Raw genomic sequence first — 180374 nt, 5'->3', positions numbered from 1 at the left:
TCAACTACGCCGGTGGTGGGGCTGAACGATACGAATCACGCATCTGAACAGTGGGGCTCACTCGCACCAGAGGTGGTGCCCATCGAAGCCAATATTCACTTACGCTGATCCACCAGCCGTCAGTGTGCGACTGCCACGCGGCAAGCAGGCTGATCACACCCATCACGGCCGGGACACCGCCGAGAATCCACAGCACGAGCCTGAGAGGGCGAGGAATGGTTCCATTCATCTAGTCAACGTTTCTGTGTTCGCGGTCCTAGTCGAATACAGGGAGCAGAGAGAGATGAGCCACTTGCACATGCCTTGCCTCGTTTGGGCGGCGCATCGAAGGGCGCATCCACTCGAGGGCCGCGGTGTTTCCCGCACCACCCTTGAGGGCTACGGCAGGTCGACGATCTCTTTGCCGAGGGGCAGGAGCGCGACCGGGATCAGCTTGAAGTTGGCGATTCCCATCGGGATGCCGATGATCGTGATGCAGAGGGCGATGCCGGTCGTGAGGTGGGTCAGGGCGATCCACCAGCCCACCAGCACCACCCAGAGCACGTTGCCGAGGAAGGACCCGAGACCCGCGTTCGGCGTGGAGACGACGGTCTTACCGAACGGCCACAGCGCGTAGACGCCGATGCGGGCGGCGGCGATTCCCCAGGGGATGGTGACGATGAGCACGCACATGATGAGCGCGGCGAGCATGTAGCCGAGGAACAGCCAGAAGCCCGAAAGCACGAACCAGATGACGTTCAGAAGAGTCCTCATGATGGTGTCCAGTCTCTCAGGTCGCGCGCCTCGTGGGCCGGGGAGCTCGGCTGTTTTGGGGTGCATCGCGTTGGCGTGCCGCTGGGCGGGTCAAGGCCCGGCGGGCGCTCATCGACCGATACGCCAGACTGGCGAGATGGACTGGACGCGACTCGGGCTCGAAAACGCAGGCTTCACGGGCTTCGTTCCCTTCGCGGAGCTAGCGGCTTCGACCCTGCCCGCAGCGCCGGGCGTCTACCTGGTCCTCCGCGCGGATGATCGGAGCCCGGACTTCCTCGAGACGAGCCCGGCCGGGAGGTTCAAGGAACGAAACCCGACCGTGTCGAACGCACTCCTGGCGGAGGCCTGGCTCGACGCGGCATCCGTGGTCTATATCGGGAAGGCCGGTGCTGGGGCGAAGGGTAAACGGGGCCTGCGGAAGCGGCTGACCGAGTATCGGCGACACGGCGCAGGCGAGAAGGTGGGGCACTGGGGAGGCCGCTACGTGTGGCAGCTCGCCGGCAGCGCGGAGCTGCTCGTCGCCTGGTTGGAGACGGGAGACGAGGACCCCGAGGAGGTCGAGGCGGCTCTCATCGACCACTTTGTGCTCACGTTCGGCGCGCGCCCCTTCGCGAATCGGAAGCTCGGCGCGGCGAGGCGGAAGACCGCGCCGGTGGGGCGTCACCGCTGATGCGTCGGGTTGTCATTCCAAAACGAAGCGCGCTAGTGTGGCTGCACCGGAAGTAAAACCGCGGGGCTCTGCCCGCGCTCATACGTTGCTCAACGAGCAGCCACTTCTCCCCACGCGGAGAGACGTATATGAGCAACCAGAATGAGCTATCGAACCCGACCAATGATTCTCGAATCTCATCGGATCGCCACCGCCCGCAAACCCTGAGGGCCGCCGCAGTGGCGCTCGCCGGGTTGTCCGCGGTGTTCCTGTTCGAGATGCTCGACAACTCGATCCTCAACGTCGCGCTCCCCACCATCGGGCGCGAACTGGACGCGTCGACCACCGCACTGCAGTGGGTCACGGGCGCCTATGCGGTCGTCTTCGGCGGGCTGATGCTGCTGTTCAGCGCCATCGCCGACCGGTTCGGCCGCCGACGGGTGATGCTGATCGGTCTGGGGGTGCTGGGTGTCGCGAGCCTGGCCACCGCCCTCGTCACGACGACCGAACAGCTCATCGCCGTGCGGGTCGCCATGGGCATCGCCGCCGCCATGACCACCCCGGGCTCCATGGCCCTGGCGTTCCGGCTCTTCGACGATGAGAACCTGCGCGTCCGGGCAATCACCCTAATCTCGACGGTCGGGCTGGTGGGCCTGGCGATCGGCCCGACCGTCGGCGGCTTCATCCTCGCCGTCGCACCGTGGCAGGTGCTCCTGCTGATCAACGCGCCGATTGCTGTGCTCGCGTTCATCGGCATCCGGATCGGCATCGCCCGGGACCTTCCCGCCGAACTCCACCGCGACCCGCTGGACATCGCGGGAGCCTTTCTCGGCACCGCCACAATCGTGCTGGCGCTCGTGGCCCCGACGCTTTTCGTGGGGGAGGGCGCCGGTTCCTGGACCCCCTGGGCGGCAACTGCCGGTGCCGTGATCGCTGCGATCCTTTTCGTCGTCCGCGAGCGCACGGCCCGGTACCCCCTTCTGGACTTGAAGCTCATCGCCCTGCCCCTCGTCTCCAGCGGGCTCGCCTACAAAGCCGCTTCGGGCCTCGCGATCTCCGGCCTCAGCTACATGGTGACCCTGCAGCTCCAGTTCTCCTGGGGATGGCCGCCGGCCCTGGCCGCAATCGGCATGCTTCCCCAGGTCATCGTGTTGCTCGGCGGCGGCCGCCTCGTCGGGCCCTTCGTAGCCAGGTTCGGGATGGACCGCGCAGCCTGGATGAGTGCGGCGGCCGTCGTGCTCGGCCTCGCCGTCTTCGCGGCGGGGAGTCGCTTCGGCTACGTCTGGGTCGCCCTCTCCCTCGTGCTCGTCGCCGCGGGGATGCGCGTGGTGGGCGTGGTCGCGGGCACGAACGTCATGCGGGGCCTGCCGAAGAACCGCACCACGATCGGCGCTGCCCTCGTGGACACGTCGAGCCAGGTCGCCACCGGGGTCGGGATCGCCGTGACCGGCACCATCCTCGCGGCGCTCTTCACCGGCAACATCTCGGCGTCGAACTGGAGCGCGGACCAGGCGGCCGCGTTCCAAACCGGCGTCACCGTCGCCGGGGTCACCCTCACGGCTGTGGCGGGCGCCCTCGTGCTGGTCGGAATCGCCCGGAGCCGCCCGGCTCGCGACATCCTCTGACAGCTGCCGTGGTCACCCGCCCCTGGTCGTCGCGTCCCGCCTATTAGGCGGTGTATGCGGCGGCCACGTCGAGGATCCAGGTCACGCCGAACGCGTCGGTGAGCATGCCGAATCCGGGGCTCCAGGCGGATGCCGCGAGCGGCTCCACGATGGACGCCCCGGCCGAGAGCGCGGCCCAGTACCCCTGCACCTCGTCGAGGGTCTCACCCCGGACGGAGACGAAGAACGGCTGGTCGGTGATCGTGACGCCGTTGTCGCGGCGGGTCGAGCCGGCCACGCTGGCCGCGCCGGCCGTGCCGCCCGCCTGGCCGGCGATGTCGTACGCCATCACCCGGAAGCCGGCCTGCGTCTCGATCTGCCCGAAGACGACGTTCGCGGCCCCGGGAGCGTCCTGGGGCATCCCGAAGTCGCCGTAGGTCGCGATCGTGACCCGGCCGCCGAAGACGGACTGGTAGAACTCGAGAGCCGCTCGGGCGTCGCCGCGGAAGTTGAGGTGCGTGGTGGTCGTGATGCTCATGTCTGCTCCTAGTGAACGGTGCCGGGCGGGTCCCGACAACGGTCACTCTGGCATCCGTCTAGGACGGTTTCGGTCCTCCACTCGAACTACGATCGTGGAATGACGACGACTACCGCGCGGCTGCTGAATCTACTGTCGCTGCTGCAGACCCGGCGCGACTGGCCCGGCGCCCTGCTCGCCGAACGGCTGGACATCAGCCACCGCACGGTGCGCCGCGACGTCGACCGGCTCCGCGAGCTGGGCTACCGCATCGAGGCGACCATGGGGCCGGACGGCGGCTACCGGCTCGACGCGGGAAGCGAGCTGCCGCCGCTCCTCTTCGACGACGACCAGGTCGTCGCGCTGGCCGTGGCCCTCCAGATGGCCACCGTCACCGGAGCGGGGATCGAAGAGGCGGCCCTGCGGGCGCTCACCACGGTCCGGCAGGTCATGCCGTCCCGGCTGCGCCACCGCCTGGACGCCCTCGACTTCACGACCGTCCCGCGCCCGGGCGACGGCCCCGCTGTTGAGGTCTCAGCGGATGTCCTCCTCGCCCTTTCCGCGGCGGTCCGCGCCCGCGAGGTGCTCCGGTTCGACTACGCGAGCGCGGAGCCGGGAGGCGACGACACCGGACCGCGGCCGCCTCGCCGGGTCGAGCCGCACCACCTCGTTACGTCCCACGGCCGCTGGTACCTCGTCGCGTGGGACCTCGAGCGCGACGACTGGCGGATCTTCCGCGCCGACCGCGTCACCCCGCGCACCCCGACGGGACCCCGCTTCACGGCGCGCGAGCTCCCGGGCCGCGATGCGAAGGGCTACGTCTCGGCCCGCTTCAAGGGATCGGCCGAGACGAACGCGTGGCCGTGCACCGGAACGGTCGTGCTGCACCTCGCCGCTCGTGCCGTTCTCCCGTTCGCCAGCGACGGCGTTGTCGAGGCTCTCGGCCCCGATCGGTGCCGTTTCACCGCCGGATCCTGGTCATGGATCGCCCTCGCCGCCTCGCTCAACCGCTTCGACACCGACATCGACGTGGTCGGCCCGCCGGAACTGACCGAAGCCTTCGCACGCCTCGCCGCACGGAACGCGGCCACGTCCCGATAGCCCGGTCGGACATCCGTGCGCGGGGAGTCCCCGCGCCGCTCCCGACCTGGCCGTGAGCGGGCTGGGGCGCGACCGGGGGTGGTCCGGCTCGCGGACGCATCCGTGCGCGCTGGCGCCGGCGCCCGTTTCGGCGGGCCGCGCCCGAAACGCCGGGCGCGGGCTGCGGAAACCGGCGCGGGCGTGGCTCCCACACCGACCTGGCCGAGGATACGCTCGTACGCACCGGCGTGTTGCGATATGCGGACCTTTCCTCCGCGTATCGTGCCGGCGATCGTCGAGTTCATCTACGGTGATCGCGCTAAATCCCCGCGCCGCGTCGGGAAACCACTTGAGCGCGAGCTCACCGGTTCGTGGAGTGCCCGCCGAGGTCCGTACCGGGTGCTTAACGACATCCGCGAGGATGAGGCCCGGGTCATAGTCCTCAGGGTGGATCAGCGCGCGGACGGCTATCGCGCGCGGTAAGCGTCGCGGCGTCGAGCCTATGCGACGACGGTCAAGGGTCCCTCGTCGGAGGTGGGGACCTCGAAGTTATCGAAGTAGGCGGCAGCCAGGTCGTCGGTCAGCTGAACGCAATTCGCTTCGTGTCCCGCTCGCGCACGGACACGAGCCAGGGCCAGTTTTCGCGGCGTCGCCAAGTAGATCGTCTCCGGCTCGACACCCAGCGGCCGGAGGAGGGCGCGGTAGTCGTCGCGCATCCGTCGGGACCAGAAGGAGTAGTCCAGCACCACATCCGCCTGCGACCTCACCAGGTCGAGAAGTCGCTGGCGCAGGTGGCTTTCGATCTCGAGCCGGACTTCCTCGGCCAGGGGCTGGGAGTGAATGCCACGACGCCAGGCCTCCTCATCGAAACTCAGCCTTGCCATACCGTCGGCCTCGAGCGCGCGTGCAACCGTGGACTTACCTGAACCGGCCGGGCCACACATAAAGACGACACGGACCATGCCGACGAGCCTAACCGCAGCCGAACTACTCAGCGGACGGCTGATCTGTGGACGTCTGATTCGGGCGTACCCGAATCATGGAGGACAACCTGATCGGGCTAAGAAGATCGGTGCGGGCCTGGGGAGCGACGAGTCGATCAGTTGGCGCCGACGGTCGCGCGTGCGACAGGCATCCGTGTGGTCGTTCGATGCTTCACCGGCCGGGCTGCGGGGTGGTGGTGTCCGTCCACTGGGTGAGGGCGACGATGAAGCCGTGGACCAGGCGTACGAAGCTCCGGTTGATGTCTGCGCTCATGGCGAAGGATCCGGCGGTCTCGAAGGAGATGAACCCGTGCAGGGTGGAGCGGAAGGCGCGGATCGCATCGATGGCGTCGTCGCCCTCGAGGTGGTACGCGGTGAGCACGTCGGTTATCAGCTGAATGACAGCGAGCGACACGGCTTCGTCCTCGAGGTCGCCCGGGGCGGGCATCCGGTTGGCGGCCTCATACCGGGCGGGGTGCTGCAGCGCCCACTGGCGATACGCCCGGGACATGGCGGAAATGGCGTCGGGACCGGAGCGACCGACGGATGCCCGCGCGAGCACCTCGCCCATGTCGCGTTTGGCGTGCACGGCGATGTCGCGGTGGAGGCCGGCCATCGAGTCGATGTGCTTGTAGAGGGATGGCTGGCGAACGCCGAGGCGCGCGGCCAGTGCGGCGAGGGTGAGCGAGTTGAGGCCGACTTCATCGGCCATCACGGCCGCCTCTTCCGCCACCCGGTCGCGGGTGAGCCCGACCCTAGGCACGGGTCCGTGCTCCGGCCCTGGCGCTGAGAGGTCGTCGAACGAAAGCGGATGCTGTTTCCATAGGGCTAAGGATGACCTGCCTTTTGGCTAGTGTCAATAGCCAACCCGAGGCGTAGGCGACGCGCCCTGACCGGCATGCGTGAAGCATCCGCTTTTCTGATTTGGCTATTGACACTAGCCAAAAGGGGATGCATAGTAGCTGCATGACCTCCTCCACTGCAGCTTCTGCCTCGTCGACTCAGTACCTCGCCCGCCCCGAGGGGCGCATCGCCTATGACCTCCAGGGCGCCGGACCACTTCTCGTACTCGTGCCCGGCATGGGTGAGTTGCGGTCCTCCTATCGCTTCCTGACCCCGGCGCTCGTCGCCGCAGGCTACACGGTGGTCACCACCGACCTCCGTGGGCACGGCGACAGCGACACCACCTTCTCCGGCTACGGAGACATCGAAACCGCGAGCGACATCCAGGCCCTGATCGCACAGCTCGGCCGGCCGGCGGTGATCGTCGGTAACTCCCTGGCCGCCGGGGCCGCCGTGATCGTCGCCGCGGAGCATCCCGCCCAGGTCGACGGTCTGGTCCTGGTCGGCCCCTTCGTGCGGAACCCGCCATCGAACGTGTTCACCCGCGGGCTGTTCCGCGTGATGATGGCCCCGCTCTGGATCGCGCCGATGTGGAAGAGCTACATGCCCACCCTCTACGCCGGCCGCAAGCCCGCCGACTTCGAGGAGTACCGCACGGCGGTCATCGCCAGCCTGAAGCGCAAGTCGTACGGCAAGGCCTTCTCACTCACCACCCAGCAGACCACCCACGACCCCGCCGAGGCGAAGCTCAGCGCGGTGACCGCCCCCACGCTCGTCATCATGGGCGACAAGGACCCCGACTTCAAGGACCCGGCCGCCGAAGCGCGATTCGTAGCGGATGCCCTCCACGGCTCGGTCGTGATGGTCGCCGACGCCGGCCACTACCCCCAGGCCCAGCAGCCGGACATCACCGCCGCCGCCGTTCTCGGGTTCGTGAAGACCCTGCCCCGCGCCTAGGTCGGACTCTCTCCGGCGGACTCGCTGGCGCGCTGCCCGTAGGCGCCGGAGGTGAGGACGCGGTATGAGTCGGTGTGGGAGTCGCTCATCTCGCCTCCATTCTGCCGGGAGTCACTGGCGAAGGCCATGGCCCGTGGCTAGCTGACGAGCGACTCCTTGCGCGTGAAACCGGAGAAGGGTCGCATGTAGGTCGAGCCGAAGCCGTCGAGGATTTCCTTCGCCGCGGCATCCGGTGTGCCGAACACGACGAAGCCCGTGATGTCGACGCCGTCGAGGAAGCGCTCGGCGAACTGGGGGAAGACCGTCGTGACGTGGCTGACGACAGCCTCTGAGTCTCGATACATTTCAAGAATGTGCACCACGGTCTCGTCGTCGTTGACGCTGTAGTCGTAGATGAGCGAGCCCTCTTCGGCCTTCGTCGCTGCCACGAGCGGCTCGATTGCTTCGGTGAAGTCCTGGAACTTGCCCGGCTTCACGTCGCAGGTCACTAGCCAGTAGATTTCTTCGCGCATGGTCGTTGCCTCTCTCGATACCTCACTCGGTGGATCCGCTGCGGTCTGGGCGCCAGAACAACCCGTCACGCCTTGGTCCGAACTATCGAGACCGATGCTAGAGCGCACGAACAGCCGGTCGCGGAGAGTGTCGAGTATCTGAACACCCGGGCCGATGCTCCGCACGACGCGGCGCTCGTGGTCTGTGCTGGGCGGGCGTGGTGTGGGTCGGGTGCGTTCGCGGTGGCGTCGGGGGATGCCCGTGGCCACGCCGTTGAAGGCTCGTTGCTCGCGGGCTATGGTCGGAGAACCTGAGGCGAGGACGCCGCGGGTTCGGCACGAAGGTGGAGGGAACAAGCGATGACGAATCACACGTACCGCGTCACGGAGATTGTCGGGACGTCGCCGGACGGAACGGATGCGGCCATCCGCAGCGGACTCGAGCGCGCGACCCGCACGCTGCGCAACGTGGACTGGTTCGAGGTGGTGGGCACCCGCGGGCATGTGGAGGACGGCGTGATCCACCACTTCCAGGTGACGCTCAAGGTCGGCTTCCGGCTGGACGACGCCGATGAGGTCGCCGATTCATGACCAAGTACCTCATCTCCTTCCCGAGCGACGCGATGGTAGTCACGGATGAGGAGTTCCCGGTCGTTGTCGCCGACTCCCATGCCGTCGTCGCGGAGGCGAAGGCCGCCGGCGTCTGGGTCTTCGGCGGGGGGATCGACGAGGGCGTCGCTCCGGTGCTCGTTGCCGCCGATGGCGTCTTGAGCGCTGAGCTCTATCCGGGCTCCGACCTCACGGGCGGGTTCACCGTGCTGGAACTGCCGACGCGGGAGGATGCGGTCGAGTGGGCGCGGAGGATCGCGGTGGCCTGCCGGTGCGCGCAGGAGCTCCGCGCGTTCGGGTACGACCCGGAGAGCTAGGGGCGCAGGGCGAGGCCGGCGGGAGTGGTCGCATCCGCCGGGCGTCGAGACCCAGCTGTCGGCCGGCATCCGCTCGCGGCGGTAACGTGTGTTACCTTGTAGTTGGCATAACAAGCAACCGGGTGTGACACGGTACAGGACGCGAGGCGGGACCATGGCGATCGAGGGCGAGGCGATTCCGTCTCAACTGCGCAAGGGCGTGGTCGAGCTCGCCGTGCTCGCCCTGCTGCACCGGGGCGAGGCCTACGGCGCCGAGATCGTCGACCGGCTCGTCCAGTACCCGGGCCTCGCCATCAGCGCCGGCACCGCGTACCCGCTGCTGAATCGGCTGAAGAAGACCGGCCTGATCACCTCGGAGTGGCAGGAATCGCCCGTCGGCCCGCCGCGCAAGTACTACCGGCTGTCGCCCGCGGGCGAGCGGGCCTTCGTAGCGATGACGAAGGTGTGGACCGCGATGAGCGCTGACATGACCGACCTCCTGGGAAAGGACGCGACCCATGCGTGACCACTCCGAAGCGCTGCCCGGCGACGGGCTCCCGCCCGCCGGGGCAACCGCGCTGGTCGACGCCTACTTCGACCATCTGCGCGCCGCGGCGGCGCGACTGCGCATCGACATCGACGCGGACTCCCTCGCCGAGCTGCTAGCCCACGTCGAGCATCGCCTCGACGGGACCGATCGCAGCGACGACGCGGTGCGCCGGGTGCTCGCCGAGCTGGGCGAGCCCGAGGCGCTCGCGGGCGCCTATACGGCCGACGATCCCGACTCCGACTTCGACACCGACCGTGGTTTCGACTCCGGCGTCGACGACGACGGGGGCACGGATGCCGCCACTCGCGGTCCCCGGGACCTCACCAACGGGGGACTGCCGCGCACCCACCGGGCGGGCCGGTTCCTCGGCGTCCCCTACGACACCCGGCAGCCCACATCGGAGCGCTTCGCGAGCCGGTCGTGGGACCCGAGCGACCCGAGCATCCTCGTGCCGAAGGCACTCGGCATCGGCTGGACGGTCAACTTCGCCGCGCTCGCCGTGCGGGCGCACCTGATCCGGCCGGACGACGAGGACGAGCCGTTCGCCGAGGCGCCCGCGTGGGTGATCACGGCGACGCTCGCCGCACCAGTTCTCGCCGGGGTCGCGTTCGCAACCCTCGCGGCCGTGACCTGGGCCGACCTGCCCGAAACCGTCCCCTCGCACTGGGGACTCACCGGCGAGCCGGACGGCTACTCGAGCCGCACCGCCAACCTCCTGCTTCTGAGCGGGTTCGTGCTGCTGCCGCTTCTCGTCGCAGCCTGGGTGCACCTCGCCCGGCGTGCCGCGTGGAGCCGGGTCGCCGCATCCGCCGGGAGCTTCGCGCTTGCGCTCGTCGCGCTCGTCTGCCTCGTGCAGACCCTCTTCGCGGTGCAGGGCGGCGCCGGAATGTGGCCGACCTGGATCGGACTGTTCCTCGTGCTCGTGCTGCCGTTGGGGTTGCTCGTGGGTGTTTCCCGGAGCGGTCGCGCCGCTGAACAGCGCCGCGACTTCGCGTCGGCCTCGAAGAAGGGTTCCGTGTCATGAATATGCCTTTGTCGTCACTCCCCGGGTGGGTGTGGATCGTCATCGCGGTGATCGGGGTCGTGCAGGTCACCCTCGACGTCATCGCGCTCGTCGACCTGTACCGGCGGCCCGCCGACCGGGTTCTCACCGGCAACAAGTGGGTGTGGCTGGCCGTGATCCTGCTCGCCAACCTGCTCGGCGCCATCCTCTACCTGGTCGTGGGCCGGAAGCCGGCCGTGCTGGACGCGGCAGCGTCGGCACCCCGGCCGCCCGCGATCAGCCCCGACGCGGTTGCCGACTCCTTGTACGGGTCACGCAACGACGCCGCCGGGCAGCCGGGCACCGAGCCACGGAGTGAAGCCGGCCCGCGATGAGCCTCGCGATCCGCACCAGCGGCCTGACCAAGACCTACGGCGAGCACCGGGCGCTGGACAACGTCGACCTCGAGGTCGAGGAGGGCTCGATCTTCGGGTTTCTCGGCCCGAACGGAGCCGGCAAGACGACGCTGCTCCGGATGCTGACCGGGCTCGCCCGGCCGACGAGCGGCGGCGTGCAGATCCTCGGCCGCGACGTCACGGCGGTCGACGACTCGATCCGGGCCCGGATCGGCTTCCTGCCCGACGTGCCCGGCTTCTACGACTGGATGACCGCCGAGGAATTCCTCCGGTTCGTCGGCCGGCTCTTCGCGATCGACCGGCGCACCCTGGATGAACGTGTCGGCATGCTTCTCGGACTCGCCGGACTGACCGACGTGACCACCGCGATCGGCGGGTACTCCCGCGGCATGAAGCAGCGGCTCGGGGTCGCCCAGGCGTTGATCAACGCGCCGCAGCTGCTGCTCCTCGACGAGCCGACGAGCGCCCTCGACCCGATGGGACGCCGCGACGTGCTCGAGATGCTCAGCTCACTGCGCGGGCGGACCACCGTATTCTTCTCGACGCATATCCTCGCCGACGTCGAGCGGGTCTGCGACACCGTCGCCATTCTCGACCACGGGCGTGTGGTCGCGCACGGTCCGATCCAGGAGCTCACCTCCCGGTACGCCGAACGCAAGGTGATCCTCGAAGTCACGGATGCCGCGGGCGGCCTCGCGGAGGACATCTCCCGCGAGCCGTGGGCGACATCCGTTGCCGTGGGGCCCACCGGCGCCCTCGAAATCACCGTCACCGACATGGACGCTGCCCGCCGGGCCATCCCGGTGCTCGTCGCCGGCCGGCACGTCGGCTTGTGCCGCATGGATGCCGGTGAGCTGGGCCTCGAGGACGTCTTCGTCAGCCTGGTCGGAGGGGGGACCCGATGAGGGGATTCGCAGCGTTCGCGCGCAAGGAGGTCCTCGAGATCGTGCGGACCTGGCGACTCTGGGTGCTCCCGGGCATCGTGCTGTTCTTCGCGCTGACCGGCCCGGTGATGGCCCGGTTCACACCGGAGATCCTGCGAGCGGTCGCCTCGGACCAGCTCGGGCAGTTCACGCTCCCGGACCCGACGTATGCCGACGCCTACACGGGGTGGATCAAGAACCTGTCCCAGATCGTGCTGTTCGCGCTGATCATCGTCTACGGCGGCATCGTGTCGTCGGAGCGACGGAGCGGCACTGCGGTGCTCGTGCTGACCAAACCGGTGTCGCGTGGCGCGTTCATCCTCGCGAAGGCGACCGTCCATTCGGCGTTCCTCGCGATGCTCGTAGTCGCGGGCACGCTCGTCACCTGGGGCGGGACGGCGATCGTGTTCGGGGAGGCGCCCGGCGGGGCGCTCTGGTCGGCGTCGCTCGCCTCGCTGGTGTTCGGCATCCTGTTCGTCGCCCTGATGACGCTGCTCTCCGTGGTGATCAGCCCCACGGCCGGGGCCGCCGGTGCCGGGCTGGGCGCGTATGCGCTCGTGTCGATCGCCGCACTGTGGACGCCCCTCGGCACCTATTCACCGGCGGCGCTGACCGGCGTGCCGACGTCGCTCGCGCTCGGCAAGTCCGTCGAAACGTTCTGGCCGGTGTGCACGGCGCTGCTGCTGGCCGCAGCCCTGGTCGCGCTCGCGGTCGCCGCCTTCCGGCGGAAGGAACTCTAGGCCCGACGGGCGGTGCCCGCAGAGCGGGCGCTGCGGGGACCTACCTGTCGAGGGCCGTCGCCGGCTCGACGACCCCGGCGTCCATGAGGGGTACCGGGATGAGCGGTTCGAGCGTGGCGGGAACGGCGTTTTCGGAGCCGGCCGCACGCACGGCCGCGATGCCGCCGAGGATGAGCGCGCCGCCGAGGAGCTGGAGGGGCGTGAGCTGTTCGCCGAGCAGCAGCCAGGCGAACAGGGCCGCGAAGACGACCTCGAGCAGCGAGACGAAGGAGGCGAGCCGCGACCCGAGGACCTCGGCCGAGGTGATGCCGGCGACGTAGGCGAGCGCGGTGCTGACGACCGCGACGATGACGAGCGGCACCCACCACGGCAGGGCGGTGCCCGCGAGCGGCACCGGGCCGAACGTCGCGGAGAGGGGGAGAACGCCGGTGACGCCCAACCCGCCGAGTACGAGGCCGCCGAGCACGAGTCCCGCGGCCGCGAACCCGACCGGAGGCAGCCCGTCGCTCGGGCGGGCGGCGATCACGAAGTAGATCGCGCAGCCGACCATGGCACAGGCGGCGAAGGCGAGGCCGAGCGGGTCGACCGCGCGAATCGCGCCGGGGCCGACCACGAGCACGAGCCCGCCGACGGCGAACAGCGACCCGACCAGGACCAGGGCGTGCGGGATGCGCCGGGTCATCACCCACACGACGCCGACCAGGAGCAGCGGCGCGAGGAGTTCGATGAGCGCGGCCGTGGCCACGGGAATGGTCTGGATCGCGGCGAAGTAGAAGAATTGGGTGGCCGAGACGCCGGCGAGGGCCATCGCGAGCACGCGCCACCGTGCGCGCCACAGGGCGGGCCAGGATCCGCGCAGCGAGACCAGGGCGAGTGGCAGCAGCACGAGCCCGCCGACGAGCACGCGTGCGGTGACGGCGGCGCTCGGGGACCAGCCGGCCTCGAGCAGGGGCTTGATGAACGCGCCGGAGGTGCCGAAGGAGAGCGAGCCGATGACCGCCACGACGAGACCCGCGGAGGGGGACGAGATCTTCATGGGGGCTCCTTCTGCTGCCGGCTCGGCTTCCGACTTCTGTCACGCGCACCGCTGCGCGCACAGCGTTACGGTCTACTATTGGGTATGACCATAACGTTAGGCGATGGTCGGGTAAGGAGTCAACATGCAGTTTGCCCATGACACCGTGGAGTCGCTCGAGTTCGCGGTCGACCTTGGCAACACCGATCCCGCGGCCTCCCGGAGCGGCACGGATGAGCTCGCGACCCTCGACCAGCTCGCGGACTTCCTCGCCGGGTATCCCTTCTCCGGCCGCATCGACGGCGACGAGCGCGAGCGACTCGACGTGCTGCGCGCCCGCGACGAGGTGCGGCTCGTCTGGACCCGCGACCGCGACACCGCCGCGCTCCAGGTCAACGCCATGCTCGCCGAGGCCCGGGCCCTGCCGTACCTCGCCCGGCACGACGCGTCCGACTGGCACCTGCACGCGACCACGCCCGACGCCCCGCTCGGCGAACGCCTGCGCGTGGAAGCCTCGCTGGCCCTGATGGACGTGATCCGGATGGACGAGATGCAGCGGCTGCGCACCTGCGAAGCGGATGACTGCGCCGGCCTGATCCTCGACCTCTCGCGCAACGGGTCCAAGCGCTTCTGCAGTGCGCGCTGCGGCAGCCGGATGAACATGATCGCGTTCCGAAAGCGGAAGGGCGCGGACCCGCAGGGCTGACGCAGGCTATAGCGGCCGGCTCGCCAAGGGCTGAATCGGGGAGGCGACGGGACCGGGCTCGCGGAGGTCGTATAGCTGCGAGCTATAATCCGTGCATGAACACAGCGGAGAGCATTCTCGAGGCACGCACGCGCGCCGGGCTCTCGCAGAGCCAGCTCGCCGTGCGCGCCGACGTGCCGCAGCCGAATCTCTCCGCCTATGAGTCCGGTCGGGTGCAGCCGCGCCCCGAAACCCTCGCCCGCATCATGGCCGCGACCGCCGAGCGACCATCGGTCGTTCTGCAGCGGGGGCGCGAGCGCGTGATCGAGCTGGCCGCACGCCGCCGCGCCGGCAATGTGCGGGTCTTCGGGAGCATCGCCCGGGGCACGGATGCCGTCGGCAGCGACATCGACCTCCTCGTCGCATTCGCGCCCGAGGCCTCAATCCTCGATGCGGCGGGCCTGGTCCTCGATCTTGAACACCTTCTCGGCGTGCGGGTGGACGTCATGAGCGACCGGGCCGAGGGCAGCATCCGCGATCGTGCCGTCGCCGAGGCGGTGCCGCTGTGAGCGTGACCCGATGACCCACGAATTCGACCGAACGGATGCGCTGCTCGCGGACATCCGCGACCTTGTGCGTCACGCGCGCCTCATCACTGCTCGCGGACGAGACGTCTTCTTCGACCGGGCGGACCGCACCCAGCAGCTCGCGGCCAAGGCCATAGTGATCGACCTGCAAACCGCGGTCGAGCGGCTCCCGGCTGAGTACCGGGAGAAACACCCGGAGGTGGCCTGGGCAGAGTTGCGTGCAATGCGAAACTATCTCGCCCACGACTACGCGAACACCGACTATCAGATCGTCTGGAATGCGCTCGCCACGGACTTTCCCCGGCTTCTGCGGCAGCTGGGCCTTGCCGAGGACTGAGGCCGCGGGTTGAGGTCACCTTGCTCGATTCCCTTGCGCGATCGTGCGGGAGACGGGTACCGTGGCAGCTACGCCACACGACGAGAGGAGCCGTCCCATGATTCAGTCCAACATTCCCGCAGTGAACTGCCTCGCCGTCGGCCTCGTCGGCGTCTTCACCGCCTGACCGGCGCGAGTTTCCGCCACCGGTTCTGCGGTGGTGACGCCCTCGATGTGCGCACGCAGCCAGCGCTTTCCGCGCCCCGGGATCAATCCCGTTCCCTGACGTCGCACTCCTGACGACGTCCCTTTTTGCGCCGCCTCGGCGGCCCCGCCGGTGCACTCGACGGATGCCTCCGCATCCGTTCTGGGCACCGCCACAGTGAGGCTCACTCTCATGACCACAACGCTGTCGACCACTGCCGGTCGCCACGACCACCCGCTGCACCCGCAGCCCGAACCGGACCCGCACTCCGGATCCGAACGCGCATCCGCTGACCGCAACCTGCGTCCCCTCGGCCGAATCGATCGCCTGGCGCTGCACCTCGGCGTCGCCCTGATCCGGTGGGGACGTCGGCCGCGGGTGCAGCGCCCGGTCGCCGCCGTCGACTGGGAGGCCGTCCGGCTCGTACGCGAGGAACGCGAGAGGGCTCTCGAGCGCCAGCACGCGGACCTGCTCCGCTACCGGATGACCACGCCCTATCGGTGACCGGTGAAACGGAACTCCGTCCTACGGAGTTCCGCTTCACCGGAACAATCGGGCGGTGTCAGTGGTTTGAGTTTCAATAGCTGCACCGCCCCAACATCTTGACCGCACTTCTCGACGGGACCTTCACATGGCTGAAATCGCCACCGCCACCACCACACACGAGAACACGAACCACGGTTCACCGGGGGCGGATGCCGCGGCATCCGCGGCCGAGGCTGCCCTCGGCGTGCGCAACCGCCTCGTCATCACCCTGCTCCTCATCTCCACCTTCGTCGTGATCCTGAACGAGACGATCATGGGTGTGGCCCTGCCGCGGCTGATGGAAGACCTCAACATCTCCGCGAGCGCAGCCCAGTGGCTCACGAGCGCGTTCATGCTCACGATGGCCGTGGTCATCCCGATCACGGGGTTCCTGCTGCAGCGCTACAACACCCGGCCGGTGTTCATCGCCGCGATGACCCTGTTCAGCACCGGAACGCTCATCGCTGCGCTCGCGCCCGGCTTCACCGTGCTGCTCGTCGCCCGGGTGGTGCAGGCGACCGGAACGGCGATCATGTTCCCGCTGCTGCTCACAACCGTGATGACCCTCGTGCCCGCGGCGCACCTCGGCCGGATGATGGGCAACATCTCCATCGTGATCTCGGTCGCACCGGCGATCGGTCCGACCATTTCCGGCGCGATCCTGAGCGTGCTCGACTGGCGCTGGATGTTCATCCTCGTGCTGCCGATCGCCCTGACCGCGCTCGTCGTCGGCGGCATCCTGATGAAGAACGTCACGACACCGACCAAGACCCCGATCGACGTGCTCTCGGTGATCCTCTCCGCGCTCGGCTTCGGTGGGCTCGTCTACGGGCTGAGCAACCTGGGCGCGGCGGGCGGCGGCATCGGCTCGGTGTCCGGCTGGCTGCCGCTCGCCGTCGGCGCTCTCGGCCTCACGGCGTTCATCCTGCGTCAGCTGTCCCTGCAGAAGCGCAACCGCGCCCTGCTCGACCTGCGCACCTTCCGCTCGCGCACCTTCACCTTCGCGATCGTGATGATGGCGATCAGCATGATGGCCCTCTTCGGGACCATCATCCTGCTGCCGATCTACATTCAGACCGTGCTCGGCCTCGACACGCTCACCACCGGGCTGATGCTGCTGCCCGGGGGGCTCGTGATGGGCCTGCTCGCGCCGCTCGTGGGACGGCTCTACGACCGGTCGGGCCCCACCCGGCTCCTCGTCACCGGCTCGGTGATCGTGAGCGCGGTGTTCTGGGGGATGACCCTGTTGAACGAGCGCAGCGCGCCCTGGATGGTCGTCGCTGCGCACGTAACCCTGAGCCTCGGCCTCGCCCTGCTCTTCACTCCGCTGTTCACCGCGGGGCTGGCGGCTGTGCGCCCCGAGCTCTACTCGCACGGCAGCGCCATGGTCGGCACAATTCAGCAACTCGCGGGCGCGTTCGGCACCGCCCTGTTCGTGACGGTGATGGCCTCCGTCGCCGCGTCGCAGCTGGCCACCGGTGTGACCGCGGTGCCCGCAACGAGCGCAGGGATCCACGCGGCCTTCCTCTGCGGCGCCGTGATCTCGCTGTTCGCGATCCCGGCGGCGTTCTTCATCCGCCGCACGCCGGCGGTCGAGGGCGCGGATGCCGACGCACCGGCCGGAGCGCACGGCCACTGACGCGCGCAGGCCCCTCCGGTGTAACGTCGTGGTAACGAAACTGGGGGGATCTTCGGCATGGCGTCTTCACTTCTTTCTTCACTTGATAAGCCCGATCAGCAGGCTGTTCCGCGGAAGGACTCGCGGTCGGAAACTGAGCCGCTCGTGCACATCAGCAACTTCCGGATGGACTTCGGCCGCACCACCGTGATCCGCGACCTGTCCTTCGACATCAACCGGGGCGAGACCTTCGGGTTCCTCGGGTCCAACGGATCCGGCAAGACCACCACCATCCGCGCGCTGCTCGGGATCTACCAGCCCACCGCCGGTCTGCTGCACATCAACGGGAAGCCGTTCAGCCCCGAGGACGGCGCCACCCTCGGCTACCTGCCCGAGGAACGCGGCCTGTACAAGAAGGAATCCGTCATCGACGTGATGACCTATTTCGGGCGCCTCAAGGGACTCAGCCGATCGAACGCGCACTCCTGGTCGCTGCAGTATCTCGAACGGGTCGCGCTGGCCGATAAGGCGAAGGTGCGGCTCGACAAACTGTCGGGCGGCCAGCAGCAGAAGGTGCAGCTCGGCGTCACGATCATGAACGACCCGGAGCTGCTCATCCTCGACGAGCCGACCAAGGGCTTCGACCCGGTCAACCGCAAACTTCTGATGGACATCATCGAAGACCAGAAACGCGCCGGCGCCACCGTGCTGATGGTCACCCACCAGATGGAAGAGGTCGAGCGCCTCTGCGACCGGATCGTGCTCCTGAAGAACGGTGAGGCCGAGGCCTACGGCACCGTCGAAGACGTGCAGGACCAGTACGGCGGAACCGTGGTCCGGGTCCGCTACTCCGGCGAGATCCCCGACTCTCCGCACTACACGGTCACCCGGCGCGAGAGCAGCTACGCCGAACTGACCGTGACCGGCCCGATCGACGAGGCCGTCATCCTGCGCGAACTGATGGATGCGGGGGTGACCGTTCGCGAGTTCACCGCCGGTCGTCCCTCCCTCGACGACATCTTCGTCGCCGTCTATGGTGACCAGAACACCGGTGATCAGAACCCCGGCGACCAGAACGCCGGCGCTACTGCCGGTGAACGTAACGGAACGGCGGGGGAGTAGACCATGGCTCGGCACAATCTCGGCACCGTCGTCTCGTTCGAAGTGACCCGCACGCTCAAGAAGAAGCAGTTCTGGCTCACGACCCTGCTCGTGCCGGTGGTGATCGGCATCGTGATCGCGCTCATCGTGCTGTCCAACACCTCCACGGAGAGCAAAGTCGACTCGCAGAAGGACGCGACCCTCCGGTTCACCTACAGCGACGCATCCGGTTACATCGACCCGGCCATCGCCACCGCGTTCGGGGGCACCCTCGCCGCCGACCCCGACCAGGCGATCGCGGACGTGAAGTCGGGCACATCGGCGGCCTACTTCTCCTACCCGGCCGAACCGACGAAGGAAGCCACCACGGTCTACGGCGCCGATGTCGGCATCTTCGACAACGGCAAGTACTCCTCGGTGGCGACCCAGTTGATGGTCGCCAGCGCGCAGGCGAAGGTCGGTGACCCGACGCTGACCGGGCTGGCGAGGGGCTCCTTCCAGGTCGATGCGATCACCTATAAGGACGGTGCGGTCTCCGGCGGTATCCTCGGTGCCGTCGCCCCCCTGCTCTTCCTGCTGATCTTCTACGTCGTGATCGTGATGCTCGGCAACCAGATGCTCACGAGCACCCTCGAGGAGAAGGAGAACCGGGTCACCGAGATGATCCTGACCACCCTCAACCCGACGACCCTCATCATGGGCAAGATCATCTCCCTGTTCGTCATCGGGATCGTGCAAATGCTCGTGTTCATCCTGCCGGTGCTGGTCGGCTACCTCTTCTTCCGCACCTCGCTGAGCCTGCCCGACGTCGACCTCTCCCAGCTCATCGTCAACCCCGGCCAGATGGTCGTCGGCGCCCTGCTCCTGATCGGTGGGTTCACCCTGTTCATGGGCACCCTCGTCGCCGCCGGGGCGATCATGCCCACCGCCAAGGAGGCCAGCCAGGTCTTCGGCATCGTGATGGCGCTCGTTTTCGTGCCCCTCTACGCGGTGTCGCTCGTGGTGTCCGATCCGCACGCGCTGATCGTGCAGCTCTTCACGTTCTTCCCGTATTCCGCGCCGGTGACGGCGATGCTCCGGAACGGACTGGGCTCGCTGAGCCCCCTGGAGTCCGGCATCGTCATCGCGGAACTCTTCCTGCTCGGCGGAATCGTGCTCCGGCTCGCGGTGCAGCTGTTCCGCTACGGCTCGGTCGAATACACCAAGCGGGTCTCGCTGCGCACCGTGTTCGCGCGCTCGCGGCGGTGAGTGCGGGAGTCGTTCCGTGCGGAGGGAAACGTGGCGCCGAGCATTCATGAGCTGTTCAGGCTCGTACCGCAGTCCCGTCAACAGCCCCTCTTAGTCTCTCGGTGACCAGCACCGCGGCAACGAACTGCGCGCGCCGATGCGTGTGCGGCCTCTCGCTGCTGGTCAGACGGAGGAAAATTGATCACCCCACGCACCCTGATCACATCCCTGGCTGCCACGGCCGTGCTTGCGATCGGCCTCACCGGATGCTCCGGAACGGCCGCGAGCGGAACCGCCACCACCGATGCCGCAACAGCCACCAGCCTGAGCGCATTCGGCGACCTGCCGGCCCTCGAGAACGCAGCCAAGGCGGAAGGCAACCTCAACGTCATCGCCCTCCCTCGCGACTGGGCGAACTACGGCGCCGTGCTCGACGCGTTCTCGAAGAAGTACCCCGAGATCACGATCAACGAAGCCTCCCCGGACGGCTCGAGCGCCGAGGAAATCCAGGCGGCAGACACTCTGAAGGGGCAGGACACCGCGCCAGACGTCTTCGACCTGGGCCTGGCCGTCGCCCTGTCCAGTACCGACCGGTTCGCCCCGTACAAGGTGGCCACCTGGGCCGATATCCCCGACGCCCTCAAGGAAGCCACCGGGCTCTACACCGGCGACTACGGCGGATACCTGGCCGTCGGCTATGACCCCGACGCCGTCCCGGCGCCGACGCAGCTGAGCGACCTGCTCGGCGCAGCCTACAAGGGCAAGGTCGCCATCAACGGCGACCCGACCCAGGCCGGGGCCGCGTTCGCCGCCGTCGGGATGGCGACCGTGCAGAACGGTGGCACCGTCGACAACTTCCAGCCCGGAATCGACTTCTTCACCAAGCTCAACGCCGCGGGCAACTTCGTCAAGATCGACCCGACCCCGGCCACGATCGCTTCCGGCGAGACCCCTGTCGTCTTCGACTGGGACTACCTCAATGTCGGCTACGGCACCAAGCTCGCCGGTCAGCGCAACTGGAAGGTCGTCGTGTTCCCGGGCACCGGCTACGCCGGGTACTACAACCAGGCCGTGAGCAAGGACGCCCCGCACCCCGCCGCAGCCCGGCTGTGGCAGGAGTTCCTCTACAGCGACGAAGGCCAGAACCTCTGGCTCGCCGGTGGTGCACGCCCTGCGCGTGCCGAAGCGATGACGGCCGCGGGCACCATCGACGCGGCACTGTTGGGCGCCCTTCCGACGGCCCCCACGGAGACCGTGGTCCCGACCAAAGAGCAGAGCGCAGCCGCGGCTACCCTGCTCGGCGCGACCTGGGCCGCCGCTGTCCAGTAGCACCCGCACAACGGCAGCAGCCTTCGGGCTGCTGCCGTTCGCGGTCTACGTGCTCCTCTTTCTCGCCCTGCCGACGCTGATCGCCGTCGGTACCGGATTCTTCGACAAGTCCGGCTCGTTCACCCTGGCGACGGTCGCGGCACTCGGTAACCCCGTGGTGCTCAACGCGTTCGCCAATTCCCTGTGGTTGTCCGCCCTCACCGCGGTGCTTGGCGCGTTGGTCGGCGCGATCGCGTGTTACGGGCTGCTCGGCGCACGTCCGGACGGGGCCCTCCGCACGGTGGTCGATTCGCTCAGCGGAGTCCTCGCCCAATTCGGCGGCGTGATGCTGGCCTTCGCGTTCGTCGCCACCATCGGCATCCAGGGCATGGTCACGCTCATCCTGCGCGACACCTTCGGCCTGGACATCTTCGCGGGCGGTGTCTGGCTCTATGAATTGCCCGGGCTGGTGCTGCCCTACCTCTACTTCCAGGTGCCGCTGATGATCATCACGTTCATGCCCGCTCTCCAGGCCCTCAAACCGACCTGGGCCGAGGCCAACGCCACCCTGGGCGGGAGCACCGCCTCCTACTGGCTGAGGATCGCCGGCCCGGTTCTCGCGCCCTCCTTCCTCGGCAGCCTCCTCTTGCTGTTCGCGAACGCGTTCTCGTCGTATGCGACCGCTGCGGCGCTCACGAGCCAGGGCTCCCAGATCGTGCCGCTGCAGATCCGGTCGGCGCTGACCAGCGAGACGGTGCTCGGCCGGGAGAACCTGGCCGGTGCGCTCGCCCTCGGGATGGTCGTGGTGATGGTGGTCGTCATGGCCGGCTATTCGGCCCTGCAATCGAGGGCCGCACGGTGGCAGCGGTGACCGGCCCGATCGTGCGGGAGGGCGTAGCGCACGCTCCTTCGCGCGCCGTGCGCGCCCTGATCCTGGGTGTGATCGGTTTCCTCTTCGTCATTCCGTTCGTGGCCATGGTCGAGTTCACCCTCCGCAAGGGACTGGCCGGTGGCCACGATTTCTCCCGCTGGAGCGCGCTGTTCCAGGGCGGTCTCACCGGGCCGTACCGCCAGGTGCTCGTTGCCGTCGGCAATTCGGTCGGCCTGGCCGTCGGAACGGTGCTGATCGTGCTCCTGCTGCTCGTGCCTACGATGCTGCTGGTGCACATCCGTTTTCCCCGGCTGCGACGCCTGCTGGAATTCGTCTGCATCCTGCCGATCAGCATCCCGGCGATCGTCCTCGTCGTCGGACTGGCGCCGGTCTACTCGGTGCTCTCCCGGCTCGCCGGCAGCGGAGTCTGGACGCTGTCCCTGGCATACGGCATCATCGTGCTGCCGTACGCCTACCGGGCGATCCAGGCCAACCTCGATGCCGTTGACGTGCGCACGCTGAGCGAGGCGGCCCGCACCCTGGGAGCAGGCTGGGGGAGCGTGCTGTTCCGCGTGCTTCTGCCCAACCTGCGCCGTGGCCTGCTGGCCGGCGCATTCATCGCGGTCGCCGTGGTCCTCGGCGAATTCACCATCGCGTCGCTGCTGAGCCGGGTGAACCTGCAGACCGCGCTCGTCGTGGTCAGCAAGGCCGACCCGTACACGGCCGTGATCCTGTCCCTGCTTTCGCTGATCCTCGCGTTCCTGCTGCTCCTTCTCATCGGCCGCCTGGGCGCCGAACGCACCCGCTCGCCACGACACCGCCCCATCGGAGGCAGGCAATGACCCGCAACACGAGCAACACCCCGCTGGACACGCCGACCGGGAGCACCGCGCCGGCTCCCTCCGGTCAGGCTGCTCAGACGGAGGTGTCGTCGAGCGCAGCCACGCACCGCCACGGAGCCGTCGTCGAATTCTCGGGCGTCACCAAGGATTTCGGGGGACACCGAGCCCTCGCCGGATTCGACCTCACCCTGCACGCCGGCGAGTTCGTGGCGCTTCTCGGCCCGAGCGGAAGCGGCAAGACCACGGCACTCCGGGCGCTCGCCGGTCTCGAATCGACGGATGCCGGCATCATCCTGGTCGACGGAGTCGACGTGTCCACCCTCCCGACGAGCCGGCGCGACATGGGCATGGTCTTTCAGGCCTACTCCCTGTTCCCGCATCTGAGCGCGGGCGAGAACGTCGAATTCGGGCTGCGGATGCGCGGGGTCGCCGCCGCGGCTCGCCGTCGTCGAGCCGGGGACGCCCTCGCGCTCGTCGGCCTCGCGGACCACTACGACCGATTCGCCCACCAGCTGTCCGGCGGTCAGCAGCAGCGGGTCGCACTGGCCCGCGCCCTGGTCACCGAACCCCGGGTGCTCCTGCTCGACGAGCCGCTCTCCGCTCTCGACGCCAAGGTGCGGGTGACCCTGCGCGAGGAGATCCGGCGGATCCAGACCGAGCTGGGCATCACGACCCTGTTCGTGACGCACGATCAGGATGAGGCGCTCGCGATCGCCGACCGGGTCGCAGTCATGCGCGACGGCCGGATCGAGCAGGTCGGTACCCCCGAAGACCTCTACTCCCGGCCGGTCTCGCCGTTCATCGCCGATTTCGTCGGCCTGAGCAACCAGCTGACCGGAATGGTGCGCAACGGATTCGCGGAGCTGTACGGCACACGGCTGCCCCTTCTCGACCCGTCGCAGGCGGACGGGACCGTACTCGTCGCGGTGCGGCCGGAAGACCTCGAGCTCTCCGCGGACGGGGTGGCGGGCGTCGTCACCGCTTCCAGCTTCCACGGGTCGCTTCGCCGCACCCGAGTGCGGTTCGCCGACGGTGCCGAGGTCTCGGTGCAGCACGGCGTGCGCGTGCACCCCGCTCCCGGCGACGCCGTGCGGGTGCGCTTCACCGGTGCTCCGGTCTCCGTCGCAGCGGCCGCGAACCCGGTGCAGGCCGGGTCCCGTCCGTAACGGCTACGCAGCCGGGGCTGGCACGCGCACGGTGAGGCCGCCCGGGGAGATCCAGGTCTTGAACGCGATGGCCGAGCCGAATTCGTCGCCGTCGAGCTCGATCTCCTCCTGCCGGTGCAGGCGCAGCACGAGCTCGGTTCCGGTCGCGTAGTTGAGGGCGTCGACATCCGTTGTCCGGAACCGGCGCCCCAGGCGCGTGCGGCTGAGCACCCCGTTCTCCCAGATCACCTTGGAGACGATCTGCACCCAGCCGAGCACGCCCTTCGGCTTGAGCACGACGATGTAGAAATGACCGTCGTCGACGACCGCGTCGGGCAGCAACACGATCTCCGCCGGAAGCAGGCCGCAATTGCCGATCATGATCGTGTGGGCCCGCATGGACTGCGCGGGCTGCTTGTCGAGGCTGTACCGGAAGTGCAGGTCATTCCGGTCCTGCCCCACGGCGACGAGGGCCTTCACGTAGGCCAGCCAGCCGACCTTCGCCTTGAGGTCGTCGTCGGTGTTGGCGAGCATCTTGGCATCGAGGCCGAGACCGGCCATGACCAGGTAGGCGTGCCGGTCGACCGTGCCGTCGGCGCGCCGGATGTCGATCATGCCCACGTCGATGGGGCGGTCGGTCCCGGTGAACGCCGAGCGGATCGACCCTGCGGCATCGTCGAGGGCGAGTTTGAGGTTGCGGGCGAGCAGGTTCCCGGTGCCAGAGGGCAGCAGAACGAGCGCGCGATCGGTGCCGTGCACGACCTCGGCGACCGCGCGCACGGTGCCGTCGCCGCCCGCCACGATGATGACGGATGCGCCCGCCTCGATCGCCTGCCGGGCCGCGCCCTGTCCCGGGTCGTCTTTCGAGGTCTCGAACCAGAGCGTCTCCGGCCAGCCCGCGGCGGACTCTTCGGTGGCGACGGAGGCCTTGAGCGCGGGAAGGTCGACCTTGATCGGGTTGTAGACGACCGCGGCCAGGCGGGTCCGGGCGTCCGGGGCGGTTCCGTTTCCGGTCGCGTCGGGATCCGTCAGCTCTGTGTTTGTCATGGGGTGTCCTCCGGGTTCTGTGCGGGAAGCCTAGCGCCCCGCAGGCTCGGCGGTCACCGTCGTGCGACATCCGTCACCTGTAAGACGGTTCTTCGGCGGAATTGTCACGCCGATCGGCCAGAATTCCCTGAGCCTCTCTGTTCAGGGGGTGCGGTCAAGGTCCCGCGGGAGCCACCAGCCACGGGGCAGCGCGCCGGCCGACGCGAGGTCGAGCTCGCGCCGCCAGCCACGCTCCAGGCCGAACAGAATGGCGTAGGCGAGCAGCGGGTCGTTGAGGTCGGCGACCTCGACGGATGCCCGGCGCTGGGTGTACAGCGCGCCGGAGGGGCTCTGCAGGAAGTTGATCCGGAGCTGCTCGGCGACCCGGATGTACTCCCGCAGGCCGAGCAGGTGCTCCCGGGCGAGGGCGCCCTTCCTGGGTCAGGGGGTAGCGGGTCACGGCGAGCGTGAAGGCGCTGAAGGTGACGGCGGCGCTCGCCACGCTCACCCAGAACAGCAACCAGGCCTGCGATTCGATGCCGTCGTAGGCGAGTTGGCGGGAGAGACCCCATTGCAGGGCGGTCGTGGCGATGACGCCCCAGGTCAGCAGGTCCCTGACGAAACCGTTCGGCACCCGCCGGTAGCCCTCGGCGAGGGACCGGCGCCAGCCGCGCAGGCTCAGTTGCCGGAATGCCGGTCGCAGCAGGCCGCCGCGCACGTCGAGGCGAACGGGTCGCATCGAGCGTTTGGCGGGACGTCTCTTCGTGCTGATGATGCGGGCGTCGCCGAAGACGGCGTTGAGCAGGTCCTTGTCGGCGTCGGTCAGGGTCGCCTCATTCACGTATTCGAACTCGTACCAGTGTCGGCCGGCGGGGGAGTTCGCGCGGTCGTTGCCGCCGTCGACCCTGCCGTCGGTCACGGGGCTCACCCGGAGCAGTCGCACGTTGCCGCGCACGGCGAGGTCGAGCAGGGAAGCCACGATCGACCGGCGGCTCCGGCCCAGGATGTGCGAGGCGAGCATGAGGTCGACGCCCGCCTGGGGCGTGCTCTCGGCGATGACGATGCCGCGACCGGAGGCATTCCGCCACACCGTGGCCCGGGCGAGGAGCCCGAGCAGGAGCAGCCCGACGCCCACCAGGATCGGCAGGAACGGCGCGAGCAGGCGCATCCACTCGAGTAGCGAGCGGTCGGAGGGCATGAAGGTGCCGTCGGCGAAGTGGAACCCCACCCAGACCGTGCCGAACGGTGGCAGCGTGGACAACACCCGGTTGTGGAAGACCGCCTGCCCGGGCTGGGCGAGGGGATCGTCGTCGGCGACCCGGTCGAATGAGGCGGTGCTGCCCAGGATCGCCCAGGCGACGCCCCAGCTCGGTTCTCCGGTCAAGTGTGCCGCGAGGGCCTTGTCCATGCGCACGGTCACGTCGACGCCGCCTATTCCCTGCAACCAGCGTTCGCCCGTCACGCTCCAGTTCAGGCTGTCCTCGAACGCGGTGTTCTGGGCGTCCTGGACATGATCAGTCAGCTCGGTCTGCACGTAACGGATCAGGAATCGGTGGTCGCCGACGAGTCGCGCGCCGGTGTCGGTTGAGATCTTCCAGGTGTCGCCGCTGCGGGTGACAGTGAACGGAACGGCGGTGCCCCCGGCATCCGTCACCGAGGTCACCGTGGTGTGCACGGTATGGCCCCGGCTCTCGGCGACCAGGTAGCGGGTGATGCCGGTGGCCGTGGAGTCGGAGCCGAATATTCCATCGACGGTCTCGAACACGGTCGCCCGCGAGTGGCCCTGCGCGTCTGCGTCGAGCGTGTAGTCGACGGAGAGGTTGCGGATCAGGAACTCGTCTGCGGAGGTCTTGGCCGGGTGTAGGTACTCGTCGAGGGTGTCGGGCGGGGTGAGGTCCTTGCCGAGCAGCATGGCCAGCCCGGCCAGGGCGATGAGCAGGCACACCGCGCGGAGGATCAGCCGCTTGCGACCGATGCCGATCGCATCCGCCCAACGATCGAGGCGTTCCAGGCGCCGGCCGAATACGGCGACGAAACCGGATGCCGGTGGTGCCGCCGGCGCCGGTGGGCCGGCTTTGTGCGCTGGGCTGGAGCTGGAGTCGGCCATCCCGCCAGCCTAGGGGCGGTTCGGGAGCGCCTCGCCCGCGCCTCGCCCGCGCCCGTGTTGCCAGGGCCGCCATCGCTCCACTGGATAGTGCCCGACATCCTCGGCGTGCTGATGTGGGCCTGGTTCGTCTGGACGGGGATCGCGTTAATCCGGCTCGGGCTGCGGACCCCGCGGGTATAGCGTGGCGCTATGCCCACCCTGCCGCCCATCGATCGGGTCAGTGCGGACGATCTGATGTCGCTCGCCACCGAACGAGGATCCTCGCCCATGCAGGTCGGAGCGGTGCTGTTTCTCGATACTCGTGCGGGCCTCGATACCGGGGCGGCGCTCAGCGTGCTGGCCGAGCGCATCCGCCGGGTGCCGCGGCTGCGGCAACGTCTGATCGATGTGCCCATCGGATGCGGCCGGCCGGCCTGGGTCGACGACCCCGCCTTCGACGTGTCGCGGCATCTGTCCTCGCGAGTGTGCCCGGCGCCCGGGGGAGAGGCGGCGGTCCTCGACATCGCCGCGGGGCTGCTCGGCACCCGGCTGTCGCGTTCCCGGCCGCTCTGGGTCGCGGTGCTCGTGACCGGGGTCGGTGCGGGTGCGCCGGCCTCACCGGACGACCGCGCCGCGCTCATCATCGTGTTCCACCACGTGCTCGCCGACGGCATGGGCGGCCTCGCCGTGATGGCGAGCCTCGTCGACCGCCCCGCGGAATCCCTGCCGCGTAAGCGGGTGAATCGTCGGTCTGGGGTGCCCATAACGACGATTCACCCGCTTTCGCGAAAGGGTTCTGGTGGGATGCCCTCGGTCGGGGCGCTCGCGCGTGACGCGTGGGCGGGAAGGGTTCGCGCGGTGCCGCACCTCCCGGCCTCGCTGGCGCGCGCGGTCGGCGGCCTCCTCGCCTTGCGCGGATCGATCGGCGCCCCGCGCCTGGCCCGCACCTCGCTCAACGTGCCGACCGGGCCGCGGCGGCGCTTCGTGTCGATCCGGCTCGACCTGGGGCGTGTGCTCGCGGTCGGCCACGCGCACCACGCCACGGTCAACGACGTCGTGCTCACGGCGATCGGCGGCGCGCTGCACGGGCTGCTCGAGCAGCGCGGGGAGCGGCAGGAGACCTTCGTGTTGTCGGTGCCGTTCTCGGGTCGGCGCCAGGCTGCCGCGGGCGAACTGGGGAACCAGAGCGGGGTGATTCCGATTCGTGTGCCCGGGGTCGGGCATCCGTTCACTCGGCTGGATGCTGTCGCCACCGCCACGAGGGCGGCGAAACTCGCGCCCGCGGGCGCGTCGACGGCGTTGCTCGGGCCGTTCTTCCGGCTGCTCGCGCGGCTCGGACTGTTCCAGCGGTTCATCAGCCGGCAGCGGGCCATCCACACCTTCGTGACCAACCTGCGCGGGCCGGCGGAGCCTCTCGCGATCTTCGGGTGCCCGGTCACCGGCCTCGTGCCCCTGACCGGCCCCACCGGAAACGTGACGGTGTCGTTCGCCGTGCTCTCCTACGCCGGCAGCATCGAGGTCACCCTCGCGGCCGACCCGGACACCTGCCCCGACCTGGACGCCCTCCGGGCGCTCCTCGAGCACGAGTTCGCCGCCCTGCTGCACCCCTGACGCGTGGGCATGGCTCCTGCAAATTCTTCGGTTGCGAACCCGCGGCCGCGTAATTCCGGGCTCGTTTCGGCCAGTGTCAGAGGCAGGCGAAGACGGTCAGGTCCCACTGTTTCGTCTCAAAGGCAATCTGGACGATGTATGAGTACGCGAAGTCGTAATCGAAGGTGTACGAGCTGCCACCCTCGACCATGATGTCGTCGAAAGCCTCGCCCTGGCACATGGATTGGTAGTTGGCGTTGTTGTGGACAACGGGCGGGTCCAGGAAGGTGGGGTGGGGCAGGACCTGAATGCCAGGGGAGCCGGACGTCGTGCCGCCGGTACTGCCGGTTCCGCTCGACCCGGAACTCCGGGAAGTACCGGAACTCCGGGAAGTACCGGAATTCCGGGCGGCGGTCGCTGCCGCGACCCGCGCGGCTTCAGCGGCGGCGGCGGCTTCGGCCGCGGCTTGGGTCGCGGCCACGGCGGCTGCCTGATTTGCCGTCAGCGCGGCATTCGCGACGACGACCGCGGTGAAGGCCTTGGGCAGTTCTCCGCGGGTGATGGCTGCGGCACGCAGTTTGAGAACGGCCGCGGTGACAGCATCCCTGGCGTTCTGATCGGCAGCGGTCTGCACGCCGACCGCGGTCTCCGCTGCGGTGGCTTCCGCCTCCGCGATGGCCTGGAGCCGTCGCACGACGACGGAGTGAGCTTCGGCGATCGCCCGGGGGTAGCCGCCGTGCGCGGCCAACCCCAGTCGGTCTCGGGCGACGTTCAGCTGAGCGATCAGGGCAGGGTCGACGACACCGACCAGGCGCCTATCGAAGTCATCCAAGGGGAGAACGAAGAGGGCGACTTCGGTGCGCAGCGCCGCGAGTTCGCTCACGGCTCGTGCGGCTGTCGCCGCGAGGGTCGCACGCTCGGTGTTCTCGGCGACGACCCGATCGTGTTCGGCCGATGTCAGCGGGATGCCGATCCCGGCGGTAAGGAGAGTCGCGAGACCGACAGCGAGTGTCAGGAAAAACCACGTTCGCTGTTTCCGGGACTGCGCGGGGACCCGCACTGTGGACCCGTCGGCAGTGGAGGTCGTGTCGGTTCCTGCGCCGGTGCGCATGCGGTCCTCGCTTCATCGGTGATCGTGGGACATCGGCTGGGCATCCACGGGATTCACCAGCGCACCTCTCGTCAGGCTATCGGTTGGCCGTGCCGCAGCCGGAGCCCCCATTCGAGGCGCGTCGCACCAGTCTGACGGCCGCGGTCGGTTTGACTGACGGCACACCAGCGCCCAGAATGGAACTAAGTTCCATTTTGGGGCCGTGAAGCGCAAGGAGTCTCCGTGCAGATCCGCAATGCCACCAGCCCGACCGAAGTCCGGGGAATGACGACCGCCGAGCTGCGCGAACGCTTCCTCGTCACCGACCTCTTCGTCGACGACGAGCTGCGCGCCGTCTACTCCCACGAAGACCGGGTCATCCTCGTCGGGGTCAGCCCCGTCACGGCCCCGCTCACTCTCGAGAGCTTCCCCGAACTGCGCACCGACCACTTCTTCGAGCGCCGCGAGGCCGGGATCGTCAACGTCGGCGGATCCGGAACCGTTGTCGTCGATGGCGTGCCGTTCGCTCTCGGGCACGGCTCGTGCCTGTATATCGGCCGCGGGGCATCCGTCGTCGAATTCATCTCGGACAGTGCGAGCGCCGCGCCCGAGACCGAAGACTCCGCCCGGTTCTACATCTTCTCCGCGCCTGCCCACACCGAATACCCGACCACGCTCGTGCCCGCGGGAACCGGCATCGTCCGTGAGCTCGGCGACCAGTCGACCTCGAACCGCCGCACGCTCAACCAGTACATCCACGAGAACGGCGTGCGCAGCTGCCAGGTCGTGATGGGCGTGACGAGCCTGCACGAGGGCAGCATGTGGAACACCATGCCCGCGCACACCCACGACCGCCGCATGGAGGCCTACCTCTACTTCGACCTCCCCGAGGCCGCCCGCGTCGTGCACCTGATGGGCGAGCCGACCGAAACCCGCCACCTGATCGTCGCCAACCGCCAGGCGACCATCGCGCCGAGCTGGTCGATCCACTCGGGCGTCGGCACCTCGAACTACTCCTTCATCTGGGCCATGGCCGGCGAGAACCAGTCCTTCGACGACATGGACGCCGTGGACATCACCGCCGTTTCCTGATGACTGCTGACCTGGCCGGCGAGCGGATGCCGTCGGCCCCCGCCGCCGTCCGGGTCGCCACCCCTGCCGCCCCTGCCGGCGCAGCCGAGCGCACCCTCATCGTGCTCGAGGCGGCCCTCGAGCACCCGCGGTTCTCGGACGTCGTCGCCGCGACAGGCCTGCCCAAGGCCACCGTGCACCGCCTGCTCGCTACCCTTGTGACCCAGAGGTTCCTCGCGACCGACCCCGCCGGCAGCTATCTGCCGGGCCCGGCGATCCTGGCGATCGCCGGCCGCGCCCTCGCCGGCGTCGACATCTCCGCGATCGCCCAACCCTTCGTCGACGACCTCGTCGCGACCGTGGACTGCACCGTGCACATCGGCTACCTCGCCGGCGACTCGATCGTCTACGTGATGCGCAGCGACTCCCGCAAACCGTACACAATGCCCTCCCGCGTCGGCCATGCCGCCCCGCTGCACACCACCGGCATCGGCAAGGTCATCCTCGCGAGCTACCCAGACGACACCGTCGACCGTATCATCGCGAGCGCCGGCCTCGCCCGCATCACGGATGCCTCGATCACCGACCCGGACGCCTTCCGCCGCGAGATCGCCGGCGTGCGCTCGCGCGGCACCGCCCGCGACCGCGGCGAGAACGTGCCCGGAATCGCCTGCATCGCGGCGCCCCTCTTCGACCACACCGGAACCGTCCGCTACGGGCTCAGCGTGTCCACGCTGTCGATCGAGCACAGCGACGAGCAGATCGAGGCGATGTCCGGCCCCCTACTGAAGGCCGCGGCGGCCATCTCCCAGGCCCTCGGCTACCAGGGAAGCGCATTCGCGACCACAACGTTAGGAAATCACTCATGAGTGTTCTGAACCTCTTCGACCTCAGCGGCAAGACCGCCGTCGTCACCGGCGCGAGCCGCGGCATCGGCTTCGCCATGGCCGTCGCACTCGCCGAGGCCGGCGCGGACATCGTCGGCGTTTCGTCGAGAATGCCCGAGCGCGGCAGCGCGATCGAGACCGCGGTCACCGCACTCGGCCGCCGGTTCACCGCACTGCACGCCGACTTCGCCGACCGGGACGCCGTCGCCGCGCTCGCCGCCGAGATCACCGCGCTCGGCCCGATCGACGTGCTCGTCAACAACGCGGGCACGATCGCGCGCGCCCCCGCCGCCGAACACTCGGACGAGATGTGGGACCGCGTGATCGCCGTCAACCTCTCGAGCCAGTTCGTGCTCAGCCGGGAGATCGGCCGCACCATGATCGCGCAGGGCCACGGCAAGATCATCTTCACCGCCTCACTGCTGAGCTTCCAGGGCGGGCTCAACGTGCCCGGGTACACGGCTTCGAAGTCTGCGATCGCCGGACTCACCAAGGCGCTCTCCAACGAGTGGGCGCCGCTCGGCGTCAACGTCAACGCCATCGCCCCCGGGTATTTCGCAACAGACAACACCCAGGCCCTCCAGGACGACGCCGGCCGGTCCGGGGCCATCCTCGAGCGGATCCCCGCCGCCCGCTGGGGTACCCCAGCCGACCTCACCGGAGCGACGGTCTTCCTCGCCTCCGCCGCCTCGGACTACGTGAACGGCATCATCCTCCCCGTCGACGGCGGCTGGCTCGGCCGCTAGCCGCCCGCCCCTCCCCCTCCCGCTCCCGCTCCCGCTCCCGCTCCCGCTCCACGGACCGGGCCATGACCTCCCGCGAGAGTACACTTTTGGCCCTTAAACCCGTGGTTTAAGGGCCAAAAACGTACTCTCGCGAGGGAGGGAAACGGGTGCAAGGCAGGGCAGGGCGGGTCAGGCGGAGTCGCGCCAGACGATCGGGGTGGTGAGCAGGATGCCGCCGAGCTCTGGCTCCTCGCCGCGCAGCTGGGCCAGCACCGATTCGGCAGCCCGCTCGCCGAGGCCGGCGGCCGGTTGGTGCACGGTCGAGAGCAACGGCTGGCACCGGAGCGCCCAGGCGCTGTCGTCGAAGCCGACGACGCCGACGTCCCCCGGCACGCTGCGCCCGGCCTCGCGCAGCGCCTCGAGCGCGCCCGCAGCAACGGCATCGGATGCCGCGAACACCCCATCGAGTCCGGGCTCGGCGGCGAGCAGCGCGCGCATGCCCGCGACACCATCGGCATACGCATAGAACGGCACCCGGGCCACGAGGGCCGGGTCGAACAGGGGACCGAGGGCATCCGTGAACCCGGCCAGCCGGTCGGCTCCCGAGTCGCGGTCGAGGGCGGAGGCGATCATGCCCACGCGCGTGCGGCCGGTGGCCAGCAGGCGCTCCGTGATCGCGCGTGCGGAGCTCCGGTTGTCGATGCCGACGAACGGCAATTGCCGCAGGTCCGGCGGATGCCCGACAAACGTCGACGGCAGTCCCAGCTTCTCGATAATGCGCGTGATCGGGTCATTCTTGCGGGCCGACACGACGATGACCCCGTCGACGAAGCCGCCGCTCAGGTACCGGGCGACCCGGTCGGTGTCCCTCTCGGAGTCGATGATGAGGCAGACCATCTGGAAGTCGGCGAGGGACAGCGCGGCGTTGGCCCCGAGCAGGATCTCACCGATGTTGGGGTCTTCCAGAAAGAGCGAGTGCGGTTCGTGCACGATGAAACCGATCGCCTGCGAGCGCTGCATGACGAGGTTGCGGGCCGCGGTGTTCGGCACGTAGCCGACCTTCTCGATGGCGGCCTCGATCGCGATCCGCGCCTCGGCGGACACGTAGGGTTCGTCGTTCACGACCCGGCTCACCGTGCCGCGGGAGACCCCGGCCTCGAGGGCGACATCGTGGATCGTGGCACGTTTGCGCCGCCCCGGATTGGTCACCATTCGATAACTGTATCGCCCGTTTCGCGAAATGGTCCTTGACACGGATCGCGATCCGTACTTACTCTGTGTACGTTCACAGATCGGCCGCAGGGTTTTTTTTCAACCCGGTCTGTGCACGTTCACAGACCATCCGGCGGATGCCGGTGCCAACGACGTCAGGGAGCCGATGAACGCGCGAGCAGCAGTCCAGAACGAGGCGGCATCCGCGGTCCCGTTCGCCCACGACGGCATCGCATACGGGTGTGACTACAACCCCGAGCAGTGGGGCCCGGAGACCTGGGCCGAGGACATGCGGCTGATGCGCGCGGCCGGCGTCGACCTCGTCGCGATCAACATCTTCGGCTGGTCACACATCGAGCCGAGGCCGGGGGAGTACGACTTCGCCAACCTCGACACGATCATCGAGCTCCTGCACGCGAACGGCATCCGGGTCAACCTCGGCACCGGCACCTCCTCGCCGCCGCCGTGGCTGACCACGCTGCACCCGGAGATCCTCCCGGAGACCGAGGACGGCAGCATCCGCTACCCCGGTGGTCGCCAGGCCTGGTGCCCGAGTTCGCCGGTGTTCCGCGAGCACGCCCTCGCCCTCGTCGAGAAGGTCGCCGAGCGCTACGGCCGGCACCCCGCGATCGCGCTCTGGCACGTGTCCAACGAACTCGGCTGCCACAACGCGCTCTGCTACGACGAAGACAGCACGCTGGCCTTCCGGCGCTGGCTCCAGGCGCGCTACGGCACCATCGCCGCGCTGAACGCAGCCTGGGGTACCTCGTTCTGGAGCCAGCACTACGGCGACTGGTCCGAGATCCTCACCCCGCGACTCACCCTCTCGAGCCGCAACCCCGGCCAGGTGCTCGACTTCCACCGGTTCAGCTCCGACGAGCTGCTCGACTACTACCGCAGCGAACGCGACGTCATCCGCCGCCACAGTGCGGTGCCGGTCACCACCAACTTCATGGTCACTGCCCACATCCGCAACCTCGACTACTGGCAGTGGGCGCCCGAGGTCGACGTGGTCGCCAACGACCACTACCTCGACCACCGTCTCGGCGACCCCGTCACCGAGCTCTCCTTCGCAGCGGACCTCACCCGTGGGCTCGCCGGCGGGGCCCCGTGGCTGCTGATGGAGCAGGCGACCGGTGCCGTGAACTGGCAGCCGCACAACCTCGCGAAGGCGCCGGGCGAACTGACCCGCAACTCCCTCACCCACGTCGCCCGCGGCGCGGACGCGGTCTGCTTCTTCCAGTGGCGGGCCTCGCTGCAGGGCTCGGAGAAGTTCCACTCCGCGCTGGTTCCCCACGCCGGCACAGACACCGAACTCTGGCGCGAGGTCGTCGACCTCGGCGCCATCCTGGACCGGCTCGGCGACATCGCAGGCACCCGCGTCATCGCCGATGCCGCGATCGTCTTCAGCTGGGAGGCCTGGTGGGCCGGGGACGGCGAATCCCGGCCGTCACAGTCGGTCGAGTACCTCGGCCAGATGCACGCCGCATACACCGCGCTGCACCGTCTCGGCATCACGGTCGACGTGATCGCTCCGGACGCCGACCTGAGCGGCTACCGCCTCGTCGTCGTGCCCACCCTCTACCTCGTCACCGACGCGGATGCCGCCGGTCTCGCCGACTATGTCGCGAACGGTGGGCACGCGCTCGTCACCTTCTTCAGCGGCATCGTCGACGAGGACGACCGGGTCCGCCCGGGCGGCTATCCCGGCGCGTTCCGCGAGATGCTCGGCATCCGTGTCGAGGAGTTCTCCCCGCTGCTCCCCGGCCGGACGCTGAGCCTGGACTCCGGGGCGGCTGCCGGCCTCTGGACCGAGCGACTGCGCCTCGACGGCGCGACCGCCGTTGCGAGCTACCGCGATGGCCCCCTGCCCGGCGTCCCGGCGATCACCCGCAACGGCTTCGGCCGGGGCACCGCCTGGTATCTCGCCACCGCACTCGAACCCGACGCCCTGCGCTGGGTGATGCGCACGGTCGCCCAGGCCGCGCGGGTCACCGCCCTCGGCCCGGAATCGGACGGCACCATCGAGGTCGTGCGTCGCGCCGATGCGACGCACAGCTACCTTTTCGTCATTAACCACGGCCACGCCGAGATCGAGATCGCCGCCAGCGGGCACGAACTCGTCACCGACGCCGCCGTCGACCGCATTGTGCGCGTACCGGCCGGCGCCGTGCGCGTCATCAGAGAGGACACGGCAGCATGAGTGCTTCCACCGCCCGATTCACGGATGTCCCGGGCGACACCCGCACGGCCCGCCGGCTCGCCGGCCGGCCCGGCCCCCGCCCGGCGAAGCCGCGGGTGCAGCACAAGCGCGCGATCCTGATCTTCGTGCTCCCCTTCGGCGCCCTGTTCTCCCTGTTCTACCTCGTGCCGATCGGGTACGCGATCTACGAATCCCTGCTCGTGATCAAGCGTGAGGGCACCTTCGGCGCGGCGACCGAGGTCTTCGGCGGACTCAGCCAGTACGTCCTGGTCTTCCAGAACGGCCCGTTCTGGCAGTCCGTCGGCCGGGTGCTCGCCTTCGGCGCCGTGCAGGTGCCGATCATGCTCGGGCTCGCGCTGCTGTTCGCGCTGCTGCTCGACTCCCCGCTCGTGCGCGGCAAGAAGTTCTTCCGCCTCGCGTTCTTCGTGCCATACGCGGTACCGGGCGTCATCGCCGCGATCATGTGGGGCTACCTCTATTCACCCAACCTGTCGCCGTTCAGCGCGGTCACCCAGAACATCAACTTCCTCTCGGCGGACCTCGTGCTCTGGGCCATCGCGAACGTCGTCACCTGGGTATACGTCGGCTACAACATGCTCATCATCTACTCGGCGCTCCTGGCCATCCCGACCGAGCTCTACGAGGCCGCCCGTCTCGACGGCGCCGGGCAGCTGCGGATCGCCTGGTCGGTGAAGATCCCACTGATCATGCCCGCGATCGTGCTCACCGCGATCTTCTCCATCATCGGAACCCTGCAACTCCTCGCCGAGCCGCAGGTGTTCCGGAGCTTCAGCTCCGCCGTGACGAGCACGTTCACGCCGAACCTCACCGTGTACACGACGTCGTCGATCCCCAACGTCAACCTCGCCGCCGCGTTCTCGGTGGTGCTGGCCCTGGCCACGTTCGTGCTCTCGTTCACATTCCTCAAGTTCACGCAGCGGAAGGAAGCCCAGTGAGCACCCTGACCCCCACCCCCGGTCCGGTGCGGCCGGCCCGTCGCATCCGCTCGACCCCCGGTTCGGCCCCACGTGCCCAGCGGGAGAACCCGTTCGCCCGGGCCAGCGCCATGATCGTGATGGGCGTCTTCACGCTCTACTTCCTGGTGCCGGTCTGGTGGCTGCTGGTCGCCGCCACGAAGGATCGCGCCCAGTTCACCGGCACGAACCCGCTCTGGTTCGCGGACTTCTCCCTGTTCCAGAACATCGGCGCCCTGGTCAGCTACCGCGACGGCGTCTACCTCAAGTGGATGCTCAACAGCGCGCTGTACGCCGGGCTCGGCGCCCTGGTCGGAACGATCATCGCTGGCATGTGCGGGTACGCCCTCGCCAAGTACCGGTTCCCCGGGCGCGAACTGATCTTCAACGTCGTGCTCGGCGGGGTGCTCGTGCCCGCAACCGCGCTCGCGCTGCCGCTGTTTCTGATCTTCAGCCAGATCAGCCTCACCAACACGTTCTGGTCGGTGTTCCTGCCGAGCCTGGTCAGCCCGTTCGGGGTCTACCTCGCCCGCATCTACGCCTCGGCGAGCGTGCCGGACGAACTGATCGAGGCGGCCCGCCTCGACGGTGCCGGCGAGGTGCGCACCTTCTTCACCGTCTCGGTGCGGATGATGGTGCCCGCCCTGGTCACCGTGTTCCTCTTCCAGTTCGTCGCGATCTGGAACAACTTCTTCCTGCCGTTGATCATGCTGCGCGACGAGACCTTGTTCCCGGTCACGCTCGGGCTCTACGGCTGGAACTCGCAGGTCAACCAGATCCCCGTGCTGCGTGACTACGTGCTGATCGGCGCGCTGCTGTCGATCATCCCGCTGATCATCATCTTCCTGCTCCTCCAACGCTTCTGGCGGAACGGCCTCAGCGCCGGCTCGGTCAAGTAGCCCCCTCACCTCACCTCCGCTTCACCCACAGCACCACCCGCCCGGAATGCCGGACGGTTCCTTTCCCAAGAGAAAAGAAGAAGACACATGCGAATGAAGAAAAGAGCGGTCGCCGTTGCCTTGCTCGCCGCAGCTTCGGTTGCGCTGACCGGCTGTTCCGCCTCGACGACAAGCTCCGGCACCGCCGCCGCAGCCTGTGCGCCGTCGACCGGCAAGGTCGACCTGACCTTCACCACCTGGGTCCCCGGCATGGAGGACGCCGTCGCCGTGTGGAACAAGGCGAACCCCGACATCCAAGTGAAGGTGCAGACCGGACCCAATGGCAACGGCGGCACCTACCAGAACTTCTTCAACCAGCTCAAGGCCGGCAACGCGCCCGACCTCGGCCAGATCGAGTATGACGCGCTGCCGAACTTCCGCGTGCAGGACGGCCTGACCGACCTCGCCGCCTGTGCCGGCGTGCTCGACGCGAAGAAGGACTTCGTCGACTGGACCTGGGGACAGGTCAACTTCGGCGAGGACAACGCGGTGTACGCGATCCCGCAGGACGCCGGCCCCATGGCCATGTTCTACCGCGCCGACCTGTTCAAGGCCAACAACATCGCCATCCCGACCACGTGGGCCGAGTACACCGCCGCCGCAGAGAAGATCCGCGCGACCGGCGGCTACATCACCAACTTCTCCCAGAGCGACATCAACCAGTTCGCCGGACTCGTCTGGCAGGCCGGTGGCACCTGGTTCAAGAACGACGGCACCAACTGGACCGTGAACCTGACCGACCCGACGACGGCGAAGGTCGCCGCGTACTGGCAGGACCTGATCGACCGGGACCTCGTCTCGACCAACCCGCCGTGGACCGACGAGTGGAACAACGCGTACAACACCGGCAGCGACTGGACCTGGAACTCCGCCGCCTGGGGCGCCAACTCCATCGCGAGCGGCGCACCGGACACGGCCGGCAAGTGGGCCGTCGCCGAGTCCCCGCAGTGGGCCGCCGGCGACACGGCCAGCGGTAACTGGGGCGGTTCCTCGACCGCTGTCTTCAAGGGATCGAAGCACCCCTATGAGGCCGCGAAGTTCGCGCTCTGGCTGAACACCTCCGATGAGGCGCTCACCCTGCTGAACAAGTCCGCCAACCTGTACCCGGCGGCCAAGTCCGGTCTGGAACTGCCCGCGCTCAAGGCCGGAGTCGACTTCTACGGTGGCCAGGCCATCTACGACGTCTTCTCGAAGGCATCCTCGCAGGTCTCGCCCGACTTCGTCTGGGGTCCGACCATGACGCAGACGTACAACGACGTCTCCGACGGGTTCAAGGCCGCGGTCACCAAGAAGGGCACCCTGATCGACGCCCTCAAGACCGGCCAGACGGCTACGATTGCGGCCATGACGGCGCAGTCCATTCCCGTCAACAAGTAGGGCTCTCCCAGCAGCTCCCCGGGAGCGATCCGTACCGACCCGTTCACGCAGTGTGAGCAGTTAGCAGCGATCCACGTGACTCACACTCCGTCGACGGACTCCCCGGCGGGTCTGTACTACCTCCGTGCCGCGGGCACCAGCCTTGTGCTGGACGCCCGCGGCACGGCCGTTCCCGCGATCGTGCACTGGGGCGCCGACCTCGGTGCCCTCTCCGGGCCCGAGCTGGCCGCGCTCGCCGATGCCGCGATTCCCGCGGTCCCGCCGAGCTCGATCGACGTGCCCCTGCGGCTCTCGCTGCTGCCGACGTTCGCCGAAGGGTGGAGCGGCCGGCCGGGGCTGAGTGGCTTCCGGCGCGGCGTCGCCGGTTCCGCCGGTTCTGCCGGTTCTGCCGGTTCGATCGGTTCCGGTCGGCCGGCGGATCTCGCGCTGCGGCTCGAGGCGGTGCATCCCCGGGGTGCGCGCTCGCTCCGGATCGACACGGCGGATGCCGTGGCATCCGTCTCGGTGTCGACCGACCTTGAACTCACGGTCGAGGGCGTGCTGCGCGTGCGGCACACCCTGACCAACACGGGCGACACCGACTTCGAACTCGGCTCGCTCGACATGACCCTGCCCGTACCCGACCGGGCCGGCGAACTCCTCGATTTCACCGGGCTGTGGAGCCACGAACGCCGTCCGCAGCGAACGAGACTCGCGCACGGAGTCTGGAGCCGCGAGAGCCGGCACGGCCGGCCCGGCCACGACGACCCGTTCCTGTCGGTCGCCGGGGTGCCCGGGTTCGGGTTCCGCCGCGGGGAGGTCTGGGCGGTGCACCTCGCCTGGAGCGGCGACAAGCGGGTCTGGGCGGAGCGCTCGGCCCTCGGCGCCGCAACCCTCGGCAGCGGCGAACTGCTCGCCCCCGGGGAACTGGCCCTGCCAGCCGGGGCCGGCTACACCTCACCCTGGACCGTGGCCGCGTACTCGGCGACCGGACTCGACGGGCTGTCGGCGCGGCTGCATCCATGGATTCGGTCGTGGGCGACGATCCACGACCCGCGCCCGGTCGTGCTCAACACCTGGGAGGCCGTGTACTTCGACCACGACCTGCCGACGCTCACCCGGCTCGTCGAGGCGGCCGCGCGGGTCGGGGTCGAGCGCTTCGTGCTCGACGACGGCTGGTTCACCGGCCGCACCGACGACAAACGCGCGCTCGGCGACTGGTTCGTCGACCCCGTGACCTGGCCGGGCGGCCTGCACCCGTTGGTCGAGCGGGTGCACGCGGCGGGTCTCTCCTTCGGGCTCTGGGTCGAACCGGAAATGGTGAGCCTCGACTCCGAGCTCGCGCGGGCGCATCCGGACTGGGTGCTCGGCGCAGCAGGCTCGCTCGAATGGCGGTTCCAGCGGGTGCTCGACCTGGGCAACCCGGATGCCTTCGCGTACGTGCTCGCCCGCCTCACGGCCCTGCTCGACCAGTACCCGATCGCCTATCTGAAATGGGACCACAACCGTGACCTCCTCGGAGGCTCGGCGCACCGGCAGACCGAGGCGGTCTACCGGCTGCTCGGCACGCTGCGCGCCGCGCACCCGGGACTCGAGATCGAATCCTGCGCCTCGGGCGGGGCCCGGATCGACCTCGGCATCCTTCCGCTCGTCGACCGGGTCTGGACGAGCGACACCAACGATCCGCTCGAGCGGCAGCAGATCCAGCGGTATACCGGAGTGCTGGTGCCGCCGGAGTACCTCGGCGGGCACCTCGGCGCCGCGACCGCGCACATCACGGGCCGCACCGCGTCGCTCGGCTTCCGGCTGGCGACGGCGCTCTTCGGCAGCGCCGGTATCGAGTGGGACCTCACCCGTGCCTCGGCCGGCGAGCTCGAGGCCGTCGCCGGGTGGATCGCGGAATACAAACGGCTTCGTCCGCTGCTGCACTCGGGTGTCGTTGTTCACGCGGATGCGTCGGACCCCGCGCTCGAGCTGCACGGCGTCGTGGCCGGGGACGGGGCATCCGCTGTCTTCGCGTACGTCGCGCTCGCCGCGCCGCGGACCGCACTGCCTGCCTCGCTGCGGTTCCCCGGGCTCGACCCGGACGCGCGGTACACGGTTCGGCCGCTGACGATCGGCGGGGCAGTCGACCCGGGCGCTGAGCCTTCCGGGGCGGGGGAGTCCGGCGTGCCGTCGATTGAGCCGCGCGTGATCCAGGATGCCGCGCCGGCCTGGCTGCAGCACGGGTCGGAGACCCTGAGCNATTGAGCCGCGCGTGATCCAGGATGCCGCGCCGGCCTGGCTGCAGCACGGGTCGGAGACCCTGAGCGGCACCGTGCTCGCCGAGGTCGGCCTGCCCGCTCCGCTGCTCGCCCCCGAGCAGGCGGCCCTCTTCGAGCTCACCCGCCTCTGAGTCGCGCCTCGCGAACTCCGCGAGAGTGCACTTTTGGCCCTTAAGCGGGTGGTTTAAGGGCCAAAAGTGCACTCTCGCGAAGGGGGCGGCTACTCGCAGCCGATCCCGTCGCCGTCGCGGTCGAACTTGGACTGCCAGCCCGGGTCGCCGGGGTGGATCGGCGCGGCTCCGGCGGCGCGGACGGCGTCGCAATTCTTGTAGTAGGCCGTGGCCGGCGCGGGGGCTGGCGCGGGGGCCGGGGCGACGACCGGAGCGGGTTCGGGTGCGGGGGCGGCGGCGGGAGCGGGCGCCGCGGTGGCCGGGGCGACGACGACGGGCGCGGGTGCCGGTGCCGGCGTGAATCCGGACGTGAGAGCCGGCTCGCTGGGGCAGGTGTCGAGGATGCGCGTCATCGCATCCCGTTCGGCCTGCGTCACCCAGAGGCCGTAGGTTGCCTTGACCGAGATCTGCCGGGCGACGTAGTGGCATCGGTATGCCTTGTTCGCGGGGAGCCAGGTCGCGGTGTCGCCGTCGCTCTTCTGCTCGTTGGAGCGTCCGTCGACCGCGAGCAGGTTGAGCGGATCGTTCGCGAGCGAGACGCGCTGCGCCTGGCTGAGCTGCTGCGCGCCGGTCTGCCAGGCGTTCGCGAGCGGCACCACGTGGTCGATCTGCACGAGGGCGGATGTCGCCGCTCCCCGCACGAAGCCGATCGTCGCGTTCGTGTACGGGGAGACGATGGTGCCGGTCATGACCGTGCACGTTCCCGACTTGACGACGCTCGTGAGGTCGCGGCCGAGAACGTCATTGCGGGTGTCGCAGCCGTTGCGGTCGACGTCGAGCCAGGCGGTGCCGAAGTCGCCGACCCGGTCGTAGCCGGTCTTGGGCGCCTTGCCCTTGACCGCGAGCGTCGCGAGCAGGGTGACGGCGAGGCCGTTCGTCGCCGAGGTGTCGGTGATCGCGACCGTCGCAGCATCGGAGGCCGCCGTGACGCTCGCGGGGTCTGCGGGCGATTCCTCGGTGAACGCCGCCGCAGTGGGCGTGGCCGTGGCCGTGGCCTTCACGATCGAACTCGAGCTGGTCGGGGTCGCGCTCGCACTCGAACTCGCCGCGGACGTGTCGGCGAGCCGCCCTGCGGGGTGTGTCGCAGCTTGGACGCCGCCGCCCACCAGTGTGAGCACGAGGCTTGCCGCGAGCGCAATCGCCGCCACCTTGCGGGAGGGAAGCGCAGCCCAGGAGCCACGACCGGAGACGACAGAATAGAGGGCCGTCACGAGCCCGATCAGCCCGGCCATCACGAGGAGGGAGCCGAACCCTCCGATCGAAGCCAGCAGCAGGACAAATACGACGATTCCGCCGCCGATCCAGCTCAGCGGCTTGAGCGAACCGACGAACCGCCTGATCTTCGCTTCGAGGGTGGTGGGCTTCTGTGGTGCGGGCGTCATGGCGGCCTTCCGGGTCACCTGAGCCTAGGCGTAACCGGAGGCTCGCCCCCACACCCACTCCGGGGCGTTCCGAATGCGGGTCAGTCGGCGAGGCGCAGGATCAGGTCCGCCCGCTCGCGAGTGCGGTCGATGAGGTCTGCATTGGCCTGGTCGCTCCCACGGGCGAACGCCGCGGCATCCGCTGCGTCGCGCCCGAAGCTCACGTGCCGGCCGATCAGCCGCGGCAGCCGAACGGCGTCGGGCGTGTCGACGAACCAGACCGCGTCGAGTTCGCCGCGCAGCTCGCGCCAGACGGGGGCATCGGCGAGCAGGTAGTTGCCCTCGGTGATGACCACCGGCACACCGCGGGGTACGGCGATGGATGCCGCGATCGGCTCCTCGAGGCCGCGGCGGAACGAGGGGGCGTAGACGACGTCCTCGTCGCGGGCGCGGAGCCGGCGGAGCAGCGACAGGTACGAGCCGGGATCGAAGGTGTCGATCGCGCCGCGGCGCTCGGCGAGCGGCGTGCCGCGAATCAGGTCGGTCGCGAGGTGGAAGCCGTCCATCGGCACGATCACGGCGGTCCCGGCTCCGAGCCGCTCGACGAGCGCCGCCGCGAGCGTTGACTTGCCCGAGCCCGGCGCGCCGCAGAGCCCCAGCAGGATGCGCGGCACAGCGTCGGCCGACCCGGCGAGCACCCGGCGCACGCGCGCCGCGAGTTCATCGACCGTGGTCTCGATCACGGTCGGCGCGCCCGCTCCCGCTCCCGCTCCCGTCCCGATCACCGGGTCACCCGCGCGTCGAACTCGGCCCGCCGGGCGAGGATCTCGGCGGAACTGTCGTGCGCCCACGCCGCGAACGCGATCGCCGGCGGGAGCAGCGTGTGTCCGAGCGGCGTGAGTTCGTATTCGACCCGCGGCGGGATCTCCGGGAAGCTCTCCCGGCTCACGAGTCCGTCGCGCTCGAGCTTCTTGAGGGTGAGCGTCAGCATCCGCTGGGAGATGCCGGGCACCCGGTTCTTGAGCTCGGAGTACCGGATTGCCCCGCCTTCGAGCATCCCCACGACGAGGAGGGTCCACTTGTCGCCGAGGTGTTCGAGCAAGTCGCGCACGACCCGTCCGTCGTCGCCCTCGCCGGAACAGATGTCGTCCATCCGGGCGGCGTGTACGTCCGTTGTCGTCATGCGGAACTCCATTTCTTACCTCCGTGTGCCCAAGGCACAGAGCAGTGCGTGGGGCCCGTGCGGTATAAAAGTAACCACTCGTGATGTTAGGCACCAATCGTAACAATCACGGGCGCGTCACACCTGCCAGACTCCCAGACAAACACCGGAAACTCAACGAAACGGATGCCATGACTCTCGCCCTCTGGATCACAGCGGTCCTCCTCACCGTCGTCTACCTCATGGCCGGGGGTATCAAGGTCGTCCGCAGCAAGGCCCAACTGCAGCCGATGATGCCGTGGGTCGAGGACTTCACCGAGCCCCAGGTCACCGTGATCGGGGCGCTCGGCCTGCTCGGCGCCCTCGGCGTGATCCTGCCGCTCGCCACCGGAATCGCGCCCGTCTTCACTCCGATCGCCGCGATCGGGCTCGTGCTCCTGCAGATCGGCGCCATCACGGTTCACGTGCGTCGCGGCGAGCTCTCCTCGCTCGGCGTCAACGTCGTCCTGCTCGTGCTCGCCGCCGCCGTCGCGATCCTGAGTTTCCTCGCCTGAGTCAGGGCACGAGCACGATCTTGCCCACGTGGGCGGATGCCTCCATCCGGCGGTGCGCGGACGCCGCCTCGCTGAACGGGTACCGGCTGTCGATCACGGGACGGAAGGCCCCGGATTCGAGCCAGGGCCACGCATCCGTGCGGAGGGCTGCGATGATCGCGGCCTTCTCGGCGAACGGACGGGCGCGCAGGGTCGTGCCCCAGTAGCGGCCGCGCTTCTGCATGAGGTACATCGGGTTGAAGACGGCGTCCTGGCCGCTCTGGTTGGCGATCACCATGATGCGCCCGTCGAGCGCGAGCGCGGCGATATTGCGCGCCGCGTACGAGCCGCCCATGATGTCGAGGATCACGTCGGCGCCGTGCCCCTCGGTGGCACGGTCGATCTCGGCGGGGAAGTCCTGGCTGCGGTAGTCGATCAGGATGTCTGCGCCGAGGTCGCGGCAGACCGCGAGCTTCTCGGGGGAGCCTGCCGTGACCGCGACGCGCGCGCCGGCCAGCCGGGCCAGCTGGATCGCGGTCGTGCCGATTCCGCTCGCCCCGCCGTGGACGAGCAGGGTCTCGCCGCTCTGCAGCCCGGCCGCGAGGAAGACGTTGGACCAGACCGTCGCGAGCGCCTCGGGCAGCGCTGCCGCGTCGACGAGGTCGATCGCTTCGGGCACGGGCAGGGCGAGTTCCTCGTGCACGACGGCCTCGGCCGCGTAGCCGCCGCCCGCGAGCAGTGCGCAGACCCGGTCACCGACGGCGAAGAGCGTTGTCGCGCTGCCGACCTCCGTCACGATCCCCGACACCTCGAGGCCCGGCCAGGCCGGGGCCCCGGCGGGCGATGGGTAGTAGCCCTGCCGCTGGGAGACATCCGCCCGGTTGACGCCGGCGGCGGCGACCTGAATGCGGATGTCCCTGGGTCCGACCTCCAGGTCGGCCACGGTTGACAGGGTGAGGGCGTCGGGCCCTCCGGGTACGGGTACCAGAATTGCGCGCATGCCCTCATCCTACGAGCGGCCGCTGGGACGCCGCCGGGGCGCCGGAGTCCTACTCGGTGTCGGAGGTGCGGGCCTCGCCACGCCCCTCGCCGCGGCCGGCGCCCTGCCTGGCCCAGGTCTCCTCGTTGTAGTCGAGGACCAGTCGCGCGGGCGGCGGACCCTCCAGCATCTCGGGCGTGAGGCCGTGGAACTCGATCATCTTGTCCCGGAACCACACGTCGTGGGAATCCTGGGAGGTGGCGAAGTCGCGGAACATCCTGGCGAGGTCGTCGGCCTCGTGATAGAGCGCGACGAAGTCGCCCTGCGGGGTCGACATGAGCGAGGCGACCTCGCGATGCAGGCCCATCCGACGCCGGGACCGCTCGTGCTCCTCGCGGCGCGCGCCGGCCATCTCCGCGGCGAAGGACTGCCAGGCCTCGGTCTTGCCGGGCAGGATGGGGGCAAACCACGTGATGTATTCCATGACATCTTCTCCTTTGAAGTAATGACATGCGGCAGGAGCCGAGCGGGCCGAAGCCGCGAGTGGATCATTCCACCGGAGAGCGTAGTCCCCTCATCGCGGGCCGCAACCGTGCTTCCGGGCGGCCCGACAAGCGCCCTCAACGCCTCAGTCACGGAGAAAGCACCCTCGTCGCGTGGGCGAGGGTGCTTTCTCCGCAACGGAACAGTGCGGATGGGCCTACTGTGCTGCCGAGTAGAACTTCTGGTCGCTGAACGACTGCGAGATGACCCAGGTGCCGGTCGCGGCATCCGCTGTCGGGATGGCGATCACGACGTTGCCGGTCGCCGTTCCGGCGGGGTAGAGCTCGTTGATGTCGGACAGCGGCGCGGGGCCGACGACCGAGCTGTCGAGTTCACTGTGCGTGGTGCCGGCGGCGGACACGAAGGATACGTCGAGGTCCATCCAGGGGGTGCCGGTCGTGGTGCCCTGATAGGTGACCGTGATCGGCAGCATGGCGTACTGCATGCCGGCGGGTGCGGCGTCGTTGAACTGGTTCTCAGCGGCGATGATCGCGTCGGCGTTCAGGGTCGGGGCGCCGAGGGTGATCTCATACTCCGGCTCGCCGTCCGCGGTCGTTGCGATCGTCGTGCCGATCGGGGCCGGGTTGGTGCGGGTTCCGACCTCGCCCTCGTTCGAGGGAACCTCGGTGGGGTCGGTCAGGCTGTCACCCGAGTCCGAGCTGCCGCCGGACGTGTCGCTCGAGGAAGTGCCCGACTTCAGGCCCTGGGCGTCATTGACGGCGGCGACGAAGCCGATCGTGTACACGATCGCGAGCACGATCGACAGCAGAAGGGCGACACCGGATGCCGCGATCCCGCCCTTCGCAAGACCCTTCGGCTTGCCCTTTCTGGTCATGGCGATGATTCCGAAGACGAGCCCGGCAATGGCGGCGAACCCGGACACGTAATTGACGATCGGAATGAACGCGCCCACGAAGGCGACGGCGCCGACGATGAGGGATACCAGTCCGAAGGGGCTGCTCGTGGGGGCGAGCGGCGCGGGTGCAACGGGCGGCACGGGCGGTGCGGGCGGGAGGTTGCTTCCGCCGAATTCTGGGGGTGAACTCACTGTTTGCTGAGAATCGGACATACGTCCAGCCTTGCAGCGTCCCGCTATTTTCAACGACTCCTGTCTACCCCCATTAAGGGGTGTCGTCAGTACGTGTCGTTGAGCCAGCCGTCGCAGGACCCTTCGCTACCGCCGTCGTACCCCTCCAGGAAGGCCTCGTTGCGCTGCTCGGGGGTGCCGTGGTGCTGGGGGTTGTCGAAGGCGTAGTCGCCCAGGTCGAGAGTCGTCTGGCCGGCCTCCTTGATGTCGCCCTCGTCGAGGATCCCCTCGTCCTCCGCCGACTTCGCCCAGACCCCGGCCCAGCAGTCGGCGTGCAGCTCGATCTTGTAGACCGGGTAGATCGAACCGGCGGTGCTGAAGATGCCGATTTCGTTCTGGAGCTCGTGCGCGTACTCGTGCGCGACGACGTAAGCGACCGAGAAGTCGCCGGTCCTATGGGTCCTCGTGCCGTCGGTGTTCGCGTAGAGGGTTCCGTCCCAGATCTTCTGGGCGAGGCTCTGCGACACCGTGATCTTGTCGTCGTACAGGCAGTAGTACGCGCTCATGTCATCGGAGAAGCCCGGCGCGCACATCGACGGCACCACCTCGCCCGCCGCGGGGAAGGCATAGGTCACGAAGGGTGCCGGGCGCCCGTCGTCCTTCCACACGCCGGTCCAGTAGGCATCCACATCGCCGAGCACTGACACGAGGAAGTCCTTCATCGTGCCGCTCGACCCCACGATGTTGGCCGTCGGCACGCCCCCGATCCCCGGCGTGCCCGAGGTACTCGTCGGCGTGATGCCGGACGGTGAGGAGCCGACGGCGACCTGGATGGCCCCGCCCGCGAGCGCGCCCTGTGCGGAGTTCCTGGGGACGGATGCCGCGGCGTGCCCGCCGCCCGGATCCGCGGCGGCCGCGGTCACCGCGGTCACCGCGCCGCCTCCCGCGAAGGCGAGGACTGACATCAGGGCGATGGCACGCAGAGCAGACGTGAGTTTCATGGTGGTGGACTCCCTTGTGGAGTGCGTGTGTGGTGTTGTCAGGAGCGACCGGAGCGACATCATCCGATTCGCGGCGTGGAGCCCGAGTGTCAACTCTCGCGAGTATAGGCAGACTCATAGCAGCCCGATAGGTCAGCTCGCAGTTCGTGACTCATCGACAGGGGGCGATGTGCGAGCTTCGGCGAACGAAACTACGATGGGGGTCCAAGCGGTCCTCGTTCAAGAGCGAGCGGGATCAGAAGCGAATGGGTGCCTTTTGTCAATGTCGTCAAAATCGTCGTCCGAACTGTCCAGTGCGTTGTCGAACACCGAAGCGTCGACGACCGAGGCCTTCGTCGCCGACTACTACGAGCACCTCGGTGACGATGCCAGGGAATACGACCCGGCCACGCTGCGCGCACGGGCGGAGAGCCACTGGCAGGTCGCCCTCACCCGGCCGCCGAAGACGGCGAACATCGAGATCCGGACCGAAACCGACCGCAGCATCCTCTACGTCGTCACCGACGACATGCCGTTCCTCGTCGACTCGGTCAACGCCGAACTGGTCCGCCAGCACGCGGCCATCCACCTCGTCGTGCACCCCCTGCTCGTCGTCACCCGCAACCGGGAGACCCACGAGCTCGTCAGGGTCACCCGCATGCCGGTCAACGCGGGCGTCTCGAGCGGCGACACCTCCGCGATGCCCGACATCTCCCACCTGCTCGGCAACGAGGAGGACTCGCCGCATCTCGAGTCGTGGATCGCGATCGAGATCGACCGCGCGAGCGTCGAGGCCCGCGAGCGCCTGGCCGAGGGGATCGCGCGGGTGCTTCACGACGTGCGGGCCGCCGTGGACGACTGGCCCGCGATGCGCTCGAAGTCCGTGCAGATCGCCGATGCACTCGGGAAGCTGCCGCACGCCGAGGGCATCCCCGACCTGGCGCAAGCCAGGGACCTGCTGCACTGGCTCGACCAGGACAACTTCACCTTCCTCGGCTACCGCGAATACGACCTCGAGACGGTCGACGGCGAGGACGTCCTCTCTATCCGCGACGACAGCGGTCTCGGCCTGTTGCGCGCCGTGAAAGACGGGCACGAGATCCAGCACCTGACGGATGCCGGGCGCACCATGGCCCGCGAACGGCGCGCCCTCGTGATCACCAAGGCCAACTCCCGCTCGAGCGTGCACCGTCCCGCGTACTTCGACTACATCGGCATCAAGAGCTTCGACGCCAACGGCAACGTCAACGGGGAGCAGCGCTTCATCGGCCTCTTCGCCGTGAGCGCGTACACGAGCTCCGTGCGTGACGTGCCGATCCTGCGCGAGAAGATCGATGCCGTCATGGCCGAGGTCGGCTTCCCGCCGGGCTCGCACAGCGACAAGGACCTGCTCGGCATCCTCGAGACCTACCCGCGCGATGAGCTCTTCCAGATCGACGTGCCCACCCTCGTCGCAACGGCCGTCGCCATCCAGCGACTGCAGGAACGCCGGCGGACCCGGCTCTTCCTGCGCCCGGACCTGTTCGGCCGCTTCATGTCCGCCCTCGTCTACTTCCCCCGCGACCGGTACACGACGGCGGTGCGCCTCCGGATCGAGAAGGAACTGACCGAGACCTTCTCCGCGGAATCCCTCGACTTCGAGGCCCGCATGACGGAGTCCACCCTCGCCCGCCTGTTCTACCGGATCCGCCTGCCGAAGACGGCCGCTGTCGGAACGGCCGACGACGTCGCCGCGCTCGCCGCGGCACTCGAACCCCGCCTGGCCATGGCCGTGCGGTCCTGGGCGGAGGGGATCACCGAGCAGCTGCACGACACGAGGCTCGCGCACCTCTGGGCAGAGGCGTTCCCGCCGAGCTACCAGGTCGACTATGAAGTCGAGGACGCCCTCGTCGACATCAGCAGGTTCGAGGCATACGCCGCGGGCCTGAAGAGTGCGGTCGCGCGGGATGCCGCGGCATCCGTGACGGGTTCGCCTCGCCCGGGCGTGCACGTCTACCTCTCCCCGAACGCCGCTGACCGGCCCGCCGAAGACGCCCGCGTGAAGCTCTACATGATGGAGTCGCAGAGCCTCAGCCAGATCCTGCCGTACTTCCAGAACCTCGGTATCGAGGTTCTCGACGAGGTGCCCTTCGAGATCAAGACCTCCGACGGGCGTGAATTCTTCCTCTACGACCTCGGCCTGCGCTACCCGGCGGGCGTCGACCCGGTCGGCACCGGCGACCTGCTCGCCGACTCCTTCGGCGCAGCGGTCAGCGGGGCCATCGAGTCGGACGGACTCGACCGCCTGGTCCTCCGCGAAGGCATGCCCTGGCGCCGCGTGGTCATCCTCCGCAGCTACGCCAAGTACCTGCGCCAGATGGGCAACACCAACTCCTACGACTTCGTCGGCGACACCCTGCTCGCCAACCCCGCGGTCTCTGGCGGGCTCGTGGACCTCTTCGAGGCCCGGTTCGACCCCGCGCGGGACGAGACCGAACGCATCCGTCGCACCGAGGAGGTGCGCGCGCAGCTCGCCACGGCCATCGAACAGGTCGCCACCCTCGACGCCGACCGGGTGCTGCGGGTGCTGCTGAACCTCATCGAGGCGACGCTGCGCACGAACTATTTCCAGAACAAGCCCTACCTGAGCATCAAGCTCGACCCGAGCCGCATCGAGGCACTGCCGTTCCCGAAGCCGATGTTCGAGATCTGGGTGTACTCGCCGCGCGTCGAGGGCGTGCACCTGCGCTTCGGCATGGTCGCCCGCGGCGGGCTGCGCTGGTCGGACCGGCGCGAAGACTTCCGCACCGAGGTGCTCGGCCTCGTCAAGGCGCAGACGGTCAAGAACGCCGTGATCGTGCCGACCGGCGCCAAGGGCGGGTTCTTCGCGAAGAAGCTGCCCGACCCCGGTGTCAACCGGGCCGCCTGGCTGGCCGAAGGCATCGATGCATACAAGACCTTCATCCGCGGCATGCTCGACCTGACCGACAACCTCGTGCTGACGGATGCCGGTGAGCAGGTCGTTCCCCCGGCGAACGTCGTGCGCCACGACGACAACGACTCCTACCTCGTGGTCGCCGCGGACAAGGGCACCGCCACGTTCTCCGACATCGCCAACGGCCTCTCCGCCGACTACGGCTTCTGGCTCGGCGACGCCTTCGCCTCCGGCGGCTCGATCGGGTACGACCACAAGGCCATGGGCATCACGGCCCGCGGCGCCTGGGAATCGGTCAAGCGCCACTTCGGTGAACTCGACCTCGACACCCAGACCGAGGAATTCACCGTCGTCGGGATCGGCGACATGTCCGGCGACGTCTTCGGCAACGGGATGCTGCTCTCCGAGCACATCAAGCTCGTCGCGGCCTTCGACCACCGGCACGTGTTCCTCGACCCGAACCCCGACCCGGCCGTGTCGTTCGCCGAGCGGCGCCGGCTCTTCGAACTGCCCCGGTCCTCCTGGGCGGACTACGACACGAGCCTGATCAGCGCAGGAGGCGGGGTGTTCCCGCGGCAGGCCAAGGTCGTCCCGATCTCGGCGGAGGTGCGCGCCGTCCTCGGACTGCCCGAAAGCATCACGCACCTGAGCCCGCCGGAACTGCTCCGCGCCATCCTCACGGCACCGGCCGACCTGCTCTACAACGGCGGCATCGGCACCTACGTCAAGGCGAGCACCGAAACCGCTGCGCAGGTCGGCGACAAGGCGAACGACGCCATCCGCGTCGACGGCCGCGACCTGCGCGTCAAGGTCGTCGGTGAGGGCGGCAACCTCGGCCTCACCCAGCGCGGCCGCATCGAGGCCGCCCTGGCCGGGGTGCTGCTCAACACCGACGCGATCGACAACTCCGCCGGCGTGGACTGCTCCGACCACGAGGTCAACATCAAGATCTTCGTCGACCGGATGGTCGCGGCCGGCCGGCTCAGCGCCGAAGAGCGCCCCGGGTTCCTCGCCGCGATGACGGACGAGGTCGGCCGGCTGGTCCTGGAGGACAACGTCGACCAGAACATCCTGCTGCTGAACGACCGGGTCAAGGTCGCGAGCTGGAGCCCGAGTTACGAACGCCTGATGGACGCGCTCGAGGCATCCGGCGACCTGAAGCGCGAGCTCGAGGCGTTGCCGACCACCACGGAGCTGCACGAACGGATCGACCACGGCCAGGGGCTCACCTCGCCAGAGCTCTCGGTGCTCGCCGCGTACGCCAAGATCGAGCTCACGACCGCGCTCCGGGACAGCGACCTCGCGGACGACCCGTGGTTCCGCGGCACCCTGCGCCGGTACTTCCCGCGCCAGCTCGCCGAACGCTTCGACGCCGAGCTCGACACGCATCCACTGCGCCGGGAGATCATCGCGACCGTCGTCGCGAACGACATGATCAACCTCGGGGGAGTGACTTTCGCCTTCCGTGCCATGGAGGAGACCAGCGCGACCCCCGCGGCGATCGCCCGGGCGTTCGTCGCGCTCCGGGAGATCTTCGAGCTCGAGACCATGGTCGCCGAGCTGAGCGCCCTGCCGAAGTCGTTCCCGACGGAGCACTGGACGGCGATCCACCTCGACATCCGCCGGCTGCTCGACCGGGCCGTGCGCTGGCAGGTCAACCACGGCGGCTCGCAACCGGTCGCCGAGGTCGTGGCGCAGTACAAGCCGCAGATCGCGCTCGTCCGCGCGCACCTGGGCGACTACGTGCGCGGCGCCGACCAGGCCCGGCTCGGGTCGCTGCTGGTCAAGGCGGAGGAGTGGGGCCTGCCGTCCGGCCTCGGCCACCGCTGGACCCAGCTCTTCGAGGCCTTCGCCCTGCTCGACGTTGTGAAGATCGCGGCGCAGTCCGGCGAACAGCTCGGGGACGTCGCGTCCGTGTACTACACGGTCTACGACCGGTTCGGCGTGGACAACCTGCTCGAGCGCATCACCGCGTTGCCGCGCACGGACCGCTGGCAGGCCCTCGCCCGCGCGGCGCTGCGCGACGACCTCTACTCGACGGTCGCCGACATCACCACGGCCGTGCTCGAGGCGACGGATTCGGGAAGCGCGGAACACCGTCTCCTCGCCTGGGAGGCACTCAACGCCGAAAAGCTCGCCCGCTCACGCAGCGTATTCGACGAGGTCAACGCCCTCGGACAGGACGACATGGCCTCGCTCTCGGTCGCAATGCGGCTGCTGCGCTCGATTGTGCGGCGGTAGGCAGGCCCGGGCGGATGCTGCGGACGACGCGCCTGGCGGAGGGGCCAGTCGAGTACCGGCTCGATATTCGCGCGGACCCGGTCATCGTGGTCTTCCAAGGCGGACACCTCCGGGCCGGGATCGCGGTCGGCGAGGACGTCTTCGCCGCCGCCGGCTACTCCGTGCTCGCACCCTCCCGACCCGGCTACGGTCGCACTCCGCTGTCCACAGGGACGACCGTGACCGGATTCGCGGATGTCGTGGGTGACCTGTGCGCGCACCTGGGCATCACCCGGGTCGCGGCGGTCGTCGGCATTTCCGGCGGGGGACCGACCGCCGCAACGTTCGCCGCGCGACACGCCGGCCTTGTCGACCGGCTGGTCCTGATCAGTGCAGTCGGCTGGCTTCCGTACCCGGACCCGGTCACTCGCCTGGGAGCCCGGATCGGATTCAACGGCGTGACCGGGAGGGTCACCTGGGGCCTGGTTCACGCGCTCGCCCGGTTCGCTCCCTCCATGTGCCTGCGCATGATGATGGGAGCGCTGTCCACCCGTCCGGTGGGCGAGGTCCTGGCCGGCTTGGATTCGGACGCTCGCGCCGGACTCCTCACACTTTTCCGGCGGATGCGCTCCGGACGCGGGTTTGTCAACGACCTGCGCCCCACCCCCGATGTCACCGCTCTGGTCGATCAGCCCACCCTCGTGATCGCCACCCGAACCGACGGCGGAGTGCCCTTCGCACAGTCGCGTTCGCTCGCCTCAAGCATCCGTGCTGCCGAACTCATTGAGAGTCATGCGGACAGCCACATGGTCTGGCTCGGTGCTGACTGGCCGGTGGTCGGCGAACGAATCGTCGCCTTCCTCAAGGGCACCTCCTGAGCTGGACCAGCTCGTGGCCGCACACCTCGCAGATGCCGCATCGCGTTTTCCGCGCCCGGCCTCCGATCCACCAGGAGCGGCTCTGCCTCCTCGGAAAGGACGGCTTCGCGGAGCCCGCGTGGGCAAGCGACCTAGAACGGTGTCGGGTCGTCGGGGTCGTCGGGTGTGGGGTCGAGGTTCCAGACGTCAACGATCGGGGCTGGTGGTTTCGGTGCGGGTTTGGGTTTCCGGGGTGGTCTCATGTCGGCGGAGGGTTCGACGATGTAGCTGTACCTGGCCGGGGAGGTCCATTCGATGCGACCGTCGCCGAGGTGCCTGGGCGACCACCGGGTGTAGCTCTTCACCGCGTGGTGATACGGGCAGAGGTGGGCGAGGTTCATCGCGTCGGTCTCCCCGCCGTGCTGCCACTCCACACTGTGGTCGAGGTCTGATCGTTTGGCGGAGCGCCGGCAGCCCGGGAAGGTGCAGGTTTCATCCCGCACCTCCAGCCACTTCTTGAGTGCGGCGGGTGGTTTGTAGGTGTCGCGTCCCATGGAGAGCACGACGCCGGTTTCCGGGTGGGTGAGGAGCCGGGTGAAGCTCGGCGCCCCGGCCGCGAGACGCCTCGCGGTGTCGGGGTCGATGGGTCCGTACCCGGCCAGATACCCGGGCTCCTCGCTCTTCCCCAACAAGGTCAGCACCGGAACGGTGACGTTGACCTGCGCGGTCACCCCTTTGCCGAGTCCATCCGGGGTGACCCCACTGATCAGGACGTCGGTGAGCACATCGGCCGCGATCTGGGTCAGGGTGCGGACCTCGTCCGGGCCCTGCAGGGTCAGGGCGGTGTCGAGAGTGCGGTGGTACGCGGCCTGCACCTTCTCGGCATCCCCGGTCAGATACAGCGACGCCATGCCGTCGTTGAGGGCCTGGAACACCACATGCCGGTCCTCGACGCTTTTCTGGTGCCTCGCGGTGATGGTTTCCGGGTGGGTGCGTTCCCGCACCCTTCGGGCCCGGTCGGCGAGCTTCGCCACGGTCAGCACTTCCGCGTCGGGCACGAGGACCTCCTCGAACACGGCGCGGGCCCGGGCGGCCGCTTCCGGGTCATCAGCGACCCGGATGCCCCAGGCCTGCTCCATGATCACCTGGGCGTGCCGGTAACTGATCGCCCCGGAGGCCAGGGCGTCCCGGGTTGCGGGGAGGTCTTCGGCGAGGGTGCGGCTGGCTTCGATCAGGGTCTCCGCCGTCCGGCGCGGGAGCCGCAGCAGGGCGCTGACCTCGCACGTGAATTCCTCTTTCGTGGCTTCCTCCGGAGACCACGGCGGGCGCAGGCCGCCCGCCCGCACTGCGGCGTCCGCCCGGGCCCGGCCGACATCGGCGAGCACCCGCTGGGCGGTGTAGACCGCGGCGGCCCGGCGAGCGGTGGCCTGATTGATTTCCCGGTCCGCGTCCCGGATCGCGTCATAGAAATCGGTGAGGGGCGGCTCCACCAGGCTGAGATGCCGGGGGTTCAGGTAGGTGTCGGGAGGACTGTCGGGAGGGGTCCCGGGCGGGGGTTCCGCCGTGCTTTCGGGCTGAGGTTCTGAGGTATTTTCAGTTGTCATACCGGTCACTCTACGAACGACCACCGACATTCTTGAGGCATTCGCACGCCCACGAATCACCTGTGGAAAACCCGGTCAAGGGCTCATAACGAAAGTCGGTCAGCTTCAATCGTCCAGAGATATCGATAGGTTACCCGATGAGCGATTCCTGTCCAGAGGGGCGTCCGCAAAGTCGGATCGGAACAGACCTAAGTGGCCGCGAAACGCTCCCCACGCAACGGCCAGAGCTAGACGAGGGACATGATGTCGCGCGCCGCCGTGAGGAGCAGGGGGGCGTATGACTCGAGTTTCGCCTGCGTCACCAAAGGTGCGATTGTGGTGATGCCGATTCCGCCCAGCAGATTGTGCCGGGTGTCGAAAACGGGCGTCGCCATGCAGCGGATGTGCTCCTCGTTCTCCTCGTCGTCGATCGAGAAGCCGCGATTGCGCACAAGTTCGCCGTCGGCGAGCAAACGGTTGACGTCCGTGATGGTGTTGTCGGTGCGCCGCGGCAGCCCGGTGTTGGCGGCGTACCGCCGCACCTCGCTCTCGGGCAGGTAGGCCAGAACGGACTTGCCGATCGCGGTCGAGTGCAACGGGATCTGGGCGCCGACGCGGGACGCCATCCGGATCGGCTGCGCGGTGTCCTCGATCTTCTCAACGTAGGTGGCCCAGTCGCCGGTGCGGAGGGCGAAGTGGATGGTGCTGTGCACGTCCTGCTGGAGGCGCTGCAGCCGGGTGCGCACGCGGTCCGAATCCTCCGTGCTGGCAGTCAGGCGCAGGCCGAGCAACCGAAGCGCGCGTCCGGGTGTGTACGCGCCGTCCGACGTGCGGCTGACGTAGCCGTCGTCGACGAGTTCGGACAGCAGACGGAACACGCTCGTCTTCGACAGGCCGGTCTCCTTAACCAGGTCGCTCAGCCGGTGCGTTTCGCCCGGGTTCGACACGGCTTCGAGCACGCGCAGCAGTTTGCGGGCTGCGCTGTCCTTCGCGGGCTCGCCGGCCTCGCCCGAAGTGTGAGATCCGTCGATCAAAGTCGCTGACATTTTGTCCTCCTGCGGCCAAAGATTGTGCATTGTGCACCATGAAAAGGCGGTTCTGCCCGATGGAACTCAATACGGCAATTCTACCGCGAAAGCAGTTGTTACGAACCTGTTAACCGGTGCTAGTGTTTCATCTGACGGACACGCGTTCTGCTGAGCGGAACGATTAGCAGGCTCCGCCACACTTTCGCCTCACGTTTCTCGCCTCAAAGAGGAGTACGCATGACAACCCAGCAGCTCGCACAGGGCATCCGTCTGGTGGAGGGCCACGGCGGCCTCGCCGCCGTCGAAGTCACCACACCCTCGGCATCCGCCCTGATCTACCTGCACGGCGCGCACGTCGCCGACTGGACTCCCGCGGGCGGCAAGCCGGTCCTCTGGATGAGCACCTTCGGCGTCTTCTCCGACACCGACCCGATCCGCGGCGGCGTTCCCCTCTGCTTCCCCTGGTTCGGCCCGAACGGCACGGATGCCTCAGCTCCCAACCACGGCTGGGCACGCCTCTCCACCTGGTCGCTCGTCGACTCCCGCACCCTGGACACCGCGACCGGCGCCGTTGCCACAGAGCTCGTCTTCGAGCTGACCCAGGACAGCGTCGGCGTTCCCGCCGGATTCCACCCCTTCACCGCGCACTACACGGTCACCGTGGGCGCAGAGCTCGGCCTCGAGCTGTCCGTCCGCAACGACGGTGCCACCCCGTTCGCGTTCGAGGAAGCCTTCCACACCTACTTCGCCGTCGGCGACGTCACAACGAGCACCCTCACCGGCCTCGAGACGTTCGACTACACGGACCGCTCGACCAAGCCGGCCACCGAGGGCTCGTCCCTCCTGCCGCTCGGCTTCACCGGCGATGAGATCGATCGCCTCTACCCGATGCCCGAGGCGCTCGAACTCAGCGACCCGGCGAACGACCGCATCATCCGCGCCGTCTCGCAGGGCGCCGCGCAGACGGTCGTCTGGAACGCCGGCCGCATCAAGGCCGCCGCCATCGCAGACTACGGAACCGACGAGTGGACCGAAACCGCCTGCGCAGAGACGTGCAACGTCGGCGCCCACTTCATCACCCTGGACCCCGGAGCGACGTCGACCATGCAGGTCACCGTCACGTCCACTACTACCGAACGGAACACGAAGACCATGCAGAGACTGTCCAAGAGCGTTGTTCCCGCGATCGCGGAACTGCCCACGAAGGCCATCCAGTTCGGCGAGGGCAACTTCCTCCGCGCGTTCGTCGACTGGCAGCTGCAGCAGATGAACAACCAGGGACTGTTCCAGGGCGGCGTGAAGATCGTCCAGCCCATCGAAGGCGGCCGCGTCGCCTCCCTCGAGGAGCAGGACAACCTCTACACGGTCCTCCTCGAAGGCCTTCAGGATGGCAAGGACGTGCAGAGCCACGAGGTCATCACCGTGGTCACCGGAACGGTCAACCCGTACGTCGACAACCAGAAGTACCTCGGCCTCGCCAACGACGACAACATCGAGTTCATCTTCTCCAACACGACAGAGGCCGGCATCGCCTTCGACGACCGTGACCGTCTCAATGACAAGCCCCAGCACAGCTTCCCCGGAAAGCTCACCGCGCTCCTCTTCGAGCGTTTCTCTCTCGGCAAGAAGGGCTTCCAGATCATCCCCTGCGAGCTCATCGAGCACAACGGCGACAAGCTCAAGGAATCCGTCCTCGCGACCGCCGCGCTCTGGGAGCTCGACGCAGCATTCGTCCAGTGGGTCAACACCGACAACACCTTCTACTCCAGCCTCGTCGACCGGATCGTTCCCGGTTACCCGGCCGACCGCGCCGCCGAGCTCGCCGAGGAATTCGGCTACGACGACCAGTCGATCGTCAAGGCCGAGCCATTCCTGCTCTGGGTCATCGAAGGACCGCAGTCGTTGACGGAATCCCTCCCGCTCGCGAAGGCCGGCCTCAACGTGACCGTCACCGACGACATGACGCCGTACCGCGAACGCAAGGTCTTCCTGCTGAACGCCCCGCACACCACGATGGCCTCGATCGCCCGCCTCGCCGGCGTCGAGACCGTGCGCGACGTGATGATCGACCCCGAGTTCTCCCAGTTCGTCAACGCGGAAATGTACGACGAGATCATGCCGGTCATCGACCTGCCGCACGACGAACTCGCCGCATACGCCGAGTCCGTCAAGGAACGCTTCGAGAACCGCTTCATGCACCACGAGCTCGCCTCGATCGCGCTCAACAGCATCTCGAAGTACAAGTCCCGCCTGCTGCCGATCCTGGTCAACTTCCAGGAGAAGGTCGGAACCTTCCCGCCCCGCGTCACCCTGGCCCTTTCGGCACTGCTGCTCACCTACAGCGGCGACGCTGCGGTCACCGTCGTCCCCGTCGACAGCGACGAGGTGCTCGCCACCTTCCACGCCGCATACGCGACGGCCACCGCGACCGGCAGCAACGTGACGGCCGACTACGTCGAAGCGATCCTGAGCGATGACTCGCTCTGGGGCCGCGACCTCAGCGAACTCCCCGGCCTCGTCGCCGAGGTCACCACCGGCCTCGACAACCTGCGCACCCTGGGTGCCCGCGCGACCATCGCGCTCCTGGCCTGATCGGCCGAATCAACCCACCGACTGATTCACCACAACGACTGTACGGAACAAAGGACTGTTTCTGATGTTTTTGAATGACGATTTCCTGCTGACCACGCCGATGGCGAAGAAGCTCTTCCACAATCACGCGAAGAATATGCCGATTGTCGACTACCACTGCCACCTGAGCCCCCAGGAGATCCTCGAGGACGGCAACTTCGCGACGATCACCGAAGCCTGGCTCGGCGGCAACAACTACGGTGACCACTACAAGTGGCGCCTGATGCGCACCAACGGGGTCCCCGAGAGCCTCATCACCGGAGACGGCGCCGACTTCGACAAGTTCTACGCCTGGGCAGGCACCCTCGAAAAGGCGCTCGGCAACCCGCTCTACGTCTGGGCGCACCTCGAACTCAAGCGCTTCTTCGGCATCGACACCGTGATCAGCCGTGCAACGGCCCGCGAGATCTACGACGCGGCCAACCTGCTCCTCGCGACGCCGGCGTTCTCCCGCCGCAGCCTGATCAGGGGCATGAACGTGAAGGTCGTCGTCACGACGGACGACCCCGCGGATGACCTGCACGTCCACGAGGTGCTCAAGGCTGAGAGCGCGTTCAAGGTGCTCCCGGCGTTCCGTCCGGACAAGTCCCTGAACATCGACCAGGCCGGGTACGCGGCGTACATCGCCACCCTCGGCACCGCGGCCGGCGTCAGCATCACCGCGTTCGCGGACATCGTCGAGGCCCTCACCCAGCGCGTCGACTTCTTCCACACCATGGGCGGACGCCTGTCCGACCACGCCCTCGACATCGTCGTCTACGAAGAGGCCACCCCGGCCGAACTCGACACGATCGTCACGACCGCCCTCTCCGGCGGCACCCTCACCGCGACCGAGATCGCGCAGTACCGCACGGCACTGCTCAAGGCCCTGATGCGCATCTACAGCGCCAAGGACTGGACGATGCAGTACCACATCCACGCGATGCGCAACATCAACGACCCGGGCTTCGCCCGCATGGGCGCCGACACCGGTTACGACGCGATCAACGACCGCAACATCGCCGAGCCGCTCGCCAAGCTCTTCAACGCGATGGAATCCGAGGATGCGGTTCCCCGCACGATCATCTTCTCGCTGAACCCCAACGACTACCTGCCGCTGATCACCCTGATGGCCTCCTACCAGAAGGACGTCGTCCAGAAGCTCCAGCTCGGCAACGCCTGGTGGCACAACGACACCCGCAACGGAATGCGCCTGCAGCTGTCCACCTTCGCGGAGGAGAGCCTGCTCTCCAACTTCGTCGGCATGCTGACGGACTCCCGCAGCTTCCTCTCCTACCCGCGCCACGAGTACTTCCGCCGCATCCTCTGCGAACTGATCGGCGAATGGGTCGAGCTCGGCGAAGTTCCCGACGACGAGGCCATCCTCGGCCAGATGGTCGAAGACATCTCGTACAACAACGCGAACACCTACTTCGGGTTCTAGCCCGTTCGGCTCCGGCGCTTACCCGCTCGAAGCATCCACCCGCACAGTACCTCTGCACGACCAGCACGAACCAGCACGACCCCATTAAATCCAGCACATAGGAGTGAATCCGCATTATGAGTACAACCACCAAGGGCCTGCCCGGCGCCATGGGAGCCACCGGCCCCGAAGGCTCCGCCGGCGTCACCGTTATTGATCGCATTTCCCGCAAGGAGAAGGTCGCCTATGGCTTCGGCGACTTCGGTAACGGCTTTATGTTCGACCTCGGACAGTCGTACCTGACCAAGTTCTGGATCGACACCGCCGGCATCGCGCCCGCTGTAGTCGCACTTATCTTTACGCTCAGCAAACTGTTCGATGCCTGCATGGACCCGCTCGCGGCCGCATTCATCGACAGCCGCCGCTTCGGCAAGCGCGGAAAATTCCGCCCCGTCATGATGGTCTCCTCCATCCTGCTCGCCGTTATGACCGTCGTCACCTTCACGATGCCCGACGTGGACATGGGCTGGAAGATCGCCTTCGCCGCCGGCACGTACGCGGTCTGGGGCATCATCTACTCCTTCACGAATGACCCGTACGGCTCCCTCGCCTCGGTCATGACCCGCGACATCAAGGACCGCGCGGAGCTCGCGACCAGCCGCCAGGCCGGTTCGCTCGGCGCCCAGTGGATCTGTGGCTTCGCGTTCATCCCGATGATGATGATCTTCGGCGGCATGACCGCCCAGAACTTCATGTTCGCCTCGATGGTCATGGCCATCGTCGGCGTCGTGTCCTTCTACATCTGCTACCGCGGCACCAAGGAACGGGTGTACGTCAACCGTGCCGTCGGCTTCGAGAAGAACGGCATGAAGGACTACGCCAAGGCGATCTTCACCAACAAGCCGCTCCTCGCCCTCGTGCTCATGACGCTCTTCACCATCTCCTCGATGAACGTCAACAACATGATGATGATCTTCTTCGCCCAGTACAACCTCGGCAACATCGCCCTCCAGGCCGTCCTCAACCTCGTCATGATCGGTGCCTCCATCGTGGGCATCATGTTCATCCCGAAGATGGTCGCCAAGTGGGGCAAGAAGAAGACGGCCATGGCCGGATTCATCATCTCCATCGTCGCCAACGGCCTGAACTTCATCATCCCGACCAACCTGTGGACGTTCATGATCCTCGTCACCATCGGGTACGCCGCACTGGCCATCCCGAACGGCGTCACCTGGGCCTTCGTCTCCGACACGATCGACTACGGCGAATGGCACACCGGTGTCCGCAAGGAGACCATGACCTACGCCGCATTCAACTTCTCCCGTAAGGTCGCCCAGTCCCTCGCCGCCCTCGTCGGAGCCGGCATGCTCGCCATCACGGGCTACGTCGCCAAGGCAACAGAGCAGTCCCCGGAGACGCTCTTCGGCATCAAGGCCGTCATGACGATCTACCCGGCCATCGCGCTCACCATCGCCGCCGTCATCATCTACTTCCTGTACAGCCTGAGCGACGACAAGTACCACGCCATTGCCATCGACCTCGAAGAGGGTCGTTGGGAAAAGGGCATCATCGGCGAAGAAATCGCCGCCAAGGCCTGATCCGGCCAGCAGTACCCTCCCCGACCGCTTCCCAGCGAGAGAAAAGATCTCATGAGCCACATCAACAGCATTGCGACCGGCACATCCGTGCTCGTCATGGCGGAAGGCGACGATGTCGCTGTTGCCCTCCGGGACCTCGTTCCCGGTGAAGCCATCACCCTGGGGGACAGCGTTCTGAATGTGATCGGGGCCGTCCCGAGCGGCCACAAGATCGCACTCGGATCGGTTGCGGTCGGGGAGAAGGTCCTCAAGTACGGCCAGTCGATCGGCACCGCAACGGCGCCGATCGTGCGCGGCGAACACGTGCACAGCCAGAACCTCGGTATGGACCTCGGCGCCCGCGTGCACGAGTTCGGTACCGTGCACACCGAGCTGGCCGCCCCGACGGGAGCCCGCCGGACCTTCGACGGCTACCGCCGGGCGGACGGCCGCGCCGGCACCCGCAACTACATCGCGATCCTCACGACGGTCAACTGCTCCGGCACGACCGCGAAGCTGATCGCGGACCGCTTCCGCGGCGACCTGCTCGACCGCTTCCCGCACGTCGACGGCGTCATCGCCCTCACGCACCAGAGCGGCTGCGGCCTGGTCCTCGAGAGCGAGGGCGCGCAGATGCTCGTCCGCACCCTCAACGGCTACGCGGCCCACCCGAACATCTCCGGAGTGCTCGTGCTCAGCCTCGGCTGCGAAATGACCCCGGCCGACGTCATCCTCGGCCAGGGCGAGCTTCCGGCAGACACCCTCGTCACGACCCTCTCCATCCAGGAGACCGGTGGCATGCGCGCCACCGTCGCCGCGGGCGTCGAGGCGATCCTCGAGATGGCGGAGAAGCTCGACGAACGTCGCCGCGAACCGATCGACATCTCGGAACTCGTCCTCGGCCTCAACTGCGGCGGCTCCGACGGCTACTCGGGCATTACCGCGAACCCGGCCCTCGGCTGGGCCTCGGACGTCCTCGTCGCCAACGGCGCAACATCCGTTCTCGCCGAGACGCCTGAGATCTACGGCGCCGAGCACCTGCTCACCGCCCGCGCCACGACCCGCGAGGTCGGCCTCAAGCTGATCGACCGGATCAACTGGTGGGAGAAGTACATCGTCACCGGTGGCGGCACCATGGACAACAACCCCTCTCCCGGCAACAAGGCCGGCGGCATCACCACCATCCTGGAGAAGTCGCTCGGCGCCGTCGCGAAGGCCGGCCGCGCCGACCTCGCAGCGGTCTACGAATACGCCGAACCGATGACCACCCGGGGCCTCGGCTTCATGGACACCCCCGGCTACGACCCGGTGTCCGTCACCGGACTCGTCGCCGGCGGTGCGACGGTCGTCGTCTTCACGACCGGCCGCGGCTCGGTCTTCGGCTGCAAGCCCACCCCGAGCATCAAGGTCGGCACCAACACCGCGCTGTTCGTGCGCCAGGGCGACGACGTCGACATCAACGCCGGACGGATCGCCGATGGCACCGCCCGCGTCGAAGAGGTCGGCGCCGAGATCCTCGACATGATCATCGCCGTCGCCTCCGGAAAGCAGACCACGAGCGAAGAGTTCAACGTCGGCCAGGAAGAGTTCGTGCCGTGGCACATCGGAGCGGTGACCTGATGACCGACGAGCAAGCAGGCGCCCAGGCACTGCAGGAGGAGCCGGGCAACCCGGTCGCCTCCGGCGCCGACCAGGGCGAACCGCAGGTGGTCTGCTTCGGCGAGACCATGGGCATGTTCACCCCCACCTCGACGACGTCGCCCGACATCGCAGAGAGCTTCCACCTCGGCGTCGGCGGGGCGGAGTCCAATGTCGCCGCGCACCTCGCCGAGCTCGGCCACCACGTGGCCTGGGCCGGCAATGTCGGCCAGGACCCGATCGGCACCAAGATCATTTCGACGCTCGACTGCGGGGGAGTGGACACCCGCTGGGTGAACCGCACCGCGGTCAGCCCGACAGGCCTGTACCTCAAGGAGCCGGACACCGGTACCGGCGCGCACGTCTTCTACTATCGTGCGGGTTCCGCCGCCTCCGAGCTGGGCGTGGCGGATGCCGGGGCCTGGCCCCTCCAGTCCGCCCACCTGATCCACACGAGCGGCATCACGCCCTCGCTGTCGCCGAGCTGCTCCGCCCTGGTGGAACACGTGCTCGACCACGCGGCAGAGTGGGGCACTTCGGTGTCCTTCGACGTCAACTACCGGTCCAAGCTCTGGCCCGTGAGCGTGGCCGGTCCCCGGCTGCGGGAGCTCGCCGGCAAGGCGACGGTCGTCCTCGTCGGACTCGACGAAGCCGCCACCATCTGGGGCTGCGTCACCTCCGACGACGTGCGCACCCTGCTGCCCGACGTGCCCTACCTCGTCGTCAAGGACGGAGCCGTCGACGCGACGGAGTACGCGCTTCTGCCCGACGGCACCCGCCGCACCACGGTCGTCCCTGCCCACAAGGTCGAGGTCGTCGAGCCGGTCGGAGCCGGAGACGCGTTCGCCGCCGGTTACCTGTCCGCACTCATGAACGGCGAGTCGTCCGAAGTCCGCCTGAACCACGGGCACTCGCTCGCCGCCTGGGCGCTCGGCAGCCGCGAGGACTTCCGGCCCGGCCACGGGCTGTTCGCAGCAACTCCCGCCGCCGCCGGATCCGGCGCCGGATCCCCGGCCGCCGTCGGGAACGCTCCCGACACCCACGACTCACATTCCGATCTCACCGATCTTAGGAGACTGACCGTATGACCAGCACAACCGCCCTTCCCACCAATGAGTGGTTCCCCGGAGACTTCTTCCGGATTCCCGTCCTCGCCGTTCTGCGTGGGCTCTCGCTGACCGAATCCGTGCGCCTCTCCGAGCGCGCCTGGGATGCCGGTGTCCAGCACGTCGAGATCCCCATCCAGACCAGTGACGCGGTTCCCGTCCTGAAGGCCGTCGCCGAGGCGGCCGCCGAGCGCGGCCTCGTCGTCGGCGCCGGCACCGTCACGACCCTCGAGCAGCTCGACGCCGCCGAGAAGGTCGGCGTCGCCTTCACCGTTTCCCCGGGCTTCAGCCCGGAGATCGTCGCGGAGAGCGTTCGCCGCGGCATCCCGCATCTTCCGGGGGTGGCTACTGCGACCGAGATCCTCCAGGCTCGTGCGCTCGGCCTCCGCTGGGTCAAGGTCTTCCCGGCCTCGATCCTCGGCCCGAACTGGGCGAAGTCGATGAAGGGGCCGTACCCCGACATGAACTTCATCGCCACCGGAGGGGTCACCGCGCTCAACGCGCCCGACTTCCTCTCCTCCGGAGTCAGCGTCGTCGGCCTGAGCTCGTCCTTCGCGGACGACGCCCAGCTCGAGCTCGTGCGCGGCCTCATCGCCGCCAGCGCAGCATCCGATCTGACGGGTGCCGGCCGGAAGTAAGACTCAGCGAGAGCGAGTCGCACAAAGACTGCGGCGTCCAGGACGTGCTTCGGCCCCTGGACGCCGCGTTTGCGGTTTAACGCGCGGCTGGAAACGGTAGGTCAGAGAACCGGGTCCATCGAGTTCAGGTGGCAGGCATCGTTCCACATCTGCAGCACACGGCTATCGCGTTCCCAGCCGAGGGTGGACACCGTGGCGGTCCCGAGGCTGAAGTGCTTCCCCGCGGAGGCAGGCAGGCCCATCCAGCGCGCCGTCATGATGCGCAGGAAATGTCCGTGCGCGAACACGGCGACCGGACCCGGAGCTGCGAGGCACTGCTCGATCGCGAGGTCGGCACGCGCGCCGACCTCGTCTGCGGACTCGCCGCCGGTCATCGGGTGCGTCCACACGGACCAGTCCGGGATCTCCCGGCGGATGGCCTCGGTCGTGAGCCCCTCGAACACGCCATAGTCCCACTCGAGAATGTCCTGGGAAGCGATGCCCTGCGCGGCATATCCCGCGCGCTCCATGGTTTCCCAGGCCCGCTGTAGCGGGCTGGACAAGACCGTCGGGAACGCCTCACCGTCGAGCATCTCGCCGAGCGCATCCGCCTGCTGCCGACCGAGGTCGGTCAGGGGGATGTCGGTGCGGCCGGTGTGCCGACCGGAAATGCTCCACTCGGTCTGCCCGTGCCGGATCAGGACGATGTCGTGCGCGGTCATGATGAAACCTCGTGATCTTCAGCGTCGTGGGAACGTCCGCGGATCGACCGGAATGAACATGTCGATTCTTCGAGTTTAGACAGGCTCGTCGCGGAGCCTGACGGGGCACGCGTGCGGAACGCGCCCCGATACCCATGACTTTCGGAGGAAAAAGTGAGGGTTTGTGCAGGAATCCCGGCCACTATGGCCGATTCGCCTGCGCAGCATCCGAGCGCGTGGGCCCGAGACCAGTGAGCGCTGGCCCACGAGCCCTGTTCGTGCGCCCGCGCTTGCGACACCGGGACTATATGACATCGCATTCAGCACCACCTCGCCGCTCACCGCATTCTCGCCGGATCATCGCCATCTCCCTGGCTTCCGCCGTCGCCGTGGCCCTCGTCACCGGGGGCTCATACGCCCTTCAGGCCGCGAACGCCGCCCAGGACCGCGTGACCGCCACCGCAGCCCTCTCCGCGAGCACCGGCCGCCAGCACGACCAACTGGCCGTGTACGACTCGATCGCCACCGTGCACGCGAAGGACGCCGCCGCCGTCGCGCTCGACAGGGCCAACGCGGTGCTCGCTGCCGCCAAGGACAAGGTCGACGCGACCACCCTGAGCGACGTCGCGAGCTCGCTCGCGAGCTACCAGGTCCTGCCCATCGACGAGGTCGAGTCGCTCACCCAGCGCACGGCCGCCATCTCGACAAGCGTCGAAGCCGCTGCGGCCGAAGCAGACCGGGTCGCCGCCGAGAAGGCCGCTGCCGCAGCCGCTGCGGCAGAGGCCCAAAGGCTGCAGGCCCTCGCCTCAGCGAACACGCCCGCGGGCGCGAAGGCGGTGGCCCAGGGCCTGGCCGCCTCGAAGTACGGCTGGGGCGACGGCCAGTTCAGCTGCCTCGTGCAGTTATGGCAGAGGGAGTCCGGCTGGTCGTACACGGCCCACAACTCGAGTGGGGCCACCGGTATCCCGCAGGCTCTTCCGGGGAGCAAGATGGCTTCGGCCGGCTCCGACTGGGCCACCAACGCCGCGACGCAGGTCGCTTGGGGTCTCGGCTACATCGCCGCCTCCTACGGGACGCCGTGCGCGGCCTGGGCGCACTCCGAGGCCTACAACTACTACTGAGTGCCCGCTGATCGGGAGCCGCGTTCCACCGATCCGGATGCCCGTGGCCGGAAATAGGCCCCTGCATTCCTGAGAAAACCTCAGAAAAGCGGAATCGCGCTCAACAAGGGCGGCGGGCCGGGACTAGTGCGGCCCGCCACCCCTGCAGAACGCGGTTGACCGGTTACCCCGTGGATGACTTGTGGAGGTTTTGGTCGGGACTTTGCCAGAAAGCGTCTGCACTATGGCCAATTCGCCCGCGCCGTCACCGAGAGCGTGGGCCTGACACTCAGCGAACCGGGCGGTTTTCGAGCCGGTTCTCGATGGCAGGAATCATGAACTCAGCTCAATCCGCACCAGATTCGCCAACAGATTCGGCTCCGGTCGACACCCGGGCCTCGCGCAGGAACGGACCCAGCGGACGTCGCCCGAAACGGTTCACCGTCGTCACGGCCGGTCTCGCGATCGCCGCGATCGTGGCCGGAAGCGGCTTCGCGGTCAGTGCGGCCGCCGAGGCGGCCACCCGGTCCCAGAGCCGGATCGCGGCAACGGCCGACGTCGCAGCGGCGACAGGCCGGCAACACGACCAGCTCACCGTCTACACCTCGATCGCGAAGGTACACGCCCAGGATGCGGCATCAGCTGCGTTGGTCGACGCCAACCAGGTCGTCGCCGCAGCCGCGAACAAAGTGGATGCTTCCACTTTGACCGCAGCGGCGAGTTCGCTGGCGAGTTTCCAGGTCCTGCCCATCGACCAGGTCGAGTCGTTGACCGCCCGGACCAAGGCCGAGACGACGACCGTGCAGGCTGCGGTCGCAGAAGTCGACCGCGTTGCGGCCGAGAAGGCCGCCGCTGAGGCCGCAGCCGCTGCCGCCGCCAGGGCCGCCGCGGAAGCCCAGGCGGCCCAGGCGGCCAAAGCAGCGAAGGCGGCTGCGGCAGCTGCTGCGGCCGCTGCGCCGCAAGCGGTGGCGTCCGTGTCGTCGTCGGGGGATAACAGCCCGGCCGGCGCGCGCGCGACGGCGAGTGCGATGGCCTCCTCCCAGTACGGCTGGGGCAGCGGGGAATTCAGCTGCCTCAGCCAGTTGTGGCAGAGGGAATCCGGCTGGAACTACCAGGCGTACAACAGCTCCAGCGGAGCAACCGGCATCCCGCAGGCGTTGCCCGGCAGCAAGATGGCCTCCGCTGGCTCGGACTGGGCATCGAACGCGGCGACGCAGATCAGCTGGGGCCTCGGCTACATCAAGTCGGCCTACGGCACTCCCTGCTCTGCCTGGGCGCACTCCGAGTCCTTCGGCTACTACTGATCGGTCGGGTGCTGACCCGCCGTCGCTCGCCCGCACCCCTCCACCTGTTCGTCTGTCGGTGGCCACTGTTAGCGTCATTCCATCCACTCCCTGAGGCTCGTGCCGAGACCGAGGAGGACGGAAATGAAGGTTTTGGTGGCCACAGGGGCGACGCAGGGCTCCCGCGGCAGTGACTCGAACGGCTGTATCGAGGGTGAGCTCGTGTGGATGCTCGAGCCGTGCCCGTATAGCCGGTGGGCCCCATACGGGGACTGCGGCTGCGGGCGCTCGTTCAGCGGAATGAACTCGCTCCAGTCCACGACGACGGCGCGGGTATGCGACGTGCCCGGCCTCACGAGGGACTACTACGAGCAGGCCCTGCGCGCGTGTTTCGACGCGCGCGGCTGGTGCGTCTGCTGCCAGGCGCGCCCGGTCCCTGAACTCGTCGACGAGCTCATCACGCTCGCGACGATCCTCGAGGAGGGCACCGTTGTGGAACGCCGCCTCGACAGGCTCACTGTGCGACGGGTGCCCGCGGCGAAGAAGCGGCGCGGGAAGGAGCGTGGGTAGCGCGGCCAGTCCGGGGAGCGGTGGTGCCGCGCGGGCGACGGGAATACCCGGCGGCCCCTCCGCGCTGCACCGGTCATGAAGCGCATCGGATTCCTCTCCTTCGGCCACCACCAGGCGGTGCAGGGCTCCCTTGCCCGCACCGCACGCGACGCCCTCCTCCAGACGGTGGAGCTCGCGGTCGCCGCCGAGGAACTCGGCGTGGACGGGGCATACGTGCGTGTGCACCACTTCGCCCGGCAGTTCGCCTCACCGTTCCCGCTGCTCGCGGCGATGGCGGCGCGCACGAACCGGATCGAGCTCGGCACCGGCGTCATCGACATGCGCTACGAGAACCCGCTGTACATGGCCGAGGAGGCCGCGATCACCGACCTGATCAGCAACGGGCGCCTCCAGCTCGGCATCAGCCGCGGGTCACCCGAAACCGCGCAGCGCGGCTACGAGAACTTCGGCTATGCGCCCGCAGACGGGCAGACAGACGCGGATGTCGCCCGCGAGCACACCTCGGTCTTCCGGGCGGCGATCATCGGGGCCGGTGTCGCGACGCCGAACCCGCAGATGTCTGCTGGAACGGCGCTGTTGCCGATCCAGCCGCAGGCTCCGGGACTGAGCGAGCGGATCTGGTGGGGCTCCGGCACCCGGGCGACCGCGAAATGGGTCGGTGAGCAGGGCATGAACCTGATGAGCTCGACGCTGCTGACCGAAGACACCGGTGTCCCGTTCGGCGACCTCCAGGCGGAGCAGATCGCGATCTACCGTGAAGCCTGGGCCGCCGCGGGCCACACCGGCACGCCGCGGGTGTCGGTGAGCCGCAGCATCCTGCCGCTCGTCACCGAAGAGGACCGGGCCTACTTCGGCCGGCCGGGCAGCCGGGAGTCCGAGGACCAGGTCGGCTACCTCGACGGCGGCCTCGCCCGCTTCGGCAAAAGCTACGTCGGCGAGCCCGACCAGATCGTCGCCCAGCTGGCGACGGATGCCGCGGTGCAGGCCGCAGACACCGTGCTCGTGACGATCCCCAACCAGCTCGGAGTCGCATACAACGCGCGCCTCCTGGAGAGCATCGTCACCCACGTCGCCCCGGGTCTCGGCTGGCGTTGAGGCCGCCGCACGACCCCGGCCCAGAACGCTTGGGGAACTGACCGGTAGCCCGCTTAAGCGTCCCGAAGCCTTGTGAACCTTTCAGCCGCGCGCGTTAGGCTTGAATCACCACCACGAGTCGGAAGCCAGGTCAGAGACGTGCGGGTCATCAGCTACAACCTCCGGAAGAACCGAGCGGTCGGTGAACTCGCCGCGCTCTCCGTCACCTATGAGCCGGACGTGCTCTGCCTCCAGGAGGCGGACACCCTCGAACTGCCCGACGACATCGGCACCCTGCATCTCGCCGACTCGACCCTGACCAACCGGCTCGGCCTCGCGATCTACTACCGCCAGGACCGCTTCGACGCCGTCACCACCCAGGCCTTCGCGCTCAAGAAGTCCCTGCACGACATGGTGCTGCGCCCGGCGCACGAGCGCCTGATCGGCACCCGGCTCGTGGACAAGGTCGCCGATCGCGAGCTCGTCGTCGCGTCCTTCCACGCTGCGCCGCTGACCGCGCGCAATTCGCTGCGCCGCAACCAGATCCGTTCGGCGCACGAGGAACTCAATCGCCTCGGCCCCGGCTTGCCGACGCTGATGGTCGGCGACTACAACTACCCGATCTTCAAGGGCAACCTCGGCGACAAGGTCACGGAGTCCGGCTATGACCTCACCCTGAGCGACACCCGCACGTACACCCGCTACCGGTTCTTCAGGGGCCACTTCGACCTCGCAACCTCGGTCGGCCTGACCATCGAGAATGTCGAGACGCTCCCGCGCGGCACGTCCGACCACATGCCGATCTTGGTGACCTCCTCCTACACCGCGGAGCCCGTGAGCCAGACCCTCCGGCAGAGCGCGCGGAAGAGCATCCGTGAGACGGATGCCGCCCGCTCGGTCGCGAGGACCGCGACGACGACCGCGACCGAGACCGCAGCTGCACCGCCGAGCACGGACTTCGACATCTGAGACGGCCGGCCTGCGACCGGTCTGGACGTACAGGTACGGGTGCGGGCCTGCGGGTCTGAGCCTGCTCGTCAGTCCGCGGTCGGCGGGGCCGGGAGCGGCTGGCCGACCAGGCGCTCGACGAGGGCCTTGAGCTCGCCGATCTCCACGGTGAGGGCGTCTATTTTGTCCTCGTTGACGCCGAGCTCGACCTTGATGGCCTCCTCGGCCTCGCGGCTGGCGGCGGCGAACCAGGATGCGATGTACGCGGTGATGGTGCCGATCAGCGCGATCCCGGTGACCACGAGGCCGACAGCGACGAGGCGGCCGTCCGTCGTGACGGGAAAGTGGTCCCCGAATCCGACGGTGGCCATCGTGATGAACGACCACCACCAGCCGTCCCACACCGTCACGATGTTCGCGCCGGTCGCGTTCCGTTCCGCATCGGTCACCGCGAGGCCCGCGATGAACCAGACCGACACCGCCGTGATGCCCACGTAGGTCATCACGCGGTTCTTGAGCACCTTACTCAGCCGGCGGGTGGACAGGATCACGACCGAGACCACCCGCAGGGCCCGCAACGGTCGGAACAACGGCAGGGCGACCGCGAGAAGGTCGAGGATATGGGTGCGCATGAACGCGCGTCGATCCTCCGCGAGGCTCACCCGCACCACGAAATCGACCGCGAAGGCCGCCCAGCTGCCGATCTCGATCCACTCGAGGAACAAGTGCCAGCCGGGACTGATCTCCGGCGCAATGATCGGCGTCGCGTACGCGATCAGGAAAGCGATTCCGAGCGCGAGCAGGGGAGTGTCGGTCGCGCGTTCCCAGCGGGAGCTTCTCACATCGCCTTCTCCTGGCTCGTCATGGTCGCAGGTCGCGTGCTCATGTTAGAGGGTGATTGTTGCGCCCGCGTTTCGAAAAAAGCGTGGCGGACTCAGGCGAGCGGGAACACGATCCGGGTGCGCCACTTGGCAGGGTCCGGTTCGGCGTCCGGACCCACCAGGTACTCCTCCCACATGTCCCCGGCGACGGTGAGCTTCTGCGCGGTGATCCAGTCCGTCACGGCCGCATACGTCTCGGCCATCGTCTCGTATGAGCCCACGTGGAACGTCTCGACGGCCGGACCGGACGGAAGGTGCACGACCTCGACGGCCCGGGTCGCACTGACCTCGTCGACGACGGGGAATCCGGCGGTCACGTCGACCGCGGCATCCGTGGGGGCGCCGTGATAGAGCGCGATCGGCGGACCGCTCGGGTGGGCGCCCAGCCTGCCGAGTTCGGCGGCGGAGGTACGAAAGGCGCGATCGAAATATTCGGTCAGCCTGCTCATCGGGATCACCTCGTGGACTCCGAGGAACGTGCGGGGTTCGAGGGTGATCTGTTCGGCCTTCATGGAGTCTCCCTGGTCGGTTACCGGGCCCCGGAGGGACCCGCTGCGGCCCACAGTAGACCGCCGCCCGAAGCGACGTAAGGGTGCATAGTGGTCGCGAAGACCCCAACCCCGAGGAGGGCCCATGGCCGGCAAGATCGGAAACATCGTGTTCGACTGCGCACACCCGCGCGAGCTCTCGCACTTCTGGGCGGACGTACTCGGCTATCCCCGAGCCGAGTGGCCGCCGGAGCTGCGCGAACTCGTACTCACGAGCGACCTCACCGACGCGGACCTCGAGACGCGCAGCATCGCCGGGGATCCGGAGGGCCTGTTGCCGCGGTTGTTCTTCCAGCGGGTCCCGGAGGGCAAGACCGTCAAGAACCGGGTGCACCTCGACATCAGCGCGACACCGGGACGGGCGCCGAGCAGGGACGAGATCGATGCGGAACGGGATCGGATCGTCGCGCTCGGGGCATCTGTGGTTCGCATGGTCGACGAGAAGTGGGGGCCGTTCCCGGAATTCCACTACATCATGGCCGACCCCGAGGGAAACGAGTTCTGCATCCAATAACCGGGTTCAGGGCCGATCCCGGTAACCGCTCGGGGCAAAATCACCGTAGCGTTGAGTCGTGGTCTTCGAACACGGGTATTCGAAGAATGTGGGGGACACGAACACGAGAGGTTTTCTGGCTTTGAGCAACGAATGCATCCACGGACTCGAGGGTGGCCTGTGCGCCATCTGTTTCCCGAAACCGGTTCCGGAGGCTGTGCCCGCGACACCCGCGGTTCGCGCGAGCCGGGCCAAGTCCGCCCCGTCGCCGGCGCGCTCGAAGACGGCCTCGAAGCCGCCGTCGCTGCGGAGCGCCCCGGCAAGCAGCGCCTCCGGTGCGACGAGTGCGACCCGCCCCCGCCCCTCGACCCGGGCCAAGTCGTCGATCGGGCCGAAATCCGCCCCCGACAACGTCGGCGAGCAGCGCATCTATCACCTGACCCACATCCGCAACCTCGCCGGCATCCTCGCCAGCGGCGGCCTCCTCGCCGACGCGAGCGAGGCCTGGGCCGTGCGACCCGCCGTCGACATCTCCTCCGTTCCCAACCGTGAGAAGCGCCGCAGCACGCTGATCGCCGGCACCGAGAACACGACCGTCGCGCACTTCGTGCCGTTCTTCCTCTCGCCGAACGCGACCATCTGGGACAGCATCCTCACGAACACCGGGGACCCGCGCCTGTCCAGGGACGCACCGTATGCCGAGAACTTCGAATTCGTGATCCTCGTCAGCACGGTCAAGAAGGTCGTCGAGGCCCAGTCGGGCCACGGTGAGCCCGCCCTCGGCGTCATCGCCGTGACCGACGGCGATGCAGCGGGCACCCTGACCCGTGTCGGTGCGACGCCGGAGACGAGCGACCGGGTCCTCCGCCGGCTGCGTGCCGAGAAGGATGCCGCAGCGCTCCTCGAGGCCGAACTCCTCGTCGAGGAGACCTTCCCGTTCGAGCTCGTCACCATCGTCGCCGTCGCGAATGACAAGGTCCGTGACGTCGTGCGCGGCATTCTCGCCGAGTCCGGTCACCGCCCGAAGGTCGCGGTGTACCCGCCGTGGTTCCACGCCTCGGAGCCGGTCACCGCTTAGGCCGTCCGACGCGCGAGCGGTCGTCTCAGACGACGTCGAGGGGGACCTGTTCCCCCTCGGGCAGCTCGATCCGGATGATGTCTCCCGGCTGGACCGCACCAGCGGACGCGACCACGCTCATCACGCCGGCCTTGCGGGTGATGCGGCCGGCGGCATCCGTTTCGATGAGCTGCTTCATCAGCCCGCCCTGGTATCCGTTGATCAGCGAGCAGGGGTTGCGCAGGCCGGTCAGTTCGACGACGGCGTCGGCGCCGAGGTGCAGCCGGGTGCCGAGGGGGAGCCCGGTGAGGTCGATCCCCCGGGTGGTCACGTTCTCGCCGAGTTCGCCGGGCCGCACGGTGTAGCCGTCGTGGGCGAGCTCGTCGAAGAGCTCGGACGGGATCAGGTGCACCTGGGTGAGGTTCGGCGCCGTCGGGTCCTTCTTCACGTGGTAGCGGTGCTGCACGGTCGCACCCGCGTGCGCGTCGCCCTCGACGCCGAGACCCTCGAGCAGGAGGATGCGCGGCGCGGCAGGCTTGCTGAACCGGTGCGCGTCATCGAGGCTCACCGACACGACCGCCGTAGAGTGCTCGGACCGCATCGGCTGGTCGGGCTGCGTGGGCTGTTCGGGCGGGGAAGTCACCATGAGACGATTCTGGCATGCCGCTCGTCAGCGCCAGGGGCTGGCGTCGACCTGCACGGCCACGACGTAGAGGTGGCGGCCCTGCTCGATCCGCTCGACCTCGTACACCCGCACGGCGGTGTTCACGGTGCTCGGCACCGGATGCCCGACCCCGATCCCGTAGGTCACGGTGCCCTCGAAGTCCCCGGCCGGGGCGTACCGGGTGATGGCGGCCAGGCCGACCGCTTCGCGCGGAGCCTCGAGCACACTCGAGATACCGTCCTCGGTGTGGGCCTGCGCGAGGCGGAACACCACCCGCAGGATGCTGTCGGTTCCGTCCATCGGAATCGTCAGGCCGCTCGCATCTCCGGTCAGGACCGGCACGTATTCGAGTTCATAACCGGGGAAGCCGCCCTCGAACCGGAAGCTCAGCTGGTCGTATGGCGGTGAGGCGAGCGGATGCGCCCCCGCACCGATCGAGGTCAGTGACGGCAGCGGCGGACTCGGCGGCGGGGCGATCGGGACCGCGATGTCATGGCCGATCGTTGCCGGTTGTCCGGGTCCCGGCCAGGCCCAGCCGTAACTGATCCGGGCGGAGAGGACGCGGTCACCGGGCTGCGGGGTCGCCGTCGCGTCGTCGGGAGGCGGCGTGGCGCTGTCCGTTCCGGGTGCGGACGGGGAGGCGGTGGGGGACGCGGTGGGGGTGGAAGCAGACGTGGACGTCGGGGCTGGCGTCGGGCTGGGGAACGACGGCGCACAGCCGACCAGAACCATGCTGACGGCGAGTACGACGGGAAGTCCGAGCTTTCGTTGGGAGCAGAACATACGGCTCCTCTCCACTCCTCGTTCTACTCCCGGGTCTGCTCCGCAACAAGGCGGGCGGTCAACCAGGCGTCGAACTCGGTGGCGGGAAGCGGCACGCAGAGCAGGCTGCCCTGGGCGGAGTCGCAGCCGAACCGCACGAGGGCCTCGTATGCCTCGTCACTGTCGACGCCTTCGGCGACCATTCGCAGTCCGAGGCTGTGGGCGAGGGCGATGGCGGAATTGACGAGGGTCGATGAGCGTTCGTCGTGTCCCATCGCGACGATGAACGATTCGTCCAGGCGAAGTTCGTCGATGGCGAGGTCGCGCAGCAAGGCGAGGGAACTGTAGCCCGTCCCGAAGTCGTCGATAGACATCCGCACACCCTGGCCTCGCAACCGGTTCAGCACAGCGCGCGCCCGGGACTGGTCGGCGAGCAGGAACTCCTCGCTGATCTCGAGAGTCAACACGAACGGCGGCAACGCGCGATTCGCGATCATGGCGCCGAGGTGTTCGGGGAGGCCGGCGTCGATCAGCGCAGCCTGGGGAAGCCGGATCGCGACGCCGAGGTCCAGTCCCCGGTCCCGCCAGGCGGCGGCCTGGTCGAGCGCCTGTACGAGCAGGGCCTCCGACAGCGCCCGCACGAGGCCGGCGTCCTCGACGAGATCGACGAATTCGGAGGGGTGCAGCAGGCCACGGACCGGGTGATTCCAGCGGATCCGGGCCTCGGCGGCATGGATCTCGGACGTGTCGAGGTCGATGCGGGGCTGGTAGTGCAGGGTGAGTTGGTCCTGGACGAGCGCCTCCCGCAGTTCCTGAAGGGTGCGCAGGCGCACCTCGCTGTGCCGGTCGTCGTCGGACTGATAGACGTGGAACCCGCTGCCGGTGGACTTCGCCACGTACATGGCGGTGTCGGCCTTGCGCATCAGGGCGCCCAGGTCGCGGCCGTGGCTCGGGTACAGCGCGATGCCGATACTGACGCTCGTCTGCAGGGAAATGCCCTCGAGCGTGAAGGGTACGGCGAGCGCCGCCCGCAATCGATCGGCGAGAGCGGATGCCTCCCCATCCCTGTTTCGTGCGACGAGGATCGCGAACTCATCGCCGCCGAGCCGCGCCAGCAGGTCGAGCGGTCCGAGCTCGCGCGCCAGCCGCACGCCGACTTGCACGAGAAGTCGATCGCCGGCATCGTGACCGAGGCTGTCGTTGACCTCCTTGAACCGGTCCAGGTCGAGGAGGAGGAGCGCGCTGCCCTGCTTCCGGTCGGACGCGAGCCGCGCCGCGACGTCGGAATACATGGCCCGGCGATTCGGCAGCCCGGTCAGGTCGTCGGTGCGTGAGAGGTGGTTGAGTCCCCGCTCCCGCGAGATCATCGGGATGACTGCGAGGGCCAGTGTCACGCTCGCGAGACCGATCGCGAGTGCCGAGATGTGATTCTGGGTCGCGTAGACCAGGATCCCGAGTCCCGCGGCCGTTGCGATCGCGGGAACGACGAAGGCCATCACACCGTTCGGCTCCCGCGGCGCCGCGACGACGGGATAGGACGCGCGGTCGACCCAGACGGCGATGAGCGCCAGGCCGATCGCCCAACTGGCATCGAGCAGGGTTCCCAGGGAGTAGCCGCCGTCGAGGAGGGCGTATGCCACGTCGGCGCCCGCGTAGACGACGAGGCCGCCGATGAGAGAGACCCAGGCGCGCCCGGCGTGTCGGCCGTAGAGCGCGGCAACGCCGGCGATAGCAGCGATCAACAGCAGATCGAGCATCGGGTACGCGAGATTCACGAGCGTTTCGAGCGACACCGGTTCGGCGGAAGCAGAGACGAGTACCGGGTTGAGGAGGACGGCCATGAATGCGGCGACACTGACCGAGCCGACGGCACTGTTCAGGAAGGCCGCCCAGGGCACCCTGCGGAGCTGCCGGCGTGCGGTGACGAAGAGGGAGGCAAGGATCAGGCCGTAGAAGGCCAGGTAGAACAGGTCAGCGACCGAGGGGGAACCGGGCCCACCGAGGAACCGGGTGGAGATGGTGAAGCTGACGTCACCGAGGAAATTGCACGTGACGGCGGCGGCGGCGAGTGTCACTTCTCGCCGGACGTAGTCGGCCCGGCGGACGGCGGTCCAGCAGACCACGACGGTCGCCAGGCCAGCGAGCTCGGCGAGGACGAAGTCGACGAGGACACTGTAGTCGCCGCCCTTGCCGACGAGCATCACGACGTAGAGGGCGAGCGGTATGCCCATGATCCACAGGGGTCGGCTGGATGGCTGCCCGACGGATGCGTCCATCGTCTGCTCCGGAGACGACTTCAGGGTGCGCGTCCCTCCGCGCAGGATCGTCATGTCGCGACCGGCTCCGCGACCGACCGGCGGTCAGCGAGCCACCGGTCGAAGGCATCCGCTGGGATCGGCCGGGAGATGAAGTACCCCTGGGCCTGGTCGCAGCCGAAGCCGGCGAGGGCGTCGTAGGTGGCGGCGTTCTCGACGCCCTCCGCGACCATGCGCAGCCCGAGGCCGTGCGCGAGCTCGATCGAGGACTTCACGAGCGCCGCGGCGCGCTGGTCGTCCTTGAGCGGGAAGACGAAGGACTGGTCGAGCTTCAGCTCGTCGATGGGCAGGTCACGGAGGTACGCGAGCGAGCTGTAGCCGGTGCCGAAATCGTCGATCGAAATGCGGATGTCGTTCGCGCGGAGTCTGGCCAGAATGTCCCTGGCCCGGTCCCGGTCGCTCATGAGGAAGTCCTCGGTGATTTCCAGTTCGAGCACCGAGCCAGGCAGGCCGCGCTCGGCGAGGAGGCTTTCGATCCGTTCGGGAAGCTCGGCGTCGACGAGGGAACTCGCCGACAGGTTCACGGCGATCGAGAGGGGCAGGTCCCCGGCCCAGGCGGCGGACCAGACCCTCGCCTGGTCGAGCGCGACGGCGAGCACCCGCTGCGTCAGGGCGTGCATGAGCCCTGCCTCCTCGATGAGCACGAGGAACTGGTCGGGGAAGAGGAGTCCGCGGGTGGGGTGCTGCCAGCGCACGAGGGCTTCGACGCCGGCGACGCTTCCCGATGCGAGGTCGATCTTGGGCTGGTAGTGCACGATGAGCTGGTCGTCCTGGAGGGCGAGCCGCAGTTCGGAGAGGGTGCGCAGGCGCAGGTCGCCGTGGCTGTCGTCGTTGCTGCGGTACACGTGGTGGCCGCTGCGGGTCGATTTGGCCTTGTACATGGCCATGTCGGCCTTGCGCATCAGCCCGGTGAGGTCGCTGCCCTGATCCGGGTACAGGGCGATGCCCACGCTCACCCCGGTCTGCAGGGCGATGCCCTCGAGGGTGAACGGCACGGCGAGTGCAGCGCGCACCCGGATCGCGAAGTCGACGGCTTCGGCATGGCCGACGTCGTCGAGCAGGATCGCGAACTCGTCGCCGCCGAGCCGGGCGAGCAAGTCCTGTTCGCGCAGCTCGTTCGACAGGCGGATGCCGGCCTGCACGAGCAGGCGATCGCCCGCATTGTGCCCGAGACTGTCGTTGACCTCCTTGAACCGGTCGAGGTCCAGCAGAAGGAGGGCCCGGCGCCGGCGGGGCTCCCTGGTGATCCGGGCCGTGACATCGCCGTACAGGGCCCGCCGGTTGGGCAGCCCGGTGAGATCGTCGGTCCTGGCCTGGTGCCGCAGCACGATCTGCCGGGAGACGAGTGGCAGGGAAGCGAGGGCGAGGGCGGTCGCGGCCAGCCCGATGGCGAAGCCGGTCACCGGGACCTGGCTCGCGAGGATCAGCACCCCTAGGCCCGCGCCCGTCGAGACGATCGGAACGGCGACGGCCGCGACGCTGTCCTGGGTGTGGCTGTGCGTCTCGGTCTGGCGCGACGAAGCATCGATCCAGACGGCGACGAGGGCGAGTCCGATCGCCCAGCCCGCGTCGAGGGAGGTGCCCGTGACGTAGGCGTCTCCGATGCGCAGGTAGACGATTTCGGTCGCGGAGAAGATCATCAGCCCGAGGACGAGCAGCATCCAGCGCCGGCGCGGATCCGGGCCCTGGGTCGCGGCGGTTCCGGCGATCACGAGCACGAGCATCGCGTTGAAGAGCGGGTACGTCACGACGACGGCGGTCGCGCCGGCCTCGATGGTCGTGCCCACGGAGTCGAGGATCGGGGTGAGGAGCGCGGCGAGCACGGAGCCGGCGCCGAGGATCCCGATCGCGCCCTCGAGGAGCACCGGCCAGCCCGGCGGGCGGCGCTGCCGACGCGCGAGGGCCACGATTGCCGTGACGATCAGGAGATAGAAGAGGAAGTATCCGATGTCGGGGAGGGTCTGGGACTGGTCGGAGTCTCCGGGCCGGAAGTATGCGTAACTGTCCGCTGCGACGACGATCGTGATGGCGCTCGCCGAGAACACGATCTCGCGGCGGTCGAAGCCCGCGCGGACGACGGCGGTCCAGGCGACGGCGACAAGACTCAGCTTCGTGATGATCGCGAGCCACACATCGACGAAGGGGCTGAACTCCGAGCCCTGCGAGACGAGCGCGACGGTATAGACGGAGAGCAGGAGACACATGAACCAGACAAGCCAATTGCCTGATGAGGCCACATACCGGGCGAACGTGCCGAGGCGGCGAGCCAGCGTTGTCATGGTTACCGGTGCCCCTCCGCCTGCGTGTGCCCAGCATATCAGCGGGACAGACCGGATTATCGGGACCACCTCCCGAAGGAGGGGCGGCATCCCGGGGCGCCGGGGCCGCGGGGAGGAGCAGAATGGCTGTGCAGGCATGACCTAGGCGCAGGAGGCGGACCATGGTGGTTCTCGTGGGGTATTCGAGCAAGTACGGTGCCACGGAGGGGATCGCGGAGCGCATCGCGCGCAAGCTGCGCGAGGCAGGGCGCGACGCCGAAGCGAAGCCGGTCTCGGTCGTGGAGAATCCCGACCGGTACACCGCGTTCGTGATCGGGAGCGCCGCGTACATGGGCTCCTGGCGGAAGGACGCCGTCGACTTCGTCCGCGGCAACCTCGAGCTGCTCACCTCACGCCCGCTCTGGTTGTTCAGCAGCGGCCCGCTCGGCACCGCGACTCGCAACGCCGAGGGACAGGAACTGATCATCGAGGCCGAGCCGAAGCAGTTCGACGAGTTCGTGACCGCGCTCGAACCGCAGGGAACCAAGGTCTTCTTCGGGGCGCTCGACCCGGCGGCCCTGCGGCGCCGCGACCGGCTCGTTCGGATGATCCCGGCCGGCCGGGAGCTGCTCCCGGAAGGCGACTTCCGCGACTGGGTCGCTATCGACGCCTGGGCGGCGTCGATTGCCGCCGAGCTGCCCGCGACCGCTTAGGCCGCTCGCCACCAGCCCCGCCTGCGGGGCTCAGGGAGCGAGGAGCGCCCGGATGTCCTCCGCGGTGAAGTCGTCGCCGACATCCGCTGCCGTCGCCGCGCCGTCGAGGCCCGCGCCATCGAGTACCGAGCCGACGAGACGCGCCTTGCGCTCCTTGAGCGCCATCACCTTGTCCTCGATGGTGTCCGCGGCCACGAGCCGGTAGACCATGACCGTGCGGGTCTGGCCGATGCGGTGGGTGCGGTCGATCGCCTGCGTCTCCGTCGCCGGGTTCCACCACGGGTCGAGCAGGAAGACGTAGTCCGCCTCGGTCAGGTTGAGGCCGAAGCCGCCGGCCTTGAGGCTGATCAGGAACACCGGCGCCGTGCCGCTCTTGAACCGGTCGATCACCTCTGAGCGCTTCAGCGTCGAGCCGTCGAGGTAGCAGTACGGGGTGCCCTGGGCGTCGAGGCGTGCGGCTGCCTTGCCGAGGAACGAGGTGAACTGGCTGAACACGAGCGCCCGGTGACCCTCGGCGACGACGTCGTCGAGCTGGTCGAAGAGGGCGTCGAGCTTGCTCGAGGGCACGTCCGCGTAGGTGTCGCCGAGCAGGGACGGGTCGAGGCTCAGCATCCGCAGCAGGGTCAGCGACCGGAACACGATGAACCGGTTCGCGTCGAGGTCCTCGATCAGCCCGAAGAGTTTCTGCCGTTCGCGCTGCAGGAAGGTATCGTAGAGCGCGCGGTGCCGGGGGTTCAGCTCGATGCGCAGTACCTGCTCCTGTTTCTCGGGCAGTTCGCGGGCGACGACGTCCTTGGTGCGGCGCAGGATCAGGGGGCGGATGCGGCGGCGCAGCCGGGTGATCAGCGCCGGGTTGCCGGGTTGCCCGGCGTCGCCTGTTGTGCCGGCAGGTCTCACGCCGTGTTCGTCGCGGTTCTCGATCGGGCGGACGTACTCCTCGCTGAACCGGCGGACGGAGGGGAACAGGCCGGGTGCGACGATCGCGAACAGGGACCAGAGTTCGAGAAGCCGGTTCTCCATCGGCGTCCCGGTGATGGCGAGCTTGAAGGGCGTGTCGAGGTCGCGGGCGCAGGCGTGCAGCCGGGAGGCGTGGTTCTTCAGGAATTGCGCCTCGTCGAGGATCAGCCCGGCCCAGCCCTGGGCGCGGTACGCCGCAAAGTCGAGACGGAAGAGCGTGTATGAGGTGACGATCACGTCGTGGTGCGCGACGGCATCCGCGAGCGTCGTGCCGCCGCGGCCGAGGACGGTCGACTGGGTCGTCTCGACGCCGTGCACGCGGAGCCCGGGGGTGAAGCGGGCGGCCTCGGCGATCCAGTTGGAGACGACGGAGGTCGGGGCGACCACGAGGAACGGGCGGCGCGGTACGGCGGGTGCGGCGCCGGATTCGCGCGTCGCGTGTTCGATCAGGGCCAGCGCCTGCAGGGTCTTGCCGAGGCCCATGTCGTCGGCGAGGATGCCGCCGAGGCGATGCTTCCAGAGGAAGGCGAGCCAGGCGAAGCCCTCGCGCTGGTACGGGCGCAGGGTCGCGGTCACTCCCTCGGGCACAGGAACGGGCTCGAGGAGGCCATGGCCGTCGCCGTCACGGTCGCCGGCGTCGTCCGCGCGGGTCCGTTCGAGCAGCCCGGACACCGCGGACCGCCAGGCCGTTGCTTGCTCGGTGTGTTCGGCGAGGTCCTCGAACTCGGCCCAGAGCTGGGCCTGGTAGCGGCTGATCCGCAGCCCGGTCTCCCACTCGGTGAGGCTGCGGGCCTCGTCGATGAGCGTCCGCAGGCGCTCGAACGCGGGCTGGCGCAGCGAGAGATAGGTGTTGTCGATCATGAGCAGCTTCGGCTTGCCCAGGGCGAGTGCCTTGAACAGTGGGCCGAAGGGCACGGTGCGGCCGTCGATCGTGACGATCACGCCGAGGTCGAACCAGTCCCTCTGGTTCGTCTCGACCGTGGTGATGGTCAGTTCGGGCGTCGCGGTGAGTTCGCGGTAGCCCGGATCCGCGCCGATCCGGTCGATCCGCAGGCCTCTCAGCTCGTCGAGCCGGGGGAGTTCCCCTGAGGTGAATTCGGCCGCGTCGAGCCCGCGGAGCGTGTCCGGAGGCGAGCCGGGTGCGGTGCCCGGGTGAGTTGCGGAGAAAACACCGTCGCGGCGCGGAGGAAGGTGCTTTGTCCGCAACTCGACCGCCGCGATGAGCGCGGCCTCCGCGGAGGCGTCCCGACCGGCGGGGCGGCCGGGGCCAGGGCCGGCGTCGAGAGGGACGCGCGTGACGGCACGGCCCTCGCGGTACTCCCAGTCCCAGGCGAGGCTCAGCGCCTGCTTGGGGAGGAAGCGCACGGTGAGCACCAGGACGGGAGCGGCGGCCGCCGGGAAGCTCACCGAGGCATCCGTGCTCGTCACCGGGAGCGCATGACGGAGGCTCGGGTAGAAGTCGCCGAGGAACTCGGCCGTCTCGGACGCGGGCACGGCCACGGTGGCGGGCACCCCGAGCAGGCGGCTCTGCTCCGGACTGAGCGGGCCGCGGGTGGGTGCGAGGAGGAAGGACAGGGCGAGGGCGGGGGACCGGGGCGGGGACTTCGTCGAGGTCGGGGTCGACGACGCGGGGGGTGTCTGCGCATAGACGTAGACGCCGTGGCTGCCGATCGCGCCGGCCTGGGCCGGGGGCTGCGCATCGCCGTCGATCGTGAGTGTCGTGGTCAGGCGCAGGCCGGGCGCGCTTTCAGCAGGAGCCGTTGCCGCGGTCTCGGACGGGGATTGAGTCACGTCGAGTGCGACCACGGCTTCCGCCGCCACCGTGACGGTCGCGCCCTTCTTCGTGCCGACGAGCGCGATCCCGAGCCGGCGCGCTTCGCCGAGGTGGGCCCAGAGCAGGGAACTCTCGAAGTCGTCGAGGTAGAGCCAGTCGGCCTCCTGGCTCGTGTACACCCCGCGCACCGCGCGGTTCAGGGCCCAGAGCTCGCTGAGCCAGCGCTTGTGCTCGGGATTGAGGGCGAGCCGGTTCACGTGGAAGCTCAGCTGGTTCCATGTCACGCTGCCACGCACCCAGTTGCCACGCGCGTTCAGGACGACCGGGCGCACGCCGAGCCTGAGCGTGCCGTGGCCACCGCGGAGGCTCGTGACCGTCTGCGCCGTCGGCCCGCGCCAGCGTTCATCGGTGCGCGGGGTCAGCTCGCGCAGCTCGAACTGGAGTCCCATCGCCGTCGGGGCTGCGGTTCCCGGGGACGTCGCGGCGCTCCCCAGTGCTCCGGCGGGCGGTCCAGCGGGGCTCTGGGCGCGCATCCGCCACCCCGGTGCCGGTGCAAGGGGCCCGGTCTGCGACATTCCCCCATGCTCTCACGCTCCCGCAGCTCAGGGCAGCGGATGCACCCCGGCCGCATCGAGGATCCACGCGTTGTCGAAGGCGATTTCCCGCCAGCGGGCGTAGCGCCCGGACACCCCGCCGTGGCCGGCGGACATCTCGGTCTTGAGCAGGACATCCGCCCCGACCTCGCGCAGGTGCGCGACCCACTTCGCCGGTTCCACGTAGAGCACGCGGGTGTCGTTGAGGCTCGTGACCGCGAGGATCCGCGGGTAGTGCGTGTCTCGAACGTTCTCGACCGGTGAGTAGGACTTGATGTACGCGTAGACCTCCGGGTCGTGCAGCGGGTCTCCCCACTCGTCCCACTCGATGACCGTGAGCGGCAGCGAGGGGTCGAGGATCGACGTGAGCGGGTCGACGAACGGCACGCCGGCGAGGATGCCGGAGAACAGCTCGGGGGCGAGGTTCGCGACGGCGCCCATCAGCAGGCCGCCGGCGCTGCGGCCCTCGGCGACGAGCCGGTCGGGCGCGGTGAGCCCCGCATCGATCAGGTGATGTGCGCAGTCGATGAAATCGGTGAAGCTGTTGCGCTTCTCGAGCTCCTTGCCGTGCTCGTACCAGAGCCGGCCGAGTTCGCCGCCGCCGCGCACGTGCGCGATCGCGTAGACCAGTCCGCGGTCGAGCAGGCTGAGCCGGGCGATGCTGAAGGTCGGGTCGATGCTGATCTCGTAGGACCCATAGCCGTAGAGCAGGGTCGGCGCGGGCTCCCCGGGGGTGACCAGGTCACTCCGGTAGACGAGCGAGATCGGCACGCGGGTGCCGTCCGCGGCCGTCGCCCACTCGCGGCGCTGTTCGTACCTCGCCGGGTCGTACGCGCCGAGCACGGTCTGCTGCTTGAGCAGGCGGCGCTCGCCGGTCGCGACGACGAGGTCGTAGACGGTCGACGGGGTGACGAAGCTCGTGTAGCCGAACCGGATCGTCGGCTGCTCCCACTCGGGGTTCGCCCCTGTGCCTGCCGTGAAGAGCGGTTCGTCGAAGGCGAGCTCGGTGAACGTGAGCGGGCGGGCAGCGTCGGCGGTCGCAGCGGATGCCTCGGCCTCGGTCCCGAGCGACGCGATCGCCACCTGCGTCAAGCCGTCCCGCCGGTACTCGGCGATGACGAAGTCGCGAAACGCGTCGACGCCTTCGAGCCGGACGGATTCGTCGTGCGGCAGCAGCATCCGCCGGGGGCCGTGCGGGTCTCCGGCGGCGACGTCGACGAGTTCGAAGTTGACGGCCTGGTCGTTGTGCACGATGAGGAGCCGGTCCTCCCCGGCGAGGACGGCGTGCTCCACGTCGTACTCGACGCCGTCGCGGCGAGGCCAGACGATTGCGAACTCGCCGGTGGGATCGCTCGTGTCGAGCAGCCGGGTTTCGGTCGTCACGCTCGAGCCGGCCTCGATCAGCAGGTACTTGCGGCTGCGGGTCAGCCCGATGCCGACCCAGAACCGGTCGTCGGGTTCGTGGAAGACCTGCGCGTCGCTCGAGGGGTCTGTGCCGATCTCGTGCCGCCAGACGGTGTCGGGGCGCCAGGCCTCGTCGACGGTCGTGTAGAAGAGGTAGCGGCCACTCGTTTCGAACAGGGCGTCCTCGCCGGTATCGGTGATCTCGTCGGCGAGATTCTCGCCCGTCGTGAGGTCGCGCACCCGGATCGTGTACCGCTCGTCACCCTCGGTGTCGACGGCGTAGAGCAGCCGGGTGGCGTCTGCGCTCACGTCGAAGCTGCCGAGGGCGTAGAACTCGTGGCCGGCCGCCTCGGCGTTGTCGTCGAGCAGCACCTGCTCACCGGGGAGGCCTGCCCGGACGGTGCCGGACGTTCCTGCGTCGGCGGCTTCGGGGTCCAGGATCGGCGGCGCCCAGTCGTCCGGGCCCGAGATCGGGGCGCGGCAGTGGATGCCGTATTCCTGGCCCTCCACCGTGCGGGTGTAGTACCACCAGCGGCCCTCCCGCACGGGCACGCTGAGGTCGGTCTCGCGGGTGCGGGCCTTGATCTCGTCGAACAGCTGCTCCCGGAGCGGTGCGAGCCGCGCGGTGCGGGCATCCGTGTACGCGTTTTCGGCCTCGAGATGGGCGAGGACCTCCGGGCTTTCCTTGTCGCGCAACCACTCGTAGTCGTCGGTGAAGAGGTCGCTGTGGTGCAGGCGTTCGACGGGCTTCTTCGCGGCGAGGGGAGGGACGACGGCAGCTGTAGTCATGGTGTTCAGCGTACTGAGGCTGGAGACGAGGGAGAATTGGGGGAGTACCGAAGCCGGCTATCGCGGCTTCACGGAAGGAAACAGCACATGGAGCAGGGCCTCACCACCGCCGCAAGCATGACGGAGAGCAGCACGAGCACCAGCACGGATGGTGCGACAGGGCACGTTCTCCTCGGCCGGGTTTTCGATGCGGTCCTCTTCGATATGGACGGCACCCTGGTCGACTCGACGCGGGCCGTGAACCGGGCGTGGATGCGCTGGGGAGCCGAAGCGGGCCTCGGTCCGTCATTCACCGGGGCCGAACACGGGGTGCCCGCCCGGCAGATGGTCGCCAGGCTCGTTCCCGAGGACAAGATCGAGTGGTCGATCGGCCGGGTGCTCGAACTCGAACTCGACGACCTCGAGGGCATCGTGATTCTTCCCGGGGCCGCGGAACTGATGCAGAGCCTGCCGGAGGGCCGCCGCGCCATCGTCACCTCGTGCGCCCGTTCGTTGTGCCTCGCCCGGCTCGAGTCGGCCGGCTTCCCGGTGCCGGCGACCGTCGTGACGATCGACGACACTCCGCGCGGCAAGCCGTTCCCTGAGCCCTTCCTGGCTGCGGCCGCCCGGCTCGGCGCCGACCCGCGTCGCTGTGTCGTGGTCGAAGACGCGCCGGCGGGCCTCGAGGCGGGTCGCGCGGCCGGATGCCTGACGATCGGTGTCGCCGGAACGCACACCATGGACCAGCTCGACGCCGATCTCGTCGTGCCGAGCCTCGACCGCCTGCGGATCAGTATCCGCGACAACGGCGTCGTCTTCGAGCTCCTCCCCGAATAGCCCTTCGGGGCAGGGGCACCTCAGGACTGGTAGATCTCGAGCGGCAGGCCGTCGGGGTCCCGGAAGAAGAACATCGCCTTGTGCGTGTTCGGGTCGACCCGCAGCTCCTCGCAGGCGACGCCCGTGCCGAGGAGCTCCGCGCGCGTGCCGGGAACGTCGTCGACCTCGAACGCGAGGTGGCGCAGGCCGAGCGCCTCCGGGCCGCTGCGCCGGGGCGGGGTGTCCGGGAACGAGAACAACTCGAGGATGTACTCGCCGTTCAGGGCGAGCTTGCCCATCCAGGAATCGCGCTCGGCCCGGAAGTACTCCGCCTCGAGCGTGCAGCCCACGACGTCGACGTAGAACCGCTTCGAACGCTCGTAGTCGCTCGCGATGATGGCGATGTGGTGAACCCGGTTGATCAGCATCCTCCCAGCCTGACACAGCCGTTTCTGTGAGTCTCATAGCCCGAGTCCAGAAAACACCCGGGACCGGCAACTATCGTGAAGATTCTGACCATGGAACGCAATAAGGGGTTTTGTTGACGAATCACAGACCCGAGGGTCGCGCGGACGCCCGCAGGCACGCACGGGCGGCAACGCTCATCCGCCATCGGCGCCGACCGAGCCGCAGCCACACGATGCTGACCCTGATCAAGGCGCTTGCGCTCACGCTCGCCGTCGTCCTCGTGAGCGGCGTCTCCGTTGCGGCCATCGCGGTGAGCCAGTTCGCAACGAAGGTCTCCGCTAACGCGGTCGACATCTCCAACGGGGCGACCGACCTGCCCGCGATTCCCCAGCTCGGTTCCTTCGAGGGCGGCTTCAATGTCCTCGTCGTCGGGGTGGACAACTCCCTCACCCAGTCCGCAGCCTATGGCGACCGCACCGGCACCCTCAACGACGTCAACATTCTGCTGCACGTCTCCGCCGACCATAAGAGCGCGGTCGTGATCAGCATTCCCCGTGACCTCGTCGTCAACCAGCCGGCCTGCACGGACCCCGATACCGGGAAGGTGGCGAAGGCCGCGACGTCCACGGCCATGAACGCGTCCTTCGGACGGGGCGGCCTCGGCTGCGTGGTCTCGACCGTTTCGTCGCTGACCGGGCTGACCATTCCGTACGCGGGTCTGATCTCCTTCGAGGGCACGGTCGCGATGGCCGACGCCGTCGGGGGCGTCCCGGTCTGCCTCAACGACGCGATCAAGGACCCGTACACGGGACTCGACCTTCCCGCGGGAACGAGCGTCGTCTCCGGAACCGCCGCCCTCGCCTACCTGCGCAGCCGCCACGGCGTCGGCGACGGCAGCGACCTGTCCCGGATCTCCTCGCAGCAGGCCTACATGTCCTCGCTGATGCGCGTGATGAAGAGCAGCGCGACGCTCACCGACGTGTCGAAGCTGTCGGCCCTCGCGACGGCCGCGGGGACGAACCTGAAACTCTCAACGTCCCTCGCCAACATCCCGACCATGGTCGGCATGGCGCTCGCCCTGAAGGACATCGACCTGAACCAGCTCGTGTTCGTGCAATACCCGTCGGCGACCGACCCGCAGGACACCAACAAGCTGGTACCGTCGACCGCCCTCGCCAAGAAGCTGTTCGCCGCGGTCACGGCCGACCAGTCCTTCACCCTCGACGCCAAATCCCTCGGCAACAGCGCCGAACTCGACCCGACGGCTGCGCCGGCCGCAACGCCGACGCCGACCCCCACCCCCACCCCCACTGCCTCGGCCACCGGTGCGGCAACGGGCACTCCGACGCCCGCGGCAACGGATGCAGCTGCTCCCGTCGAGATCGCCGGGCTGCGCGGCCAGACCGCGAGCCAGCAGACCTGCTCGATCGCCTTCAACTACTGATCCAGGGGCCCATCGAGCCGCTCCGAGCGCACTCCGCCGAGCGCACCCCGATGATTCGCGAACGAGGGATCACGGATCAGTGGACCCTGCGCTGTTCTTTCGCGCGCCCTGGTGCTAACGTCATCTTGTTCAGTTGACTTATATCTAGGAGAGTGAGATGAATTCTCGAGATCTCCGGCGGCAGGTCCTCGTCGTGATCGGCGCGCTCGTCGCCCTCGTCGGATCCTTCATCGGGTCAGGTGCCGCGGGCGGCACCCCCATCCAGAACGCCGCCGGCGGCGCGCTTGCCGCTGACGCGACCCTGATCGCCCCTGCCGTCCCCGCGTTCGCGATCTGGACGCCGATCTATCTCGGCCTGGTCGGGTACGCCATCTGGCAGTGCCTGCCGGCGCAGCGGAGCGATCCCCGTCAGCGTCTGCTCGGATACCCGGTCCTGGCGTCCCTGATCCTGAATGCCGCGTGGATCCTGAGCATCCAGTTCGACCAGCTGTGGCTCAGCGTGCCCGTCATCGTGGCCCTGCTCGCTGTCCTCGTCTGCACCTTCCGGCTCACCCTGGCCTCACGCCCGAAGAACCTCGTCGAAACGATCATCCTCGACGGGACCATGGGCCTCTACCTCGGCTGGGTCTGTGTCGCGACCGCTGCGAACGTGACGGCCGTGCTCGTCGTCGCCGGCTTCACGGGCTTCGGGCTCGACCCTGACCTCTGGGCGGTCGCCGTCATCGCGGTCGCCACCGTCGTCGGCGGGTTGCTCGCGATCAGCGGTCACGGCAGGCTCGCCCCTGCGGCCTCCCTCGCCTGGGGGCTCGGTTGGCTCGCCGTCGCACGGCTCGGCGGAACACCGCCTTCCGTGCCCGCCGGTGTCGCGGCCATCGTCGGCGCCGTGCTCGTGATCGCCCTGACCGTCGGCGCGCGCCTGCGCATGGCGAAGCTTCCCGTCTCCCCGCCGACCCGAATGGTAATCGCATGACCGACCAGCACCCAGCCACCCCCACTGCCTCCGCCCGGGCTGAGTCCCCGCGCCGCCGGTGGGCCGGCCTCGTCTTCATCAGCATCGCCGTCGCGCTGATCATCGTCGACTCGACGATCATCAACGTCGCGATCCCCTCGATCGTGCGGGACCTCGCGATCACGTCGACCCAGGTGCAGTGGGTCCAGGAAAGCTACACCCTCGTCTTCGCAGCCCTCCTGCTCGTCTTCGGCACACTGGCCGACCGGTACGGGCGCCGTCGCATCCTGATCCTCGGCGTCGTGCTGTTCGCCGCGGCATCCGTTCTCGCGGCCCTGGCGCAATCGGGCGACCTGCTGATCGGCGCCCGCCTGATCCAGGGCATCGGCGGCGCGATGGTGCTCCCGACCACCCTGTCGCTGATCAACGCGAACTTCCGCGGCCGCGACCGCGGCATCGCCTTCGCGATCTGGGGCTCCACGATCGGCGGCATGGTCGCGGTCGGGCCGCTCCTCGGCGGCTGGCTGACCACGTACTTCTCCTGGCGCTGGGCCTTCGGCATCAATGTGCCGCTCGGTGTGATCATCGTCATCGGTGTGCTCGTCTTCGTCTCCGAGTCGAAGGATGCCGGCGAACCCCGCAGGGTCGACGTCGTCGGCGCCGTGCTCTCGGTGCTCACGAGCGCCAGCCTCGTCTTCGGACTCATCGAGGGACGCAGCTACGGCTGGTGGCTGACGAACAAGCCCATGGTGATCGGCGGCTTCACCTGGCCGTATTCGATTTCCCCGATTCCGGTCGCCTTCGCGATCACCCTCCTCGCCGGCGCGGCGTTCATCCTGTGGGGCCTCTCCCGGCAGCGCGCAGGCAAGACCACCCTGCTCGCATTCTCACTGTTCCGGATCGCTTCATTCCGCAACGGGAATATCGCGGCGCTGATCGTGTCTCTCGGAGAGTTCGGCATCATTCTGTCCCTGCCGCTCTGGCTGCAGAACGTGCTCGGCTACGACGCGCTCCAGACCGGGTTCGTGCTGCTCGCGCTCGCGATCGGCTCCTTCGTCGCGAGCGGATTCGCCGGCGCATACGGCAACCGGGTGTCACCGGAAACGATCGTGCGGGTCGGAATCGTCCTGGAGATCCTCGGCGTCGCGGGGCTCGGCCTGGTGATCACGGCGGACGCCAGCTGGCTCGCGATCGTGCCGTTCCTCTTCGTCTACGGGATGGGTGTCGGCCTCGCGACCGCCCAGCTGACCGGAGTCGTGCTCAAGGACGTTCCGGTCGAAAAGAGCGGACAAGGGTCCGGCACCTCCTCGACGGCGCGGCAGATCGGCTCCGCGCTCGGCATCGCGGTGCTCGGCACCGTGCTGTTCACCTCGGTCGGCGCCTCGCTGGACGCGAAACTCGCGGACGTGCCCGGGCTGCCGGAGTCTGCGCGCACCCAGGTCGTCGACGCGGTCGTCGACAGTGCCGGAGCGGCGATCCCCGCCCTCGAAGCACAGAGCCCCGCCGTGGCCACGGCCGCGCGCGACGCCTTCAGCGAGGGCACCCGGTACTCCGCGTTCGCGGCCGCCGGATTCCTTGTCCTCGGCCTGCTCGCGACGCTGCGGCTCTCGGGCACGACGCCGCACCGCGACGGACGTGAGCCAGAAGCGGATGCCGGCGGAGAGGCATCCGCCGCCGTCACCACGGCGGGCGAGCCGGTCTAGCACAGCGGACGCCGGGGCAGCGGCCGCCTCAACGCCGGGTCTCCGCGGCTAGGAGACCGGCGGCCCTGGTGTGGCCGGTGGCGGCTTCGCTGCGCTCCTGCGAGCGGGCTGCGGCTTCTGGTACGCCAGTTCCCCGCCCACCCTGCCGCCGTACGGACGACCGTGATCGGCGAATTCCTCGCGGAAGAACGCCATCCGCCACGGCCCGAGTTCGATGCGCGCGCCGGTGCGCAGAATCCGGCCCCCCTCTGACGGACGACTTCCGTCGATGCCCTGGGACTCCGTTCCCGGCGTGACGGGCCCGAGGGGAAAGAACACGTACTCGTCGTTCTGATCATGCCGGATCTCGGCGTGGATCGGGGAGAGACCGTCGAGCCTCAGATCGGCGTCCGGGCTCGATCCGATCGTCGTGGTCTCCGGCATGAGGTCGAATTGGCGGGGCGGCGTGCCGTCCCAGTTTTCCGACCCGACGACGAAGATCAGTCGGGGACGCCCGGATCCGCGGGTGTAGTGCGTGGTCGTCACGGTACGCCGGATGCGGCGGTCGAGCGTCGGTACCAGGGGGAAGAGGGTGGAGGGCGGCAAGGTCACGACCGGTGCCGGTTCTGCCCCGCCGGCGCGCCTGCGACGCCGCAGCAGCGGCGCCAGCGCCGCCCGGCTGCCGAGGGCGACATGCGCGGACCCGGTCAGGAGGCGCTGCAGCCGTTGAGCCGGGATCGCACCGAGCCGGACCACCAGCCCGTTCGGACCGCTCAGCGAGACCGAGAGCCCCCGTTCGGCCAGGTCTGCCGCGAGGGTACGGATCTCCTTGAGAGTGATCGTCCTCGTCTGCAGGAAGAGCTCTGGCCGGCTCGCGAAGATCTCGACGTCGGTGCCGGCGGCGGTGATCGTTCCGTGCATCCGTTCGCCGCCGTGCTGGCCGTCCGGCTCGGCAAGGGAGAAGGCGAGATCGATGTCCAGACGGGTGGTCGTTGCCATGGTCAGTGGGCGAGGGACTCGGCGGTCGGGCCTTCGCTCGTCGTGACGCGGAGGGTCCCGTTCAGCTTCCATGTCGCCCGCGGGGCGTCCGGTCCGATGTCCCGGGGGACTTCGACGGCCATGTCGATGAAGGTGTAGTTGATCACGGCGCTCTTGCCGGTCAGGTACGACCACATCTCTTTCCCGAGGTCGGTCCAGTCCTGGATGATGTGGCCGTCGGGGCCCGTCGCCGTTCCGGCCGTGTCGTCGCTCGTGCTCGTGCTGGTGGTTTCGCTCACGGTGTGTCCTTCTGATTTCGTCGATGAGGATGCGGAGTCCGACGTCGAGGAAACCCTCCGGGGCACCCCGTGAGGGGGAAGCCCGGCCACGTCAACACTGCCGTTGGGTCGAGGCTAGTGGGCGACTTCGCGCAGCGGGGGATTCCACAGCCTGCTCACAGCACCCGTACGTCGGTGGCTTCGGTTAGCCTCGGGGCAGATCCTTTCGGGAGGCCGCCGTGTTCCTGCTTGACCCTGTCACCGTCGTGTACTCGGCGAGCGACCTGAGCGCGGCCGCGGTCTGCGAGTGGGCCGTGATGCGCCGGCTCGACGCCCGCCTCGGGCGGATCGACCCGGTTCCGGACCCCGCGGACGCCATGCTCGCGCGCACCGCGGAACTCGGCGACGCCCACGAACTGCGGATGCTGAACCGGCTCCGTTCGACCGGGCCCGTCGTCGAGATCGAGCGTCCGGCCCGCGCCGAGCGCGCTGCGATCCTCGAAGCCGCCCGGCTGAGTGCCGAGGCCCTCCGAGCCGGCGCCGCGGTGGTGTTCCAGGCCGCCTTCTTCGACGGGCGTTTCCTCGGGTACGCGGATTTCATCATCCGCTCGCCGGAGCAGGGCGATTCGGCGGAAAGCGCCGCGGCGGGGCCGAGCTATGAGGTCTACGACACGAAACTGGCCCGCTCGGCCAAGGTGACCGCGCTGCTGCAACTCGCGGCGTACAGCGACCAGTTGGAACGCCTCGGTATCCGCACCGGCGACCGGGTGCACCTCCTTCTCGGCGACGGGCGCACGAGTTCGCACAGGCTGGCCGACATCCTTCCGGTGTACCGGGCCAGGCGGGCCAGGCTCGAGGGCCTGATCGACGAACGCCTCGCCGACGCCGCGCCGACCCCCTGGGGCGACGCCCGGTACGTCGCCTGCGGACGCTGCGCGGTCTGTGAGGAGCAGGTGCAACTGCACCGGGACGTGCTCCTGGTCGCCCGGCTGCGGCTCTCGCAGCGTGCCCGCCTGCGCGCTGCGGGGATCGGGACGATCGAGGAGCTCGCCGCATCTGCGGGGCCCGTCGCCGGGATCACCGATTCGACGCTCGCGACCCTGCGCGCACAGGCCAGTCTTCAGCTCGACCCGCACCCCGGCCGACCGCTCGCCTGGCAGGTGACCAATCCGCCGGCGCTCGCCGCACTTCCGCGGCCGAGCCAGGGGGATATCTTCTTCGACTTCGAGGGCGATCCCCTGTACCAGGAGGGAGCGGACGACGCCTCAGCCGGCACCGTGGTGTGGGGCCTCGACTACCTGTTCGGCCTCGTGGAACCCGACGACACCTTCCGCGCCTTCTGGGCGCACAGCCACGCCGAGGAACGCCAGGCCCTCATCGGCTTCCTCGCCTACGTGCACGAACGACGGGAACGGTACCCCGACCTGCACATCTACCATTACGCCCCCTACGAGCGCACCCACCTGCTCAGCCTCGCCGCGCGGCACGGCGTCGGAGAGGACACCGTCGACGACCTGCTCCGCAACCACGTGCTCGTCGACCTGTACCCGATCGTGCGGCAGGGCCTCCGGGTCGGCAGCCGCAGCTACTCGCTCAAGAAGCTCGAGCCGCTGTACATGGGGGAGGAGGCCAGGGAGGGCGTCGACAACGCCGCAGACTCGATCGCCGAGTACGCGCACGCGGGCGAGCTCCTCGCCGCCGGCGAGGCGGATGCCGCTGCGGCCGTCCTCGAGGACATCGCGCGGTACAACGCCTACGACTGCCGGTCGACGCGGCGGCTGCGGGACTGGCTCCTCGACCGGGCCGCGGACAACGGTGCCTTCGACGACGGTGCCGCCGACGACGGTGCCGCCGGACGCCTCGGTGCCTCGGGCGATGCCGGCGTCGCGGCTCGTGCCGGCGAGCTCGCGATCGCGGTCCCCGAGCGGGAACCCGACCCGGTCTACCTCGAACTGACCGCCCTGCTCGAACAGGTGCCGCCGACCGGCCGCACGAGCGACGAGACCGCGCTCGCCCTCGCGGCCGCGGCCATCGACTACCATCGCCGCGAACAGAAATCGTTCTGGTGGGACCACTTCGCCAGGCTCGCGTCGCCCCTCGAGGACTGGTCGGACACCAGGGACGTCTTCTCGGTCGTGCGGGCCACCGTCGAGATCGGCTGGCACCGCGAGGGCAGGCAGGTCCTCGACCGGCGCCTGCTCCGGCTCGCGGGCACCCCGGCGCCCGGAAGCTCGCTCAAAGCAGGGCAACAGCCGTTCCTCGTCTACGACCCGCCGTATCCGCCGATCCGGCGGAGCGACGAGCCGGGCGCCCGCACCGCCCACAACAAGGCGACCATCGTGCAGGTGGGCGACGACGGCGGATTCGGCGGCACCATCGACGACGGCGTCCTCGATGGCGGTGCCCTCGACGACGGCGTGATTTTCGTCGACGAGATGCTCGAACGCGACGCGCCCCACCACGACGCGCTCCCTGTCGCCGTCACTCCGGGGACTCCGCCGCAGCCCGGCAGCCAGGTCGGCGCGATCTCCCAGTGGGGCAGGGCCGTGCTGTCCGCATGGCCGCTGCCGCTCGCGGATGCCGCGTTCGACATCCTGCGCCGGGTGCCGCCGCGACTGCGCGGGGGCGCCACCCTGCCTGTCGTTACCGCAGGAGACACCCCGGGCGCCATCCGCGATGCCGTGCTGGCCCTCGATCACTCCTACCTTGCCGTCCAGGGCCCGCCCGGAACCGGGAAGACCTTCGTCGGCTCGCGGGTGATCGCCGACCTCGTGGTCCGGCACGGCTGGAAAATCGGCGTCGTCGCGCAGTCGCATGCGGCCGTCGAGAACATGCTGCGGGCGGTGGTCGAGGCGGGCGCCGGAGTCGGGCTCGACCCGGACCGCGTCGGCAAACGGCCGAAGAAGGGCGAAGAAGGCACTGCCGTTCCGTGGCTCGCCCTCGATGTCAAGGGTCTCGCCGCTTTCACCGGCCGGTCGGACGGCTGGGTACTCGGCGGGACGGCCTGGGACTTCAGCAACGCCGACCGGATCCCGCGCGGCTCCCTCGACCTGCTCGTGATCGACGAGGCCGGGCAGTACTCCCTCGCGAGCACGATTGCCGCGGCCGTCTCGGCGGAGCGGCTGCTGCTTCTCGGCGACCCGCAGCAGTTGCCGCAGGTCAGCCAGGGCACGCACCCCGAGCCCGTCGACCTCTCCGCGCTCGGCTGGCTCACGGACGGGCATCGGGTGCTCCCCGCCGAGCTCGGGTATTTCCTCGCGACGAGCTGGCGGATGCACCCGGCCGTCTGCGCTCCTGTTTCGGCGCTCTCCTACGAGGGCAAACTCCGCTCGCACCCCTCCGACCGCGCCCTGGCCGGAGTGGAACCGGGGCTGCATCCCGTTCCGGTGCGCCACACGGACAACGCGACCTCGTCGATCGAAGAAGCGGATGTCGTGATCGGGCTCGTCCGCGACGCCATCGGCCGGCCGTGGACATCCGCCGGGCGAACGGTCCCGCTCGGGGAGGCGGACGTGATCGTGGTCGCTCCGTACAACGCCCAGGTCGCCCTGATCAGGGAACGACTCCGGGCGGCCGGCCTCTCCTCGGTCCCGGTCGGCACGGTCGACAAATTCCAGGGCAGGGAGGCCGCGGTCGCGATCGTCTCGCTCGCGGCGTCGTCCGCGGAGGAGGTGCCGCGCGGCCTCGAATTCCTGCTGCTCGCGAACCGGCTCAACGTCGCCATCTCGCGCGCGCAGTGGGCGGCGTGGCTCGTCTACTCGCCCGCGCTCACGGACTCGCTGCCGCACAGAGTCGAGGCGCTCGCCCAGTTGAGCGCTTTCATCACACTCGTCGGCTCGTAGACCAGCGACGAGCATACAAAAAAGGAAGCACCCCCGAATACCGAGGGTGCTTCCTGTTGTTCCGGTGGAGTATTACTCGGCGTCGAGGTCCGTCTCGAGGATCTTGACGAGGGCTTCGAGCGCCTCGTCGGCTCCGTCGCCTTCCGCGCGCAGCACGACGACGTCGCCGTTGGCCGCACCGAGGCTCATCAGGCTCAGGATGCTCGAGGCGTCCATGGCGTCTTCAGCAGGCTCGCCCTCCATCGCGATGGTGACCTCGATCGGCAGTTCGCCGACGGCGGCCGCAAAAATGGACGCGGGACGGGCATGCAGGCCGACTCGGCTGGCAATGGTGGCTGTGCGTTCGGACATAATTCCTCCTGGTTGATACTCGACGACGGTCGTGCTCGACGATACTGCGGGCTGACTGGAGTGGTGCGGGGAGCGGTTACGCGTGTGCGGTTACAGACCCAGCTCTTCAAGTATGGGCAATCCGGCGCGCACGCGCTTGCGGGCCTCGGTCGGATTCGGCGCGGACACCGCGAGGACCGCGAGCTTCTTGGCATCGTCGAGGGTGACGGACTTCAGCACGGCTCCGACAGCGGAGAGCGAACGGGAGGTCATCGACAGGGTCGCGACCCCGAGTCCGACGAGCACGACGGCGAGCACGGGGTCGGCTGCGGCCTCGCCGCAGACGCCGACGGGCTTGTTGTTGCCTTCGGCGATCGAGCCTTCGACGGTGAGTCCGATGAGCTTGAGCACGGCAGGCTGCCACGGGGAGTTCAGCGCGGCGAGAGTGCCGAGCTGGCGGTCGGCGGCCATCGTGTACTGGGTGAGGTCGTTCGTGCCGAGGCTGACGAAGTCGACTTCACCGAGGATCCGGTCCGCGAGGAGCGCGGCGGAGGGGACCTCGACCATGACGCCGGGAATCTTGAGCCCTGCGGTGGCGCACATCGCAGCGAACTCCGCGGCTTCCTCCGGCGTCGCGATCATCGGGGCCATGACCCAGACGCTGGTCGAGGAACCTTCGGCGGCCTGGGCGATCGCGGTGAGCTGGCGGGCCAGCACCCCAGGGGTGGTCAGGTCGGTGCGGTATCCGCGCACGCCGAGCGAGGGGTTCGGCTCGCTCGTGTCGGTCAGGAACGGCAGCGGCTTGTCGGCGCCGGCGTCGAGGGTGCGTACGACGACCTTCTGGCCGGGGAACGCGTCGAACACGCCGCGGTAGGCGATGACCTGTTCTTCGATCGTGGGCTCGGTCTCGCGCTCGAGGAAGCAGAACTCGGTGCGGAGCAGTCCGACGCCCTGGGCGCCGGCTTCGGCGGCCTTGACGGCGTCCTTTGCTCCGCCGACGTTGGCGAGCAAGGGGACGAGGTGGCCGTCCGCGGTGCGACCGTTGCCATCGAAGACGGCGAGGATCGCTGCGGCGGTCTTCCAGGCTTCCACGGCGGCGATTTCCTCGGCGCCGGGCTCGAGGGAGAGGAGGCCGGCCGCGCCGTCCACGTACACCTCGATGCCGTCTTCGAGGGCGTCGACGCCGGGGGCTGCGACGACGGCCGGGAGGCCGAGGGCGCGGGCGATGATCGCGGTGTGGGACTGCGGTCCGCCGCCGGAAGTGACGAGGGCGAGGATCTTCTCCGGGTCCAGGGTCGCGGTGTCAGCGGGGGCGAGGTCCTCTGCGACGAGGATGAACGGTGCGTCGGCGAGGGGGATGCCCGGCGCGGGAACACCGCGGAGCTCTGCGACGATACGGGCGCGCACGTCGAGGACGTCCGTTGCCCGCTCGGCCATGTACCCGCCGAGGTTGATCAGCATCTCGGCGACGGAGGCGCCGGACTCCCAGATCGACCGCTCGGCGGACAGACCGGTCTTGATCAGCTTGATGGCCGCCTTGATCAGCATCGGGTCCGTCGCCATCAGCGCGGTGGCCTCGAGGACGGCCTTGCTCGCGCCGGTCGCTCCCGCTGCCCGGTTCTGTAACTCGACCTGCACGGTCTTGGCAGAGGCACGCAGCAGTTCGGCGGCGGCATCCGCTGAGAGGGACGCGGCCAATCGTTCTCCGGCCGGGGGTTCACTGACCGGTTTGGGCATCTGCCGAATCGATCCGATGATCCGCCCGGGACTGACGCCCACGCCGGAGAAGTTCTGCTGCACGGTTTAACCTCTATTCTTGCGTGGGAATTGGTTGCCCACGGTAACGATATTACGCGGCGGCCGGTACGGATCACGTATCGGCCGCCGCGTTTTCATGCGGTGATGGTACTACTGGTTGTTCATGCGGTGACGAGAACCGGGGCTTCCACTCCGGAAACGACCTTCTTCGTGGTGTACCGCTTCAGGGCGATGACGACCAGGCCTGCGACGACGGTGCCGATCGCGATGGCCAGGGCGAACAGCGCGAAGCTGTCGATCGCGAAGAAGACGAAGATGCCGCCGTGCGGGGCCTTGCTCGTGACACCCCAGGCCATCGACAGGGCGCCCGTGACACCGGCACCGAGCATGCTCGCCGGGATCACGCGCAGCGGGTCTGCCGCGGCGAAGGGAATGGCACCCTCGGAGATGAAGGACGCACCGAGCAGCCAGGCCGCCTTGCCGTTCTCACGTTCGATCGGGCTGAACAGCTTCTTGTCGAGCACGGTGGCCAGGGCCATCGCGAGCGGCGGAACCATTCCGGCGGCCATCACGGCGGCCATGATCTGCCACGGAGCCTGGTTGGCCACGGTCGCGGTGCCGAGGCCGGCGACGGCGAAGGCGTATGCAACCTTGTTGACCGGGCCACCGAGGTCGAAGCCCATCATCAGTCCGAGGATCAGTCCGAGGACGATCGCCGCTGCGCCGCTCATACCCGTGAGCCAGGTGTTCAGTGCGGCGGTGAGCCACGCGATCGGACCACCGAGCACGAGGAACATCAACCCGGAGGCGACGATCGACGCGACGAGCGGGATGATCACGACGGGCATCAGGCTGCGGAGCCAGCGCGGAACATTGAGCCGCGCGAAGCTGGCCGCTGCGACACCGGCGAGCAAGCCGCCGGCGATGCCGCCGAGGAAGCCGGCACCCATGAAGCCTGCGACGGCGCCCGCGACGAACCCGGGGGCGATTCCGGGGCGGTCGGCGATCGCATAGGCGATGTAGCCGGAGAGCGCCGGGACCAGGAAGCCCATCGACAGGGCGCCGATCTTGAAGAAGACCGCGCCGAGATAGATCGCGAGGCCGCCGTCCGGCAGGTTGAAGAGGCTGTTCTGCAGGGTGACGACGTCGGCGACCTTGGTGATCTCATAACCACCGAGGAGGAAGCCGAGTGCGATGAGCAGGCCTCCGCCTGCCACGAACGGAATCATGTAGCTGACACCGGTGAGGAGCGCGCGCTTGACCTTCTGGCCGAAGTGCTCGTTCTTCTCGTCGACCTCCGCCGCTCCTGCGGTTCCGCCGACGCGGCGGGCGTTCGGGTTCTCCGAGGCCGCGATGGCGTCCGCGATGAGCTTGGCCGGCTCGTCGATGCCGCGCTTGACCGGAACCTGGATGACGGGCTTGCCCGCGAAGCGCTCGCGGCCGCGCACGTCGACGTCGACCGCGAAGATCACCGCGTCGGCCGCTGCGATGACCGCGGGGTCGAGCATTGTGAGGCCGGCGGAGCCCTGCGTCTCGACCTGCATCTCGACGCCCGCGGCTTCCGCGGCGGCCGAGAGGGCCTCAGCGGCCATGTAGGTGTGCGCGATACCGGTGGGGCAGGCCGTGACGGCGACGAGGCGCTTGACCCCGGTGCGGACGGATGCCGCGGGGGCTGCAGTGCCGCCGCCGACAGCGACGGGAACGGGGGAGACGACGTTGGTGACGAGCTCGACGATCTCTGCGGGCGTCGTGGCGGCGCGCAGGGCGGCCGTGAACGCGGGCTTCATCAGCGAACGGGAGAGCTTCGCCAGGATCTTAAGGTGTTCCTGGTCCGCGCCTGCCGGCGCGGCGATCAGGAAGACCAGGTCGGCGGGGCCGTCTCCTGCGCCGAAGTCGACCGGGGTCGACAGGCGGGCGAGCGCGAGGGTCGGCTCGGTAACGGCTGCGGAGCGGCAATGCGGGATGGCCAGGCCACCGGGGATGCCGGTTGCCGTCTTCGCTTCGCGGGCGAGGGCATCCGCGTACAGGCTCTCGATCTCGGTGGCCCGGCCTGCGCCGACAACGAGCTCGGCGAGTCGCCGGATGACGCTCGAGGGAGCGGCTCCGAGGTTCTTATCCAGAGCGACGAGCTCCGGGGTGATCAGTGCACTCACTGGACATCCTCCTTTGGATGGGTCAGCTGCGTCACGGTGACGTCGCTGGGCTTTGTTTGGTTCAGTGCCGGAACGGTTGATCCGGGCAAAGATGCGGCTGCGGCCCCGTGGGCTGCTGCCTGGCGGAGCGCATCGGGGGCGCTGCCGCCGGCCAGGTCGCTCAGCAGGAAGCCGGCCAGCGACGAGTCGCCGGCGCCGACGGTGCTCACGGCGACCATGGGCGGCGTCTGGGCGAGCCAGGATCCGTCCCTGGTCGTCAACACGGCACCCTGGGCGCCGAGCGTGGCGAGGACCGCGCCGACGCCGCCGGCCACGAGGCGAGCGGATGCCGCTGCGACCAGTGACGGATTGCCCTCGAGGGCTTCGGCGTCCGGGATCCCGGTGAGTTCGGCGAGTTCCTCACCGTTCGGCTTGATCAGGTCTGGGCCGGCGCTCACGGCAGCGGCGAAGGGGGCGCCGGACGAGTCGACGGCGACCTTCGGCGCCGCGGAGCCGTAGCGGGCGCGCAGCCGGCGGATGATGTCGGCGTAGAAATCGACGGGAGCTCCCGGGGGAAGCGAGCCGGCGAGCACGACCCAGCCTGCTCCATCCGCCCGGTCGAGCACGAGATCGATGAGTTCGGTCTGTTGAGCGGGGGTCAGCACCGGGCCGGGCACGTTGACCTTGGTCGTGGTGCCGTCCGGCTCCGTGATCGCGACATTGCTGCGGATGCTTGCGCCGATCGGCATGCCGAGGTGCGGGATGCCCGCATCGGAGAGCGCGATGAGCACGGGATCGAGGGCGTCGCCGGGCAGGATCGCGAGGCTCTCCACGCCGGAGGCCTCAAGGGCGCGGCAGATGTTGACGCCCTTGCCCCCCGGCTCCACGTGGCTCGCCACGGCGCGCTGCACCTCGCCGCGGGCGAGGATGCCGTCGAGCGAGATCGTGCGGTCCAGGCTCGGATTCGGGGTAAGCGTGATGATCACGCGATCACAACCTCTACGTCAGCCGCGGCCAGGGCCGCGGAAAGTTCCGGTGATGGGGGTGCGTCCGTGATGAGCACGTCGATGTCCCCGAGGGCGGCGAACCGCACCAGGGTCTCTTCGTCGAGCTTGGTGGAATCGGCGAGCGCGACGACGAGCCGTGCCGATCGGACGATGGCGGTCTTCACGGACGATTCGACGAGGTCGGGGGTGCTCAGGCCGAAGATGGCATGCACGCCGTTGGCGCCGATGAACGCGATATCGGGGCGGAGCCCCTCGAGCTGCGCGATCGTGCTCTGGCCGACGACCGCGCGGGTCAGGCCACGGACGCGACCGCCGAGGAGGTGGAGCTGGATTTCCTCGTTGCCGGCAAGCTTGTATGCGATCGGAACGGCGTTCGTGATGACGAGGAGCTGGTCGTCGGGTCCGGCGGATGTCCAGTCGGCGAGACGGTCGGCGAGGAGCTCGGTCGTGGTGCCGGCGTCGAGGATGATCGACCCGGACTGGCTGGTCGGGATCATGGCGAACGCGGCAGCGGCGATGCGTTCCTTCTCGTCGTGTCGCTGGGTCTGCCGTTCGGCCAGGCTCGGCTCCGAGAGGCTGAGGCGGTCGAGGGCGACGGCCCCGCCATGGACTCGACGCAACTGCCGGGAGCCTTCGAGCGTATCGAGGTCGCGGCGCACTGTTTCCGGGGTGATGTCGAAGCGGGTTGCGAGTTCATTGACGGTGACCCGGCTGGCTTCGCTGACGAGTTCGGCGATCAGCGCCTGCCGTTCTTCCGCAAACATGATACCTCCTCGTCTTTGAGTGACCCCCGCCACTGCGCGGCCCGATCGCTTCGATCAGGATTGACTACACGATATCTGTGTTTCTTTTTGTTTGTCAAGGAAAACACAGAAGAACAAAGATGGATGCTGTGGGCGGGCCGATCGGCCCGTGTCGGTGCTGGACGGTAGCGTGACGACCATGAGGATCCTGCACACGTCGGACTGGCACATCGGGCGCACGTTCCACACGCACTCGACCCTCGAACACCTCCGGATCGTGCTCGACGCGCTCGTCGACGTTGTCCGCGATCGTTCGATCGACGTGGTCGTCGTCGCCGGCGACGTGTTCGACTCGGCGATGCCCTCAGCGGACAGCTACACCCTCCTCGCGACGGCCCTCCGCGAGATTCGGAACGCCGGCGCGCAGGTCATCATGACGAGCGGCAACCACGACTCGGCCACCCGGCTCGGGTTCCAGTCCGAGTGGGCCGGCCTGGCGGGCATCCATGTGATCACCCGGCCGGAACAGGTCGCCACGCCGGTCACTCTCACCGACGAGCACGGACCCGTGCACTTCTACGGCATCCCCTTCCTCGAACCGGCCCTGGTCCGCCACCTCTATGCCAATCAGACGCACCCGGAACGAACGCTCAAGACCCACGAGCAGGTGCTCACCTTCGTCATGGACCAGATCCGGTCGGACCTCGCGGTCCGCGGCGGTCGCTCCGTCGTGCTGGCGCATTGCTTCGCGGCCGGCGTCGCGGCCACGCAGGAGGCGAGCGACGTCGAGCGGGACATCACCGCCGGCGGGCTCGACCTCGTGCCGGTCAGCGTGTTCGAGGGCCCGGACTACGTCGCACTCGGGCACATTCACGGGCGAGCCAGGCTCGAAGACCGGGTGCGCTACTCCGGCGCACCCCTGCACTACTCGTTCGCCGAGGCCGCAAAGCCCCGCGGCGCCTGGCAGGTCGACCTCGGCCCCGACCGTTCGGGGAAGGGCGCCGAGCTCGAGATCGAGTGGGTCGCCCTCCCGGTTCCCCGGAGGCTCAGTGTGCTCACCGGCGAGCTCGAGGAACTCCTCACCGCCGACAGGTTCGCAGCATTCGAAGGGGACTGGGTCTCGGCCGTGCTGACCGACCAGGTCAGGCCCCTCGACGGCATGCGGGCGCTCCAGAAACGTTTCCCGCACTGTGTCACGCTCGAACACCGGCCGGCCGTCGTCGTGGATACCGGCAGCGAGAGCTACGCCGAACGGATCAACCGGCAGACCGATCCCGACATCGTCGCCGGCTTCCTGAGCTTCGTGCGCAACGGTGTCGGGCAGACGGAGTTCGAGCGAGACCTCGTCGCCGAACTGCTCGCGGCCGGGGAACTGAAAGAAGTCACCCAGTGAGCATCAGGAACACGAGGAGTACGACGTGAAGATCAAGCGCCTGCGGCTCGCCGGGTTCGGCCCGTTCAAGAACGAGCAGGTCGTCGACTTCGAGCGCTTCGACGACGACGGTATCTTCCTGATCACGGGCAAGACCGGCGCGGGCAAGTCCAGCATCCTCGACGCGGTCTGTTTCGCCCTCTATGGAAGTGTTCCGCGCTATGAGGGCACGGAATCGCAGTTGCGCAGCGACCATTGCGAACCCGGTGATCCCACCTTCGTCGAGCTCGAATTCGGCCTGAACGGGAACGACTATCGCATCTTCCGCACTCCCAGGTACCTCAAGGCCAAAAAGCGGGGCATCGGCACGACCGTGTCCGCACCGGATGCCCGGCTCGAGATCCGCGACGCCGCCGCGGTCGACGCCGCTGCCGATGCAGTCGACGGCTGGCGGGGTCTCGCCGCACGCCCCGTCGATGTCGGGAACGAACTCTCCCGCATCCTGCCGCTCAAACAGGACCAGTTCCTGCAGGTGATCCTGCTCGCACAGAACCGGTTCCAAAGGTTCCTGCTCGCCAAGACCGACGATCGTCGCGAGGTCCTGCGCACCCTCTTCGGCACCAGCAGGTTCCAGAGTCTGGAGACAGAACTCATCACGCGTCGCAAGGCCCTCGACGATGAACTCACCGGCGTGCGCGTGCGGCTCGAGACTCTCGCGGCATCCGCCGCCCGGCACGTGCCAGCAGGCACCGAGCCCGGCACCGCAGCACCAGACCTGGCCTGGTTCGAGGCGGCCACCGCCGAACTCGAGCAGGCACTCGCCGTCGCCGTCGCCGCGGCTGCCCGTGCGGATGCCGCACTGGTCGACGCGACGGCCGGGCTTCGGGCCCAGGAAGAGATGCGGGCCCGCCAGGACCGCAGGGACGCCGCAACGGCCACCCTGGCCGTGCTCGACGAGCGCAGCGCCGTTGTCGACGCCGACCGTGACGACCTCGCGGCCGCGCACCGCGCTGCCCGGGTATGGCCCCAGATCGAAGCAGAGTCCGCTGCGCTCGCCGCTGCCCTCGACGCGGCGCGGGCGGAGGTGGCTGCGCGGGAGAACTGGATCACGGTCAACGGTTCCGACGAGGTCGACCAGGACGGCGACGACGATCAGGATGCCGTCCCACTCTCCGCCACCATCGACCTGCTCCTCGAACAGCTCGGGTCCCTGAACGACGTCCTCGCGGCCGAGGAAGAACTGCCGGCCCTCGATGCGGAGTCCGGGTCCGCCGAGGCCGGGCTCGCCGAGATCCAGGCCACGCTCGACGGGCTGCAGGCGCGGATCGACGCAGCGCCCGCCCTGCTCGACGACCTCGACCGGGACCTCGCCGCGCTCGCTCGCGACTCCGCCCGCGAACCGGAAGCCGTCGCCGCGCTCGCCCGCGCGGTCGCCGCGGAAGCCGCAGCCGCAGAGGCTGCCGCGCTCGAGGCGGACCTCGACAGGGCACGCAGCCGGCACGCGGCCGCCGCCACCGAGAACGCCGACGCCGCCGGACGCTACCGAGACCTCGTCGCCAAGCGGCTGGCCGATCACGCCGGCGAGCTCGCCGGCCGGCTCGTTTCCGGCGAACCGTGCGGGGTGTGCGGTTCCACGCTGCATCCTCACCCCGCGGAGGCGTCCGGTGAGCCGGTCACCGAGGGCGACATCGAGGCCGCCCTCGCCGGAATGACCCGCGCCCAGGACCACCTCGAGCGCAGCAACGGTGAGGTCCTCAGCCTGGGCGCGCGCGCTGCCGCCGCCCGTGCTTCCGCCGGCCCGGGAACAGGTGCCGACCGCACGGCCTCGCGCGCGGCCGCGCTCACCGCACTCGAGACTGCCCGCACCGCCGCGGCACGGGAAACGGAACTCGGTGCCGAGCGGCTGCGGCTGCGCACCGAGCTCGACCACGCGCGGGAGACCCTCGCCGGGGTCCACTCCGGCAGGGACGATGCCGCGACCCGGCTCACCGAAATCCGCGGCCGCCGCATCGCGATCGAGGAACGGGTGAATCGGCAACTGGCGGGCTACACCTCCGTCACCGAACGGGCCGAGAGCATGCGCACAGAGCTCGAGGCGGCGCGCGCCTTCGAGACGGCCCGCGCCCTCAGCGGCGAACGGGATCGTGCCCTCGATGCCGCCTCCGCGGCCGTGGCCGACCGGCTCACCGCGGAAGGCTTCGTGGAAGCAACGGAGGTCGTCACCGCACGACTCACGCCGGCCGAGATCGCGACGCGGGAGACCGGCATCCGTGCCCACGACGACCAGCTCGCCGCGGTGCGCGCCGTGCTGGCCGAACCGGAGCTCGCCGACCTTCCCGATGTCGCGCTCGATCTGGACCCGGCCAGGGCCGCCAGGGCCGCTGCGGCCACGGCCAGGGACGAGGCGTTCACCGAGCACGGGACCCTCGCGATCCGGCAGGAGGAACTGGCTGTCGTGGTCGCCGAGGCCCGTGCGCTTGCCGCCACCTCCGCGACCCTGCTCGTCACCCAGGCCCAGGTGCGGGAGCTCGCCGCGGTCGTTCACGGCGAGGAACCGAACACCAAACGGATGAAACTCGAAACCTACGTGCTCGCCGCGCAACTCGAGGAGATCATCCTCGCCGCGAACGGTCGCCTGCGGGACATGACCGGCGGCCGATACGCCCTCGAACACGACGATTCCCTGCAGTACCGCGGCACCCAGTCCGGCCTCGGACTCGCCATCCTCGACCAGCACACCGGACGGGCCCGCCCGACCCAGTCGCTCTCCGGCGGCGAGACCTTCCTCGCCTCACTCGCCCTGGCCCTCGGGCTCGCCGAGGTCGTCTCGCATCAGGCCGGCGGAATCGCGCTCGACACCCTCTTCGTCGATGAGGGCTTCGGCTCCCTGGACAGCGAAACGCTCGAGACGGCGATGAGCACCCTCGACGGCCTCCGGGCCGGTGGCCGCACCATCGGACTGATCAGCCACGTGGATTCGATGAAGGAACAGATTCCGGCGAAGCTCGAGGTCACCGTCACCGATCAGGGTTTCAGTGAAATCGGCAGCACAGTCCTCGTATGAAGCTGCGCCGGTTTGGACCTGTGTTCGTCTGACGCTGTGCTCGTCTGACCGGCCCGGCCTGCCCGGAGGGGCTCACAGCCGATGGGCGGGACCCTCTGGGCCAACACCACGACGCCTCATAGACATCCGATAGCTTCCGGGACTTGGGTGGGAACCAGTCGCGACGGTACGGCCGTCACCCGGAGGAAAAGGATCTCACAATGACTGGCACCGAACCCACGGGCACGGAACCCACTGGCACGGAATCCACGGGCAACAGCCTGGCCGCACCCGTCGTCAACCCGGCCTTCCACCGGCCGCGCTTCCGTGCCGGAGTGATCGTCTCGATGGGGCTCGCTGCAGCCCTCGTCACTGCGACGACGGGCGCCGGCCTGTACTTCTCCTCGATGGCCGTCGCCCAGGTCGTCGCCGCGGCCTCCTCCTCGAACAGCTCGACGTCGGGCACGAGCAGCTCGGGCTCGGTTGCGGGATCAACCGGATCATCGGGAACCTCAGGTTCCTCGGCGACCCTCGGTACCTCCGGCCTGCGCCCCGGCGGCCCCTCCAACTATGGGTCCGGCACCGCATCCGCGACGACGGCCACCGCGCTCGACACCACTGCGGCAACGGCCGCGCAGTCGGTCGGCGTCGTCGTCATCGACACCGTCCTCAAGTATCAGAGCGCCGAAGCGGCCGGCACCGGAATCGTGCTCACCTCGAACGGTGAGATCCTGACCAACAACCACGTCATCGACGGCGCGACGAGCATCAGCGTGACGGTCGTCTCGACCGGCGTGAGCTATGTGGCGGATGTCGTCGGTACGGACTCCTCGCAGGACATCGCCGTGCTGAAACTCGAGAATGCCTCCGGGCTGGTCCCCGCCACTCTGGACACGACCTCGACCGTCGCGGCGGGGGACGCGGTCACCGGGGTCGGCAACGCCGGCGGAACGAGCACCCTCACCGCGGCGGCCGGCACCGTCACGAGCGTCGACCAGACCATCACCGCCTCGAGCGAGGATGCCACGGACGCCGAAACCCTGACCGGCCTGATCCAGGTTGACGCGGACATCCAGTCCGGCGACTCCGGCGGGCCCCTCTACGACGCCGACGGGGAGGTCATCGGCATTGACACGGCGGCGTCCTCAGGGACCGCGACGATCAGTGGCTTCGCGATCACGATCGACGCGGCCCTCGAGGTCGTCACCCTGATCCACACCGGCGTCGAAACGAGCACTGTCACGATCGGCTACCCGGCGTTCCTCGGGGTCGCGGTCGGTTCGGGCGCCACCACGTCGACGGACACGGGCTCTGTCAACGGCCGCAGCTACCGCGGCAGCCTCGGCGCGGCATCCGGCACCACCGGATCGACGGCCACGACCGGTGACTCGGCCGTGATCACGGCGGTCGTCGCCGGTTCGGCCGCCGCCACCGCCGGGATCGTCGCGGGCGACACCATCACCGCCGTCGACGGCACGTCGATCACCTCGGCCGCCGCCCTCACCTCGACCCTCACGGCGTACAACCCCGGCGACTCGGTCACCCTCACCTGGACGGACACCGCCGGGGCACCCCACACCGCATCCGCGACCCTCACCGCCGGCCCCGCCGACTGACCCGCGCGCGTCTCCTCTCCGCGAGAGCGTAATTTTGGCCCTTAAACCGCCGGTTTAAGGGCCAAAATTACGCTCTCGCGAGGTGGGTGGACGCGTCGACGTGACGGGACGGAGCGGGAAGGGGCGGCATACTGTCGGCATGACCCGGAACTGGACCCCGCTCGCCCTCGTGTACCTCGGCTTGAGCATTGCCGGCCTGATCGGCACCTGGACGTACAACATCCTCTCGATCAGCCAGGCGCGCGACTACCTCGGCGACTGGACCGGAAGCGGCCCCTCGGTGTCATCGCTCACCGTCGACCTGCTTGTGACAGCCGTGGCCGGCAGTATCCTGATCATCGTCGAAGCCCGCCGGCTCGGCATGAAACGGGCCTGGCTCTACGTCGTCCTCGCGTTCGTTCTCGCCTTCGCGTTCAGCTTTCCGCTGTTCCTCGCGATGCGCGAGCGTCAGCTGGAGGCGACACGGATGCTGCCGGATCTTCCGCCAGAACAGCTGTCGAAGCCGTGACCCCTGTCGCATGCCCCGCCCGGCTCACGGAGATCGCCGCGGCAGCGAGGCCCGCGATGACGACGGCGATTCCGAGCACGTACCCGGCGACGCTCCCATACCCGCCGGGTCCGGTCGGGTCGAGGAACGGGTAGGTGTAGAACCCGGTGACGGCGCCGCGGATCACGGCGTAGACGACCCACACGGTCGGATACAGGAGGGCGAAGCCCAGGGCCTTCCAGGCGAGGGCCGGCCGCCCAGGGGCGAGGAGCCAATCGACCAGGATGAAGATCGGCGCCCAGACGTGCAGGACCTCGTTCGGCCAGGCGATCCCGGTGAAACCGTCGGACACCACGTTGCGCAACAGTGCGTTGTAGACGACCGCGGTCACGATCGCGTAGCAGAGCCCCGACATCCTGATCCGGGTGAAAAGCTCCGGGTCTGCCCGGAACCGGAGGGCGAGGGAACCGCCCCAGAGCAGGACGACCGCGTTGACCAGGCTCGACTGCACCGTGAAGTACCCGAAGTATTCCGTCGGCACGAAGGCGTCGTGCACAGCCTGGTCGACGACTTGAGTGAGCACACTCGCGAGGAGGAGCATCCCGATCGCGAGGCGGAAGACCCCGAAGACGCGTCGTTGCGTGGTCACCGCTGTTGTTGCCATGGCATCACGATAGCGGTGCGGACGGGCGGGATCGACGGACCGGGCGGGCGCGTTCAGAACGGGTTGAGCAGGCGGTGCAGGAACTGCCGGGTGCGTTCCTCGCGCGGGTTCCGGAGCACCTGCCTGGGGTCGCCGTGTTCGACGATCGTGCCGCCGTCGACGAAGGCGATCTCGCTCGCGACCTCCCGGGCGAACTCCAGTTCGTGGGTGACGATCACCATGGTCCACCCCTCGATCGCGAGTTCCTTGATCAGGCGCAACACGTCCCCGACCAACTCAGGATCGAGCGAGGACGTCGGCTCATCGAAGAGCAGGAGCTGGGGGCGGAGTGCGAGCGCCCGCACGATCCCGACCCGCTGCTGCTGACCGCCGGAGAGTTCGAACGGAAACGCATCCGTCTTGTCGGCCAGACCCACCCGGGCGAGGAGAGCGAGCGCCTCCGCGGTGACCTCCGCCTTCGGGCGGCGCTGCACGACGACAGGACCCTCGAGCACGTTCTCGAGCACCGTCTTGTGCGGGAACAGGTTGTAGTTCTGGAACACCATCGCCGACCGGTCGCGGAGGGCCGCGAGGCTCTTGTCGCTCGGGCCCTTGACGGCGCCGAAGTCGACCGTGATCGCGGTTCCGGCGAGTGAGGGGTCCCCGGGCGTGGCGGCGACCTGCGTGGCGTCTGCGACCTCGGCGGTGATCGTGATCGTGCCCCCGTCCGCGGTTTCGAGCCCGTTCAGGCACCGCAGAATGGTGGTCTTCCCCGAGCCGGAGGGGCCGATCAGGGCGAGCACCTGGCCCCGGGAGACGGTGAGGTCGATGGACTCGAGCACGCTGGTCGAGCCGAAGCTCTTGCGCAGCCCCCGAACGGTGAGCAGGGCGGCGGATGCCGCGGGCTCTGTCCCTTCGCCGTGCTGCGGCTCGGTCGGCGGGTCGAGCGGGGTATCAATGGGCGACATAACGGTCCAATCGCTTTTCGAGCCTGCCCTGCACGGTCGAGAGCACGAGGCAGATCACCCAGTACACGAGCGCGGCCTCGAGGTAGAGCAGCATGAATTCCTGGCTGAACGCCGCGACCTTCTGGGCCTGCCGGAAGAGTTCGGTGACAAGGATCAGCGAGGCGAGGGAGGTGTCCTTGACGAGGCTGATGAACGTGTTCGACAGCGGGGGGACCGAGACGCGGGCGGCCTGCGGCAGGATGATCCGGGTCAGTGCCTTGCGGCGGGACATTCCGACCATCCAGGCCGCCTCCCACTGGCCCTGGGGCACGGAGAGGATCGCGGCGCGGATGACCTCTGCGGCATACCCGCCGACATTGATCGAGAAGGCGATCACGGCGCTCGGCCACGGGTCGATCAGAAGCCCGAGCGAGGGAAGCCCGTAGAAGATCACGAAGAGCTGCACGAGCAGCGGCGTTCCCCGCACGATCGAGATGAACACCCGGGCGATCGCGGACAACCAGCGCTGCCGGGACAACCTCATGAGCGCGAGGACGAGCGCGAGCACGAGACCGAGCGCGAAGGAGACGAGCGCGAGCGGAATCGTGCCCTGGATGGCGCCCATCAGGATCGGACCCAGTGCGCTGAGGGCGAGGTCCCAGTTCGACTGAGTCATCTGCTGGTTACTTCGAGACGTCGGCCCCGAAGTACTTCTCCGAGATCGAGGTCAGGGTGCCGTCCGCGGCAAGATCGGCGAGGGCGGTGTCGACGGCGGTTGCGAGGGCGGTGCTGCCGCCGGCGAACGCGAGGGCGCTCTCCGACTTGTCGGTCGTGGTCGCGGCGACCTTGAGCCCCGAAGCGTCGTTGTTCTTCTTGTAGTCGAGGAAGGTCAGGTTGTCGTTGATCGTGGCGTCGACCCGGCCCTGCTCGACGAGGGCGACGGACTGCGCCCAGCCCTCGACGGCCTGCACGTTGGCGCCGCTCTGGGTAGCGAGAGTGTTCCAGTTGCTCGTGAGCGACTGGGCGGTGGTCTTCCCGGAGAGGCTCTCGAACGAGGTGATCGAGGTGTTGTCCGACTTCACGACGATCACGCCCGTCGAGTACGTGTACGGGGTGGAGAATGTGTACTTGGCGGTGCGCTCAGGGGTGATCGAGACCTGGTTGGCGATCGCGTCGAACCGGCCGGCCTCGAGCCCGGCGAAGATGCCGTCCCACTGGGTCTCCTGGAAGGTCGCGGTGACTCCGAGCTTGGCGGCGACGGCCTTGACCACGTCGACGTCGTATCCGGTGATGTCTCCGGCGCCGTTCTCGTGGAACGAGAACGGGCGGTATGTTCCCTCTGTCCCGACCGTGAGTGTTCCCGCCTTCTGCACCTTGGTGAGGGAATCGTCGGCGGTCGTTGCGCCGCTCGTGCTTCCGGCCGTGCCGCCGGTGGCGCACGCGGTGAGGGACAGTGCTGCGAGGGTGACGATGGCTCCCGCGACGAGCGCGGAGCGGAACGTGAGCTTCATGGGAATGCCTAACGCGAATGCAGGGAATCGAATCGCCGGTTTGACGCTTCGGAAGGTGAAAGACCAGGGTGGCGGTCCTTCACGCGAGGGAGTCTCCGGGCCGGGTGTGTTCACCGGGGACTTCCGAAGAATAACAAGGTGCAGGCTTCCCCGACTATTCCCGTGACGCACGATGACGCCCGCGCCGGTCGTTCTTGGCCATCGCGAATGCGCGCCACGGGAGGGGGCTGCCGCCTTGTCGGCCGTGCCGCCGGGACGTATGCTGCGCGCATTCGATGTCGTTGCTCCTGCCACGGAGGTCGCCGTGCTCACACCCGAACAGCATGATCGGTCCGGCGCTGTTTTGCTGGGGCTCGCCGCCGGGGATGCCCTCGCGTCCGGCGGTGACTTCGAGTGGTCCGAGCGGACGGCCGCGGCCGTGGACCTCGCGCTGCTCACGGCCGACGGCCTCGACCCCAGGGAGGCCGCGGTGCGGGAAGACCCCGGCCCGGCCGCGGAACCCGACGTCGGCGATCCGGATGCGGCCGGGCTCGCGGCCGGGCGGTGCCTGCTCCGGACGGCCCCGGTCGCCCTCGCCCTGCTCGACGACCCGGTGGCGCTCGCCGAGGCCGCGCGGTTGGTGTCGTCCGTGCGCGGCACCGCGCTGAACCGCACCGCACCGACCGACTCGGGACGCCCCGACGCCGACCCGGGCGCCGGCGACGCGGGCGTCCTCTTCGCGCTGTCACTCCGCGTGGCGGTCCTCGAGGGGCGTTTCGATCCCCGGGCCGGGTTCGAGACCCTGCCCGCAGAGGCGCGTGCCGCCTGGGAGGCCCACCTCGCCGCGGCCGGGCGGGGCCGCACCGTCGACGTGCAGCGTGTGGGTCCGGTCGGCTGGATTCTGCAGGGCGCGTGGGCGATCCTCGGCGACGCGGGCGCCGTGGATGCTTCCCGCGTCGAACCGGTCATCTCCGCTGCCGCGCACAGCGGTGCCGATCCCGCCAGCGTGGCCGCCGCCGGCGCGCTGCTCGCGGGACGGTGGGGACTCGAGGCGGTGCCGACCACCTGGCGCCGCCGCCTGCATGGACGGCCTGACCTGTTCGGCATCGACCTCGTGCGTCTCGGGATGCTGTCCGCCCGGAGCGAGGTGCCGCACGATCCCGACGACCCGGCCCGGATGGACGTGCTGCGCTGAGGTTCGGTAGCGCTGAGGGTCTGAAGCGCCCGGGGTTTTGTAGACTCGACTGGGCTCCGCTCGCCGAATTCCCTGGGCGTCCCTCGAGAGGACAGCAGTAATGAGCCTGATCAGGCTGAATGATGTCAGTGTTCGATTCGAGAAGACGCAGATCCTGCGCGACGCCTTCTTCCGGCTGGAGCCGGGCGACCGGGTCGGCCTGATCGGCAAGAACGGGTCGGGAAAGACCACGATCCTCAAGCTCATCCTCGACCAGGTGGCACCGGACTCCGGCACCGTCACGCTCGAGAGCGGTGTCTCGATCGGGTACTTCTCGCAGTTCTCCGAACTGGACGGCTCCTCCACCATCACCGAGGTCCTGCACGGCCTCTTCGCTCCGATCAAGGCCATCGAAGCCGAACTCGCGTCGATCGACGCGGCCATCGCCGTGGCCACGGACTTCGATGCCCTCCTGCACCGCCAGGCCGAACTGTTCGAGGACATGGACCGGCTCGGCGGCTGGGATTACCCGCGCCGGATCGACACGGCACTCAGCACCCTCGGTTTCAACGAGGCCCACCGCGTCTGCGCGATCGACGAGCTCTCCGGCGGCTGGCGCAACCGGGCGGCGCTTGCCAAGATCCTGCTCGAGGACCCCGACGTCCTGCTCCTCGACGAGCCCACCAACTACCTCGACGTCGCCGGCGTCGAATGGCTCGAGGCCTGGTTCCGGGACTTCCACGGTGCGGCGATCATCGTCTCGCACGACCGGAAATTCCTGGACGCCGTCGTCACCCGGATCATCGAGGTCGAGAACTTCCACCTGCACGAGTACCCCGGCAACTTCGGCGAATACGTCATCCAGAAGCAGTTCCGGCTCAAGACGCTCGAGCAGCAGTTCGTGCACGAGTCCGAGCTCCTCGCGTTCGAGTCCGAGGGGATCTCCGACCGCAGGGAGGCGGCGAAGGCGGCGAGCCGCACCCTCGACGGCCAGCTGGCGCAGATCAAGAAGGCGAGGGCGCCGCGCCCGGTCGACCAGATCATCACGGAGATCTATCGTGGCCTGCACGTGAAGGACGTGCTCTGCCGGGTCGAGGGCCTCAGCAAGTCCTATGGCGACAAGGCCCTGTTCTCCGACCTGAGCTTCGAGGTCCGGCGCGGGAACAGGATCGTGGTGCTCGGCGCCAACGGCAGCGGCAAGACGACCCTGCTGCGGGTTCTCGACGGCGAGGAGAAGGCCGACTCCGGGTCCGTGACCTGGGCGGGCGGCATCGCGCCGGTCTCCTACAACCAGGTCCTCGCCGAGCTCGACGAGAAGGACACCGTCACGCACGCGGTGAACGCCATGCCCGGCAGCCTCGCGTTCACCGCGACCCGCAAGTCGGTGAACCGCTTCCTCGCGATGTTCCAGTTCTCAGAAGCCGACCTCAAGCAGACGATCGGCAACCTGTCCGGCGGGCAGAAGGCGCGCGTCGCCATGGCGCAGTGCCTGCTCTCCGGGGCTTCGGTGCTTCTGCTCGACGAACCGACCAACCACCTCGACCTGTCGAGCACCCAGGTGATGGAGCGGGCCCTCGTGCACTTCCCCGGCGCTGTCGTCGTGGTCAGCCATGACCGGTTCTTCACCGACAAGATCGCCAACCGGTTCCTGGTCTTCGGCAGCGAGGCCGCGGAGCCTGGCGAGATCGAGGTCAGGGTCGCCTGACCCCGCCGGAAACGACCCGCTTACATCAGGCCGAGCGCCCCGAGGGCGAAGCGGATGGCCGGGGCGATGTGGGTCGAATACGCAGGAGTCATGTGCACGGTGTCGTACTTGGTCGGAATCGTGCCCGCGAACGCCGGGCAGGCCCCGTTGTAACAGCTGAACGGCAGCGAGGACACGAAGAAGCTGCCGGATCCGTTCAACGCGCTGGTCGCCGCCGCGAAGTCCTGCCAGGCCTGGTCGATGCCCGTGTTGCAGTTCTGCGGGCTCGACACCGGCGAATAGCACTGGCCGAGGCTGGCCCCGAGGGGCGGCGGTGCGAGGTAAACGATCCGGCCGGCGGCGTTGTACACGGCCGCCTCCGCGGCCGTCGACGCGACGAGGGTCTCCGCGGAGAGGGCGGTCCGGTCGGGCGTCTTGCCGAGGGCGTACGCGTTCGAAATCACGACGAGCCGCGGGTTGTCGGCCACGATGCGCTGGGCGACGTCCTGTTTGCGCTGGGGGCAGGCATCCATCACGCCGGCGCCGTCGTTCTGCACGGGCACGGCCGTGAACCGGCAGCCGTACAGGCCGATCGTGGTGATCTTCCACTGCCCGTTACTGCCCTCCGCGATCGCCTTGAACGCGGGGGCATAGGCAAGGGCCGTCGAGTCGCCCACGAGGTACATGTGATTCGGGGCGTCCGAACTGCCCCAGGTGCAGCCGTCGAAGCTCGGCGTGCTTCCGACATCGAAGCAGCCCCTGGCCGGGTTGTTCTTCGACGTCGTCGCGATCGCGTCGTCGAGGGTGGGGGAGAGGTTCCCCGGCCACTCGGTCGACGAGGCGGCCGCGCCGAGATCCGCCTGCAGCTGGGCTGTCGGGTCCTCCACCGGGCCGGGCGCCGCGATGGGTGCTGCCGGGGAACTCGTGCCGTGCAGGGTGACCTGGGCGCTGACACCGATCACGGTCGCGATCACGAACAGGCTCAGCCCGGCAAGAATGAACTGGGAGCCGAACTTCTCCCGCCAGGTGCGCCAGGCGAGGCGCCTGGATTCCGCTGAGTCGCCGAACCGGTGCAGCCACGGTGACCTGTGCAGTGGCTGCTCGATGAGGTAGTACGACACGATCGAGAGCGCGAGGATCATGCCGAGGATGACCTGGACGCTGAGCGTGGGGTCGGCCATCAGCAGGAACACCATCACCGGAAAGTGCCAGAGGTACAGCGAGTACGAGAGGTCGCCGATCCAGACGCTGAGCGGGTTCGTGAGCGGGAACAGGTAGTGCTGCGGGCCGGTGATGCCGCCGATGATCACGAGGGCGGTCGCGGCGACGGGGACGGCTGCCCAGGGCCCTGGAAAGGCGAGGGTGTCGTCGATCAGGAAGAAGCCGGCCAGGATCCCGAGCAGTCCAGCCCAGCCGAGGAGCCCGCGCAGGGCGACGGGGATCCGGTGGAAGACCGGGGCGGCCGCGGCGAGCAGGGCGCCGACGCCGAGCTCCCACACCCGGGAGAACGTGGACAGGTAGGCGGCGGACGGCGTGGTCGCGCTCTCACCGAGGGCATGACAAAAAGACACGACAATGACGACGACCATCACCAGGCCGAGGACCACCCTGCCGCGGCGGGCGCTCCGCAGGCGCTTCGCGCCCACGGTGAGCACGAGGAGCACCACGATCGGCCAGACGAGATAGAACTGCTCCTCGACCGAGAGCGACCAGTACGGCTGCAGCGGCGAGGCCGGGTCGGTCGCATGGAAGTAGTCCGTGCCGATGGCCGTGAAGTGCCAGTTCGCCGCGAAGACGAAGGCCCAGGCGGCATCCCAGAGCGTGGAGAGCGCCCGCGTGGTGTTGAACAGGAAGTGGGCGAGGACCGCCGTGGCGACCAGTACGGTCACCGCGGCCGGAGCGATCCGCCGGATGCGCCTGGCGTAGAAACGCCGGAGCGAAATCGTGCCCGTCGTCTCATGGTCGCGGAGCAGGATCCCGGTGATCAGGAATCCCGAGATGACGAAGAAGATGTCCACGCCGATGAAACCGCCGGTCGGCCACATGATCACGTGGTTGAGCACGACCGCGACGATGGCGACGGCCCGCAGCCCCTGGATATCCCGGCGCACGGTGGTTTCGCGTGGCGGCGCCGGAGCAGGTCGCTCGGTCTTGAGTGTCGATGTCACGGGTCTCCCTGGTTCTGAATGCCCGGGGAGTTTACCGGAAGGATGTGTCATCGCGGATGCGTGCGCGGCTCCCGGAACGCGCGCGGACTCAGGAACGCAGCGCCAGGGCGAACGGGAGCACCGCAGAGGTGCCCGCCCGGCGCAGCAGCCGCCCGGCGACGGTGAGGGTCCACCGGCTGTCGGCGAGGTCGTCGATCAGCAGGACCGGCTTGCCGGCGAAGGGCGCCAGGGACGCGGCGAGTTCGGGCCCGACCTCGAAACGGTTCCACACCGCGGCGAGGCGATAGGCGCTGTTCCCGCCGCTGCCGCCTTCGGGCCCGCCGCCGACGAGGTCCAGGGAGCCGAGCCAGGGCAGGCGCCCGGCCTCCGACAGGGCGCGGGCGACCGAGGCGACGAGAAGCGGATGCCGCCGCGACGGCATGCTGATCACCGCGGCCGGTCGTTCGTCCCAGTTCCAGTCGGCGAGCACCCGTACGCAGGCGCTTGTCATCGCGGCGGTCGCAGTGGCATCCGCCGCCTGGACGGCGAAGAGGTCACGGAGGGGTCCGCCCCAGCCGAGGTCGGTGAGCCGGGCGAGGGCGCGGCCCGGGGCGAGACGCTCGCCAACCGGGATGTTGCCGCGCACGTCGACCCCGAGGCTCGCGACCCCGGTCGGCCACTGGGCGCGGGGTTCGAGTTCCACGCCGACCCGGTCGAGCGAGGCGGCGGCTGCCGAGGCCGCCGCCACGGCGACGTCGGACGGATACCACGCGGTCGTGCAGGTGTCGCACCGGCCGCAGGGCACCGCGGTGTCGTCGTCGAGGGCGCGCTGCAGGAACTCCATCCGGCAGCCGGTCGTGCGTTCGTAGTCGATCATCGACTGCTGTTCGGCGAGCCGGGCGGCCGCGATGCGCTCGTAGCGCACCTGGTCGTAGACCCAGGGCTGCCCGGTCGACACCCAGCCGCCGGTGACCCTGCGCACGGCGCCGTCGACGTCGAGGACCTTGAGCAGCAGTTCGAGGGGGGACCGCTTGAGGTCGACGCGCGCCTCGAGCGCCGGCGTCGAGAGAGGGCGACCACCCGCGTCGCCGAGGGCGCCGAGCACGGCCTCAGCCTTATGCTCGCTCGGCATCGACGAGGTCGCGAAGTACTGCCAGATCGCCTCGTCCTCGATACCGGGGAGCAGGAGCACGTCGGCGTTCTCGGTCGCGCGCCCCGCGCGACCGACCTGCTGGTAGTACGCGACGGGGGAGGAGGGGGCGCCCAGGTGCAGCACGAAGCCGAGGTCCGGCTTGTCGAAGCCCATGCCGAGGGCACTTGTGGCGACGAGGGCCTTGACCTCGTTGCGCTTGAGCATCCCCTCAGACTCCTCGCGTTCCGCGGTGTCGGTCTGGCCGGTGTACGCGCGCACGGCATGGCCGGCCTCGCGCAACAGGCGCGCGGTGTCCTCGGCCGCTGAGACGGTGAGGGTGTAGATGATGCCGCTGCCGGGCAGCTCGTCGATGTGGCTGAGCAGCCAGGCGAGCCGGGCTCGCGAGTCGGGCAGCCGAAGCACGCCGAGCCGCAGGGAGGCTCGGGCGAGCGGCCCGCGGATGGTGACGACGCCGGGCCCCGCTGCCTGGCCTGTTGCCGGCGCCGCGGGTGCGAGCTGTTCCGCGACGTCCGTCACGACGCGGCTGTTCGCCGTTGCGGTCGTCGCGAGGACCGGCACCCCGGCCGGCATCGTCGCGATGAGGTCGCGCAGCCGCCGGTAGTCCGGACGGAAGTCGTGGCCCCAGTCGGAGATGCAGTGCGCTTCGTCGACGACGAGCAGGCCGACGCGACTGATGAGCGCGGGCAGCTGCTCGTCGCGGAAGGAGGGGTTGTTCAGCCGCTCGGGGGAGACCAGAAGCACGTCGACCTCATCCCTCCGCAGCTGTTCGAGCACCCCGGCCCACTCGTGCGCGTTCGAGGAGTTGATCGACACGGCACGCACGCCGGCGCGCGCCGCCGCGGCGACCTGGTCCCGCATGAGGGCGAGCAGCGGCGAGACGAGGATGGTGGGGCCTGCGCCCTGGCGGCGCAGCAGCAGGGTCGCGACGAAGTACACCGCGGACTTTCCCCAGCCGGTGCGCTGCACGACGAGCGCGCGGCGGCGGTCGTCGACGAGGGTGGAGATGGCCTCGAACTGCCCCTCGTGGAAGTCGGCGTCGTCGCGCCCGACCAGGGTGCGGAGAATCTCACGGGCGGATGCGCGGGTATCGGTCCGGGTGTCGGTCATCGTCCCAGCTTCGCAGGTGCCGCTGACAGTTCTGCGGGGACGCTCGGTAGGCTCGCAACGTGAAGGTCACCCAGGAACTCGAATCCCGCATGCACCCCGACGCGATCGCCGGCTTCCGGCTCATGCTCGCCGAGGCCCGCGTGAGGGACACGATTCTGCTGCCCGAGCGGGCGATGCAGCGGATGGTGGGACACGTGCAATGGATCCTGCGCCGGGTGGGTGCCGACGGCATCCGCCTCACCGATGCCGGCTACCTGCCGCCGGTCGATGTGCTCGCGGCGACGACGGAGCTCGACTGGGGCTGGCCAGTGACGGTCAACCGTGAGGTGCACATGCTTCCGTTGCAGGAGCTGCGTGACCACCTCCGTCGGGTCGGGCTGCTGCGGGTGAGCAAGGGTCGCCTCATGCTCACGAGCAGGGGTCGGGCACTCGCCGAAAACCCGCGTGAACTCTGGTGGCACCTCGCGCGCACCATTCGCACGAGCCGCTCGCCCGTCGAGGCGGACGCGACGAGCCTCCTCCTGGTGCTCATCGCCCGGCGGGGTTTCACCGAGGCCGCCCTGTTCAAGCAGGCGCTCGCGCTCGGTCTCGAGACCATCGGCTGGGGGCAGAAGAACGGCGAGCGCCTTTCCGCGGATGCCGCGTTCCAGGTCGTGCTCCCCAAGTGGCGCCTCTTCAACCACCTCGGCGTCTTCGAACGGAAGCCCCGCGACTACCTGAACTGGACGATCACCCCGGGCGGGGCCGCCTTCGCCCGCGCGGCCCTGCAGAGCGAGGTCTAGCCGCGGAACACACGCGCTCGCCGGCTGCCGCTCAGGCCACGATGCCCGACCCGATCGTCGTGAGGAAGAGCGGCACGAGGGCGGCGAACTTGGCGAAGGTGACCAGCGTCGTGACGACGACGATGCCGGTCCAGACCCAGATCGGGGTCAGGCCGCGGCCCGCCTGGTTACGCACGACGATCGAGCGGCCGATCACGTAGATACCGGAGGAGAGGAAGGTCCAGGCCCAGTGGAACGGGCGGGTGAACCCGTCGGCGAGCAGCCGGCGCCGGTCGAAGTAGGCGAGGGTGACCGACGCCGCGTAGACGGCGATGCTGAGGAGCTGGCTGAGGACATCCGTCGCCGACGTCGTCGTGCCGGTGGAGCCCTCCGACAGCCCCCGGTTGAAGTCCGCGGTGAGGTCGGTCGACGCCACGTTGATGAGCGACAGGAGCGGCAGCAGCGTGATGATCCAGATGGCCGCGGTGTAGACGGGCGTGTCCGGTGAGAGGACCCTGGTCGGAGCGAGGCGCCCGTAGACGGGAGGCTCGGGATAGTGCAGGTCCATGGTCCAGGCCGCGCCGTTCCACCAGCGCTGGCGAGGGGAGCCTGCGGGGTCCGGATACCAGCCCGCCGCGGGAGCCGCCGCGGGAGCCGCCGCGGGCATCGGAATGTAATTGCCTGATCCGTCGGTCATTGTGCCCCCACCTAGTCGATTGCGGTCAGTCTAGGGCCTCCGCTACGGGACCAGGGGGAAATCGCGGACCTGGCCCGGGGCGAGCCAGGCGTCCTGGCCCTCCACCCGTACCCGGATCGGCGGGGCACCGCCGGCGCTGAGTGTCACGCGCAGGTTCGTCGACGTGAGCTCGAGCCGGATCGGGTGGTCCCGGTAGTTGATGCTGAACGAGAACGCACCGAGCTCCGCGGGGAGTACGGGGTGGAGCCAGAGGATGTCGTCGCGGATCTCGAGGCCGCTGTAACACCGCACCATCATGTCCACGGACCCCGCCATCGCGCCGAGGTGGATGCCCTCGTGGGTGGTGCCGCCCTGGATGTCGGCGAGGTCGCTGTCCAGGGCCCTGGTCAGGAACTGCCAGGAGCGCTCCCGGTCGCGACGGGCCTCCACCCAGGAATGCACGACGTTGCTCAGGGTCGACCCGTGCGTGGACCGGGACCCGTAGAAGTCCACCGTGGCGACGACGGCCTCCGGCGGCAGCGGGTACCCCAGCCCGTGCAGCAGCCTCCGCAGTTCCTCGGCCGAGAACAGGTAGAGCAGCATCAGCACGTCGGCCTGCTTGGACACCCGGTAGTTGTTCGTGCTGTCGCCCTCCGCGTTGAGGATCAGGTCGAGCCGGCCGAGGTCGCCGTAGCGGGCGCGATACCCCGCCCAGTCGAACTCGGGGAGCGCCTCGTATCCGTCGAACTGGCTGGGCACCCCTCCAGCCAGGAACGACAGCCGGAGCCGGCTGCCGATGTGCCGCCAGCGGTCGACCTCGCCCGGGCGCAGGCCGAGCCGGTTCCAGAGCGGCCGGCAGCTGCGCCCGTTCAGCACGGCGACCATGTCGACGGCCCGCGCCATCAGCCAGGCGGTCATCACGTTGGTATAGGTGTTGTTGCGCAGCCCCGTTCCCGGCGCTCCGGGGGCTCCATCGTGGAATTCGTCCGGTCCCATGACGCCGGTGATGTCGAAACGGTCGGCGCTCTCGTCGTACGTGGCCAGGGCCGCGAAGAACCGGGCGACCTCCAGCAGCAGTTCGGCACCCTGGTGGATGAGGAAGTCGACGTCCCCTGTTGCCTGGTAGTACGTCCACACGCTGTACGCGACGGCCAGCCCGACGTGGCGCTGGTTGTGGGAATGATCGGGCATCCACTCGCCGGTGCGCGGGTTGAACAGTTCGGCCGGGGTCACCTCCCGCCCGTCGATGCCGCTCTGCCAGGGGAACATCGCGCCCTCGAGGCCGGCGGCCGTCGCGGCCGCCCTGGCCTCGGCGAGGCGCCGGTACCGGTAGCCGATGAGCGCCCGGCTCAGGTCGGGGCGGCGCAGGGTGAGTACCGGGTAGACGAAGACTTCGTCCCAGAACACGTGCCCCCGGTAGCCCTCCCCGGTGAGCCCACGGGCGGGGACGCCTGCGTCGAGGTCGGCGTCGACGCCGGCGAGGGTCTGCAAGACGTGGAAGGTGTTGAGGTTGAGCGCGAGGGACTGGTGCTCGTTGTCGTCGAGGTTCACCGCGAACTCGTCCCAGAGCCCGCGCCATTCACGTTCGTGCGCGATGAGAAGGTCCGCCGGGTCGGCAACCCGGCGCATCCACGCGGTCACGGCGAAGGGCGCCGACACGACGGCACGGTCCCTCGACGTGCCGACGATGACGGTCTTCTCCACCCGGACCGGGCGTCCAGGCTCGAGGTGCAGCTCGAACTCGTGCGCGACGGAGCCGGGTTCGCTCAGGAATCGTCGGGCCAACGTGATCTCCCGGGGTGGGCCTGGCCGATCCGCGCCCGCAGGGTCGGCCTCGAAGACCCGGGTGCGCGCGGCCATCGCTATGTGCACGCCCGAGACGGTGGTTTCCATTTCGAGCAGCACGGTGCGGTCATCGACCTCGGTGCGGGCACGTGGCATCAGGTGCCTGTTCGTGAGCGCGGCATCGGCCGCCACATTGCGGTTCGCGACGCGGCCGTCGACGGCCGAGCGCACCGTCACAGGGCCGGACCAGCCCTCAGCCTCAAAGGTCGTCTCGAGCACGGCGACGTGCGGGTCGGACTGGGACACGAAACGCCGCGAGGTGACCGTTGTCGTGTGCCGGTCGGCGTCCCGAAAGCGGATGACCCTGGTCAGCAGGCCGCGCCTGAGGTCGAGTTCCTGCCGGTAGTCCAGGACTCCGGGATCCTCTGGCCGGAACCAGTCCGCGGTGCCGATGCGGAACGACAGGGCGAGCCAATTGGGGGCGTTGACCATGTGCTCATCGTCGCGGGAATGGTTGCCGAGCTCGGTGTGAACCGGGTTGTAGACGCCGGCGAGGTAGGTGCCCGGGTAGTGCACGGCATCCGCCGAAGCCTCTGGGGCAGCGCCCCGGGTGCCCCAGTATCCGTTGCCGAGGGCGCAGAGTGCTTCGCGGACGCCCTCGGTGGCCGGGTCGAAGCCCTCGAAGCGCAGCACCCAGGCGTCGGCAGCCGCGTCGCCGCCCGCGACGGCATCCGCGACGGTGCTCGGCGGGCGCCTCGGAACGGTGCTCGCTTCGGCGGTGTTGCTCGGCCGGACGGTCGGGACCATGGCGCACCCTTCTGCGGTCATCCGTCCGGCGAAAGCCCTCGTGCATGCCCGTCGCCGGCCGGTGCTTGGATAGGGGGATGACCTTTGCACCGGATTCGCACCCAGAGTACATCGACGACCTCGCCGGCTTCATCGCAGCGTCGCCGTCCTCGTACCACGCCGCCGCGGAACTCGAACGAAGGCTCGAGGCCGGTGGATTCACCCGGCTCGACGAGCGCGATGAGTGGCCGGGCAGCGCGGTCGGCAGCGGCACGGACAGCGGCGCGACCGTGACCAGGCGGCACTTCATCGTGCGCGACGGCGCGGTCGTCGCCTGGGTGCAGCCGGCAGGGGTCGGCCCGGTGTCGCCGTTCCGCATCCTCGGTGCGCACACCGATTCGCCCGGCTTCAAGCTCAAGCCGAAGCCGACCATCGGCAACCGGGGCTGGCTGCAGGCCGGCGTCGAGGTCTACGGCGGCCCGCTGCTCAATTCCTGGCTCGACCGCGAGCTCGAACTCGCCGGGCGCCTCGTCACCCGCGACGGCACGGAGCACCTCGTGCGCACCGGCCCGTTCCTGCGCATCCCGCAGCTCGCCATCCACCTCGACCGTGACGCCAACAACGGCCTCACCCTCGACCGCCAGCGCCACCTGAACCCGGTCTACGGGGTCGGCGACCTCGATGCCGCGGACCTGCTCGCCCACCTCGCCGGCCTGGCCGGGCTCGAGGCGGCGGATGTGGCCGGTTACGACCTCCTGACCGCCGACTCCGCGGCCCCCGCGCGCTTCGGCCTCGGCAACGTGCTTTTCGCCGCCGGACGCCTCGACAACCTGTCGTCCGTGCACGCGGGACTCGTCGCGCTCCTCGCGGTCACGGACGACGACACGGCCGGTCTCGACGCCGCCGCGGGCGTGGTCCAGAGCACGAGTGTCCTCGCCGCCTTCGACCACGAGGAACTCGGTTCCCAGACCCGTTCCGGCGCGAGCGGACCGCTCCTCGACGATGTCCTGACCCGGATCGGGGCCGGACTCGGCGCATCCGCCTCGGACAAGCTGCGTGCGTACGCCGCCTCGTGGTGCCTCTCGGCCGACGCCGGACACCTCGTGCACCCGAACTACCCAGAGAAGCACGACCCGGTGAACCTGCCGGTCCCCGGCGCGGGCCCGCTGCTCAAGATCAACGCGACGCAGCGCTACGCCACGGATGCCGCCGGTGCCGCCCTCTGGGCCCGCACCTGCGCGCAGGCGGGCGTTGCCTACCAGGAGTTCGTCTCGAACAACACGGTCCCGTGCGGCTCGACGATCGGCCCGCTGACCGCGACCCGGCTCGGCATCCACACGGTTGACGTCGGCATCGGGCTCCTGTCGATGCACTCGGCCCGCGAACTCTGCCACGTGGCCGACCCGGTCGCACTGAGCGCGGCGATCGGCGCCTTCTTCGCTCCCGGGGAGTGACGGCGGTCCGACGAGGGGGTAGCGGATACTTCCACTATCGGATATTCTCACTATCAGATAGTTCATGTATCTGATCGGATGGTCGTGTGCCGTCCCGAAGGAGAATCCCATGGCCACCCAGCTTGTCGTCGGCGCCGGTTATCTCGGCAGTGCCCTTGCCCGTGCCCTCGTCGAGCGCGGAGACACCGTCACTGTCGCCACCCGTTCCGGCACCGCCGCTGCCGGCGCGACCGCCCGCATCCTCGACGCCGCGGACGCCGAGGCCTTCGCCGCGGCGGCCGAGGGCGCGGCCACGATCTTCCTCACGACCGGACCGCGTCAGTACAACCGTTGGCCGGAGCTCTGGCCGCCGATGTTCCGGGCCGCCATCGTTGCCGCGCGCCGATCCGGGGCCCGGCTCGTGCTGATGGGCAACCTCTACGGCTACGGAGAGGGCAGCCCGATGCCGATGACCGAGGCGACGCCGCAGCATCCGACCGAGCCGAAGGGCCGGGTGCGCACCGAGGGCTGGGAACTCGCCCTCGCCGCCGCGAAGCGCGGGGAGATCCAGGTTGTGGAGGTGCGCGCGAGCGACTACTTCGGCCCGGGCGCTGGCAGGACCTCCCAGCTCGGGAGCGCCTTTTTCGGTCCGCTGATCGCCGGAAAGACCGCGCGCGTCTTCGGAAGCCCCGACGCGCCGCACAGCTGGTGTTATCTGGCCGATATCGTCGCAACCCTCCTCGCGGCGGCGGACTACCAGGGGTCGTGGGGTCGCGCCTGGCACGTGCCGGCCGCCGAACCGCTCTCTCGCACAGAGCTCGCCGCCCGCGTCAACGCACTCACAGGCAACCGCGGGAGCCTGGCCAGGCTCAGCCCAGCGCTGCCGCGCGTTCTGGGGATGTTCGTGCCGTTCATCCGCGCCGCCAACGACTCCGACTACCAGTTCACCGCCCCCTTCGTCGTCGACGCCGCAGAGACCGAACGACTGCTCGGTGTGGCTGCGACACCCTGGGAGGAGTCCCTTCCCGAGGTCATCGCGAGCTACCGTGCCCTCGAGGCCGCCGGACTGCAGGCCCAGGACGAGCGATGAGAATGGCAGAGCTGAGCACCCGGAGCGGGACCGCCGTCGCGACGATCAAGTATTACCAGCGTGAGAACCTCCTCGCCGGCGGGGAGCGTTCCGGGCCGAACCAGGCGCTGTACGCGGAGTCGCACCTCGAGCGCATCCGCCTCATTCGCGGCCTCACCGAGGTCGGCGGGCTGAGCGTCGCGGCCGTCCGGCGGGTGCTCGAGGCCATCGACTCCGAGCTGTCGCTGCCGGAGACCTTCGAGATCGCCCAGCACTCGGTGTCGGCGACGATCGATGAGTCCGCGGTGAGCGCGAAAGCCCTGGCCCGGGTGGACGCCCTCACCGCCGGCTGGCATGTCTCGGCGGCGAACCCCGGCCGACTGGCCGCGGCCCGGGTCGTCGACACCTTCGCCGAGGTCGGCCAGACCGACGCTCGCGGCTGGTTTGACCGGTACGCCGCCGCCGCCCTGCTGGCCGCCGAGGCCGACATCGACGAACTGGATGCGCGGGTCGACCGGGCCGCGAAGGGCGAGACCGTCGTGGTCGGCACCGTTCTCGGCGACAAGCTCTTCTCCGGCCTGCGCCGCGCCGCGCAGGAACACATCGCCGCCCTTCGCTACGGCATGCCTCCCGAAGCGGCGCCCGAGCCCGCGCCGGGGTCCGCACCCGAGGCGGCACCCGACCACACCCCCTGAACATCGCACGAGAGCACGACAGCACGAGCTACCGCACCGCCACGCCCGACCGACAGAACAGGGAGCGCCCCATGAACACCCCCGAGTTTCCAGAGACCCCGGCGCCAGGCACCACGGCACCGCCGGCATCCGCTGACAACCGGCGAGAGATCACCGCGTGGCCCGCGCTGCACACCCTGGCCTGGCATCGACCGCTGCTCGCGGCGACCGCGGCCATGGCGGTGCTCGTGGTGGTCTGCCTGGTCGGCCTCCTGGTTGATCCGCGCAGCCTCACCGGCGCGCCGGTCTGGGCCAAGCCGCTCAAGTTCTCGATCAGCGTGCTCGTCTACGCGGCGAGCCTCGCCTGGCTGCTCGGGATCCTTTCGGCGCGTCGTCGCCGACTGGCCTGGTGGATCGGCACGGCGTCGACGATCGCACTTGTCATCGAAATGGTGATCATCGTCGGCGACGCCGGCCTCGGTATCACGAGCCACTTCAATGTGTCCACCCCGGTGTCCGCGACGCTCTGGTCGGTGATGGCATTCTCGATCGTGCTCGTCTGGATGGCCGCCCTCGTCACGGCGCTGCTGCTGTTCCGTACGGACCTCGGCGATCCGGCCCGGGCGCTCGCGATCCGGGCCGGTACCGTGATCGCCGTGATCGGGATGGGCCTCGCCTTCCTGATGACCGGGCCGACCGCCGCGCAACTCGACCACTTCCAGGGCATCGCCGGCGCCCACACCGTCGGCGTCCCTGACGGTGGCCCGGGGCTGCCGCTCCTCGGCTGGAGCACCGTCGCGGGGGACCTGCGGATTCCGCACTTCGTCGGCATGCACGCCCTCCAGGTGATCCCGCTCACAGCCCTGCTCCTCGAGGTGCTCGCCCGACGGGTGGCGCTCGTGCGCCCGCCGACCGTGCGGTTCCGGCTGCTCGCTGTCGTCATCGCGCTCTACGTCGGGGTTCTCGCGATCCTCACCGGCCAGGCGCTCGCCGGGGAGTCGATCGTGCGCCCCGATGCACTCGTGACGACCCTCACCATCGCGCTCGTCGCTGCCGTCGCCGTGGCGGCGACGCTCGTGCTGTCCGCAGCCTCCCGCGCCGCGATTCCGCCCACGGATGCCGCCGCGCCGTGAGGTGTCGCAGATCGAGGTTAACTGGGCCCGGGAACGTCGATCTGCGACACCTCAGCGTCGGGCTCTGGCGCGACGCGAGCACGGGCGATGCGGTCGATGCGGGTCCGGGCCGCGTCCTCCGACGTCGACGACGCGCCGAGCAGCATCCGCACGATCCCGAGAACCGCCCCGGTCGCCCACACGACGGGGAACACCGAGCGGCGCAGCCCGAGCAGCCGCCGGTACTCGCGGGGGAGCGATGCGACCGCACCGGCGAACATCACCCGGTAGAACGGCAGCATCCCGCGCCGCAGCGGCGGATTGCGGATGAAACGCACCGCCTCGGCGACGCGCTCGTCGCTCTTCAGTACCCCGGCATCCGTGAAGGCGGCCAACTGGGCGGCGAGCTCCGCCGCCGACCGCGGCGGGTGCTGCACTCCCACCAGCTCGCCGGCCTTCGCCCACTCGCGCACGTACCCGTCAGCGCCACCCGGGATGCTGCCTCCCCACAGCTTGTGGGACTCGAGGAAGGCATCCGTGAAGACGATGTGCACCCAGGAGAGCAGCTCGGCGTCCCCGGCGGCGTAGGGCCGCGAAACTCCCGCCGCATCGAGGTAGGTGCCCGTCACCCGGTCGTGGAAACGCCCGACCCGCGTCGACTCGTCGGTCGCGACGGTCGTGTCGGCGAAGGTGACCGTCACAAGCCACTGGATCGTCCCGGAGAGGCGCCCGAGCGGGTCCTCCCGGTACCGCGACCAGTCGTGCACCCCGGCCATCGCGCCCGGGTGCAGGGTCTGCATCAGCAGCGCGCGGATCCCGGCGACCATCGTCGCCATCCCGCCGTGCACCGCCCACGCGGCCGACCCCGGTCCGAAGAAACCGGCGTCCTCGCCGAGTTCCATCTTCTCCACCCACGAGGGCCGTCCCTCGGAGTTTCCGGACAGCGTCGAGAGGAGATGCGACCGCCAGCTGTCCGTGAACCTGCCCATACCCGAGGTTAACCGGCGCCGGCTGGGCATCCGCCCCGAACGGCACGACCGGCGGAATCTGATGCGCTTGCCCGGCTCTAGAATCACGACCATGCCGGTGACCCGATTCCTGTTCGCCGACCAGCTCGGACCGCATTTCGATGACGGCGGACCGATCGTCCTGGTCGAGGCCGTCGGGGTCCTTGGCCGCCGGCCTTCCACCGGGCGAAGGCGCACCTGATCCTCAGCGCACTGCGGCACCGGGCGCGGGAACTCGGCGATCGGGTGGAATTCCTGCGCGCGGAGCACTATCGCGACGTGCTCTCCGGACGCCCGCTCGAGGTGATCGATCCCACCAGCTGGGGGGCGCGGGCGCTCGTGGCCGAACTCGGGGCCGACGTGCTGCCCAGCAGGGGTTTCGTCACGAGCGAGGCCGACTTCGCGGACTGGGCGGCGGGCCGACCGGCCTCCCGGCTGGTGCTCGAGCAGTTCTACCGCTCGGTGCGCGCCCGGACCGGCGTCCTGATGCGCGGCCCAGACCCCGAAGGCGGCCGGTTCAACTTCGACCACGACAACCGCCGCCCGCCGCCCCGTGGGGCCGTCGGCCTCGGCCTGCCCGACCCGTGGACCCCGGTCGAAGACGAGATCGACGCCGAGGTGCGCCGCGACCTCGACCGGCTCCAGGCGGATGGCCGGATCACCCTGATCGGCCGGGACGGACCGCGACGCTTCGCCGCGACCCGGGCCGAAGCCCTGGCCGCCCTCGACGACTTCATCGAGACCCGGCTGAACGACTTCGGTCCCTTCGAGGACGCGTCGCTGCGCGGAGACGATGCGATGGCGCACTCCCGGTTGAGCGTTCCGCTGAACCTGGGGCTGTTGCACCCGCGGGAGGTGATCGATGCGGTCGTCTCGGCCCATGCGAGCGGCGCGGCGCCGCTGCAGAGCGTCGAGGCGGTCGTCCGCCAGCTGATGGGCTGGCGGGACTGGGTATGGCACCTCTACTGGCACCTCGGACCCGACTACGTCGGCGACAGCAATTTCCTGGGCGCCCACGAGCCGTTGCCCCGGTCGTTCCGTGAGCTCGACGGCTCCGGCGTGCGCGCGGCGTGCGTCAGCCACGTGCTGAACGCCGTTGCCGACACCGGCTGGGCCCATCACATCCAGCGCCTGATGATCCTGGGCAACCAGGCCATGCAGCGCGGCTATCACCCGGGCGAGCTGAACGACTGGTTCATTGCGGCGTTCGTGGACGGCACACCGTGGGTGATGCCGGCCAACGTCGTCGGGATGTCCCAGCATGCCGACGGCGGCATAGTCGCGACCAAGCCATACGCGTCGGGCGGCGCATACATCTCGACGATGAGCGATTTCTGCGGCGGCTGCCCGTTCAACCCGAAGAAACGACTCGGCGAGGATGCCTGCCCATTCACGGCCGGCTACTGGGCCTTCCTCGACAGGGTCGAGCCGCGCATCCGCGGCAACCACCGGATGAGCCAGCCGCTGGCCGGACTGCGACGTCTCGCCGACCGTGAGGCCGTCGTCGCGCAGGAGCGCTCTCGCACGGTGTGGTGAGCTCCCGGGTTCTTTCGAAGCGTTAGATTCAGGGGGAGGGCGCTCGTGGCCGGGGCGCGAGACGGAGGAAACCGGGATGAAGATCGAGAACATCGAACTGCGTCGGGTGCGCCTGCCGCTCGTCAGCCCGTTCCGTACCTCCTTCGGCTCGGTGTCCGAGCGCGAGGCCCTCCTCGTGCACGTGACAACGGCGGATTCCGAGGGCTGGGCCGAATGCGCCGCGGAGGCCGAGCCCCTCTACAGTTCGGAGTTCCTCGACGGCTGCGAACTCGTGATCCGCGACCACCTCGCCCCGCGGCTGAACGCGGCCGGCGAACGCCTCACCGCCGAGCGGGTCGCACCGGCGCTCGCCGCGGTCAAAGGGCACCGGATGTCGAAGGCCGCCCTCGAGACCGCGATCCTCGACGCCCAGCTCCGCACCTCGGGAGTCTCGTTCGGGGGCTACCTCGGAGCGGTGAGCGACCTCGTCCCCGCCGGGGTCTCCGTCGGGATCATGGACTCGATCGACCGGCTCCTCGCCGCCGTCGAGGGCTACCTCGACGAGGGGTACCTCCGGATCAAGCTCAAGATCGAGCCGGGCTGGGATCTCGCCCCCGTGCGTGCCGTGCGCGAGCGCTTCGGGCCCGACGTGCTGCTCCAGGTCGACGCGAACACCGCATACACACTCGCTGACGCCCGCCACCTCGCCAGGCTCGACCCCTTCGACCTGCTCCTGATCGAACAGCCGCTCGCAGAAGACGACATGCTCGGGCACGCCGCCCTCGCGACCCTCATCCAGACCCCGGTCTGCCTCGATGAATCGATCGAGTCGGCCAGGGACGCCGCCGCAGCGATCACCCTCGGCGCGTGCAGCATCATCAACGTCAAGCCCTCCCGGGTCGGCGGCTACCTCGAGGCCAGGCGGATCCACGACGTCGCGGCCGCCCACGGCGTTCCGGTCTGGTGCGGCGGCATGCTCGAGACCGGCATCGGCCGGGCGGCGAACGTGGCGCTCGCCGGGCTGCCCAACTTCGTTCTTCCGGGGGACACCTCCGCCTCGAGCCGCTACTACGCCCAGGACCTGACGAAGCCGTTCGTGCTCGAGGACGGCCACCTCCGGGTTCCGACCGGGCCGGGCATCGGCGTGGAGGTGCTGCCCGACGTGCTCCACGACCTCACCGTGTCGAGTTCGGACATCCGTTTCTGATCCAGCGGCACGAGAAGTCCTCGACCTGCGCGGTCAGGCGGAGTAGCGTGAAATCGGTGGCGGGTCCACTGCCCCAGAAGCCGGAGTCGCCATGTCCTCGCTCTCGAACTACGGGCAGGTGATCGCGGCCACGACTGTGGCGCTCCAGTCGATGCTCGCCGGGTCGCCCTTCGGACTGAACGTGACGGCGCGCAGCCTCGACGTCGCACGCACCGGGGTCACCGGGTCGTCGATCAACCTGTTCCTCTACAGCGACAGCCTGATCAGCTATCGCGAGGCGAGCGCACAGCATGGGCCCAGCCGGGTCATCGCGGAGTTGCGCTATCTCGTGAGCGCCTTCGCGGCCGACATCGAGGACACCGACGCGGCAAGCCACCGCGACTTCGGCACCGCACAGGCCGCGATCGAACGGCATCCGGTACTCACGGTTCCCGTGACGTCGAGCGAGAAACTCCAGGTCTGGCTCACCCCCTCTCCGCTCACGACCGAGGTGCTCACCTCGCTCTGGCAGGCATCCGCCGCCCCCCTGCGCGTTTCGTTCGCGGTGATGGCGTCATTCACACTCGACACGACGGAACGGGTCACGAAGCTCGGAACGATCCGGGACGTCGTGAAGCTCGCGGGCGCCGGGGCGATCGCCGTGTTCAGCGGCACGGATGCCGGTGCGAAGGCCGCGGCGGCGGCATCCGCTGCGAGCGAGCTCGGCAAGGCCCTCGTCACCGTCGGGCTCGACAGTGTCGTCGCGTCGTCCCCCGAGGAGACCGATGCGACGCTCGATCGGCTGTTCGAACGGGTGAAAGAAGAGGGCGCCGTACTCCTGGTCGACGACGCCGACGCCGTCTTCGGCGTGCGCCCCGAGGAACTCGACCCCGACGACCCGTACGCCGCGATCGACGTGGGAGCGGTGCTCGACCGGCTCGGGAACGCCCCGAGCGTCGTGATCATCGCGCTCACGGATCTCTCCGGCGACGAGCTCGCCGATCGCGCCCGGGTCGAGGTGCGGTTCCCCGCTCGCTGAAGCCCCGCTTACGCTGAGGGAATGCCCTCGTTCCGGATCACCATGACCATCGGCAGCCTGCAACCCGGGGTCGCCCCCGACTCCGTCCTGCCGGCTGCTGCGGCCGCCGCGGCCGAGCTCACGACCGTCGAGGCGTCCGACCTGGCCGTCGTGGCCGGTTCGGCGCGCGCGACCGTGCGCTTCACCGCGGACGATGCGGCCTCAGCGGTCCGAATCGGCGCGCACACCCTCGCGGGCACCCGCGTCCGCGCGGGAGTGATCACGTGGCAGGTCACCGAGCGCGTCCACGGCCGCTGGCTGCCCGTCCACTGACCCCGCTAGATCAGGGTGCGGAGCGCGTCCTCAACCGTCAGCCCGAGGCGCGCTGCGTGTGCGGTGAGGCGGGCGTGCTGCTCGGCGGTGAGCGTGAGGGAGACCTCATGTGCGGCGGCGGGGTCTGCGGCGTCGTCGAACGAGAACAACTCCGGATGCGCCGCGCGCGCGGGCGGAGCGGAAACGGCCCGGCGCACGGCCGGCTTCTGCTCTCGCGAGGCGGCACCGGCTGCAGGGCCGACCGCAGGAACCGCAGGGGCCGTCTGGGCCGCCGGCGCCGCCGGGGTGCCCGCGCGCACGAACCCGGGACCCTTCGGGATCGGCCCACCGCGCTGGTACGCCTCGGAGACGGCCCTGGCCCGGGCATCCGCTGCCTCGTTGAGCGGGTGGTTCGCGTGTCCCTTGACCCATTCGAACCGGTAGCGACGGCCGGCGAGCGCCGCGTCGATCTCCTGGAGCAACTCGAGGTTCAGCACCGGCTTGCCGTCGGCCTTGCGCCAGCCCTTGGCCTTCCAGCCGCGCATCCACTTGGTCACCGAGTTGATCACGTACTGGCTGTCGCACAGCACGAGGAGGTCCTCGTCGAGGTGCGCGGTCGCGCGGAAGAGCTCGAGGACGGCCTTGAGCTCGCCCTGGTTGTTGGTGGCGTGCTTCCAGCCGCCGGCGTCCCAGCAGGAGTCGTCGACGTACCAGGCCCAGCCGGCCGGTCCCGGGTTACCGAGGGCCGAACCGTCGGCGGCAGCGGTGATGGTCATGGTGGCCTCTCCTCGGGGAGCGGTCTCGCTCCCCGGTGTTCTTCCCTATTTTCGCATTGACCGGGTGAAGCTAGCCGACGACGCAGTGCCCGGGCTCGACGGAGTCTGTGAGCGATGCGGCCTCTGCGGCGACGGGGGTGACGGACTCCATCGCGAGGGCGTAGCCGATGTTGGCGGTGACCGTCGACTTCGCGAAGACGACGCCGACGACCTTGCCGTCCTGATTGAGCAGCGGCCCGCCGGACTCGCCGTGCTGGATGTCCGCCGCGAGCGTGTAGATCGACCGGGAGGTCGGATTGTCGCCGTAGATGTCACCGACGACAGCCGGTGCGACCGCGACGACCTCCGCGGGTCCGGTTTCGAACGGTCCGCCGTACGGATAGCCGTCGCTCACGGCCAGGCTTCCTGTCGCGAGGTCCGCACCGAGGCCGAGAGGTTCGGCATCGAGCCCAGCGACGGCGATGACGGCGAGGTCGGCCGCCGGGTCGAAGTACACGACGGTTCCCGCGCGGGCCGTGCCGTCAGCCGACTCGACGACGGGCTCTGAGACGCCCGCGACGACGTGCGCGTTGGTCAGCACCCGGCCCGGCGCGATGACGAAGCCGCTCCCGGACTGGTTCTGCCCGCAGGCATATGCCGTCCCGACGATCTTGAGCACGGAATCCTGCGCGGCGAGCAGTTCGGCGCTCGTGCCGGTGACGACGGGAACCGTGGGCACCGGCCCGTTGAAGGCCTCGATGACCCGAGGGATGCCCTCGGTGACGACCATCGCACGCAGCTGGGCGAGGAAGGCCTTGACCGGATCGGGCGTGAGCGAGTCGATCGACCGCACCACCGTCGACGAGGCGATCGCGGGCGACAGGACCGGCACCCCGAGCGACCCGATGCTGAAGGCGAGCATCGACACGATGCTCGCTGCGACGACGACGGCGATGCCGGCGCCGAACACCCGGTCGACGACGAGCAGCCGTCTTCGGGCCGCTCGGGGACGGAGCACCCTGCCGAGGGTTCCGCCGATCGACAGGCCGCCGAGCAGGAGGACGGCGGCGGTGGCGAGGGTCGCTGCGGTGCGCCACTCCGCTGCAGGCACCCAGGCTCCGACGAGCGGAACGAGGAAGTATGCGGCGATACCGCCGGCGACGAGGCCGGCGATGCCGCTCAGGCTGCCGATCAGGCCGCTGCGGTAGCCGGAGACGACATAGCCCAGCAGGAGCAGGACGAGGAGGACGTCCACGATGGTCGAAATGGGCATAGCTCCAAGACTACGTGGGGAGTTATGCACAGGTTGCGTTCCTTGCGCGAGTTATGCACCGATCCCCAGCGAGCGCACCCGGGGAGGGAACGCCCCGGGAGAGTGTCCGCATGACACCGACCATCGTGAAGACCAAGGAAGCCCACGACTTCCTCGCCCTCGTGCCACAGCTCGCCGGGTTCCAGCCCGAGCGCAGCGTGGTCCTCGTCGCCTTCCGCGGCAACCGCACCTGCGGAGCCCTGCGCTTCAACCTGCCGGAACCCGACCTCGCACGCACGGTCCTCCGCCGCGTCGCGACCACTCTCGTCGGCACGCTGTGCAAGATCGAGGGGGTGGACGCCGTCGTACCCGTCCTCTACACCGACGAACGGTTCGCGGACGTGCCGGGCATCCCCGGTGAGCGCTTCGCGGAAATCCTGGGCCGCCGGGCCGAACTGTCCGGCTTCCTCGTCCGGGATTCCCTGTGCGTCGCCGCAGACGGCTGGGGTTCCTATCTCGACCCCGCCTGCCCGGCGGGCGGGCGGCCGCTGTCCGAGATCGCGGAGTCCCCGGTGAACCGCGACCTGCCGCCGGAGGCCCGGCGTGAACTCGGGCACCTCGTGAGCCGGGCCGACCTGCCGAAGGTCGACCTCGCGCTCCGGGACCGCTGCGCCAGGAGGCTGACCCGGTACGAATGCCTCGGGTCCCAGGTTCCCGACGCGCCCGACCTGCCCGAACTCGTGGCCATGGTCGGGGACATCCTCGACCCGGTGTCGACAACGGAGGCCGCGCTCGAACGGGACCCCTCCGCTCTCGACGCCGAACAGGCAGCAACCCTGCTGTTCCTGCTGAAGAGCCCGGCCCGGCGCGACCAGGTCATGCTGCAGATCGCGTTCGGCGAGGAGATCGGGCGGGTGACGCACGAACTGAACGAACGGTATGCCGCGATCCAGCGCGAGACCGGCCGCAGCATGGACGACATCGTCGCAGAGGAGCAGGCCGGATCCGGCGCAACGGGGGACCTCGCGCAGACCGGCGACCTCATGCTCGGATCCGTCTCGCAACGTCCTGACCCTGAACGGATCGAACGCGGTATCGACCTCCTGAAGACACTGGTCGCGCTAGCTCCGAAACGAGTGCGCCCCGCGCCACTGTGCATGCTCGCCTGGCTGTCGTGGGCGCTCGGGCGCAGCTCGGTCGCCGGGATCTTCATCGACCAGGCCCTGGCGATCGACCCGGAATACGGCATGGCCAGGCTGCTGCTCACCGTCGTCTCCGCCGGGCACCTGCCCGAGTGGGCGTTCGCGGTGCCGGCGGATGACGCCGGTGACACCTGATCGACCACGCGAGCGGCACTGCGGGGTCGAACGCGGGTGCTCCGCCGTTCCGCCGGTGGTGCACCACAAGCGAAACGGCGGAACCCCAGCGCTCGGTGTCCTGCCCGCGACTCCTACAGGTACTTCGGGGCCTCCGCGAGCACACCGTAGAGGATGTCGCCGATCTCGCGGAACTCGGACGGACCGATGGTCAGCGGGGGAGCGAGCTGCACGACGGGGTCGCCGCGGTCGTCGGCGCGGCAGTACAGCCCGGCGGAGTAGAGCGCCTTGGACAGGTAGCCGCGAAGCAGGCGTTCGGATTCCTCGTCGCTGAACGTCTCCTTCGTGCCCTTGTCCTTGACGAGTTCGATCCCGAAGAAGTAGCCCTCGCCGCGCACGTCGCCGACGATCGGCAGCGCGAGCAGCTTCTCGAGCTCGGCGCGGAAGATCGGCGAGTTCGTGCGGACGTTCTCGTTGAGCCCTTCTTCCTCGAAGATGTCGAGGTTAGCGAGCGCGACCGCGGAGGAGACCGGGTGCCCGCCGAAGGTATAGCCGTGATAGAACGTCGTGTCGCCGTGCTTGAACGGCTCGTAGATGCGGTCGGAGACGATCGTCGCGCCGATCGGCGAGTAACCGCTCGTCATGCCCTTCGCGCAGGTGATCATGTCCGGTTCGATGCCGAAGGTCGTCGAGGCGAACATGTTCCCGATCCGGCCGAACGCGGTGATGACCTCGTCGGCGACGAGGAGCACGTCGTACTTGTCGCAGATCTCGCGCACGCGCTTGAAGTAGCCGGGGGGCGGCGGGAAGCATCCGCCGGAGTTCTGCACGGGCTCGAGGAACACGGCGGCGACCGTCTCAGGCCCCTCGAACTGGATCATCTCCTCGATCCGGTTCGCTGCCCAGAGGCCGAACTTCTCGATGTCGTCGCCGAAGCCGGAGCCCATCTCGTCCGCCCGGTAGAAGTTCGTGTTGGGCACCCGGAGGCCACCTGGGGTGACCGGTTCGAACATTTCCTTCATCGCGGGGATACCCGTGATCGCGAGGGCTCCCTGCGGCGTGCCGTGATAGGCGACATTGCGGGAGATGACCTTGTGCTTGGTCGGGCGGCCCTGAAGCTTCCAGTAGTACTTGGCGAGCTTGAACGCGGTCTCGACGGCCTCGCCGCCACCTGTCGAATAGAAGACGCGGTTGAGGTCGCCGGGAGCGAACGAGGCGAGCCGGTCGGCCAGCTCGATCGCGTTCGGGTGCGCGTACGACCAGATCGGGAAGAACGCGAGTTCCTCCGCCTGCTTGGCGGCCGCCTGGGCGAGGCGCTTGCGCCCGTGCCCGGCATTGACCGTGAAGAGGCCGCTCAGGCCGTCGATGTACTTCTTTCCGTTCGAGTCCCAGATGTGGTGTCCGAGGCCCTTCGTGATGATCGGAACGCCCGCGCCGGATTCGACGACCGACTGGCGTGAGAAATGCATCCAGAGGTGGTCCTTGGCCTTCTGCTGCATGGCCGCGTTCTCGGCGTCCGTGTAGACGGTGGGCCCGGCATCCTCCGGCGTAGCGGCGGCATCCGCACCGGTCGCGTCAGCGCTGACGACCGCGGGCGAAGCGGGAACGGATTCGAGCAAGGGTTCTGAGAGTGTCATTTTTTACCGTGTTCCCCAGTTGTAGAACTGTTTGTGGAGTTTGAGATAGACGAATGTTTCAGTGGACCTGACCCCGTCGAGGTTGCGGATCTGGGAGTTGAGCAGGTCGAGGAGCTCATCGTCGTCCTCGCAGACGACCTCGACGAGGATGTCGAAGGAGCCTGCTGTCAGCACGACGTAGTCAACGGCCGGCATCGCGGCGAGCAGTTCCGCCAGTATCCGGGTGTCTCCCGAGGCACGGATGCCGATCATGGCCTGGCGGAAGAAACCGAGCTGCATCGGGTCGGTGACGGCCACGACCTGCATGACCCCGCCATCCGTGAGCTTCTGCACCCGCTGGCGCACGGCGGCCTCGCTGAGTCCGACGGCCTTGCCGATCTCCGCGTACGACCTGCGCCCGTCGACCTGCAACTGCTCGATGATTTTCTTCGAGACGTCATCGAGGGGTACCGGCTTGCCCGGCGTGGTACGTCCGTTTGCGACCATCCAGCGATTATGCCAGCGAGACCCTCCCCCGGCAAGCGATTCCGCAGCTTTTTACGGCAAATGCTGCGGATTCCATATCTCGGAGGGTTTTGCCGGTGCGTGGGGTCTCCCCGCGCCGCACGGCGGATCCGCGTACTCGGGATACGGTGAAGATCCTAGGAGGACGAAGGGAGTCCCATGGACCCAGAGTGGATGTTCGTGGCCGGCCGCTCCTTCGTCGCCGCGGTCCCGACCGACGCGCCCCGTGGCCTCGTCACGGCGCTCTCGAGCAGGGCCGGAGACGCCAGCGTCTCGGCAGAGGCCCTCGTCGGACTGTTGCCGCTCGGTGGCTCCGATGCACTCGAGTCCTTCGCGCTCGTGATCCGTGCAGCAGCGGATGAGTCCGCCGTGACCGTCGTCGTGCGCGGACAGATCGCCGTCGACGTGTTTTCGGTCGGCGGATCACGACGCTTCACCGACCAGGGCATCCGGCCCTGGAACCTCGCCGATTTCTCCGCAGTGACCGTCGTCGTGATCGGTTCCCCGGACACGGCGGCGCCCGCCGCCGTACCCGCTGGAAGCGGAACCGGGAACGAACAGGGCACAGTGGTCGGCCGGACGGCGCGCTGGTCGCCAGGCGGCCTGGCGGCCGAAACGGACGACACCGCGATGCGCCTGCCGAATGACACGGTGATCCGCAGGCCGGACGACACGGTGATCCGCGGGGCGGACGACACGGTGATCCGCAGGCCGGACGACACGGTGATCCGCGGGGCGGGTGACACCGTGATCCGCCAGCTCGAGGACACCGAGGACACCGAGGACACCGCGACCGGCGCAGCCCTCCGTCCGCCACTCGCCCGGTTCCGGCTGTCCGACGGCCGTGAGTTCCCTCTCGACCGTCCATATCGGCTGGGCAGGCGCCCCGCACAGCCGCGCATCCCCGTCGGGCCGGGCATCACTCTCGTGGCCGTCGTCTCTGCCGGCTCGCTCGTGTCCGCGACCCACGTCGACATCCGGCAGGTGGGGGACGTCATCGTCGTCACTGACGCGGGCTCCCGGAACGGCACCATCGTGGTCTCCGCGGACGGGCGCAGGGAGCGGCTCCGTCCCGGCGATTCCCGAACTGTGCCTCCGGGTACGAGAATAGACATCGGGGACGATAACATCATCGAGATCATCCCGGCGAGCGGCACCGAGTCGGCTCCGTATTTCCCAGCACATCGTGGAAGGCACCACCCGTGACCCAGATTGGTCAAGGCTCAGGCGGATTCGAGGTCGCTTTCCCCTCGGTGAAGAAGACGGTCTCGCTCGCGTGGGCCGCACTCACCGACACCGGGCATCGCCGCGAAGTCAATGAAGACAGCCTGATATCCGCGCCGCCCATATTCGCGGTCGCGGACGGCATGGGCGGGCATTCCGCTGGCGACGTCGCGAGCGCGGCCGTCGTGCACCGGCTCGCCGAACTTGCCGGGCGGGACTCGCCGCAGAATGCGGCCATCAACGCGGCGCTCGGCCTCGCGGTCACGGACATGGCGTCCGGAGTCGGCGTGACCGACCTCGGCACCGGGACCACGGTGACGGGAGCCGCACTCACCCTCGTGTCCGGCGCTCCCCAGTGGGTCGTGTTCAACATCGGCGACTCCCGGGTCTACCTGCTCACCTCCGGTGTGCTCGAACAGATCACCATCGACCATTCCGTCGTGCAGGAACTCGTCGACGCGGGCCGGATCACCCGCGACGAAGCGGATGTCCATCCGCACGGCAATATCATCACCCGCGCCGTCGGGTTCCACGAGGCGCCGATCCCCGATTACCGTGTGCTGCCTGTGCACCCGGGGATGCGCCTCCTGATCTGCTCCGACGGGTTGACCAAGGAACTCACCGCATACGGCATCCGGCATTTCCTGATCTCGAACCCGGACCCGGACGACGCCGCGAAGGCGCTCGTCGAGGCCGCGCTCGAGAACGGCGGTCGTGACAACGTGACGGTGATCGTCCTCGACGTCCTCGATATCGAAGACAGCGAAGACAGCGAAGACCGTGAAGAGGACCTGGGAACCGGCGGCCCGTCCGCCTCGCAGGACGCCGACACCGGCCCGCTCGACATCGGCCATCTCGACACGCACTGATTTCGACACCCCCTGAGTTGGGGGAGCAGCATCCCGGACACGTGCGGGGCAACTGCCTAAACTTGAGTGACGCCAGTCGTGATACCCGTTCGATGCGCGTTCACGGACCAGTCCAGGGACCATTGGCGAGAGCGAGACGGGGAGGCCGCGATGCAGCGACGATTACCGTCGACGCCCCCGAACCTGCCGGGGTTCTCCTACCTCCGGGTGCTCGGCTCCGGAGGCTTCGCCGACGTCTTCCTCTACCAGCAGGACCTTCCGCGCCGACAGGTCGCGGTCAAGGTGCTCCTCGCCGAGGTCGTCAACGACCAGGTCCGGCAGCTGTTCCAGGCCGAGGCCAACCTGATGGCCTCGCTGAGCTCGCACCCGTCGATCCTGACCGTTTTCCAGGCCGGCGTCTCGGCCGACGGACGCCCATACCTCGTGATGGAACAGTGCTCTCCGGCGCTCAGCCAGCGCTACCGCACAGAGCCTCTCGGCGTCCCTGAAGTGCTCCAGGTCGGCATCACCATCGCGAACGCCGTCCAGGCCGCGCACCAGGCCGGCATGCTGCACCGGGACCTCAAGCCCTCGAACATCCTCGTCACCCGCTACGGGCATGCCGTTCTCGGCGACTTCGGCATCGCGGCCACGGTGAGCGAGGCCAGAAACGTCGAAGCGGTCGGGCTGTCCATCCCCTGGTCCGCTCCGGAAGTCCTCCTCGACGAGGTCTCCGGCTCCGTCGCCTCCGAGGTCTGGTCCCTCGGCGCCACTCTGTACTCCTTCCTCGCCGGTCATTCGCCGTTCGAGATTCCCGGCGCCGAGAACAGCTCGGCCCAGCTCATCTCCCGCATCAACAAGGCCAGGGTCCCGGCGATCGGCCGCTCGGATGTCCCGGGCAGGCTCGAGCTCATCCTCCAGCGCGCGATGTCCCGGCGTCCGGAGTCGCGCCAGGGCAGCATGCTCGAGCTCATCAGGGAGCTGCAGTCCGTCGAGGCCGAACTGGGCCTCCTCCCCACCCGGCTCGAGGTCGCCGACGAGGACTGGGCCGCTGAGAACGGCGTCGACGACGACGACCGCACCCGCATCTCCGCCGTGAATTCGATCAATGCGTACCAGGAGCCGCGCCGCCGCCGGGTGCATCAGGCGCCACGAGGGCGCCGTTCGGCGGCCGGCGCGCTCGCCGACACCTCCGGCGCGCGCAGCCCCTCTGGGTTCGATGGTTCGGCGGGGACTGCGGGCAGCGCGGGCACGGCCAGGGGCAGGTCCCGCGGCACAGCCAGGGGCTCGGTGCCGGGGGTCTGGCGGCGTTCGGTGCTCGTCTGGGCGCTCGTTGCGGCATCCGTCGTCATCGTCGTTCTCGCCGTCGTTACGGCGTCGGCGCTCTCGCACCAGGCGACGCCAGGGCTGCCGACCGTGAGCAATGTCTCCGGGGAGCTGCGGGACGGCATGGTCGTGTTCGGCTGGGCTGACCCGGGCATCGCCCGGGGGGACAGCTACGTGATCACCCTCCGCACCGGTGAGAGCAGCATCCAGAAGGGCACTGAGTTCAGCGTCGACCCGCACGGACAGGCCAGGGTCTGCGCAAGTGTCGCCGTGAACCGGGACGGGCGCACCGGGGGCGCGAGCGGCGAGAAGTGCGTCGACGCCGGCGGGTCCGTGACCGGAAGCACGCGCGGTGACCTGACCAGAGGCGGCGACGCTTCGTGATCCGTCTCTGGGTCTCCCGCCAGTTCGCTGCGCACCGCTCGGCGTGGGCGACGGCCCTCGGCGGAACGCTCGTACTGGCCCTCGTCGTGACGACCGCTGTCGTGTCCGGCGGGTACACCGCCCAGCGTCTTGACCTCGGCGATGCCGCCGTCTGGGTCACGAACGAGGCCCGCCAGGCTGTCGGCCGGGCGAACACGGCGGTGATGGAACTAAACACGGTCGTGACGAGCGAGAGTTCCAATCTCGACGTGCTCCAGTCCGGAGCGACGGTCCTCGTGCTCGACACCGGCAACAGCTCCCTCGACATCCTCGACCCGGCCACGGCAACGATCGTGCGCAGCGTTGCACTGCCGCCCCGGGCGCCCGCCGTGTTCCTCGCAGGAACCCGCACCCTGATCGCCTCGAACGGCGAGGTCTGGGAGACCCCGACGAGCGGGCTCGCGAGCTTCGACACGGCGACCGCGCCGACCCTCTCCCTCGGCGCCGGCTCGGTCGTGAGCGTTGACGACACCGGAACCCTGGTCTCATTCACTCCCGCGACGGGCGCCCTCGCCCAGGCGCCCTCCGGAAGCGGAACGGTCACCTCGAGCCAGACGCTCAGCGCGGGGTCGCCGGGCGACGATTATCAGCTGACGAGCGTGAACGGCGCCTGGGCGCTCCTCAACGCGACCTCGCGGCACCTGTTCCTCGATGGCAGGGACGTCGACCTGTCCGGGTTGATCGTCGACGGCGGCGCCCCCGCCCTGCAGCAGCCGAGTCTCTCCGGCTCCCGCGTGCTGATCGCCCACGAGCAGGGGCTCGTCGCCGTCCCGCTCTCCGGCGGCGCCCCGACCGTGCTCGTCAGCGGCCGGAACGGCACAGCGGCGGCCCCGGACACCGCCGGACAGTGCGCCTATGCCGCCTGGTCGGATGGCACGGCCTGGCGCGACTGCGGCGACGCCGGGTCCGGCGGCTCGGCGTCGGGAGCGTCCGGAGGCTCCCGTGGAACGCAGTCCGGCACGACGACGACCCTCACCGGGCTCAACGACAACGCCAGGCTCGCCTTCCGGCGCAACGGCACCGGGCTCGTGCTGAACGATGCGCACAACGGTTCGACGTGGGCGGTCCAGCGTGACAACCAGCTGATCGACAACTGGGCCGACCTGATCGACACGACCCCGGACACCCAGCGCATCGAGACCAACGGCGACGACACCCCTCCGGTCTACGACAAGGTGCAGGCCCCGCCCGTCGCCGTGGACGACTCCTTCGGAGCCCGGCCCGGCCGGATCGTGACCCTCCCCGTGCTTCTCAACGACTCCGATCCGAACGGGGACGTGCTCGTGATCGAATCGGTCACACCGATCGACGCGACCGACGGCCGGCTCGACCTCGTCGGCAACAACCAGCAGGTGCAGCTCACCGTCGCGGAGGCGGCAACCGGTCAGCTTCGCTTCGGCTACACGATCAACGACGGCCGTGGCGGGAGCGCATCCGCAACCGTCACCGTCACTCTCAGGGCGCCGGGGGAGAACTCCGCTCCCCAGCAGGTGCGAACCACCCACGCGACCGTGCGTGCCGGCGGCCGGGTGACAAGCCAGGTGCTCGGCGACTGGATCGACCCCGACGGCGACCCGGTCTACCTCGCCTCAGCGTCCGCCGCGGGCCCCGACCTGCTGAGCTTCACCCCCGCGGGCGCCGTCGTGTTCACGGATGCCGGCACGAACGACGATGACAAACGGGTCGGCCTGAGCGTCTCCGACGGCCGCCTGCTCGGCACGGGCTCGCTGACCGTCTCCGTGCGCGCGAGCGGCGCCGTGCCGATCGTCGCTGACTCCTTCATCGTGCTCGCGACTGCGGGGGCCGAAGTCTCGGTGTCCCCGCTCGACCACGCCCGCGGCGGGTCGGCGCCGCTGCGGCTTTCGAGCGTCCCCGCCAAGCCGGATGCCACGATCACCCCCGACTTCGCCTCCGGTGCGTTCCGGTTCCTGAGCAGCACCCCGGGGGTCCACGAGATCGAGTACTCGGTCACCGACGGGCAGCTCACCGCGACGGGAAGGGTGCGCGTCGACGTCGCTCCCGCCGCCGACGCCAACAGCACCCCCGTCACCGTTCCCCACACGGCCTTCATCCGAGGCCAGCAGGCCACCCTCGTCGACGTGCTCGCGAGCGACTTCGACCCTGCGAACGGAGTGCTGCTGATCACCGGGACGATGAACGTGCCGGCGTCCAGCGGCATGCGGATCGAGATCCTCGACCAGCGGATCCTCCGGGTCACCCTGACCCGTCCGCTGCCGGACGGCGGGCTCAGTTTCGGGTACCGGATCAGCAACGGGCTCGCCGATGCCGAGGGCACCGTCACTGTCGTCGAAATCCCCGCGCTCGGTCAGAAACAGGCCCCGATCGCCGTTGCGGACACCGCGACCGTCCGGGTCGGCGACACCATCGACATCCCGGTCCTCGCGAACGACGAACAGCCGGACGGTGACTCGCTGACCCTGGACCCCGTCCTCGCCTCCGGCCTGCCCCCGGGCGCAGGCCTGCTCTTCGCCGCGGGAACCGTGCTGCGTTACCTCGCGCCGGCCACCCCCGGCACGTATACCGCGGTGTACCGGGTGAACGCCCCCGACGGCCAGTATGCCAACGCGGAGGTGCGCATCTCGGTGCGCGAAGCCGACCCGAGCACCAACAATCCGCCCGTCCCGAAGACGGTGACCGCGCGGGTGCTCTCCGGCGGCACCGTCGAAGTGTCGATCCCGCTCACCGGGATCGACCCTGACGGCGACTCGGTCCAGCTCGTCGGCCAGGAGACCAACCCGGAGAAGGGATCCGTCACCGCGGACGGGACGGACACGTTCCGGTACCAGGCCGGGGAATACTCCGCAGGAACCGACACGTTCAGCTACGCCGTCGTCGACGCCCTCGGCGCTCGGGCGATCGGCACCGTGCGGATCGGGATCAGCCCGCGCCTCGACGGCGCCCGCAACCCTGTCGCGGCCCCCGACGACGTCGTGGTGCGTCCGGGAAGCACCGTCTCCGTTCACGTGCTCGCCAACGACTCGGACCCCGACGGCGGCCGGCTCACGATCAGCGCCGTCGAACCGAGCGGCACCCCTGCCGACCTCGCGGCCGACCACGGCACGGCCATGATCGCCGGGGACACCATCGCGGTCACGGCTCCCGCGACACCCGGCCGGTTCGGCTTCATCTACGAGATCAGCAACGAGCGCGGCGGCACCAGCTCGACATTCCTCACCGTCGTCGTGCGTGCGGATGCCCCGCGTGCCAGGCCAGAGGCCAGGGACACCCACCTGACCCTCTCCGACGTGCTCGCGGGCGGCACCGTCGACGTCGACGTTCTCGCCAACGTGACCTTCGCCGACGGGCCGGCCCGCGGCCTGGCGCTGAGCGTCCCCGAGTCCTGGGCCGACTCCGCGAGGGTCACAGACGCCAAGCGCGTCCGGGTGACCGTGCACGCCACGAGCCAGATCATCCCGTTCCAGGTCGCGAACCCCGACGACGCGAGGATCACCGCCCTCGCGTTCATCTGGGTGCCGGGGTACACCGACGCCCTGCCGCAACTGCGGAAGGGCGTTCCCGCGCTCACCGTCGCGAGCGGCGCCAACCTCACCATCCCGATCAACGACTACGTCGTCGCCGTCGGCGGCAAGCAGGTGCGCCTCACCGACCGGAGCCTCGTGCACGCCACCCGGTCCAACGGTGCAGACCTCGCCACCTCGGACACGAGCATCGCCTTCACGAGCGCGGACCAGTACTACGGTCCGGCCTCGGTGTCGTTCGTCGTCACGGACGGCACCGGCGCAGGAGACCCGGATGGCCACACGGCCACGATCGTTCTCCCGATCACGGTGACGCCGCAGGCGAACCAGCCGCCGGCCTTCGACGGCGCCGTACTCGACTTCGAACCCGACCAGACCAAGGTCATCGACCTGTCCAAACTGACGTCCTACCCGTACCCGAACGACCAGGCCTCCCTCGTGTACTCGGTGCTCGACCCGAAACCGGTCGGATTCGACTACTCGCTCGATGGCCAGCAGCTGACACTGCACGCCAGGACCACGACGCTGCCGGCCTCGGGTGGGCAGGGCGGCCACGGGTCCATCACGATCGGCGTCTCGGCCGGCGGTACGCCCGGTCGGGCCGGGCGCATCGAGATGAGTGTCGTCGCGTCCACCCGGCCGCTCGCCATCCCGGCGGCGGATGTCGCGATCGCCCCCCGCGGCCAGACGACCGTCGTCGACGTGCTCGCCAACGACGGCGCGGCCAACCCGTTCCCACAGGTCCCGCTCCGGGTCGTCGCCGTGCGCGGACTCGGCGGTGCCGGCATCCCTGCCGGGGTCAGGATCACCCCGAGCGCCGACAACAGCACACTCAGCGTGCAGGTCGCAGCGAACGCCGCTGCGGCGGACACGAACCTCGAGTACGAGGTCGCCGACGCGACGAACGACCCGAACCGGTACGCCTGGGGCACCGTGCGGATCTCGGTTCAGGACCGGCCGGACCCGGTGACGAGCCTCTCCGTGACCGGGTTCTCGGACACCCGTCTCGCGGTCGCCTTCAACCCCGGCGCCGCCAACAACTCCGCCGTCACCGGCTACGAGATCACCCTCGTGAATGCCGTGACGGGCGCAGCGATCAGCACCACCACCTGCCAGGCGACCTCGTGCACGGTCCCGACCGGCGGCAACGGGCGGGCCAACGCTGTCCGCGTCTCTGTCGCAGCGCGCAACGGCCTCGGCCTCGGCGCGACGACCGCGCTCGCCGACACCGTCTGGTCCGATGTCGTGCCGTCGGCGCCCGGAAATCTCGCGGCCGCGCCGCTCAACGGCGGCTTGACGATCAGCTGGGCACCCGTTCCGAACGGTGCGGGTTCCCCGATTACGGACTACCTGGTCACCGTCAACGGCACGGCCCAGCCCGCCGTGAACGCGACGGGTCCTGGCTGCGGGGCCACCCGGTGCTCGCTCACGGTGAACGGCCTCGCCAACGGCGCGTTCGTTCCGGTGAGCGTGAGCGCCCGCAACGAGTCATATCCCGCCCTCTCAGCGTGGACATCCGCTTCGACCCAGGGCACGCCTTACGGTGCGCCGACGGCCGGCGCGGTCTCCGCATCGGCCGGTGCCGCCGGCACCGTCCACGTCGCGTGGGATGCCTTCTCCGGTTCCGGCGACCCCGTCGGCGGATACTTCGTGCAACGCCTCACGAACGGAACGGTGCCGACGGGGAACCAGGCGTGCACGGTCACCTCCCCGGCCCCCGGCACCGTCGTCGTTCCCCACACCGGCGCGAACGTCGCCGAGCTCAGGAACCTCGGAGCAGGCGCCACGAGCGTCGACTTCACCGGACTCACCTCGGACACCGCGTCGTACTCCTTCGTGGTCTGGGCATACAACAGGGCCGGCTGCACCAACAGCCAGGTCACCACCGTTCAGGTGCAGTCGACTCCCGGCGCGGTCACCGACCCGGGAGCCTCGATGGGGATGCACGACACGGCATACGACCTGCAGATCACGCCGGTCAGCCCGGGCGCCGGCGTCACGGGCTATGAAGTCCGGGCCGTCGACGCCGCGACGGGGACCCCCGGCGCGAGCGCGACCTTCACCGCGACCGCCCTGCCACGCCAGCTGCTGACCCCGACGGTCTTCGGCGCACCGTTCAGCTACCAGGTGCGCGCGTGCGACACCTCGGCCACCTGGGGCACGTGTGGGGCCTGGTCCGCGACGATGACGGCACCGGCGGCATCCGTCAGCCTCGCCGTGACCGGCCTGGCCTACGACCCGGCAACCGGCGTCTTCGGCTGGACGAACGGCCCGGACAACGGCGCATACACGACCGGATACAGCTGTTCGGTGCCGACGGACCCGGGTACGGCGCCCGTGGCAGGTGGCCCCACCAGCTGCACTCTCGCCGCTCCCGCAGCAGCAGGCACGGCCCGCCTCGCTGTTTCCGTCGACCTCGGGCTCGGCACGGGCAACCCGGTGTACAACTACGACCGATGAGATCGATGAAACTGTTGAGACTGTTCCCATGAAGACCCGAAAGACACTGAGATGACTATCCCAAGGACCGGCCCGATGAATGCCCCGACGAACTCGACCGAGCAGGCGGCCGCCGCCACGATGACCGCAGGGGAGGCCGCGCAATTCGCCGAGGTCTTCGAACGGCTCGTCTCCGGGGTCGAACGGGTGCTGCTCGGCAAGCACCACGTCATCCGGATGGCTTTCACCGCGCTGCTCAGCGGCGGTCACCTGCTGCTCGAAGACGTGCCTGGCACCGGCAAGACGAGCCTCGCCAGGGCGATCGCGCAGAGCGTCCAGGGCACCAGCAACCGGATCCAGTTCACCCCGGACCTGCTCCCCGGCGACATCACCGGTGTCAGCATCTACGACCAGCGCAACGGCGCCTTCGAATTCCACCGCGGTCCCGTGTTCGCGAACATCGTGCTCGCCGACGAGATCAACCGCGCGAGCCCGAAGACCCAGGCGGCGCTGCTCGAGGTGATGGAGGAGGAGCAGATCACCGCGGACGGTGTGACGCACCCCGTTGCCGAACCGTTCATGGTGATCGCCACCCAGAACCCGATCGAGCAGGCGGGCACCTACCGGCTGCCAGAAGCCCAGCTCGACCGGTTCATCATGAAGGCCTCGATCGGCTATCCCGACCACGCCTCGACGATCCGGATCCTCGAGGGTGCCGGACGGCGTGCGCACGCGGTCGTCATCCCCGCCGTCGTCTCTGCCGCGACGGTCGTCGAACTCGCCGCGCTCGCCAGGACGGTCCACGTCGACCCCTCGATCAACGACTACGTCTCCCGCCTGGTCGACGCGACGCGCACGACCACCGAGGTGCGCCTCGGCGCGAGCGTGCGCGGGGCGCTTGCCCTCATCCGCACAGCGAAGACCCTCGCCGCGGCCAACGGGCGGCACTACGTCATTCCCGACGACGTGAAGCAGCTCGCAGAGGCGGTCCTCGCGCACCGGCTCCTGCTCGATCCGGAGGCCGAGTTCGACGGTGTCACACCCTCGAGCATCGTTGCGCGCATCCTGATCGAGACGCCTCCGCCGGGAGACCGGCAGGCCGCGTGAGCGATCTGGGCGGCGCACGTCCGAACGGCCTCGGCGAGGACACCGCCGACGGTCGTCTCGCCGTGCTGCTCGTGCACTCGGTCCGTGCCGTCCTGGCGACCGGTGCGCTGCTGACGACGACCTGGCGGCTCGCCACTGCCGTCGTCACGGTCCTCGGCTGGAGCGTGCTCGCATCCGCCGCCGTCGCCCTCGCGACCGGCTACCTGCTCGGCTGGACCGAACTCGTGGTGCTCGGCTGGGCTGGACTCGCGCTCGTCCTGGCTTCCTTCGGCTTCCTGTTCGGGCGGACCGCGTACCAGATCCGGCTCAGGGTTCCCGTGGACCGGGTCGTCGTGGGGGAACGGGTTCCCGGTGAACTGATCGTGCGCAACCCGACCGGCCGCCGGCTGCCTGGCGTCGGGGTCGAGGTTCCCGTCGGCCTCGGCCTCGCCGAGTTCGCCATGCCCGGGCTCGCCAGGGGCGCAAGCTTCGAGGACGTCTTCATCGTCCCGACCGTGCGGCGCGGGATCATCCCGATCGGGCCGGTGCGGACGGTGCGCGCGGACCCGGTCGGCCTCGTGCGCCGGGAACTCGTCTGGGCGGAACGTGTCGATCTCTTCGTGCACCCGCGCACCCTCCCGATTCCGAGCATGAGCACAGGGTTCATCCGTGACCTCGAGGGAAACCCCACCCGTGACCTCACCAACCTCGACATGTCCTTCCATGCCCTGCGCGAATACGTGCCGGGGGATGAACGGCGCAGCATCCACTGGAAGAGCACCGCGAAGACCGGCCGCCTCATGGTGCGCCAGTACGAGGAGTCCCGGCGCAGTCACCTTCTGGTCGCACTGAGCCTCGCCGCAGACGACTACGCCGACGACGAGGAATTCGAACTCGCCGTGAGCGTCGCCGGTTCGCTCGGGGTGCGGGCGATCCGCGACGCACGCACGGTGTCCGTCGTCACGAGCACCGTTGCACCCGCCGCAGCCCGCACGGGTGCGGCCGGCCGGGACCAGGTGCAGCACCGGCCGAACCGGGCAGGCACGAAGCGGCGTCCCGCCGCCGAAAGGCTCAGCACCCTGACGATCACCCGCCTGCTCGACGACCTGTGCCGAGTGGATCGCACGGCGGACGCGTTGCCGCTCGGCGCGCTCGCCCAGTCCGCAGCGGATGCCGTCGCCGGTGTTTCCGTCGCCTTCCTCGTGTACGGCTCAACGGTGAGCCTCGCCGAGCTGCGCGCAGCGGCGACGCATTTCCCCGGCGGGGTCGAAGTCGTGGCCGTCGTCTGCGCGACAGAGTCCGTGCCGAGCCTCCGGCGCGTCGCCGAGCTCAGCGTTCTCACCATCGGCTTCCTCGAAGACCTGCAGCAGAGCCTCGCCAAGGGGGTTGCCGCGTGACCGGGAGAGTGCAGCCCCGCGCATCCGCCGCCTTCATCGTCGGGAACACGGCCGCGCTGCTGCTCGCGACGATGGTCGCGGCCGTGACTCTCTGGCCGGTCTACGGGAACCGCGAATTCGTGGTGCTCGTCGTCGTCACCGCGTTGCTCGGTTCCGGCATCGCGATCCTCGGTACGGTGTTCCGCTGGCGGGCGTGGCTGGTCTCGCTCGTCACGATCGCGGTGTATTTCCTGGTCGGCGTGCCGCTTGCGATCCCCGGCGAGGCGACCGGGGGCGTCCTGCCGACCCTCGCCGGGCTCGGGGACCTCGCCGCGGCGACCGCACTGAGCTGGAAGGAGCTCGTCACGATCGTGCTCCCGGTCGGCTCGTACCAGGCCCTGTTGGTTCCGGCCCTCATCCTCGTCCTGTCGAGCACCGTCGCCGGACTCTCGATCGCCCTCAGGGCACGGGTCGGCGAGCTCGGCGCGTTCGGTCCGATCGCGCTCTATGTCGCCGGGATCGGCCTCGGACCGACCGTCGGATTAGCGCCGATCGAGACCGGTCTCGCTCTCTTCGTCGTGCTGCTGTTCTGGCTGCTCTGGCAACGCGCGGCACGCCGGCGGGCGCTCCTCGCCCTCTCCGGTGCCCGGCAGTCCGCGCGCACCCGCGAATCGCGGGCCGGTCGCCGGCTCACCGCGGCCCGCGGGGTGCTCTCGGCCGCGCTGATCGCCGCCCTCGCGATCGGGGTCGGCACCGCGGCGGCCGTGGCCTTCCCTGTGCAGGTGCCCCGGGATGTCGTGCGGGCCCGCGTGCAGCAGCCCTTCGACCCGAATGATTACCCGAGCCCGCTGAGCGAATTCCGCAGTTACCTGCAGCCCGGGCGGTCCGATGCCGTGATGCTGTCGGTGACCGGCCTGCCGGCCGGGGGACGGCTGCGACTCGCGGCCCTCGATTCCTACAACGGAATCGTCTATTCCCTCGACGGCGCAGCGAACTTCTTCACCCGCCTGCCCGACCGGCTCGACCAGAGCGGGGTCTCCGGCGACCCCTCGTCGATCGACGTGACCATCGACGATTACGCGGGCGTCTGGGTCCCGGGTACCGGGCAACTCGAACGCATCCGCTTCAGCGGGGAGACCGGGACGGCCCGGGCCGATGCGTTCTACTACAACGACGGCACGGGGACCGCTGCCGTCCTCGGGGGACTCGCCTCCGGCGACACCTACACGGCCACCGCGGTCGTGCCACGGGTTCCCGGGTCGCTCGCGACGCTGACGCCGGGCACGGCCGCCCTCCCGGCCCTCGAAGCGCTACCCGACTCCGTCGAAGGGGCGCTCGCGGGATACGTTCGCGCCGGGGACCCGCCCGGCGTGCAATTGCAGGCCATGCTGGACGGGCTGAAGGCGAATGGTTACGTGAGTCACGGCATCGGTGAGGACGAGCCGGTGAGCCGGTCTGGCCACGGTCTGGACCGGATCAGTCAGCTTTTCACCGATGAGCCCATGCTCGGGGACGCCGAACAGTACGCCGTCGCGGCCGCGCTGTTGGCGCGGCGGCTGGGGTTCCCGGCCAGGGTCGTCATGGGATTCGCCCCCCAGGCGCTCGGAGCCGCCGACGCGTCGGAAACGCCGGTGATCGTGCACGGGGCCGACGTCTCCGCCTGGATCGAGGTCCAGACGGCAACGGAGGGCTGGGTGACGATCGACCCCACTCCCGCCGTGCGCGACGTGCCGGAGAAGCAGCCGGACCGGCCCCAGATCGTCTCGCGACCGCAGACCGTCGTGCCGCCGCTCGTCCCGAGTGTGACGGAGCAGCGGGATCCCGCCGCTCCGGAGAATGCCGCGGAGACGCCGCCGGCACCGCTGTCGCCGTTGCTGGCGCTGCTCGTCACCGTGCTGACGATCACCGGTTGGACGATGCTCGCCGCCCTCGTCATCGCCGGCCCGTTCCTCGTCGTCATCCTCGCGAAGGCCCGTCGGCGCAGGCTCCGCCGCGGGAGGGGCTCAACGCTCGACCGGGTGCGCGGCGGCTGGCGCGAATTCGCGGACACCGCGGCGGACTTCGGCATCGATGTGCCGGTCGGCGCGACCCGCCTCGAACTGGCCGAGGCGGTCGGCGGGGAGCCGCCTGTTGCGGCGGCGGTCGCGGTGGACCGGGCTGTTTTCGCGCCCGGACGGCCGAGCGACGGCGTCGCTGACCAGATCTGGAGAATGGTCGAAGACCTGCGGTCCGCGCTCGCCGCGGGACGCACCCGCAGGGACCGGTTCCGAGCCCTCATTTCGCTGCGCTCGTTCGCTCGCTACGCTGGAAGGGCATCCGTTCCACCTGCGAATCGGGGCACGCCGAGCGGGCACCGGGTTTCCACACCCGACCGGGACCGGCGAAAGGAAGGAGTCGTTTCGTGAATTGCCTGATCTGCGGGGCACCGCTGAGCGCGGGCGCCATGTTCTGCGGTGAGTGCGGCAGTTCTACGAAGGCGACCCCGAAGACCCGCAAGCGTCACGACCCGCGTCCGAACGACACGACGATCATCCAGCCGCTGCGACCCCGCCCGACCGTTGTCTCGATTCCGGTGACCACCGCTGCGGCCGGTCCCGGCGTGCTCGGTGAGCCTGGGGCGTCCGGCCCGCCCGTCGCCGTGCCGGCACCCGAAGCCGAAGCCGAAGCCGAAGCGGAAGCCGAGATCGAATCGTCGTCGCCGTTCGCGCCGGGCCGTCGCCTGCACCCCGTTACCCCCACGCGTCCGTCCCGACAGGGCGCGCACACCCACGGTTCCCACGTCGCCCTCACCGGCGGTGGCGCCCCGACAACGGGCGGTGCCTTCGTGCTGCAGTTCAGCACAGGGGAGGACCTCGAAGTGCGCGGCACCGGCCTGATCGGACGCCGGCCGATGCCGCAACCGAGCGAGCACTTCGACCGTCTTGTGCAGATCATCGATCCGGGCATGTCGGTGTCGAAGACCCACCTCGAGTTCGGCCAACATGACGGCGAGCTCTGGGTCAGCGACCGCTTCTCCGGCAACGGCACCATCATCCGCCGCCCCGACGCGACGATGGTGCGGTGCGAGCCCGGCCGCCGCTATCTCGTGCCGCGCGGATCGCGCGTCGAGATCGGTGACCAGTACTTCCAGGTCAGCTGAGACGTCCGGCCAGTCCGGCCTCTCCGGCCTCTCCGGCCTGTCCTCGACGCTCCTCACCACCCGGGCCATCCGGTCCCCGGTGCACGGATGCGGTCGGCCGCCTGTCCTGATCTCGTTCCGGTGCTCTGCTACCCGGGTGACCGACTTCTTCCTCGCCGACGAAACGCTGTCGCTGCCCGCGTCCCCGACGGAACCCGTTCCCGCCGCGTTTCCCCTGCTCGCCTCTCTGGCACCCCTCGTGGCGGCCGGCGTGATCTGGCTCGTGACCGGTTCAGCGTTCGTGCTGGTGTTCGCCGTGCTCGGCCCGGTGATCGCCGTGGCGAGCGTGGTCGACGGGCGCCGAGCCGCACGCCGCACCCGCCGCCGCGATGCCGCCGCGCACTCCGCGGCCCTCGCCGAGCTGCGGAACGCGGTCACCGAGCGCCACACCGAGCTGCGGCTGCGGCGCTGGCAGGAGACCCCGTCGGCGGCGCAGCTCCTCGAGACGCCGGACCGGGCATCCCGCTGGAGATCCCGGGCCGGGGGCGCAGTACCCGTGGTGCTGGGATCGGGTAGCACGGCGAGCGGTATCCGTCTCGAGGGAACCGGCTCGGAGCGGGAGCTGCGAGCCTGGGCCGCCACGCTCCTGGACGCACCCGTCACAGCGGATGCCTCTGGCGGCGTCGCGCTCGTCGGGCCCACCGCCCTCGTGTGCGCGTTCGCCCGGGCGCTGCTCGTGCAGCTCGCATTCGCCCTGGCACCCGACCGTTTTGCCCTGGAACCGGTCGTTTCGGATCAACCGGACGACGACTGGGCGTGGACAGGGGCCCTGCCGCACACGACCCGGGCGGGCGGCGTGGCAGACGCGGGTCCCGCGGAGACCGTTGGGCCCGCGGACCGCAGAGGCCCCGGGGAGGCAGCCCGGAAGGTCGTGCTGCTTCGGTTCACCGACATGCCGGTCGCAGGCAACCACGCTCCCACCGTCGAACCGCGACAGGGACACCGGCGGGTGCCGTGGCTGCTGCTGGCCACGGACCTCGTCGACGTGCCGCCCGGTTGCGCGACGGTCGTGCGTCTTCACAGTGCAACGAAGGCCGAGGTGCTCTTCCTTGCGGAATCCGAGCACCCGGGGATCCCCGGGAGCCCGGGGAGCTCCGCGGGTCAGGGGTCTCGTCGGGGGTCGTCCCAGCGCCCGGACTTCCGGCCGGAGTTCGTCACGAGGGAACAGGCGATCGGCTTCGCCCGGCTGCTCCGAGAGCGTGCGGCAACGGCGGGTCTTCTCGGTGGGCATCGTTCGCTGCCCGCCCGGGTGACGCGCGCCGAGCTGGCCGCGATCACCGGGCATCCGCTCGCCGCGGTGGCGGCGGACCGGGACGGTCTCGCGTGCGCGATCGGTATCGGCGCCGACGGGCCGGTCACGCTCGACCTCGTCGGCCAGGGTCCGCACGCCGTTGTCGGCGGCACCACCGGGAGCGGCAAGAGCGAACTGCTGGTCAGCTGGGTCAGCCAGATCGCCGCGGATCGCTCGCCGGACGAGGTCACCTTCCTGCTCATCGACTTCAAGGGCGGTGCCGCGTTCCGCCCGCTCGCTGTTCTCCCGCACTGTGTCGGGCTGGTCACCGACCTCGACGGGCACCGGGCGGAGCGCGCCCTCGCGAGCCTCGCAGCGGAGCTTCGTCACCGCGAGCGGGTGCTCGCCGCAGCGGGTGCGAGGGATCTCGCCGAATGGCGTTCGCTCGGCGGGCCGGCGTCGCCGGAGAGGCCCGTGTTGCCGCGGCTCGTGATCGTCGTCGACGAGTTCGCGACCATGCTCGCGTCGTTTCCGGAACTGCACGCGCTCTTCGTCGATATTGCGGCCAGGGGACGCTCGCTCGGTGTGCACCTCGTGCTGTGCACGCAGCGCCCCGCCGGAGTTGTGCGGGACGCGCTGCTCGCCAACTGCACGCTCCGGATCTCCCTGCGCGTCAACAACGCGGCGGACAGCCAGGCGGTGCTCGGGACGGATGCCGCGGCCGCCATCGCCGCCGCCGTTCCCGGTCGCTGCCTGATCGCGCTGGGGGATGGCGGCCCAGAGGCCTGCCAGGTCGCCGTCACCTCGGGCGCGGAGATCGAGGCCCTGGCTGCGGTCGCGGGCTCAGCCAGGGACGGAGGAGTCGTGCTGCCCCGGCACCCTCGCCGACCGTGGCTCGATCCGCTCCCCGCCGTGGTGGCCCTCGCTGACCTCGAGGGGCTTCCGGACCTCGGCAGGCCCGATTCGGAGCTCCATGCGCCGGACAGGACCCCGGGCGGCGAACCGGAATTCCGCTTCGGACTGGTCGACGAGCCGGACCGGCAACGGTACGGCGTGGCCCGGTATGGTCCAGGGGACGGCAACATGTTCGTCCTCGGCGGAGCGCGCAGCGGCAAGACCTCGGTGCTCGCCGTTTTCGCGTCCCAGGCACGCGCCGCGCACTCGTGGGTCGGTTGGCCGAATCCCGACGTCGAAGCGGTCTGGGACGCCCTCACCGAGGCGCGCCGCTGGATCGACCGGGGAGGCGCGGGCCGGGTTCGCACCGCTCAGGCCGGTGCAGGCCCGGACCGCCGCGCCCGCTCGAGGCTCCTGTTCCTCGACGATTTCGATTCGGTCTGCGCCCGCTGGGAGCCCGACCACCGGCAGGCGGCGCTCGAATGCCTCGCGAGCCTGCTTCGCGACGGACTGCCGGTCGGACTGCGCGTCGTGGTCACGGCGCAACGCCTCACCGGGCCGCTTCAGAACCTGGCGGCGCTGTGCCAGGAACACCTGTTGCTGCGCCTGCCCGACCGGGCCGAACACCTCGCCGCAGGGGGACAGGCGGCCCAGTTCGACCCAACCCTCCCTCCCGGCGGCGGACACTGGCGTGGCCGGCGCATCCAGGTGCTCGCTCCACAATCTCCTGTCCCGCACACGGCTGCATCCCCGGTCGCCGGCAGACCGGACCGCGCAGTCCCCGGCCCTGACGCGCGCCCGACCGCGACCGTACTCGCTCTCGCAGCGGGCACATCGATCATCCACGTGAGCGGGTCCCCGGCCCGCTCGGCCGCTCACCTTCGAGCGGATGCCGCGCACCCGGACGTTGTGGAGCTGAACGCCGGTGCCGGTGTGGCGAAACCGGAGGCAGTCCTGGCCCGGCATGGCGCGGCGACCGTTTTCATCGGGGATCCCGAGACCTGGCAGGCCAACTGGTCGCTCCTGGCCGCGCTTCGGGTTCATTCGCCCATCGTCTTCGACGGCTGCACCCTCGCCGATTACCGCATGCTGACCCGCAGGCGGGATCTCCCGCCACCCCTGGCACCCGGCCGCGGCCATCTCTGGTCCCTGTCGCCCGAAGGCGACCTCAGCAGGGTGGCCTTCGGTGCGGCGTGATTCCGGTCGGGCCTCGGGCGCCACCCGACCAGCGCAAGCGCCCATTTCGAGTGTCAAACGACGCCGAGACCACTGATTTCGTGACAAGTGCGTTACGTAATCGATGATTTGGTCACTCAGCCGTGACTAACGGCCCGCGCTGTGCGAGTATCTAGCAACTCACCCGTCGTCGTGTGGGTGTTCGCTCGCTGAAACGCAAGGAGACCCCAGACATGATGCCGAGGCCGTTGCCCGCCGACCCGATGATCCGCCAGCTCGTCCGCCAGGCCCAGCATGCCACCCTGGGTCGTCGCACCCTGCTCGCCGGAGCGGGCGCCGGGGCCGCGGCCCTCGCCCTTGCTGCGTGCTCCACCGGTGGAGCAGCCAAGCCCTCCGCGGCCGCCGACGTCTCCGATTCGGACAAAACCATCCGCTGGGACAACTGGGCGCTCTACATCGATGTAGACGACGCCGGCAGCTACCCCACGCTCGCGGCGTTCACCGCCGAAACCGGCATCAAGGTCGCGTACACGGAAGCCGTCGACGACAACAACACCTACTACGGCAAGGTCAAGGACCAGCTCGCCCTCGGCAAAGACATCGGCGCCGATGTCGCGTGCCTCACCGACTGGATGGTGGGCCGGCTGATCCGCTTCGGTTACACCCAGGGCCTCGACCACGCGAACATCCCCAACCTGAGCAACCTGCTCCCGTCCCTCAAAGACGTCGACTTCGACCCGGGTCGCGCGATGAGTGTGCCGTGGCAGGGCGGCTTCGCCGGGATCGCCTGGAACAAGGAAAAGCTCCCCAACGGCTTCACCTCGGTCTCCGAGCTGTGGGACCCGAGCCTCAAGGGCCGCATCGGCGTCCTCTCCGAGATGCGGGACACGATGGGCCTGATCATGCTCGACCAGGGCGTCGATATCTCCGGGAAGTGGGGCGACTCCGAATTCGGCGCCGCGATCGACGAGTTCAAGAAGCAGGTCGCCAACGGCCAGGTCCGCAACATTAAGGGCAACTCCTACAAGGAAGACCTCGTCAACGAGGACACCCTCGCCGCCATCGTCTGGTCGGGCGACATCGTGCAGCTCAACGCCGAAAACGGCGACAAGTGGGGCTTCGCCGTGCCCGAGAAGGGCGGAACGCTCTGGAACGACAACTTCATCGTTCCGATCGGGTCCCCGCGCAAGAAGAACGTCGAAAAGCTGATCAACTACTACTACGAGCCAGAGGTCGCCGCAGAGGTCGCCGCGTACGTGAACTACATCACCCCCGTCGCCGGTGCGAAGGAAGCCGCGATGGCGATCGACCCCGAGCTCGCGAACAACCAGCTGATCTTCCCTGACGCCTCGACCCTCGCGAAGGCGCACGTGTTCCGCACCCTCGACGGGACAGAGGAACAGAAGTACGGCGCCGACTTCCAGTCGATCCTGCTGGGAGCCTAGGGTGGCATCCGGCACCTTCGCCGATTCGGGTGCCGACCTCGAACTGGTCGGAATCCAGAAGCGTTTCCCCGGCTTCACGGCCATCGAACACCTCGATCTCTCGATCCCGGCCGGCTCCTTCTTCGCCCTGCTCGGCCCGTCCGGCTGTGGCAAGACCACGACGCTCCGGCTCGTCGCCGGCCTCGAGGAGCCGACCGCCGGCAGCATCCTGATCGGCGGGGCGGATGTCACGCAGCAGAAGGCCTTCCAGCGCCCGGTCAACACGGTGTTCCAGAGCTATGCGCTCTTCCCGCACATGACGGTCCTCGAGAACGTCGCCTTCGGACTCCGCCGCCGGAAGATCGCCGACCCGGTCGGCAAGGCGCACGAGGCGCTCCGGCTCGTCGAGCTCGACCACCTCGCCGCGCGCAAGCCACAGCAGCTGTCCGGCGGGCAGCAGCAGCGGGTCGCCCTCGCCAGGGCGATCGTGAACAAGCCGGCACTCCTGTTGCTCGACGAACCGCTCGGCGCCCTCGACCTCAAGCTGCGCCGCCAGATGCAGCTCGAACTCAAAACCATCCAGGAGGAAGTCGGCCTCACCTTCCTGCATGTCACCCACGACCAGGAGGAGGCCATGACCATGGCCGACACCATCGCGGTGATGAACAAGGGCCGGATCGAACAGATGGGCGCGCCCGAGCTGCTCTACGAGCTGCCGAAGACGGCGTTCGTCGCGAACTTCCTCGGCCAGTCGAACCTCTTCACCGGGCCCGTCATCGGCAGCACGAGCACCTCGATCACCGTCGACATCGCCGGGCACCGGGTACTGGTCCCCGCCGACCGGGCGCACCGCCACGCCGGCGAGGTCACGATCGGCGTCCGGCCGGAGAAGATGTGGCTGCATCGCAAGGCGCCCGTCGAGGCCGCCGACCGCAATGTCATGGGTCCCGGCCGGGTGATCGACGTGTCATTCAGCGGCGTGAGCACCCAGTATCTCGTCGCCGTGCCGTACATCGGCACCCTGATCGTCTTCGCCCAGAACATGGCCTTCGGCCCGGTGGCGGATGTCGGCGACGAGGTCTGGCTCGACTGGCACGTCGAGCACGGCTTCGGCCTCGAAGACGAACCCGTTCCGGGAGCCGGGCCCCGGTTCGCCGCGGACACCGACACCCGGAGCATCGCGGCGCAGCGCCGCGAGTCCCTCGTCACGGAGCTCGAGGAGGCCTAGTGGCGTTCGCGGCCTTCGCCACCACGACTGCGCAGGCAGACCCGGCCCCGCGGCGACGCAGCCGGGTCGCCATCCTGTTGCTGTTGCCCGGCATCCTCTATCTCGTTCTGTTCTTCCTGACCCCGCTCGTCTCGCTCCTGATCACCTCGTTCCAGGCCCCTGCGGAATTCGGGGACATCGGCCAGTACACCTACGCGTTCAACTGGCAGAACTACGTCGACGTCGTCACCGATTACTGGCCGCACATCGTGCGGTCCTTCGCCTTCGCCCTCGCCGCGACGGTGCTCGCCCTGCTGTTCAGCTACCCGCTCGCGTACTTCATCGGTGTGACCGCGCGGCGCTGGCCGCTGCTGCAGAGCCTGATGCTCGTGCTCGTGATCGCCCCGTTCTTCATCAGCTTCCTGCTGCGCACCCTGGCCTGGAAGCAGCTCCTCTCCGACGAGTCCTTCGTCGTGACGAGCCTCAAGGCCGTCTCGCTGCTGGCACCGGATGCCCACCTCACCGGGACCCCGATCGCCGTCATCTTCGGGTTGACCTACAATTTCATCCCGTTCATGACACTTCCGCTCTACACGACTCTGGAGCGGCTCGACCTGCGCTACCTCGAGGCGGCGAGCGACCTGTACGCGCACCCGTTCGAGGTGTTCCGCAAGGTGACGATTCCATTGTCGATGCCAGGGATCGTCGCGGGCACCCTGCTGACCTTCATCCCCGCCGCCGGCGACTATGTCAACGCGAGTCGCGACTTCCTGGGCGGACCGGACAGCCAGATGATCGGCAACGTGATCGAGGCCAACTTCCTGGTCCTGTTGAACTACCCGGCGGCCGCGGCGCTCTCGATCATCCTGATGAGCGTGATTCTCGTGATCGTCGGAATCTACGTCAAGCGCGCGGGCACGGAGGAACTGCTGTGAAAATCTCCCTCGGCAGATGGCTGCTGCCGGTCTACTCCGCCCTCGCCCTGCTGTTCCTGATGGTTCCGATCGCCTACACGTTCGTCTTCTCGTTCAACGATTCGCTGAAGTCGAACATCACCTGGCGCGGGTTCACCTTCGACAAGTGGCTCAACGTCTGCGCCGTGCAGAACGGCGCGGTCTGCGAGGCGTTCGGAAACAGCCTCGTGATCGGCTCGGTCGCGACCGTGCTTGCGACCGTGATGGGCACCATGATCGCGATCGCCATCGTGCGCTACCGGTTCCGGTTCCGCTCGGCGACGAGTCTCCTGCTGTTCCTGCCGATGGCCACCCCCGAGGTCGTGCTCGGCGCGGGACTGGCCGCGCAGTTCCTGTCGCTCGGCGTCGCCAAGGACATGACCACGATCATCCTCGCGCACACGATGTTCTGCATCAGCTTCGTCGTCGTGACCGTCAAGGCCCGCGTCGCGAGCCTCGACCCCGCGCTCGAGGAGGCCGGGCGGGACCTCTACGGCTCGTCGACCCAGGTCTTCCTCAGGGTGACGCTCCCGCTGCTGGTCCCCGGCATCCTCGCCGCCGCCCTGCTGTCCTTTGCGCTGAGCTTCGACGACTTCATCATCACGAACTTCAACTCGGGCGCGGTGACGACCTTCCCGAAGTACATCTACATCTCAGCGGCCCGCGGCATCCCGGCCGAGGCGAACGTGATCGCCTCCGCCGTCTTCATCTTCGCGCTCGTCGTCGTCGTCACCGCGCAGGTGTCCTCCGCGGCACGGGCGAAACGGCTCGCCCGGCAGGGGTAGTGGGTGAGTCGTCAGCGGTAGCTCGCGTGAATGCGCCCGACCGGGTGGCCGCCGCCGTACACGGCGAGGCCGAGGTCGGGGAGCAGCGCCTCGACATCCGTGTGTGCGATCGCGCCGGCGTCGGCGAGCAGGTTGAGCGCCACGAGCGTCGCCGCGCGCAGGCTGCCGTCCAGGATCTTGAGGGCGACCGTCGTTCCGTTCGGGGCGGCCGCGACCATGATGCCTTCAGCGCCGCCCTTCACGAACAGGCCGAGCCGATCGATCACGAGGGTGTCCGACTTGCCGGGGCCCGCGACGACCCAGCCGTTCTGGCGAACGGCCTCGGAGAGGAAGCCGGCCTCGCGGTAGATCGCGAACGGCGAGTTCGACTTGGACGAGGCGATCCGGCCGATACCGCGCGCCAGCCCGGCGAGGGAGAGCGCGTGCACGGGCGCGCCGCAGCCGTCGACACCCGAGGCGGCCGGGCGTTCGCCGGTGAAGCGTTCGACGACATCGAGAATGCGTTTCTGCAGCGGATGCTCCGGCTCGAGATACCCGGTCAGCGGCCACTCGTTCTGCACGCACGCCACGAGCATCGCCGCGTGCTTGCCCGAGCACTCCATGTAGATGGGGGCCTGGCCGGCGCCGAGGCGCACGAGCGCGTCGCGGGTGGCGTGGTCGATCGGCCAGGCCGGCGGGCACGCGAGCGCGGTCTCCGGGATTCCGGCCCGGGAGAGCAGGCCGCGCACGAGGTCGGCGTGCCGCTGGGTGCCGGTGTGGCTCGCCGTCGCGATCGCGGCGTCCTCGCCGCGCAGGGTGACGCCGCTCGCCATCACGGCGACGGCCTGGAACGGCTTCATCGACGAGCGCGGGAAGACCGGACTCGTCACGTCGCCGAGGGAGCGGAGCACAGCGCCCTCAGCCGTGAGCACGACGGCGGAACCGGCATGCCTCGATTCGACGAAGCCGCTGCGTTCGACGACGGCGAGTTCGACGGCATCCGTCACGGCGAAGGTCTGCACGGGGTGCGGGAGCTGGGTGTGCCCGATTGTGTCCGCGAACGACACTAGAGCGCGGCGATCGCGTCGTCGATGACCGAGAGGGCATCGAGGAGCAGGACGTCGGTGACGGCAAGGCTCGGCAGGAAGCGGAGCACGTTGCCGTAGGTGCCCGCTGTCAGCAGCAGAACGCCGTGCTGGGCGGCGTATGCGGCGATCGAGTTGACCGCGGCGGCGTTGGCGACCTTGGTCGTCGCCCCGGTGCCCGGCTGCACGAGCTCGATCGCGATCATCGCGCCACGACCACGGATGTCCCCGATGATGTCGTACTTGTCCTTCAGCTTCCCGAGGCCCGCACGAAGGGTCTTCTCGATCCGCTGTCCCTCCGCGAGGAGGTTGTTCTTCTCGATGGCCTCGAAGACGGCGATCGCGGCTGCGCAGGAGACCGGGTTGCCGCCGAAGGTGCCGCCGAGGCCACCGGTCTGGGAAGCGTCCATGATCTCGGCGCGTCCCGTGACCGCCGCGAGGGGGAAGCCGCCGGCGATGCCCTTGGCCGTCAGCACGAGGTCGGGGACCCAGCCGAAGTGCTCGTTCGCGTAGTAGGCGCCGGTGCGGGCCATGCCGCTCTGGATCTCGTCGGCGATCATGACGACGCCGTTGGCGGTGCACCACTCCTGCAGGGCGGTGAAGTACCCCTCTGCGGCGACCATGAAGCCGCCTTCGCCCTGGATCGGTTCGACCACGAGGCAGGCCAGGTCGGACGCGCCGATGACCTTGTCGAGGTAGGCGATCGTGCGTGCCGCGGCATCCGCCCCGCTGAGGCCGTCGTGATAGGGGTAGGAGCTCGGCACGTGGTAGACGTCGCTCGCGAGCGGGCCGTAGCCGGTCGCATACGGCATGGCCTTGTAGTTCATCGCCATCGTGAGCACGGTGCGGCCGTGGTACGCGTGGTCGAGCACGGCGACGGCCCGGCGGCCGGTGAACTTGCGGGCGATCTTCACGCCGTTCTCCACGGCTTCTGCACCCGAGTTGATCAGCACCGACTTCTTGGCGAAATCACCAGGGGTGTGCTCGGCGAGGAGCTCGCAGACGCGCACGTATTCCTCGTACGGCGTGACCGTGAAGAGGGTGTGGATGAAGTCCTCTGCCTGCCCGACCGCGGCGGCGACGACGCTCGCCTCGGTGTGGCCGATCGTCGTGACGCCGATGCCGGCGCCGAGGTCGATGAACTGGTTGCCGTCGACGTCGACGACGATGGCACCGTGGGCCTTCACGATGTACACCGGGAGAGCGGAGCCGACGCCGCCGGACACCGTCGCGAGGCGGCGCTTCTGCAGTTCGACCGAACGTGGGCCCGGGACGGCCGTGACGATGCGTCGCTCCTGCGTGACCGAGGGAGCAGTGGACGTGGGGGTCGAGGGCGTCAGCGTGTCAGTCATGATGCGTCCAGTTTACCCAGTGTCGTTTCCCGGTTGGGGTAGCGCCCTGAGAGAATCGGGGAATGAAAATCGAGCACCACTACGACGTGCGGGTGGCCTGGACGGGCAACCGCGGAACGGGAACGAGCGACTACCGGGCGTACGGTCGCGACCATGTGGTTTCGGCGGAGGGCAAGCATCCGCTCGAGGGGTCGTCTGACCGAACGTTCCACGGTGATGCCGACCGCTGGAACCCCGAGGAACTACTGCTCGCGGCCCTGAGCCAGTGCCACATGCTGTCCTACCTGCACGTGGCCGCGCGGAACGGTGTCGTCGTGGTCGGCTACACCGACGACGCGACCGGCACGATGGTACAGACGAGGGATGGCGGCGGTCACTTCACCGAGGCTATGCTGCGTCCGCGGGTCACCGTGGCCGATCCCGGCCAGGTGGAGCTCGCGCACTCGCTGCACGCCGAGGCGGCCCGGGAGTGCTTCATCGCAGCTTCCGTGAACTTCCCGGTGCGCCACGAACCCGAAACCGTCGCCGTTCCCTGACCCTCGGGCCAGGGAACGGGCGAGGTTCACACGCCGGAGAGGGCGCGGAGGGTTTCCTCGATGACGGATGCCGCGTCGTCGATGAGTTCCTCGGAGATGACGACGGAGGGCATGATCCGCAGCACGGAGTCCCAGCTGCCGGCATCGAGCACGATCACGCCGTGCGAGGTCGCGTGCTTGAGGATCGCGGTGAGCGCCTCGGGGTACGGCGTGGTCGTTCCGGGGTGCACCAGCTCGACGCCGAACATGGCGCCCTTGCCGCGTACCTCGCCGACGACGGAGAACTTCTCGGCCCAGTCGCCGATGCGGGCCCAGAGGGCCTTCTCGACGCGCCTGGCTTCGCCGAGCAGGTCGTCGCGTTCGATGATCTCGAGCACCTTGAGCGCTGCCGCGGTCGAAACCGGGTTGCCGCCGAAGGTTCCGCCGATGCCGCCGGGCTGGACGGCATCCATGATGTCGGCGCGACCGGTGACGGCGGCGAGCGGGAAGCCGCCCGCGATGCCCTTTGCCGTGGTGACGAGGTCAGGGACGACGCCGTGGTGCTCGATCGCGTACCAGACGCCGGTGCGGGCGATGCCGGCCTGGATCTCGTCGGAGACGAAGACGATGCCGTTCTCGGTGCAGAACTCGCTGATCCGCTTGAAGTAGCCGGGGGCGGGGATGACGATGCCGCCATCGCCCTGGATCGGCTCGACGAAGAACGCCGCGATCTCGGTGGCGCCGATGTGGGTCGTGATGTAGTCGATCGTCTTCTCGGCGGCTTCCTCGCCGGTCAGGCCGTCGCGGTACGGGTAGCTCGTCGGGACGCTGTAGATCTCGCCGGGGAACGGGCCCATGCCGGCGCGTTCCGGCCAGGGCCGGTACGTCATCGTCATGGTCAGGTTGGTGCGGCCGTGGAAGGCATGGTCGAGCGCGACGATGGCGCGGCGCCCGGTGAACTTGCGGGCGATCTTGACCGCGTTCTCGACGGCCTCGGCACCGGTGTTGACCAGGATCGACTTCTTCGGGAAGTCACCGGGGGTGATCTCGGCGAGCTTCTCGGCGACGGCGACGTAGTTCTCGTACGGCGTGACGGTGAAGAGGGTGTGGGTCAGCTTCGCGGCCTGCGCGGCAGCGGCCTCCGCGACCTCGGCGTTCGCGTGCCCGATCGTGGTGACTCCGATGCCGCAGCCCATGTCGATGATCTGGTTGCCGTCGACGTCGACGAGGATCGCGCCGGCTCCGTGGTCCATGTAGATGTTGACGAGCGTGCCGGCTCCGCGGGACACCGAGTTGACCCGGCGTTCCTGCAGTTCAATGGACTTGGGGCCCGGCAGGGCGGTGACGAGTTTACGTTTTTGGGGGACCGAGTACGAAGCAGACATGGGTCCAGCTTAGTTTGCGGCGATTTCCCCGGTGTTTCCGCGCGCCGGTAGCTGCTGAACCCGGCTAGACGCGTTCTCGCGGGAAGACCTTGTCTGCGAGCCCGTGCAGCCCGGGGCGGGGTGATTCGTTGTACCGCCCGGCGAGCTCCTGGCCGGAGAGCTGGTGGATCGCGGCCATGATCTCGTCGGTGGCCTGGCGCCTGGCCCGGCCTGAGGTCGCGGGCCCGTGGCGGCTCACGTCGATCGGTTCGCCGAAGTTCACGGTGATCTTCCGCACCCGCGGGATCCTGGTGCCGACGGGCTGGATCTCCTGGGTGCCGATCAGGCCGACCGGCACGACGACGGCACCCGTCGTGAGGGCGAGCCAGGCGACGCCGGTGCGCCCCTTGTAGAGCCGTCCGTCGAGGGAGCGGGTGCCCTCTGGGTAGATGGCGAAGGCGCTGTCCGACTCGAGGATGCTGCGGCCCGCGTCGAGCGCGTCCTGTGCGGCCTGGCCCGCGCCGCGTTCGATCCCGACAGCACCGATTGACTCGAACCAGGTTCGGGTGAGATAGCCCTTGATTCCCGTCCCGGTGAAGTACGTCGACTTCGCAAGGTACTGCACCCGACGCGGCGTCACGAGCGGGATGACCATGCTGTCGATGAAGGAGAGGTGGTTGCTCGCGATGATGACCCGGCCGGAGCGGGGGATGTTCTCGGTCCCCGTGATGACGGGCCGGAAGATGATCCGGGCGATCGGCGCCATGACGCCGTAACTCAGGTAGTAGACGAATCCGGGACGACGGGTCCTGGGGAGATCCGAGGCGGTCTCCGCGACCTCGTCGGGCTCCTGGATAAGGGGTTCCTGGGGTTCGTCCTTGGCTCCGGTCACTGCTCGACCCTACCGCCGTGACACCCGGTACCACGAAAGCTAGCATGAGGGAATGCGCAGACGAGTAGTAATTCTCGGGTCCACCGGCTCGATCGGAACCCAGGCCCTCGATGTGATCCGGGCGAATCCCACCCGGTTCGAAGTGGTCGGACTCTCGGCAGGCGCCAACCGGGAGATGCTCGCGCAACAGGCCGAGGAATTCCAGGTCGACGACACCGCGCTCGGCGCCGACGAATCCGAACAGCTCGTGACGGATGTCGACGCCGACGTCGTGCTCAACGGCATCACGGGCTCCGTGGGGCTCGGTCCGACCCTCGCGGCGCTCAGGGCCGGGCGCACCCTCGCCCTCGCGAACAAGGAATCCCTCATCGTGGGCGGCGACCTCGTCACGGCGCTCGCCGCACCCGGGCAGATCGTGCCGGTCGACTCTGAGCATTCCGCGATCGCGCAGGCGTTGCGCTCGGGGACGGCACGTGAGGTGTCCCGGCTCGTGCTGACGGCATCAGGTGGCCCGTTCCGGGGCCGCACCCGCGAGGAGATGCGGGCCGTCACCCCCGCCCAGGCGCTCGCGCACCCGACCTGGGACATGGGGCTCGTCGTCACGACGAACTCGTCGACCCTCGTGAACAAGGGCCTCGAGATCATCGAGGCTCACCTGCTTTTCGATGTCGCCTACGAAGACATTGACGTCGCCGTGCACCCGCAGTCGATCGTGCACTCGATGGTCGAGTTCATCGACGGCTCGACGATCGCCCAGGCCTCGCCGCCCGACATGCGCCTGCCGATCTCGCTCGGCCTCGACTGGCCGAACCGGGTCGCCGCCGTCGGTGTTCCCCTCGATTGGACGAAGCCGCAGACCTGGACCTTCGAACCGCTCGACACCGTTGCGTTCCCGGCCGTCGCGCTCGCGAAGCAGGTCGGCCGTGCCGGTGGCACATACCCGGCCGTGTTCAACGCGGCCAATGAGCAGGCCGTCGCCGCGTTCCACGCCGGCAGGATCGGATTCCTCGACATCGTGGACACCATCCAGCGGGTCGTCGAGACCCACGAGCAGGACGGCCCGCTCACCCGGGAGTCCCTCGCGGCAGCAGAGACCTGGGCGCGCGCCGCCGCAGACAAGCTCCTCGCCCGATCTGCATAACCCCCGGCGGCCCGGGGTCAGGCGCGGTAGCTGTCCGCCGTCGTGGTGAGCGCGTCGAGCCACGGGGTGGCGACGACGCCGAGCTCGCGTTCGGTCTCCGCAGAGTCGATGATGAACGGCGACGTGAACTGGTAGCTCGAGGCGTAGACCTCACGCATCAGGGGGTTGGCCAGGCCGATGCTGCGCAGCACCCACTGTGGGTAGCCGGAGACCGAGCCCGCGCAGTCGTAGCGTTCGTTCAGCTCGGCCGCGATCTCCACGCGGCTGGCCGACGCACTCGGCACGTGCCAGATCCGGCCCCAGTCCCCGGCGTAGTCCGCGGCGGCGATCAGGGTCGAAACGATGTCGGGCAGGTAGCTCCAGCTGTGCGGGAGCTCGGGCCTGCCCACGACGCGCGCGGTCTTCGAAGCCAGGATCGCGGTGAAGAAGTCCGTGCCGAGGTGCGCGGTACCGGTCGCTCCCGGCCCGAAGTAGTCGCTCGCGCGCACCTCGACCGCCCGGATCTGCCCGGCCTCGTGCGCCGCACGCACCCGGCGCCACCCCTCCCTGCGAACCAGGCCCTTGCGCTCGGTCGTAGTCTCCGGCGTGTGCTCGGTCATCGCGCCGCGCGGTGTGCCGTAGGGGTAGAGGTTCCCCATCACAACGAGGGAGGCGCCACTCGCCGCGGCGGCTGTGATCGCCGCGCCGATGATCGGCGGCCACTGCGCGGCCCAGTCCGTGTATGGCGGGTTCGTGCAGAGGAAGATCGTCGAGGCCCCTGCCGCCGCGGCGGAGAAAGCGTCCGGGTCGCTCGCGTCGAGTACCAGCGGGGTCGCGCCGGCCGCTGCTGAGCCTGAGCGCGTCGCGATCGTGACGGTGTCCCCGCGCGCCGCGAGCCGTTCGGCGACGGGACGGCCGATCAGGCCGGCCCCGACTACAAGATGGTGAGTCATATGTCCTTCCGGCCCATGACGAGGGTCACCCGTCGCAGTTGTCCTTTTTCGGATTGCACTTGTCCTTCTTACCGTTGCCCTTGTCGTTGCCGCTGTCAACGGAAGGAGCCGGGACCGGGACGGCGGACGGAGGAGCGGAACTGAGCCTGGCCGCCTCCTCGAGCGCGGCGAGGTCTGCGGTCACACTGTCGATCGCAGCCTGGATCTCTGTCGCGCGGGTCCCCGTGACCTGGCCGGTCGCGGCCGCCGTGAGCAGGTCGGCCTGCACGGCGTCGAGGGCGGCAGAGGCGCCCGGGTAGTCGCCTGCCGCAGCGGCCTCCGTCACCGAGAGCACGCCGGACTGCAACTGGGTCGCCGTCGACGGCTGAACGGGGGAGCTGTCGGAGGCGCACCCCGTGAGGGCGGCGGCCACGAGCAGTGCGCCGCCCACGAGCGCGACGAGGCGGCCGCGGATGCCGTTGGCGCCGGTGCCGGTCCTGGTGCGCATGCCGATGCTCACGGTGCCACGCTTTCCTGGAGCTGTCGCAGGTGGTCGCCGAGGGTTCCGGCGACGTCGGGGTATGCCGTGGTGCTCGTGGACGGACCGGCCGGGGCATCCGCCTGCGCAGCGGGGCGCAGCGTGAAGCCGAGCACGACGATCGTGATCAGGGCGACCGCAGCGACGGCGAGCACGGCGAGACCGGTCCTGCCTGTGAGCACGCGAGGCCAGGCCGTCGACCGGGGTGGGCGAGCGGATGCGGCCGGCGCCCCGGCCGCCTGTCGTGGCTCCCCAGCACCGAAGGAAACCGTCTCGGCAGTGAACCCGGCACTGGCGAAGACGGTGGACTCGCCGGGAAGGACCCGGGTCGGGGTATCCGCCGGCGCGAAGGCGCGTGTCGCCGCATAGGCCGCCGTCGGGTCCAGCGCCTGCGTCGGGGCATCCGCCGCCGGGAGGACGCTCGCCGGGGTGTACGCCTCCGTCGTCGCGCCGGCATCGGGTGACACTGTCGCCTCCGTCGTTCCCGCGATGGTTTCCGCCGCCGCCTCGGACTGCGCCAGCAGTCGCAGCCGCACCGCGGCATCCGCCGGTCTGAGCCGCTCGTCCGGTTCGCGGCGGGTCATGCCGCCGAGCACGTCTGCCCAGGCCCGACCGAAGGTCGGGGAGATCTCCGGGTCGCGCTGCAACCGCGCCATCGCGGACTCGATCGCCGTTCCCGGGTATGCCCGCTCGCCGGTGAGGCATTCGAGCAGCACGAGACCGAGCGAGTAGACGTCGCTCGGCGCTCCGATCGTCGTGCCGAGCGCCTGTTCGGGGCTGAGATAGCCGGCCGTGCCGAGGAAGGTGCCGGTCGCCGTGAGGCGGGTCGCGTCGACGAGGCGGGCGATGCCGAAGTCGGCGAGCTTGGCGTGCGACGCGCGTCCGGGGAACCCGGAGGCGGCGAGCAGCACGTTCGCCGGCTTGATGTCGCGGTGGATGATCCCGCGTTCGTGCACGTAGTGCAGCGCTTCGGCGAGGTCTGCGCCGAGCGTTGCGACCTCCGAGCGCGGCATCGGGCCGGCGGCGATCCTCGTTCGGAGGTCGGTTCCGTCGACGAGCTCCATCACGATGAAGGTGCGCGCGGTCCCGTCGACGACCGCGGTGCCTGCGTCGAAGAGCGTGACGAGGGCGAAGTGGTTGAGGCTCGCCAGCACGGCGACTTCGCCGCTCTGCCGTTCCGAACCCGCGTCGTCCGTCGTGTCGAGCCGGAAGAGCTTGACCGCGACGGTGCGTCCGAGGGCGAGGTCGGTCGCCTCATAGACGACGGCCATCCCGCCGACGCCGATCAGGCGGTCGATCCGGAAGCGGTCAGCGAGGCTGACGCCGATGAGGCCGTCAACGGGGCGGGGACCGCCGGAGGAAAGCGAAGGCAGGGGAAACTCCATTCGGGTTCGGTACCCCCCAAGCAAACCACACCCCGCATAGCGAACCGCCAGCGGCCTGTCAGCTTCGGGTGGGTAATCTACGACTGTGGAAACCGTGCTGCTGTACATATTGGGCGTCGTGATCGTCGTCGTCGGACTCGCCCTGTCCATCGGCCTGCACGAAATCGGCCACCTGCTGCCGGCGAAGGCGTTCGGCGTCAAGGTCACCCAGTACATGATCGGCTTCGGCCCCACGCTCTGGTCGCGCCGCAAGGGCGAGACGGAATACGGCGTGAAGGCCATTCCCCTCGGTGGCTATATCTCGATGATCGGCATGTTCCCGCCCGCGAAACCCGGGGAGAAGCCGCACCCGAACAGCACGGGCTTCTTCAACCAGCTTGTGCAGGAAGGCGCTCCTGCCCAGGACCCGACAGCCCAGGACCCGAGCGCAAAGAAGCCGGGGGCCCTGACGAGCCTTGTCGAAGATGCCCGGCAGTCGAGCGCCGACACGATCGGCGCCGGCGAGGAACACCGCGCCTTCTACCGCCTGGCGGTGTGGAAGCGCATCATCATCATGCTCGGCGGGCCCACCATGAACCTGCTGATCGCGGTCGTGCTCTTCGCGGTCCTCCTGATGGGCTTCGGCACCGCGCAGGCGAGCACAACGGTCGGCAGTGTGTCCGCGTGCGTGCTCCCCGCGACGAGCACCCAGACGACCTGTGCCGCGACCGACGAGAAGTCCCAGGGCGCGGCGGCGGGCCTGCAGCCCGGCGATCGCCTCGTGAGCATCGGTGGCACCGCGATCACGAGCTGGGACCAGTCGACCGGGATCATCCGCAGCTCGCCCGGCACCCCGCTCGCCGTCGTCGTCGACCGCGCCGGAACCGACGTGACTCTCACGATCACCCCCAAACTGACCGAACGGTACGTTCTCGACGCCGCGGGGAAGGTCACCACGGATGCCGACGGTAAGGCCATCACGCAGGAAGTCGGCTTCGTCGGCATCGGCCCGGCAGGCGAACTCGTCCAGCAGCCCGCCACGGCCGTGCTGCCCGCCGTCGGCGACAACGTCGGCGCCGTCGTGCACATGATCCTGAACCTCCCGCAGCGGATGGTCGACATCGTCAACGCCGCGTTCGGTCCCGGCGAGCGCGACCCGAACGGTCCGATCAGCGTCGTCGGGGTCGGCCGCGTCGCCGGCGAGATCGCGAGCATCAACACCATCCCCGTCGAGAGCAAGGCCGCGAGCCTGATCGGCCTGCTCGCCTCCCTCAACGTTGCCCTCTTCGTGTTCAACCTGATCCCGCTGATGCCGCTCGACGGAGGCCACGTCGCCGGCGCACTCTGGGAGGGCCTGCGCCGCCGGGTCGCGAAGCTCTTCAAGCGCAAGGATCCCGGCCCCGTCGACATGGCCAGGCTGATGCCGCTCACCTTCGCGGTCGTCATCCTGCTCGGCGGCATGAGCCTCCTGCTCATCTACGCCGACATCGTCAAGCCGATCAACCTCTTCGGCTGAGCCCGGCACCTTTCCGGTCGAGAGTGACCTTTCCGCGGGTCACTCCCGACCGGAACGGTCACACACAGGGGCCGCCCAGGGCCTGAACGCGCACGGGCACGTACTCCCGGGGGCGGATGCCGCGGGTCGTTCCGGCACGTAGCATCGGAATATGCCGCCACACTGGGATACCGACGCGCCGTGGTTCGACCATGAGCGCTCTCTTCCCGGCGGCCCAGGCAGCCGGATGCCCCGCGCGGGCCGCGTGCTCTTCCCCGCGATCTTCTCGTTCCTGGTCCAGGTGCCCGCCACCGTGCTGCTCGCCCGCTACGGCCGCGACTTCGGCCATGCCGGCCACGACCTCGGTGGTGAGCTCGGCGCGCCCCGGCCCGGCTGGTTCCTCGCGGTCGCCCTCGCCCTGATCGGCCCGATCGCCCTCCTCGGCGCACGCCGTTTCCCTGGCCCTGTCGCAGCCGTGTGCGCTGCGGCGGCCGGCGCGCTCATCCTGCTCCGCCCGGACGTCGGCCTGCCCTACGTCGCCCTGGGTTTCGCGATCGTGCTCGGGATCGCGCGCGGCGCGCGGGTCTGGGTCTACGCATCCGTCGCCCTGGCCTGGACGGCGACGATCGCGCTCGCCGGGACGCTCGGAGTGCCGCTTCAGCCCGCCCGTGTCGCGCTCACGACCGTCGCCCTCGCCGTGCTCTGCGCGATCGGAGAGACGGTACGCACCCGGCGCGAGCAGATGCGCGAGCTGCGCCGCCGAGCGGATGCCCGCCGCCAGTCCGCGGAACAGCGCGAGCGGGTGCGCATCGCGCGCGAACTCCACGACGTGCTCGCACATTCGCTGTCCCTGATCAACGTGCAGGCCGGAGTCGGGCTGCACCTCATCGACAGCCAGCCCGCCAAGGCGGCAGAGGCCCTCGCGAACATCAAGCTCACGAGCAAGAACGCGCTCGACGAGGTGCGCACGGTGCTCGGCATCCTGCGCGCGGACGCCGAGGGGGAGACCGGTGAGCGTGCCGGGGGAGCCGTGCCGCTCACCCCCGAGCCCGACCTGTCCCGGCTTCCCGCCCTGATCGACTCGTACAGCGCCCAGGGGCTGCACGTCTGGCTGGTCGGGCAACTGGCGCCCGTGACGGAGGCCACGACCGCCGCCACCCAGCTCGCGCTCTACCGGATCTGCCAGGAGGCACTCACCAACGTGCTGCGGCACTCGCAGACGCTCTCCGCGACCGTCCGGCTCGAGCTCGACGACGGTGACGCCGTGCTCACCGTGACCGACGAGGGCTCGACAGAGCCGCTCGACCCGGCCATCGTTCCCGGCGGCGGCCTGCTCGGTATGCGCGAACGTGCGGAACTCCTCGGCGGGAGCCTGCGGGTCGAACGACCCTCGCCGGGCGGGTTCCTCGTCGAGGCGCGCCTGCCCCTGCGGAGGAGCCGGTGATCCGCGTCGTGATCGCAGACGACCAGCAGCTGATCCGGGCCGGCTTCCGTTCGCTGCTCGAGTCCGAACCGGATCTCGAGGTCGTCGCAGACGCCGCGACGGGGACGGAAGCCGTCGAGCAGGTCACCCGGCTCCGGCCAGACGTCGTGCTGATGGACGTCCGGATGCCCGGCGGCGACGGCCTCTGGGCGACAGAGCAGATCGTCGGCAACCCCGAGCTCGGGGGAACGCACATCGTGATCGTGACGACCTTCGAGCTTGACGAGTACGTCGTCCAGGCGATCCGGGCGGGCGCGAGCGGCTTCCTCGTCAAGGACACCGAACCGACCGAACTGATCCGGGCCGTGCGCGTCGCGGCGGCGGGGGACGCGCTGCTTTCGCCCGGCGTGACCCGGCGACTGCTCACCCGGCTCGAGACCGGGCTGCGGCGCCCGAGCGATCCGGCGGCGCTGGCCGTGCTCACGGACCGGGAGCGCGAGGTGCTCGCGCTCGTCGGCCGGGGGCTCACGAACACCGAAATCGGCGTTCGGCTGTTCCTGAGCCCGCTCACCGCGAAGACGCACGTGTCGCGGATCATGTCGAAGCTCGCCGCGCGCGACCGTGTGCAACTCGTGATCCTTGCCTACGAGACGGGCCTCGTCAGCGACGGCTGGTGACCTGCACCCCGGGGAGTAGTCCAAGTGCCTCCTCCGGGCCGATGCCCCGGCGAGCGGGGCCGGAAAGAATCGGATCATCGGTTCTTCCCCACCGAGGCCCCGCAGGGGGTCCTCACACAGATTGGACTCACCATGCTTTCGACAGCGGTTCTCACCGGGTTCGCCACCCATATGGGCTACGGCCCCGGCTGGGGCGGCGGGCCGGTCTGGTTGTTCTTCCTGATCCCCTTCTTCGGCCTGCTCCTCGTGGTCGCCCTGTTCGCGATCCTCGGCAGGCGCTGGCGTCGTCACGGCGGACCCGGATTCTCCGGCCACCCCGGCTGGCAGGCGTGGCAGGCGGCCCAGGCCGGGCAGGCCGACGGCACCCGCAGCGCCGAGAAGACCCTCGCCGAGCGCTTCGCCCAGGGCGACATCGACGAGGTCGAGTATCGGGCCCGCCTCGAGGTGCTCCGCGCCAACCGCGCGGACCCCACTCCCGGCGCCCCACTCCCGCCCCAGTAGCGGCGCGACCGGTTCCCGGCTCCTCCGGGCGAGCGCGCCACTCGCGCCGCTTTGCTGCAGGCACGCCTGTCGCGTAGCGGCGGAGCCGGCGCGCAACGGCCGGCCCGGTGCGGAAATCGCCTGGGCCGGGCATCCGCCCAGTCAGGGCACCTAAGATATTCGCGTGGCTGCAATCAATTTGGGAATGCCCAAAGTACCTGAAATCCTCGCTCCCCGGCGCAAGAGCCGGCAGATCAAGGTCGGCAAGGTCCTCGTCGGCGGTGACGCCCGTGTGAGCGTCCAGTCGATGACGACGACCCCGACCACCAACATCAACGGCACCCTGCAGCAGATCGCCGAACTCACGGCGAGCGGATGCGATATCGTGCGTGTCGCCGTCCCGAGCCGTGACGACGCAGAGGCCCTGCCGATCATCGCGAAGAAGAGCCAGATCCCCGTGATCGCGGACATCCACTTCCAGCCGAGTTACGTGTTCGCGGCGATCGACGCGGGCTGCGCCGGCGTGCGGGTCAACCCGGGCAACATTCGCAAGTTCGACGACCAGGTCGGCAAGATCGCGGCGGCGGCCAAGGCCGCCGGCGTCTCGATCCGGATCGGCGTCAACGCGGGCTCCCTCGAGCCGAGCATCATGCAGAAGTACGGCAAGGCCACCCCCGAGGCGCTCGTCGAGAGCGCCGTCTGGGAGGCGAGCCTCTTCGAGGAACACGACTTCCACGACTTCAAGATCTCGGTCAAGCACAACGACCCCGTGATCATGGTCAAGGCGTACCGCCTCCTCGCCGAGCGCGGCGACTGGCCCCTGCACCTGGGTGTCACCGAGGCCGGCCCCTCCTTCCAGGGCACCATCAAGAGCGCGACGGCCTTCGGCATCCTGCTCGGCGAGGGCATCGGCGACACCATCCGCGTGTCGCTCAGCGCCCCTCCCGCCGAAGAGGTCAAGGTCGGCCTGCAGATCCTCCAGTCGCTCAACCTCCGCGAACGCAAGCTCGAGATCGTCTCCTGCCCGAGTTGCGGCCGCGCCCAGGTGGATGTCTACAAGCTCGCGAACGACGTCACCGACGGCCTCGAGGGCATGACCGTTCCTTTGCGCGTCGCCGTGATGGGCTGCGTCGTCAACGGACCGGGCGAGGCCCGCGACGCCGACCTCGGCGTCGCATCCGGCAACGGCAAGGGCCAGATCTTCGTGCGCGGCGAGGTCATCAAGACCGTGCCGGAGTCCGAGATCGTCGCGACCCTGATCGAGGAGGCCAACCGCCTCGCCGCAGAGATGCCGCCGTCCGAGGACTCCCTCGGCGCCCCCGTGGTCACCATCTCGCGGTAGCGCGACCCGCCGCAACCGCCGCATTCCCGCGGAAACTGTTGCCGTTGCGGACAACTGAGCCTGCTCTGCCGGCCACGGTTGTCCGCAACGGCAACAGTCGTGTCCGGCGCGCGCCGTAAAGTAGGGGGGTGCCTACACGTCTGTCGTCTTATTTCCTCCGTACCCTTCGCGAAGACCCCTCGGATGCCGAGGTCACCAGTCACCGACTCCTCGTCCGGGCCGGTTACATCCGCCGCCAGGCCCCCGGCATCTTCGCCTGGCTCCCGATCGGCCTCCGCGTCAAGAACAAGATCGAGACCATCGTCCGCGAGGAGATGGCCGAGGCCGGTGCCTTCGAGGTGCACTTCCCCGCCCTGCTCCCGCGCGAACCCTACGAGGTCACCGGCCGCTGGGACGAGTACGGCGAGGGCCTCTTCCGCCTCCAGGACCGCAAGGGCAGCGACCTCCTGCTCGCGCCGACCCACGAGGAGGTCTTCACGCTGCTCGTCAAGGACCTCTACAACAGCTACAAGGACCTGCCCCTGTCGATCTACCAGATCCAGGACAAGTACCGCGACGAGGCCCGTCCCCGCGCCGGCCTCCTCCGCGGCCGCGAGTTCACGATGAAGGACGCGTACTCCTTCGATTACACCGACGCCGGCCTCGACCTGAGCTACCAGGCCCAGCGCGACGCCTACGAGCGCATCTTCACCCGTCTCGGCCTCGAGTACGTCATCGTCAAGGCGGATGCCGGTGCGATGGGCGGATCCCGGAGCGAAGAGTTCCTGCACCCCACCCCCATCGGCGAAGACACCTTCGTGCGTTCGGCGGGCGGGTACGCCGCCAACGTCGAGGCATTCACGACCCTGGTCCCTCCCGTCATCGACTGGACGGCGCTTCCGGCCGCCGAGGTGCACGACACCCCGGACACCCCGACCATCCAGACCCTCGTCGACAGCGCGAACGCGAACCACCCGCGCACCGACGGCAGGGAGTGGACCGCAGCGGACACCCTCAAGAACATCGTGCTCGCCCTGACCAACCTCGACGGCACCCGCGACCTCGTCATCGTCGGCGTTCCGGGCGACCGCGACGTCGACCTCAAGCGCGCCGAGGTCGCCTTCGCCCCCGCAGAGGTCGAAGCGGCGAACGCAGGCGACCTCGCCAAGCACCCGGGTCTCGTCACGGGCTACATCGGACCGTGGGCCCTGGCCGGTGCCGTGCTCGGCGAGAAATCGGCCACCGGCATCCGTTATCTCGTCGACCCCCGCGTCGTCGACGGCACCGCGTGGATCACCGGAGCGAACGAGAACGGTCGCCACGTCTTCGGCCTCGTCGCCGGGCGCGACTTCGCCGCCGACGGAACCGCGGAGGTCGCGAACGTTCGCGCCGGCGACCCGGCGCCCGACGGCTCCGGCCCTGTCGAGCTCGCCCGCGGCGTCGAGATCGGCCACGTCTTCCAGCTCGGCCGGAAGTACGCCGAAGCGCTCGGACTCAAGGTTCTCGACGAGAACGGAAAGCTCGTCACGGTCACGATGGGCTCGTACGGGATCGGGGTCACCCGCATCCTCGCGCTCCTCGCGGAGCTCAACAACGATCCGAAGGGCCTGATCTGGCCGGTGTCGGTCGCCCCGTTCGACGTGCACGTGATCGCGGCAGGGCGCGACGAGATCGTCTTCGAGACCGCGGCCGCGGTGGCCGCGACCCTCGAGGCGACCGGGCGGGAGGTCATTTACGACGACCGCCGCAAGGTCTCGCCCGGCGTCAAGTTCGGCGACGCCGAACTGATCGGGGTCCCGCAGATCGTGATCGTCGGACGCGGAGCCGTCGACGGCATCGTCGAGCTCTGGGACCGCAGCTCGGGAGAGCGCATCCAGTGCGCTGTGGACAACCTCGGGGCGCACTTCGCCTGAGAACCGCCCAGAAAGTCCGTCTGGAACAGGCGCCCGTCCCCTTCGGGGTGACGGGCGCCTGTTCCGTCGGGTACCGTAGATACCAGCCCGCTGCGCAGTTTCGCGGCGGCAGAATCTGAATAGAGGAGGCCGGCCATGGACATCGACCTCAGCGTGTTGCGGCAGTTGGAGCGCGAGAAAGAGATTCCCTTCGAGGAACTCGTGCAGATCATCGAGCAGGCGATCTTGACGGCATACGTCAAGCACACCCACCAGGGTGAGACAACGAAGCAGGCCGTCGAAGAAGAGCCGGAAGCGCGTGTCGTCCTCGACCGCAAGTCCGGCCATGTCGACATTTTTGTACCAGAGCTCGACGACGACGGCAACGTCATCGGCGAAGCGATCAACAACCCGACCGACTTCGGCCGGATCGCGGCCTTCGCCGCGAAGCAGGTCATCAACCAGCGTCTCCGCGACCTGGCCGATGACGCGGTGCTCGGAGAATTCAAGGGACGCGAGGGCGAGATCGTCGCCGGCGTCATCCAGCAGGGCCCGAACCCGCGGATGATCCACGTCGACCTCGGCACGATCGAAGCGATCCTTCCGCCGGAAGAACAGGTCCCCGGCGAGACCTACGTGCACGGAGCCCGGATCCGGGTCTACGTCACGGCCGTCGGCAAGGGCCTCAAGGGGCCGCAGATCACCGTGTCGCGCACCCACCCGTCCCTCGTCCGGCGCCTGTTCGCCCTCGAGGTCCCCGAGATCGCGAGCGGTGTCGTCGAGATCGTTTCCCTCGCCCGCGAGGCCGGCCACCGCACCAAGATGGCCGTGCGCGCGACCGAGCCCGGCGTCAACGCCAAGGGCGCCTGCATCGGCGAACTGGGCCAGCGCGTCCGGGCCGTGACGGCTGAGCTCAACAACGAGAAGATCGACATCGTCGACTACTCGCCGGACCTCGCGACGTTCGTCGCGAGCGCCCTGTCGCCGGCTAAGGTGACGAGCGCCTACGTGATCGACCAGTCGATCAAGGCCGTTCGCGCCCTCGTTCCCGACTACCAGCTCTCGCTCGCGATCGGCAAGGAGGGCCAGAATGCCCGTCTGGCCGCCAAGCTGACGGGTGCCAAAATCGACATCCAGCCGGACAGCATCCTGGAGGACACGGAATAGGGGGTACGATGGAACCCGTTAGAACGTGCATTGGATGCCGTTCGCGCGCTCCGCGTGCCTCTTTACAGAGGTTCGTAGCCCGAGACTCGGAACTCGTGGTGGATCAAACCGCCACTCTGCCCGGTCGAGGCGCGTGGCTGCATCCCAGCATCGAATGCTTCCAAGACGCACTGCGGCGACGCGCTTTCGGGCGTGCCCTTCGCGTGACCAGTCCTCTGGACGCGAAACAACTAGAGAACAGGCTGAACTGGCTAATGGACAACTAATGAGCGGCTCGAAATGAGACCCGTCCGTTACTAACGGTCTGCCCCTTTCCGGGTGCAGACCCGGAATTGGAGAATTGTGGCTGCGAAACCACGCGTACATGAGATCGCTAGCGAGCTCAATGTCGACAGCAAGGTAGCCCTTGCGAAACTGAAAGAGATGGGCGAGTTCGTCAAGGGCCCGTCCAGCAGTGTTGAACCCCCGGTAGCCCGTCGTCTGCGAGCGGCTCTGCTGGCCGACGCCGCTTCCGGCGCCGGAACCACCGCCCCGTCAACCACCCCGGGTGCCGGCGCAACGCCGGGTACCCCCACAGGCGTCAAGCCCGGCGCGCGGCCCTCACCGGCCCGCCTCGCGGTCAAGCCGGGTGCACGCCCGAGTGCGGCTCCTGCCGCGCCCGTCGAAGCCCCCGCAGCGGATGCCGCACCGCATCCCGTCGCGCCCCTCACCGTCGCAGAGCGCCAGACGGTCGCCGTCGAAAAGGCCGCAGCCGCTGAGAAGTCCGCGAGCATCGAGAAGGCTGCCGAACAGGCTGCCGCAGCAGACCCGACCGCCCCGAAGACGGCCACCCCGGCGGCCAAGTCCGACCGTGGTCCGTCCACGGGCGCCAAGCCCGGCGCGAGCGTTCCGCGCCCGCCGTCGGCACGTCCGGGCAACAACCCCTTCGCCAGCAACCAGGGCATGGGCAAGACCCCCACGCCGCGTCCGGGCAACAACCCGTTCGCGAGCGCACAGGGCATGGGCCAGCGCCCGCCGTCCTCGACGGCCCCGAGCAACATCCCCCGTCCCGCCGCACCCCGCCCCGGCGCACCGCGTCCGGGCGGACCCGGCCAGGCTCCGCGCCCGACCGGTTTCGGCCAGCGTCCCGGCGCGTTCCAGCGTCCGGGCGGCGCCGGAGCCGGCGGAGCACGTCCCGCCTTCCAGCGCCCCGGTGGCGCGCCCGCCGGTGCCCCCGGCTTCGGCCCGCC

151 protein-coding genes are annotated in these 180374 nt (G+C 69.1%); 95 read left to right on the top strand and 56 right to left on the bottom strand.

Going from position 1 to position 180374, the window contains the following annotated elements:
* Positions 1-378: 378 nt before the first annotated feature.
* Positions 379-753, bottom strand: coding sequence for a YccF domain-containing protein (locus E3O39_RS04095; protein WP_134445980.1), 375 nt, complete (start codon positions 751-753; stop codon positions 379-381).
* 136 nt (positions 754-889) lie between these two features.
* On the opposite strand from E3O39_RS04095, the gene E3O39_RS04090 reads away from it, so the two are divergent.
* Positions 890-1423, top strand: coding sequence for a hypothetical protein (locus tag E3O39_RS04090; protein WP_134445979.1), 534 nt, complete (start codon positions 890-892; stop codon positions 1421-1423).
* Positions 1424-1551: 128 nt separating this feature from the next.
* The gene (locus tag E3O39_RS04085) at positions 1552-3027 is read left to right on the top strand and encodes an MFS transporter (protein ID WP_134445978.1); all 1476 of its coding nucleotides are present in this window, start codon (positions 1552-1554) and stop codon (positions 3025-3027) included.
* Between the two features lie 43 nt (positions 3028-3070).
* Here E3O39_RS04085 and E3O39_RS04080 read toward each other — a convergent pair whose 3' ends face one another.
* Positions 3071-3544 (bottom strand): VOC family protein, encoded by a 474-nt coding sequence (locus E3O39_RS04080; protein ID WP_134445977.1) that lies wholly within the window; start codon positions 3542-3544, stop codon positions 3071-3073.
* Positions 3545-3643: 99 nt separating this feature from the next.
* On the opposite strand from E3O39_RS04080, the gene E3O39_RS04075 reads away from it, so the two are divergent.
* Positions 3644-4624, top strand: coding sequence for a YafY family protein (locus E3O39_RS04075; RefSeq protein WP_134445976.1), 981 nt, complete (start codon positions 3644-3646; stop codon positions 4622-4624).
* A 479-nt stretch (positions 4625-5103) separates the two neighbouring features.
* On the opposite strand, the gene E3O39_RS04065 is transcribed toward E3O39_RS04075, so the two are convergent.
* Together E3O39_RS04065 and E3O39_RS04060 are read right to left on the bottom strand one after the other, a co-directional pair.
* Positions 5104-5565, bottom strand: coding sequence for an ATP-binding protein (locus E3O39_RS04065; RefSeq protein WP_198413372.1), 462 nt, complete (start codon positions 5563-5565; stop codon positions 5104-5106).
* A 193-nt stretch (positions 5566-5758) separates the two neighbouring features.
* Positions 5759-6349 (bottom strand): TetR/AcrR family transcriptional regulator, encoded by a 591-nt coding sequence (locus E3O39_RS04060; RefSeq protein WP_134445974.1) that lies wholly within the window; start codon positions 6347-6349, stop codon positions 5759-5761.
* A 203-nt stretch (positions 6350-6552) separates the two neighbouring features.
* On the opposite strand from E3O39_RS04060, the gene E3O39_RS04055 reads away from it, so the two are divergent.
* Complete coding sequence (locus E3O39_RS04055; RefSeq protein ID WP_134445973.1) at positions 6553-7386, top strand: alpha/beta fold hydrolase; 834 nt, start codon at positions 6553-6555, stop codon at positions 7384-7386.
* Positions 7387-7523: 137 nt separating this feature from the next.
* On the opposite strand, the gene E3O39_RS04050 is transcribed toward E3O39_RS04055, so the two are convergent.
* The gene (locus E3O39_RS04050) at positions 7524-7898 is read right to left on the bottom strand and encodes a putative quinol monooxygenase (RefSeq protein WP_134445972.1); all 375 of its coding nucleotides are present in this window, start codon (positions 7896-7898) and stop codon (positions 7524-7526) included.
* A gap of 339 nt (positions 7899-8237) precedes the next feature.
* Here E3O39_RS04050 and E3O39_RS04045 point away from each other — a divergent pair, with 339 nt between their 5' ends.
* The 7 genes from E3O39_RS04045 to E3O39_RS04015 all read left to right on the top strand — a co-directional run bounded on the left by E3O39_RS04045 (position 8238) and on the right by E3O39_RS04015 (position 12393).
* Entirely contained in the window at positions 8238-8468 is a 231-nt protein-coding gene (locus tag E3O39_RS04045; protein WP_134445971.1) for a dodecin, read from the top strand.
* Positions 8465-8803, top strand: coding sequence for a YciI family protein (locus E3O39_RS04040; RefSeq protein WP_134445970.1), 339 nt, complete (start codon positions 8465-8467; stop codon positions 8801-8803). Before E3O39_RS04045 ends, E3O39_RS04040 begins: the two co-directional genes overlap by 4 nt.
* Before the next feature lie 154 nt (positions 8804-8957).
* On the top strand, positions 8958-9308 hold the full coding sequence (locus E3O39_RS04035) for a PadR family transcriptional regulator (protein WP_134445969.1): 351 nt from the start codon (positions 8958-8960) through the stop codon (positions 9306-9308).
* On the top strand, positions 9301-10356 hold the full coding sequence (locus E3O39_RS04030; protein WP_134445968.1) for a DUF1648 domain-containing protein: 1056 nt from the start codon (positions 9301-9303) through the stop codon (positions 10354-10356). The genes E3O39_RS04035 and E3O39_RS04030 overlap by 8 nt, the downstream gene beginning before the upstream one ends.
* Complete coding sequence (locus E3O39_RS04025; RefSeq protein ID WP_198413371.1) at positions 10353-10709, top strand: PLD nuclease N-terminal domain-containing protein; 357 nt, start codon at positions 10353-10355, stop codon at positions 10707-10709. The genes E3O39_RS04030 and E3O39_RS04025 overlap by 4 nt, the downstream gene beginning before the upstream one ends.
* On the top strand, positions 10706-11635 hold the full coding sequence (locus E3O39_RS04020; RefSeq protein ID WP_134445967.1) for an ABC transporter ATP-binding protein: 930 nt from the start codon (positions 10706-10708) through the stop codon (positions 11633-11635). The genes E3O39_RS04025 and E3O39_RS04020 overlap by 4 nt, the downstream gene beginning before the upstream one ends.
* Positions 11632-12393, top strand: a complete 762-nt coding sequence (locus E3O39_RS04015; protein WP_134445966.1) for an ABC transporter permease — start codon at positions 11632-11634, stop codon at positions 12391-12393. Before E3O39_RS04020 ends, E3O39_RS04015 begins: the two co-directional genes overlap by 4 nt.
* Positions 12394-12433: 40 nt before the next feature.
* Here E3O39_RS04015 and E3O39_RS04010 read toward each other — a convergent pair whose 3' ends face one another.
* Positions 12434-13429 carry a DMT family transporter gene (locus tag E3O39_RS04010; protein WP_134445965.1) on the bottom strand — a complete coding sequence of 332 codons (996 nt, stop codon included), beginning with the start codon at positions 13427-13429 and terminating at the stop codon, positions 12434-12436.
* 124 nt (positions 13430-13553) lie between these two features.
* Here E3O39_RS04010 and E3O39_RS04005 point away from each other — a divergent pair, with 124 nt between their 5' ends.
* The 11 genes from E3O39_RS04005 to E3O39_RS03955 all read left to right on the top strand — a co-directional run bounded on the left by E3O39_RS04005 (position 13554) and on the right by E3O39_RS03955 (position 23859).
* Complete coding sequence (locus E3O39_RS04005; RefSeq protein WP_134445964.1) at positions 13554-14114, top strand: CGNR zinc finger domain-containing protein; 561 nt, start codon at positions 13554-13556, stop codon at positions 14112-14114.
* 95 nt (positions 14115-14209) lie between these two features.
* Positions 14210-14662: a helix-turn-helix domain-containing protein gene (locus E3O39_RS04000; RefSeq protein WP_134445963.1), complete on the top strand. Its 453-nt coding sequence runs from the start codon at positions 14210-14212 to the stop codon at positions 14660-14662.
* A gap of 10 nt (positions 14663-14672) precedes the next feature.
* The gene (locus E3O39_RS03995; RefSeq protein ID WP_134445962.1) at positions 14673-15017 is read left to right on the top strand and encodes a DUF86 domain-containing protein; all 345 of its coding nucleotides are present in this window, start codon (positions 14673-14675) and stop codon (positions 15015-15017) included.
* Positions 15018-15393: 376 nt separating this feature from the next.
* Positions 15394-15705: a hypothetical protein gene (locus E3O39_RS03990; RefSeq protein ID WP_134445961.1), complete on the top strand. Its 312-nt coding sequence runs from the start codon at positions 15394-15396 to the stop codon at positions 15703-15705.
* 127 nt (positions 15706-15832) lie between these two features.
* Positions 15833-17365 carry an MDR family MFS transporter gene (locus E3O39_RS03985; RefSeq protein ID WP_134445960.1) on the top strand — a complete coding sequence of 511 codons (1533 nt, stop codon included), beginning with the start codon at positions 15833-15835 and terminating at the stop codon, positions 17363-17365.
* Positions 17366-17530: 165 nt separating this feature from the next.
* Positions 17531-18466, top strand: coding sequence for an ABC transporter ATP-binding protein (locus tag E3O39_RS03980; protein WP_134446017.1), 936 nt, complete (start codon positions 17531-17533; stop codon positions 18464-18466).
* 3 nt (positions 18467-18469) lie between these two features.
* On the top strand, positions 18470-19693 hold the full coding sequence (locus E3O39_RS03975) for an ABC transporter permease (RefSeq protein ID WP_134445959.1): 1224 nt from the start codon (positions 18470-18472) through the stop codon (positions 19691-19693).
* Between the two features lie 177 nt (positions 19694-19870).
* Positions 19871-21001 carry an ABC transporter substrate-binding protein gene (locus E3O39_RS03970; protein ID WP_134445958.1) on the top strand — a complete coding sequence of 377 codons (1131 nt, stop codon included), beginning with the start codon at positions 19871-19873 and terminating at the stop codon, positions 20999-21001.
* A gap of 49 nt (positions 21002-21050) precedes the next feature.
* Entirely contained in the window at positions 21051-21851 is an 801-nt protein-coding gene (locus E3O39_RS03965; protein ID WP_370294624.1) for an ABC transporter permease, read from the top strand.
* Positions 21839-22693 carry an ABC transporter permease subunit gene (locus tag E3O39_RS03960; protein WP_322188240.1) on the top strand — a complete coding sequence of 285 codons (855 nt, stop codon included), beginning with the start codon at positions 21839-21841 and terminating at the stop codon, positions 22691-22693. The genes E3O39_RS03965 and E3O39_RS03960 overlap by 13 nt, the downstream gene beginning before the upstream one ends.
* On the top strand, positions 22690-23859 hold the full coding sequence (locus tag E3O39_RS03955; RefSeq protein WP_134445956.1) for an ABC transporter ATP-binding protein: 1170 nt from the start codon (positions 22690-22692) through the stop codon (positions 23857-23859). The genes E3O39_RS03960 and E3O39_RS03955 overlap by 4 nt, the downstream gene beginning before the upstream one ends.
* A gap of 3 nt (positions 23860-23862) precedes the next feature.
* Here E3O39_RS03955 and E3O39_RS03950 read toward each other — a convergent pair whose 3' ends face one another.
* Both E3O39_RS03950 and E3O39_RS03945 read right to left on the bottom strand, forming a co-directional pair.
* Positions 23863-24885: a diacylglycerol kinase family protein gene (locus E3O39_RS03950; RefSeq protein ID WP_134445955.1), complete on the bottom strand. Its 1023-nt coding sequence runs from the start codon at positions 24883-24885 to the stop codon at positions 23863-23865.
* A gap of 154 nt (positions 24886-25039) precedes the next feature.
* Entirely contained in the window at positions 25040-26971 is a 1932-nt protein-coding gene (locus tag E3O39_RS03945; protein WP_134445954.1) for a DUF2207 domain-containing protein, read from the bottom strand.
* 189 nt (positions 26972-27160) lie between these two features.
* Here E3O39_RS03945 and E3O39_RS03940 point away from each other — a divergent pair, with 189 nt between their 5' ends.
* Positions 27161-28561 (top strand): wax ester/triacylglycerol synthase domain-containing protein, encoded by a 1401-nt coding sequence (locus tag E3O39_RS03940; protein ID WP_134445953.1) that lies wholly within the window; start codon positions 27161-27163, stop codon positions 28559-28561.
* A 76-nt stretch (positions 28562-28637) separates the two neighbouring features.
* On the opposite strand, the gene E3O39_RS03935 is transcribed toward E3O39_RS03940, so the two are convergent.
* A complete protein-coding gene (locus E3O39_RS03935; RefSeq protein ID WP_134445952.1) occupies positions 28638-29651 on the bottom strand; it encodes a hypothetical protein in 1014 nt (337 codons plus the stop codon).
* A gap of 222 nt (positions 29652-29873) precedes the next feature.
* On the opposite strand from E3O39_RS03935, the gene kduI reads away from it, so the two are divergent.
* From kduI to E3O39_RS03920, 3 genes are read left to right on the top strand one after another with little or no spacing between them, the layout of a single operon-like run.
* Positions 29874-30722 carry a 5-dehydro-4-deoxy-D-glucuronate isomerase gene (kduI, locus tag E3O39_RS03930; RefSeq protein WP_134445951.1) on the top strand — a complete coding sequence of 283 codons (849 nt, stop codon included), beginning with the start codon at positions 29874-29876 and terminating at the stop codon, positions 30720-30722.
* Positions 30722-31570, top strand: a complete 849-nt coding sequence (locus E3O39_RS03925; protein WP_198413370.1) for an IclR family transcriptional regulator — start codon at positions 30722-30724, stop codon at positions 31568-31570. Before kduI ends, E3O39_RS03925 begins: the two co-directional genes overlap by 1 nt.
* Positions 31567-32334, top strand: a complete 768-nt coding sequence (locus E3O39_RS03920) for an SDR family NAD(P)-dependent oxidoreductase (RefSeq protein ID WP_174774625.1) — start codon at positions 31567-31569, stop codon at positions 32332-32334. Before E3O39_RS03925 ends, E3O39_RS03920 begins: the two co-directional genes overlap by 4 nt.
* A gap of 168 nt (positions 32335-32502) precedes the next feature.
* On the opposite strand, the gene E3O39_RS03915 is transcribed toward E3O39_RS03920, so the two are convergent.
* Positions 32503-33525, bottom strand: coding sequence for a LacI family DNA-binding transcriptional regulator (locus E3O39_RS03915; RefSeq protein ID WP_134445950.1), 1023 nt, complete (start codon positions 33523-33525; stop codon positions 32503-32505).
* Between the two features lie 166 nt (positions 33526-33691).
* Between E3O39_RS03915 and E3O39_RS03910 the strand changes: the two genes are divergently transcribed.
* From E3O39_RS03910 to E3O39_RS19255, 6 genes are all read left to right on the top strand, one after another.
* The gene (locus E3O39_RS03910; protein WP_134445949.1) at positions 33692-35728 is read left to right on the top strand and encodes a beta-galactosidase; all 2037 of its coding nucleotides are present in this window, start codon (positions 33692-33694) and stop codon (positions 35726-35728) included.
* Positions 35725-36684: a carbohydrate ABC transporter permease gene (locus E3O39_RS03905; RefSeq protein WP_134445948.1), complete on the top strand. Its 960-nt coding sequence runs from the start codon at positions 35725-35727 to the stop codon at positions 36682-36684. The genes E3O39_RS03910 and E3O39_RS03905 overlap by 4 nt, the downstream gene beginning before the upstream one ends.
* A 110-nt stretch (positions 36685-36794) precedes the next feature.
* Positions 36795-37601 (top strand): carbohydrate ABC transporter permease, encoded by an 807-nt coding sequence (locus E3O39_RS03900; RefSeq protein WP_134446013.1) that lies wholly within the window; start codon positions 36795-36797, stop codon positions 37599-37601.
* A gap of 87 nt (positions 37602-37688) precedes the next feature.
* Complete coding sequence (locus E3O39_RS03895; RefSeq protein ID WP_198413369.1) at positions 37689-39017, top strand: ABC transporter substrate-binding protein; 1329 nt, start codon at positions 37689-37691, stop codon at positions 39015-39017.
* Between the two features lie 75 nt (positions 39018-39092).
* Positions 39093-41246 (top strand): alpha-galactosidase, encoded by a 2154-nt coding sequence (locus E3O39_RS03890; RefSeq protein ID WP_241984966.1) that lies wholly within the window; start codon positions 39093-39095, stop codon positions 41244-41246.
* Between the two features lie 7 nt (positions 41247-41253).
* A complete protein-coding gene (locus E3O39_RS19255; protein WP_166789561.1) occupies positions 41254-41391 on the top strand; it encodes a hypothetical protein in 138 nt (45 codons plus the stop codon).
* Positions 41392-41480: 89 nt separating this feature from the next.
* Here the strand turns inward: E3O39_RS19255 and E3O39_RS03885 are convergent, their stop codons facing one another.
* The 3 genes from E3O39_RS03885 to E3O39_RS03875 form a co-directional block, all read right to left on the bottom strand.
* A complete protein-coding gene (locus tag E3O39_RS03885) occupies positions 41481-42812 on the bottom strand; it encodes a DUF1524 domain-containing protein (protein ID WP_198413368.1) in 1332 nt (443 codons plus the stop codon).
* Positions 42813-42892: 80 nt separating this feature from the next.
* The gene (locus E3O39_RS03880; protein WP_255454092.1) at positions 42893-43576 is read right to left on the bottom strand and encodes a nucleoside/nucleotide kinase family protein; all 684 of its coding nucleotides are present in this window, start codon (positions 43574-43576) and stop codon (positions 42893-42895) included.
* Positions 43573-43974, bottom strand: coding sequence for a helix-turn-helix domain-containing protein (locus E3O39_RS03875; protein ID WP_241975404.1), 402 nt, complete (start codon positions 43972-43974; stop codon positions 43573-43575). The genes E3O39_RS03880 and E3O39_RS03875 overlap by 4 nt, the downstream gene beginning before the upstream one ends.
* Before the next feature lie 170 nt (positions 43975-44144).
* On the opposite strand from E3O39_RS03875, the gene E3O39_RS03870 reads away from it, so the two are divergent.
* The gene (locus E3O39_RS03870) at positions 44145-44507 is read left to right on the top strand and encodes a DoxX family protein (RefSeq protein ID WP_134445946.1); all 363 of its coding nucleotides are present in this window, start codon (positions 44145-44147) and stop codon (positions 44505-44507) included.
* A gap of 1 nt (position 44508) precedes the next feature.
* On the opposite strand, the gene E3O39_RS03865 is transcribed toward E3O39_RS03870, so the two are convergent.
* The 4 genes from E3O39_RS03865 to E3O39_RS03850 all read right to left on the bottom strand — a co-directional run bounded on the left by E3O39_RS03865 (position 44509) and on the right by E3O39_RS03850 (position 48036).
* Positions 44509-45486, bottom strand: coding sequence for an NAD(P)H-quinone oxidoreductase (locus tag E3O39_RS03865; RefSeq protein ID WP_134445945.1), 978 nt, complete (start codon positions 45484-45486; stop codon positions 44509-44511).
* Positions 45487-45535: 49 nt separating this feature from the next.
* Positions 45536-45949: a DUF6176 family protein gene (locus tag E3O39_RS03860; RefSeq protein ID WP_174774835.1), complete on the bottom strand. Its 414-nt coding sequence runs from the start codon at positions 45947-45949 to the stop codon at positions 45536-45538.
* 216 nt (positions 45950-46165) lie between these two features.
* Positions 46166-47056 carry a DUF4190 domain-containing protein gene (locus tag E3O39_RS03855; protein ID WP_134445944.1) on the bottom strand — a complete coding sequence of 297 codons (891 nt, stop codon included), beginning with the start codon at positions 47054-47056 and terminating at the stop codon, positions 46166-46168.
* An 86-nt stretch (positions 47057-47142) separates the two neighbouring features.
* Positions 47143-48036 carry a neutral zinc metallopeptidase gene (locus tag E3O39_RS03850; protein WP_166787231.1) on the bottom strand — a complete coding sequence of 298 codons (894 nt, stop codon included), beginning with the start codon at positions 48034-48036 and terminating at the stop codon, positions 47143-47145.
* 262 nt (positions 48037-48298) lie between these two features.
* On the opposite strand from E3O39_RS03850, the gene E3O39_RS03845 reads away from it, so the two are divergent.
* Both E3O39_RS03845 and E3O39_RS03840 read left to right on the top strand, forming a co-directional pair.
* Positions 48299-53170: an NAD-glutamate dehydrogenase gene (locus tag E3O39_RS03845; protein WP_134445942.1), complete on the top strand. Its 4872-nt coding sequence runs from the start codon at positions 48299-48301 to the stop codon at positions 53168-53170.
* 14 nt (positions 53171-53184) lie between these two features.
* Complete coding sequence (locus E3O39_RS03840; RefSeq protein ID WP_134445941.1) at positions 53185-54027, top strand: alpha/beta fold hydrolase; 843 nt, start codon at positions 53185-53187, stop codon at positions 54025-54027.
* Positions 54028-54158: 131 nt separating this feature from the next.
* Here E3O39_RS03840 and E3O39_RS03835 read toward each other — a convergent pair whose 3' ends face one another.
* A complete protein-coding gene (locus tag E3O39_RS03835) occupies positions 54159-55610 on the bottom strand; it encodes an HNH endonuclease signature motif containing protein (RefSeq protein WP_166787230.1) in 1452 nt (483 codons plus the stop codon).
* Positions 55611-55837: 227 nt separating this feature from the next.
* A complete protein-coding gene (locus E3O39_RS03830; RefSeq protein ID WP_166787229.1) occupies positions 55838-56635 on the bottom strand; it encodes an IclR family transcriptional regulator in 798 nt (265 codons plus the stop codon).
* Between the two features lie 219 nt (positions 56636-56854).
* On the opposite strand from E3O39_RS03830, the gene E3O39_RS18880 reads away from it, so the two are divergent.
* The 6 genes from E3O39_RS18880 (at position 56855) to E3O39_RS03800 (ending at position 65609) form a co-directional block, all read left to right on the top strand.
* Positions 56855-59209, top strand: coding sequence for a tagaturonate reductase (locus E3O39_RS18880; protein WP_166787228.1), 2355 nt, complete (start codon positions 56855-56857; stop codon positions 59207-59209).
* Between the two features lie 64 nt (positions 59210-59273).
* Positions 59274-60671: a glucuronate isomerase gene (gene uxaC / locus E3O39_RS03820; RefSeq protein ID WP_134445938.1), complete on the top strand. Its 1398-nt coding sequence runs from the start codon at positions 59274-59276 to the stop codon at positions 60669-60671.
* 116 nt (positions 60672-60787) lie between these two features.
* Positions 60788-62248, top strand: coding sequence for a glycoside-pentoside-hexuronide (GPH):cation symporter (locus tag E3O39_RS03815; protein ID WP_198413367.1), 1461 nt, complete (start codon positions 60788-60790; stop codon positions 62246-62248).
* Positions 62249-62299: 51 nt separating this feature from the next.
* Entirely contained in the window at positions 62300-63847 is a 1548-nt protein-coding gene (locus E3O39_RS03810) for a UxaA family hydrolase (protein WP_134445937.1), read from the top strand.
* The gene (locus E3O39_RS03805) at positions 63847-64953 is read left to right on the top strand and encodes a sugar kinase (protein WP_134445936.1); all 1107 of its coding nucleotides are present in this window, start codon (positions 63847-63849) and stop codon (positions 64951-64953) included. Before E3O39_RS03810 ends, E3O39_RS03805 begins: the two co-directional genes overlap by 1 nt.
* On the top strand, positions 64950-65609 hold the full coding sequence (locus E3O39_RS03800; protein WP_134445935.1) for a bifunctional 4-hydroxy-2-oxoglutarate aldolase/2-dehydro-3-deoxy-phosphogluconate aldolase: 660 nt from the start codon (positions 64950-64952) through the stop codon (positions 65607-65609). Before E3O39_RS03805 ends, E3O39_RS03800 begins: the two co-directional genes overlap by 4 nt.
* A gap of 101 nt (positions 65610-65710) precedes the next feature.
* On the opposite strand, the gene E3O39_RS03795 is transcribed toward E3O39_RS03800, so the two are convergent.
* Positions 65711-66310 (bottom strand): histidine phosphatase family protein, encoded by a 600-nt coding sequence (locus tag E3O39_RS03795; protein WP_134445934.1) that lies wholly within the window; start codon positions 66308-66310, stop codon positions 65711-65713.
* A 287-nt stretch (positions 66311-66597) separates the two neighbouring features.
* Here E3O39_RS03795 and E3O39_RS03790 point away from each other — a divergent pair, with 287 nt between their 5' ends.
* From E3O39_RS03790 to E3O39_RS03770, 5 genes are all read left to right on the top strand, one after another.
* Positions 66598-67410 (top strand): hypothetical protein, encoded by an 813-nt coding sequence (locus E3O39_RS03790; RefSeq protein WP_134445933.1) that lies wholly within the window; start codon positions 66598-66600, stop codon positions 67408-67410.
* A gap of 314 nt (positions 67411-67724) precedes the next feature.
* Positions 67725-68693, top strand: a complete 969-nt coding sequence (locus E3O39_RS03785; protein ID WP_134445932.1) for a phospholipase — start codon at positions 67725-67727, stop codon at positions 68691-68693.
* Positions 68694-68816: 123 nt separating this feature from the next.
* On the top strand, positions 68817-69242 hold the full coding sequence (locus E3O39_RS03780; RefSeq protein WP_134445931.1) for a hypothetical protein: 426 nt from the start codon (positions 68817-68819) through the stop codon (positions 69240-69242).
* A gap of 75 nt (positions 69243-69317) precedes the next feature.
* Positions 69318-70337, top strand: coding sequence for an LLM class flavin-dependent oxidoreductase (locus tag E3O39_RS03775; protein ID WP_134445930.1), 1020 nt, complete (start codon positions 69318-69320; stop codon positions 70335-70337).
* A gap of 138 nt (positions 70338-70475) precedes the next feature.
* Positions 70476-71285: an endonuclease/exonuclease/phosphatase family protein gene (locus E3O39_RS03770; RefSeq protein ID WP_134445929.1), complete on the top strand. Its 810-nt coding sequence runs from the start codon at positions 70476-70478 to the stop codon at positions 71283-71285.
* Positions 71286-71353: 68 nt separating this feature from the next.
* Here the strand turns inward: E3O39_RS03770 and E3O39_RS03765 are convergent, their stop codons facing one another.
* The gene (locus E3O39_RS03765) at positions 71354-72106 is read right to left on the bottom strand and encodes a potassium channel family protein (RefSeq protein ID WP_134445928.1); all 753 of its coding nucleotides are present in this window, start codon (positions 72104-72106) and stop codon (positions 71354-71356) included.
* 92 nt (positions 72107-72198) lie between these two features.
* Positions 72199-72657, bottom strand: a complete 459-nt coding sequence (locus E3O39_RS03760; RefSeq protein ID WP_166787227.1) for a GyrI-like domain-containing protein — start codon at positions 72655-72657, stop codon at positions 72199-72201.
* Between the two features lie 121 nt (positions 72658-72778).
* On the opposite strand from E3O39_RS03760, the gene E3O39_RS03755 reads away from it, so the two are divergent.
* Both E3O39_RS03755 and E3O39_RS03750 read left to right on the top strand, forming a co-directional pair.
* Complete coding sequence (locus tag E3O39_RS03755) at positions 72779-73207, top strand: VOC family protein (RefSeq protein ID WP_134445926.1); 429 nt, start codon at positions 72779-72781, stop codon at positions 73205-73207.
* A 121-nt stretch (positions 73208-73328) separates the two neighbouring features.
* Positions 73329-74264, top strand: coding sequence for a DarT ssDNA thymidine ADP-ribosyltransferase family protein (locus tag E3O39_RS03750; RefSeq protein WP_134445925.1), 936 nt, complete (start codon positions 73329-73331; stop codon positions 74262-74264).
* Positions 74265-74289: 25 nt separating this feature from the next.
* Here the strand turns inward: E3O39_RS03750 and E3O39_RS03745 are convergent, their stop codons facing one another.
* From E3O39_RS03745 to E3O39_RS03730, 4 genes are all read right to left on the bottom strand, one after another.
* Complete coding sequence (locus E3O39_RS03745; protein WP_134446006.1) at positions 74290-74844, bottom strand: MOSC domain-containing protein; 555 nt, start codon at positions 74842-74844, stop codon at positions 74290-74292.
* 69 nt (positions 74845-74913) lie between these two features.
* Positions 74914-75690 carry a hypothetical protein gene (locus E3O39_RS03740; protein WP_134445924.1) on the bottom strand — a complete coding sequence of 259 codons (777 nt, stop codon included), beginning with the start codon at positions 75688-75690 and terminating at the stop codon, positions 74914-74916.
* Positions 75691-75713: 23 nt separating this feature from the next.
* Entirely contained in the window at positions 75714-77999 is a 2286-nt protein-coding gene (locus E3O39_RS03735; protein ID WP_134445923.1) for a bifunctional diguanylate cyclase/phosphodiesterase, read from the bottom strand.
* Positions 77996-80263 carry a bifunctional diguanylate cyclase/phosphodiesterase gene (locus tag E3O39_RS03730; RefSeq protein ID WP_166787225.1) on the bottom strand — a complete coding sequence of 756 codons (2268 nt, stop codon included), beginning with the start codon at positions 80261-80263 and terminating at the stop codon, positions 77996-77998. The genes E3O39_RS03735 and E3O39_RS03730 overlap by 4 nt, the downstream gene beginning before the upstream one ends.
* 161 nt (positions 80264-80424) lie before the next feature.
* Between E3O39_RS03730 and E3O39_RS03725 the strand changes: the two genes are divergently transcribed.
* On the top strand, positions 80425-80955 hold the full coding sequence (locus tag E3O39_RS03725; protein ID WP_134445921.1) for a flavodoxin domain-containing protein: 531 nt from the start codon (positions 80425-80427) through the stop codon (positions 80953-80955).
* A 30-nt stretch (positions 80956-80985) separates the two neighbouring features.
* Here E3O39_RS03725 and E3O39_RS03720 read toward each other — a convergent pair whose 3' ends face one another.
* Both E3O39_RS03720 and E3O39_RS03715 read right to left on the bottom strand, forming a co-directional pair.
* On the bottom strand, positions 80986-84261 hold the full coding sequence (locus E3O39_RS03720; protein WP_134445920.1) for an SNF2-related protein: 3276 nt from the start codon (positions 84259-84261) through the stop codon (positions 80986-80988).
* A gap of 27 nt (positions 84262-84288) precedes the next feature.
* Positions 84289-86472, bottom strand: a complete 2184-nt coding sequence (locus tag E3O39_RS03715) for a S9 family peptidase (RefSeq protein ID WP_134445919.1) — start codon at positions 86470-86472, stop codon at positions 84289-84291.
* A gap of 87 nt (positions 86473-86559) precedes the next feature.
* Here E3O39_RS03715 and E3O39_RS03710 point away from each other — a divergent pair, with 87 nt between their 5' ends.
* Positions 86560-87288 (top strand): HAD-IA family hydrolase, encoded by a 729-nt coding sequence (locus E3O39_RS03710; RefSeq protein WP_241984965.1) that lies wholly within the window; start codon positions 86560-86562, stop codon positions 87286-87288.
* Between the two features lie 20 nt (positions 87289-87308).
* Here the strand turns inward: E3O39_RS03710 and E3O39_RS03705 are convergent, their stop codons facing one another.
* Entirely contained in the window at positions 87309-87695 is a 387-nt protein-coding gene (locus E3O39_RS03705; protein WP_134445918.1) for a VOC family protein, read from the bottom strand.
* A gap of 113 nt (positions 87696-87808) precedes the next feature.
* Between E3O39_RS03705 and E3O39_RS03700 the strand changes: the two genes are divergently transcribed.
* The 3 genes from E3O39_RS03700 to E3O39_RS03695 all read left to right on the top strand — a co-directional run bounded on the left by E3O39_RS03700 (position 87809) and on the right by E3O39_RS03695 (position 91771).
* A complete protein-coding gene (locus tag E3O39_RS03700) occupies positions 87809-89119 on the top strand; it encodes an LCP family protein (RefSeq protein WP_241984964.1) in 1311 nt (436 codons plus the stop codon).
* A gap of 157 nt (positions 89120-89276) precedes the next feature.
* Complete coding sequence (locus tag E3O39_RS18875) at positions 89277-90089, top strand: tryptophan-rich sensory protein (protein ID WP_166787224.1); 813 nt, start codon at positions 89277-89279, stop codon at positions 90087-90089.
* Positions 90086-91771 carry a DHA2 family efflux MFS transporter permease subunit gene (locus tag E3O39_RS03695; RefSeq protein ID WP_134445917.1) on the top strand — a complete coding sequence of 562 codons (1686 nt, stop codon included), beginning with the start codon at positions 90086-90088 and terminating at the stop codon, positions 91769-91771. The genes E3O39_RS18875 and E3O39_RS03695 overlap by 4 nt, the downstream gene beginning before the upstream one ends.
* Positions 91772-91819: 48 nt before the next feature.
* Here the strand turns inward: E3O39_RS03695 and E3O39_RS03690 are convergent, their stop codons facing one another.
* Together E3O39_RS03690 and E3O39_RS03685 are read right to left on the bottom strand one after the other, a co-directional pair.
* Positions 91820-92749 carry an FHA domain-containing protein gene (locus E3O39_RS03690; protein WP_134445916.1) on the bottom strand — a complete coding sequence of 310 codons (930 nt, stop codon included), beginning with the start codon at positions 92747-92749 and terminating at the stop codon, positions 91820-91822.
* Between the two features lie 2 nt (positions 92750-92751).
* Positions 92752-93027: a hypothetical protein gene (locus E3O39_RS03685; RefSeq protein WP_370294617.1), complete on the bottom strand. Its 276-nt coding sequence runs from the start codon at positions 93025-93027 to the stop codon at positions 92752-92754.
* A gap of 218 nt (positions 93028-93245) precedes the next feature.
* On the opposite strand from E3O39_RS03685, the gene E3O39_RS03680 reads away from it, so the two are divergent.
* Positions 93246-96848 (top strand): bifunctional RecB family nuclease/DEAD/DEAH box helicase, encoded by a 3603-nt coding sequence (locus tag E3O39_RS03680; RefSeq protein ID WP_134445915.1) that lies wholly within the window; start codon positions 93246-93248, stop codon positions 96846-96848.
* Positions 96849-96920: 72 nt separating this feature from the next.
* On the opposite strand, the gene E3O39_RS03675 is transcribed toward E3O39_RS03680, so the two are convergent.
* The 5 genes from E3O39_RS03675 to E3O39_RS03655 form a co-directional block, all read right to left on the bottom strand.
* A complete protein-coding gene (locus E3O39_RS03675; protein WP_134445914.1) occupies positions 96921-97199 on the bottom strand; it encodes an HPr family phosphocarrier protein in 279 nt (92 codons plus the stop codon).
* 90 nt (positions 97200-97289) lie between these two features.
* A complete protein-coding gene (gene ptsP, locus E3O39_RS03670) occupies positions 97290-98978 on the bottom strand; it encodes a phosphoenolpyruvate--protein phosphotransferase (protein WP_134445913.1) in 1689 nt (562 codons plus the stop codon).
* A gap of 119 nt (positions 98979-99097) precedes the next feature.
* A complete protein-coding gene (locus tag E3O39_RS03665) occupies positions 99098-101089 on the bottom strand; it encodes a fructose-specific PTS transporter subunit EIIC (protein ID WP_134445912.1) in 1992 nt (663 codons plus the stop codon).
* Positions 101086-102054, bottom strand: a complete 969-nt coding sequence (locus tag E3O39_RS03660; protein ID WP_134445911.1) for a 1-phosphofructokinase family hexose kinase — start codon at positions 102052-102054, stop codon at positions 101086-101088. The genes E3O39_RS03665 and E3O39_RS03660 overlap by 4 nt, the downstream gene beginning before the upstream one ends.
* Positions 102051-102839, bottom strand: coding sequence for a DeoR/GlpR family DNA-binding transcription regulator (locus E3O39_RS03655; RefSeq protein ID WP_134445910.1), 789 nt, complete (start codon positions 102837-102839; stop codon positions 102051-102053). Before E3O39_RS03655 ends, E3O39_RS03660 begins: the two co-directional genes overlap by 4 nt.
* Positions 102840-103017: 178 nt before the next feature.
* On the opposite strand from E3O39_RS03655, the gene E3O39_RS03650 reads away from it, so the two are divergent.
* The 4 genes from E3O39_RS03650 (at position 103018) to E3O39_RS03635 (ending at position 109357) form a co-directional block, all read left to right on the top strand.
* Positions 103018-104211, top strand: a complete 1194-nt coding sequence (locus E3O39_RS03650; protein ID WP_134445909.1) for an exonuclease SbcCD subunit D — start codon at positions 103018-103020, stop codon at positions 104209-104211.
* A gap of 25 nt (positions 104212-104236) precedes the next feature.
* Positions 104237-107254 (top strand): AAA family ATPase, encoded by a 3018-nt coding sequence (locus tag E3O39_RS03645; RefSeq protein WP_134445908.1) that lies wholly within the window; start codon positions 104237-104239, stop codon positions 107252-107254.
* 200 nt (positions 107255-107454) lie between these two features.
* Positions 107455-108849, top strand: coding sequence for a S1C family serine protease (locus E3O39_RS03640; RefSeq protein ID WP_134445907.1), 1395 nt, complete (start codon positions 107455-107457; stop codon positions 108847-108849).
* Between the two features lie 139 nt (positions 108850-108988).
* Positions 108989-109357 (top strand): DUF2834 domain-containing protein, encoded by a 369-nt coding sequence (locus tag E3O39_RS03635; protein ID WP_134445906.1) that lies wholly within the window; start codon positions 108989-108991, stop codon positions 109355-109357.
* Here the strand turns inward: E3O39_RS03635 and E3O39_RS03630 are convergent.
* Genes E3O39_RS03630 through E3O39_RS03615 form a run of 4 tightly spaced genes read right to left on the bottom strand, consistent with a single transcriptional unit; the run spans position 109263 to position 112437 of the window.
* Positions 109263-110000 (bottom strand): Pr6Pr family membrane protein, encoded by a 738-nt coding sequence (locus E3O39_RS03630; RefSeq protein WP_134445905.1) that lies wholly within the window; start codon positions 109998-110000, stop codon positions 109263-109265. The two genes, E3O39_RS03635 and E3O39_RS03630, sit on opposite strands and share 95 nt — an antisense overlap.
* A 53-nt stretch (positions 110001-110053) precedes the next feature.
* Positions 110054-110947 carry an amino acid ABC transporter ATP-binding protein gene (locus E3O39_RS03625; protein ID WP_134445904.1) on the bottom strand — a complete coding sequence of 298 codons (894 nt, stop codon included), beginning with the start codon at positions 110945-110947 and terminating at the stop codon, positions 110054-110056.
* Positions 110934-111602, bottom strand: coding sequence for an amino acid ABC transporter permease (locus E3O39_RS03620; protein WP_134445903.1), 669 nt, complete (start codon positions 111600-111602; stop codon positions 110934-110936). Before E3O39_RS03620 ends, E3O39_RS03625 begins: the two co-directional genes overlap by 14 nt.
* 7 nt (positions 111603-111609) lie before the next feature.
* The gene (locus E3O39_RS03615; protein WP_134445902.1) at positions 111610-112437 is read right to left on the bottom strand and encodes an amino acid ABC transporter substrate-binding protein; all 828 of its coding nucleotides are present in this window, start codon (positions 112435-112437) and stop codon (positions 111610-111612) included.
* 304 nt (positions 112438-112741) lie between these two features.
* Here E3O39_RS03615 and E3O39_RS03610 point away from each other — a divergent pair, with 304 nt between their 5' ends.
* Entirely contained in the window at positions 112742-113611 is an 870-nt protein-coding gene (locus E3O39_RS03610; RefSeq protein ID WP_134445901.1) for a hypothetical protein, read from the top strand.
* Positions 113612-113711: 100 nt separating this feature from the next.
* On the top strand, positions 113712-115295 hold the full coding sequence (locus E3O39_RS03605) for an ABC-F family ATP-binding cassette domain-containing protein (protein WP_134445900.1): 1584 nt from the start codon (positions 113712-113714) through the stop codon (positions 115293-115295).
* 20 nt (positions 115296-115315) lie between these two features.
* On the opposite strand, the gene E3O39_RS03600 is transcribed toward E3O39_RS03605, so the two are convergent.
* Together E3O39_RS03600 and E3O39_RS03595 are read right to left on the bottom strand one after the other, a co-directional pair.
* The gene (locus E3O39_RS03600; RefSeq protein ID WP_241984963.1) at positions 115316-117442 is read right to left on the bottom strand and encodes an acyltransferase family protein; all 2127 of its coding nucleotides are present in this window, start codon (positions 117440-117442) and stop codon (positions 115316-115318) included.
* A gap of 88 nt (positions 117443-117530) precedes the next feature.
* The gene (locus tag E3O39_RS03595; RefSeq protein ID WP_134445898.1) at positions 117531-119681 is read right to left on the bottom strand and encodes a RecQ family ATP-dependent DNA helicase; all 2151 of its coding nucleotides are present in this window, start codon (positions 119679-119681) and stop codon (positions 117531-117533) included.
* Between the two features lie 59 nt (positions 119682-119740).
* On the opposite strand from E3O39_RS03595, the gene E3O39_RS03590 reads away from it, so the two are divergent.
* Positions 119741-120463, top strand: coding sequence for a hypothetical protein (locus tag E3O39_RS03590; RefSeq protein ID WP_134445897.1), 723 nt, complete (start codon positions 119741-119743; stop codon positions 120461-120463).
* A 31-nt stretch (positions 120464-120494) separates the two neighbouring features.
* Here the strand turns inward: E3O39_RS03590 and E3O39_RS03585 are convergent, their stop codons facing one another.
* Together E3O39_RS03585 and E3O39_RS03580 are read right to left on the bottom strand one after the other, a co-directional pair.
* Positions 120495-121139 (bottom strand): DUF2510 domain-containing protein, encoded by a 645-nt coding sequence (locus tag E3O39_RS03585; protein WP_134445896.1) that lies wholly within the window; start codon positions 121137-121139, stop codon positions 120495-120497.
* Between the two features lie 42 nt (positions 121140-121181).
* Positions 121182-123710 (bottom strand): glycoside hydrolase family 65 protein, encoded by a 2529-nt coding sequence (locus E3O39_RS03580; protein ID WP_241984962.1) that lies wholly within the window; start codon positions 123708-123710, stop codon positions 121182-121184.
* A gap of 77 nt (positions 123711-123787) precedes the next feature.
* Between E3O39_RS03580 and E3O39_RS03575 the strand changes: the two genes are divergently transcribed.
* The 4 genes from E3O39_RS03575 to E3O39_RS03560 all read left to right on the top strand — a co-directional run bounded on the left by E3O39_RS03575 (position 123788) and on the right by E3O39_RS03560 (position 127998).
* Entirely contained in the window at positions 123788-125143 is a 1356-nt protein-coding gene (locus tag E3O39_RS03575; RefSeq protein ID WP_134445894.1) for a M18 family aminopeptidase, read from the top strand.
* Between the two features lie 109 nt (positions 125144-125252).
* Positions 125253-126212 (top strand): NAD-dependent epimerase/dehydratase family protein, encoded by a 960-nt coding sequence (locus E3O39_RS03570; protein WP_166787223.1) that lies wholly within the window; start codon positions 125253-125255, stop codon positions 126210-126212.
* A complete protein-coding gene (locus E3O39_RS03565) occupies positions 126209-126886 on the top strand; it encodes a MerR family transcriptional regulator (RefSeq protein WP_134445892.1) in 678 nt (225 codons plus the stop codon). Before E3O39_RS03570 ends, E3O39_RS03565 begins: the two co-directional genes overlap by 4 nt.
* A 71-nt stretch (positions 126887-126957) precedes the next feature.
* Positions 126958-127998, top strand: coding sequence for a hypothetical protein (locus E3O39_RS03560; protein ID WP_198413366.1), 1041 nt, complete (start codon positions 126958-126960; stop codon positions 127996-127998).
* A 17-nt stretch (positions 127999-128015) separates the two neighbouring features.
* Here E3O39_RS03560 and E3O39_RS03555 read toward each other — a convergent pair whose 3' ends face one another.
* Positions 128016-128966: an oxygenase MpaB family protein gene (locus E3O39_RS03555; RefSeq protein ID WP_134445891.1), complete on the bottom strand. Its 951-nt coding sequence runs from the start codon at positions 128964-128966 to the stop codon at positions 128016-128018.
* A gap of 91 nt (positions 128967-129057) precedes the next feature.
* Here E3O39_RS03555 and E3O39_RS19670 point away from each other — a divergent pair, with 91 nt between their 5' ends.
* The 5 genes from E3O39_RS19670 (at position 129058) to E3O39_RS03535 (ending at position 133036) form a co-directional block, all read left to right on the top strand.
* Positions 129058-129186, top strand: coding sequence for a hypothetical protein (locus E3O39_RS19670; protein ID WP_255454090.1), 129 nt, complete (start codon positions 129058-129060; stop codon positions 129184-129186).
* Positions 129183-130520 carry a cryptochrome/photolyase family protein gene (locus tag E3O39_RS03550; RefSeq protein WP_370294628.1) on the top strand — a complete coding sequence of 446 codons (1338 nt, stop codon included), beginning with the start codon at positions 129183-129185 and terminating at the stop codon, positions 130518-130520. The genes E3O39_RS19670 and E3O39_RS03550 overlap by 4 nt, the downstream gene beginning before the upstream one ends.
* 76 nt (positions 130521-130596) lie before the next feature.
* Positions 130597-131706 carry an o-succinylbenzoate synthase gene (menC, locus tag E3O39_RS03545; protein ID WP_134445890.1) on the top strand — a complete coding sequence of 370 codons (1110 nt, stop codon included), beginning with the start codon at positions 130597-130599 and terminating at the stop codon, positions 131704-131706.
* A 91-nt stretch (positions 131707-131797) separates the two neighbouring features.
* Positions 131798-132724: a Pvc16 family protein gene (locus E3O39_RS03540; protein ID WP_134445889.1), complete on the top strand. Its 927-nt coding sequence runs from the start codon at positions 131798-131800 to the stop codon at positions 132722-132724.
* Between the two features lie 21 nt (positions 132725-132745).
* On the top strand, positions 132746-133036 hold the full coding sequence (locus tag E3O39_RS03535) for a hypothetical protein (RefSeq protein WP_134445888.1): 291 nt from the start codon (positions 132746-132748) through the stop codon (positions 133034-133036).
* 5 nt (positions 133037-133041) lie between these two features.
* Here the strand turns inward: E3O39_RS03535 and E3O39_RS03530 are convergent, their stop codons facing one another.
* Together E3O39_RS03530 and E3O39_RS03525 are read right to left on the bottom strand one after the other, a co-directional pair.
* Positions 133042-133791 carry an RNase H family protein gene (locus tag E3O39_RS03530; protein ID WP_134445887.1) on the bottom strand — a complete coding sequence of 250 codons (750 nt, stop codon included), beginning with the start codon at positions 133789-133791 and terminating at the stop codon, positions 133042-133044.
* A gap of 70 nt (positions 133792-133861) precedes the next feature.
* Positions 133862-135043: a MarP family serine protease gene (locus E3O39_RS03525; protein WP_134445886.1), complete on the bottom strand. Its 1182-nt coding sequence runs from the start codon at positions 135041-135043 to the stop codon at positions 133862-133864.
* A gap of 110 nt (positions 135044-135153) precedes the next feature.
* Between E3O39_RS03525 and E3O39_RS03520 the strand changes: the two genes are divergently transcribed.
* Complete coding sequence (locus E3O39_RS03520) at positions 135154-136359, top strand: DUF4192 domain-containing protein (RefSeq protein ID WP_166787222.1); 1206 nt, start codon at positions 135154-135156, stop codon at positions 136357-136359.
* A gap of 113 nt (positions 136360-136472) precedes the next feature.
* Here the strand turns inward: E3O39_RS03520 and E3O39_RS03515 are convergent, their stop codons facing one another.
* Both E3O39_RS03515 and E3O39_RS03510 read right to left on the bottom strand, forming a co-directional pair.
* Positions 136473-137975, bottom strand: a complete 1503-nt coding sequence (locus E3O39_RS03515) for an aspartate aminotransferase family protein (RefSeq protein ID WP_255454089.1) — start codon at positions 137973-137975, stop codon at positions 136473-136475.
* Positions 137976-137978: 3 nt separating this feature from the next.
* Positions 137979-138461, bottom strand: coding sequence for an Lrp/AsnC family transcriptional regulator (locus E3O39_RS03510; RefSeq protein ID WP_134445884.1), 483 nt, complete (start codon positions 138459-138461; stop codon positions 137979-137981).
* A gap of 177 nt (positions 138462-138638) precedes the next feature.
* Here E3O39_RS03510 and E3O39_RS03505 point away from each other — a divergent pair, with 177 nt between their 5' ends.
* The 13 genes from E3O39_RS03505 (at position 138639) to E3O39_RS03445 (ending at position 161549) form a co-directional block, all read left to right on the top strand.
* Positions 138639-139685, top strand: a complete 1047-nt coding sequence (locus E3O39_RS03505) for an FHA domain-containing protein (protein ID WP_134445883.1) — start codon at positions 138639-138641, stop codon at positions 139683-139685.
* Positions 139682-140572: a protein phosphatase 2C domain-containing protein gene (locus tag E3O39_RS03500; RefSeq protein ID WP_322188211.1), complete on the top strand. Its 891-nt coding sequence runs from the start codon at positions 139682-139684 to the stop codon at positions 140570-140572. Before E3O39_RS03505 ends, E3O39_RS03500 begins: the two co-directional genes overlap by 4 nt.
* Positions 140573-140722: 150 nt before the next feature.
* The gene (locus E3O39_RS03495) at positions 140723-142261 is read left to right on the top strand and encodes a serine/threonine-protein kinase (protein ID WP_134445882.1); all 1539 of its coding nucleotides are present in this window, start codon (positions 140723-140725) and stop codon (positions 142259-142261) included.
* On the top strand, positions 142258-148260 hold the full coding sequence (locus E3O39_RS03490) for an Ig-like domain-containing protein (protein WP_134445881.1): 6003 nt from the start codon (positions 142258-142260) through the stop codon (positions 148258-148260). The genes E3O39_RS03495 and E3O39_RS03490 overlap by 4 nt, the downstream gene beginning before the upstream one ends.
* Positions 148261-148335: 75 nt before the next feature.
* Entirely contained in the window at positions 148336-149346 is a 1011-nt protein-coding gene (locus E3O39_RS03485; protein WP_241975398.1) for a MoxR family ATPase, read from the top strand.
* Positions 149343-150722: a DUF58 domain-containing protein gene (locus E3O39_RS03480; protein ID WP_134445880.1), complete on the top strand. Its 1380-nt coding sequence runs from the start codon at positions 149343-149345 to the stop codon at positions 150720-150722. The genes E3O39_RS03485 and E3O39_RS03480 overlap by 4 nt, the downstream gene beginning before the upstream one ends.
* Positions 150719-153106, top strand: coding sequence for a transglutaminase domain-containing protein (locus tag E3O39_RS03475; protein WP_134445879.1), 2388 nt, complete (start codon positions 150719-150721; stop codon positions 153104-153106). Before E3O39_RS03480 ends, E3O39_RS03475 begins: the two co-directional genes overlap by 4 nt.
* Entirely contained in the window at positions 153103-153840 is a 738-nt protein-coding gene (locus tag E3O39_RS03470) for an FHA domain-containing protein (protein ID WP_134445878.1), read from the top strand. Before E3O39_RS03475 ends, E3O39_RS03470 begins: the two co-directional genes overlap by 4 nt.
* Positions 153815-157201 carry an FtsK/SpoIIIE domain-containing protein gene (locus E3O39_RS03465; protein ID WP_134445877.1) on the top strand — a complete coding sequence of 1129 codons (3387 nt, stop codon included), beginning with the start codon at positions 153815-153817 and terminating at the stop codon, positions 157199-157201. Before E3O39_RS03470 ends, E3O39_RS03465 begins: the two co-directional genes overlap by 26 nt.
* A gap of 212 nt (positions 157202-157413) precedes the next feature.
* Complete coding sequence (locus E3O39_RS03460) at positions 157414-158625, top strand: PotD/PotF family extracellular solute-binding protein (protein WP_134445876.1); 1212 nt, start codon at positions 157414-157416, stop codon at positions 158623-158625.
* Between the two features lies 1 nt (position 158626).
* Complete coding sequence (locus E3O39_RS03455; RefSeq protein ID WP_134445875.1) at positions 158627-159832, top strand: ABC transporter ATP-binding protein; 1206 nt, start codon at positions 158627-158629, stop codon at positions 159830-159832.
* On the top strand, positions 159832-160746 hold the full coding sequence (locus E3O39_RS03450; protein WP_134445874.1) for an ABC transporter permease: 915 nt from the start codon (positions 159832-159834) through the stop codon (positions 160744-160746). The genes E3O39_RS03455 and E3O39_RS03450 overlap by 1 nt, the downstream gene beginning before the upstream one ends.
* A complete protein-coding gene (locus E3O39_RS03445) occupies positions 160743-161549 on the top strand; it encodes an ABC transporter permease (protein ID WP_174774623.1) in 807 nt (268 codons plus the stop codon). Before E3O39_RS03450 ends, E3O39_RS03445 begins: the two co-directional genes overlap by 4 nt.
* An 11-nt stretch (positions 161550-161560) precedes the next feature.
* Here E3O39_RS03445 and E3O39_RS03440 read toward each other — a convergent pair whose 3' ends face one another.
* The gene (locus tag E3O39_RS03440; protein ID WP_241975397.1) at positions 161561-162595 is read right to left on the bottom strand and encodes an asparaginase; all 1035 of its coding nucleotides are present in this window, start codon (positions 162593-162595) and stop codon (positions 161561-161563) included.
* The gene (gene gabT / locus E3O39_RS03435) at positions 162595-163965 is read right to left on the bottom strand and encodes a 4-aminobutyrate--2-oxoglutarate transaminase (RefSeq protein ID WP_134445873.1); all 1371 of its coding nucleotides are present in this window, start codon (positions 163963-163965) and stop codon (positions 162595-162597) included. The genes E3O39_RS03440 and gabT overlap by 1 nt, the downstream gene beginning before the upstream one ends.
* 62 nt (positions 163966-164027) lie before the next feature.
* On the opposite strand from gabT, the gene E3O39_RS03430 reads away from it, so the two are divergent.
* Positions 164028-164501, top strand: coding sequence for an OsmC family protein (locus tag E3O39_RS03430; RefSeq protein WP_134445872.1), 474 nt, complete (start codon positions 164028-164030; stop codon positions 164499-164501).
* A gap of 26 nt (positions 164502-164527) precedes the next feature.
* Here the strand turns inward: E3O39_RS03430 and E3O39_RS03425 are convergent, their stop codons facing one another.
* Both E3O39_RS03425 and E3O39_RS03420 read right to left on the bottom strand, forming a co-directional pair.
* Positions 164528-165865, bottom strand: coding sequence for an aminotransferase class III-fold pyridoxal phosphate-dependent enzyme (locus tag E3O39_RS03425; RefSeq protein WP_134445871.1), 1338 nt, complete (start codon positions 165863-165865; stop codon positions 164528-164530).
* Positions 165866-165929: 64 nt separating this feature from the next.
* A complete protein-coding gene (locus E3O39_RS03420; protein WP_370294610.1) occupies positions 165930-166736 on the bottom strand; it encodes a lysophospholipid acyltransferase family protein in 807 nt (268 codons plus the stop codon).
* A gap of 52 nt (positions 166737-166788) precedes the next feature.
* Between E3O39_RS03420 and dxr the strand changes: the two genes are divergently transcribed.
* Complete coding sequence (gene dxr / locus E3O39_RS03415; protein WP_134445870.1) at positions 166789-167877, top strand: 1-deoxy-D-xylulose-5-phosphate reductoisomerase; 1089 nt, start codon at positions 166789-166791, stop codon at positions 167875-167877.
* Positions 167878-167894: 17 nt separating this feature from the next.
* Here dxr and E3O39_RS03410 read toward each other — a convergent pair whose 3' ends face one another.
* Genes E3O39_RS03410 through E3O39_RS03400 form a run of 3 tightly spaced genes read right to left on the bottom strand, consistent with a single transcriptional unit; the run spans position 167895 to position 170711 of the window.
* Positions 167895-168809: an NAD-dependent epimerase/dehydratase family protein gene (locus E3O39_RS03410; RefSeq protein WP_134445869.1), complete on the bottom strand. Its 915-nt coding sequence runs from the start codon at positions 168807-168809 to the stop codon at positions 167895-167897.
* A gap of 25 nt (positions 168810-168834) precedes the next feature.
* A complete protein-coding gene (locus E3O39_RS03405) occupies positions 168835-169308 on the bottom strand; it encodes a hypothetical protein (RefSeq protein ID WP_134445868.1) in 474 nt (157 codons plus the stop codon).
* Entirely contained in the window at positions 169305-170711 is a 1407-nt protein-coding gene (locus E3O39_RS03400) for a serine/threonine-protein kinase (protein ID WP_134445867.1), read from the bottom strand. The genes E3O39_RS03405 and E3O39_RS03400 overlap by 4 nt, the downstream gene beginning before the upstream one ends.
* Before the next feature lie 85 nt (positions 170712-170796).
* On the opposite strand from E3O39_RS03400, the gene E3O39_RS03395 reads away from it, so the two are divergent.
* From E3O39_RS03395 to E3O39_RS03355, 9 genes are all read left to right on the top strand, one after another.
* Entirely contained in the window at positions 170797-172206 is a 1410-nt protein-coding gene (locus tag E3O39_RS03395; protein ID WP_198413365.1) for an RIP metalloprotease, read from the top strand.
* A 151-nt stretch (positions 172207-172357) separates the two neighbouring features.
* Positions 172358-173629, top strand: a complete 1272-nt coding sequence (locus E3O39_RS03390) for a sensor histidine kinase (RefSeq protein WP_198413364.1) — start codon at positions 172358-172360, stop codon at positions 173627-173629.
* Positions 173626-174285, top strand: a complete 660-nt coding sequence (locus E3O39_RS03385; RefSeq protein ID WP_134445866.1) for a response regulator transcription factor — start codon at positions 173626-173628, stop codon at positions 174283-174285. Before E3O39_RS03390 ends, E3O39_RS03385 begins: the two co-directional genes overlap by 4 nt.
* A 132-nt stretch (positions 174286-174417) precedes the next feature.
* A complete protein-coding gene (locus tag E3O39_RS03380) occupies positions 174418-174786 on the top strand; it encodes an SHOCT domain-containing protein (protein ID WP_241975396.1) in 369 nt (122 codons plus the stop codon).
* A 163-nt stretch (positions 174787-174949) separates the two neighbouring features.
* Positions 174950-176107 (top strand): flavodoxin-dependent (E)-4-hydroxy-3-methylbut-2-enyl-diphosphate synthase, encoded by a 1158-nt coding sequence (gene ispG / locus E3O39_RS03375; protein WP_174774622.1) that lies wholly within the window; start codon positions 174950-174952, stop codon positions 176105-176107.
* Between the two features lie 128 nt (positions 176108-176235).
* Entirely contained in the window at positions 176236-177999 is a 1764-nt protein-coding gene (locus tag E3O39_RS03370) for a proline--tRNA ligase (RefSeq protein WP_134445865.1), read from the top strand.
* 135 nt (positions 178000-178134) lie between these two features.
* Entirely contained in the window at positions 178135-179145 is a 1011-nt protein-coding gene (gene nusA / locus E3O39_RS03365; RefSeq protein WP_134445864.1) for a transcription termination factor NusA, read from the top strand.
* An 8-nt stretch (positions 179146-179153) separates the two neighbouring features.
* Positions 179154-179411, top strand: a complete 258-nt coding sequence (locus tag E3O39_RS03360; protein WP_134445863.1) for a YlxR family protein — start codon at positions 179154-179156, stop codon at positions 179409-179411.
* A gap of 76 nt (positions 179412-179487) precedes the next feature.
* A partial coding sequence (locus E3O39_RS03355; protein WP_174774834.1) for a translation initiation factor IF-2 N-terminal domain-containing protein occupies positions 179488-180374 on the top strand: 887 nt, incomplete at its 3' end.

It is taken from the genome of Cryobacterium sp. MDB2-A-1, assembly GCF_004402675.1.
In the GTDB taxonomy this organism is placed as follows: Bacteria; Actinomycetota; Actinomycetes; order Actinomycetales; family Microbacteriaceae; genus Cryobacterium; species Cryobacterium glucosi.
This window is presented reverse-complemented; position numbering and strand designations above follow the sequence as displayed.

Coding starts and splice junctions, on each gene's coding strand:
- E3O39_RS04095 (WP_134445980.1), bottom strand. CDS start 753: ATGAGGACTCTTCTGAACGTCATCTGGTTCGTGCTTTCGGGCTTCTGG.
- E3O39_RS04090 (WP_134445979.1), top strand. CDS start 890: ATGGACTGGACGCGACTCGGGCTCGAAAACGCAGGCTTCACGGGCTTC.
- E3O39_RS04085 (WP_134445978.1), top strand. CDS start 1,552: ATGAGCAACCAGAATGAGCTATCGAACCCGACCAATGATTCTCGAATC.
- E3O39_RS04080 (WP_134445977.1), bottom strand. CDS start 3,544: ATGAGCATCACGACCACCACGCACCTCAACTTCCGCGGCGACGCCCGA.
- E3O39_RS04075 (WP_134445976.1), top strand. CDS start 3,644: ATGACGACGACTACCGCGCGGCTGCTGAATCTACTGTCGCTGCTGCAG.
- E3O39_RS04065 (WP_198413372.1), bottom strand. CDS start 5,565: ATGGTCCGTGTCGTCTTTATGTGTGGCCCGGCCGGTTCAGGTAAGTCC.
- E3O39_RS04055 (WP_134445973.1), top strand. CDS start 6,553: ATGACCTCCTCCACTGCAGCTTCTGCCTCGTCGACTCAGTACCTCGCC.
- E3O39_RS04050 (WP_134445972.1), bottom strand. CDS start 7,898: ATGCGCGAAGAAATCTACTGGCTAGTGACCTGCGACGTGAAGCCGGGC.
- E3O39_RS04045 (WP_134445971.1), top strand. CDS start 8,238: ATGACGAATCACACGTACCGCGTCACGGAGATTGTCGGGACGTCGCCG.
- E3O39_RS04040 (WP_134445970.1), top strand. CDS start 8,465: ATGACCAAGTACCTCATCTCCTTCCCGAGCGACGCGATGGTAGTCACG.
- E3O39_RS04035 (WP_134445969.1), top strand. CDS start 8,958: ATGGCGATCGAGGGCGAGGCGATTCCGTCTCAACTGCGCAAGGGCGTG.
- E3O39_RS04030 (WP_134445968.1), top strand. CDS start 9,301: ATGCGTGACCACTCCGAAGCGCTGCCCGGCGACGGGCTCCCGCCCGCC.
- E3O39_RS04025 (WP_198413371.1), top strand. CDS start 10,353: ATGAATATGCCTTTGTCGTCACTCCCCGGGTGGGTGTGGATCGTCATC.
- E3O39_RS04020 (WP_134445967.1), top strand. CDS start 10,706: ATGAGCCTCGCGATCCGCACCAGCGGCCTGACCAAGACCTACGGCGAG.
- E3O39_RS04015 (WP_134445966.1), top strand. CDS start 11,632: ATGAGGGGATTCGCAGCGTTCGCGCGCAAGGAGGTCCTCGAGATCGTG.
- E3O39_RS04010 (WP_134445965.1), bottom strand. CDS start 13,429: ATGAAGATCTCGTCCCCCTCCGCGGGTCTCGTCGTGGCGGTCATCGGC.
- E3O39_RS04005 (WP_134445964.1), top strand. CDS start 13,554: ATGCAGTTTGCCCATGACACCGTGGAGTCGCTCGAGTTCGCGGTCGAC.
- E3O39_RS04000 (WP_134445963.1), top strand. CDS start 14,210: ATGAACACAGCGGAGAGCATTCTCGAGGCACGCACGCGCGCCGGGCTC.
- E3O39_RS03995 (WP_134445962.1), top strand. CDS start 14,673: ATGACCCACGAATTCGACCGAACGGATGCGCTGCTCGCGGACATCCGC.
- E3O39_RS03990 (WP_134445961.1), top strand. CDS start 15,394: ATGACCACAACGCTGTCGACCACTGCCGGTCGCCACGACCACCCGCTG.
- E3O39_RS03985 (WP_134445960.1), top strand. CDS start 15,833: ATGGCTGAAATCGCCACCGCCACCACCACACACGAGAACACGAACCAC.
- E3O39_RS03980 (WP_134446017.1), top strand. CDS start 17,531: ATGGACTTCGGCCGCACCACCGTGATCCGCGACCTGTCCTTCGACATC.
- E3O39_RS03975 (WP_134445959.1), top strand. CDS start 18,470: ATGGCTCGGCACAATCTCGGCACCGTCGTCTCGTTCGAAGTGACCCGC.
- E3O39_RS03955 (WP_134445956.1), top strand. CDS start 22,690: ATGACCCGCAACACGAGCAACACCCCGCTGGACACGCCGACCGGGAGC.
- E3O39_RS03950 (WP_134445955.1), bottom strand. CDS start 24,885: ATGACAAACACAGAGCTGACGGATCCCGACGCGACCGGAAACGGAACC.
- E3O39_RS03945 (WP_134445954.1), bottom strand. CDS start 26,971: ATGGCCGACTCCAGCTCCAGCCCAGCGCACAAAGCCGGCCCACCGGCG.
- E3O39_RS03940 (WP_134445953.1), top strand. CDS start 27,161: ATGCCCACCCTGCCGCCCATCGATCGGGTCAGTGCGGACGATCTGATG.
- E3O39_RS03935 (WP_134445952.1), bottom strand. CDS start 29,651: ATGCGCACCGGCGCAGGAACCGACACGACCTCCACTGCCGACGGGTCC.
- E3O39_RS03925 (WP_198413370.1), top strand. CDS start 30,722: ATGACTGCTGACCTGGCCGGCGAGCGGATGCCGTCGGCCCCCGCCGCC.
- E3O39_RS03920 (WP_174774625.1), top strand. CDS start 31,567: ATGAGTGTTCTGAACCTCTTCGACCTCAGCGGCAAGACCGCCGTCGTC.
- E3O39_RS03915 (WP_134445950.1), bottom strand. CDS start 33,525: ATGGTGACCAATCCGGGGCGGCGCAAACGTGCCACGATCCACGATGTC.
- E3O39_RS03910 (WP_134445949.1), top strand. CDS start 33,692: ATGAACGCGCGAGCAGCAGTCCAGAACGAGGCGGCATCCGCGGTCCCG.
- E3O39_RS03905 (WP_134445948.1), top strand. CDS start 35,725: ATGAGTGCTTCCACCGCCCGATTCACGGATGTCCCGGGCGACACCCGC.
- E3O39_RS03900 (WP_134446013.1), top strand. CDS start 36,795: ATGATCGTGATGGGCGTCTTCACGCTCTACTTCCTGGTGCCGGTCTGG.
- E3O39_RS03895 (WP_198413369.1), top strand. CDS start 37,689: ATGCGAATGAAGAAAAGAGCGGTCGCCGTTGCCTTGCTCGCCGCAGCT.
- E3O39_RS03885 (WP_198413368.1), bottom strand. CDS start 42,812: ATGACGCCCGCACCACAGAAGCCCACCACCCTCGAAGCGAAGATCAGG.
- E3O39_RS03875 (WP_241975404.1), bottom strand. CDS start 43,974: ATGACGACAACGGACGTACACGCCGCCCGGATGGACGACATCTGTTCC.
- E3O39_RS03870 (WP_134445946.1), top strand. CDS start 44,145: ATGACTCTCGCCCTCTGGATCACAGCGGTCCTCCTCACCGTCGTCTAC.
- E3O39_RS03865 (WP_134445945.1), bottom strand. CDS start 45,486: ATGCGCGCAATTCTGGTACCCGTACCCGGAGGGCCCGACGCCCTCACC.
- E3O39_RS03860 (WP_174774835.1), bottom strand. CDS start 45,949: ATGGAATACATCACGTGGTTTGCCCCCATCCTGCCCGGCAAGACCGAG.
- E3O39_RS03850 (WP_166787231.1), bottom strand. CDS start 48,036: ATGAAACTCACGTCTGCTCTGCGTGCCATCGCCCTGATGTCAGTCCTC.
- E3O39_RS03845 (WP_134445942.1), top strand. CDS start 48,299: ATGTCGTCAAAATCGTCGTCCGAACTGTCCAGTGCGTTGTCGAACACC.
- E3O39_RS03840 (WP_134445941.1), top strand. CDS start 53,185: ATGCTGCGGACGACGCGCCTGGCGGAGGGGCCAGTCGAGTACCGGCTC.
- E3O39_RS03835 (WP_166787230.1), bottom strand. CDS start 55,610: ATGACAACTGAAAATACCTCAGAACCTCAGCCCGAAAGCACGGCGGAA.
- E3O39_RS03830 (WP_166787229.1), bottom strand. CDS start 56,635: ATGTCAGCGACTTTGATCGACGGATCTCACACTTCGGGCGAGGCCGGC.
- E3O39_RS18880 (WP_166787228.1), top strand. CDS start 56,855: ATGACAACCCAGCAGCTCGCACAGGGCATCCGTCTGGTGGAGGGCCAC.
- uxaC (WP_134445938.1), top strand. CDS start 59,274: ATGTTTTTGAATGACGATTTCCTGCTGACCACGCCGATGGCGAAGAAG.
- E3O39_RS03815 (WP_198413367.1), top strand. CDS start 60,788: ATGAGTACAACCACCAAGGGCCTGCCCGGCGCCATGGGAGCCACCGGC.
- E3O39_RS03810 (WP_134445937.1), top strand. CDS start 62,300: ATGAGCCACATCAACAGCATTGCGACCGGCACATCCGTGCTCGTCATG.
- E3O39_RS03805 (WP_134445936.1), top strand. CDS start 63,847: ATGACCGACGAGCAAGCAGGCGCCCAGGCACTGCAGGAGGAGCCGGGC.
- E3O39_RS03800 (WP_134445935.1), top strand. CDS start 64,950: ATGACCAGCACAACCGCCCTTCCCACCAATGAGTGGTTCCCCGGAGAC.
- E3O39_RS03795 (WP_134445934.1), bottom strand. CDS start 66,310: ATGACCGCGCACGACATCGTCCTGATCCGGCACGGGCAGACCGAGTGG.
- E3O39_RS03790 (WP_134445933.1), top strand. CDS start 66,598: ATGACATCGCATTCAGCACCACCTCGCCGCTCACCGCATTCTCGCCGG.
- E3O39_RS03785 (WP_134445932.1), top strand. CDS start 67,725: ATGAACTCAGCTCAATCCGCACCAGATTCGCCAACAGATTCGGCTCCG.
- E3O39_RS03780 (WP_134445931.1), top strand. CDS start 68,817: ATGAAGGTTTTGGTGGCCACAGGGGCGACGCAGGGCTCCCGCGGCAGT.
- E3O39_RS03775 (WP_134445930.1), top strand. CDS start 69,318: ATGAAGCGCATCGGATTCCTCTCCTTCGGCCACCACCAGGCGGTGCAG.
- E3O39_RS03760 (WP_166787227.1), bottom strand. CDS start 72,657: ATGAAGGCCGAACAGATCACCCTCGAACCCCGCACGTTCCTCGGAGTC.
- E3O39_RS03755 (WP_134445926.1), top strand. CDS start 72,779: ATGGCCGGCAAGATCGGAAACATCGTGTTCGACTGCGCACACCCGCGC.
- E3O39_RS03745 (WP_134446006.1), bottom strand. CDS start 74,844: ATGCGGTCCGAGCACTCTACGGCGGTCGTGTCGGTGAGCCTCGATGAC.
- E3O39_RS03740 (WP_134445924.1), bottom strand. CDS start 75,690: ATGTTCTGCTCCCAACGAAAGCTCGGACTTCCCGTCGTACTCGCCGTC.
- E3O39_RS03735 (WP_134445923.1), bottom strand. CDS start 77,999: ATGACGATCCTGCGCGGAGGGACGCGCACCCTGAAGTCGTCTCCGGAG.
- E3O39_RS03730 (WP_166787225.1), bottom strand. CDS start 80,263: ATGACAACGCTGGCTCGCCGCCTCGGCACGTTCGCCCGGTATGTGGCC.
- E3O39_RS03725 (WP_134445921.1), top strand. CDS start 80,425: ATGGTGGTTCTCGTGGGGTATTCGAGCAAGTACGGTGCCACGGAGGGG.
- E3O39_RS03720 (WP_134445920.1), bottom strand. CDS start 84,261: ATGTCGCAGACCGGGCCCCTTGCACCGGCACCGGGGTGGCGGATGCGC.
- E3O39_RS03715 (WP_134445919.1), bottom strand. CDS start 86,472: ATGACTACAGCTGCCGTCGTCCCTCCCCTCGCCGCGAAGAAGCCCGTC.
- E3O39_RS03710 (WP_241984965.1), top strand. CDS start 86,560: ATGGAGCAGGGCCTCACCACCGCCGCAAGCATGACGGAGAGCAGCACG.
- E3O39_RS03705 (WP_134445918.1), bottom strand. CDS start 87,695: ATGCTGATCAACCGGGTTCACCACATCGCCATCATCGCGAGCGACTAC.
- E3O39_RS18875 (WP_166787224.1), top strand. CDS start 89,277: ATGAATTCTCGAGATCTCCGGCGGCAGGTCCTCGTCGTGATCGGCGCG.
- E3O39_RS03695 (WP_134445917.1), top strand. CDS start 90,086: ATGACCGACCAGCACCCAGCCACCCCCACTGCCTCCGCCCGGGCTGAG.
- E3O39_RS03690 (WP_134445916.1), bottom strand. CDS start 92,749: ATGGCAACGACCACCCGTCTGGACATCGATCTCGCCTTCTCCCTTGCC.
- E3O39_RS03675 (WP_134445914.1), bottom strand. CDS start 97,199: ATGTCCGAACGCACAGCCACCATTGCCAGCCGAGTCGGCCTGCATGCC.
- E3O39_RS03655 (WP_134445910.1), bottom strand. CDS start 102,839: ATGTTTGCGGAAGAACGGCAGGCGCTGATCGCCGAACTCGTCAGCGAA.
- E3O39_RS03650 (WP_134445909.1), top strand. CDS start 103,018: ATGAGGATCCTGCACACGTCGGACTGGCACATCGGGCGCACGTTCCAC.
- E3O39_RS03640 (WP_134445907.1), top strand. CDS start 107,455: ATGACTGGCACCGAACCCACGGGCACGGAACCCACTGGCACGGAATCC.
- E3O39_RS03635 (WP_134445906.1), top strand. CDS start 108,989: ATGACCCGGAACTGGACCCCGCTCGCCCTCGTGTACCTCGGCTTGAGC.
- E3O39_RS03630 (WP_134445905.1), bottom strand. CDS start 110,000: ATGGCAACAACAGCGGTGACCACGCAACGACGCGTCTTCGGGGTCTTC.
- E3O39_RS03625 (WP_134445904.1), bottom strand. CDS start 110,947: ATGTCGCCCATTGATACCCCGCTCGACCCGCCGACCGAGCCGCAGCAC.
- E3O39_RS03620 (WP_134445903.1), bottom strand. CDS start 111,602: ATGACTCAGTCGAACTGGGACCTCGCCCTCAGCGCACTGGGTCCGATC.
- E3O39_RS03615 (WP_134445902.1), bottom strand. CDS start 112,437: ATGAAGCTCACGTTCCGCTCCGCGCTCGTCGCGGGAGCCATCGTCACC.
- E3O39_RS03605 (WP_134445900.1), top strand. CDS start 113,712: ATGAGCCTGATCAGGCTGAATGATGTCAGTGTTCGATTCGAGAAGACG.
- E3O39_RS03595 (WP_134445898.1), bottom strand. CDS start 119,681: ATGACCGACACCCGGACCGATACCCGCGCATCCGCCCGTGAGATTCTC.
- E3O39_RS03585 (WP_134445896.1), bottom strand. CDS start 121,139: ATGACCGACGGATCAGGCAATTACATTCCGATGCCCGCGGCGGCTCCC.
- E3O39_RS03580 (WP_241984962.1), bottom strand. CDS start 123,710: ATGGTCCCGACCGTCCGGCCGAGCAACACCGCCGAAGCGAGCACCGTT.
- E3O39_RS03575 (WP_134445894.1), top strand. CDS start 123,788: ATGACCTTTGCACCGGATTCGCACCCAGAGTACATCGACGACCTCGCC.
- E3O39_RS03570 (WP_166787223.1), top strand. CDS start 125,253: ATGGCCACCCAGCTTGTCGTCGGCGCCGGTTATCTCGGCAGTGCCCTT.
- E3O39_RS03565 (WP_134445892.1), top strand. CDS start 126,209: ATGAGAATGGCAGAGCTGAGCACCCGGAGCGGGACCGCCGTCGCGACG.
- E3O39_RS03560 (WP_198413366.1), top strand. CDS start 126,958: ATGAACACCCCCGAGTTTCCAGAGACCCCGGCGCCAGGCACCACGGCA.
- E3O39_RS03555 (WP_134445891.1), bottom strand. CDS start 128,966: ATGGGCAGGTTCACGGACAGCTGGCGGTCGCATCTCCTCTCGACGCTG.
- E3O39_RS19670 (WP_255454090.1), top strand. CDS start 129,058: ATGCCGGTGACCCGATTCCTGTTCGCCGACCAGCTCGGACCGCATTTC.
- menC (WP_134445890.1), top strand. CDS start 130,597: ATGAAGATCGAGAACATCGAACTGCGTCGGGTGCGCCTGCCGCTCGTC.
- E3O39_RS03540 (WP_134445889.1), top strand. CDS start 131,798: ATGTCCTCGCTCTCGAACTACGGGCAGGTGATCGCGGCCACGACTGTG.
- E3O39_RS03535 (WP_134445888.1), top strand. CDS start 132,746: ATGCCCTCGTTCCGGATCACCATGACCATCGGCAGCCTGCAACCCGGG.
- E3O39_RS03530 (WP_134445887.1), bottom strand. CDS start 133,791: ATGACCATCACCGCTGCCGCCGACGGTTCGGCCCTCGGTAACCCGGGA.
- E3O39_RS03525 (WP_134445886.1), bottom strand. CDS start 135,043: ATGCCCATTTCGACCATCGTGGACGTCCTCCTCGTCCTGCTCCTGCTG.
- E3O39_RS03520 (WP_166787222.1), top strand. CDS start 135,154: ATGACACCGACCATCGTGAAGACCAAGGAAGCCCACGACTTCCTCGCC.
- E3O39_RS03515 (WP_255454089.1), bottom strand. CDS start 137,975: ATGACACTCTCAGAACCCTTGCTCGAATCCGTTCCCGCTTCGCCCGCG.
- E3O39_RS03510 (WP_134445884.1), bottom strand. CDS start 138,461: ATGGTCGCAAACGGACGTACCACGCCGGGCAAGCCGGTACCCCTCGAT.
- E3O39_RS03505 (WP_134445883.1), top strand. CDS start 138,639: ATGGACCCAGAGTGGATGTTCGTGGCCGGCCGCTCCTTCGTCGCCGCG.
- E3O39_RS03495 (WP_134445882.1), top strand. CDS start 140,723: ATGCAGCGACGATTACCGTCGACGCCCCCGAACCTGCCGGGGTTCTCC.
- E3O39_RS03485 (WP_241975398.1), top strand. CDS start 148,336: ATGAATGCCCCGACGAACTCGACCGAGCAGGCGGCCGCCGCCACGATG.
- E3O39_RS03460 (WP_134445876.1), top strand. CDS start 157,414: ATGATGCCGAGGCCGTTGCCCGCCGACCCGATGATCCGCCAGCTCGTC.
- gabT (WP_134445873.1), bottom strand. CDS start 163,965: ATGACTGACACGCTGACGCCCTCGACCCCCACGTCCACTGCTCCCTCG.
- E3O39_RS03430 (WP_134445872.1), top strand. CDS start 164,028: ATGAAAATCGAGCACCACTACGACGTGCGGGTGGCCTGGACGGGCAAC.
- E3O39_RS03425 (WP_134445871.1), bottom strand. CDS start 165,865: ATGTCTGCTTCGTACTCGGTCCCCCAAAAACGTAAACTCGTCACCGCC.
- dxr (WP_134445870.1), top strand. CDS start 166,789: ATGCGCAGACGAGTAGTAATTCTCGGGTCCACCGGCTCGATCGGAACC.
- E3O39_RS03410 (WP_134445869.1), bottom strand. CDS start 168,809: ATGACTCACCATCTTGTAGTCGGGGCCGGCCTGATCGGCCGTCCCGTC.
- E3O39_RS03400 (WP_134445867.1), bottom strand. CDS start 170,711: ATGGAGTTTCCCCTGCCTTCGCTTTCCTCCGGCGGTCCCCGCCCCGTT.
- E3O39_RS03390 (WP_198413364.1), top strand. CDS start 172,358: ATGCCGCCACACTGGGATACCGACGCGCCGTGGTTCGACCATGAGCGC.
- E3O39_RS03380 (WP_241975396.1), top strand. CDS start 174,418: ATGCTTTCGACAGCGGTTCTCACCGGGTTCGCCACCCATATGGGCTAC.
- nusA (WP_134445864.1), top strand. CDS start 178,135: ATGGACATCGACCTCAGCGTGTTGCGGCAGTTGGAGCGCGAGAAAGAG.
- E3O39_RS03360 (WP_134445863.1), top strand. CDS start 179,154: ATGGAACCCGTTAGAACGTGCATTGGATGCCGTTCGCGCGCTCCGCGT.